Source organism: Brevibacterium sp. 1718, assembly GCF_051131255.1.
Lineage (GTDB): Bacteria > Actinomycetota > Actinomycetes > Actinomycetales > Brevibacteriaceae > Brevibacterium > Brevibacterium sediminis.
This window is the reverse complement of record NZ_CP186550.1, coordinates 3,773,710-4,003,635: the sequence shown is the minus strand read 5'-3', so window position 1 is coordinate 4,003,635 and position 229,926 is coordinate 3,773,710. Positions and strand designations below refer to the sequence as shown.

At 65.1% G+C, this 229,926-nt stretch carries 200 protein-coding genes (2 of these 200 cut by a window edge); 120 read left to right on the top strand and 80 right to left on the bottom strand.

The features are described 5' to 3' along the window. Positions 1-183, top strand: partial view of a DUF1990 family protein gene (locus ACOZ9V_RS17965; protein WP_181271565.1) — the 3' end only. It extends 435 nt beyond the left edge of the window; 183 of the gene's 618 nt are visible here — the last part of the coding sequence; its start codon lies beyond the left edge, outside the window; it ends in the stop codon at positions 181-183. 4 nt (positions 184-187) lie between these two features. Here the strand turns inward: ACOZ9V_RS17965 and ACOZ9V_RS17960 are convergent, their stop codons facing one another. The 4 genes from ACOZ9V_RS17960 to ACOZ9V_RS17945 form a co-directional block, all read right to left on the bottom strand. Next, entirely contained in the window at positions 188-1,087 is a 900-nt protein-coding gene (locus ACOZ9V_RS17960) for a M15 family metallopeptidase (protein ID WP_229664085.1), read from the bottom strand. Positions 1,088-1,487: 400 nt separating this feature from the next. Then, entirely contained in the window at positions 1,488-2,774 is a 1,287-nt protein-coding gene (locus tag ACOZ9V_RS17955) for a sensor histidine kinase (protein WP_139467474.1), read from the bottom strand. A gap of 4 nt (positions 2,775-2,778) precedes the next feature. Next, positions 2,779-3,744 carry a response regulator transcription factor gene (locus tag ACOZ9V_RS17950; RefSeq protein WP_139909354.1) on the bottom strand — a complete coding sequence of 322 codons (966 nt, stop codon included), beginning with the start codon at positions 3,742-3,744 and terminating at the stop codon, positions 2,779-2,781. Next, on the bottom strand, positions 3,744-4,289 hold the full coding sequence (locus tag ACOZ9V_RS17945) for a hypothetical protein (RefSeq protein WP_139467854.1): 546 nt from the start codon (positions 4,287-4,289) through the stop codon (positions 3,744-3,746). Before ACOZ9V_RS17945 ends, ACOZ9V_RS17950 begins: the two co-directional genes overlap by 1 nt. A gap of 484 nt (positions 4,290-4,773) precedes the next feature. Between ACOZ9V_RS17945 and ACOZ9V_RS17940 the strand changes: the two genes are divergently transcribed. Beyond that, positions 4,774-5,055 carry a hypothetical protein gene (locus ACOZ9V_RS17940; protein WP_139467472.1) on the top strand — a complete coding sequence of 94 codons (282 nt, stop codon included), beginning with the start codon at positions 4,774-4,776 and terminating at the stop codon, positions 5,053-5,055. Between the two features lie 281 nt (positions 5,056-5,336). Here ACOZ9V_RS17940 and ACOZ9V_RS17935 read toward each other — a convergent pair whose 3' ends face one another. From ACOZ9V_RS17935 to ACOZ9V_RS17925, 3 genes are all read right to left on the bottom strand, one after another. Further along, positions 5,337-7,673: a heavy metal translocating P-type ATPase gene (locus ACOZ9V_RS17935; protein ID WP_181271562.1), complete on the bottom strand. Its 2,337-nt coding sequence runs from the start codon at positions 7,671-7,673 to the stop codon at positions 5,337-5,339. Next, entirely contained in the window at positions 7,673-7,885 is a 213-nt protein-coding gene (locus ACOZ9V_RS17930) for a heavy-metal-associated domain-containing protein (protein ID WP_139909352.1), read from the bottom strand. Before ACOZ9V_RS17930 ends, ACOZ9V_RS17935 begins: the two co-directional genes overlap by 1 nt. 86 nt (positions 7,886-7,971) lie before the next feature. Further along, the gene (locus tag ACOZ9V_RS17925; RefSeq protein WP_062862662.1) at positions 7,972-8,265 is read right to left on the bottom strand and encodes a metal-sensitive transcriptional regulator; all 294 of its coding nucleotides are present in this window, start codon (positions 8,263-8,265) and stop codon (positions 7,972-7,974) included. A gap of 113 nt (positions 8,266-8,378) precedes the next feature. On the opposite strand from ACOZ9V_RS17925, the gene ACOZ9V_RS17920 reads away from it, so the two are divergent. From ACOZ9V_RS17920 to ACOZ9V_RS17905, 4 genes are all read left to right on the top strand, one after another. Then, positions 8,379-10,283, top strand: coding sequence for an MOSC domain-containing protein (locus ACOZ9V_RS17920; RefSeq protein ID WP_434592314.1), 1,905 nt, complete (start codon positions 8,379-8,381; stop codon positions 10,281-10,283). A 181-nt stretch (positions 10,284-10,464) separates the two neighbouring features. Continuing rightward, positions 10,465-12,375, top strand: coding sequence for a sensor histidine kinase (locus ACOZ9V_RS17915; protein WP_420096644.1), 1,911 nt, complete (start codon positions 10,465-10,467; stop codon positions 12,373-12,375). 112 nt (positions 12,376-12,487) lie between these two features. Continuing rightward, positions 12,488-13,222, top strand: coding sequence for a response regulator (locus ACOZ9V_RS17910; RefSeq protein ID WP_139467467.1), 735 nt, complete (start codon positions 12,488-12,490; stop codon positions 13,220-13,222). Positions 13,223-13,446: 224 nt separating this feature from the next. After that, positions 13,447-15,381: a penicillin-binding transpeptidase domain-containing protein gene (locus tag ACOZ9V_RS17905; RefSeq protein ID WP_434592311.1), complete on the top strand. Its 1,935-nt coding sequence runs from the start codon at positions 13,447-13,449 to the stop codon at positions 15,379-15,381. Between the two features lie 11 nt (positions 15,382-15,392). Here ACOZ9V_RS17905 and ACOZ9V_RS17900 read toward each other — a convergent pair whose 3' ends face one another. After that, entirely contained in the window at positions 15,393-16,994 is a 1,602-nt protein-coding gene (locus ACOZ9V_RS17900; RefSeq protein ID WP_181271555.1) for a succinic semialdehyde dehydrogenase, read from the bottom strand. Positions 16,995-17,043: 49 nt separating this feature from the next. Here ACOZ9V_RS17900 and ACOZ9V_RS17895 point away from each other — a divergent pair, with 49 nt between their 5' ends. After that, a complete protein-coding gene (locus ACOZ9V_RS17895) occupies positions 17,044-18,306 on the top strand; it encodes an amino acid deaminase/aldolase (protein WP_434592308.1) in 1,263 nt (420 codons plus the stop codon). Positions 18,307-18,311: 5 nt separating this feature from the next. After that, positions 18,312-19,688, top strand: a complete 1,377-nt coding sequence (locus tag ACOZ9V_RS17890; RefSeq protein ID WP_434595444.1) for a D-arabinono-1,4-lactone oxidase — start codon at positions 18,312-18,314, stop codon at positions 19,686-19,688. A 149-nt stretch (positions 19,689-19,837) separates the two neighbouring features. Here ACOZ9V_RS17890 and ACOZ9V_RS17885 read toward each other — a convergent pair whose 3' ends face one another. Further along, complete coding sequence (locus ACOZ9V_RS17885) at positions 19,838-20,722, bottom strand: alpha/beta hydrolase family protein (protein WP_139467463.1); 885 nt, start codon at positions 20,720-20,722, stop codon at positions 19,838-19,840. Positions 20,723-20,915: 193 nt separating this feature from the next. Between ACOZ9V_RS17885 and ACOZ9V_RS17880 the strand changes: the two genes are divergently transcribed. Both ACOZ9V_RS17880 and ACOZ9V_RS17875 read left to right on the top strand, forming a co-directional pair. After that, positions 20,916-22,295 carry an MFS transporter gene (locus ACOZ9V_RS17880; protein ID WP_101547017.1) on the top strand — a complete coding sequence of 460 codons (1,380 nt, stop codon included), beginning with the start codon at positions 20,916-20,918 and terminating at the stop codon, positions 22,293-22,295. 214 nt (positions 22,296-22,509) lie between these two features. Then, complete coding sequence (locus ACOZ9V_RS17875; protein WP_181271552.1) at positions 22,510-23,286, top strand: transcriptional regulator; 777 nt, start codon at positions 22,510-22,512, stop codon at positions 23,284-23,286. Positions 23,287-23,445: 159 nt separating this feature from the next. Here the strand turns inward: ACOZ9V_RS17875 and purB are convergent, their stop codons facing one another. Next, complete coding sequence (gene purB, locus ACOZ9V_RS17870; RefSeq protein WP_434592304.1) at positions 23,446-24,879, bottom strand: adenylosuccinate lyase; 1,434 nt, start codon at positions 24,877-24,879, stop codon at positions 23,446-23,448. Between the two features lie 251 nt (positions 24,880-25,130). Between purB and ACOZ9V_RS17865 the strand changes: the two genes are divergently transcribed. The 6 genes from ACOZ9V_RS17865 to ACOZ9V_RS17840 all read left to right on the top strand — a co-directional run bounded on the left by ACOZ9V_RS17865 (position 25,131) and on the right by ACOZ9V_RS17840 (position 31,829). After that, a complete protein-coding gene (locus ACOZ9V_RS17865) occupies positions 25,131-25,376 on the top strand; it encodes a hypothetical protein (RefSeq protein WP_139467459.1) in 246 nt (81 codons plus the stop codon). Further along, a complete protein-coding gene (locus ACOZ9V_RS17860; protein WP_434592301.1) occupies positions 25,373-26,104 on the top strand; it encodes a hypothetical protein in 732 nt (243 codons plus the stop codon). The genes ACOZ9V_RS17865 and ACOZ9V_RS17860 overlap by 4 nt, the downstream gene beginning before the upstream one ends. A gap of 130 nt (positions 26,105-26,234) precedes the next feature. Continuing rightward, complete coding sequence (locus ACOZ9V_RS17855; RefSeq protein ID WP_434592299.1) at positions 26,235-27,752, top strand: hypothetical protein; 1,518 nt, start codon at positions 26,235-26,237, stop codon at positions 27,750-27,752. 466 nt (positions 27,753-28,218) lie between these two features. After that, positions 28,219-29,373, top strand: a complete 1,155-nt coding sequence (gene pdhA, locus ACOZ9V_RS17850; protein ID WP_169253557.1) for a pyruvate dehydrogenase (acetyl-transferring) E1 component subunit alpha — start codon at positions 28,219-28,221, stop codon at positions 29,371-29,373. After that, the gene (locus ACOZ9V_RS17845; RefSeq protein WP_139467455.1) at positions 29,373-30,350 is read left to right on the top strand and encodes an alpha-ketoacid dehydrogenase subunit beta; all 978 of its coding nucleotides are present in this window, start codon (positions 29,373-29,375) and stop codon (positions 30,348-30,350) included. The genes pdhA and ACOZ9V_RS17845 overlap by 1 nt, the downstream gene beginning before the upstream one ends. A gap of 18 nt (positions 30,351-30,368) precedes the next feature. Beyond that, complete coding sequence (locus tag ACOZ9V_RS17840; RefSeq protein WP_434592294.1) at positions 30,369-31,829, top strand: dihydrolipoamide acetyltransferase family protein; 1,461 nt, start codon at positions 30,369-30,371, stop codon at positions 31,827-31,829. 94 nt (positions 31,830-31,923) lie between these two features. Here ACOZ9V_RS17840 and ACOZ9V_RS17835 read toward each other — a convergent pair whose 3' ends face one another. Then, the gene (locus tag ACOZ9V_RS17835; RefSeq protein ID WP_172172057.1) at positions 31,924-32,820 is read right to left on the bottom strand and encodes a LysR family transcriptional regulator; all 897 of its coding nucleotides are present in this window, start codon (positions 32,818-32,820) and stop codon (positions 31,924-31,926) included. Between the two features lie 87 nt (positions 32,821-32,907). Between ACOZ9V_RS17835 and ACOZ9V_RS17830 the strand changes: the two genes are divergently transcribed. From ACOZ9V_RS17830 to ACOZ9V_RS17820, 3 genes are read left to right on the top strand one after another with little or no spacing between them, the layout of a single operon-like run. Continuing rightward, a complete protein-coding gene (locus ACOZ9V_RS17830) occupies positions 32,908-34,368 on the top strand; it encodes a CitMHS family transporter (RefSeq protein ID WP_434592290.1) in 1,461 nt (486 codons plus the stop codon). Next, the gene (locus ACOZ9V_RS17825) at positions 34,356-35,789 is read left to right on the top strand and encodes an acyclic terpene utilization AtuA family protein (RefSeq protein WP_248283854.1); all 1,434 of its coding nucleotides are present in this window, start codon (positions 34,356-34,358) and stop codon (positions 35,787-35,789) included. Before ACOZ9V_RS17830 ends, ACOZ9V_RS17825 begins: the two co-directional genes overlap by 13 nt. After that, on the top strand, positions 35,773-36,099 hold the full coding sequence (locus tag ACOZ9V_RS17820) for an AtuA-related protein (protein ID WP_229664082.1): 327 nt from the start codon (positions 35,773-35,775) through the stop codon (positions 36,097-36,099). The genes ACOZ9V_RS17825 and ACOZ9V_RS17820 overlap by 17 nt, the downstream gene beginning before the upstream one ends. A gap of 58 nt (positions 36,100-36,157) precedes the next feature. Here the strand turns inward: ACOZ9V_RS17820 and ACOZ9V_RS17815 are convergent, their stop codons facing one another. Beyond that, on the bottom strand, positions 36,158-37,117 hold the full coding sequence (locus ACOZ9V_RS17815) for a protein kinase (protein ID WP_139909337.1): 960 nt from the start codon (positions 37,115-37,117) through the stop codon (positions 36,158-36,160). Positions 37,118-37,703: 586 nt separating this feature from the next. On the opposite strand from ACOZ9V_RS17815, the gene rpmB reads away from it, so the two are divergent. The 7 genes from rpmB (at position 37,704) to ACOZ9V_RS17780 (ending at position 43,769) form a co-directional block, all read left to right on the top strand. Next, positions 37,704-37,940 carry a 50S ribosomal protein L28 gene (rpmB, locus tag ACOZ9V_RS17810; RefSeq protein WP_025779147.1) on the top strand — a complete coding sequence of 79 codons (237 nt, stop codon included), beginning with the start codon at positions 37,704-37,706 and terminating at the stop codon, positions 37,938-37,940. Beyond that, positions 37,940-38,107, top strand: coding sequence for a 50S ribosomal protein L33 (gene rpmG / locus ACOZ9V_RS17805; RefSeq protein ID WP_039211931.1), 168 nt, complete (start codon positions 37,940-37,942; stop codon positions 38,105-38,107). The genes rpmB and rpmG overlap by 1 nt, the downstream gene beginning before the upstream one ends. Before the next feature lie 6 nt (positions 38,108-38,113). Next, positions 38,114-38,419, top strand: a complete 306-nt coding sequence (rpsN, locus tag ACOZ9V_RS17800) for a 30S ribosomal protein S14 (RefSeq protein ID WP_025779151.1) — start codon at positions 38,114-38,116, stop codon at positions 38,417-38,419. Positions 38,420-38,488: 69 nt separating this feature from the next. Continuing rightward, complete coding sequence (locus ACOZ9V_RS17795; protein ID WP_025779153.1) at positions 38,489-38,776, top strand: HU family DNA-binding protein; 288 nt, start codon at positions 38,489-38,491, stop codon at positions 38,774-38,776. A 237-nt stretch (positions 38,777-39,013) separates the two neighbouring features. Next, positions 39,014-41,071: a cytochrome c oxidase assembly protein gene (locus ACOZ9V_RS17790; protein ID WP_434592279.1), complete on the top strand. Its 2,058-nt coding sequence runs from the start codon at positions 39,014-39,016 to the stop codon at positions 41,069-41,071. 399 nt (positions 41,072-41,470) lie between these two features. Continuing rightward, positions 41,471-42,829 carry an MFS transporter gene (locus ACOZ9V_RS17785; RefSeq protein WP_139467449.1) on the top strand — a complete coding sequence of 453 codons (1,359 nt, stop codon included), beginning with the start codon at positions 41,471-41,473 and terminating at the stop codon, positions 42,827-42,829. A 193-nt stretch (positions 42,830-43,022) separates the two neighbouring features. Continuing rightward, positions 43,023-43,769, top strand: coding sequence for a 3-hydroxybutyrate dehydrogenase (locus ACOZ9V_RS17780; RefSeq protein ID WP_434592276.1), 747 nt, complete (start codon positions 43,023-43,025; stop codon positions 43,767-43,769). Positions 43,770-43,859: 90 nt separating this feature from the next. On the opposite strand, the gene ACOZ9V_RS17775 is transcribed toward ACOZ9V_RS17780, so the two are convergent. Continuing rightward, positions 43,860-44,735 (bottom strand): LysR family transcriptional regulator, encoded by an 876-nt coding sequence (locus tag ACOZ9V_RS17775; RefSeq protein ID WP_139468973.1) that lies wholly within the window; start codon positions 44,733-44,735, stop codon positions 43,860-43,862. Between the two features lie 140 nt (positions 44,736-44,875). On the opposite strand from ACOZ9V_RS17775, the gene mmsB reads away from it, so the two are divergent. From mmsB to ACOZ9V_RS17760, 3 genes are all read left to right on the top strand, one after another. Next, positions 44,876-45,781, top strand: coding sequence for a 3-hydroxyisobutyrate dehydrogenase (mmsB, locus tag ACOZ9V_RS17770; protein ID WP_434592272.1), 906 nt, complete (start codon positions 44,876-44,878; stop codon positions 45,779-45,781). 182 nt (positions 45,782-45,963) lie between these two features. Continuing rightward, positions 45,964-46,701 (top strand): YggS family pyridoxal phosphate-dependent enzyme, encoded by a 738-nt coding sequence (locus ACOZ9V_RS17765; protein ID WP_181271544.1) that lies wholly within the window; start codon positions 45,964-45,966, stop codon positions 46,699-46,701. Positions 46,702-46,879: 178 nt separating this feature from the next. After that, on the top strand, positions 46,880-48,814 hold the full coding sequence (locus tag ACOZ9V_RS17760) for an NHL domain-containing thioredoxin family protein (protein ID WP_434592269.1): 1,935 nt from the start codon (positions 46,880-46,882) through the stop codon (positions 48,812-48,814). A 227-nt stretch (positions 48,815-49,041) separates the two neighbouring features. Here ACOZ9V_RS17760 and ACOZ9V_RS17755 read toward each other — a convergent pair whose 3' ends face one another. From ACOZ9V_RS17755 to ACOZ9V_RS17745, 3 genes are all read right to left on the bottom strand, one after another. After that, on the bottom strand, positions 49,042-50,001 hold the full coding sequence (locus tag ACOZ9V_RS17755; RefSeq protein WP_181271541.1) for a hypothetical protein: 960 nt from the start codon (positions 49,999-50,001) through the stop codon (positions 49,042-49,044). 63 nt (positions 50,002-50,064) lie between these two features. Then, positions 50,065-51,216 (bottom strand): ABC transporter, encoded by a 1,152-nt coding sequence (locus ACOZ9V_RS17750; RefSeq protein ID WP_181271539.1) that lies wholly within the window; start codon positions 51,214-51,216, stop codon positions 50,065-50,067. A gap of 6 nt (positions 51,217-51,222) precedes the next feature. Continuing rightward, positions 51,223-52,746: an LPXTG cell wall anchor domain-containing protein gene (locus ACOZ9V_RS17745; RefSeq protein ID WP_434592265.1), complete on the bottom strand. Its 1,524-nt coding sequence runs from the start codon at positions 52,744-52,746 to the stop codon at positions 51,223-51,225. A gap of 312 nt (positions 52,747-53,058) precedes the next feature. On the opposite strand from ACOZ9V_RS17745, the gene dcd reads away from it, so the two are divergent. The 13 genes from dcd to ACOZ9V_RS17680 all read left to right on the top strand — a co-directional run bounded on the left by dcd (position 53,059) and on the right by ACOZ9V_RS17680 (position 68,765). Further along, the gene (gene dcd / locus ACOZ9V_RS17740; protein WP_139468980.1) at positions 53,059-53,637 is read left to right on the top strand and encodes a dCTP deaminase; all 579 of its coding nucleotides are present in this window, start codon (positions 53,059-53,061) and stop codon (positions 53,635-53,637) included. After that, positions 53,634-54,836, top strand: coding sequence for a hypothetical protein (locus tag ACOZ9V_RS17735; protein WP_434592263.1), 1,203 nt, complete (start codon positions 53,634-53,636; stop codon positions 54,834-54,836). The genes dcd and ACOZ9V_RS17735 overlap by 4 nt, the downstream gene beginning before the upstream one ends. A gap of 159 nt (positions 54,837-54,995) precedes the next feature. After that, positions 54,996-58,043 carry a Na+/H+ antiporter subunit A gene (locus tag ACOZ9V_RS17730; protein ID WP_139469126.1) on the top strand — a complete coding sequence of 1,016 codons (3,048 nt, stop codon included), beginning with the start codon at positions 54,996-54,998 and terminating at the stop codon, positions 58,041-58,043. After that, positions 58,040-58,675, top strand: coding sequence for a Na(+)/H(+) antiporter subunit C (locus tag ACOZ9V_RS17725; protein ID WP_434592260.1), 636 nt, complete (start codon positions 58,040-58,042; stop codon positions 58,673-58,675). The genes ACOZ9V_RS17730 and ACOZ9V_RS17725 overlap by 4 nt, the downstream gene beginning before the upstream one ends. Then, a complete protein-coding gene (locus ACOZ9V_RS17720; protein WP_139468982.1) occupies positions 58,672-60,252 on the top strand; it encodes a Na+/H+ antiporter subunit D in 1,581 nt (526 codons plus the stop codon). Before ACOZ9V_RS17725 ends, ACOZ9V_RS17720 begins: the two co-directional genes overlap by 4 nt. After that, the gene (locus ACOZ9V_RS17715) at positions 60,252-60,947 is read left to right on the top strand and encodes a Na+/H+ antiporter subunit E (protein ID WP_434592257.1); all 696 of its coding nucleotides are present in this window, start codon (positions 60,252-60,254) and stop codon (positions 60,945-60,947) included. The genes ACOZ9V_RS17720 and ACOZ9V_RS17715 overlap by 1 nt, the downstream gene beginning before the upstream one ends. Then, on the top strand, positions 60,944-61,489 hold the full coding sequence (locus ACOZ9V_RS17710; protein WP_434592254.1) for a monovalent cation/H+ antiporter complex subunit F: 546 nt from the start codon (positions 60,944-60,946) through the stop codon (positions 61,487-61,489). Before ACOZ9V_RS17715 ends, ACOZ9V_RS17710 begins: the two co-directional genes overlap by 4 nt. Beyond that, on the top strand, positions 61,479-61,874 hold the full coding sequence (gene mnhG, locus ACOZ9V_RS17705; RefSeq protein WP_101546653.1) for a monovalent cation/H(+) antiporter subunit G: 396 nt from the start codon (positions 61,479-61,481) through the stop codon (positions 61,872-61,874). Before ACOZ9V_RS17710 ends, mnhG begins: the two co-directional genes overlap by 11 nt. Next, entirely contained in the window at positions 61,864-62,616 is a 753-nt protein-coding gene (locus ACOZ9V_RS17700; protein ID WP_139468984.1) for a response regulator transcription factor, read from the top strand. Before mnhG ends, ACOZ9V_RS17700 begins: the two co-directional genes overlap by 11 nt. After that, on the top strand, positions 62,613-64,241 hold the full coding sequence (locus ACOZ9V_RS17695) for an ATP-binding protein (protein WP_434592249.1): 1,629 nt from the start codon (positions 62,613-62,615) through the stop codon (positions 64,239-64,241). Before ACOZ9V_RS17700 ends, ACOZ9V_RS17695 begins: the two co-directional genes overlap by 4 nt. A 47-nt stretch (positions 64,242-64,288) precedes the next feature. After that, positions 64,289-65,047 (top strand): hypothetical protein, encoded by a 759-nt coding sequence (locus ACOZ9V_RS17690; protein WP_434592246.1) that lies wholly within the window; start codon positions 64,289-64,291, stop codon positions 65,045-65,047. 193 nt (positions 65,048-65,240) lie between these two features. Continuing rightward, positions 65,241-67,256 carry an alpha/beta fold hydrolase gene (locus ACOZ9V_RS17685; protein ID WP_434592243.1) on the top strand — a complete coding sequence of 672 codons (2,016 nt, stop codon included), beginning with the start codon at positions 65,241-65,243 and terminating at the stop codon, positions 67,254-67,256. Positions 67,257-67,532: 276 nt separating this feature from the next. Continuing rightward, a complete protein-coding gene (locus tag ACOZ9V_RS17680) occupies positions 67,533-68,765 on the top strand; it encodes an N-acetylglucosamine-6-phosphate deacetylase (RefSeq protein ID WP_434592240.1) in 1,233 nt (410 codons plus the stop codon). 130 nt (positions 68,766-68,895) lie between these two features. Here the strand turns inward: ACOZ9V_RS17680 and ACOZ9V_RS17675 are convergent, their stop codons facing one another. Further along, entirely contained in the window at positions 68,896-70,566 is a 1,671-nt protein-coding gene (locus ACOZ9V_RS17675) for a DUF222 domain-containing protein (RefSeq protein WP_434592237.1), read from the bottom strand. A gap of 229 nt (positions 70,567-70,795) precedes the next feature. On the opposite strand from ACOZ9V_RS17675, the gene ACOZ9V_RS17670 reads away from it, so the two are divergent. From ACOZ9V_RS17670 to ACOZ9V_RS17655, 4 genes are all read left to right on the top strand, one after another. Beyond that, a complete protein-coding gene (locus tag ACOZ9V_RS17670) occupies positions 70,796-71,278 on the top strand; it encodes an isochorismatase family protein (RefSeq protein WP_139468989.1) in 483 nt (160 codons plus the stop codon). 67 nt (positions 71,279-71,345) lie between these two features. Continuing rightward, entirely contained in the window at positions 71,346-72,041 is a 696-nt protein-coding gene (locus ACOZ9V_RS17665) for a hypothetical protein (protein WP_434592234.1), read from the top strand. A 441-nt stretch (positions 72,042-72,482) separates the two neighbouring features. Beyond that, entirely contained in the window at positions 72,483-73,151 is a 669-nt protein-coding gene (locus ACOZ9V_RS17660; RefSeq protein WP_434592231.1) for a copper chaperone PCu(A)C, read from the top strand. Next, on the top strand, positions 73,141-74,451 hold the full coding sequence (locus tag ACOZ9V_RS17655) for a Dyp-type peroxidase (protein ID WP_434592228.1): 1,311 nt from the start codon (positions 73,141-73,143) through the stop codon (positions 74,449-74,451). The genes ACOZ9V_RS17660 and ACOZ9V_RS17655 overlap by 11 nt, the downstream gene beginning before the upstream one ends. A gap of 68 nt (positions 74,452-74,519) precedes the next feature. Here the strand turns inward: ACOZ9V_RS17655 and ACOZ9V_RS17650 are convergent, their stop codons facing one another. From ACOZ9V_RS17650 to ACOZ9V_RS17625, 6 genes are all read right to left on the bottom strand, one after another. Further along, complete coding sequence (locus ACOZ9V_RS17650) at positions 74,520-75,422, bottom strand: glycine betaine ABC transporter substrate-binding protein (protein ID WP_434592225.1); 903 nt, start codon at positions 75,420-75,422, stop codon at positions 74,520-74,522. Between the two features lie 310 nt (positions 75,423-75,732). Continuing rightward, a complete protein-coding gene (locus ACOZ9V_RS17645; protein WP_181271521.1) occupies positions 75,733-76,257 on the bottom strand; it encodes a methylated-DNA--[protein]-cysteine S-methyltransferase in 525 nt (174 codons plus the stop codon). Between the two features lie 201 nt (positions 76,258-76,458). Continuing rightward, a complete protein-coding gene (locus ACOZ9V_RS17640; protein ID WP_181271520.1) occupies positions 76,459-77,364 on the bottom strand; it encodes a glycine betaine ABC transporter substrate-binding protein in 906 nt (301 codons plus the stop codon). A gap of 53 nt (positions 77,365-77,417) precedes the next feature. Beyond that, a complete protein-coding gene (locus ACOZ9V_RS17635; RefSeq protein ID WP_181271519.1) occupies positions 77,418-78,317 on the bottom strand; it encodes an ABC transporter permease in 900 nt (299 codons plus the stop codon). Then, positions 78,317-79,627 (bottom strand): quaternary amine ABC transporter ATP-binding protein, encoded by a 1,311-nt coding sequence (locus ACOZ9V_RS17630; RefSeq protein ID WP_434592220.1) that lies wholly within the window; start codon positions 79,625-79,627, stop codon positions 78,317-78,319. The genes ACOZ9V_RS17635 and ACOZ9V_RS17630 overlap by 1 nt, the downstream gene beginning before the upstream one ends. 351 nt (positions 79,628-79,978) lie before the next feature. Further along, the gene (locus ACOZ9V_RS17625; RefSeq protein ID WP_181271517.1) at positions 79,979-80,788 is read right to left on the bottom strand and encodes an alpha/beta fold hydrolase; all 810 of its coding nucleotides are present in this window, start codon (positions 80,786-80,788) and stop codon (positions 79,979-79,981) included. 48 nt (positions 80,789-80,836) lie between these two features. Here ACOZ9V_RS17625 and ACOZ9V_RS17620 point away from each other — a divergent pair, with 48 nt between their 5' ends. Next, on the top strand, positions 80,837-81,739 hold the full coding sequence (locus ACOZ9V_RS17620) for a type I 3-dehydroquinate dehydratase (protein ID WP_434592217.1): 903 nt from the start codon (positions 80,837-80,839) through the stop codon (positions 81,737-81,739). Positions 81,740-81,914: 175 nt separating this feature from the next. On the opposite strand, the gene ACOZ9V_RS17615 is transcribed toward ACOZ9V_RS17620, so the two are convergent. Beyond that, positions 81,915-82,214, bottom strand: a complete 300-nt coding sequence (locus ACOZ9V_RS17615; RefSeq protein WP_092010107.1) for a DUF4235 domain-containing protein — start codon at positions 82,212-82,214, stop codon at positions 81,915-81,917. A 247-nt stretch (positions 82,215-82,461) separates the two neighbouring features. Between ACOZ9V_RS17615 and ACOZ9V_RS17610 the strand changes: the two genes are divergently transcribed. Beyond that, positions 82,462-82,662 (top strand): hypothetical protein, encoded by a 201-nt coding sequence (locus ACOZ9V_RS17610; RefSeq protein ID WP_139468999.1) that lies wholly within the window; start codon positions 82,462-82,464, stop codon positions 82,660-82,662. A gap of 106 nt (positions 82,663-82,768) precedes the next feature. Here the strand turns inward: ACOZ9V_RS17610 and ACOZ9V_RS17605 are convergent, their stop codons facing one another. Further along, the gene (locus ACOZ9V_RS17605; protein ID WP_181271514.1) at positions 82,769-83,656 is read right to left on the bottom strand and encodes an aminotransferase class IV; all 888 of its coding nucleotides are present in this window, start codon (positions 83,654-83,656) and stop codon (positions 82,769-82,771) included. Further along, positions 83,653-84,756 carry a VIT1/CCC1 transporter family protein gene (locus tag ACOZ9V_RS17600; RefSeq protein WP_434592212.1) on the bottom strand — a complete coding sequence of 368 codons (1,104 nt, stop codon included), beginning with the start codon at positions 84,754-84,756 and terminating at the stop codon, positions 83,653-83,655. The genes ACOZ9V_RS17605 and ACOZ9V_RS17600 overlap by 4 nt, the downstream gene beginning before the upstream one ends. A 475-nt stretch (positions 84,757-85,231) precedes the next feature. On the opposite strand from ACOZ9V_RS17600, the gene ACOZ9V_RS17595 reads away from it, so the two are divergent. The 4 genes from ACOZ9V_RS17595 (at position 85,232) to ACOZ9V_RS17580 (ending at position 91,246) form a co-directional block, all read left to right on the top strand. Next, positions 85,232-87,382 carry a M28 family peptidase gene (locus tag ACOZ9V_RS17595; protein WP_434592209.1) on the top strand — a complete coding sequence of 717 codons (2,151 nt, stop codon included), beginning with the start codon at positions 85,232-85,234 and terminating at the stop codon, positions 87,380-87,382. Positions 87,383-87,619: 237 nt separating this feature from the next. Next, on the top strand, positions 87,620-88,081 hold the full coding sequence (locus tag ACOZ9V_RS17590) for a DUF3817 domain-containing protein (RefSeq protein WP_434592206.1): 462 nt from the start codon (positions 87,620-87,622) through the stop codon (positions 88,079-88,081). A 174-nt stretch (positions 88,082-88,255) separates the two neighbouring features. Beyond that, positions 88,256-90,061 carry a flotillin family protein gene (locus tag ACOZ9V_RS17585; RefSeq protein ID WP_434592203.1) on the top strand — a complete coding sequence of 602 codons (1,806 nt, stop codon included), beginning with the start codon at positions 88,256-88,258 and terminating at the stop codon, positions 90,059-90,061. A 276-nt stretch (positions 90,062-90,337) separates the two neighbouring features. Continuing rightward, complete coding sequence (locus ACOZ9V_RS17580; protein ID WP_434592200.1) at positions 90,338-91,246, top strand: cation diffusion facilitator family transporter; 909 nt, start codon at positions 90,338-90,340, stop codon at positions 91,244-91,246. Positions 91,247-91,325: 79 nt separating this feature from the next. Here the strand turns inward: ACOZ9V_RS17580 and ACOZ9V_RS17575 are convergent, their stop codons facing one another. Both ACOZ9V_RS17575 and ACOZ9V_RS17570 read right to left on the bottom strand, forming a co-directional pair. Continuing rightward, positions 91,326-92,435, bottom strand: a complete 1,110-nt coding sequence (locus tag ACOZ9V_RS17575; RefSeq protein ID WP_434592197.1) for a tartrate dehydrogenase — start codon at positions 92,433-92,435, stop codon at positions 91,326-91,328. A 137-nt stretch (positions 92,436-92,572) separates the two neighbouring features. Further along, positions 92,573-93,457 (bottom strand): LysR family transcriptional regulator, encoded by an 885-nt coding sequence (locus tag ACOZ9V_RS17570; protein WP_434592194.1) that lies wholly within the window; start codon positions 93,455-93,457, stop codon positions 92,573-92,575. Between the two features lie 94 nt (positions 93,458-93,551). Here ACOZ9V_RS17570 and ACOZ9V_RS17565 point away from each other — a divergent pair, with 94 nt between their 5' ends. Continuing rightward, positions 93,552-95,177: an SLC13 family permease gene (locus ACOZ9V_RS17565; RefSeq protein WP_434592192.1), complete on the top strand. Its 1,626-nt coding sequence runs from the start codon at positions 93,552-93,554 to the stop codon at positions 95,175-95,177. A 91-nt stretch (positions 95,178-95,268) separates the two neighbouring features. On the opposite strand, the gene menC is transcribed toward ACOZ9V_RS17565, so the two are convergent. After that, positions 95,269-96,390 carry an o-succinylbenzoate synthase gene (gene menC, locus ACOZ9V_RS17560; protein WP_434592189.1) on the bottom strand — a complete coding sequence of 374 codons (1,122 nt, stop codon included), beginning with the start codon at positions 96,388-96,390 and terminating at the stop codon, positions 95,269-95,271. Between the two features lie 173 nt (positions 96,391-96,563). Here menC and ACOZ9V_RS17555 point away from each other — a divergent pair, with 173 nt between their 5' ends. Further along, positions 96,564-97,574: an FkbM family methyltransferase gene (locus ACOZ9V_RS17555; RefSeq protein WP_434592186.1), complete on the top strand. Its 1,011-nt coding sequence runs from the start codon at positions 96,564-96,566 to the stop codon at positions 97,572-97,574. Positions 97,575-97,729: 155 nt separating this feature from the next. Here the strand turns inward: ACOZ9V_RS17555 and ACOZ9V_RS17550 are convergent, their stop codons facing one another. After that, positions 97,730-98,902: a M20 family metallopeptidase gene (locus ACOZ9V_RS17550; RefSeq protein ID WP_434592183.1), complete on the bottom strand. Its 1,173-nt coding sequence runs from the start codon at positions 98,900-98,902 to the stop codon at positions 97,730-97,732. Positions 98,903-99,097: 195 nt separating this feature from the next. Here ACOZ9V_RS17550 and ACOZ9V_RS17545 point away from each other — a divergent pair, with 195 nt between their 5' ends. Further along, positions 99,098-100,579, top strand: coding sequence for a glutamate-cysteine ligase family protein (locus ACOZ9V_RS17545; RefSeq protein ID WP_259358417.1), 1,482 nt, complete (start codon positions 99,098-99,100; stop codon positions 100,577-100,579). Positions 100,580-100,720: 141 nt separating this feature from the next. Here ACOZ9V_RS17545 and ACOZ9V_RS17540 read toward each other — a convergent pair whose 3' ends face one another. Continuing rightward, complete coding sequence (locus tag ACOZ9V_RS17540; protein ID WP_434592180.1) at positions 100,721-101,026, bottom strand: cupin; 306 nt, start codon at positions 101,024-101,026, stop codon at positions 100,721-100,723. A gap of 119 nt (positions 101,027-101,145) precedes the next feature. On the opposite strand from ACOZ9V_RS17540, the gene ACOZ9V_RS17535 reads away from it, so the two are divergent. From ACOZ9V_RS17535 to ACOZ9V_RS17525, 3 genes are all read left to right on the top strand, one after another. After that, on the top strand, positions 101,146-101,718 hold the full coding sequence (locus ACOZ9V_RS17535) for a peroxidase-related enzyme (RefSeq protein ID WP_434592177.1): 573 nt from the start codon (positions 101,146-101,148) through the stop codon (positions 101,716-101,718). A 133-nt stretch (positions 101,719-101,851) separates the two neighbouring features. Next, entirely contained in the window at positions 101,852-102,985 is a 1,134-nt protein-coding gene (locus tag ACOZ9V_RS17530; RefSeq protein ID WP_434595440.1) for a pyridoxal phosphate-dependent aminotransferase, read from the top strand. Between the two features lie 40 nt (positions 102,986-103,025). Then, positions 103,026-103,961: a DMT family transporter gene (locus ACOZ9V_RS17525; protein WP_434592174.1), complete on the top strand. Its 936-nt coding sequence runs from the start codon at positions 103,026-103,028 to the stop codon at positions 103,959-103,961. Positions 103,962-104,059: 98 nt separating this feature from the next. Here ACOZ9V_RS17525 and ACOZ9V_RS17520 read toward each other — a convergent pair whose 3' ends face one another. Together ACOZ9V_RS17520 and ACOZ9V_RS17515 are read right to left on the bottom strand one after the other, a co-directional pair. Then, positions 104,060-104,419, bottom strand: coding sequence for an ArsR/SmtB family transcription factor (locus ACOZ9V_RS17520; protein ID WP_101546621.1), 360 nt, complete (start codon positions 104,417-104,419; stop codon positions 104,060-104,062). Between the two features lie 100 nt (positions 104,420-104,519). Continuing rightward, the gene (locus ACOZ9V_RS17515; protein ID WP_434592170.1) at positions 104,520-105,107 is read right to left on the bottom strand and encodes a peptidoglycan-binding protein; all 588 of its coding nucleotides are present in this window, start codon (positions 105,105-105,107) and stop codon (positions 104,520-104,522) included. 151 nt (positions 105,108-105,258) lie between these two features. Here ACOZ9V_RS17515 and ACOZ9V_RS17510 point away from each other — a divergent pair, with 151 nt between their 5' ends. After that, entirely contained in the window at positions 105,259-105,525 is a 267-nt protein-coding gene (locus ACOZ9V_RS17510; protein WP_434592167.1) for a hypothetical protein, read from the top strand. Between the two features lie 94 nt (positions 105,526-105,619). Here the strand turns inward: ACOZ9V_RS17510 and ACOZ9V_RS17505 are convergent, their stop codons facing one another. After that, positions 105,620-106,249 (bottom strand): GyrI-like domain-containing protein, encoded by a 630-nt coding sequence (locus tag ACOZ9V_RS17505; protein WP_434592164.1) that lies wholly within the window; start codon positions 106,247-106,249, stop codon positions 105,620-105,622. 99 nt (positions 106,250-106,348) lie between these two features. Between ACOZ9V_RS17505 and ACOZ9V_RS17500 the strand changes: the two genes are divergently transcribed. From ACOZ9V_RS17500 to ACOZ9V_RS17485, 4 genes are all read left to right on the top strand, one after another. Beyond that, complete coding sequence (locus ACOZ9V_RS17500) at positions 106,349-107,038, top strand: HEAT repeat domain-containing protein (RefSeq protein WP_434592161.1); 690 nt, start codon at positions 106,349-106,351, stop codon at positions 107,036-107,038. Positions 107,039-107,246: 208 nt separating this feature from the next. Next, positions 107,247-108,344: a MerR family transcriptional regulator gene (locus tag ACOZ9V_RS17495; RefSeq protein ID WP_434592158.1), complete on the top strand. Its 1,098-nt coding sequence runs from the start codon at positions 107,247-107,249 to the stop codon at positions 108,342-108,344. A 123-nt stretch (positions 108,345-108,467) separates the two neighbouring features. Next, positions 108,468-109,937 carry an LssY C-terminal domain-containing protein gene (locus ACOZ9V_RS17490; protein ID WP_434592155.1) on the top strand — a complete coding sequence of 490 codons (1,470 nt, stop codon included), beginning with the start codon at positions 108,468-108,470 and terminating at the stop codon, positions 109,935-109,937. 155 nt (positions 109,938-110,092) lie between these two features. Beyond that, a complete protein-coding gene (locus ACOZ9V_RS17485) occupies positions 110,093-110,578 on the top strand; it encodes an SRPBCC family protein (protein ID WP_434592152.1) in 486 nt (161 codons plus the stop codon). Between the two features lie 107 nt (positions 110,579-110,685). On the opposite strand, the gene ACOZ9V_RS17480 is transcribed toward ACOZ9V_RS17485, so the two are convergent. Continuing rightward, positions 110,686-111,273 (bottom strand): MarR family winged helix-turn-helix transcriptional regulator, encoded by a 588-nt coding sequence (locus tag ACOZ9V_RS17480; RefSeq protein ID WP_216657060.1) that lies wholly within the window; start codon positions 111,271-111,273, stop codon positions 110,686-110,688. An 85-nt stretch (positions 111,274-111,358) separates the two neighbouring features. Here ACOZ9V_RS17480 and ACOZ9V_RS17475 point away from each other — a divergent pair, with 85 nt between their 5' ends. Next, on the top strand, positions 111,359-112,306 hold the full coding sequence (locus ACOZ9V_RS17475) for a hypothetical protein (protein ID WP_434592149.1): 948 nt from the start codon (positions 111,359-111,361) through the stop codon (positions 112,304-112,306). 279 nt (positions 112,307-112,585) lie between these two features. On the opposite strand, the gene ACOZ9V_RS17470 is transcribed toward ACOZ9V_RS17475, so the two are convergent. Next, complete coding sequence (locus ACOZ9V_RS17470; protein ID WP_434592146.1) at positions 112,586-114,517, bottom strand: acetate--CoA ligase; 1,932 nt, start codon at positions 114,515-114,517, stop codon at positions 112,586-112,588. Between the two features lie 122 nt (positions 114,518-114,639). Between ACOZ9V_RS17470 and ACOZ9V_RS17465 the strand changes: the two genes are divergently transcribed. The 3 genes from ACOZ9V_RS17465 (at position 114,640) to ACOZ9V_RS17455 (ending at position 117,668) form a co-directional block, all read left to right on the top strand. Further along, positions 114,640-116,001 carry a hypothetical protein gene (locus ACOZ9V_RS17465; RefSeq protein ID WP_434592143.1) on the top strand — a complete coding sequence of 454 codons (1,362 nt, stop codon included), beginning with the start codon at positions 114,640-114,642 and terminating at the stop codon, positions 115,999-116,001. 351 nt (positions 116,002-116,352) lie between these two features. Next, the gene (locus ACOZ9V_RS17460) at positions 116,353-117,396 is read left to right on the top strand and encodes a fatty acid desaturase family protein (RefSeq protein WP_139469024.1); all 1,044 of its coding nucleotides are present in this window, start codon (positions 116,353-116,355) and stop codon (positions 117,394-117,396) included. Positions 117,397-117,452: 56 nt separating this feature from the next. Beyond that, on the top strand, positions 117,453-117,668 hold the full coding sequence (locus ACOZ9V_RS17455) for a ferredoxin (protein WP_167854476.1): 216 nt from the start codon (positions 117,453-117,455) through the stop codon (positions 117,666-117,668). On the opposite strand, the gene ACOZ9V_RS17450 is transcribed toward ACOZ9V_RS17455, so the two are convergent. The 4 genes from ACOZ9V_RS17450 to ACOZ9V_RS17435 form a co-directional block, all read right to left on the bottom strand. Then, positions 117,669-118,637 carry an NAD-dependent epimerase/dehydratase family protein gene (locus tag ACOZ9V_RS17450; RefSeq protein ID WP_434592138.1) on the bottom strand — a complete coding sequence of 323 codons (969 nt, stop codon included), beginning with the start codon at positions 118,635-118,637 and terminating at the stop codon, positions 117,669-117,671. 62 nt (positions 118,638-118,699) lie between these two features. After that, the gene (locus tag ACOZ9V_RS17445) at positions 118,700-121,474 is read right to left on the bottom strand and encodes an alpha/beta fold hydrolase (protein ID WP_434592135.1); all 2,775 of its coding nucleotides are present in this window, start codon (positions 121,472-121,474) and stop codon (positions 118,700-118,702) included. A gap of 7 nt (positions 121,475-121,481) precedes the next feature. Further along, positions 121,482-122,510: a 3-oxoacyl-ACP synthase III gene (locus ACOZ9V_RS17440; protein WP_181271498.1), complete on the bottom strand. Its 1,029-nt coding sequence runs from the start codon at positions 122,508-122,510 to the stop codon at positions 121,482-121,484. Between the two features lie 124 nt (positions 122,511-122,634). Beyond that, entirely contained in the window at positions 122,635-123,663 is a 1,029-nt protein-coding gene (locus ACOZ9V_RS17435; RefSeq protein ID WP_181271497.1) for a hypothetical protein, read from the bottom strand. A gap of 266 nt (positions 123,664-123,929) precedes the next feature. On the opposite strand from ACOZ9V_RS17435, the gene ACOZ9V_RS17430 reads away from it, so the two are divergent. Beyond that, positions 123,930-124,733, top strand: coding sequence for a 3-oxoacyl-ACP reductase (locus ACOZ9V_RS17430; protein ID WP_173155608.1), 804 nt, complete (start codon positions 123,930-123,932; stop codon positions 124,731-124,733). A gap of 102 nt (positions 124,734-124,835) precedes the next feature. Here the strand turns inward: ACOZ9V_RS17430 and ACOZ9V_RS17425 are convergent, their stop codons facing one another. From ACOZ9V_RS17425 to ACOZ9V_RS17415, 3 genes are all read right to left on the bottom strand, one after another. Next, the gene (locus ACOZ9V_RS17425; protein WP_181271496.1) at positions 124,836-125,405 is read right to left on the bottom strand and encodes a dienelactone hydrolase family protein; all 570 of its coding nucleotides are present in this window, start codon (positions 125,403-125,405) and stop codon (positions 124,836-124,838) included. Between the two features lie 14 nt (positions 125,406-125,419). Then, positions 125,420-127,003 carry an FMN-binding glutamate synthase family protein gene (locus ACOZ9V_RS17420; protein ID WP_376904570.1) on the bottom strand — a complete coding sequence of 528 codons (1,584 nt, stop codon included), beginning with the start codon at positions 127,001-127,003 and terminating at the stop codon, positions 125,420-125,422. 146 nt (positions 127,004-127,149) lie between these two features. Further along, positions 127,150-127,629 (bottom strand): TM2 domain-containing protein, encoded by a 480-nt coding sequence (locus tag ACOZ9V_RS17415; RefSeq protein WP_434592129.1) that lies wholly within the window; start codon positions 127,627-127,629, stop codon positions 127,150-127,152. 233 nt (positions 127,630-127,862) lie between these two features. Here ACOZ9V_RS17415 and ACOZ9V_RS17410 point away from each other — a divergent pair, with 233 nt between their 5' ends. Continuing rightward, the gene (locus ACOZ9V_RS17410) at positions 127,863-129,254 is read left to right on the top strand and encodes an MFS transporter (RefSeq protein ID WP_434592126.1); all 1,392 of its coding nucleotides are present in this window, start codon (positions 127,863-127,865) and stop codon (positions 129,252-129,254) included. Between the two features lie 107 nt (positions 129,255-129,361). Then, positions 129,362-130,246: an enoyl-CoA hydratase-related protein gene (locus ACOZ9V_RS17405; RefSeq protein ID WP_434592123.1), complete on the top strand. Its 885-nt coding sequence runs from the start codon at positions 129,362-129,364 to the stop codon at positions 130,244-130,246. Positions 130,247-130,329: 83 nt separating this feature from the next. Here the strand turns inward: ACOZ9V_RS17405 and ACOZ9V_RS17400 are convergent, their stop codons facing one another. Then, the gene (locus tag ACOZ9V_RS17400) at positions 130,330-131,031 is read right to left on the bottom strand and encodes an NUDIX hydrolase (RefSeq protein ID WP_139909286.1); all 702 of its coding nucleotides are present in this window, start codon (positions 131,029-131,031) and stop codon (positions 130,330-130,332) included. A 189-nt stretch (positions 131,032-131,220) separates the two neighbouring features. On the opposite strand from ACOZ9V_RS17400, the gene cls reads away from it, so the two are divergent. Next, positions 131,221-132,717, top strand: coding sequence for a cardiolipin synthase (gene cls, locus ACOZ9V_RS17395; RefSeq protein ID WP_139469036.1), 1,497 nt, complete (start codon positions 131,221-131,223; stop codon positions 132,715-132,717). 124 nt (positions 132,718-132,841) lie between these two features. Here cls and ACOZ9V_RS17390 read toward each other — a convergent pair whose 3' ends face one another. Further along, positions 132,842-133,282, bottom strand: a complete 441-nt coding sequence (locus tag ACOZ9V_RS17390; RefSeq protein WP_181271490.1) for a hypothetical protein — start codon at positions 133,280-133,282, stop codon at positions 132,842-132,844. 273 nt (positions 133,283-133,555) lie between these two features. Beyond that, positions 133,556-134,590 carry an agmatine deiminase family protein gene (locus tag ACOZ9V_RS17385; protein WP_181271489.1) on the bottom strand — a complete coding sequence of 345 codons (1,035 nt, stop codon included), beginning with the start codon at positions 134,588-134,590 and terminating at the stop codon, positions 133,556-133,558. A 200-nt stretch (positions 134,591-134,790) separates the two neighbouring features. Here ACOZ9V_RS17385 and ACOZ9V_RS17380 point away from each other — a divergent pair, with 200 nt between their 5' ends. From ACOZ9V_RS17380 to ACOZ9V_RS17370, 3 genes are all read left to right on the top strand, one after another. Continuing rightward, a complete protein-coding gene (locus ACOZ9V_RS17380; protein ID WP_181271488.1) occupies positions 134,791-135,960 on the top strand; it encodes a CaiB/BaiF CoA transferase family protein in 1,170 nt (389 codons plus the stop codon). 260 nt (positions 135,961-136,220) lie between these two features. Beyond that, complete coding sequence (locus ACOZ9V_RS17375; RefSeq protein ID WP_229664072.1) at positions 136,221-136,964, top strand: DUF5819 family protein; 744 nt, start codon at positions 136,221-136,223, stop codon at positions 136,962-136,964. Next, positions 136,954-138,288: an HTTM domain-containing protein gene (locus tag ACOZ9V_RS17370; RefSeq protein WP_434592117.1), complete on the top strand. Its 1,335-nt coding sequence runs from the start codon at positions 136,954-136,956 to the stop codon at positions 138,286-138,288. The genes ACOZ9V_RS17375 and ACOZ9V_RS17370 overlap by 11 nt, the downstream gene beginning before the upstream one ends. 226 nt (positions 138,289-138,514) lie before the next feature. Here ACOZ9V_RS17370 and clpB read toward each other — a convergent pair whose 3' ends face one another. Both clpB and ACOZ9V_RS17360 read right to left on the bottom strand, forming a co-directional pair. Further along, positions 138,515-141,121 carry an ATP-dependent chaperone ClpB gene (clpB, locus tag ACOZ9V_RS17365; protein ID WP_139469041.1) on the bottom strand — a complete coding sequence of 869 codons (2,607 nt, stop codon included), beginning with the start codon at positions 141,119-141,121 and terminating at the stop codon, positions 138,515-138,517. A gap of 187 nt (positions 141,122-141,308) precedes the next feature. Beyond that, positions 141,309-142,886: a Na+/H+ antiporter gene (locus ACOZ9V_RS17360; protein WP_181271486.1), complete on the bottom strand. Its 1,578-nt coding sequence runs from the start codon at positions 142,884-142,886 to the stop codon at positions 141,309-141,311. Positions 142,887-142,994: 108 nt separating this feature from the next. Between ACOZ9V_RS17360 and ACOZ9V_RS17355 the strand changes: the two genes are divergently transcribed. Beyond that, positions 142,995-143,774, top strand: coding sequence for an enoyl-CoA hydratase (locus tag ACOZ9V_RS17355; protein ID WP_181271485.1), 780 nt, complete (start codon positions 142,995-142,997; stop codon positions 143,772-143,774). Between the two features lie 33 nt (positions 143,775-143,807). After that, positions 143,808-144,740: an NAD-dependent epimerase/dehydratase family protein gene (locus ACOZ9V_RS17350; RefSeq protein WP_181271484.1), complete on the top strand. Its 933-nt coding sequence runs from the start codon at positions 143,808-143,810 to the stop codon at positions 144,738-144,740. An 85-nt stretch (positions 144,741-144,825) separates the two neighbouring features. On the opposite strand, the gene ACOZ9V_RS17345 is transcribed toward ACOZ9V_RS17350, so the two are convergent. The 5 genes from ACOZ9V_RS17345 to ACOZ9V_RS17325 form a co-directional block, all read right to left on the bottom strand. Beyond that, positions 144,826-145,665 carry an SDR family NAD(P)-dependent oxidoreductase gene (locus ACOZ9V_RS17345; protein WP_434592112.1) on the bottom strand — a complete coding sequence of 280 codons (840 nt, stop codon included), beginning with the start codon at positions 145,663-145,665 and terminating at the stop codon, positions 144,826-144,828. Next, a complete protein-coding gene (locus ACOZ9V_RS17340) occupies positions 145,662-147,500 on the bottom strand; it encodes an FAD-binding dehydrogenase (RefSeq protein WP_434592109.1) in 1,839 nt (612 codons plus the stop codon). The genes ACOZ9V_RS17345 and ACOZ9V_RS17340 overlap by 4 nt, the downstream gene beginning before the upstream one ends. A 186-nt stretch (positions 147,501-147,686) precedes the next feature. Continuing rightward, a complete protein-coding gene (gene pheA / locus ACOZ9V_RS17335; RefSeq protein WP_434592107.1) occupies positions 147,687-148,625 on the bottom strand; it encodes a prephenate dehydratase in 939 nt (312 codons plus the stop codon). Then, on the bottom strand, positions 148,622-149,470 hold the full coding sequence (locus tag ACOZ9V_RS17330; RefSeq protein WP_434592104.1) for a glycosyltransferase family 2 protein: 849 nt from the start codon (positions 149,468-149,470) through the stop codon (positions 148,622-148,624). Before ACOZ9V_RS17330 ends, pheA begins: the two co-directional genes overlap by 4 nt. 82 nt (positions 149,471-149,552) lie before the next feature. Next, positions 149,553-150,431, bottom strand: a complete 879-nt coding sequence (locus tag ACOZ9V_RS17325; protein WP_434592101.1) for a DUF5926 family protein — start codon at positions 150,429-150,431, stop codon at positions 149,553-149,555. A gap of 110 nt (positions 150,432-150,541) precedes the next feature. Between ACOZ9V_RS17325 and ACOZ9V_RS17320 the strand changes: the two genes are divergently transcribed. Together ACOZ9V_RS17320 and ACOZ9V_RS17315 are read left to right on the top strand one after the other, a co-directional pair. After that, entirely contained in the window at positions 150,542-151,450 is a 909-nt protein-coding gene (locus ACOZ9V_RS17320) for a DUF1707 SHOCT-like domain-containing protein (protein WP_434592098.1), read from the top strand. 11 nt (positions 151,451-151,461) lie between these two features. Continuing rightward, a complete protein-coding gene (locus ACOZ9V_RS17315) occupies positions 151,462-152,316 on the top strand; it encodes a DUF1707 SHOCT-like domain-containing protein (protein ID WP_434592095.1) in 855 nt (284 codons plus the stop codon). A gap of 68 nt (positions 152,317-152,384) precedes the next feature. Here ACOZ9V_RS17315 and ACOZ9V_RS17310 read toward each other — a convergent pair whose 3' ends face one another. Both ACOZ9V_RS17310 and ACOZ9V_RS17305 read right to left on the bottom strand, forming a co-directional pair. Continuing rightward, positions 152,385-153,299 carry a GTP pyrophosphokinase gene (locus ACOZ9V_RS17310; RefSeq protein WP_434592092.1) on the bottom strand — a complete coding sequence of 305 codons (915 nt, stop codon included), beginning with the start codon at positions 153,297-153,299 and terminating at the stop codon, positions 152,385-152,387. Between the two features lie 110 nt (positions 153,300-153,409). Beyond that, complete coding sequence (locus ACOZ9V_RS17305; protein ID WP_434592089.1) at positions 153,410-154,204, bottom strand: exodeoxyribonuclease III; 795 nt, start codon at positions 154,202-154,204, stop codon at positions 153,410-153,412. 68 nt (positions 154,205-154,272) lie between these two features. On the opposite strand from ACOZ9V_RS17305, the gene ACOZ9V_RS17300 reads away from it, so the two are divergent. Then, complete coding sequence (locus ACOZ9V_RS17300; protein ID WP_434592086.1) at positions 154,273-155,097, top strand: thioesterase family protein; 825 nt, start codon at positions 154,273-154,275, stop codon at positions 155,095-155,097. Further along, positions 155,094-155,870 (top strand): SDR family NAD(P)-dependent oxidoreductase, encoded by a 777-nt coding sequence (locus tag ACOZ9V_RS17295; RefSeq protein ID WP_139469053.1) that lies wholly within the window; start codon positions 155,094-155,096, stop codon positions 155,868-155,870. The genes ACOZ9V_RS17300 and ACOZ9V_RS17295 overlap by 4 nt, the downstream gene beginning before the upstream one ends. 623 nt (positions 155,871-156,493) lie before the next feature. On the opposite strand, the gene ACOZ9V_RS17290 is transcribed toward ACOZ9V_RS17295, so the two are convergent. From ACOZ9V_RS17290 to ACOZ9V_RS17270, 5 genes are read right to left on the bottom strand one after another with little or no spacing between them, the layout of a single operon-like run. After that, positions 156,494-157,090, bottom strand: coding sequence for an alkaline shock response membrane anchor protein AmaP (locus ACOZ9V_RS17290; RefSeq protein ID WP_139469054.1), 597 nt, complete (start codon positions 157,088-157,090; stop codon positions 156,494-156,496). Continuing rightward, positions 157,087-157,662, bottom strand: coding sequence for a DUF6286 domain-containing protein (locus ACOZ9V_RS17285; RefSeq protein ID WP_434592082.1), 576 nt, complete (start codon positions 157,660-157,662; stop codon positions 157,087-157,089). The genes ACOZ9V_RS17290 and ACOZ9V_RS17285 overlap by 4 nt, the downstream gene beginning before the upstream one ends. Beyond that, entirely contained in the window at positions 157,659-158,048 is a 390-nt protein-coding gene (locus ACOZ9V_RS17280; protein ID WP_229664069.1) for an Asp23/Gls24 family envelope stress response protein, read from the bottom strand. The genes ACOZ9V_RS17285 and ACOZ9V_RS17280 overlap by 4 nt, the downstream gene beginning before the upstream one ends. Positions 158,049-158,052: 4 nt before the next feature. Continuing rightward, the gene (locus ACOZ9V_RS17275) at positions 158,053-158,235 is read right to left on the bottom strand and encodes a hypothetical protein (protein ID WP_062862592.1); all 183 of its coding nucleotides are present in this window, start codon (positions 158,233-158,235) and stop codon (positions 158,053-158,055) included. Between the two features lie 37 nt (positions 158,236-158,272). Then, the gene (locus ACOZ9V_RS17270) at positions 158,273-158,743 is read right to left on the bottom strand and encodes an Asp23/Gls24 family envelope stress response protein (protein WP_139469056.1); all 471 of its coding nucleotides are present in this window, start codon (positions 158,741-158,743) and stop codon (positions 158,273-158,275) included. A 99-nt stretch (positions 158,744-158,842) separates the two neighbouring features. Here ACOZ9V_RS17270 and ACOZ9V_RS17265 point away from each other — a divergent pair, with 99 nt between their 5' ends. From ACOZ9V_RS17265 to ACOZ9V_RS17255, 3 genes are read left to right on the top strand one after another with little or no spacing between them, the layout of a single operon-like run. Next, a complete protein-coding gene (locus tag ACOZ9V_RS17265) occupies positions 158,843-159,490 on the top strand; it encodes an RNA polymerase sigma factor (protein ID WP_434592077.1) in 648 nt (215 codons plus the stop codon). After that, complete coding sequence (locus ACOZ9V_RS17260) at positions 159,487-159,960, top strand: hypothetical protein (RefSeq protein WP_229664067.1); 474 nt, start codon at positions 159,487-159,489, stop codon at positions 159,958-159,960. The genes ACOZ9V_RS17265 and ACOZ9V_RS17260 overlap by 4 nt, the downstream gene beginning before the upstream one ends. Further along, positions 159,953-160,354 carry a hypothetical protein gene (locus ACOZ9V_RS17255; protein WP_139469059.1) on the top strand — a complete coding sequence of 134 codons (402 nt, stop codon included), beginning with the start codon at positions 159,953-159,955 and terminating at the stop codon, positions 160,352-160,354. Before ACOZ9V_RS17260 ends, ACOZ9V_RS17255 begins: the two co-directional genes overlap by 8 nt. A gap of 175 nt (positions 160,355-160,529) precedes the next feature. Here the strand turns inward: ACOZ9V_RS17255 and ACOZ9V_RS17250 are convergent, their stop codons facing one another. After that, positions 160,530-160,802: a GlsB/YeaQ/YmgE family stress response membrane protein gene (locus tag ACOZ9V_RS17250; RefSeq protein ID WP_101547170.1), complete on the bottom strand. Its 273-nt coding sequence runs from the start codon at positions 160,800-160,802 to the stop codon at positions 160,530-160,532. Positions 160,803-161,160: 358 nt separating this feature from the next. Here ACOZ9V_RS17250 and pyrE point away from each other — a divergent pair, with 358 nt between their 5' ends. The 6 genes from pyrE (at position 161,161) to ACOZ9V_RS17220 (ending at position 166,766) form a co-directional block, all read left to right on the top strand. Further along, entirely contained in the window at positions 161,161-161,727 is a 567-nt protein-coding gene (gene pyrE / locus ACOZ9V_RS17245) for an orotate phosphoribosyltransferase (RefSeq protein WP_062862586.1), read from the top strand. A 180-nt stretch (positions 161,728-161,907) separates the two neighbouring features. Then, entirely contained in the window at positions 161,908-162,783 is an 876-nt protein-coding gene (locus ACOZ9V_RS17240; protein WP_434592072.1) for an ABC transporter ATP-binding protein, read from the top strand. Then, complete coding sequence (locus ACOZ9V_RS17235) at positions 162,783-164,483, top strand: ABC transporter permease (protein ID WP_434592069.1); 1,701 nt, start codon at positions 162,783-162,785, stop codon at positions 164,481-164,483. Before ACOZ9V_RS17240 ends, ACOZ9V_RS17235 begins: the two co-directional genes overlap by 1 nt. Next, on the top strand, positions 164,480-165,109 hold the full coding sequence (locus ACOZ9V_RS17230; RefSeq protein ID WP_172171925.1) for a TrmH family RNA methyltransferase: 630 nt from the start codon (positions 164,480-164,482) through the stop codon (positions 165,107-165,109). Before ACOZ9V_RS17235 ends, ACOZ9V_RS17230 begins: the two co-directional genes overlap by 4 nt. 224 nt (positions 165,110-165,333) lie before the next feature. Beyond that, positions 165,334-165,726: a hypothetical protein gene (locus ACOZ9V_RS17225; protein WP_181272604.1), complete on the top strand. Its 393-nt coding sequence runs from the start codon at positions 165,334-165,336 to the stop codon at positions 165,724-165,726. Between the two features lie 158 nt (positions 165,727-165,884). After that, positions 165,885-166,766, top strand: coding sequence for a transposase (locus ACOZ9V_RS17220; protein ID WP_434592065.1), 882 nt, complete (start codon positions 165,885-165,887; stop codon positions 166,764-166,766). 270 nt (positions 166,767-167,036) lie between these two features. Here the strand turns inward: ACOZ9V_RS17220 and ACOZ9V_RS17215 are convergent, their stop codons facing one another. Next, complete coding sequence (locus ACOZ9V_RS17215; protein ID WP_434592062.1) at positions 167,037-168,182, bottom strand: acyl-CoA dehydrogenase family protein; 1,146 nt, start codon at positions 168,180-168,182, stop codon at positions 167,037-167,039. A gap of 38 nt (positions 168,183-168,220) precedes the next feature. Next, positions 168,221-169,414: an acyl-CoA dehydrogenase family protein gene (locus tag ACOZ9V_RS17210; protein ID WP_139909269.1), complete on the bottom strand. Its 1,194-nt coding sequence runs from the start codon at positions 169,412-169,414 to the stop codon at positions 168,221-168,223. Positions 169,415-171,514: 2,100 nt separating this feature from the next. Here ACOZ9V_RS17210 and ACOZ9V_RS17205 point away from each other — a divergent pair. The 12 genes from ACOZ9V_RS17205 (at position 171,515) to ACOZ9V_RS17150 (ending at position 189,839) form a co-directional block, all read left to right on the top strand. After that, the gene (locus ACOZ9V_RS17205) at positions 171,515-172,264 is read left to right on the top strand and encodes a helix-turn-helix transcriptional regulator (protein ID WP_434595437.1); all 750 of its coding nucleotides are present in this window, start codon (positions 171,515-171,517) and stop codon (positions 172,262-172,264) included. Next, positions 172,249-174,822: a LuxR C-terminal-related transcriptional regulator gene (locus tag ACOZ9V_RS17200; RefSeq protein ID WP_434592059.1), complete on the top strand. Its 2,574-nt coding sequence runs from the start codon at positions 172,249-172,251 to the stop codon at positions 174,820-174,822. The genes ACOZ9V_RS17205 and ACOZ9V_RS17200 overlap by 16 nt, the downstream gene beginning before the upstream one ends. 301 nt (positions 174,823-175,123) lie before the next feature. Continuing rightward, complete coding sequence (locus ACOZ9V_RS17195) at positions 175,124-177,811, top strand: helix-turn-helix transcriptional regulator (RefSeq protein ID WP_434592056.1); 2,688 nt, start codon at positions 175,124-175,126, stop codon at positions 177,809-177,811. 299 nt (positions 177,812-178,110) lie between these two features. Further along, positions 178,111-179,994 carry a polysaccharide biosynthesis protein gene (locus ACOZ9V_RS17190; protein ID WP_434592053.1) on the top strand — a complete coding sequence of 628 codons (1,884 nt, stop codon included), beginning with the start codon at positions 178,111-178,113 and terminating at the stop codon, positions 179,992-179,994. Continuing rightward, a complete protein-coding gene (locus tag ACOZ9V_RS17185) occupies positions 179,991-181,193 on the top strand; it encodes a DegT/DnrJ/EryC1/StrS family aminotransferase (protein ID WP_434592050.1) in 1,203 nt (400 codons plus the stop codon). The genes ACOZ9V_RS17190 and ACOZ9V_RS17185 overlap by 4 nt, the downstream gene beginning before the upstream one ends. Positions 181,194-181,545: 352 nt before the next feature. Next, a complete protein-coding gene (locus ACOZ9V_RS17180; RefSeq protein WP_139909264.1) occupies positions 181,546-182,160 on the top strand; it encodes a low molecular weight phosphatase family protein in 615 nt (204 codons plus the stop codon). 80 nt (positions 182,161-182,240) lie between these two features. Beyond that, positions 182,241-182,843 carry a sugar transferase gene (locus ACOZ9V_RS17175; RefSeq protein WP_434592047.1) on the top strand — a complete coding sequence of 201 codons (603 nt, stop codon included), beginning with the start codon at positions 182,241-182,243 and terminating at the stop codon, positions 182,841-182,843. Next, complete coding sequence (locus tag ACOZ9V_RS17170; RefSeq protein ID WP_434592044.1) at positions 182,830-184,191, top strand: lipopolysaccharide biosynthesis protein; 1,362 nt, start codon at positions 182,830-182,832, stop codon at positions 184,189-184,191. The genes ACOZ9V_RS17175 and ACOZ9V_RS17170 overlap by 14 nt, the downstream gene beginning before the upstream one ends. 4 nt (positions 184,192-184,195) lie before the next feature. Then, the gene (locus ACOZ9V_RS17165; RefSeq protein WP_434592042.1) at positions 184,196-185,374 is read left to right on the top strand and encodes a glycosyltransferase family 4 protein; all 1,179 of its coding nucleotides are present in this window, start codon (positions 184,196-184,198) and stop codon (positions 185,372-185,374) included. Between the two features lie 108 nt (positions 185,375-185,482). Then, positions 185,483-187,033, top strand: a complete 1,551-nt coding sequence (locus ACOZ9V_RS17160) for a polysaccharide biosynthesis tyrosine autokinase (RefSeq protein ID WP_434592039.1) — start codon at positions 185,483-185,485, stop codon at positions 187,031-187,033. 195 nt (positions 187,034-187,228) lie between these two features. Beyond that, entirely contained in the window at positions 187,229-188,752 is a 1,524-nt protein-coding gene (locus ACOZ9V_RS17155) for an O-antigen polymerase (protein WP_434592036.1), read from the top strand. Between the two features lie 49 nt (positions 188,753-188,801). Next, positions 188,802-189,839: an ATP-grasp domain-containing protein gene (locus ACOZ9V_RS17150; RefSeq protein WP_434592033.1), complete on the top strand. Its 1,038-nt coding sequence runs from the start codon at positions 188,802-188,804 to the stop codon at positions 189,837-189,839. Positions 189,840-189,898: 59 nt separating this feature from the next. Here the strand turns inward: ACOZ9V_RS17150 and ACOZ9V_RS17145 are convergent, their stop codons facing one another. Next, positions 189,899-191,095 carry a hypothetical protein gene (locus tag ACOZ9V_RS17145; RefSeq protein WP_253903883.1) on the bottom strand — a complete coding sequence of 399 codons (1,197 nt, stop codon included), beginning with the start codon at positions 191,093-191,095 and terminating at the stop codon, positions 189,899-189,901. 456 nt (positions 191,096-191,551) lie between these two features. Between ACOZ9V_RS17145 and ACOZ9V_RS17140 the strand changes: the two genes are divergently transcribed. Then, complete coding sequence (locus ACOZ9V_RS17140) at positions 191,552-192,586, top strand: ATP-grasp domain-containing protein (RefSeq protein WP_434592030.1); 1,035 nt, start codon at positions 191,552-191,554, stop codon at positions 192,584-192,586. A 48-nt stretch (positions 192,587-192,634) separates the two neighbouring features. On the opposite strand, the gene ACOZ9V_RS17135 is transcribed toward ACOZ9V_RS17140, so the two are convergent. Further along, positions 192,635-193,840: a lipid II:glycine glycyltransferase FemX gene (locus ACOZ9V_RS17135; RefSeq protein ID WP_434592027.1), complete on the bottom strand. Its 1,206-nt coding sequence runs from the start codon at positions 193,838-193,840 to the stop codon at positions 192,635-192,637. A 267-nt stretch (positions 193,841-194,107) separates the two neighbouring features. On the opposite strand from ACOZ9V_RS17135, the gene ACOZ9V_RS17130 reads away from it, so the two are divergent. Further along, positions 194,108-196,399: a LuxR C-terminal-related transcriptional regulator gene (locus ACOZ9V_RS17130; protein WP_434592024.1), complete on the top strand. Its 2,292-nt coding sequence runs from the start codon at positions 194,108-194,110 to the stop codon at positions 196,397-196,399. On the opposite strand, the gene ACOZ9V_RS17125 is transcribed toward ACOZ9V_RS17130, so the two are convergent. From ACOZ9V_RS17125 to ACOZ9V_RS17115, 3 genes are read right to left on the bottom strand one after another with little or no spacing between them, the layout of a single operon-like run. Continuing rightward, complete coding sequence (locus ACOZ9V_RS17125; RefSeq protein WP_434592021.1) at positions 196,389-198,125, bottom strand: ABC transporter permease; 1,737 nt, start codon at positions 198,123-198,125, stop codon at positions 196,389-196,391. The genes ACOZ9V_RS17130 and ACOZ9V_RS17125 overlap by 11 nt on opposite strands. Continuing rightward, the gene (locus tag ACOZ9V_RS17120; protein WP_181271460.1) at positions 198,122-199,060 is read right to left on the bottom strand and encodes an ABC transporter ATP-binding protein; all 939 of its coding nucleotides are present in this window, start codon (positions 199,058-199,060) and stop codon (positions 198,122-198,124) included. Before ACOZ9V_RS17120 ends, ACOZ9V_RS17125 begins: the two co-directional genes overlap by 4 nt. Next, positions 199,057-199,701: a TetR/AcrR family transcriptional regulator gene (locus ACOZ9V_RS17115; protein ID WP_434592017.1), complete on the bottom strand. Its 645-nt coding sequence runs from the start codon at positions 199,699-199,701 to the stop codon at positions 199,057-199,059. The genes ACOZ9V_RS17120 and ACOZ9V_RS17115 overlap by 4 nt, the downstream gene beginning before the upstream one ends. Before the next feature lie 101 nt (positions 199,702-199,802). Here ACOZ9V_RS17115 and ACOZ9V_RS17110 point away from each other — a divergent pair, with 101 nt between their 5' ends. Both ACOZ9V_RS17110 and ACOZ9V_RS17105 read left to right on the top strand, forming a co-directional pair. Next, the gene (locus ACOZ9V_RS17110; protein WP_139469080.1) at positions 199,803-200,144 is read left to right on the top strand and encodes an ArsR/SmtB family transcription factor; all 342 of its coding nucleotides are present in this window, start codon (positions 199,803-199,805) and stop codon (positions 200,142-200,144) included. 31 nt (positions 200,145-200,175) lie between these two features. Then, entirely contained in the window at positions 200,176-200,664 is a 489-nt protein-coding gene (locus tag ACOZ9V_RS17105) for an SRPBCC family protein (protein WP_172171885.1), read from the top strand. Between the two features lie 36 nt (positions 200,665-200,700). On the opposite strand, the gene ACOZ9V_RS17100 is transcribed toward ACOZ9V_RS17105, so the two are convergent. Further along, positions 200,701-202,023, bottom strand: coding sequence for an MFS transporter (locus ACOZ9V_RS17100; RefSeq protein WP_434592013.1), 1,323 nt, complete (start codon positions 202,021-202,023; stop codon positions 200,701-200,703). A 218-nt stretch (positions 202,024-202,241) separates the two neighbouring features. Between ACOZ9V_RS17100 and fbaA the strand changes: the two genes are divergently transcribed. Beyond that, on the top strand, positions 202,242-203,267 hold the full coding sequence (gene fbaA / locus ACOZ9V_RS17095) for a class II fructose-bisphosphate aldolase (protein WP_434592011.1): 1,026 nt from the start codon (positions 202,242-202,244) through the stop codon (positions 203,265-203,267). Positions 203,268-203,549: 282 nt separating this feature from the next. Here the strand turns inward: fbaA and ACOZ9V_RS17090 are convergent, their stop codons facing one another. Then, the gene (locus tag ACOZ9V_RS17090) at positions 203,550-205,088 is read right to left on the bottom strand and encodes an alanine/glycine:cation symporter family protein (protein WP_139469084.1); all 1,539 of its coding nucleotides are present in this window, start codon (positions 205,086-205,088) and stop codon (positions 203,550-203,552) included. Positions 205,089-205,508: 420 nt separating this feature from the next. On the opposite strand from ACOZ9V_RS17090, the gene ACOZ9V_RS17085 reads away from it, so the two are divergent. The 4 genes from ACOZ9V_RS17085 (at position 205,509) to ACOZ9V_RS17070 (ending at position 211,233) form a co-directional block, all read left to right on the top strand. Next, positions 205,509-207,143, top strand: a complete 1,635-nt coding sequence (locus ACOZ9V_RS17085) for an ABC transporter substrate-binding protein (RefSeq protein WP_139469085.1) — start codon at positions 205,509-205,511, stop codon at positions 207,141-207,143. A 141-nt stretch (positions 207,144-207,284) separates the two neighbouring features. Continuing rightward, positions 207,285-208,376 (top strand): ABC transporter permease, encoded by a 1,092-nt coding sequence (locus tag ACOZ9V_RS17080; RefSeq protein WP_434592008.1) that lies wholly within the window; start codon positions 207,285-207,287, stop codon positions 208,374-208,376. Continuing rightward, the gene (locus ACOZ9V_RS17075; RefSeq protein ID WP_434592005.1) at positions 208,376-209,437 is read left to right on the top strand and encodes an ABC transporter permease; all 1,062 of its coding nucleotides are present in this window, start codon (positions 208,376-208,378) and stop codon (positions 209,435-209,437) included. The genes ACOZ9V_RS17080 and ACOZ9V_RS17075 overlap by 1 nt, the downstream gene beginning before the upstream one ends. Next, positions 209,434-211,233, top strand: coding sequence for a dipeptide ABC transporter ATP-binding protein (locus ACOZ9V_RS17070; protein WP_434592002.1), 1,800 nt, complete (start codon positions 209,434-209,436; stop codon positions 211,231-211,233). The genes ACOZ9V_RS17075 and ACOZ9V_RS17070 overlap by 4 nt, the downstream gene beginning before the upstream one ends. Positions 211,234-211,300: 67 nt before the next feature. On the opposite strand, the gene ACOZ9V_RS17065 is transcribed toward ACOZ9V_RS17070, so the two are convergent. After that, positions 211,301-211,960 carry a TetR/AcrR family transcriptional regulator gene (locus ACOZ9V_RS17065; RefSeq protein WP_172171879.1) on the bottom strand — a complete coding sequence of 220 codons (660 nt, stop codon included), beginning with the start codon at positions 211,958-211,960 and terminating at the stop codon, positions 211,301-211,303. A gap of 1 nt (position 211,961) precedes the next feature. Between ACOZ9V_RS17065 and ACOZ9V_RS17060 the strand changes: the two genes are divergently transcribed. The 3 genes from ACOZ9V_RS17060 to ACOZ9V_RS17050 all read left to right on the top strand — a co-directional run bounded on the left by ACOZ9V_RS17060 (position 211,962) and on the right by ACOZ9V_RS17050 (position 213,916). Further along, positions 211,962-212,348 carry a hypothetical protein gene (locus tag ACOZ9V_RS17060; RefSeq protein WP_181271452.1) on the top strand — a complete coding sequence of 129 codons (387 nt, stop codon included), beginning with the start codon at positions 211,962-211,964 and terminating at the stop codon, positions 212,346-212,348. 8 nt (positions 212,349-212,356) lie between these two features. Continuing rightward, entirely contained in the window at positions 212,357-212,935 is a 579-nt protein-coding gene (locus ACOZ9V_RS17055; protein ID WP_181271451.1) for an NADPH-dependent FMN reductase, read from the top strand. A 219-nt stretch (positions 212,936-213,154) separates the two neighbouring features. After that, positions 213,155-213,916, top strand: a complete 762-nt coding sequence (locus ACOZ9V_RS17050; protein ID WP_434591997.1) for a 3-hydroxyacyl-CoA dehydrogenase — start codon at positions 213,155-213,157, stop codon at positions 213,914-213,916. A 14-nt stretch (positions 213,917-213,930) separates the two neighbouring features. Here the strand turns inward: ACOZ9V_RS17050 and ACOZ9V_RS17045 are convergent, their stop codons facing one another. Both ACOZ9V_RS17045 and ACOZ9V_RS17040 read right to left on the bottom strand, forming a co-directional pair. Next, positions 213,931-214,563 (bottom strand): response regulator, encoded by a 633-nt coding sequence (locus tag ACOZ9V_RS17045; RefSeq protein WP_172171871.1) that lies wholly within the window; start codon positions 214,561-214,563, stop codon positions 213,931-213,933. Next, positions 214,560-215,969 (bottom strand): sensor histidine kinase, encoded by a 1,410-nt coding sequence (locus tag ACOZ9V_RS17040; protein WP_181271450.1) that lies wholly within the window; start codon positions 215,967-215,969, stop codon positions 214,560-214,562. The genes ACOZ9V_RS17045 and ACOZ9V_RS17040 overlap by 4 nt, the downstream gene beginning before the upstream one ends. Before the next feature lie 181 nt (positions 215,970-216,150). Here ACOZ9V_RS17040 and ACOZ9V_RS17035 point away from each other — a divergent pair, with 181 nt between their 5' ends. Both ACOZ9V_RS17035 and ACOZ9V_RS17030 read left to right on the top strand, forming a co-directional pair. Continuing rightward, positions 216,151-217,164 (top strand): CPBP family intramembrane glutamic endopeptidase, encoded by a 1,014-nt coding sequence (locus ACOZ9V_RS17035; RefSeq protein ID WP_181271449.1) that lies wholly within the window; start codon positions 216,151-216,153, stop codon positions 217,162-217,164. Further along, complete coding sequence (locus tag ACOZ9V_RS17030) at positions 217,161-217,565, top strand: hypothetical protein (protein ID WP_181271448.1); 405 nt, start codon at positions 217,161-217,163, stop codon at positions 217,563-217,565. Before ACOZ9V_RS17035 ends, ACOZ9V_RS17030 begins: the two co-directional genes overlap by 4 nt. Here ACOZ9V_RS17030 and ACOZ9V_RS17025 read toward each other — a convergent pair. The 3 genes from ACOZ9V_RS17025 to ACOZ9V_RS17015 form a co-directional block, all read right to left on the bottom strand. Continuing rightward, entirely contained in the window at positions 217,507-218,406 is a 900-nt protein-coding gene (locus ACOZ9V_RS17025) for a hypothetical protein (protein WP_181271447.1), read from the bottom strand. The two genes, ACOZ9V_RS17030 and ACOZ9V_RS17025, sit on opposite strands and share 59 nt — an antisense overlap. Before the next feature lie 74 nt (positions 218,407-218,480). After that, a complete protein-coding gene (locus ACOZ9V_RS17020; RefSeq protein ID WP_181271446.1) occupies positions 218,481-220,478 on the bottom strand; it encodes a sensor histidine kinase in 1,998 nt (665 codons plus the stop codon). After that, entirely contained in the window at positions 220,475-221,386 is a 912-nt protein-coding gene (locus ACOZ9V_RS17015) for a hypothetical protein (protein ID WP_181271445.1), read from the bottom strand. Before ACOZ9V_RS17015 ends, ACOZ9V_RS17020 begins: the two co-directional genes overlap by 4 nt. A gap of 168 nt (positions 221,387-221,554) precedes the next feature. Here ACOZ9V_RS17015 and ACOZ9V_RS17010 point away from each other — a divergent pair, with 168 nt between their 5' ends. Then, the gene (locus ACOZ9V_RS17010) at positions 221,555-222,286 is read left to right on the top strand and encodes a response regulator (RefSeq protein ID WP_434591991.1); all 732 of its coding nucleotides are present in this window, start codon (positions 221,555-221,557) and stop codon (positions 222,284-222,286) included. Positions 222,287-222,326: 40 nt separating this feature from the next. Here the strand turns inward: ACOZ9V_RS17010 and ACOZ9V_RS17005 are convergent, their stop codons facing one another. Then, positions 222,327-222,803 carry a hypothetical protein gene (locus ACOZ9V_RS17005; RefSeq protein WP_181272438.1) on the bottom strand — a complete coding sequence of 159 codons (477 nt, stop codon included), beginning with the start codon at positions 222,801-222,803 and terminating at the stop codon, positions 222,327-222,329. Between the two features lie 9 nt (positions 222,804-222,812). Between ACOZ9V_RS17005 and ACOZ9V_RS17000 the strand changes: the two genes are divergently transcribed. Continuing rightward, complete coding sequence (locus tag ACOZ9V_RS17000; RefSeq protein WP_181272437.1) at positions 222,813-224,042, top strand: UPF0158 family protein; 1,230 nt, start codon at positions 222,813-222,815, stop codon at positions 224,040-224,042. A gap of 40 nt (positions 224,043-224,082) precedes the next feature. On the opposite strand, the gene ACOZ9V_RS16995 is transcribed toward ACOZ9V_RS17000, so the two are convergent. After that, a complete protein-coding gene (locus tag ACOZ9V_RS16995) occupies positions 224,083-225,114 on the bottom strand; it encodes an NAD(P)H-dependent flavin oxidoreductase (protein ID WP_434591987.1) in 1,032 nt (343 codons plus the stop codon). A gap of 267 nt (positions 225,115-225,381) precedes the next feature. On the opposite strand from ACOZ9V_RS16995, the gene ACOZ9V_RS16990 reads away from it, so the two are divergent. Then, complete coding sequence (locus ACOZ9V_RS16990) at positions 225,382-226,953, top strand: acyltransferase family protein (protein WP_434591984.1); 1,572 nt, start codon at positions 225,382-225,384, stop codon at positions 226,951-226,953. Here the strand turns inward: ACOZ9V_RS16990 and ACOZ9V_RS16985 are convergent. Beyond that, entirely contained in the window at positions 226,922-227,413 is a 492-nt protein-coding gene (locus ACOZ9V_RS16985; protein ID WP_135810475.1) for an SRPBCC domain-containing protein, read from the bottom strand. The genes ACOZ9V_RS16990 and ACOZ9V_RS16985 overlap by 32 nt on opposite strands. After that, a complete protein-coding gene (locus tag ACOZ9V_RS16980; protein WP_135810474.1) occupies positions 227,410-227,775 on the bottom strand; it encodes an ArsR/SmtB family transcription factor in 366 nt (121 codons plus the stop codon). Before ACOZ9V_RS16980 ends, ACOZ9V_RS16985 begins: the two co-directional genes overlap by 4 nt. 512 nt (positions 227,776-228,287) lie before the next feature. Between ACOZ9V_RS16980 and ACOZ9V_RS16975 the strand changes: the two genes are divergently transcribed. After that, complete coding sequence (locus ACOZ9V_RS16975) at positions 228,288-229,922, top strand: ABC transporter substrate-binding protein (RefSeq protein WP_434591979.1); 1,635 nt, start codon at positions 228,288-228,290, stop codon at positions 229,920-229,922. Then, positions 229,922-229,926 carry the beginning of an ABC transporter permease gene (locus ACOZ9V_RS16970; protein WP_434591976.1) on the top strand. Its footprint extends 1,066 nt past the window's final position, so only the first 5 of its 1,071 coding nucleotides appear in the window; it begins with the start codon at positions 229,922-229,924; the stop codon falls past the right edge of the window. The genes ACOZ9V_RS16975 and ACOZ9V_RS16970 overlap by 1 nt, the downstream gene beginning before the upstream one ends.

Sequence of the window (229,926 nt, the reverse complement as noted above, 5' to 3'; positions counted from 1 at the left end):
CCGGGACATCCGATCACCGGAGAGGAGTCATTCATCCTCATCCGCACCGCCGATGACCGGGTCTTCCTCGTCCTGCGATCGGTCTCGCGGGCGGGGCTGGGCATCTGGAGACTCGGCGAACCGTTCGTCCGGCTCGCTCAGATCATCTACCGCCGGCGCTACGGACGAGCCTTGCGCCGCTGATCGATCACTTGCCGGGAATCGAGTCGCGGGCGGGAGTGTATTCCCAGTGCCACGGCTCGTACATGCTTGCCTTGGCCCAGTCGGGGTTCTCCCAGCCGTATTCGTCTCCGTGCTCGACGAGCCAGTTCCAGGCTCCGGTCTTGTTGGCGACTCCGCCGCCGAGGTCGAGTGCGATTCCCCAACCATGCAGTGAGGTGCCCGGCTTGGCGGCCAGCCCCGGCTTCCGGCCGGCGACCGAGAGCTGTCCGGCCATGTCGCGGTAGGAGTCCGTGATCTCGAGCTCCTTGCCGGTGTCCTTCTTGTACGCGGCATTCATCTTCGCGAAGGAGACAGCGGCGTCGGCGCGGAGTCGGTGGTCTTCCTTGCCGAGGTCGCACAGCCACTCGTCGGGCAGTTCGCCGTTGCCGGCGGACTGGTCGAAGTTCTGCTTCGCATCGCAGCCGGGCAGGGCGCTCTTCTCAACAGCGCGGGACGCGGCTTCGACCTTCTTCTGCTTGGCGCTCGGCACGCCGATCTCCATCGATGACTTTCCCTTGACTTCCGGGACGTCGGCGTTGACTTTCTCAGCATTGATGGCGGCGGGCTCACCGGCAGCGGTCGGGTCGGTCTTGACCTCGGCACCTCCGCTGAGGTTGTTGACCAGCATGGTCACCGCAGTGGCGGCACCCGCCACGGAAACGGCTGCCAGAGTCGAGACGGTCCGCACTTTCTTCTTGCGCACGGACTTGAGCAGCGCACCATCGGACCCGCGGCTCTCGGCGGCTCCCGCGCTGACCCGACGGGCAGACGAGCCAGACGAAGACGAGCCAGACGGTGAGCCGAAGGTCGTGGGGACCGCGGCTGCTTCACGCGCCATTGCGGCACGACGCGGAGACGCCTGAGCGGCCCGCGCCTCGTCGGCCATTGCTGCGCGCCTGGGCGACAGGGACTCGGCAGAAGAGTCAGTGGATGCAGGCGCGGTCGGTGCCCCGGTGCTGCGCGACGAGGTGCGTGCGCGTGAGAACGGGGACGATGAGCGACGCCTGTGCAGATCCCGTCGACGCACCGTTGGTTCTGTGGTCGATGATGACTCTGACATAACTCTCCGTGTGACTGTGACTCGTCGAAGACCGCCGAGGTTTCGACGACTTCAATACAACATCACAAAAGTGTAACGGGAATATATAGAACCTGTCATATTTTGGTGACGAGTCGCACTCGCGGTCGGTCAGCCGTTGTCCAGGCTGGGTCCAGCGAAACCTCGGAATCCGGGCAACAGACCAGGTCAGCGCCCTGAATGGAGTTGAGGGGCCGCCTCGGCGAAATCATTCGGATCGGCTCTCGATGTACTCCCGGAGCGCGCGATCCTGGGCCTCCTCGTCAGGGAAGATCACCTCGGTTCGCGCGCCTCCCGTTACGGGGTCGTTACTGAAGATCAGCGTGATGCCGAGCAGCCGAGCCTGCCCCTGAGCGATGACGAGACCGAGGCCCATTCCGCCGCCGCCGGCGGAGACGAAACGGGTCGGGCCGGTGTTGACGATGTCCGGTGGATAGCCGGAGCCGGAGTCGGTGACGACGATGCTGCGCGTGCTCGTCTCCAGGCGGATGGGATCTCCACCGTGTTTGATCGCATTGACGAGCAGGTTCGAGACGATGCGCTCGAAACGGCGGACATCGGTGACCAGCGTCGAATTCAGCGCCGCCAGATGGGTGTCGATCTGATGACCGGCGAGGGCACCCGAGGCTTCCATCGTGCCCAGCAGGGACCGGATCGCCTGATCGACGTCGACGCGGGTGAACTCCGGGTTGGCGCGGCCGGCGTCGAGGCGGGAGACCTCGAGGAGATCTTCGACGAGGACCTGCATGCGCACGACCCGGTCCTTGACGAGTTCGGCCGGGCGGGAATCCTCTTCGAGTAGGTTGGCGGCGTTGACCAGACCGGTCAGCGGGGTGCGCATCTCGTGCGCAAGGTCGGCGGTGAAGCGCTGCTCGGAGTCGATGCGTTCGGTCAGTCGGGCTACCGCGGTATCGACGGCAGTGGCGAAGGCCCACACCTCCTGATCGGATTCGTCGATGACATCGGCGATGCGCGTCGTCGTGTCCCCGGCGGCGATCTTCCTGGCAGCCTGAGCGCCGAGGGTGAGCCTGCGGGAGATGCGGCCGGCGACGATCGATCCCACACCGCCGACAACGAGGGCGGAGCCGATCATGCCCACCAGCAGTGCTTGGTCGATGCGGCCGATGAGCTCTTGGCTGTCCTTCGTCGAGGCGCGCACGGAGATCACCTGGGTGTGCGAACCGACCTCGATCGGGGCGGCGGCCCACACGATCTCCTCACCGTCGACCTCGGACCGGATCGTCACACTCTGGCCCTTGAGCGCGGACTTGCGCGCTTCCTTGGGCAGCTCCGGATCGTCGATGCGGGCATTGAGGGTGAGCACTCCGGTTTCGGAGAAGATGGCCGTCGCATTCGTCAGCTGCTCCGTCACGGTCGAACGCATCCGGTCGTCCTCGGCTCGTGCGGCGGATTGGCGCAACACGATCGAGCACGACAGCACGGCGATGATCACCGAGGCGACGATGAGCAGAGAGATCTTCCAGCGCAGCGACATGCGATCAGCCTGCGAAGCGGTAACCGAATCCGCGAACGGTTTCGATCATGTTCGCCCCGATCTTCTTCCGCAGGCGCTGGATGTGAACGTCGACGACGCGGGAGTCACCGGCCCATTCGTATCCCCACACCGTGAACGCGATCTTCTCCCGGGAGTACACATGTTCGGGCTGCTCGGTCAGCAGCAGGAGGACGCGCAGCTCGGTCGGGGTGAGGTGGACTTCCTCTCCGTCGACCTCGACGGTCAGCCGGCCGGTGTCGAGGACGAGGGATCCCAGTCGTGTGCGGAACGGACCCAGCCCGCCGTCGGAGCCGGACGGTTCCTGGGCCACAGTGGGCGTGCCGCTCGGGCGGGGTGGAACCCCGGTGCCGCCGATCGCCTCTTCGTCGTCATCCGTCTCGGGGGCGGTGGTGAATTTCCCACCGGCACCGAGGTAGGTGTCATCGGATTCGAGCTGCGCTCGCAGCCGATCCCGGGTGTCCATTCCGGGGCTGGCGCCGAGGACCTCGGGGATGCCGTCGCCGGTGACCATGCCGCCGGGACCGATGACGGTTTCGTGATGCTCATCCGCCTCGGGGGCGGGGGAATAGCCGAACCGGTCGGTGCCGGTGGTGATGAATCGACGAACGACCGCGCGGATGCGGGCGTTGAGCACCTGCATGTCGAAGGGTTTGGTGAGGTAGTCGTCGGCTCCGGCCTCGAGCGCCTGGACGATGTCGATGGCATCGGAACGGGCGGAGATGATGATGATCGGGATCGTCGAACGCTCGCGCACGGCACGGCAGATGGACGCGCCGTTCATCGTCGGCAGCATGAGATCCAGAAGCAGGACGTCGGCGCCGTTGGCGGAGACGAACTCGTAGCCCTCGCGGCCGTCGGCAAAGGCCGAGACCGTGTAATCGAAGCGTTCGAGTCCGATCTGCGTCGTTTCGCGGATGACCTCGTCATCCTCGACCAGAACTATGTGCATTACGTTTCTCCATTAAGCCGCGTGAAGCGTTGACCTGGTTCAAACCTACCGTCGTGCAGGCGGAACACCTGCACCGACCAGCCGGAGGGGCAGCATGCTTTGTCCCCGTCAGCGAACATGGCCTCCTGCACCACCAGTGTCCCATTTCTGCCGGGACTGACCTTGAGCTGATTGCCCGTGGCGATGAGCTCGAGGCGGGGCTCGCCCTTCTGTTCGCTGATGACAGCGCCGGCGATGATCTCATTCCGCTGTTTGGGGTTGGCCACCGTGACCAGCTGGAACTTCTGTTTGCCGCTGAGGAACGGCGACGCGAACTTCAGGCAGTCCTTGCAGTCGGCGACGACCTTGGCGGTCTCCGTGGCGCTGCCGGTGACGGCGATTCCCGAGGACGATTCGATGGCCTTGCGGACCTCGTCGAGCGAGAACGGTTCGTTCGCCTGGCCGGCTGCCTCGGTGTTGGGGGCGAAGAGAGAGGGGGAGGGGTTGCCCTCGGGGGAGACCTTGAGGCCGCGATCGGGGCCGCAGGCTGTGACAGTGAGAGTCATGATTGCCGCGAGGAGGAGTGCGGTGAAGGTGCGGAGTGTGCGACGGGGGGATGCCGAGTGGGGAATATCGAGGGGGCCGGGGCCGACGGCTGCGACGGCTGCGACGCCTGCGGCGGTGGTCGTCGGTGCAGTGGTGTCCGCGCATGATTCACAGCCAGGCGGGGCCTGGCTGGAGTGAAATGAGCGCAGCTCCTCCCCGGAGGCGCGTCTGACAGTGAGGGGCACATCCTCATTTTTGCCTGTTCCGAGCCTGTAGTCCACCTGATCATCGGCGCAGAGGGCTCAGCGCCGTCGTCGGATCCACCTGCCGTCGTGTCGTCCGGTGGTCTCAAGGCGTCTTGTGGCCGCCTCGGTGCTTGGGATGGACGGTCGGCGGGGCCCACCTCGGTGCCGGTGGAATCGAAGTTCCAGTTGGGGTCGACCGAGATTTGATCTCGCCCACAGGATGGGACTGCTCTCAGGTCGGACCGGTAGAATGAGCGGCATGGCGCCCACGAACACCCCGAAGAAGAAGTCCACAGGCGGCAAGCCCACCAGCACGGTGTCCTACAAGGACGCGATCAAAGTCGGCGCCGTCTGCGGAATCGTCACTCTCGTCCTCGCGATCATCGTCACTCGAGCTTGGCAGGACGGCCGCGCCTTCGGCTACGCGTTCATCTACGCCGGAGCCGCATTTGTGCTGGTGTCGGGCTTCACGAGCTACCTCAACTGGGTGATGCGCAAGGATACGCAGAACCAGAACCAGTCCTACCCGGTCATGCGGTAAGACGCCCCAGTCCTGCGCTGAGACTCGCCGGCCCTCCGCTGAGACGTTCACTGCGGCGCCGGCATCGACTTCCCTCTCGCGGCACCACCTCGCGTGACTGTCACTTCCTACAGCTGCTGAGGCATCAGACACCGAAAGCGCCATAACGCCCTGCTCCTGCAGGGTGTTATGGCGCTTTCAGTGGGGGATGCTCGCAGTCCGGGAAGAGGCAGCTTGTCGGTTACCGCTGTGCGGCCGACGTGTGCCCGCCGCAGCTCCGTCGCCGGAGGGCCCCGCCGCGCTTACCTGAAGCGCAGCAGGCGGAGGCTGTTGAGGATGACGAACACCGACGAGAACGCCATCGCTGCACCGGCGATCATCGGGTCGAGCAGACCGAACGCCGCGATCGGGATCGCTGCCGTGTTGTAGGCGAAGGCCCAGAACAGGTTGCCCTTGATGAGCCCCAAGGTTCGGCGCGAGAGGCGGATCGCCTGCGGGATCTGCTGTGGATCGGACTTGACCATGGTGACATCCGAAGCCGCCATCGCCGCATCCGTGCCCGACCCCATCGCGATGCCGAGATCGGCACCGGCCAGTGCGGCGGCGTCGTTGACCCCGTCGCCCACCATGGCCACGGCCCGGCCCTGCCCCTGCAGTTCGCTGACCACGGAGACCTTGCCTTCCGGGCGGACATCCGCGCGGACCTCGGTGATCCCGAGAGCCTCGGCGACCACCTCGGCGGCTTGAGCATTGTCCCCGGTCAGGAGCACGGTGCTCAGTCCCAGCGAATGCAGTTCGTCGATCGCCGCCTTGGCCGTCGGTTTGGCTTCATCGGAGACGAAGCTCAACCCGCGGAACTGACCGTCGATCGCCAGTGCGACGATCGTGGCCCCACGCGGAATCGAATCGGTCGGGTAGTCGACCGCGATTCCGCGTTCCCGGAGCAGATCAGGGCGACCGGCGAGCACCTCGGCGCCGTCGATCGTGGCCCGCAGTCCGCCGCCGGCGATGTTCTCGAACTCCGTGACCGATGACCCGGTCGCGGTTTCGACCGACCTCGCCGAGGCGGCCCTGGCCGAATCCTCGGCCGATCCCATTGAATCCGGCTCAGTCGAGGCAGCCCCGGTCGAGACAGACTCGGTCGCGGCGGCTCCCGCTGAACCCGTCCCGACGATCTCGGGCGCGGCGTCGACGATGGCGCGGGCGATCGGATGTTCGCTGCGCGATTCCAATCGGGCCAGGACATCGAAGTCCGCGGGCGAGAGCTCGGTTCCGGTCAGGCGCATCACGCCGGTGGTCAGGGTGCCGGTCTTGTCGAGGACGACCGTATCGATCGACCGCGTCGACTCCAGCGCCTCGGGCCCGGAGACGAGGATGCCCAGTTGGGATCCGCGTCCAGACGAGACCGCGAGAGCCGTCGGCGTGGCCAGACCCAGGGCACAGGGGCAGGCGATGATGAGCACGGTGAGCGCCGCATGCAGCCCCGCCGCCCACTCACCGGTGACGAAGCCCCAGATGAGCAGGGTGAGGATGGCGATGCCGAAGACGATCGGCACGAACACCGACGAGATCCGATCGGCCAGCCGCTGCACGGCAGGTTTGCCGTTCTGCGCACGAGAGACGAGATCGGCCATGGCCGCCAGCGTCGTGTCCGCACCCACTCGGGTGGCACGGACCTCGAGCGCACCGGAGGTGTTGATCGTGGCGCCGGTGACGGAATCTCCGGGGCCGACCTCGACCGGCACGGATTCGCCGGTGAGCATCGCCTCGTCGATGGCCGAATGACCGGTCAGCACCTCGCCGTCGGTGGCGATCTTCTCGCCGGGGCGGACGAGGAAGACATCGTCGACGGTCAGCTCATCGATCGGCACCTGCACTTCGACACGGCCGCCATTCGCAGCAGCCCCGCCCGAAGCGGCCCCACTGTCCGCGGCGGCACCCTCCCGCAGCACGGTCGCGGACTTCGCGCCGAGGTCGAGCAGCGCCTTGAGCGCTGCCGTCGCCCGGCTCTTCGCCCGGTCCTCGGTGAGCTTGCCGATGAGCAGGAACACCGTGATCGCCGCGGCCGCCTCGAACCACACGTGGTACTCGGCGGGAATCGCCCAGCCGTGACCGTCGGCGACGGCCCGGCCCAGCGTGAAGTACGAGTACAGGCTCGCGACGGTGATGCCGACGCTGACCAGGGTGTCCATGGTCGTCGATCCACCGCGGGCAGCCTTGTACGCCGCCGAGTGGAACGGCCACGCGCCCCAGGTGACGACCGGCAGGGCGAGGATCGCGACGATCCACTGCCACCCGGTGAAGTGCCAGCTCATGACCATCGAGATCGCGACGATCGGCACGGCCAGGATGAGGGCGCCTGCGAAGCGCGGCCGCAGGTGGCGGGGATCGTAGTCGACGATCTCCGGACCGGCACCGCCCGCGCCGGGGCTGCGCACCGTGGCACCGTAGCCGGCCTTCTCGACGGCGTCGGTGATGTCGTCGTCGCTGAGTTCGGAGTCGATGACCACATGCGCGGTCTCCAGGGGCAGGTTGACCTCCGCCGTGACCCCGTCGAGGCGGGTGAGCTTCTTCTCGATCCGCGCCGAGCACGACGCGCAGGTCATGCCCGTGATGTCGAGCTCGAGCTCGCGAGGCATCACTTCACCTCGTAGCCGGCCTCATCGACGGCGGCACGGATCGCCGCATCGTCGAGTGCGTCCGACGAGGTGATCGTGACCGGGGAATCGCCCCCGGCGTTGAGGTCGACCGCGACGTCCGAGACGCCCGCAAGTGCGCCGAGCTCTTCCTTGACCGCGGCTTCGCAGTGTCCGCAGGTCATTCCCGAAACGGTGATGGTGGTGGTCGTCATTGTGCTCTCCAATCAGCTGTGAGTGCTTCCCGATGTCAGAGCCTCAGGCGTCGTCGCACCCCAGTCGGGCGGACGCGGCCCTCCGCTCAGCTCTTGATGAGTCGGGAGATGGCGGCTGATGCCTCCTCGACCTTCTTCCGCGCTTCTTCGTCGTCGCCCGATGAGGCGGCGTCGACCACGCAGTGAGCTATGTGCTCTTCGAGGAGGTTGATCGAGACCGCGTGCAGCGCGGCTGTCGCGGCGGAGACCTGGGTGAGGATGTCGATGCAGTACTTGTCCTCATCGATCATCTTCCCGATTCCGCGGACCTGACCTTCGATCCGCTTCATCCTCCGTGCGAGAGCGTCCTTCTGCGGGGTGTATCCATGTTGCTCAGTCATAATCACACCGTATACCCCTATGGGGTATAAATCAAGGTCGATCCTCGCCGAGGCGGCTGTGCGTTTGCTCTCACCCTGACCCTGACGTGTTCTCCGGCTCCTACAATCGAATCATGCGTGCTGCCAGACTGTTCCGGTTCCCGGTCAAGGGATTCCCCGCCGAGGAGCTCACCGAGGCCCGAGTGGTCAAGGACCGCGGAATCCGCGGCGACCGGATCGCGGCGTTCACTAATGGCAGCCTCGACGTCCCCGCCGACGCCTGGCACTCGTACTCCGCCTTCACCGTGCTCAAGAACGACACCGACCTGCAGAAATGGCAGGTCGCAACGACCCTCCCCGAGGCGGTCGGCGCCGAATCCGCGCCCGGACCTGATCCGGATGGCCGGAGCGCCCCCGCCGAGGCGGTCGACGATATTTCCGCGACCGTGACCCTCACGGCCCCGACGGGGGAGTCGACGACTTTCTCCACTGATGACGAAGAGGGCAGGGCCGCCTCGGCGATGTTCCTCTCCGAGCGGATACCCCCTCAGGGTACATTCCCGCGCGGCCTGGCCGTCGCCGATCAGGGGATGTTCGACTCGCAGCGCTCGGGAATCTCGCTCATCAACCCGGCCACGGTCGCCGCGATCGCCGATACCGACGAGGGCCGCGCGGCCCTCGGGTTGAGCGCGGAAGCTGCCGGTCGTACGGCGGTCGACCCGGCGGACACGGACGACCCGGCCACTCCCGCAGCCGAGCTCGACCCGCTGCGGTTCCGCGGCAACATCCTCGTCGACGGACTCGCCCCGTTCGAGGAGTTCGCGCTCATCGGTTCGATCATCCGCCTCGGCGGCGTGCGCCTGGCGATCCGTTCGACGATCGAACGCTGCCCGGCGACGACCGTCAACCCGACGACCACCGAGGTCGACGTCAACGTCCCACGTCTGCTCAACTCCGCCTGCGGGCATCTGCACTGCGGAATCTACGGGCAGACCCTCGAGACCGGCGATGTCGCGGCCGGCGACGAGATCACGGTCGAAGGCCCGGCCCCGCGGGAACTGGTCAAGGTCGCACGAACTCCGCGGTTCATGACCGTCGTCGGCCGCCGGCAGATCTGCAACGACATCGTCGAGGTGGCCCTGCGCGACGACCTCGGCTGGATCCGCGAATTCGACGAACCGGGCACGAACCTGCGCGTCCATCTCGACCTCGGCGCACCGTTCTGGCGAACCTATACGATCACCGACGTCGACGGCGACATCGTCCGCATCGCCGTGCGCACCCAAGGCAAGGGCTCCCGCGCCGTGGCGTCGCTGGACGAGGGGCAGCGGATCCTCACCTCCGGCCCGCACGGAACCATGACCGCCTCCCGCGTCTTCGGCGGCACAACGGCCCTGATCACCGCGGGAATCGGCATCACCCCGAGCCTCGGACTGCTGCGCAGCGATGGGCTGGCCGACCTGCCCGCCACCGACCGGATCCGCCTCGTCCACGTCGACCGCGACCACCGCACCGCCTGCCTGTGGAACCGGCTGCAGGACCGTGCCCACTCGGGTGCCGTGCCCGTCGAGACCCACCACCGCGACACCGCGACGGCCGGTCGACCCGGCCACCGGGAGCTCGTGGATTGGGTGGCCGGCTGTGACAACGTCATGGTCTGCGGACCCCGCGACTTCACGGCGGCCGTACTCGCCGCCGCTGACGAGGCCGGCGTTCCCGCCGTCCACCAGGAGGCCTTCGCCTCTCCGAACACGGGGATGAGCGAGGCTATCGCCGCATGCTCGCCCGCCGAGGTGACACTGGAGGAATCGGGCACGAGCTTCGTCTGGCAGCCGCAGGAAGGCACCCTGCTCGAATCCTTGGAAGCGCGCGGATTCCGCTCGCCGAGCTCCTGCCGAGGCGGATCCTGCGGAACCTGTTCGGTGTCCCTGGCCGCCGGGTCCGTGCTCTATCCGATCGAGCCCGCCGCCCGCGTCGAGAGCGACGAGGTGCTCGTGTGCTCCGCGGTCCCCGCCGGACCCATCAGTCTGGCCCTCTGAACCCGGCAGGCCGACCGGCCGGAATGGCGCGGCTGACTGACCAGCCTGGCGCTCTGAACCCGGCAGGCCGACCACAGCTGACTGACCAGGCGGACTGACCCAGCCGGCCCTCTGAACCCGCCGAATGACCTCCCGGCCCGATCAGGCAGACGGCGGCTGGGCGGGTGGCACAATGGATTCCATGCCGAAGAAGAAGCGCACCGTGCTGTCGAAGGGGCCCGCCGGACCGGTGGGTCGCCTGAGTCGGTGGGTCCGCCTCTCCGCGGCCGGGCGGATCATGTTCGCGAACTCGATCATGCTCGTGGGCATCATGGTGCTCACGACGAGTCTGCTCTACCTTCAGCTCTCCCAACTCAACACGAAGCGCGAACAGGACCTGCTGCGGTCGGCCGCGGACAACATCTCGATGTCACTGGGCCTCGTCGGAACCGGTGACGTCGGCCAGGACGACTACCTCGATTCCGAATCCCGCGACGACGTTCAGACGCTGCTGGACAACGTCATCAGCCAATACGGCTTCGACATCGCCGCGGTCGTGCCCATCGACTTCCTCCTCACGCCGCCGACCCTGGGCTCACCCGGACGCCAGCAGGCGCTGGAAGCGAAGACCGCCTCGGCGGATTCCGGGAAGATCCCCGAGGACTCCATCGACCAGCTGGCCCAGGCCGTCGACGGACAGGCCCTGCAGAATGGCAGGTCGACCGTGCGTTTCATCAACGACGGCGGCCCGGCCGACGGCACCATGTACGTCGTCACCCCCGTCTACGCCGAGCACGTCGGCGTCGACGGACTGAGATCGGACACCGTGGTCGGCGCCGTCATCGTCGGCAGCTCCGCAGATTCGGTCCGCGAAGGCTTCCTGGCGCAGGGCAAATGGCTCATCGGCATCGCCGTCCTCACCCTCGTCCTCGGCATCGGTTCGTCCTGGGTGACATCGCGGGGACTGCGCAGGGTCACCGGTGACTACGGTGCCGACGAGCTGCGCAGCATGCTCGACTTCTACTCCTCCGTGCTCACGGCCGTCTCCGAAGGACTGCTGCTCGTCGACCGAGCCCGCGGGATCGTGCTCATCAACACCGAGGCCCGGGAACTGCTGGGCATGCCGCCCGCCGGCGACGATGCGGACTCGGGCCCCACCTCGGCGGAGGAGATGCCGCTGCGCGAACTCGACCTGCCCGAGGCGCTGCACGATCTGCTCGCTTCCGGACGCTGGGCTCGTGACGAGATCCACTACACCGACGACCGTGTCCTCGTCGTCAATCAGCAGCCCACCGAGGCGGCCAGCGACACGTGGGTCGTTACCATGCGCGATCACACGGAGCTGGCCGAGCTCTCCGGCGAACTCGTCTCCGTGCGCTCCTTCTCCGATTCCCTGCGCGCGCAGACCCATGAATACGCGAACCGGCTGCACATGGTCGTGTCCCTGCTCGAGACCGGGCACGTCGACGAGGCCATCGACTTCGCGGCCAAGGACATCGACGATCTCAACCGGGTCAACGGTGACGGGTCGATGACCTTCGACCATCCTGTCCTCTCGGCGCTGCTGCTGTCGAAGATCGCCCAAGCCGCCGAGGCGGGCATCGAGATGACGGTGGACACCGCGGACCTCACGGGCAACCTCGGCGGGGACGATCGCGACCTCGCAACGATCCTCGGCAACCTCGTCGACAATGCCTTCGACGCCCTGAGCCGGCAGGACGTACTGCCCGAGGACAAGAGAGTCCATGTCGAACTCTCCGGCTCCGGCGGTCCCGGCGGATTCACGATCGAGGTCAGCGATGACGGCCCGGGAATCGACGAGGAATACCTCGACGCGATCTTCGAGCGCGGCTGGTCGACGAAGCACGATGGCGTCGAGACCGACCAGGGACAGGGTCGCCAGCAGACGGGCACCCGCGGGGTCGGGCTGTCCCTGGTCGTGCAGGCGATCCGCCGCCTCGGGGGAGCCGTCGACGTGCAGGGCCACGGGGAGGACTGCGACCGATTCAAGGGCGCAGTGCTCACGGTGTGGCTGCCCGACCCGGGGAATGCGGGTCAGACCGCGGCAGGCCGGTCGGGTTCCGGACAGTCCGGCGACGGGCAGGTCGGATAGGGGCGGGTGATCGCCGGTGGTGCCGGCACCTCCCAGGTGGACCGGAACCGGATGTGACGGGACTGCAACACGATCCGGGACGCTGTCAAACGGGTGAAGATAGACTGGCGGCATGTCGGACACAACTGCGCCTGAATCGAGCATCGGTGTGCTCGTCGTCGAGGATGAGGTGGTCGCCGCCCGTGCTCACGCGAAGTACATCGACCGCATCGACGGCTATCACGTCGCCGGAGTGGCGAAGAATGCCACTCAAGCGATGGCTGCTCTCACAGGTCAGATCTACGGCCTCGATCCCTCCGGCGTCCATCTCGTCCTCCTCGATATGAACCTGCCCGACGGGCACGGGCTGCAGGTCTGCCGCGCTATCCGCGGCCAACGAGTCGACGTCGACATCATCGCGGTCACCGCTGCCCGGGACATGCAGATCGTGCAGGAGGCTCTGTCCTACGGCGTCGCCCAGTACATCATCAAGCCCTTCACCTTCCCCGTCTTCAAATCCAAACTCGAGGCGTATTCGTCCTTCCGCAACCGCCTCGGCGGGGATTCGAACGACGGCGAGGTCACCCAGACCGAGGTCGACAAAGCGATCTCGGCTCTGCGCACGCACACCGTGGCGGCGACCGCGAAGGGAGTGCCCGATGCGGTCCAAGCCGAGGTGAAGAGCCTGCTCGATGAGAATCCCGGCCAGTCCGCAGCAGAGCTGGCCGAAGGGCTCGGGGTCTCCCGAGTCACCGCTCGCCGCTACCTCGAATCCATGGCCGACGCCGGCATGCTCGAACGCCGTCCCCGATACGGTTCGGCCGGTCGTCCCGTCCTCGAATACACCGTCGTCCCCGACGCAGGCTGACCGCGCATTACTTGCGCGAGCAGCCGACCGTGACCGACGCCGCGGGCTGATCGCTCTGTCACCGCGCCCGTGACCGACGCCGCAAGCATTGTTGGGTCGATCCACGGCGTTCTGAACGCCGAAACCGCCGTGGATCGCCCCAACAATCGGTCGTGGGGCCGACGTTGCGCCGGTCTCGCCGCAGGGCAATGGACATCGGGCGAACCCCGGTAGAGGATGGTTCCATGTCGAAGAAGTCCCGGGTCTGGCTGGCCGTCGCCCTCGTCCTCGTGCTGCTCGCCGGAGCCGGAGTCTTCGCTCTCTTCCGGCTGCCGATGACGAAGTCCTCCGCCGCCGAGGCGGCCGCCCACGACCTCGCCGAAGAGCAGCTGAGCTCGGACATCTGGCATGAGAAGGACCTCGCCCAGGGCCTGTTCGACCGCGTCACGAAGGCATTGGGCACGAGAGTCGACCTGCGGTCGGTCACCGTCGACGACATCACCGAGGCCGACGGTCGGACCGTGGCCACACTCGATTGGACGTGGGCGAACAACGACGGAGAGTCCTGGGAATACAGTTCACAGCTGCCCCTGGAGAAGAACGGGCTCTTCTGGTGGGCAGATCTCACGGAGAAGGCCATCCACCCGAAGCTCGGCAAGGGCGGTCGCTTCGAACTGCGCGCGAACCAGGGAAGGAGGGGGAACATCCTCGGCGCCGATGATGAAGTGCTCATGGAGGAGGGGAAGGTCGTCGACATCGGCGTCCACCCGAATCGACTCGAACCCGACACCATCGGCCGACTCGTCAGCGGACTCAACGACGGTGTCGACTCCCTCGACCTCGACGCCGATGATCTCGAGAAGTCCGTCGATGACACCGAAGGCAACCAGCTCGTCCCCGTCGTGACGCTGCGCGAAGACGACTACAAGTCGGTCAAGGACGCCATCCACGATCTGCCGGGAGTGCTGTTCACCGAGGATACCCAGACCCTGACCCGGTCCCGCGGGTTCGCCCAGGCCACCCTCGGTTCCGTGGGGCAGGCCAGCGCCGACGACATCGAGAAATCCCAGGCCACGATCATCCCCGGCGAGATCATCGGCCGCACGGGTCTGCAGAAGACATTCAACAATCGGCTGAGCGGACCCGGCGGCGTCGAAGTCTTCGCGAAAGGCGATGCGAGCGATGACACGGGCGGAACGACGAAGCTGACGAGTCTCCATGCCTTCACAGCCGAAGACGGCGAGGATCTCGAGACCACCCTCGATGTGCGGATCCAAGAAGCCGCGGACAAGGCGGCTGCGACCGGCGGGAAACCGACAGCTCTCGTCGCCATCCGACCGAGCGACGGTCACGTCCTCGCCGTGGCCAACCACGCCCCGGAAGGAGCGGCCTGGGACCGAGCGCTGAGCGGCCAGTACGCTCCCGGCTCGGTGTTCAAGATCGCTTCGGGCCTCGCGCTCCTCGAATCCGGAGTGAAGCCGGACGACACGATCGACTGCCCGCAGACAGCGACGGTCGGTGGCAAGAGGTTCAAGAACGCCGAAGATGAAGTGCTCGGCGACGTCAGCTTCGCCAGCGACTTCGCACACTCGTGCAACACCGCTTTCGTCTCCTCCGGGGACGAAGTCACAGGGGACGACCTGATCGCAGCAGCCGAGCAGCTGGGCATGACGGCTGCGACATTGGGCATCGGGGCGAAGACCGCCTCGGTGCCGGCCGACGACGAGGTCACGCATGCTGCGCAGATGATCGGTCAGGGCAAGGTGCAGGCGAGCCCGCTGTCCGTGGCGACGATGGCCGCCTCGGTGCAGGCCGGGGAGACCGTGGACCCGCAGCTCGTGCTCGGTGATGCCCTCGACGATGTCGGCGTCGACGAGTCGGGTGCGGAAGGGGCTGACGATCCTCCGGCCCTTGATGGCCAAGCGGCGAAGGAGATCTCGAAGATGATGCGAGCGGTCGTCACCGAGGGCACCGCCACCGATCTCAAGGACGTTCCCGGCGATCCCGTCCACGGCAAAACCGGAACAGCCGAATACGGCAATGACTCCCCGCCGCGCACCCATTCGTGGTTCGCCGGATTCCAGGGCGACCTGGCCGTGGCCGTGCTCGTCGAAGACGGCGGATTCGGCGCCGAGGCGGCCGTGCCGGTGGTGCACGAATTCTTCGACAACGTCAACTGAGTTTCGCCGGCCTACTTCATGCGCAGGGACCGCATGGCCTGCAGCGCCCCGGTCATGGCCTTCGCGAACTTCGCCTGGTCGAGGGGGCCGGCCGGTGCGATCGGGTGGAGGCGCTGCTGCGCGATCGTGTGCGAGTGCATGAACTGAAAGAGGCCCTCAGGGCCGTGCCGGTGGCCCATTCCCGAGGCCTTGACTCCGCCGGCTGGTGCGTCGATGGATCCCCAGCTGGCCGGGTAGACCTCGTTGATGTTGACCATTCCGGCCTCGACCTGCCGCGCGATCTCAAGCCCGTGGGAGCGTGAGTACACCGATGCCGAGAGTCCGTAGTCGCTGTCATTGGCCGCAGCGATCGCCGCGGCATCCGACGGCACCGAATAGACGGAGACGACGGGACCGAAGGTCTCCTCGCGATGCAGCTCCGCCTCAGGAGGAACATCCGTGAGCACGGTCGGGGCGTAGAAGTAGGGGCCGAGATCGGGCACCGGGTGTCCACCGGCGAGAACCGTGGCACCGGCGCTGCGCGCCTGCTCGACATGGTTGGTGATCGTCTCGAGCTGCTTCGGTCCCGCCAAGGTGCCCATGTCCGGGCCGTACTCGAACGCGGCGCTGAGACGGTAGGCACGGGCCGCCTCGGCGAAATGGGCGCAGAAGGTCTCATAGAGGTCCTCGTGGACGTAGATGCGCTCGATGGAGATGCACAGCTGCCCGGCCGACGAGAACGATCCGCGCACGGCACCCTCGACGGCCTTCTCCAGATCCGCATCGGCGGCCACGATCAGGGGATTCTTGCCTCCGAGCTCGAGCGCGGCGGGGAGCAGACGCTGCCCCGCCTCGGCGGCGATCGACCGCCCAGCAGCCGTCGACCCGGTGAACGAGATTCCGTCGGCGCCGGCCATGAGCGCGGGTCCGACCTCGGCGGAGGGCCCGGGCACGAGCTGCCAGACCTCGGCGGGCAGGCCGGCGGCGATCGCCAGCCTGCGCATGAACACCGAGGTCAGCGTCGTCGTCGAATCGGGTTTGTGGACGACGGCATTGCCGGCGGTCAGGGCGGCGAACAGGTCGGTCGCCCCCAGGGTCAGCGGGTAGTTCCATGGTGTGATGAAGCCGATCACGCCCAGTGGGGTGCGGGTGACCTCGGTGCGGGTGAGCACGGGGATGGCTCCGCGCCGACGTTCGGGGCGCAGATAGCGGGCGGCCATCACCCCGTAGTGGCGGAGCACATTGAAGGTATCGAGGATCTCGTCATAGGCGTGGATGCGGGCCTTGCCGGTCTCGTACTGGATGATGTCGAGGAGCAGATCCTCATTCCGGACCAGTGCGGAATGCAGTCGGGTGAGCACCTTCGCTCGGTGCTCGACCGACTGAGCGGCCCATGCCTCGCCGGCAATGCGCGCGGTGGCGTAGGCAGCCTCGATATCGTCGGGAGTGTTCCGGGCGAACCTGTCGACCTCCTGGCCGGTGAACGGCTCGACTCCGCGCATCACCTCGCCCGAGCCGGAGGCGTCAGCGTACGGATCGGTGTCGAGGAAGTCCCGCAGCGCCGCGGTGACATGCGCGGAAGGGGTCCGGGCAGCGTCTGCTTCGGAGGTGCGTGCGGTGGTCTCTGTACTCATCGGCTTCCTCTTTCTGTGACGTAGGTCATCGCAGGCTAGACTACCGAATATGGTTTCGAGTGATCTGCGGAGGGCGCTGAAGGGGACCGGCGCACCCACCGCCGTCCTCGATCTCGACGCCTTCGACGCGAACCTCGACGCCCTTGCCGAGCGGGCTCGCGGACTGCCGATCCGCCTGGCCACGAAGTCCCTGCGCGTGCCCGCCGCCATCGACCGGGCGCTCGCCCATCCCGCATTTTCCGGGGTGCTCGCCTATTCCGTCCCCGAGGCGCTGTTCCTCCACGCCCGCGGCATCCGCGATATCGTCATCGGCTATCCCAGCCTCGACCGAGCTTCCCTGAGTCGGATGTTCGCCGAGTCGGGAGCGTGCACGAACATCACCCTGATGATCGATTCCGTGGACCACCTCGACATCATCGACGACGTCCGAGAGAACCTCGCCGAGGCGGGGCGGAAGTCCTCCTCGGACGGGACCGGTCCGGCAGGGGAGGGGAAGAACCTCACCGAGGCGGGAGCCGCCTCGGTGCGGGTGTGCATCGACGTCGACTCCTCCTATCGACCGGCCGAATCCTGGTTGGGCGACCGCGTCCATATCGGGGCCAGGCGCTCGCCGATCCGTGACGGGCGAGCGGCCATCGCGCTTGCCCGGCAGGTCGCGGCGCGGCCCGGTTTCGACCTCGTCGGGATGATGTTCTACGAGGGGCAGATCGCCGGCACCGCCGATGCCGGACGCTCGGTGCGGCAGACGATCGTGCGCGCTATGCAGAAGGCCTCGATCACCGAACTCGCCGAACGGCGAGCAGCCGTCATCGCCGCAGTCCGCGAGGTTGCCGACCTCGAATTCGTCAACGGCGGGGGGACCGGCTCGTTCGAATCCAGCTCCGTCGAGGGCACTCTGACCGAACTCGCCGCCGGATCCGGTCTCTTCTCCCCAGGCCTCTTCGACGGCTATACGCACTTCCGGCATCGGCCGGCCGCATACTTCGTCACACCCGTCGTGCGCCGCCCTGCGCCCGGCTGGGTGACGGTCTTCAAAGGCGGATTCATCGCGTCGGGGGTCCCTGGTTCCGACCGGCTGCCGACCATCGCCTGGCCGCCGGGCCTCGAGTACTCCGGTCTCGAGGGTCCCGGCGAGGTGCAGACTCCGCTGACCGGGCCCGGCACGGAATCGCTGCGCATCGGGGATCTCGTGTGGTTCAGGCATGCGAAAGCAGGCGAACTGGCCGAACATTTCAACGAATTCCTCGTCGTCTCGGGATCGACGATCATCGACACCTGGTCGACTTACAGAGGAGAGGGACTGGTGCTGTGAGCACGATGAACAGAGGCCGAAGCACTCAAGCGCGCGCTCGGACCGCGCAGCGACGAGCGTTCCGGAACTGGGCCGGGCACGTCCACGCACATCCGCACACATTCTCGGGTCCCGCCTCGGCGGAGGAGCTATCGGGAATCGTCACGGCCGCTGCAGCTGCCGGGGATCGTCTGCGGGTCGTCGGGGCCGGGCATTCGTTCACGCCCGTGGCCGCCGGCGATGACGTCATGGTCAGCCTCGACGCACTGTCGGGGATCGTCGCCGCCGACGAGGCGGCCGGCCGGGTCCGCTTCCACGCCGGCACCCGGCTGCGGGACATTCCCGCCCTCCTCGCACCCTTCGGCCTGGCCCTGGAGAACCAGGGTGACGTCAATCCGCAGGCCCTTGCCGGTGCGATCTCGACGAGCACACACGGCACCGGGATCGGGTTCACCGGGTTCGCCGGGACCGTCACCGGACTGAGCCTCATGGGCCCCGACGGCGAAGTACGGGAACTGTCGGCCGAGGCGGAACCGGAGATCTTCGACCTCGCACGGGTCAGCCTCGGCGTCCTCGGAGTCATCACCGAGGTCGAACTCCAGTGCGTGCCGGCCTTCGACCTCATCGCCGAGGAGAAGGTCGCCGGATTCGACGAGCTCCTCGATGGGCTCACCGAGCGGATGCGCGGGGCAGACCATTTCGAGTTCTACTGGTTCCCGCACACCGATTCGGTGCTGACGAAGACGAACACCCGGGTCGAGCCTGGGCAGGCCGGGCCGGGTCACCTCGCCGAGGCGGGGGTGCGCAACCGGTGGCTCAACCTCCTCGACAAAGAGGTGGTGGAGAACGGGGCGCTGCGGCTGGCCGTCGAGCTCGGTGCCAAGGTCCCGGCCGTGGTGCCCTCGATCAATCGGATCGCTCAGTCCGTCGTGGCAGACCGGACGTATCGGGCGCCGGGTCACGATGTGTTCGTCACCCCACGGCGGGTGCGGTTCAATGAGATGGAATACGCGCTGCCCTTCGACTCCGGGCCCGAGGCGATTCGGGAGATCCGAGACGTCATCGAAGCCAAGGGGTGGGCGATCTCATTCCCCCTCGAGGTTCGGTGCGCCGCCGCCGACGATGTGCCGCTGTCGACGGCATCGGGGCGGGAGACGATGTACATCGCCGTCCACCGCTTCATCAAAGAGGACTTCGCCGAGTACTTCCGCGTCGTCGAGGAGATCCTGTGCCGGCACGGCGGCCGCCCGCACTGGGGCAAGATCCACACTCGTACCGCTTCTGACCTGCCCGAGCTCTATCCGCGATTCGCGGACTTCTGCGATCTGCGGGCTCGACTGGATCCGGAGGCCATGTTCGGCAATCGCTTCACCGACTCGCTGTTCGGCGTCACGCGGCGCTGAGGTCCGTCGACGTCACCCGCGGCTGAGAGTGTTCGGCGTCGCCCGCAGTTGAGGGCCGGTCAGCCGAGAAGTGGTCGCAAACGGATACTGGCGACCGGAAAGTGGTCGCAATCGGATATTTCTGGGCGCGGAAGAGCTCCGGCAGTGACCTATTCTTCGGCTGCTCGCGCGTCGAGCCAGTCGAGGATCTCCGGCCAGGCGGCCTCGGCGGTCGATCTGCGCATCAGGCCGTGATGTCCGATGCTCTTCACTCCGAGCTCCTCCGGGGCGAAAGTACGACGAGTAACCGGGGCCAGTCGCAGCCGGTCGGTGATCGCATCGATGAACGCCTGCGTCGCCCAAGGATCGTCTGAGGTGCCGATGGCGAGCACAGGTGTGCGCAGTCGGGAGGCTCGTGCCTCGGCATCGAAGCTCGGGTCGTCGAAGAAGAAGTGGGGGCGGCGCAGCCATTTCGTCCACTCGTAGAGAGCGGCAGCGGGAATGTCCTCACCGAGTCCCACTCGGCTGCCTGGCATGTACCCGAACACCCGAGTGATCGCTCTGCCGAAGACGCCGAGGCCGACTTCCACCCGAAATCGCTCGCTGCGGGGTGCGATTTGGCGCGCCGCCACCATCGCTGTGGCGACCGTGGCGATTCCACTCAGGCGCTGACCGCCGTATCCCAGGAGCAGAGCGTGCCCGCCGACGCTGTGGCCCAACGCCGTATGCGGCAGATCAGTAAATCTCTCCTCCGCCCAGGCACCCGCTGCCGCCACATCTTCGGAGATCCAGTCGCGCATGCGGATGTGCCGATGTGCGCGAGCTTCCGTTCGATCGCCGACGCCGCGGAAGCCGTAGGTGATCACGGCGAACCCTCTCGCGGCGGCCGCCTCGGCGAAGGAGAAGTAGAAGCGTTCCGGAGTCGCGGTCGCCGGGTGGATCGTCAGCACCGCACGGGGGTCGGCCGTGGGGAGGAAGAGATGTCCCTCGAGGTCGTTGGATCCGTACCGGCTCGGCACCGGGATGCGTACGTCCTGTTTGAGAAGTGAGTCCATATCCTTCAGCGTAATCACCACGACGCCAGGATGCTACTAGTCGGTAATATAATTTTCGGCGTCGCCATCCGTGCCGGCGTGTTCGGCGCCCTCCCAATGCAATCCCCGGCCCGTCCCCGCCGTAATCCTCGGCAGTATTCCACCGAAGTCCTTCGCAGGATCCCATGTCCGAGCGTGCTGGTACGCTCGGGGAATGACCGCGTCGGATCGGAACCATCCCGCATCACCCACTCAGGCGACCAGCCGCGAGCGGGAGAGAGGCCGGCGCAGGTCGATGTTCGTCGCCGCATTCGGCACCGTCGTCGAATGGTACGACTTCTCGATCTTCTTCTATGTCGCCACGACCCTGACCAAGGAGTTCTTCGGCGATCAGACGGATTCTCTGCTGCTGACCCTCGGGGTCGGCGCGGCGGGATTCCTCTTCCGGCCCTTGGGCGCGATGGTCTTCGGCCACCTCGGTGATCGGATCGGACGGCGATCGACGCTCATCATCTCCGCGGTCCTCATGGCGATCTCCATGCTCGGGATCGCGGTGATCCCGAACTACGACACGATCGGCATCTGGGCAGGCGTCCTCATGGTCGCCCTGCGCTGCCTGTCCGGATTCTCCGTCGGCGCGGAATACACGGGAATCATGGTCTTCCTCATGGAATCGGCGGGACCGGGAAAGCGCGGATTGGCGGCCAGCTGGGCTGCGGCCAACAGCGAGGTCGGCGCCCTCTTGGCGGTGGGGTCCGGTGCGCTGCTGGCGAATACGCTCAGCCCCGAGGCAATGGACTCCTGGGGTTGGCGGCTGCTGTTCGTCCTCGGTGCTGTGCTCGCCATCCTCATGGTTCCGCTGCGGTCGATGATGGAGGAGACCGAGACCTTCAAACGGCTGCAGCAGGCAGAGAAGGAGAAGAAGGGCACGAAGGACACGGCCCTCGAGCGCTCCCCGCTCATCACTGCGATCCTCGAACAGCCGCGGGCGATCCTCGTGGCCTTCCTCATCTCCTCGATCGGCTCGGTCAGCTACTTCCTCAACATCACCTATGTGCCCACGTACATCGAAGAGGTGGCGAAGGTCCCGAACTCCGGCTCCCTGGCCCTGGGCACGGTCGCGGCCGTCGTCGCCATCGTCGTCACCCCGTTCTTCGGCCTGGCCTCCGACAGGTTCGGGCGCAAACCCGCCCTGGCCGTTCTCATGGCTGTCTTCGTGTTCACGATCATTCCCGCATACGCTCTGCTGGGCGGCAGCTCCTCGAGTGGGGCGGTCTTCGGTGTTGCGTTCCTCGCAATTCCCGCCGCCGGGTGGAGCGCGGTGGCCGCCGCTATGGTGCCCGAGCAGTTCACCGGCACGAGCCGCTTCTCCGGCATGGCGATCGGCTACAACGTCGCCACCGTCCTCTTCGGCGGTCTCTCGCCGCTCATCGCCACGGCACTCATGTCGTCGACCGGCATCACTCTGGCACCGGCGATCTACGCCACCGTCGTCATCGTCGTCGCCGGAGTCCCGACTCTCATCCTCGCCCGCAGCATGGGCAAGAAGACCCTCGCCGAGGTGGACGCGGACAAGCATCTCGTCCCTGCTTGAGCGCGTGGCCGGGGAATTCGCGCGACCCGCTCAAAGCGGCACACCGACGCCTCGCGGAGTGAGACTCTTCGGGGGCTGCGGCGGATCGGTGACAGACGTTGCCGTTCTGCCACACTCTGCGCACATCTCGCGCTCGACGAACTCATAGGTTGGTTTCAGAACACGCATTCGGGCGAACGACTCCCGGGTGCGAGAGACCGATCAAGGAGTCATCATGAAACGCATGAAGCGTGCCACCTTCACCGCTGCGGCCCTGCTCAGCTGCACACTCGCCTTCTCGGGCTGCTCGCTCATCAGCCAGGCCGTCCAGCCTGAACAGGGCCAGAGCGGAGAGCAGCCGAATGCCGACGCTCAGGATCAGGGCGACCAAAATGGTCAGGAGTCGAGTGCCGACCAGAACGGCCAGGAACAGGCCGGACAGGACCAGACCGGCGGTCAGGACGCGAGTTCCGATCAGTCGACCTCGGGCTCCTCGTCGTCGACCTCGTCGGCTGACGGGTCCACGGGTTCGGACTCGGGAGCGTCGTCCGGCAGCCAGGGGCAGGTCAGCATCGGCGAAAGCTTCGAGGATCCGGAGATGCAGGACAAGATCGAGGTGCTCTCTGCGGTGCGGAACTTCGAGTCGTCCAAGAGGGCATCGGCGATCGAACTCGGGGGCGAAGTCGTCCTCCTCGAGGTCAAGATCACCCCAGGGCAGAAATACAGCGGACTCATCCAGTCCGGAGCATTCAAGATCTCCGAAGACGGCGGGGCGGACTACCGATACGACCAGACCGACGGCCTCGAAGCCGAGATGCGAGCTGCTGGCTACGAGCCCTTCGAAGACGTCAGACGCCGAGACGGCGGAACCCACCAGGGCTGGCTCGCCTATGTTCCGAACGAGAAGCAGGACGCCTACACGATCCGCTATGAACGCGGACCCGGCAAGGTGCTGGGAACCGACGAGAAGGTCCCGGAGTTCACGACGACCTTCGACATCCCCTCCGTCTGACTCTCGAGGCTGACTCGCGAGGGCGGCTGCGAACCGTGAGTCATGTGGCTGCGACCCGCCAAGCCTGAGTCAGGGCGGCGTCGGCCGACCAGGGAAATGCACATCGAGGCCGGTCTCCGCATTCGGAGACCGGCCTCGAGGCGTTGTCAGGCCCTGAGATCAGCCTTCGCTGAAGGCCTTCCAGTCCGAGACCTCGGACTCGGCGAGCTGAGCCGCGACACCGGTGTAGGTGGCGGGCGTGAGGGCCTTGAGCAGTTCGGCACGCTCCTCGGGCAGTCCGAGACCGTCGACGAACGTCTGCAGATCGGCCTGGTTGATGCGCTTGCCGCGAGTGAGTTCCTTGAGCGTTTCGTACGGGTTGTCCATTCCCGGCACGCCCTGCAGTCCGGCGGCACGCATGACCGACTGGACGGCTTCACCGAGGACCTCCCAGTTGCCGTCGAGGTCGGCGGCCAGAGCCTCCTCGTTGATGGCGAGCGCACCGAGGCCCTTGACCAGGTTGTTGAGCGCGAGGACCGAGTGGCCGTAGGCGACGCCGATATTGCGCTGCGAGGTCGAGTCGGTGAGGTCGCGCTGCATCCTCGAGGTGATCAGCGTCGAGCCGAGGGAATCGAGCAGGGCGCAGGAGAGTTCGAGGTTCGCTTCGGCGTTCTCGAAGCGGATCGGGTTGACCTTGTGCGGCATCGTCGACGAACCGGTCGCACCGGCGACGGGGATCTGTTTGAAGTAGTTCATCGAGATGTAGGTCCACATATCGGTGGCCAGGTTGTGTGCGATCCGGTTGAACCGAGCGATATCGGCGAACAGCTCGGAGTTCCAGTCGTGGGATTCGATCTGCGTGGTCAGCGAGTTGAAGGTCAGCCCGAGACGGTCTTCGACGAAGGTGCGGGCGATCTGCGGCCAATCCGCTCCCGGCACAGCGGCCAGATGGGCCGAATAGGTGCCCGTGGCGCCGTTGATCTTGCCGAGGAACTCTGTGGCGGCGATGCGTTCGTACTGACGACGCAGGCGGTGGATGAAGACCGCGAGCTCCTTGCCCATCGTCGTCGGAGTGGCCGGCTGACCGTGGGTGTGGGCGAGCATCGGAACTTCGGCCAGTTCCGCGGCGGACTCGGCGAGAGCGTCGATGAGGGCCTTCGCTCTCGGCAGCCACACCAGTTCGGTGGCACCCTTGATGCCGAGCGCCCAGGACAGGTTGTTGATGTCTTCGGACGTGCAGCAGAAGTGGACGAGCTCGCCGAGGTCCTCGGCGCCGATCGTCACTAGGGCTTCTTTGATTGTGTATTCGACGGCCTTGACGTCATGGACGGTGACGGCTTCATGAGCGGCCAGCGTGGCGATGGTGTCGGCGTCGAAGTCGGCAGCGAAGGCACGCAGTCCGTCGATCTCATCGGGGGTGAGGGTGCGAACGCCCTCGATCACCGAGTTCTGTGCGAGGTGGATGAACCATTCGATCTCAACGATGATGCGGTTGCGGTTGAGCGCCGCCTCGGAGAGATGATCGACGAGGTCAGCGGTGTCTTTGCGGTAGCGACCATCAAGCGGTCCGAGAGCGATGGCGGGCGAGATTTCGGCAAGGGAAACAGTCGGCATGCCCTCATTTTCTCATGAGCGGCGAATCGGAGCGGCACCCGTCCGCGCCGACCGATCGCCAGGCGCGGCGGGACCACGAGACTCGAGCATCGCCCCTTGTGGATTCGGTGGCGACTTCGACGCCTGTGCCCTGTGGATGCTCAAGGCTCTTCCCCAGCCTTGGAATCGAGGCTTCTCTGCTCGAGCCGCTGCCGCCTACGGTCGAGTGATTCGGGCACGGATGCCGAACAGGCAGGCGGGAGGACTGGGACATGATCACTGACGAATTGGAGCGCAATCGTGAGCAGTGGAGGCGGCGAGCGGAGGTGCTGCACTCCCTGGCGCAGAGCTGCCGCCAGATCGACGGATGGGATTCCCCGGCGGGAGCGCTGCTCGATGACCGAGTGGCCTCGTGCGCAGAATCGATCGACAAGTTGGGGGAGAGGGCGGAGAAGCTCGCCGAGGCGTATGACCTCCACCTGCAGGTCGTGTCGGTGGGCGGGCGGATCCAGCTGTGAACACTCACCCCGCCGAACGTGAGGGCGCCGACATCGACAGTTGGATCGTCGTCGACCTCGAGCGGATCAGCAGACTGCCCGAACGGCTGCGTCGTCTTTGGCCGCCCGATCTGCTCCCTCGCCGAGTCGACCGGGACTCCCGAGCCGTCTCGGCGGAGGAGGAGATCTCCGGCGCAGGTTCGGGGGCTGCGGCCGCAGGTTCGGGGACTGGCGCCGCAACCTCGGGAATGGGCGAGGGCAGTGGGGGCGCGAAACGGGACCTCGATGTGCTCACCGCATGGCTGCGCGGCTTCGCCTCCGAACTCAACCGGGTGCGCACGCGCATCAGCGTCGTCGTGTCATCGGGAGTCGAGACCGTCCACCTGGCACTGTGCCTGGGGCCGGGGATCGCGCATGCGATCCTCGCGTTGCAGGGGGAGGGGCTCGAAGACTTCGCGCGGCACCAGCTGCTGCGCCGGATCGAGCCGGGACGGATCGGGCACGTCGTCGAGGATCTCACCGAGCTCGTCGACCAGGACTGTGTGCTCACGCTCAGCTGGGCGTCCGGACGGGGTGCGACAGGATTGGAATTCCTCCGCCGAGAGGGCGGGACATGGTTCCGGCCGGTCATCGAGCGCGCCGGCGATTCCGTCACCGTCGACGATGACGTCGACGCCGGCGAATCAGCGGTGCGAAAGCTGCTGAGCACCGTGCTCACGCGGACGCTGACGGCAGGAGCTCCGAGTTGACGGCGGCAGCACTGACGGCGGCAGCGGCTGACGACCGGGAGTTCGTGGCCCCGTGGGCTCGTGGCACCAGCGACCGGCAGAGACCGGGGCATGAGGGCGGCAGCGACCGGGGCATGAGAGGAGACCCGCGATGATCGACTCGACGACCCGCGGAGGCGGTCGGATCACCGTCGACGAACGCGCCGACGGCAGCGGAGACGCACTGCAGAGCGTCATCGCCGATATCGGTGATCTGTCCGTCGACGCCGCTGTCGGAGACTTCGACCTCGCGACCCTGCTCACCCAGGTCCCCGCCCCGGTGACGGCGCTAAACCTCGATGCCTGCCGGATCCGGTTCCACGCCCAGCTGACCGCCTCGGTGCTCGAACTCGAGGCGACACTGCTCGCCGTTCGAGCCGCTGCCTTCGCCTACCGGCAGGCGGAGAAGGGCATCAGCGAAGTCTTCGGCGGACTGCTCGACGCTCTCGGGTACGCGACCGGTCGCATCATCGCGCTCAGCCTGCCCGTCATCATTCCCGTTGCGCTCGTCGTCGGCGCTCAGGTCGTCGTGGTTACGAAGATCCTCGACGTCACCGGACTCGACGATGTCATCACCAAGCAGTTCGGCATCGACCTGGGCAAGACGAAGGCGAAAGCGAAGGAGGCGCTGATCACGTTCGCGTTCGAACAGTCCGACGTCACCGGGGCCGTCATCGAGCATGTGCTGCCGGGCTTCGTCGTCGGATTCTTCGGGCTGCCTCCCTTCATCCTCGACTCCGAAGGCGATCACGCGTTCTGGCCGCACGACTCGACGTCGATGACGATCTGGGTCCTGGCAGGTGCGAACGCGTTCGGACTGCTGCTGCCCTCCGATGTCGAGGTATGGAGGGCGAAGGGGCTGACTGCTCCGCACAAAGAACCGCCGCGTGACGTCGAAGACCTCTTCTCCCGCGAAGCGAACTGCCACCGCGGAGCCGATTCCGGACAGGTCCGCATCGAGGAGGTCGTCGGACCCGATGGGACGACCCGCTATATCGTCTACGTCCCCGCCACCACCGACTGGTCTCCGAAGTCGGGTGACAATACGACGGACCTGACGACCAACGTGCAGGGCATGGCCGGCAACGACACCGTGATGCGCGAAATGGTGCGCCAGGCGATCGCCGATGCCGGGATCGGTCGCGGCGCCGAGGTCATGCTCGTCGGCTATTCGCAGGGAGGAATCACCGCAGGCTCTCTGGCCGCGGACCCCGCGTTCCTCGACGATGTCAACGTCACTGCCCTGATGACGGTCGGTGCTCCGGTCTCCGACTTCGCCATCGATTCGGGAATCGACGTACTTTCGATCGAGCACGAACAGGACCTCGTCCCCGATCTCGACGGCAATGAGAACCCGGCGACGAAGAACTGGTCGACGATCACCGTCGACTACGACCCCGACGAACTGCGCAAGGTCCCCGAACTGGCGGACAAGACCGATGCCGAACTCGATGCGATGTTCGCCTCGGCCGGGGCAGCGCACTCGTCCGTCGCCTACGCGGCCTCGATCGGACTGCTGCTGAAGGGCGGGAATTCCGCAATCGACCGCTTCACCTCGAAGAACTCAGGCTTCTTCACCGGAGACCTCGCGAAGACGCGCGACTACCAGGGTAAGCGCAAACGTCATTGAACTCGGTTTCGCGGAACGGCACTCGGCATCGAAACGATGGGACACCCCGGTGCACCAACGGAGCTCATGGGACCTGCACTCGATCTCCCGAGGATGGGCCGCCTCGGCGAGCGATGGGATCGTGCGAAACCCGCGCACGTCTTCCCGAAGAAGGGCCGCCTCGGTGCTCGGATGTGCATTGGTCGGACGATGGAGCATCTCTGCCGTGATCGACAATTGTCCACGGAACGCTTTGGAACTCGGCCACATGTGTCGAGCTCGGGCCATAGTCTGTTCCTGACCTGCACTTTTGATACTCGAACCGCATGGGGAGAGTGGCAAGCAGTGAGTGGATTCGGTATTGTGATACCACCTGTGAATCAGATCACTCGAGGGCGAGTTCTCACATCCGAGGGCCTGCCCGACGGACACGGTCCACCACTGGTCACCTCCGGTGAAGATGGACCTCGAACAAAGGAGAACTGAAATGACCTCCAACATTTCAGTGGGAACCGGCGCTGCCCACAGTCAGTCCTCGGAGCCCAGAATGATCCAGATGCTCACCGAAGACGGAAACCGCGTCGAATCCGGTGAGTACGATGCCTTCGCAGCAGAACTCACCGATGAGGATCTGCGCGGCTTCTACCGGGATATGGTCCTGGTCCGCCGCATCGACGCCGAAGGAGCTGCTCTGCAGCGTCAGGGACAGTTGGGCCTGTGGGCACCTCTGTTCGGACAGGAAGCAGCCCAGATCGGCATGGGACGGGCCGCTCGCCCCCAAGACTTCGTCTTCCCCACCTACCGCGAACACGGCCTCGCCTACACCCGCGGTGTCGAACCCGAAACCCTGCTCAGCATCTTCCGCGGTCAGAACCACGGCGGCTGGGATCCGCAGGAGCACCGCTTCCACACCTACACCATCGTCATCGGCTCGCAGGCCCTGCACGCCACCGGCTACGCCATGGGCATCTCCATGGACGGCGATGTCGGCACCGGCGACATCGAACGCGACACTGTCTCCATCGCCTGCTTCGGCGATGGTGCGACCTCGCAGGGTGACGTCTCCGAGGCGCTGACCTTCGCCGGAGCCTTCCACGCCCCGGTTCTGTTCTTCTGCCAGAACAACCAGTGGGCCATCTCCGAACCCACTCACGTCCAGTCCGCAGCCCCGCTGTCGACCCGCGGCGAAGGATTCGGAGTCCCCGGCATCCGCGTCGACGGCAACGACATCATCGCGATGTACTCCGTGGCCCGCGCCAGCCTCGACTCCGTGCGCGCCGGCCACGGCCCGATGCTCATCGAAGCCTTCACCTATCGTCGCGGCGCCCACACCACGGCCGATGATCCGACGAAGTACCGCGACAAGGCCGAAGAGGAGATCTGGGAGGACCGCGACCCGATCACCCGCCTCAAGGCCTACCTGGACAAGCACACCGAGACCAGCGACGAATTCTTCGCCGAGGTGGACGCCGAGGCCGACACCCTCGCCGCCCGCATCCGCCACAACTGCATGACCATGGAGAACCCCGACGGCGTCGAGATGTTCGCCCATGTCACCGCGGAACCCCACTCCCTCGTCGACGAGGAACGTGCCGAATTCCTGGCATACCAGGCCTCGTTCGCCGATGCGGGTGAGGCCTGATGGAGAAACTTCCCCTCTCGAAGGCGATCACCGCCGGAATGCGCAAGGCCATGGAGGACGACCCGAAGGTCGTCCTCATCGGCGAGGACATCGGCAAACTCGGCGGCGTCTTCCGCGTCACCGAGGGTCTGCAGAAGGACTTCGGTCCGCAGCGTGTCATCGATGCCCCGCTGGCCGAATCCGGCATCGTCGGCACCTCGATCGGCATGGCCATCCGCGGCTACCGTCCCGTCATCGAGATACAGTTCGACGCGTTCATCTTCCCGGCCTATGACCAGATCGTCACCCAGGTGGCGAAGCTGTACAACCGCACCCTGGGCAAAGAGAACATCCCGTTGGTCATCCGCGTGCCCTACGGCGGCGGCATCGGCTCACCCGAGCACCATTCGGAGAGCCCCGAGACCGTGTTCGCCCACCATGCGGGACTGCGGCTCATCTCCCCGTCGAACGCTCATGACGCGTACTGGATGATCCAGGACGCAATCAAGAGCGAGGATCCGGTGATGTTCTTCGAACCCAAGCGTCGCTACTGGATGCGCGGGGACGTCGACACGTCGGCCCGAGGCGAGCTGGGCATGCACGACGCCCGCGTCGTGTCCGAAGGCACCGACGTCACCCTCGTCGCCTACGGCCCGCTGGTGCCGACCGCGCAGGACGTGGTCACCGCGGCCGCCGAGGAAGGCAAGAGCGTCGAACTCATCGACCTGCGCAGCCTCAACCCGATCGACTTCACCGCGATCGAGAAGTCCGTGACGAAGACCGGCCGACTGGTCGTCGCCCATGAGGCTCCAACCTTCCTGGGGCTGGGTTCGGAGATCGCCGCGCGCATCACCGAACGCTGCTTCTTCAACCTCGAAGCCCCGGTCATCCGGGTCGGCGGCTACCACACCCCGTACCCCGGTTCGCGGATGGAAGAGCACTACCTGCCCGACCTCGATCGCATCTTCGATGGTGTCGATCGGGCCCTGTCCTACTGATTTCGAGGAGAGTCAAGAATGTCATTCGAATTTCCTCTTCCCGACGTCGGTGAGGGCCTGACCGAGGCCGACATCGTCGCGTGGAAGGTCGCCCCCGGCGACACTGTCACCGTCAACCAGATTCTCGTCGAGATCGAGACCGCGAAATCGCTCGTCGAGCTGCCCAGTCCGCAGGCCGGCACCGTCGGTGCGCTCCTTGTCGAGGAGGGCCAGACCATCGAGGTCGGCACCCCGATCATCCGGTTCGGCGGAGATGATGCCAACACCGAGGCGGCCCCCGCCTCCGCTGATGCGCCGGCTTCCGGTTCGGCTGAGAAGTCGGTCGATGCCTCCGGTGATGCCGACGGCGGAGCCACTCTCGTCGGTTATGGAGCGAAGGAGACGTCGTCGAAGCGGCGTCCGCGGAAGGGCGCTTCCGTCCCCGCTCCCGCCGCTGGCGCCGCTCCCGCAGCGTCGGCTGCCCCGGTTGCCTCAGCTGCCCAGGCTGCGGAGGCGGCCGCGCCTGCACCGGCCGCGGCTCCGGCGGCTCAGGCACAGTCGGCGTCGGCACCTGCTCCGGCAGCGCAGTCGCAGTCCGCTTCGGCTCCCGCTTCACCGAGCAAGCCGCTGGCGAAGCCGCCCGTGCGGAAGCTCGCGAAGGATCTGGGGGTCGACCTCTCCCAGGTGACACCGACCGGGCCCCGCGGGGACGTCACGCGCGACGATGTGCACGCCGCCGCCAACCGGACCGCCGCTCCCACGTCGGGTGCGACGGCACCGGCGGCCGCCTCGGCGAGTGATCAGGGAGCGCTGGAAGAGCGTATCCCGTTCAAGGGCGTGACGAAGATGATGGCGAAGGCCATGGTCGATTCGGCATTCACGATGCCGCACGTCACCGAGTTCCTCGACGTCGACGTCACCGAGACGATGGCGATGGTCCGCCGGCTGAAGTCGACGAAGTTCCTGGGCGAGGACGTCAAGGTCTCGCCGCTGCTCATCGTCGCCAAGGCAGTGGCGTGGGCCGTGGGACGCAACCCGCGGATCAACTCGTGCCTCGAGGGCGACGAGATCGTCGTGAAGAAGTACGTCAACCTCGGCATCGCGGCCGCCACTCCGCGCGGACTGATCGTGCCGAACATCAAGAACGCGCAGGCCATGGGGCTGGGCGAGCTGGCGCAGGGCATTCAGGATCTCACCGCTCTGGCGCGGTCGGGCAAGACGCCGCCGGCCGATCAGGCCGGGGGCACGATCACGATCACGAATGTCGGTGTCTTCGGAGTCGATGCCGGTACGCCGATCATCAATCCTGGTGAGGCCGCGATCCTCGCGTTCGGACAGGTCCGGAAGAAGCCGTGGGTGGTGGACGACGAGATCCTTCCGCGCGAGATCACCACGCTGTCGGTCAGCGCCGACCATCGTGTCGTCGACGGCGAGATCATCTCGAAGTTCCTCGCCGACGTTGGACGGGGTCTGGAGGACCCGACTCTGATGTTGGCCTGATTCTCGCCCGGGCGCCGGCTTCTGACCGGCTCTGGGAGCTTGAGCGCCCCGGCTTCGCACAGTGCGAAGCCGGGGCGTTTCAGCGTTTCGCCAGTCACTCGGCGGCTGACTCGATCAGTCGCTGTTTGAAGTTGAAGACCGGGCGCGGGAGCGGAGCATCGGAAAGGTAGGCGATCACCAGTTTGCGTTCAATGGTGGGCATGATCGGGATGCTGACGAGATCGCTGAAATTCATCAGGGGGACGACCAACCTCGGTACTGCGGTGATGCCCATACCTGCTGCCACCATGCCGCCGACCGCGGGAATCGTATCTGCCGTCTGCACTTCATGGGGTTCTGCTGCTGCCTTGAGCAGAGTTCGCCGCACCATCGGCGCGATGCTCGTCACGGAGTTGAAGCCGACGAACTCTTCGCCGTGGAACTCCTCCCACCGCACAGATGCGCGTGCAGCCAATCGATGACCGCGTGGAACGATTGCGACGAAAGGATCGGACAGGAATGGAGTCACTGCCAGATCGGCAGGGAGAGAGTCCGTGAAGGCGACGAGGCCGATGTCCACCGTCCCTTCGGTCACCATCGGCACGACCTGATCCTGAGCCGCATCACGGATGACGAGTTCGACCTCCGGGAACTCCCGGCGAAACGCGTGAACGACCTCGGGCAAACCGGTTGCTGCCAACGATGGCAGGCAGGCGATTCTCACCTGCCCCGAACTGCCGGTGACGAAGCCGGAGATCCGTTCCAATGCCGAGTCGAACGAGCGAACTGCGTGTGCGGCGTACAGTGCCACTTCGGTGCCGGTAACCGTTGCGGTGACCTTGCGGGTAGTGCGCTCGAACAGTTGTGTGCCGATGCGTCGCTCTGCCTCCGCGACGGTACGGCTGAGAGCCGGCTGGCTGACCTCGATCTCCTCGGCCGCACGGGTGAAACTCTCCGTGCGCTGCACCGCTTCGATTGCTCGCAGGTGGTGCAAGGACAGATTGATAACCATGAATCATGAGTCTAGCCGCAACGGATATTGGACGGTCCTGCTCATGCTCAACGAGGATGAATACGTTCATCGAGAAGGGAATCAAAGGTGCTTTCACTTATCGGCTATGTCACCATGCTCATCATTCTGGCGTTGTTGCTCACGCAGAAGGTCTCTCCGGTCGTCGCATTGGCCGGAGTGCCGCTCGTCGCGGCGCTGATCGCCGGACAGTCGCCGACCGACATCAGTGAATTCGTCTCAGCCGGAATCGCGGGAGTCGCAGACGTCGTCGTCATGTTCATCTTCGCCATCGTCTTCTTCGGAATCCTGCGCAATGCGAAGTTCTTCGACCCGATCATCGATCGGATCATCAGGTTCGGCGGATCCTCACCGCGCAACGTAGCCGTTGCGACCACACTTCTGGCATGTGTCGTTCACCTCGACGGTGCAGGTGCGACGACGTTCCTGGTCACGATCCCAGCCATGCTGCCGCTCTACCAGCGTCTCGGGATGAGCCGGTTGACGCTGTCGACGTGCGTGGCGCTGGGCGCCGGCGTCATGAACATGTTGCCCTGGGGAGGGCCGACTGCACGTGCGGCGGCAACGATCAAGGTCGATGCGAACGACTTGTGGGTCCCTCTCATCCCGGCTCAGATCGCTGGGATCATTGCGGCTCTGGCAGTGGCTTGGTACCTCGGGCATCGTGAAGCAAAGCGGCTCGACCGGGTGCCTGCTGACGACTCTGCCGACTCGGTGATGGTCGCAGCGACGTCGGCCGCAGAAACCGGCCGTTCGGCGGAGGCATCCAGCACAATCCGATCAGCACAGGGTTCGGAGGAAACGGCTGGAACCGACCAGACGGCGGGATCGGGCTCACCCGACGGAACCGATGTTGCGGGTGATTCGAACTCCACTCGCGGTCCAGCGGAGGCGGGGCCGACGGTGCTGTCGCTCGTCCTCAATGGTGTCGTGCTCGTCGCTGCCTTGGCGACGATGATGACTGGCGTGATCTCACCCGCACTGACCTTTATGGTTGCAACGATTCTCGCTCTGCTGATCAACCATCGCGGAATGGCGGGTCAGTCCGAACAGTTCGACCTCAACGCCAAATCATGCATGCTCATGGCCAGCACTCTGTTGGCAGCGGGTGTGCTCTTGGGAGTGCTCGACGAAAGCGGAATGATCGAGGCGATGGCCAAGTCGGCGACCGCTGTGCTTCCCGCCGGCGTCATGCCGGTGTTGCCGATCATCGTCGCTGTGCTCGGCGTGCCGATGAGTCTGCTGTTCGGCCCGGACGCATACTATTTCGGGCTCTTGCCCGTGCTGGCGAGCGTCGGCAGCACCTACGGCATCGATCCGGTCGTCCTCGGTCAGGCATCGATCATCGGGCAGGAGACACTGGGCTTCCCCATCAGCCCGTTGACCGGCTCCTTCTATCTGCTTGTCGGCTTAGCCGGGGTCCCGATCGGCAAGCACATCATCCGCGCCACCGGCTGGCTGTGGCTGGTCAGCATCGTCGTCACCATCGTCGCCATCGCACTAGGAGTGATTCCGCTGTGGGTATCGTAAAAGCACAGGATCTGGGCTCAACGGCCAGAGAAGCTGATCCGCCAGAACCTGGGACAGTTCGCATCGGATCGGGAGCAGGGTTCGCCGGCGACCGTCTCGACCCGGCCCTCGAGCTCGCGCAGCTTGGGCATCTCGACTTCCTCGTCTTCGAGCTCCTCGGCGAACGGACGGTCGCGAACGCTCAGAAAGCCCGGCTGAATGACCCCTCTGCGGGCTACGATCCGACTCTGCTCGATAGGATCCGGCTCACCGCACCGCACTGCTCGGCCAACGGAACTCGCATCATCACCAATGGCGGAGCAGCCAATCCGCTTACAGCAGGGCGCGCCGTCGCTGGGCTTCTCGACGACATGGGCATTGACATGCCGGTGGCAGTTGTCATCGGTGACGATGTGCTCGACCAAGTGCTTGCGACGGATCCCCTAAGGTGGGAAGACTCCCAACCGGCTGCCAGCTCGGAGCCCCGGCTCGCTTCTGCCAACGCCTACCTCGGCGCATCCGGCATCCGACGTGCGCTCGACGAAGGTGCACGCATCGTCATCACCGGCAGAGTTGCCGATCCCTCGCTGTACGTCGGGCCGCTGAGCCACAGCTTCTCCTGGTCGGACGACGATTCCGACCTCATCGGGCAGGCCACTGTCATCGGCCACCTCCTCGAATGCGGAGGCCAGGTCACCGGTGGATACTTCGCCGACCCGATGACGAAGCCCGTGGCAGGGTTGGACCGTCTCGGCTTCCCTTACGCCGATGTCTCACCCAGTGGCGACGCCGTCATTGGGAAGCTCGCGGGTACCGGAGGCGCCGTCACCGTCCGGACCTGCACGGAGCAGCTGCTCTACGAAGTGGCCGACCCCGGTGCCTACGTCACCCCGGACGTGGTCGCAGACTTCACTGGAACAGTACTCCGAGAGGTCGGGTCCGACCGGATCGCTGTAACTGGTGGAAAAGGAGTTGCCGCACCAGTCGAGCTCAAGGTGACATTGGGCTACCTCGGCGGGTGGGAAGCAGAAGGACAGATCACCTATGCCGGCCCGCGGGCTCTGTTGCGTGCCCAGCTCGCGGCAGACATCGTCGTACGTCGGTTGGAGCGCATACACGGATATCGGGAATCCGAACTCTCGGTAGAGTTCATCGGCGCCGGAGCCAGCTTCAGAGGTCTCAGCGATGTGGCAGATCCGCCCGAAGTGCGACTGCGGGTGGCAGGAGCTGCTCAGAGCCGCAGACGCGCCTCTGCGATCGGAGCCGAGGTCGAGGCGCTCTATACCAACGGGCCGGCGGGAGGAGGCGGCGCAAGGACGTCCGTTCGGGAGAGCCTCAGTGTCAAATCGTGTTCGCTGCCGCGTGCACTCACGAAGGTCTCCGTCATTCACGCCGACGAACTGACTGACCATGAGGAGGCGTCTGATGGCCGCGAAGTCTGAGCACATGCTCACCGTCGATGACCTGGCCACAGTCAGGACCGGAGACAAAGGGGATACGCTCATCCTCGGTGTCATTGCCCGTGAAGGGGCCCAATTCTCCGTGCTGAGTCGCGCGGTCACCGAGGAGGCAGTGGCGCATCACTTCGGGCTGCCGGTCTCGCGAGTCCGCCGCTGTCTATTGCCGCGGCTGAACGCCATGAGTTTTGAACTCAAGGGAATGCTGGGCAGGGGTGTCACGGGAGTCAGCCACCTCGACGGACATGGAAAGACGCTGAGCTACCACCTGCTGACGATGCAGTTGAAGCACTGAGCGGGATGCTCGTCGAGGGGCAGACCTGCATGTGCTCCGGCCGGTCCGACGGTGCGGTCTACCCGTCGAGGTAGGCGCTGTTGTCCTTGGGGCTGCCGTCTTTGACGAGTCGCTTGGCGATGCAGTGGTTGCGGTCGAGACCCCACGAGCGGCACTGGTCGAGGGCCTGCTCCGGATTGCTGTAGCCGGTGTCGACGACTGTGACCCAGTAGCTGCCGTCCCTGTACGAGGCCCAGTCGCCGCTGTGGATGAGGATTGCGCCCGGGTACTTGACCTTGTTGGCCTCGTACTCGTTGAGGATGTCCTGCGCTGACCAGGTCTTGCCGTCGGCCTTGAGGCCGACGTTCTTCGCGCTCACCTGAGTCACCCACTCACCTTCGAGGTCAGCGGCTTTCTCGGTGCCTTCTTCGGTATAGGCGTCGAGCTGGTCTTCCGGGCTCTTCGTCGGTTGGACAAGGTCATCCGAAGGGCTGGGCGACGGGCTGGCCGGCTCGCTGGATCCGACATCCACAGGGACGGTTCCCGAGGACGGCGCGAGCCACCGGATACCGAAGAATCCCACCAAGGCCAGAACCATGAGTATGGCGATGATGACGACAGCGATCTTCAGACCATTGCGCGAGGAAGAATCGTCTTGGACGGTGGGCGGAAACTGTGGGGAAGGAGGAGTCTGGGCTCCATTCTGTGTCGAGCCGCCGACGCCATTGCCGGCACCACCGCCGGCAGGCTGCTGAGACTGCTGAGAATTCACATACTGGTGGGAACCGGCAGAGTGAGCGTCATCGAAGGGTGAGCGTCCGGCAGGGGCGAAGACATTGCCGCTGCGAGCTTTCGAGATCGACTGTTCCCCCGTGTGCCGTTCGAGGTACTCGTAGTAGGTCGAGTTGTCGAAATCGGCAGACGAACGTTCCGCGTCATTCCCGTACGACGGGGTCTGACCAGCAGATTCACCTGAACCCTTGTGCCAGTCGTCGCTAGTCGCCGGACGAATGCGCGGCCTCTGTGGAACGTCGCTCATCAGTCCTCCTGAATGCCAGATGTGGTGGCAATCATCTACTTACCTTGGCACGAGTCGAGCAGTCGTTCAACAGGATCGCCGACAGGACGCGTTGCCGACGAAAGCCTACTGCGGAAATCACCGAGTTGGCTTGGCCCCAGCTGTGAAAGTCCCTCCGGGCGTCGACAAAGGTCCCTCCGGGCATCGATGACGACCGCACAAGCCCATCCAGGTGGGCGATGTCAGTGACGAAGACCCCACCGCGAAAACCGGGATGAATTTGCCCTCCGGCCCGCCATCTCAGTAAGATTGATTCTTGTTGTGTCGTAGCGGGCAGGTCACCGATCGATCTGCTAGGACACACATGGTGCTCACCCACCGCTGCACTCCAGCTTCGGCCATCTCTCACAGGCTACGGCTTCAGCGCTGGTGAGACATCTCGCCCGAACGGGCAGACCTGTTTTGGCGTACGCAATTTTCACGGTGACAGTCGAGAGAATTTGTTGATGTCTTCCGACATCGGCGCAAGCAAGCGGAGAGGGCACGCAAGTGCAATCCCGCAGGGGCTTGTTTCGAGAGTCGGTAACTTGTGAACTGGAGGAGAGACATGGCAGCAACCTGCCAGGTAACCGGGGCAGTCCCCGGTTTCGGACACAACGTGTCCCACTCGAAGCGCCGCACGAAGCGCCGCTTCAACCCGAACATTCAGAAAAAGCGCTACTACGTTCCGTCGCTGCGCCGCAACGTCACGCTGACCCTGTCCGCTAAGGGCATCAAGGTCATCGACGCTCGCGGAATCGACGCTGTGGTCAACGAACTCATCGCCAAGGGAGTGAAGCTCTGATGGCTAAGGCACAGGATGTTCGTCCCATCATCAAGCTCAAGTCGACGGCCGGCACCGGGTTCACCTACGTGACCCGCAAGAACCGCCGCAACACCCCGGACCGCATCGTGCTCAAGAAGTACGATCCCGTAGTCCGCAAGCACGTCGATTTCCGAGAGGAGCGCTGAGCGCACATGGCTAAGAAGTCAAAGATCGCAAAAGACAAGCAGCGTCGCGTCATCGTTGAACGCTATGCAGAGCGCCGCGCGACTCTCAAGCGTCAGCTGACCCACCCCGATTCCACCGATGAGCAGCGCGAGGAAGCACGCCTCGCACTGCAGAAGCTTCCCCGCGATGCTTCGCCGGTTCGCGTTCGCAACCGCGACCAGGTGGATGGTCGTCCGCGTGGCTACCTCCGGAAGTTCGGACTCTCGCGAGTTCGCTTCCGCGAAATGGCACACAACGGCGAGTTGCCCGGCGTTACCAAGTCGAGCTGGTAATCTCGAGGAAGTTCGTCATCGGAAAAACGGACCGGTGACCTACCGACTTGTCCTAAGGAGGACACTTTTATGGCTAAGAACCGCAGTGAGCTCGTTGCAGAAGTTGCCGAGAAGTCCGGCCTGACCCAGAAGCAGGTCTCGGACGTGCTCGATGGTGTCTTCGATGTCTTCTCCGACGTCGTGGCCAAGGGCGAAAAGCTCACCATCCCCGGCTGGCTCTCCGTTGAGCGCACCGAGCGTGCCGCTCGCAAGGGTCGCAACCCGCAGACCGGTGAAGAGATCCAGATCAAGGCCGGCTACTCCGTGAAGCTGTCCGCTGGTTCGAAGCTGAAGGGTGCCGCTGGCAGCCCGAACTGATCAACGCAGCAGCGTCGAATGGCCCGGATCGTATGATCCGGGCCATTTGCTGTCTCTGAGCGTCTTCAGCCGTTTCAGACTGTCGTCGAACAGGGCGAGTCGTCTTCCCATAAGACCAAACCCATCCTCGCCGAGGCGGCTCCCCGAGATCTCGACCACGAAGAGATCTCCCGGTTGGCAGTGCGGCGACGCCGAACGATATCCTTGGGTCATGTCAGAAGGGGCGGTCCGCGCGCAGTGAGTTCTACAGGTTTCGAACCGATCACACGGTTCGTGCAACGTGCCACGGTCCCCATCGTCGTCTTCCTCGGGGTGATCGCCGGTCTGGCCGCACTCTTCTTCACCGGAGCAGCCAACCCGACTCTGCTCAACGACCCCGGCTCTGTCGTCCGTTTCGGTCTTCCCGCAGCGAAGTTCGTCTTCAATATTGCGATGTCGCTGACCGTCGGCGCCCTCATGTTCGCCGTCCTCATCCTCCCGCGCACGGCTGGCGGTCGCGCCCGCCGGCACAAGGCCACGGACGATGACGTGCCTCTCGACCCGCTGTGGACGAAGGCCATTCAGATCGCCGAATACTCCTCAGTCGTGTGGACGCTGTCTGCGGTCGCCGTGCTCGTCTTCTCATTCGTCGATACTGTGGGCGCCCAGGCCTATCTCGACTTCTCGAACCAACTGGGCGTGTTCGTCACTCAGATCGCCTACGGGCAGCTGTGGGTGCTCATCGTCGTCCTCATCGCTGTCGCCTCGACCCTGTGCTTCGGCACCCGCTCCCTTATCGGCATCGCCGCCGCCGGAGTGCTCAGCGTCGCCGTGATCCTCCCCTTGGCTCTGATGGGCCACTCCGCAGAGGCCTCCGGGCACACGCAGGCCGTCAACAGCCTCGGTCTGCACATCCTCGGCGCGGTCCTCTGGCTCGGTGGGCTCTTCGTCATCGCCCTGTTGGGCACCCGTCTGGCCGCTTCGAAGAGCCTCAAGCCGGTCGTCGAACGGTATTCGACGATCGCCCTCATCGCCTTCGGCCTCATCGTCTTCTCCGGAGTCGTCAACTCGCTTCTGCGCGTGCAGGGCTTCGACGACCTCATGACCACGTACGGGCAGGTCATCCTCGCAAAGGCGTTCGCGACGGTCCTGCTCGGTCTGATCGGATTCTGGCACCGTCAGTTCGTCATTTCACGCTTGGGCACAGCCGCCTCGGCGACAGTGGAATTCTGGCGCCTCATCACCGTCGAATTCATCCTCTTCGGGGTCACGATGGGATTGGCCGTGGCCTTGGCCCGGTCACAGCCGCCCGTGCCGCAGGAGCCGGTGGGCGACCCCACCCCGGCCGAGATCCTCACCGGTGATCCGCTGCCGCCGAAGCCGAACCTGTCCCGCTACTTCAGCGAATGGTCGATGGATCCGCTGTGGATCGCGATCGCAGCGGGCGCCTCGATCGCCTACGTCGTTGCGTTCATCAACCTCCGCCGCCGAGGCGACAAATGGCCGGTGCTGCGCCTCATCAGTTGGCTGATGGGCATGGTCTTCCTCGTCTACGTCACCTCGGGCGGCCCCCGGGTCTACGGCGAGGTGCAGTTCTCCGCGCACATGATCGAGCACATGCTCCTGGTCATGGTCGTGCCCCTGCCGCTCGTGCTCGGGGCACCGATCACGATGCTCATGCGCGGAACGAAGGCGCGCACGGACGGGTCCGTCGGCCTGCGCGAATGGGTGCTCTGGCTCGTCCATACTCCGTACCTGCGCTTCTTCGCGCACCCGATCGTGGCGAGTGTGAACTTCGCGGGTTCGCTGGTCGTCTTCTACTACTCGGGAATCATGTACTACGCGCTCGATACTCATATCGGGCACGAACTGATGATCGCGCACTTCCTCGGCGCCGGGTACCTGTTCGCCCAAGCCCTCATCGGCATCGATCCGGGCGTCAAGCGCCCTGTCTTCCCGATGCGGCTCGTGATGCTGCTGGTGACGATGGCCTTCCACGCCTTCTTCGGCATTTCGATCATGAGTTCGAACGTGCTGATCGCCGGAGACTGGTTCGGCAACGTCGGCGCAGGATGGGGCTACACGGCGATCGACGACCAGCAGCTCGGCGGGTCCATCGCGTGGGGCATCGGCGAATTCCCGACCCTGTTCATCGCGATCATGGTCTGCGTCCAATGGGCGAAGTCCTCGGACCGGGAGGCCAAGCGCATCGACCGCAGCGAAGACCGCACCGACGACGCCGAGCTGCGCGCCTACAATGCGATGCTCGCCTCGATGGCCGAACGCGATGCGAAGGCGCCTCCGCGCCGCCGGTGAGGTTCGGGGTTGTGCTCGCTGTGCTGACTGCGGTGGTACCTCGATGGCCGACGTGGTGATCAGACGCGGGGGTGCTGGCCTGACGCGCCGGGACGATTCGCGCCGCAATGGGCCTTGCGAGCTCGCCGCGGTCACAGCTGACGGTTGCACAACCGCTGTGCACGAATGTGCACCGGAAATTCTCGGATTATGGCCAGGTCGTTACCAAAAACTCCGTAACGTGGCGCACACTGATCCTTGGATGAGAAATATCCAAGCGCCCGAAACACTGCGCTGAAGCAGGGGTACACCGGCCGCGCCGATGCGGTCTGAGTGCTCCGGGTTGTCAGCCGGTCGGCGCCGGAGCAAGCCTATTCGCGCATTCAACGGTGACGCGGATTGTGGAAACGAAGGAGTCCCATGAGTTCTCAGAACAATGCTGAGAGGAAGTCGATCCGCGCTCAGCTGCGCAAGGTCGTCGCTGCCTCGATGGCCGGAACGGTCGTCGAATGGTACGAGTTCTTCCTCTACGGTTCGGCCGCCACGCTGGTGTTCAACCACATTCTGTTCCCGCCTTCCGACAATCCGCTGACGCCGATCCTGGCAGGCTTCGCCACCTACGCAGTCGGATTCATCGCCCGCCCCGTGGGTGGCATCGTCTTCGGTCACTTCGGCGACAAGTACGGACGCAAGAAGCTGCTGCAGCTCTCGATCGTCCTCGTCGGTGTGGCCACGTTCCTCATGGGCTGTCTGCCGACCTTCGACCAGATCGGCTACCTCGCTCCGATCCTGCTCGTGCTGCTGCGTGTGGTCCAGGGCTTCGCAGTCGGCGGCGAATGGGGCGGAGCTGTCCTCCTCGTGGCCGAGCACGCTCCGAACAAGGAGCGCGGTTTCTGGGCATCATTCCCGCAGTCCGGCGTGCCCTTGGGCAACCTGCTGGCCACCGCGGTTCTCTTCGTTCTCACTGCAACGCTGACCGAAGAGCACTTCCTGTCGTGGGGCTGGCGCATTTCGTTCTGGCTCTCGGCCGTCATCGTCCTCATCGGCTACTACATCCGCACCCGAGTCTCCGATGCGCCGATCTTCGACGAGGTTCAGGCCGAGGAGATCGAGGAAGGCGTCGACTACGGCATCAAGGCCGTATTCAAGCGCTATCCGCGGGAGGTCTTCGCCGCGATGGGCCTGCGCTTCGTCGAGAACATCCACTACTACCTCGTGGTGACCTTCTCGATCACCTACCTCGCCACGCAGGTGAAGATCGAATCCGCCGAGATCCTCGGTCTCCTCCTCGGCGCCCACGCGATCCACGCAGTCCTCGTTCCGCTCGTCGGTGCCGCCACCGACCGGATCGGGCGCAAGATGCCCTACGCCGTGGGCATCATCCTGACCGCGACCTGGGGCTTCTTCGCCTTCCCGATGTATGACACCGGCAGTGCCGGCATGATCTTCCTCGCCCTCCTCATCGGTCTCGTCTTCCACGCACTGATGTACGCGGGCCAACCGGCGATCATGTCCGAGATGTTCCCGACCCGCATGCGCAACTCGGGCGTCTCGACCGGTTACCAGGTGACGGCCATCGTCGCCGGATCCTTCGCGCCGATCATCGCCACCGCACTGCTCGACGCCTTCGGCTCCTCGGTGCCGATCGCGCTCTACCTGCTGGCCGCTGCGATCATCTCGTTCATCGCACTCATGTTCACCCGCGAGACCAAGGGGATCGACCTGCGCTCGCTCGACCATGCAGACAAGGTGCGCCGCGGAGTCGCCACGGCCAGCTGAGGCCGAATGGTGACCCGGTGAGGGGCGGTGTCGGTGAATATCGGCACCGCCCCTTTGCCTGGCGCCGACCTCACCTGTCGGACTGCGACATACTCTCGGCAGCCGCCTCGGCGCCCAGCTCGATGATTTCTCGGCCTCCGCAGGGTGGAAGATGGACACGTACGACAGACTCGAACCACGAAAGGCACATCTCATGGGAGACCACACCGGCAAACGCGCCCTCGTCACCGGCGGAGCATCCGGGCTCGGAAAAGCGATCGCTCAGTCGTTCGCACGGGCCGGTGCTTCTGTCATCGTCGCCGACGTCGACGCCGACTCGGCACAGGCCGTTGCCGACGAGATCGGCGGTGAAGCGTGGGCAGTCAACCTGGCGGACACCGCGGCGCTGGACGGCACCGAGCTCGACGTCGACATCCTCGTCAACAACGCCGGCATCCAGCGGATCCACCCGATCCCGGAATTTCCGCTCGAGGACTGGCGGCTGATCAATACGCTCATGCTCGAAGCGCCGTTCGTACTCACGAAGGCGGTGCTGCCGAAGATGTACGAACGCGGTTGGGGACGCATCATCAACCTCTCCTCCGTCCACGGTCTGCGGGCCTCGGCGAACAAGTCCGCGTACGTCGCGGCCAAACACGGTCTCATGGGACTGACGAAGACGACTGCACTCGAGGCCGGCCCGCACGGAGTGACGTGCAATGCGATCAACCCCGGCTACGTGCTCACGCCACTGGTGAAGGGACAGATCGCCGATCAGGCGAAGACTCACGGCATCAGCGAGGACGAGGTCCTCGAACAGGTCTTCCTCGGCCATTCCGCGGTGCCCAAGCTCGCCGAACCCGAGGACGTCGCGGCGATCGCGACCTTCCTGGCCGGGGACCATGCCGCAGTCATCAACGGCAGCGCGCACAGCATCGACGGCGGCTGGGTGGCCGCCTGAACTGCCCCGCATCTCGCTCCCCCTCCCAGAACTACCTGACGGCGGCCTAGCAACCTCGCGCGAGGTAGCTGGGCCGCCGTCAGGTAGCAATTAGAGGGATTCTAGGACTTTGCGGACTCCGGCGTTGCGCAGGGACTCGTGGCGGACCGAGGCCCAATACGACACCTGCTTGGAGAACAGCTCGGGCAGCACCTGCACCAAGCGGGAATTGCCGTGGGCGAGGAAGTCGGGCAGGATGCCGATCCCGGCCCCGTGCGAGGTCGCGAGCACATGCGCATGCACCGAGGTCGACCGGAAGAATCCCTTCCCGCGCGGAAGTGCGTCGGCCGCCTCGTCGAGATCATCGACCCGCAGCGAATTCTCGATGTAGTAGACCATCCGGTGGTCGGCCAGATCATCCAGCGTCTGCGGCATCGGATGCGAGGCGATGTAATCCTGCGAAGCGTAGAGCTGGAGCCTGTAGTCGCGGATGTGCTTGGCGATCGAGCGCGGGGCATCCGGACGTCCCACGACGATTTCGATATCGACGCCCGACCGATACTGCCGGGCCCGCTGCGTAGCGGTGATCAGTTCGATCTGCAGTCCCGGGTGCTGCCCCTGCAGTTCGGTAAGCGCCGGAACGGCGTACTCAAGGGCGAAGGCCTGCGGGCACGCCAGCCGGATCGTTCCGGACAGAGCGGAATTCGAATGCGCATCGATGCGCCCCAGAGCGGCCTCGATGTCCTCGGCGATCGGCAGCAGCTGACGCCCGGCGGCGCTGAGCTCCCACCCGTCGGGCGAGGCCACGAGCACGCGATCGCCGTACGCCTTCTCAAGCGCGGCGATGCGTCTGGACACGGTCGTGTGGTTGAGGCCGAGGCTGTGTGCCGCGGCCGTGAACTTCCCAAGCCGGGCGACGGCGAGCAGAGTCAGCAGATCCTCGGGGGCGATCTGCGGACCGGAACTGCCAGGTGCATAGGAAGCCATAGTGGCCCCATTCTATCTGCGTACGCGCACATAACCGGTGCGGAAGAGGTGAGGCTCCCCGCCGGGCTTCCGCGCGTTCACTGGCGTACTGTGAGAGGGAACACGAAAGAGTTGCTGAACATGATGCGAGGAGGCATATTATGTCGACGATTGGATGGGTTGGCCTGGGAAATATGGGCCGCCCGATGACTGCGAACCTGGTCAAGGCCGGTCACACCGTCAATGGTTTCGATCTCGTCCCCGAGGCCGTGGACGCAGCCGCGAAGAGCGGGGTGAACCCCGTGAATTCCATCGCCGAGGCGGTCGCCGGTGCCGATATCGTCTTCACGATGCTGCCCAAGGGCGAGCACGCGCGCACCGCATACCTCGAGCCCGACGGAGTCCTGGCCAACGCAGACCGGAAGACCCTCCTCATCGATTCCTCGACGATCGACTTCGATTCGGCCCGCCTCCTCCACTCCGAGGCGAAGAAGGCAGGCTTCCGCCTCATCGACGGTCCCGTCTCCGGCGGCGTCACCGGTGCCGAGGCCGGCACCTTGACGTTCATGCTCGGCGGCGACGACGCCGACATCGAAGAGGCCCGACCCGTCATCGAGGCAATGGCCGGGAACATCTTCCACGCCGGCGGTGACGCCGCAGGTCAGGCCGCGAAGATCGTCAACAACATGATGCTCTCGATCAGCCTTCAGGGTGTCGTCGAAGGCGCTGTGCTGGCCGATCGCTTCGGCCTCGATCCGAAGGTCTTCCACGATATTGCCAAGGTGTCCTCCGGCGACTCCTGGCCGCTGCGGACCTGGTATCCGGTGCCCGGCGTGACCACCACGGCCGCGGCGAACAACGAGTTCAAGCCCGGTTTCGCCACCGCACTCATGCACAAGGACGTCGGCCTGGCCCTCGCCGGCGCCGAGACCCAGGGGGTCGACCTCCCGGCGGCCACCCTCGTCCATACACAGCTGCAGAAGCTCATTGACGAAGACCTCGGCGGACTCGACACCTCCGCGCTGATCAAGAACATCGACCCGAACGCCGAGGGCCTGCCGAAGTAAGCACTCAACCGACGCCGAGGCGGTTGGAACAAGCACAGCCCGCTCACAACGGCGGCACCGAGCTGCGGACGATCCAGGTCGAGGAATCACGATGATTTCGACCCGGATCGTCCGCATTTCGTTTCTCGGCCGGGCATCCTCGGCGACCTGAAACTTCGCGCGGCTCATGCAAGACTGGAGACATGAGTACGCCAGATTCCCCCTCACTGTCCGCCGACGACATCGCAGCCATCATCGGCAACCTCGACGAGGTGGCTGACCGTGCCCGTGCCGCCGCCGAGTCGAGCGGTCGCAGCGGTGACGATGTGCGCGTGCTGCTGGCCACGAAGACGCAGCCGGCAGAGAAGATCCGCGTCGCCCTCGAGCACGGGTTCACCCTCATCGGCGAGAACAAGGTGCAGGAGATCACCGGCAAGGCCGAGGCTCTCGCCGACCTCAACCCCGAGACCCACCTCATCGGACCCCTGCAGAAGAACAAGGTCAATCACACCCTGCGGCACGCTCACTGCATCCAGTCCGTCGATAACCTCCCGCTGGCCGAGAAGATCAACAACCGTCTCGACGTCCTCGATGAGACCATCGACTACTTCATCCAGGTCAACACCTCCCGCGAAGACTCGAAGTTCGGTGTCGCGCCCGAAGACGCCGAGGAGCTCGTCACCGCGACACGGGAGCTCGGCCGGATGCGGCTGCGCGGACTCATGACGATCGGCCTTCCCGGCAGCAGTCCCGAAGAGATCCGCCCAAGCTACTCCGACCTGCGCGAACTCAGCGAGAAGCTGCGCGGGGCCGGGGTCATGCCCGCCGAGGCGACCGAGCTGTCGATGGGCATGAGCAACGACTTCGAACTCGCGATCGCCGAGGGCGCCACGATCGTCCGAGTCGGCTCGAGCATCTTCGGCGCCCGCGACTACACCTGAACGACAGTCCCTCCCGCCGCTGATCGGCGGCGGCCGAAACCAACGCCGGACCGATCACAGTCGGAACCGGCACCGGGCTGCCTGCGGACAGAGCCAACGCCGGACCGGGCGCGAGCGGAACTGTCACACAATGACACCGGGGAGGCCGCCTCGGTGGGGGATCTGCGATCATAGAACCATGAACAGCAGTCCAGAATTCTCCGCGTCAGCCACTTCGTCGGCACGGGACGTCAAGGTCCGTGCGCCCGAACTCGTCGGCCGCCGATGGATGAACTCCGGCGGCAAGGATCTGACCCTGGCCGACCTGCGCGGAAAGGTCGTTCTCCTCGACTTCTGGACCTTCTGCTGCATCAATTGCCTCCACGTCCTCGACGAACTGCGCCCGTTGGAGGAGAAGCACGCACAAGAGCTCGTCATCATCGGCGTGCACTCGCCGAAATTCGAGTTCGAACGCACCGTCGAAGCCGTCGACCAGGCCGTGGAACGGTACCAGGTCGAGCACCTCGTCCTCGACGATCCCGACCTCGTCACCTGGCAGGCCTACACCGCCCGCGCCTGGCCGACGTTGGCCGTCATCGACCCCGAGGGCTACCTCGTAGCGACCATGTCCGGTGAAGGCCACGCGGCCGGTCTCACCGAGATCATCGAGGGCCTCATCGAGGAGCACTCGGCCAAGGGCACCCTCCACTCCGGCGACGGACCCTACGTTCCGCCGCCTGCCCCGGAGACAGACCTGTTCTACCCCGGAAAGGCCACCCGGCTGCCCTCGGGCCACCTCATCGTCGCCGATTCCGGACACCACAGCCTCGTCGAATACGACGACGATGCGGCCACGATCATCCGCCGTATCGGCACCGGTGAGCGCGGCGCGGACGACGGCGACTTCGCCTCGGCGAGCTTCAGCGAACCCGGCGGAATCACTGTGCTGCCTGCCGATCTGGCGGCCGAAGTCGGCTACGACCTCGTCGTCGCCGACACCGTCAACCACACCCTGCGCGGGATCGACCTGACGAACGAGACGGTCACGACCATCGCCGGCACCGGTGAGCAGCACATGGTCGGTGCCATCGACAACGTCCGCGGCAAGCCCGGTGAGCTGGGACGATACGATGGACCCGCGGTAGACGTGAAGCTGTCGTCGCCGTGGGATGTCCTCTTCGTCCCCTCCACCGCCGAGGTGGTCGTGGCGATGGCCGGCAACCACACCATCTGGTCTTTCGATCCGAAGGACGGCACGATCCGCATCCTCTCGGGCACGATGAACGAGGGCCTGGTCGACGGCGACGGCGAGTCAGCCTGGTTCGCCCAATCCTCCGGTCTCGACCTCGGGCCAGCGGGCGAGGTGTTCGTCGCCGACTCCGAGACCTCGGCGATCCGCCGCCTCGACCCCGCCACCGGTGAGGTGTCCTCGTTGGTGGGCGTCGGACTCTTCGACTTCGGCTTCCGCGACGGACCGGCCGCCGAAGCCCGCCTGCAGCACCCGCTGGGAGTGCGCAGCCTGCCTGACGGGTCGGTCGCGATCGCCGACACCTACAACGGTGCGATCCGCCGCTTCGACCCGAGGACCGAGGAAGTCACGACCCTGGCGCGCGGCCTGCGCGAACCCTCGGACATCGTCCTCATCGGCAACGAAGGCACCCCCGATGACGCCGAACTCATCGTCGTCGAGTCCGCCGCACACGCACTCACCCGGGTGAAGCTGCCCAAGGACGCCCAGAAGGTCGACGAAGGCGCATTGACGACGAAGCGCCCTTCGACGGAGATCGCCTCCGGTCCGGTGTCGCTGACCGTGAGTTTCACTGTCCCAGCTGGTCAGAAGCTCGACGACCGGTGGGGTGATCCCACGTTCCTGCAGGTGTCTGCGACGCCGCCGGAACTCATCTCCTCAGGAGAAGGCGGAGCCGAGGGGCTCAGCAGAGATATCGTCATCAATCCCGAGTACACCGAGGGAGTGCTGCACGTGACAGCGCGTGCTGCAGCCTGCGACGGTGAGCCCGGGGGAGAGATCCCGCTGCACGCGGCCTGCCACCTCTACCAGCAGGACTGGGGCATCCCCGTCGAGCTCGTGGATTCGGCTCCGAACGCACTCACCCTCGACCTCCGCGGCGCCTGAGCGCTCGGCCACCGGAGCGAGGGCCGCTGTCGATCAGGCGGACGGTAGTCGCAGAATCGCCCATGCACGGAGATTGCTGGGTCGATCCACGGTGGTTGCGGCGTTCTGAACGCCGTGGATCGACCCAACAATCACTGTGGCAAGGAGAACCGCGAGAGGCGCATCCGTCGGAGGTCCGGACACGGGCCTGTGGAGCGGGACTGGGACCTCAGCAGGAGGAGCGCCCCTCAGGCGATGGTGACGTCGCCGAGGCGGCGCGGTTCGAAACTCACCTGTGAGGACTTGACGACCACCGAGCCGCCGAGGACGAAGGAGAGCTTCTCGTCGAAGTCGTGTTCGGCAGCGGTGACGATGTCGCGGTAACGTCCCTTGACCCGTACCTCGACCGTCGAGGGAGTGAGTTCGAGATCGCTGCCGGACGAGGTCAGCCCGATCTGCGGACTGCGCTCGAGCGACCAGGAGACATCGCCGATGATCTCGTTGTCCGTGTCGTAGCCGAAGACGCAGCCGGCCGGCATGAGCGTCTTCGACTTCATGCAGTCCTGCAGATGGTCGGTGACCTGCTCCTCCACGGTCTGCTCGAGCTTGGCCGTGGGTTCGGGCGAGAGCTTCACGGTGGGGGAGTCGCCAGGGGCGGTCACCTCGGTGCGTAGGGATCGCGACTTCAGATACGTCGCATCGAAACCGACGAGGTAGCTCGCCGGGAACAGCACGGGCACACTCCCCGTGCTGACCCCGTATCCGTTGACCGTCGCCGTCGACGAACCGGCGACGTCCAGGGTCAAGGTCGGCCATTCTTCCTGTTCGATGGCCCAGCGGTTGAAGAGTCCCGCGCTGGCAGGCAGGCGGACCATGTTGAGATCGACGGTCTGCTCCCGCGAGGACAGGTTGTAGCTGAGGCTGACCTTCGCGTGATCGCCGTCGACGGAAACGGTCTCGGCCTCGGGCTCGCGCGGTAGATCGGGAGCCGCGGAGAGCACTTCGTCACTGAGTGCCAAGGTCGATGTCGGAGTCGGCGTGGACAGGTAGGAGAAGGCACTCTGCGCATCGCCGCGTTCGATCGCCGAGATATAGGATTCGGCGGCTCGCGCGGGCGTGTAGACGGTGAAGTTGAGGAGGGGGACCGCTGCCACTGTGAGGACGACGACCGTCAGCGCTGAGATCAGAAGTCTGCGCGACGTTCGCATGGCGCTCCTGATTCGGTTGGGGACTTGAGGGGACTGGGCAGTTCTCAGTCTATCTGCCGCGGATCACTCGACCGGGTAGGCATGCAGGGCAGAGGTGTCGACCTCGACGAAGACATGTGTGCCGACCTTGACGTTGGCTCGCAGTTCGGAGATCGTCGCGCCGAGTCCCGGGTGCAGTACACCGAATCCGATGGTCGGCTTTTCGCTCGCGTCTGACTCGTCGGTCGCCGCAGAATCCTCAGCCGATTCGGCGGATGCGTCGGACTTCGTCGAATCCGGCTGCGTTCTCGGCACTCCGGCGAGGTCGGCGAGGTCGACGTCGAGCGCGAGTCCCATCTCCGTGTCGACCGGTGAGAGCTTCGCCTGCAGACAGGAACCGCGATCGCGCAGTCCCGTGACGATGGCTTCGAACACCGTCGCCGAGGTGAACGCCGGGTCGTGTTCGTCCAGTGACAGGAGGGCGGCACGCCACCCGAGGGTGACGAACACCTTCCCGTCGAGTTCGGTGCGGGCGCGCACGGCCGAATGGCCGATGGACAGCCATCCCTTCCGGGCCAGCCCGGAATAGACATTGACGCCGCTGAGCTCGGCCGGCAGCGAACCTCGCGGTTCGGTGACGATCTGCTCCAAGGAGCCGAGCGCGACGAGTTGGTCCTTTTCGATGTCGGCCACCCCCGCCTCGGCGATGGTGTGGTCGGTCAGCGAATTCGAGCTGAAGACGACACCGCGGCCCTCCTGGGCGACGAGTTCGGCGAAGCGACCCCGCAGCCCGGTGCGCAGATGGCCGGGGACCGAACCGAACGGGTCGATGAGAGTCAGCCACTTCGCGCCGCTCGCCCAGGCCGCGGCTAGGGCGAGGCGGGCACGGTCGGTCGCGTCGAGGTCGTCGAGGCGACTGCGCAGAACATCGGGACGCAGTCCGAATGAAGTCAATGCAGCCGGTGGATCCGCTGCCGATGCCGCCTCCCCAGATCCGGCATCGGCTTCGCGAAGATAGCTCTTCATCCAGCTGCGCACACGCAAGCGACCCGACCGGCGACCGGTCGGGAAGCGTGGTGGTGGTGCGACGTGGGGCAGGGCCGCCGCGGACAGCACCACTGAGGTGGTGCTGTCCGGGCTGCCCATGAGTCCGAGCATTGTCCCTGCTCGCAGACGTCCGAGGTCGATCTCGCGTCCGTCGAGCTGCAGCCCCGCGAGGGACAATTCATCGTTCAACGCGGCTTAGAACTCCGCGGGATCGTCGGAGGCGTTCATCCGCCGACGGGTGATGATGACAGCTGCTGCACCGACTGCGAGCAGACCGACACCGAGAGCCAGTCCGGTCATCTCGGCACCGGTGCGCGGCAGGTCGCTGCCCGAATCGTTCGAGCCACTGCCGTTCCCGGCCCCGTTTCCGCCCTCGTCGACGGCGGTGCCGTTGGTGAGCACGGTGAAGCTTCCGCCCTGGGGCTCATCGAAGCTCTCGGCCTGGGCACGCACGTTGTAGGTGCCGAGCACGGCCTTGACCTTGGCCTGGACACCGAACGTGACCTTGCCATCGGAATCGGCTTCCTTGGTCATCGTGTAGCGGTCGACCTTGCCCTGGGCATGCTCGACCGTGATCGAGACCTTCTCGCCGGGCTGAGCCCCGCTGACGCCGATCTTGATGCCGTCGTTCAGGAAGTCCTCGGAGCTGACCTCGGTGGGGTTGATGAACATGGACGCCTGTGCGGCTGCGGCAGGCTTCTTGTCCTCAGTGCCGGGGCTGGCCGGACCGGTGGACTCGGGAGCCTCGCCCTCGGCCTTCTTGTCGTCTTCGGCCGCGTCTTCGGCACCGTCGGTCTCATCGACCTTGGGCTCGTCGGACTTCGGCGCTTCGTCCTTCGGACCCTCGGCGGGTCCCGGCTTCACACCGTCGGCAGGAGCCTTGTCGTCCTTGTCCTCGCCCTTGTCGGTCTCCGTCGGGCTCGGCTTGGGCGCTTCGGTGGTGGGCTCTTCGGTCTTCGTCTCCGACGGACTCGGCTTCGGTGCCTCGGTGGTGGGCTCCTCGGTCTTGGTCTCCGTCGGCTCGGGAGCCTTCGTGGTCGGATCCTCGGTCTTCGTCTCCGACGGGCTGGGCTTCGGTGCCTCGGTGGTGGGCTCCTCGGTCTTCGTCTCAGAGGGCTCCGGGGACTTCGTTTCGCTGGGAGTCTCGTCCGGAGTCTTGATGGGACCGGTGGCCGAATCGCACTTATCGTCGTCGCCCTTGCCCGGTTCGTCGACCTCGGAGGCCTTGGAGACGACCTCGAAGGTCACCTTCGAAGACTTCTTCTCGGACTTGAGATCGGTGAGGTAGAGCGAGTACTCGCCGACAGGCACCTGGGCACCGTCGGTGACGGTGAAGAAGTAGGTGCCGGAGACCTTTCCGTCTTCGTCGACCGTGAGCTTCTTGTCCGGCGAGTATTCGGTGCCATCGGTGCCGACGACGGTCACCGTGGCCTTCTGGTCCGGACTGAATCCGGTGCCGGAGAAGCCGATTCCCTTTTTGTCGTCAGCTATGTCGGCGCGGGTCACCTGCGCCTGCGCAAGGGTCGCCTGCGGATCCGACTCGTCGGGAACCGAAGAATCCGATTCGGAGCTGCTCGATGACTGCTGATCACCCTGGGCGCACAGCGGTTGCTGAGGGACCGAAGCGGTGGACTCTGTCGCTGCGAACGCCGGGGCGCCAGCAAGACCTGTCAATGCAACGGCTACTGCGGGGGCAAGCACAAGACGCGAGGTCTTCACAGTAATGCCTTTCGATTGTTGTCTACCCACGAAAGACGATGGACTCCCGGCATTCCTTGGCTTAAGAAGGGGAAGGCACCATCGTGCGCGGGTCCGTACAGCTCATTACCCTAAAGCATTCATCCGCCGCTATGGGGAGACACACGGGTAAAAATCAGGAGAATTCCCGAGAATCGTTACCGTTTTGTGACATAGTTTCGGCGTGTCGGTAGATTTTGCCGGCCGGTTATGCGTATTCGACCCATGGTTCGGCAGAGGGGAGAGGAGAGAAGACTCAAGCGTGCGGGGCTTGCAGCGACTACCATCGGAAGCGTGACTCTCCTTTCCGACCGCGACATCCGCGCCGAGCTCGACTCCGGACGCATCGCCCTCGACCCCTACGACCCGTCGCTGATCCAGCCGGCCAGCGTCGACGTGTGTCTCGACCGATACTTCCGGCTTTTCGACAACCACAAGTACGCGGTCATCGACCCGAGCCTCGAGCAGCCCGAACTCACCCGCTTCGTCGAAGCCGCCCCGGGGGAGCCCTTCGTCCTCCACCCGGGGGAGTTCGTCCTCGCCTCCACTCATGAGCTCGTGACTCTGCCCGTCGATGTCGCGGCCCGGCTCGAGGGCAAGTCCTCGCTCGGACGTCTCGGTCTCCTGACCCATTCGACGGCCGGATTCATCGACCCCGGCTTCAGCGGCCACGTCACCCTGGAGCTGTCGAACGTCGCGACGCTGCCGATCACGCTGTGGCCGGGGATGAAGATCGGCCAGCTCTGCTTCTTCCGACTCAGCTCGGCGGCGGAGAACCCCTACGGTTCCCAGGCCACGGGCAACCGCTACCAGGGCCAGCGCGGCCCGACCGCCTCCCGTTCGCACCTCAATTTCTATCGGAGGGACATGTGATCACCCGCCGCGAACTGCGGCTGCAACGCGAAGCCGCTGAACGCGCCGCCCGGGAACAGGCCGACGCTGCGCGCTACCAGGCCCCCGACGCCGAAGCGACGGATGCCTCTGCCCCGACGGATGCTTCTGCCCCGACAGATGCCTCCGCCCCCGTGCCCCCTGCCTCCGACGCTCAGGCCGCGAGCAGGCGGCGGACCGGGATGCCGTCGACGGGACGGCCCGGATACGGCGGTGGCACGTCTGCGCCCGAGGACACGGCCACCTCGGCGGATCTGCGCGGTTTCCACCTCATCCTCCTCGATGATGCGGTCGAGGTCTCCGACGTCCTCGCGCTCATCCACAACAAGCTGCCCGATCTGCGCCCCGTGCTCGACGAGCACGGGCAGCTGCGCCTGAGCCGGCACTCCCGACTGAGCTCCGGGGCTGCCCTCGACCCGGCCGATGCCGCCGCGCTCGAAGTCCCCGACTGGGCTCGGCATGCCATCGTCATCGACTGCCCCCGGGATCGGCAGCCGACCCCGCCGCCGGACTGGTTCGCCGACGCCGACGGACTCCACGAGGCCTTCCCCAACGGAATGCCGGATCGGGAGGAGGAGCGGATGCTCAGCCTCATGCTCTCCGTCGCCTCCCGCCTCCACACGGGCGTGCGCCTGGCCGACGAGCCCGGACTGCCGACGCGGGTGATCATCCCCGACCCGGAGGCGAAGGTCGACCTCTACATCTACTCCTCGTACTGGATGGAGCCGTCGGTCGCGCTCGACTTCGTCCGCCGCCATGCCCCGCACGCCTTCCAACAGTCCCTGCCCACCCCCGACGAGGATGTGCTGGCCCAAGCGAGCATCGACGATCCGCTCTTCGACCCTTCGGCCCCGGTCATCCTCGACGGCTATGCCCTGCTCGTTCCGCTCGGCGAGATCGATGAATCCGCCGGCAGCCTCGAGATCCGAGTGATGGAAGCCGAGTGGGTTCCGCCGATCGTCGCCGCCCACACCGTCGCCCCGCAGATCGAATACCACGTGCACTGGATGGACACCGAGTCGAAGCGCTATCAGCCGAACCAGGGTCGCCGCTTCCGACGGATGCGCGGTCGGGTGGCCGAACTCACAGATGCGATCGGAGCCGAGCTGCTCGTCGGCTCGGACGGCATCGGTCTCGACGAGAACGGCTTCCTCGTGACCAGCAGACAGCTGCGCGCGTGACCAGCTGTCGGATCCGCGCGTGAGCGGTGTCGTGTCGGGGCAGAGCCTGTCTCAGCTCACACCCAGCAATTGGGGAAACGACACCTGTTCGTGCGAAAATGACATGACGAACCTTTCTCACAAACAGGCATATGACGGAGGTGGCCGCCGGTGATAGTCATGACAGGGGCCTTCTTCGGGGCATCTGTCATCGCCTACCCTCTGGTTCGCCTGCTCGGTCGCAACGCCTTCTTCTTCCTCGCTCTCGTCCCCTTCGCGGGACTGCTGTGGAGCCTGTCGACGATCCCAGAGATCTTCGGCCCCGCCGCCCAACCGGTCGTGGAGAATCTCGACTGGCTGCCCGAGCTCGGTCTCGCCGGAATCTTCCGCCTCGACGTGCTCTCCTGGATCATGACGCTGCTGGTGACCGGGGTCGGAGCCCTCGTCTTCGTCTACTGTGCACGCTACTTCCCGCCCGACGAGCCGGGACTGGCCCGGTTCGCGGGAATCTTCATGGCCTTCGCCGGAATGATGTACGGGCTCGTCATCGCCGACGAACTGCTCATGCTCTACCTGTTCTGGGAAGGCACCACCGTCTTCTCCTACCTGCTCATCGGGCACAGCCAGTCCCGCCGCCGTTCCAGGCAGGCGGCACTGCAGGCCCTCATCGTCACCACCGCAGGCGGGCTGGCCATGCTCGTGGGCATGATCCTGCTCATCACCGCCACCGGCACCGGGCAGATCTCGACCCTGGTCGATCGAGCCCAGTCGGGCATGGACACCGGCGGAATCATCATCTCCGCCGTCATCCTCATCCTCGTCGGCGCGATCTCGAAGTCCGCGCTCATGCCGTTCCACTTCTGGCTGCCCGGCGCCATGGCCGCACCCACTCCGGTGAGCGCCTATCTGCACGCCGCGGCCATGGTCAAGGCGGGAATCTACCTCGTCCTGCGCCTGGCGCCGGGCTACAACAACATCCCCGGCTGGTCCGAGGTGCTGCTCACCCTGGGTCTGCTGACGATGTTCATCGGCGGTTGGCAGGCGCTGAAGCAGACCGACCTCAAACTGCTGCTGGCCTTCGGCACGGTCTCGCAGCTCGGATTCCTCACCACCATGGCCTCGTTCGGCACCCCTGACATCACGAAGGCAGCCCTGGGTCTGCTCATCGCCCACGCCCTGTTCAAGTCGTGCCTGTTCCTGTGCGTCGGCATCATCGACCACCGTGCCGGCACCCGTGACCTGACGAAGCTCTCCGGCGGTTGGAAGGCCTTCCCCGTCGTCGCCGTGTGTGCGACGATCGCCGCCGCCTCGATGGCCGGACTGCCCCCGCTGCTCGGCTTCGCGGCGAAGGAAGCCGCGTACTCGACCCTGCTGTCCTCGCCGGACAAGGCCTCGGTCATCGCTTTCATCGGCATCATGATCGGCTCGATCCTCACCGTCGCCTACTCGGCCCGCTTCGTCTGGGGTGCGTTCTCCTCGAAGCCCGGAGTCGACGACATCGCCCGCCGCGACGAGAAGCTCACCCTCGTCGTCTCCCCGCTCATCCTTACCGCTCTGACCCTGGCGCTCGGCCCGGGAGTCGGACTGCTCGACGGCTACTTCTCCGCGTGGACCTCCGGGCTGCCGGCCGTGGCCGAAGGCGATGGGCACTACCACCTCGCACTGTGGCACGGATTCGAACCGGCGCTCGCCTTCACCGCCGTCACCGTCGCCGCAGGCCTCGCTCTGTTCATCTACCGCCGACCCTTCGCGAAGGTCCAGGCGACGCTGCCGTCGGGACTGGACTTCCACGAGCTCTACCGGATGCTCATCGGCTGGATGGAGGCCCTGGCGCTGTGGGTCACCGCTCGCACCCAGCGCGGTTCGCTGCCGTTCTACCAAGGCGTGGTCTACCTCGTCCTCGTCGCCGGACTGGGACTGGCGATCATCTCCAACGACACGTGGAACATCACATTCCGGCTCTGGGACACCCCGCTGGACCTCATCGTCGCGGCCGTGCTCGTCATCGTCGCAATCGGTGCCACCCGAGCCAAGAAGCGGTTCACCGCCGTCGTCGTCACCGGCATCTCCGGCTACGCCATGGTCGCCTACTTCGCCTTCGTCGGCGCTCCCGACCTGGCCCTGACCCAGGTGCTCGTCGAGACCATCACGATCGTCGTCTTCGTCCTCGTCCTCCGCCGGCTGCCGGCGCGCATCGGCGAGTCGACCGGTCGACTCACCCCCGCCTGGCGGGCGATCATCGGCGGTGCCGTGGGCATCACCATGATGCTCGTGGTCCTCATCGCCTCCGGTGTGCGCATGGCCGATCCGATCTCCATCGACTTCGGTCAGCTCGCCTACGAGCTCGGTCACGGCAAGAACATCGTCAATGTCACCCTCGTCGATATCCGCGCGTGGGACACGATGGGCGAGATCTCGGTGCTCGTGGCCGCCGGAACCGGTATCGCAGGCCTCATCTTCGTCCGTGGTCGCGAAGGACACCTGCATCGGTTCGAACGAAAGAAAGACGGCACCGAGGCGGCCGGTCGCATCCGCTTCCAACCCGTGGCCGAGGACGTCGTCGACCTCCACCACGCCGGCCGCGGGGAAGGGCTGTCGCAGAAGCGTGCGTCCTGGCTCATCGCCGGACGGACCCTGGCTCCGCGCAATCGGTCGATCATCCTCGAGGTCACTGCCCGCCTGATCTTCCACGCCGTCATCGTCTTCTCCGTCTACCTGCTCTTCGCCGGCCACAACGATCCGGGCGGCGGATTCGCCGGCGGCCTCGTCGCCGGGCTCGCGCTCGTCGTGCGCTACCTTGCCGGAGGCAAGTACGAACTCGCCGAAGCGGCCCCCTTCACCCCCTCGGGAATGCTGGGCACCGGTCTGGTCACCGCGATCCTCACCGTCATCGGCGGGTGGATCTGGGGTGGGACGGTCTTCGAGTCCGTCTACATCGAGGGTGATCTGCCGGTGCTGGGCCACCTGTCCTTCGGTACGTCGACGTTCTTCGACATCGGCGTCTACCTCATCGTCGTCGGCCTCATGCTCGACATCCTCCGCTCGCTGGGAGCCGAGGTCGATCTGCACCAGGAGCGCGACGAGGCGATGCTGACCAACCGCATCCACGACAATGTGAACTTCTCCGAGGACATGGGCGCCACAGCCGAACACCGGGCCGTGTCCGAGATCATCGACCGCGTCAACGAACTCGACGTCGACAACGGTGCGGAAGGTGGCCGCCTATGAGCGTCCCCTTCATCATGGTCCTGGCCATGGGCGTCCTCTTCGCCGCCGGCATCTACCTCATGCTCGAACGCTCCCTGACCCGCGTTCTGCTCGGCTTCATCCTGCTCGGCAACGGAGCGAACCTGCTCATCATCCTCACCGCCGGCCGCGGTTCCCCACCCCTGACCGACGGAGAGAACCTGTCGACCGAAGGCATGTCCGATCCGCTGCCGCACGCCCTCGTCCTCACAGCCATCGTCATCACCTTCTCCGTGACGGCGTTCCTGCTGGCGATGATCTACCGCTCTTGGAGGCTCATGCGCGCCGATTCGCTGCAGGATGACGACACCGACCTCCAGGTGGCGATCACGAAGCTCATCGACTCCGAGGCGGAGGCGAGCACCGACTACGACGACACCGAGTTCGGTGACGAAGCGGAGTCCCCGATCACCGGAGCCATCGACCTCGATGACGACGGCACGCCCGCAGAGAGGGAGGACCTCGCCGACGACATCGAGGACGCGTCGACCCCGGCCGAGGCCGATGCCATCGCCGAGGAGGCCGTGGACTCGCGGACGGAGGCGCACCACGCCGAGGAGGCCGAGGTCACCGAAGAGGCCAAAGACGCGAAACAGCAGGGAGACGACGCATGATCGATCTTCTGCCCGTGCTCGTTCCCCTGCCGGTACTGCTGCCGCTCATCGGCGCTGGAATCGCGCTCATCCTGTCGAAGCACACGCGGGCGCAGAACATCGTGTCGATCGCGATCCTGGTCGCGGTCATGGTCATCGCCACGATGATCCTCTTCGGAGTCGATGCGCATGGGCCGCAGGTCGTGGCGATCGGCGGGTGGCAGCCTCCTGCGGGCATCGTGCTCGTCGCCGACCGGCTGTCAGCTCTGATGCTCATCGTGTCTGCACTGGTCACACTGTGCGTGCTCGTCTACGCCCTGAGTCAGGACGCCAACGACGATTCGAACGAGACTCCGATCTCGGTGTTCAACCCCAGTTATCTGGTGCTGTGCGCGGGCATTGCGAACTCGTTCCTCGCCGGAGACCTGTTCAATCTCTACGTCGGCTTCGAGATGTTCCTCGTCGCCTCCTATGTGCTGCTCACCCTCGGTGCCACGGCGGAGCGGATCCGGGCGGGAGTCACCTATGTGATCATCTCGCTTGTGTCCTCGGTGATCTTCCTCGCCGCGATCGGTGTCATCTACGCCGCGTGCGGCACCGTGAACATGGCGCAGCTGTCCGAGAGGATCTCGGATCTGCCGGCCGATGTGCAGATGATCCTCCACGTCCTCCTGCTGCTGGGCTTCGGCATCAAGGCCGCGATCTTCCCGCTGTCCTTCTGGCTGCCCGACTCCTATCCGACGGCACCGGCCCCGGTGACAGCGGTCTTCGCAGGACTGCTGACGAAGGTCGGCATCTATGCGATCATCCGCACGGAGACCCTGCTGTTCGCCGAATCCTCCCTGCGGGTGCCGCTGCTCATCGCGGCCGGGCTGACGATGCTCGTGGGCATCTTCGGCGCCATCGCACAGTCGGAGATCAAGAGGATCGTGTCCTTCACCCTGGTCTCCCATATCGGCTATATGCTCTTCGGCGTGGCGCTGGGCACGAGTGTCGGCCTGTCTGCGGCGATCTACTACACGGTTCACCACATCATCGTCCAGACCGCGCTGTTCCTGGCCATCGGCCTCGTCGAAATGCGCGGCGGGTCCACCTCCACGAGGTCGCTCGGCGGTCTCATGGTGCTCTCGCCGGTGATCACGATCATCTTCTTCATCCCGGCTCTCAACCTCTCCGGCATTCCGCCGTTCTCCGGGTTCATCGGCAAGGTCGCACTCTTCCTCGCCGGCTTCGACGACCACGCGTGGCTGCCGACCGTCCTCATCGTCGCCGGCACCGTGACGAGTCTGCTCACTCTCTACGTCATCGGACGTACCTTCAACCTCGCATTCTGGCGTGATCCGGCCGATGCGGAGGAGCCGAACGAGGACCTCGTCGAGGAGTTCACGGAGCGGAAGAAGACGCTGCTGGCGGGGAAGAAGTGGAAATCTCAGATCGGCGTTCCCCCCGCCATGGTGGCGGCCACCTCGGTGGTGGTGATCGCCTCCATCGTTCTCACCGTCGCAGCCGAACCTCTGTGGGACATGTCGAACCGGGCGGCCGAGAACCTCTCGACGCCGATCGACTACGTCACGAACGTGCTCGGAGGTGATGAGTGATGAGCCCCGACCGAGGCCAGGGACAGACCCGAGCTGACGGCCAGGACCGAGTCCGCGGCCGGGACCGGGCAGCGGCACAGGACCGGGCGATGGGTCAGGACCGGGTGCCGGCGAACCGGGCGCGGATGAGCCGGGGCCGCGGATTCATCCAGCAGCTCGTGCTGCTGGTCTCGCTGGTTCTGCTGTGGCTGATGCTGTGGGATTCGATCACTGTGGTCACCGTGGTCACCGGAATCGTGCTGGCCTTCGTCATCACGCGCGTCTTCTACCTCCCGCCCGTTGTGCTCTCCGGACGGTTCAACCTCTGGCATGCGTTGGTGTTCGGTCTGTGGTTCCTCTATTCGGTTCTCCACGCCTCCATCGAAGTCGCCTGGTATGCGTTCCGTCGCAAAGCGGTCGGCGCCGGGTCCGTCGTCGCCTGCGATCTGCGCACGAGCTCGGACCTCGTGCTCACCCTCATCGCCGATACCGCCAGCCTCATCCCCGGGTCGATCATCATCGACAGCGATCGCGCCATGGGCATGCTCTACCTGCACTTCCTCGACTGCGATTCCGAGGAGAAGGTGCGCAAGGCGAAAGCGCAGGTCTACTACATCGAAGAGCTGCTCATCCGCACTCTCGGTTCGCACCGTGATCTCGCCGCCCTGCGGGCCAGACCGGATCCGTTGGCCGAAGCCGAAGGGGGCCGCTCATGAGTGAGATCGTCCTCCACTCCCTCGTCGTCGCCGGTTCGGTGCTGTTGGCCGCTTCGGTGGTCATTGCGCTCTTCCGGATCGTCCGCGGTCCGTCGATCCTCGACCGCATGATCGGCACCGACGTCGTGCTGGCGGCGATCATGTGTGGCCTCGGCGGGTATATGGCTCTGTCCGACCGGACGGATCTGCTGCCCGTGCTCATCGTGCTCGCGATGCTCGGCTTCGTCGGTTCGGTGAGCGTGTCGCGGTATGTGTCGAAGTCCGATTCGATGACTCCCGGTGCCGAGGCGGGGGCCCTGTCCGAGTTCAGTGCCTCTGACTGGCACATGCCCCGTGATGCGGACGAGCAGGGCGCCGGGCCCGAATCGACCTCTGTGCCCCAGGCTCGACCCGGCGATGACGTCACCGAGATCGCGGATGCCACCTACGACGCCCACGCCGACAGCGGCGGAGAGGGCGAGGGCACCGGACCCGACCCGGGACCCGATGACGCCGAGCACGTGTCGGATGGCGACGGGCAGGAGAGCAATCGTGGTTCTTGACATCATCTCGGCCGTGCTCATCTTCCTCGGCGCGGTCCTGTCCCTGGCCGCCGCGGTCGGTCTCGTCCGCTTCGGCGACCTTCTCTCGCGAATGCACGCGAGCGCGAAACCCCAGGTGCTGGGCCTGGTGCTCGTCGCCGTGGCGATCGCGATCCAGTTCCCGACTTGGGCGACGGTGACGACCCTGGCGATCATCATCTCCTTCCAGCTCGTGACGATTCCCGTCGCCACCCATATGGTCGGCCGCGCCGGCTATCGCACCAAGCACCTGCGTCGATCTATGCTGTACCGAGATGAACTCGCCGAGGCGGTCGACCGTGCCGAGGCCCGAGAGATCGCCTGGGAACGCCAGAGAGGAACCGGAACAGACCACCATGACGGCTGACAATCACACCGAGCCCCAACCACTCGTCTTAGTCGCCGATGATGAGCCCGACGTCCTCGGGGCAGTCGTACCGTTCCTCGAGCGCTCCGGTTTCCGGGTGCTTCCGGCCAGTGACGGACTGCTCGCTCTCGACGAGATCCATCGTCACAAACCCGATGTGTGCGTCCTCGACGTGCTCATGCCCGGAGCCGACGGTCGGCAGGTGCTGCGCCGCCTGCGCCAAGAGGAGAACTGGGTTCCGGTGCTGCTGCTGACCCAGGTCGGCGAGGGCGTCGAGCGGGCGATGGCGCTCGAAGAGGGCGCCGACGACTACCTCAACAAACCCTTCGATCCGCACGAGCTCGTCGCGCGCATCCGTGCCGTGCTGCGCAGGACCCGCAATGACGGTCCGCCCTTGGCCACGGCACCGGTGCTCGTGTCCAGCTTCGGCCTGCGCGTCGACCGTGTCGGACGCCGGGCGTGGTTGGGGCAGCGTGAACTCGTCATCACCCCGAAGGGCTTCACCCTGCTCGAGTACCTCATGGTGCACAAGGACGAGCTCATCGAACGCTCCCGCCTGCTCGAAGTGCTGTGGGGATTCGAAGAGGCTGTGGGCACCCGTGCCGTGGACTCCCGGGTCGCCGAGTTGCGTCGTGTGCTCGGCGAGGACGCCGCAGAACCGCGGTGGATCGCCACCGTGCAGGGGCGCGGCTATCGTTTCGTCGGTGAGGTCCGCGGCGAGGACGGACAGAGCCGTCTATGACGAACTTCCTTGTCTTCGAGATCCAGGTCTGGCTGTTCCTGCTGCTGCTCGTCGTCGTGCTCGGCGGTCTCGCCATCGGTGCCTGGTTCGGCTGGCGGTATCTGCAGAGGCGTGAGGCCGCGCTGCGGGAATCCATCGAGACGGCCGCGGCCGAGGATTCGATGACGAAGCGCAATCGGATGCTCATCCGACTCGACCATGAACTCAAGAATCCGCTGACGGCGCTGCGCACCTCGGCGGCGAGCATCCGGGAGGTCGTCCGCGACGGCGGCACGCTGAGCGAGGTTGAGCCGGCCGCCAAGCAGGTCGACGTGTCCTCGCGCCGGGTCGCCCGACTGCTGGCCGATCTGCGCAAGCTCGCCGACGTCGAGACCCGCATCATCGAATACGCCCGCGTCGATCTCGACGCGCTCATCCATCAGGCCGTCGAAGATGCATCGACGGCGCCGGGAGCCGAGGACCGGATGATCGTGGCGACTGTCGCCCGTGCTCCGTGGCGGCTGCCCGATGTCGCCGGTGAAGAGGATCTGCTGCTCACCGCGATCCTCAACCTGCTGGGCAATGCTCTCAAATACTCGTCGCAGGCCGAAGTCGTCGAGCTGCGTGCCAATGAGCAGATCATCGACGGGCACCGCTGGGTCGTCGTCGAGGTTGCGGATACGGGCAGCGGCATCCCGCTGGCCGAACAGGAGAACGTCTGGGACGAGCTCTCTCGCGGTTCACGTGTACGCGCGGTCGCCGGTTCGGGCATGGGCCTCTCGCTCGTGCGCGCCATCGTCACTCGGCACGGCGGATCCGTGCAGCTCTTCAGCCAGGAGGGTGTGGGCACCTCGGTGCGCATGGTCCTCCCCGTCCTTGCCGATGCCGCGCCCGTGACCGTTCCGCAGATGTCGGATCATATGGATCGGGTCGCTGCCGGTTCGCATGCGGTGCAGCCGGTGCAGCAGGCGGATTCGCGGCAGGCGCCCGGATTCCTGCCTCCGCGTCAGCCCAATGAGGCCGAACTGCAGGGACGGATCCTCGGCACTCCGCGGCGGACGTCGAAGCGTCGTCTCGAGAGGGTCGACGGGAACCTGGTCAATCGTCGGACGGGCGAATCCGTCTCCGGTGGGTTCCCGCCGGATTCCGGTCAGCATTCGCAGTTCAAACCGCCGCGGCAGGCCCCGAACGTCGGAGGACAGAACCCGGGCTATGGGCAGCCGCCTGCCGGCAGCCAGCCGAACTCGGGTCCTCAGAGATCCGGCCCGCAACAGCCCGGACAGCCTTCGGTCGGAAGTCAACCGCACTCGGGTCAGCAGAACTTCGGGCAGACACCTGTTGGCAGTCAGCCCAATTCCGGTCCGCAGAACTTCGGCCAGTCCTACGCGGGAAGTCAGCCCAATTCCGGTCCGCAGAACTTCGGCCAGCAGCCCGTCGGCAGCCAGCCCGGTGCTCCGTACAACGGTCAGCCGCCTGCAGGCAGTCAGCCCGCCGGCGGCCCCCAGTCCACCGGACAACCACCTGTCGGAAGCCAGTCCGGATCAGGTCCGCAAATGCCTCAGCACGGGTACGGGCCGGCTCAGCCGAATCAGAACGGCCCGGAAGCGGGGTACCCAGACTGTCGCCGCCGAGGTGACCAGCAGTGACACCAGCGACACCAGTGACTGGGCGCAAGGCATCGGATACCTCATCCGTGGGGATCTTCGTAGCGAAGAGACCCGTTTCGGGGAGTCGTGCCGCGGGGAGTCCCGACGCGGGCAGACCCGCCTCGGCGCGACGAGCCGCGGCCGCCGGCACACTCGCACTGACCGTCCTCCTCAGCGGATGCTCGGTCCTCCATATCCGCACGGAAGACAAGTCCGCAGGGCCGGTGCGGATCGGCGTGGAGGAGACCGCCGGTCCCGAGCCTACGGGCAAGCCCACCGAAGCCGGCATCCCCGAGGGGATGACGAAGACTTCAGTGACGTTCGGCAGCAGCTGCCCGGTCGAACTCACCTTCGCAATCGGTGATGACTGGAGAGACAGCACCGGGAGTACCGAGCAGTTCCATGTATTCAACCATGGCGAAGACACCACTCGCGGCGATACCATCCTCGTCAACTGCACCGACGAATACGGTGACAGTGCTCAGGAAGTCGTTGATCAGAAGAGGCGGTACAACTTCTCCGAACAGGACTCACAGGTGTTGGCCGAGCAGACAGGGTCTCTGGCCGCGGGCGAGTTCTGGAGCTATCAGGGTGAACTCGGTCCGACCGAGATCCTCGCTATCAACAACGAACCGACTTATGCCTTCGGGGTGCAGACGGGGTATAAGATCAACGGGCGCCTGGTGAATCTGTCCATCGAGATGCGCACACCGAAGACGAACACCGAAGTGGCGGAGGACTTCAAGAAGATGCTTCCGACGGTGACGATCGATGGTGAGAAAGTCCCGTCACCGAGCTTCCACTGACGTGCCAGTGAGCACCGAACGACGTGGCGATCAGGTGCCCGCGAAGATAGTGCGCCCGCGAAGTTAATGCGCCCGCGATCCGGTCGACCGCCTCGGTGACTCCGGTCGGTCATCACAGGGGCCGGCCGCCTCGGCGATCTGGGGTTTCTCTGGATTTCGCCCCGAAATCTGCGCGGGGATCTAGGATGGGAAGATGACGACCCACGACGCAGTGACCCGACTCCTCGACGCCCGCCGCCTGCAAGGCCTCTTGACGAATCAGAGCGGCCGCGTCATCGCCCAGTACTCGTTCCTCAATTCCGAAGGGAATTCCTCCCTCAGCCACCTCGCCGATATCAGCGGGGAGACGCCCCGACGCATCACTCGCGGCGATCAGTCCGTGGGACCGGCCGCACTGAGCGAGGACGGCACGATCGTCTTCGCCTCCAAACGCAAGGGCGAGGACGGCAAGGATGCCGAGTCCCCGAGCCTGTGGGCCCTGCCGGACAACGGTGAGGCCCGCAAGCTTACCGATCATGAGGGCGGTTTCTCCCGAATCGAGGTCAAGGGCGAGACCATCATCGTCGAGTTCCCCGTCCATACATGGGCCGCCGACGAGAACGACCATCAGGAATTCAGCTCCGAACGCAGCGACGCGAAGGTCAGCGGGATCCTCCACACCGGTTTCCCCGTCCGTCGCTGGGATCATGATCTGGGGCCGGGACGGCAGATCCTGGCTGTGGCCACCCTCGACGAGGCGGCCGCCGACTTCCCCGAAGTCAGTGACGAGCTGAGTGCCCCGGCGGGCTTGGACTTCCGGTACCTGTCCCTGCCGTCTGGGCGACTTGTCGATTGGGCCGTCGACGATGGGGCGCGCTTCGCCCTCGTCCAGCTCGAGAAGCCGATCCCCGGACAGCTCGAGGCCAGTGAGGTCTGGCGCGTGGACCTCGACGGGGAACCCGAACTGCATCGTCTGACGAAACCGGCTGCCGATCACAGCTTCGACATCGAGGCGATCAGCCCGGACGGGACGAAAGCACTGGTCACTCGCGTACAGAACTGGACTCCGCAGACCAACCTCGCGGCCGAACTCATGGTCCTCGATCTCGAGACCGCGGAACTGAATCCTGTGTGGCCGGATGGTGATTTCTGGTTCTCCCCGATCTGGGCAGACGATTCGACCATCGTGGCCACCGCGGATGATCACGGTCGCGGCAGCATCTTCATCGGTGACATCAATGATGCTCAGCCTCGGCGGCTCGTCGGGGGCGCCGATCAGAAGTATTCGTTCTCGGGGCTGGCCCTGCGCGAGGACACGGTCGTGGCGACCGCCTCGGCGATTGATGTCGCGCCGCTGCCGATCTCCGTCGACCTCCGCACCGGGGTCATCAGCGAGCTCGCGAACCCCGCGACGGTGCTCGACGAGGAAGGCACCCTCACCGAGGTCGAGGTCCGTGCCGAGGACGGCACGCCGATCCGTGCGTGGCTGGTGCTTCCGGAAGGGGAGGGGCCGCATCCGCTCGTCGTCTTCGCCCACGGCGGACCGTGGGGGTCGTGGAATGCGTGGACCTACCGGTGGAATCCGGGTCCCTTCGCGGCTGCCGGCTATGCGGTGCTGCTGCCGGACCCGGCGATCTCCACCGGCTACGGGCAGGCGATGATCGATCGCGGTCAGCAGCAGCTCGGCGGCACTCCTTTCACCGACATCATGGCGCTGACCGAGGCCGCAGGTGAGAGGGCGGACATCGATTTCGAACGTGTCGCCCTGGCCGGCGGGTCCTACGGCGGATACATGGCCAATTGGGTGGCCGGGCATACCGGCAGCGCGTTCAAGTGCGTCGTCACCCACGCCTCTCTGTGGAACACCACGTCGATGGGGCGGACGACGGACAATTCGTCGTGGGATCAGGCGATGCGGGAGCAGTCGACTCAGTATTCGCCGCACCTGTTCGCCGATGACATCGAGGTGCCGATGCTCGTCATCCATGGCGACAAGGACTACCGGGTACCGATCGGTCAGGGTCAGGAGCTGTGGCTGGATCTTCTCACTCGGGCGAAGACTCCCCTCGACGCCGATGGCGACACTCAGCATCGGTTCCTCTACTTCCCCGACGAGGGGCATTGGATCCTCGGCCGCGGGAACGCCGAGGTCTGGTACCGCACCGTGCTCGCGTTCCTCGATACGCATGTGCTCGGCATCGACGCGAACCGAGTTCGCACACTGGGGTGAGCCGGCAGTCGGTTCGTCGGTTTCCTGAGGTGGGCGCGGCAACCGGTTCGTCCGCGCCCCGCGCCGGGGCGGCTACCGGTTTGTCGGCGCCCCTGGGGCGAGGCGGCAAGCGGTTCGTTCGCACCCTGGGGCGAGCCGACAGCCGATCTGTCGGCACAACACCCGTCGGCACCTTGCCCGACGAGACCCAACTCGCCAAGACCCTGCTGCGGGGCAAATTCACCAACTGATTCCGTACCCTGAATGAGGCGTTCGCAGAGCGATGGAAGGACCCTGATGACACAGACCGAACAGATCCCCGCCGAGGCGGTCATCCACAATGCGTGCATCCTCGACGGCGATCGGGCGACGTTCACCGAGGCGACCGCGGACACGTGGATCGCGGTCGCCGAGGGAACGGTCACGGCACGGGGCCGCGGGGACGGCTGGAAGGACAGGGCCGCCTCGGCGAGAGGTGAGGTCATCGACGCCGCCGGCGGATACGTGGCTCCCGCGTTCGTCGATATCCACTGTCACGGTGCGGGCGGTGCGAGCGCCGAGGACAGGAGCGAGGGGATCGATGCGATCTTCGACGTGCATTGGGCCCACGGCACCGGCAGGCTCGCTCTGTCCTACGTCTCCGACACGATCGAGGGGCTGTGTGAGTCCTTGCGCGCGGGCGCCGGACTCGTCCGTGAGCGGGCCATGGTCATGGGCCTGCACGCCGAAGGCCCGTTCCTGTCCCCGGATTTCAAAGGTGCGCATGCGCCCGAAGTGCTCACATCGCCGACTCCGGAGGCGGTCGAAGCAATCCTCGAGGCGGCCGATGGAACTCTGAGCCAGATCACCATCGCGCCCGAACTTCCCGGTGCTCTCGATGCGATCGGTCGGTTCTCTGCGGCAGGGGTGCGTGTGGCCGTCGGTCACACGGCTGCCGATTATGCGCTGGCCGCGCAGGCCTTCGAGGCGGGGGCGAGCATCCTCACCCACGCGTTCAATGCGATGCCCGGAATCCATCACCGTGCTCCGGGGCCGGTCCTTGCCGCGGCCGAGGCCGAGCATGTCACCGTCGAACTCATCAATGACGGCGTCCACGTGGTTGCCCCGGTCGCGCGTATGCTCCACGAACTCGTGCCCGGGCGCATCGCTCTCATCACTGACGCCATGGCGGCGACCGGCCTGCACGATGGGAGCTATCACCTTGGTTCGCTACCGGTCGAGGTCAAGGATTCGGTGGCTCGTCTGGTTACCGCGGATGGCACTCAGGGCGCCATCGCGGGGTCCACGTTGACGATGGACGAGGCTGTGAAGCGGGCCGTCGCCGAGGTGGGACTCAGCCCGTTCGACGCTGTGCAGTCCGCAGGATTCGTTCCATTGCGTGCGGTGGGCGGAGTGCCGGAGCCGGGTGATTCTCTGCAGGCGGCGGGCAGTGCCGCCGGTGCCGGAAGCCTGTTGGCTCCCGGAATGCCGGCTGACCTCCTGCTCCTCGATGAGGACATGAGCATCCGAGCCTCTTCATTGGGGGACTGAACCCGCCTGAACCGGGCTGAACCGAGTTGCATCGAGTTGAACCGGGCTGAACCGAGTTGAACCTGGAAAGTGGGCTGAACCCGGCCGAAGCTGGAAAGTGGGCACAGCTGTCCCCTGAAAGTTGGGGCGGCTATTTGTCGAACAGGGAGTCGACGATGTCGTCCGCGATGAAGCGGGCGTGGAGGATCGGCTTACGAGCCGGGTCCTTTGCGGCAGGCGGAATGTAGGCCGGTCGCCCGTCGAAGAGCATCACCGTGTCCCAGGCGGTGCGGTCGAGCAGGTGGTGGTGATAGCTGCAGAGCAGCGCGAGATTGTTGATCTCCGTCTTTCCGCCGAGCGACCATGGAAACACATGGTTGGCATCGCACCAACCGGGAGGGGCGTCACAGCCGGGGAAGGTGCAACCTCGGTCACGGGCGGTGATCACTGCCAACTGTTTGCGATTGGCGAAGCGCTGTTCTGTGGCCACCTGCATCGTCTTGGCCCTGTCGCTCATTAGGTGGAAGAACAGCGAGCCGTTGAGGCCGTTTCTCATCAGTTCCTTGATGGGAATGGGATTGTCGGCGCCCGTGGTTCCGTGTCCTGTTCCTTTGGCCAGATCTTCGGCGGTGGCGTTGATGACGAGAGCATAAGGCGCTCCTGCAGCCGTCCGCTGCTTGTCGATCGTCGTGACGAGGCCGGCGAATCGTTCGTAGATCCATTCGCGCGCCGAGGGCTGTTCGGCGCTGACGTCGACGAATCCGCCGTCCTCACGAACGCCGACGCCGGGGACGGCAGCCGGATTCCCGCTCGTGCGAGCTGCGTTGAGATCGGGTGTCGGAACTCGCTTCGCGTCATATCGGTCACCGGAGAGCACCGCGTCGACGATCTCAAGCAGCTCTTTGTCTGGCAGCGGCGAGCTCGTCTCCTCAGAAGCAGCGGTGACGGTGGCGGGATTGCCCGCGGCCGCGATCTCAGAGGCGCCGGTCGCCGAGTCGACGCCAGTCTTGTCGGCTTCTCCCGCAGACTGGATCCGTGAGGTCAGCAGTCCGTTGAGAGTGCCGCCGGTGACGGGGTCGAGCAGTCCACGCAGCTCCCAGTCGCCGTTGGCCTTGGCGCGCATGGACATGTTGTACGCAGAGCGGTCGGCCGAGTCATTCGGCTCTGCGCCGTCCGGGTCGATATAGCCCATGAGCTTGCCGAAGATCTCGCGCAGGTCCTTGAGACGGACCTTGGGTGCGTTGTCGACCAAGCGTGTCTCGACGTCGGTGCGGACCGTCTGACTGACCCACGTGGGCAGTTTGCGCATGCAGTCTTCGATGACAGACGCCTGGGCGGCGGAGATCGTGCCGGCATGGAGCGCATCTGCGACGACAGGGTAGAGAGGCGGCAGAGCCTGTCCGGCCATGTCGACGCGTCCGCCGAGGTTCTTGGCCATATCGGTGCGGCGATTCGCCTCCGCGCCGGTGAGGTTGAATCGGTTCTCGATGAGCGACTTCGTCGACTTGGCGCCGAAGTCGCTGGGTGTTCCGACACGTTCGCAGACGGAGAGCGCGAGCGTCGACAATGCATCGTTGATGCGTGTGATCGCCTCGACCCCATCGGCGAGCATGATGGCCTGATCCGGTCCCATGGGGCGATCGAACGAGCGCAGCTCATCTTTGAGGCTCATCAGCTGAGTGATCGAAGAGGTGACCTCGGGCGCAAAGCGGCTGAGATCTGCCCACTCCTCGTCGGCCAGCAGCGGGTGTCCGCTGGTCTGCGAGGAGTTGTCGGCGTTCCGATCGGAATGATCGGAGCTGCGTTCGGGAGTGAGGGTCATGGGGATGAATTCCGTTCACCAACATCGTTGTTGTTGGAATCCAGTGTACGCTCATAATACGTGGAAAGCCATAGGTGATCGATAAAAGTTTCGAACACAAATCTGATGTTCGTCACAGTTCGAGAATGTTGACAAGCCTCTTTGAGTCCATGCAGGTCAGGAGTGGTGTCGGCCGCAGCCGAGATGAACCGGCTTCGAATGTGTCAGTCGGTCGTGGCACGATTGGAGTATGGATGCCCTGCTCCTCATTGACACCGACGACGCCAGCTACCCCAGCGATGACGCCATGGAGACCCTCGGCGATATCGTCACCCGCACCCGCGCTGTGGGCGGTGTGCTCATCTTCGCGTCGACGAAGGCCGACCTCGCCGACACTCCCGATGAGGAGCTGAGCATCTTCGTCCCCGATGAGGAGGATCTCGTGCTCCGATCCGAGAGCCCGGATGTGTTCGAGGGCGTCGACGATCTGGCCGCAGGTCTGCATGACCTCTCCGTCGACCGGATCATTATCGCCGGCGCCGACGCGTCCTCGGCGGGCACCCCCGGAGCCGTCTACGCCTCGGCGATGGCGGGTCTTGTGTGCAACTTCGACGTCGTCGTCCTTTCCGACTCCACCACTGACCCCGATGGCAACCTCGTCGCCTGGGGGGATGCTGCCGCTGATGCCGGTGCCATGGTCAAGAAGACCGCCGATACCTGGCTGCGGATGTAGGCTCAGTCGCCTTCCCGAAATTGTTCTACATTGAGTAGAATGTGGGAGCGAGCTGAGAGGAGGGCCCATGACCGGATGGACGAAATCCGTACGTGCGCTCTTCGCTGCCCTCTTCACGACTCTCCTCGCCCTGCTCATGCACCTCGGTGCCGGTGGCGGCGTCTCGATTCCGGGCACTGTGGTCGTCTTCGTTCTCGTCCTCTGGGCGGCGATGATCGTCGCCGGCAGGCGCCTGGGCTACCTGACTCTGGCGGGCCTGCTCGGCCTCGGGCAGGTGCTCATGCACCTGACGATGAGCTGGTCTGCACACACCTTCGCTCATGCGGGGGCCCACGCGGGAACCGCTCAATCCGGAAGCGGGCAGGCCGGAGCTGCAGGTGCCGGATCCACTTCCGCCGAGGCGGCCCTCCACGCCCACGCTGGGCACATCGTGCCAGCCCCTGGCACTCTTGATCTCGGTCCTGCCGCGTCCGCGCTCGGACATGCGAGCCACGGGGCAACCTCGGTGGGGATGATCATCGCCCACGTCGTCGCCGTCCTCGTCACCGCCGTGATCCTCAAACGCGGTGAGGACATCGTCCTCAGCATTCTGCAGCTGGCACTGGGCCCGGTGATCGGCGCACTGCGAGCCCTCGACGAGGCGGCCGGAGTCCTGGCCGACGAACCGTTCCGCAAGCTCTGCGCTTCGTTCCGGGTGCCGCAGCCGGTCACATCGGCGGTGGTCGGCCCGAACTACCGCCGCGGCCCGCCCGCGTTCGGCTGACATCCCAATCGGCGTTTGCAGCGCCGACCCGCACCTGGTTTCCCGGGTGACCATCCATCTTCGGGCGACCGCCCAGACGGCGGCGCGCCGCCCCTCGGTGATAGTCGAACACGTCCGCGCACACCGCTGCGCGCAGAGGACACGTACCCGCACCCTGGCCAGCACATGCCCTGCGCACTTGCACTCGCACGAGCTGCGCGCAGGCAACTGTGACCTGCGCAAAGGCTCACGAAAGCGCTGCCGGTCAGCCGCGTTCCCTGCACACAGGCGGACGAACGCGATGCGGCTCAGCGCCCGCAGCTTCGGGCAGCAGAGACTCTGCGACCGAAGATCCTCGTCGTCTGACGGCGGGGGACACGCGGGACTGCCTGTGCCAACAGGTGACCGCGGCGCGCGCCGACATGTGCTCGACAGCACCTGAATGACGAAAGTGCAGATATCATGCGAAAGAACATCACCCTGGCCCTTGCCCTGCCCATCGCCGTCGCCATCGGCCTGGCAGGCTGCGGCCAAGACGACAGCAAGGCCGCCGGCTCGACACAGACCGACGGCGGCAGCTCCACCTCGGCGGAATCCTCGGAAAGCGCGGTCGACGCCGAAGCGCTCAGCTTCGACGGCGCATGGGTCAAGGCCGCCGACGACGGAATGACTGCGGTCTTCGGGGAGCTGAAGAACAACACCGACGCCGACATCAACCTCGTCGAGGCGAAATACGCGGACGCGGAGATGGTCGAACTCCACGAAACCGTAGGCGACGGCTCGGGCGGAATGTCCATGCAGGAGAAGAAGGGCGGCTTCACCATCCCGGCCGGGGAGAGCCTCCGCTTCGAGCCCGGAGGCGATCACATCATGATCATGGGACTGAAGAAGGCGATCAAGCCGGGCGAGCAGATCAAGCTCGATCTCGTCACCGCCGATGACGAGACCGTCGAGGTCACGGCCGTGGCCAAGGAGTACTCCGGAGCCCAGGAAGACTACGCGCCCGGTGAGGCCGAAGGCTCCAGCGACGACCACGGCGACCATGGTGAGCACGGCGACGACGGCAAACACACCGGCGCCGACAGCGAAGAGCACGAGAACTCCGACCAGGGAGACCACAGTGACCACTGAGCCTGGTTGCACCGGCTTCAGCCGCCGAGGTCTCCTGACCTCGGCGGCCGCGGCCGGCGGCGCAGGTGTCGTCGGTGCCACGGCCGGGTTCGCACTCGGCCGCGGCGCCGGGTCTCCGGGCGGGAGCGGCGGCGACGGTGGGCCGCCTCGGCGAGATCTGGACGGGGCGAACGGGCCGCAGACCGAGCCGTTCTACGGCACTCATCAATCCGGGGTCGAGACCCCGCCGCAGGCCTTCGCGCACTTCATCGCGTTCACGCTGGGGCCCGGGATCAAGGCCGCCGAAGCGGTGCGCTGGCTGCGGCTGCTCACCGCGGATGCAGCCGCGCTGACGCAGGGGCAGGCCCCGTTGGCCGACTCCGAATCCGAGCTCGCCGTCGACCCTGCCCGACTGACGGTGACCTTCGGGTTCGGATCCGAGCTGGTGGCGCTGGCCGGAAGGGAGCACGTCCCGGATTGGCTGAAGCCCTTGGAAGCGTTCTCGATCGATCGCCTCGATCAGGACCGCTGCCAGGGCGACCTGCTCCTGCAGATCTGCGGCGACGACCCGCTGACCTTGGCACATGCCAGGCGCATGCTGTTCAAGGATTCGCGATCGTTCGCCGAGGTGGCCTGGCAGCGGGACGGATTTCGACGTGCCTACGGCAGCGCAGGGGAGGGGAAGACCCAGCGGAACCTCTTCGGCCAGCTCGACGGCACTGCGAATCCTGGACCCGGATCCGAGGACTTCGCGCGGACCATCTGGGGGCAGGGCACCGAGACCGCGAATCCGGTGTTCTCCGCCCGCGGGGAGCCGCCGGCCGACCTCGGTGCGCATCTGCCGGTGTGGATGCGCGGGGGAACGACGCTGGTTCTGCGCGATATCGCGATGAACCTCGACACCTGGGATCAGGCCGACCGACCGGCACGGGAGTTCGCGGTCGGGCGGACCATGGGCACCGGGGCACCGCTGTCGGGTGAGGACGAGTTCGACGTCCCGGACTTCACCGCCGTCGATCAGCGCGGACTGACGAAGATCTCACAGGTCGCGCATATCGCCCGGGCCCGCGACGGACTGGGTCCGGAGGTGCAGATCCACCGGCGCACGTTCAACTACGAGACCGGTGCGGGTGGGGATTCGGGGCTGCTGTTCGCGTCGTTCCAGGCCGATATCGAACGGCAGTTCCTGCCGATCCAGCGCCGACTCGCCGAGGTGGACCTGCTCAACGAATGGACGACCCCGATCGGGTCGACCGTGTGGGCGATCCCGCCCGGAGCGACCGAGGACGGGTACGTCGGGCAGGAATTGTTCGACGGCTGAGAAAGCGGCGCGGCCGCCGGACCCGCAGAAGCGGGGGCGGCGGCCGCACCGTATGTTCGCGCAGCGGCTCAGTCGGTGATCTCGGAGTCGAAGGCCTTCGGATTGTCCTTGACCCACTGGTCGACGGCGTCGCCTTCCTGGCCCTCTTTGTATTCGTTGACGATGAGGTCCTCGAGCTCACCGTACGTCTTGTCGTCGAGCTTGATCCCCTTGATGAGCTCCGACGCCTCAGGGAACTCGTCGCTGAAGCCCTCGGTACCGAGGAAGTGCATCTTCTCCGGATCGCCCATGGCGTTCTTCGGATCCTTGAGCTCCTTGACGTCGTAGGCATTGTTCGCCCAGAACGGACGCCACAGGGTGACGACGATGTCGTCCTGCGCATCGATGGCATTGCCCAGCTCGGTGAGCATGGCCGGGGTCGAGGAGGTGACGAGTTCGAAGTCCTTCTCGAGGTCGTAGGCAGGCATCATCGAATCCTTCGTCACCTTGGTGAGACCGGCTCCGGGCTCGATGCCGACGATCTTGCCGTCGAACTCGTCGGCATTGTCTTTGAGCTCATCCATCGAATCGATGTCGACATAGTCGGGCACGACGATCGTGTTCTGCGCCTTGTCGTAATAGGTGCTGATGTCCTCGATCTTGTCGCCGTACTCATCCATGTACTGCTTGTGGGTCTTCTCCGGCCAGGCGGAGGGGTAGATGTCGATGTCGCCGTTCGCCACTCCCGCATAGAGGATCGCGGCCTCGGAGATCGTCTTCAGCTCGGGCTCGTATCCCAGCTTCTCGAGCTGGTCCTCGAGCAGGAACGCGGTGCTGCGGCTGTCGGACCACGAAGAGATGTAGCCGATCTTGATTGTGCCCTTGTCGCCGTCGGAGCCGGAGTCCTTGCTGGCTTCCTGGGAGCACCCGGTCAGGGCGAGACCCAGGGCCGCGCAGGCGGCGACGACGGTGGTGATTGTGCGTGACTTCATCAGTTTCCTCTTCGCGGTGGCTGCTCGAGCGCGGTGAAACCGCCGACTCTGGCAATTCCGATCGTCCGAGCAGGAACATGTGAATGCAGGATCATTTGTGATCACAAAAGTTGGTACGGCAATGTAATCACATTATTCGCGTAACTTCCAGTGGCGTCCTCCAGATCTGCCGTGGCCCCCGACCGGTGTCCGGAGAGCTCCGCCCGGCGGACAGCTGAATGCGGCAGACTACCGGCACGGAACGGGACCAAAACGAGCCCGGTGCGGGACCGAAGCGAGCCAGACGCGGGCCAAGAACGCTTCGGCAGCGTCAGAACAGGGGCTGCGGCAGGGCGTCTTCGAACTCGAGGAGACGCCGCTTGGTCTCGAGCTCGTGCCCGGGCAGCCCGCCCGAATACCCGCCGAGTCCGTCACCGGCGACAACACGATGGCAGGGGACGATGATCGGGATCGGATTGAGTCCCATGATTCCGCCGACGGCACGCGCCGGAATCCCGGTTCCGCTGGCTTCGGCGAGCTGTCCGTAGGTGACCGTGGTCCCTGCCGGGACCTCTTCGGCCAAGGTCGTCAAAACGGTCCTCGCGACGTCCGAGATCTGACCGAAGTCCACGGGCAGGTCGAAATCGCCGAGGCGGCCGTCGAAGTACGCTCGCAACTGGGCGACCGCCTCGACGAGGGTCGGATCCGAGGCGGCGGCCGTCTCGGTGGGGATCGGATCGGCGGCGTCGGTCGCCTCGGCGGAAATGTGCCATTCGAGTCGGACGATGGACCGGCCGTCGCTGGTCACAGTGAGGGGGCCGACGAAAGTGTCGACGGTTGCCGAATCGGTCGTCATGGGATGTCCTCCGTCCGGGCCGGCACACCGAAAACGGTGTCAACGGCGATTCTCAGCCGAGTCTACTCACAAAGCAGTGCCCTCCCGACTCGTCCGAGTCGGAAGGGCACAGCATTTCATGACCGCACGCCGGGCAATGGGGAAGCCCGCAGCTGAGCCGACGATGTCGTCCTCAGTGCGGCTGCTGCCGCGGCGTCAGGATCACTTCTCGTCCGGCAGCTCACCTTCGTAGGCGTCGGGGTTGGCCTTCAGCCACTCGGCGATGGCCTTTTTGCCATCATCCTTGTACTTGTTGACGACCAGGTCCTCGAGGTCTCCGTACTGCTTGTCATCCATCTTGATCTTCCCGACGTAGTCAGCAGCGTCGGAGAACTCTTCGCCGAAGCCCTTGGTCGCGGTGAAGTGGAGTTTCTCGGGGTCTCCCATCGCACCCTTCGGGTCCTCGAGGTCCTTGACCGGGTACTCGTTATTGGCCCAGAACGGACGCCACAGGGTGACGACGATGTCCTTCTCCGCGTCGGTCGCATTGCCGAGCTCGGTGAGCATGGCAGCGGTCGAGGAGGTGACGAGCTCGTATTCGTCGTCGAGACCGTATTCGGGAATCATCGCCTTGGTGGCCTTCGTCAGACCGGCTCCGGGCTCGATTCCGATGATCTCGCCGCCGAAGTCCTTGCCCTTGCCCTTGAGGTCCTCGATCGAGTTGATGTCCTTCATGTACTTCGGGACGGCGATCGTGAGGACGGCATTGTCGTAGTAGGCGCCGAGGTCTTCGAGGTCGTCACCGTACTCATCGATGTACTGCTTGTGCGTGACCTCGGGCCACGAGGACGGATACATGTCGATATCGCCGTTGGCGACACCGGCGTAGAGGACGGCCGCGTCGTTGAAGGTCTGGGTCTCGACGTTGTAGCCCATCTTCTCCAACTGATCTTCGAGCAGGAGCGAGATGCTCTGGCCGTCGGTCCAGCCGGTGACGTAGCCGAGTTTGATGTCGCCCTTGTCGCCGCCTTCGCCACCGTCCTTCGATGCTTCCTGTGAGCAACCGGTCAGGGCAAGGCCGAGGGCTGCGACCGCAGCGACTATCGGGGTGAGGAATCTTCTCTTCATTGTGTGTTCCCTTTCTCTAGTGATCGACTATTCAGACTGTGTGGTCCATCGACTCAGGCGGCTGCCGCAGCCGCCTTGTTCTTCGCGCTGCGACGACGCATCCCCGCAACCAGCGAGTGCGGGTAGTCCTTCGCGTTGCCCAGGGCTGCGGTGACGCGATCGAGGTAGACCGCGATGATCACGACACCGAGTCCGGCTTCGACACCGAGCGGCAGGTTCTGGGTGGCGATCGCTTCGACGACGTTCTTTCCGAGTCCGTCGGCGCCGACCATGCCGGCGATGACGGCCATCGCCAGTGCGAGCATGATGACCTGGTTGATGCCGGCCATGATCGTCGGGGTGGCCAAGGGCAGCTGGACTCCGCGGAGGATCTGGCCGGGAGTCGCACCGAAGGACTGTCCGGCTTCGACCGTCTCCGAATCGACCCCGCGGATGCCGAGCTCGGTGAACCGCACACCCGGGGGCAGAGCGAAGATCACCGTGGCCACGAGGCCGGGAACGACGCCGATGCCGAAGAAGGTGACTGCCGGGATGAGGTAGACGAATGCCGGCATCGTCTGCATGAAGTCGAGGATCGGTTTGATGACCGCCGAGGCTCTGTTGCTGCGCGCGGCCAGAATGCCGACCGGGACGGCGATGATGATAGCGATGACAGCGGCGATGATGATCAGCGCCAGGGTCTGCATCGCGGCCACCCATTGGTCCATCGTCATGATGAAGAACAGGGTGATGAGCGTGCCCACGGCCATCTGCCACGAGCGGAAGATCCAGCCGATGAGCGCCAGCAGAATGATGATGACGAGCGGGTGGAGGTCGACGAGTACGTCGGTGAGGACTTCGATGAGGAAGTTGAACAGCCAGGTGACGGCGTCGAAGAACCATGCGACGTTGTCTTTGAGCCAGTCGAATACGGTGTCGACCCAGGCTCCGATCGGAATTCGGATGTTCTCCATCAGCTCTCACTCCTTTCGCCGGTGGCCTGCGGTGCGACTGCATCATCGCCTTCGGCGAGTACTTGGTCGATGATTCCGGTGTCGACCGGCTCGGGCCAGTCTTCGGCAGCGGCTTCCGTCGAGGCCTCGTCGTTGCCGTTCTGCGTGCCGAGCGCGGCGAGCAGGGTGGCTCGGGGGACGACGCCGACGAGTTCGCCGTCCGCGTCGGTGACGGGCACCGGCAAAGGCATCTCCGCGGTCGGGAGGAAGAGATCGATGAGCAGGTCGTCCGGAGATGCGGGGTGGGCGACCGGTTTGATGATCTCGTCGAGAGTCGTGGCACCTGTCCGGATGTGTTCGATGCAGTCGCGGTCGCTGACGAGGCCGAGGAACTTCCTGTCCCTGTCCGTGACGTACACGCCTGAGGCGCCGTTGTCGCGCATGGTGCGCAGTGCAACTCGGGGACCGTTCTGATTGCTCACGGTCTGCCGAGCCTTCTCCATGACGTTGTTGGCAGTCAGCACGCGGGCCCGGTCGACGTCGTGGACGAACTGTGCCACGTAGTCGTTGGCCGGGTCGGTGAGGATGTCCTCCGGGGTGCCGACCTGGACGATGCGTCCGTTGCGCATCACCGCGATCCGGTCACCGAGGAACATCGCCTCATTGAGGTCGTGGGTGATGAAGATGATGGTCTTCTTCAGCTCCCGCTGCAGTTCGACGAGCTGTTCCTGCATCTCGCGCCGGATCAGCGGGTCGAGGGCGGAGAAGGCTTCGTCCATGAGGAGGATATCGGTTTCTGCCGCCAGCGCGCGGGCCAGGCCGACGCGCTGCTGCATACCGCCGGAGAGCTGCTCGGGGAACTTGTCGCCCCAGCCTTCGAGGCCGACGGCCTTGAGCCAACGGTCGGCGGCCTTGTCCCGCTCCGCCTTCGCGACTCCGCGGATCTCGAGCGCATAGGCGGCGTTGTCGCGGACGGTGCGGTGCGGGAGCAGTGCGAAGTGCTGGAACACCATCGAGATGTGTTCGCTGCGGACATTGCGCAGTGCGGCCGGATCGATCTTCGCGATGTCGGTGCCCAGCACCTCGACGGATCCGGCGGTGGGTGCCCAGAGTCCGTTGAGAGTGCGGATCAGGGTCGACTTGCCCGAGCCTGACAGGCCCATGACGACGAAGATCTCGCCGGCCTCGACTTCGAAGCTCGCATCGATGACGGCGGCGGTTCCGAGTTTTGTCAGATCATCTCGGTCGGCGCCCTCTTGAAGTCGTTTGACGACTTCGTTTTCGCGCTTTCCGAAAACTTTGTAGACGTGTGACGCTTTGACAACGCTCACGTGCTTCCTCCTTGCATTCTTGGCAGTCCGCAAGAACGAGAGGCTTCACCCCCGTTTGCACGGTTCGGTGCTCGCAGATCAGATCCGAATAGCTCAATTGCGCACGCGCCTCACCGCACACGGATATCTGATCCACCATTGTAGTTTTGTTCAGGGTTTTCGGTAGAGATCTTGTTGGGATTATGCGGCGCGTCGCCCTTGACTAGCGCTCTGACCTGGGCAAACAGATGTTCGTGCGTTACTTGATTGTTATAATCATCGATTGGAGCATGTAGGTATGCCGTTAATGGATTTGATACCGGATATGGGATTTTGATGCAGTAGGCGGCCTTGCCTCCGGAATTCCTGCCTTCAGGAATTCTGCAGCGATTCCGTGAGGAATCGGACCACGGCCGGAGTGACCACCTCGGCGAATTCTTCGAAGAATCCGTGTCGGCCGTCCGGCAGAATCAGCAGCTGAGATCCGGGGATGCGCTCGTGGAGGATGCGGGCGTTCCCGACCGGGTTCATCCGATCGGCATCGCCGTGCATGATCAGCGTCGGGGCGGAGATCTCGGGCAGCCGGTCCCAGGCATTGTGATTGGCGCTCACGCGCAGATGGGCGGATGACTCGGCCGCCGTCATCGTGTCGTCGCCGAGCATCTTGCTGTACTCCGCTGATACCGTCCATTCGGGGGTGTAGAAGAGGTCGAAGAGGTACTGCGTGTGCTCGTCACCACGCAGCCTCGCCAGAGCTTGGCCGACCTCACGCGGACGCTTGACGGCATGCGGCCCGCCGGGCGAGGTGCACCCGAGGACCAGAGCGCTCACCCGCTCCGGATGGTTGAGTGCCAGCATCTGCGAGATCCGCCCGCCCATGGACGTGCCGTAGATCGCGGCCCGGTCCGCGCCGAGGTGGTCGAGCACGTCCACGGCATCTTCGGCGAAGCTCGCTGTCGACAGTTCCCCGAGCTCACCCCGGCTGCCGCCCGTTCCGCGATAGTCGAACGTGATTGTGCGGAAGTCCGGTTCGACGTCCCCGCGCAGATCGTCCCACCACTCGTGCGAATTCGACTGGCCCTGCAGGAGGAGCAGTGCAGGAGCGTCCTCCGGCCCGCTGACCTGGACCTCGAGGGGGAAGCCATCGCGTGCGCTGATCCTGCCCACCTGCTTCGTCTCCACCCGTGTCCTCCTGCCCGCGCGCGCCTGGTCACCGCCTACGCTTGAGAAATGAAATCCTTGCCGTTCCTCAATCCTGCCGCAGGATCGCCCGCGGTGCGCAATCCTGGGCGACCTGCCGTCATCGTGCCGACACAGGCAATCGATGCAGATGAGCTCACTGCCGAATGCGCCGCGGCCGCCGCGACTGGAATCGTCGACGCCGTCGAATGGCGCATCGATCCGCTGCTCGTCGTCGCCTCCGGTCCTGCGCAGGGTGGGGTGCGCACGAGTGTGCACAGCCTCGCCGAGGCGGCCCTTCGCCTGCTTCCGAGTGCACTCACAGCGGGGTTGCCGATCCTCCTGACCGTCCGCACCGGATTCGAGGGCGGGCAGGTGGAGATCACCGAGGACGACTACGCCGAGGTGGTGCGGGAACTCATCGCCGGGGTCGCCGACGTCGAGGCAGACGCCGGAACTGCTGCCGGCACCGGTCCCACCGGCACCGCCGCCTCGGGCGTTCCCGGCAGCGCATCATCGGGCGTTCCCGTGGCCATCGACGTTGAGATCGATCGGGCCGCGTCGGTCTCCCTTATCGCCTCGGCGCAGGAAGCGGGCGTGCCCGTCGTCGCTTCGCACCACAATTTCGAGTCCACGGACTCACCCGAGCGCCTGCTGAAGACGTTCGCTGCGATGGGTGAGGCCGGTGCTGATGTGGCCAAGGTGGCGATGATGCCGCAGGCGCCGGCCGATGTTCTGCGTCTCCTGGAGGCGACTGCCGCGGCGGATGCCTCGCTGCCGGTTCCCGTGCTCGGAATCTCGATGGGATCGTTGGGCCGGACGAGCAGGATCATGGGAGCCGACTTCGGCAGCTGCGCCACATTCGCGCAGATCGGTCAGGCTTCGGCGCCGGGGCAGGTCGAGGCATCGGTCCTCGCCGAGATCCTCGACCGCGTCGGACCTAGGTGTGGATGAGCGGCCTCAAAGTTCATACGCAGTGATCTTGATCGGGGCGTATGAATTTCTGACTCGCGTTTGCTGGCGGGCCGGGCTCAACCGGCAGATTTCGCCAGGGAAGCAGACGGCCCGCGAAGCATGAGCTTCGCGGGCCGCTTCGCTGCTGCAGAAGCAGCAGAAGGTCAGCGGAAGATCAGTCAGTGACCTCTTCGATCTGCTTGCGGAACTTCTTCGGCAGGGCCTCATCGCCGAAGTTGTTTCGCACGGTGTTCGCGGCGATGCGCTGAACCACGAGCTGAGCCACGGCCACACCGACACCGGAGACGATCGTCCAGGCCAGGGCCTCGGACATCGAGATCTCGTCATCGACGGGGTTCGACGGCGCCGGGCGCTTCGTCGACTTCTCCCACGCGAAGGTCAGGGTCTTGCGAGCGACGAATGCAGCTGCGATAGGCGCTCCCACGCCGATGATCTGCCAAGCGAGCTTTCCCATGCTCGTGTCCTTTCCTTTGAATATTGAGTCCCACGACTCTTACGAGACGCGGGAACGTATTCCGTCGAAGTCAACACTAACGCAGGACGATGCGCGCGAGGCCACCCGAGATTGAACGAGGTCGAGAAAGTTCGCTCATTTCATACTTTTGGGGGATGTGCCGGGCAGACCGGGGGAGATAGCGTGAGAGCACGCTTCGATCGGGCAAGGGAAGGTCTGGGTCGAAACGTGAAGAGAAAGGCACACGATGCTGAGGAAGTGGAAGACGCGCGTCGTCACCGGACTGTTCGTCTGTGGCGCCCTCGGATTCCTGCTTGCGCTGCTGCCGGGAATGTCCGGCGTCTTCTGGCCGGTGTGGCTGATCAGCTGCGCCGCCTGCATCCTCGGGCTCGTTCTCGCCTTCACTCTCCCCTCGGCGAAACCCGCCGACGCTCTGCCCCGAGCCTGAGGGCTCGGGGCAGCGCATCCCCGAAGGCGCCCAGAGTCCGGCCACCCCGGGGCAGCGTATCCCCGAAGGCGCCTGCCGCCGCTCGGAGCCGGCGGCTCCCACGGCCTCACCGTCCGCGGATGATCTCCTGGAACCTGTCAGTCAGAGTCTGATCGACTGAGATCGCGTTCCCGTCGAGTTCGCGCAGCGCGACCGCCGTGCGCATCGACGAGACGTACCAAGCCCCATCCGCCGCCTTGACGTCGTCGAGGCTCAGGTCGGCATATTCGGCGCTCAGGCCCAGTTCCTCCGCATGATCGAAGATCAGGCGCTGCGTCGTTCCCGACAGCAGGCCCGCCTCCGGATTCGGAGTGAGCAGGTGGTCGCCTCGGCGGATGATGAGATTCGCGGTCGGTCCTTCGAGCACGATTCCGTCATGGGAGACGAAAAGCGCCTCATCGGCGTCGTTGGCCGCGGCATAGCGGCCGGCGGCCTGATTGACCGCATAGGACAGAGTCTTCGCGCCGATGAGCAGCCACGGTGCCTTGCTGCCGATATAGGCGTCGAATCCGCGGTCGAGGCTGACGGCGGTGACACCTTGCTCCCGAGCTGTACGGATGTGGTCGTCCACGGGCACGGGAAAGGCCCACCCGCGGCCCCGGAAATCTCCGTTCGCGTCCTGCTCCCCGCGGGAGAGGGCGTAGCGGATCCCGAACTCGACATTCTCGGGATCGGCGGCGGCCACCTCGGCGATGAGGGAATCGATGACCCGATCCCACAGTCCTTGGTCGGGATCGGGCAGATCCAGCGCCGAGGCGGATGCGCGGAACCGGGTGAAGTGCCGTTCCCGTGACACCACGGTGGCACCGTGCGCACCCACGCTCACCAGTACGGTTTCGAAGATCCCGTCCCCGCGATGAGCGGAGAGGTCCGTGACGGGCAGTTGGGCGGAACGCAGGTCGGTGAGTTCGAACGTGCCGGTAGCGGGGTTGACGAGGATGAGCGGATCGGTCATGCGGTACCTCCGAAGAGCAGGCCGAGGGCGTAGGTCACGGCAGCGGCACCGAAGCCGATGCCGAGTTGGCGCAGGGCGCGGGGGCCGGGCGATTTGCCGGAGAGCAGTCCGACGATGCCGCCGGTGAACAGCAGCGCGATGCCGACGAGGCCGGCGGACAGGAACACGGCGGGCAGCCCGGACATGCCGAAGATGTAGGGCAGGATCGGGATGAGCGCGCCGGAGGAGAAGAAGCAGAAGCTTGAAAGGGCGGCGCCGAGGCCGGTGCCCAGTTCGTCACGGTCGACTTCGGAGTCGAGGTTCGGCAGCCTCGGTGCCTGTTTGTTCTTCGCCGCGGCGATCGTGCGGTTGGCGCGGGCCTCGGCTTCGCGGGCTTCCATTCCGCGGGCGCGGAAGACGAGAGCGAGCTCGTTGGCGTCGATGTTGAGGTCGGCCAGAGCGTGCCGGGACTCGGGGTCCGGGGTGGAGGCGTCGAGGAGTTCGCGCTGGGAGCGCACCGAGATGTATTCGCCGGCTCCCATCGACAGGGCTCCGGCGAGCAGTCCGGACACGCCGGTGAGCAGGATGACGGTGTTCGAGACTCCAGCCGCGCCGACACCGAGGACGAGGGCGAGGTTCGAGACCAAGCCGTCGTTGGCACCGAAGACGGCGGCACGGAAGTTCCCCGACAGGCGGGCGCGGGAACGGGCGGCCAGGGCACGGACCACCTCGGCGTGGATGCGTTCATCGGCGGCCATCTCGGCCGAGGCGGCTTCGTCTTCGTCATACGGCGAACTCGTCTCAGACTGCTGAGCCAGGGCGAGGACGAACACGGAGCCGAACATGCGGCCGAGGAACGCCAGGCAGCGGGTGACGAGATCGGCGGAGCGGCGCTTCTGGGCGTGTTCACCGAGGAGGGAGATCCAATGCTCCTGATGCCGGGATTCCGCTGCGGCGAGGCTGAGCAGGATCTCGCGGTCTTCGCCCTTGCGGCGTTCGGCGAGGTTGCGATACACCCGTTCCTCGAGCCGCTCGTTGGCGAGGTAGCGCTGCCAGCGGCGAATGGTCCGCCGGTCGGGGGAGGCGGGCGGAGTCGCACCTGCGGAGTCATTGGTCGTCACTGGTCCAAGTCTAGTCGTGCGGTCTGATTCCGGCACGGGCGGCCGTGAGGGGGCTGAGAAGACGGGCCGGGTTGCGCGGTGCGATGCGCGGGCAGGCAGCAGGTGAGGCCGGGGCGTCGCGGGAGTGACCGGTGGTGCGGCCGCAGTCGCCGCAGAGAATCCGCATGTGAACCGCAGACAGTCCGCGCGTGCGAAATCAATCAGTGACCGGTTGTTATCAATTCGTAACATGAAAGCCCGCTGGGGTGCGTTAGATTAATGACCAATGTGAGTTGTGTCACCGTTTCGTTATAGAAGCATGTGATTCGTTACCAACGACGAATCATGGCGAAGCGTCAGAATCGAGCTTCCCCGCAAGTGCAGCCGTAGAGAGGCCGACACCGGTATGGCCGAGGAGCCATACCCTGGCGGTCGCTTCCGGTGCGCCGTCATGTGCGATTCCTCTGGACACAGACAAAGGAGCGAAAGGAACTCCATGAAGTTGCGCACGAAGAGCTGGCTGGCGGTCACCGCCACGGCCGGACTGGTCCTCGGCGGGGTGAGCCCGGCACTGGCGGCGGGCACCGCGGGGCCGACTGAACACACCGATATGGGCGTCAACGGCGACGCCGTGATGGAACATCTGCAGAAGATCTCCGACATCTCCACCTCGCATGCGGATGAAGGATTCCGCGCGCTGGGCACGCCCGGCTACGAAGAAGCCGTGGAATACGTCGAATCCACCCTCGAGGCGACCGGTGCCTTCGATGTGAAGCGTCAGGCCTTCGAGCACGAACAGCAGAAGGACGGCACGGTCGAGGTTGTCGTCGACGGCGAGAAGGTCGATGTCAACACCGCAAGCTACACCGAGGCGACCGAAGAACCGCTGACTGGCATACCTGTGGTCCTGCCGGTCGATGATGACAACAGCGACCTTGCGGGCGGGCAGCTCGGCTGCTCTGCCGATGATTACGATGAGTCTGCTGAAGGCGCGCTCGTCCTCGCCTCCCGCGGAGAGTGCTCATTCGGTGAGAAGGCGCAGGCCGCCACCGATGCCGGTGCCGCCGCGCTCATCATCTACAACAATGACGCCGACAATCCCGACGAGGAGCTCAACGCCACCCTCGGCGAGCGGATTGAGAACGGCACCCCGACCGTGACGGTGACCTACAAGGTCGGCCAGGATCTCCTTTCCAAGGTCGAGGACGCAGCGGAGGCCGAGGGCGCGACTGAGAACGCCGGCACCGAGCTCGGCAACGGCCTCGCCGGCGGAGGCGAGGCGAGTGAAGCCGACGACGCCGACGAAACGACGGGCGACGAAGCTGAGGCCGGCAACGATGCCGCAGCGGCCGCCGTGCTCACGGCCGACTTCACGCTCGAGACCGAGTATGTGACCTCGACGACATGGAACGTCATCGCCGAGACCAAGGCGGGCGACCACGATAACGTCCAGATGTTCGGTGCCCACCTCGACGGTGTCGCAGAAGGCCCCGGCGTCAACGACAACGGTTCGGGATCTGCGGCGCTGCTCGCTTCCGCCGAGGCACTCGCGAAACAGCCGACCGATGTCGACAACGCCATCCGATTCGGTTGGTGGGGAGCCGAGGAAGAGGGACTCGTCGGTTCGACACACTACGTGGAGAGCCTCGACGATGCCGAGCTGGGCAAGATCAAGTCGTACATGAACTTCGACATGATCGGTTCCGACAACTACATCGTCGGCACGCTCGACTCCGACGGCTCAGATGTGCCGATTCCCGACGGCGTCAACGTCCCCGAAGGGTCGGCCGAACTCGAGAAGGTCTTCACCGACTACTTCGCCGATATCGACCAGCCCAACGTCGGCACCGACTTCTCCGGACGCTCGGACTACCAGGCGTTCATCGACAACGGCATCCCGGCCAGCGGCCTGTTCTCCGGCGCCGACGGTACGAAGACCGCCGAGGAAGCTGAGATGTTCGGCGGCACCGTCGGTGAGAAGCACGACACGAACTACCACCAGTCCACGGACACGATCGAGAACGTGAGCAAGGAATCCATCGACATCTTCGCTCCCGCCATCGGCTTCGCCGTCCACACGCTGGCCTATGACCTCACCGACGCGCCGACGGATCCTCCCACCGATCCGACGACTCCGCCCACGGATCCCACTGATCCGCCCACGGAGACGCCGACCGAGGCTCCTGATGAGCGGGCTCTGAGCATCGATCCGAAGACGATCGAGGCGCCGGACTTCGTCAGCGAGAAGGGAGTCCAGGTCGCGGTCACCGGCTGCACCGCCGACTCCACCGCGACGATGACGGTGACCCCGAACAACGGGAAGATCGAGAAGTTCGAACAGACTGCCGAAGTCGGCGCCGACGGCACCGCTCGATTCGGAGTCCGCGGGCTCGATGCGTCGATGGTCGACAGCTACATCGGAACCTACGACGTCACGGTCGACTGTGAAGGCGGGGATCCGCTGACCGGATCCTTCGAGGTCGTCGCCGAGGGTGACGGGCCGGGTGCCGGTGACGGCGGCAACGGTGGCGGCGGAGGAGATCTGCCGCGCACCGGTAACGAAGCCCTGCCGCTGATCCTCTCGGCCGGAGCGCTCATCGTTCTCGGTCTGGCGATGACTCTGGGTTCACGCCGCCGCCGCAGCTGAGCGGCAGCCGAGACGACGTGCCCTGATCGGCACGAGCGGCCCGACGTGGGCCGGTGACTGGAGGCGGTCGCCGGCCCGTATCGGGCCGTTCTCGTCTGCGAAGATGACGATGGCCGCGGTTCGAATCCGGCGCCGATGACGCAGCTGAGTCTGCCCTGAACCAGATCTGAGATCGAGCGACTCACCTGGCGGCGCTCCTCAGGGGGCGTTCACCTTGTCCGGGCACAATGGTTTTCTGTGACTCCCAAACGCTTCTTCACCTTCTTCGCCATCGCCGAGACCGTCACCTGGACTCTGCTGCTGATCGGCATGTTCCTCAAATACGTCACCCACACCACCGAGGTAGGGGTGCGGATCGGCGGAGGCATCCACGGCTTCATCTTCATCTGCTTCGTCATCGCCGTCATCGGCGTCGGCACCTCGCAGCAGTGGAGCAAGCGTCGCATCGCCACGGGTCTCGGATCGGCGATCATTCCCTACGCCACGATTCCCTTCGAACGTTCGGTGGAGAGGACCGGATCTCTCGAAGGCGACTGGGGTCTGGGCCGCAACGGCCGCACCCCGCAGACCTTGTTCGAGAAGCTCACCTCGTGGTGCATCCGTTCGCCCTGGCTGGCCGTCGGGCTGGGCATCGTCTTCGTCATCCTCGTCTACTCGGGGCTGCTCCTGGCAGGCCCTCCCGGCGATTGGGGCAAGTGAACCTGATCACTGCCGCGGCGGGGTGAGGGCGGACTTCCACCGCACGGGTGACGGTCGGGACGGCCGCCTCGGCGAGATTCTGCCCTGTCGCGGGTCAGAGCGCTCGCATAGGATGGAGGGGATCGGCCGGCGATCGGCCGGTCGGCACACCCCACCGCGATGAAAGGCCCACTGATGGACCTGCTCTTAGGCGCCGGAGGAATCGGCGTCCTCGTCCTCATCATTCTGATCGCCCTGTTCGTGATCCTGCGCTCCTACAAGATCGCTTCACCGTCCGAGGCGCTCATCATCACCGGCCGGAACGCCTCGGGCGCGTCGGGAACCGGGCGCATCGTCATCGGGGGCCGCTCGGTCGTCTACCCGATCGTGCAGAAGGCGTTCATCCTTTCGCTGTCCTCGCGGCAGATCTCCGTCGAGATCGACGGCATCTCCATCAACGGCATCGCCCTGCGTCTGCGCGGTGTCGCCCAGGTCAAGGTCGGCGGCACCGAAGACGATGTGCGCAAGGCCGCACAGCGTTTCCTCGATCAGCAGGACCAGATCGACCACTACTCGAAGGAGATCCTCTCCGGCACCCTGCGCGCAGTGGTCGGCACGCTCACCGTCGAGCAGATCATCCAGGACCGCGCTTCCTTCGCCGCGCAGGTGCAGGAAGAGTCCGCGCACTCGATGAACAATCAGGGCCTCATCATCGACACCTTCCAGATCTCTGCCGTCGAAGACGAAGGCAGCTATCTGCGCGACTGGGGTCGTCCGCAGGCCGCCGAAGTGGCGAAGAACGCAGCCATCGCCGAGGCGAACGCCGGCCGTGCTTCGGCCGTCGAACAGGCGCAGCAGAACGAGGAGACCCAGAAGCAGCAGGCGCTCACCGATCAGGCGATCGCCGAACAGCAGCAGCAGCTGGCGCTGCGCCGGGCCGCGCTGAAGGAAGAGGCCGATCAGCGACAGGCCACGGCCGACAACGCCGGCCCGTTGGCCGCGGCAGCCGAGAAGCAGAAGCTGCTCGAGAAAGACCGGATCGTGGCGAAGGAAGCTGCGGAGCTGCGTGCCGAACAGCTCGACGCCGAGGTGCGCCGACCGGCCGACGCCGAACGCTACCGGCAGCAGGCCGCGGCCGATGCCCGTGCCTATGAGATCGAGGCGCAGGGCCGGGCCGAGGCCGCCGCCGAGCTCCACCGTCGGTCGAAGGACGCCGAGGCCATCCGCCTCGAAGGTGAAGCCGAGGCCGATGCGATTCGTGCCCGCGGTGAAGCCGAAGCCGAGGCGCTGCGTGCACAGGCCGAGGCCTACAAGCAGTTCAACGACGCGGCCGTGCTGTCGAAGGTGCTCGAGGTGCTGCCCTCGGTCGCCGGGGAGCTGGTGGCGCCGTATGCGAACATCAAGGACCTCTCGATCGTGTCGACCGATGGCGAGTCGAAGCTTGCGAATTCCGTGTCGAACAACCTCTCGCAGGTCCTCGAGGTCGTGCGCGGAACGACCGGTGTCGACCTCACCGACCTCGTCGCCAAGGCGAAGGGCTCCGGCGGAGCCGGCTCGAGTGGTGATGGTTCGGGCGAGCCCGGTGGAAACGGCGGGGCCGGTGGTTCTGGCGGGACTGACGGTTCCGGAGGGTCCGCTTCTGGTGGTTCGTCCGGGACGGGCCGCTCCCCGGACGAGATCGTCGACGGGGTCGTCGCAGACGGCGCGGCTGCCGGTCCGCGATCGACAGGCAGAGGATTCGACCCGAAGGCTTTCCTCGATGACAGCGGCGTCGACCTCGACCGGATCGGCGACGAGGTGAAGAAGGCCACCGGCTTCGATGTGCAGGCCTATATCGACGAGGCGAAGCGTCGCCTCGACGAGAGCGGTTCAGGCGCGTCCGGGGCCGGCTCGGAGGCGGGTCCGGGCTCGGCTTCGAACTCGGGCGACGGCAGCGCCTCGCCCGACGGCGATGAGCCGGGCGACGGTCAGGACGACGACGGCAAGGGCTCCCAGGGCTGACCGCCGCCCCAGGTGAGGGGTGCCCAGCTCACGCAGGAATCGGCCGTCGAGGACATCCTCGGCGGCCGCTTCTTTCGTCGATTACGCCGAGGCGCCGACCGACCTGGAGGTGAAGTGCCCTGCGGGTGGATCCACCTCGATTTCCCGAACGATTTCGAGGTGGATCCACCTGCGGGAGACGCAGCCGGGATCTGGTGTGCTCCGATTCTGCGTCGAAGTCGATTGGATGCATAAACAAATGTGCATATGTTAATGTGTTGAGTCGAGGAGGTATCAATGGCTCACGATCATGCGCATGGTTCAGGTTCGCGGCGGCAGCTGCGGATCGTCTTCGGCATCGTCGCGACGATCTTCGTGTTTCAGCTCACCGGTTCGGTGGTCACGGGCAGTCTTGCGCTGCTCATCGACACCGGCCACAACGCCGTCGATCTCATCGGCATCGGCATCGCGCTCTTCGCAGCGAGCTTGATCAGCAAACCGACGGGCGGACAGAAGACCTGGGGGTTCCGCCGGGCGGAAGTGCTCGCGGCCGGCGCCCAGGCGACTCTGCTGTTGGGGCTCGGCGTCTACAGCCTCATCGAAGGCATCCAGCGGTTCTTTGTCCCGCCGGAGGTGCCCGGACCGGGCCTGCTGCTCTTCGGTGCCATCGGCCTCGTGGGCAACCTCGTCTCCATCGTCATCCTCAGCTCCTCGAAGGAAGACTCCCTCAATCTCAAGGCCGCATTCCTCGAGGTCATCGCCGATGCGCTCGGCTCGGTGGCCGTGATCTTCGCAGCCCTGGCGATCTGGCAATTCGGCTGGGACCGGGCCGACGCCGTGGCTGCTCTGGTCATCGCGGCGCTCATCGTCCCCAGGGCGTTCGCCATCCTGCGCGAGACCGGATCGATCCTGCTCGAAGAGGCGCCGAAGGAACTCGACCTTGACAAGGTCCGCGAGCATCTCGAGTCAGTCGAACACGTGCAGGAAGTCCACGACCTCCACATCACCCGCATCGACTCGAACCTGCCGGTGCTCACCGCTCATGTCGTTCTCGCCGATGAATGCTTCTATGACGGGCATGCTCCGCGCATCCTCAAGGCTCTGCAGGAATGCCTGACGGAGCACCACAAGATCGCGATCGAACACTCGACGTTCCAGTTCGATCGGGCGAAGGACGCCGCCGAGGAGACTCACACCCACGACTGAGGCGGCCTTCCCTGTACCGGTCAGTGACCGGCGAAAGGAGGGCCGCCTCGGCGGGATTCAGGTCGTTGCCGGGTGCGGCTCAGACGGCTGCGAGACCCTCGGCGTGGATGGCTTCGAGCTGAGCGACGATCGCTTCGGTCATCTCGATGGTATTCGACTCGCCGCCCAGGTCTCGTGGCAGGATCCCGGCTCCAGTGGCATTCTCGATGGCCCGGCGTACGCGGTCGGCCTCTGCTGTCAGTCCGAACTGGTCGAGCATGAGTGCGGCCGACGAGATCGCTCCGATCGGGTTCGAGATCCCCTGCCCGGCGATGTCCGGAGCGGAGCCGTGCACAGGTTCGAACATCGAGGGGAAGCGTCGCTCGGGGTTGAGGTTCGCGCTCGCTGCGAGGCCGAGGCTGCCGGCCAATGCCGAACCGAGATCCGAGAGGATGTCGGCGTGCAGATTGGATGCGACGACAACGGACAGCTGCTCCGGGTGCAGGACGAATTTCGCGCTCATCGCGTCGACGAGGACGCTCTCGGTCTCGACATCGGGGTAGTCCTGGGCGACACGGACGAACACTTCGTCCCACAGCACCATTCCGTACTGCTGAGCGTTCGACTTCGTCACGCTGGACACCTTCTTCACGTCCCGAGTGCGCGCGATATCGAACGCGAAGCGGATGATCCGTTCGCATCCCTTCTCCGTGTGCAGGCTGGTCTGCAGCGCCACCTCGTTGCCGGGGCCGCGTCCGCTGAGGTTGCGGCCGCCCATCCCTGCGTACTCACCTTCGCTGTTCTCCCTGACGACGATCCAGTCGAGCTCGGTATCGTCGGCCTTCCGCAGCGGGGACTCGACGCCGGGCAGGAAGGTGACGGGGCGGATGTTCGCCCACTGGTCGAAGGGCTGTGTGATCGCCAGACGCAGCCCCCACAGGCTGGTGTGGTCAGGGACGTCGGCCGAACCGACCGCACCGAAGTAGATGGCGTCGTGCTTCGCGAGTTCCTCGAGTCCGCCTTCGGGGATGTAGCGGCCGTTCTGCAGGTAGTACTCCGAGCTCCAGGGGTATTCGGTGACCTCGAATGCGACCGTCCCTTCGGACTGTTTGGCGACGGTGTCGAGCACGCGCAGTCCGGCGGCGACGACCTCGCCGCCGATGCCGTCGCCGGGGATGGAGGCGATCGAGAAGGTCTGTGATTCCGTCATGATTCTTTCGTCCTTGGTCGAAGGGAGTGGAGAGCTCGTGGCGCCTGCGGCGTCCGGGAATATCGCTCTGATTCCATTGAGCACTCGATCCGTTGATAAGTCCAAGATCGGATTGTGATGATTCAGATAGGTCGTGCCTATAGCTGAAGATCGATCGCCAGCTGCAGCAGTCGAGCAGCCGCGGGCGTCAGGCCCTCTTGACGTGCGATGGCCGAGACATGCAGAGACGGTGCGCCGGAGATCGGGGCCAGGCGCACCTGCCCCTCGGCGGCAAAGCTCTGCCAGGACGCGGGCAGCACCGCTTGGCCGATGCCGGCCCTGACGAGGGGGAGGATCGAATTGCGGTGTGTCACCTCGGCGACGATGTCGATGTCGATGCCGCGCCCGATGAGCTCGTCGACGTACGCGCGCATGAGTGAGCCCCTGTGGGAGACGATGAGTCGTGTGCCGGCGAGGGATTCCGGGGTGAACTCCTCGGCATCGAATGAAGCGGACATGGACGGGCCGGTGCCGAGCATGAGGGGCTGGTCCGCCAATGGGACGACCTGAAGGTCGCTGACCAGCAGAGGGCCGCGTCCGCCGAGGAATCCGATCTCGGCGCGACCGTAGCGAACGGCTTCGACCGTCTCGTCGACGGTGAAGGTGCCGTTGAGATCGAACGAGACCTGTGGGTGTTCACGCGTGAAAGTCGACAGCAGAGAGGTCAGCGGCTCGATGCTCGGGGTGGGCATCGCCGCGATCTGGATCCGACCCGACCGCAGTCCGCGCAGGCCTCGCACGTGCGCTTCCGCCGTCTCGAGGTCGCGGATGACGAGCCTGGCCGGTCCCTCGAGTTCCCTGCCCGCTTCGCTGAGCGTGATGCGACGTCCGACCCGGTGGAAGAGTGTCACACCGAGCTCCCGTTCGAGCCCTTTGATCGTCTGCGACAGGGAGGGCTGCGCGACGAGAAGCGACTCCGCAGCTTTCGTGAAGCTGCCGGTGTCGACGACGGCGAGGAAATGGCGGATCTGACGAATATCCATAGGTCAAGACTATCGATTGCATCGAAAAATAGCCTTGGACTATTCGAGCCCGGTCCGTCAGGCTGAAACGACGGCGATGAAAGGACCAATGACGGTGAGTACTTCGCAGAGAGACAGCAGCAACGGTTCGTCAGGGCTGATGACCGATGTGCGTGAGGCCCTGCTGGGCGGCAAGACATTCCGGAGTCTGAGCGAGCAGAAGCTCTCTCCGCGGGAGGAGAAGTTCGAACGGGCTCGGATGACTTCGGGGTTCATCCTTGCTCCGCTTGTGGCGATCGTCTTCGCACTCATCCCGATGGGGCTGAGTTATCAGCAGCACATGCTGGCGGCGATCCTCCTCGGCGTCATCGTCCTCTGGATCACCGAACCGGTGCCGATCCCCATCGGCGGTCTCATCGGCGTCGGCGCAGTTGTCATCCTCGGGATCGTGCCGGCCGCAGATGCGGTCGGGCCTTTCGGCTCTTCGACGATCTTCACCTTCATCGGTGCGTTCATCCTCGCCCAAGCGATGCTCCACCACGGAATCGCCCAAAGGCTGGCATTGACCGTTCTCGCACTGCCCGGTGTCGGGAAGTCGGTCTACCGTGTGATCCTCGCCTTCGGCCTCATCACCTGTGTACTCTCCGCCTTCGTGTCCAACACGGCGACTGTGGCGATGCTCATGCCCACGGCGTTGGGCATCCTCGCCGTGATCGCCGAGCTCATGCAGGAGCGCGGCATCGTGAAGAAGGACTTCGACCCGCTGCGGCTCCGGGTCGGTGCGGCACTGCTGCTCATGCTGGCCTACGGTGCGAGCGTCGGCGGGCTGCTCACTCCAGTCGGTTCACCTCCGAACCTCATCGGACGCGGACTCATCGAGGAGGCGACGGGGACGAAGATCTCCTTCGGCCAGTGGATGGCTGTGGCCCTGCCGATCTGCGTGGCGATGTTCATCATCCTCGCCGTCGTGCTGTTCTTGCTCAACAAGCCGGAGATCCGGAAGATCGAAGGCGTCGAAGAGTATGTGAAGAAGGAGCTCGCCGACCTCGGTCCCGTGTCCCGTGCGGAGAAGAACACCCTCTTCGCTTTCGGAGTCACCGTGGTGCTGTGGCTTCTGCCGGCATTCGCTGCCCTGTTCACAGGCACCGATTCGGCGATCTACGAGTTCCTCGACTCCCGCCTCGACGAAGGGATCGTCGCCGTCATCGGCGCCTCGCTGCTCTTCATCCTCCCCGTCGACTGGAAGCGTCGCGAGCCCACGCTGACCTGGACCCAGGCGGCGAAGATCGACTGGGGCACGATCATCCTCTTCGGCTGCGGCATCATCTTCGGAGCCCTGCTGGCCGACACCGGTCTGGCCGAGACGATCGGCACCGGATTCGCCGACGGTCTGGGCGTGACGAGTCTGCTCGCCATCACCGCAGTGTCCGTTGTGCTGGCGATCCTCATCTCGGAGACGACGTCGAACACCGCAGCGGCGGCCGTGATCGTGCCGATCGTCATCCCGCTGTGCCAGGCGGCGGGCATCGATCCGTTCGTGCCGGCGATGGCCGCGACCTTCGCAGCGTCATTCGGTTTCATGCTCCCGGTCTCGACGCCGCAGAACGCGATCGTCTACGGCACCGGAGCCGTGCCGATCACGAAGATGATCCGCACCGGATTCTCCTTCGACATCGCCGGAGCCATCCTCATCGTGGCACTGGTGCCGGTGATGATCGGGGTCGTCGGCCCCGGTCAGTGAGGTCGCGCCGGCGGGATCCTGCAGTGAAGGCGGCCCAAGCTGCCGGTCGGTGACCGGTGAGGGGAGGGCCGCCTCGGCGGATCTTGTCCTACTAGGCGGGCAGGATCTCCACGGATTCGGTGCGGAAGCGTTCGAGCTTGGCCGGGTCGATGGAGACGCCGAAGCCTATGCCGGTGGGCACGTCGACCTTGCCGTCGTACATGACGATCTCCTCGGTGATGTCCGCGTGGAAGAACCGATTCGATCCGGAGATATCGCCGGGCAGGGTGAAGCCCGGCAGCGAAGCCAAGGCCGCATTCGCCGCCCGACCCAGACCGGTTTCGACCATTCCCCCGTGCCAGACGGCGACGCCGTGGGCGGCGGCGAGATCGTGGATCTTCTTCGCTTCGATGAACCCGCCGACCCGTCCTGGCTTGATGTTGATCACCGAGGTGGCGCCGAGCATGATCGCGTCCGCGGCAGCCTCGGCGGAGACGATCGACTCGTCGAGGCACATCGGGGTGTCCATGAGCTTGGCGAGCTCGGCGTGCTGGCGAATGTCGGCTTCGCCGAGGGGCTGTTCGATGAGCAGGAGACCGTAGTCGTCGAGGCGACGCAGGTGTGCGGCATCGACGAGGGTGTAGGCGGCGTTCGCGTCGACCTGGAAGCCGAAATCGTCGCCGAAGGCCTTGCGCACGGCGGCCACCGGGGCGATGTCCTTGCCGGGTTTGATCTTCAGCTTGATCCGGGCGTAGCCCTCTTCGAGGTAGCCGCCGATGACCTTGACGGTCTCCTCGACGGAATCTTGAATGCCCACCGAAACTCCTGAAGGCACGGAGTTGACCACTCCGCCGAGGTAGTCCTTGAACGACTGGTTGTTGAGTTTGAGCTGGGCCTCGATGACGGCCATCTCCAGAGCCGACTTCGCCATCGGGTGTCCGATGACATGACGCAGGTGCCAGCCGACGGTCTCCGCGGTGAGGTTGTCGACGTCGAAGAGCAGCGGTGCCAGCCAGCGGCGAGTGACATCGATGCCGGCGGCCACATATTCGGAGGAGTAGAGCGGAGAGATCATCGCCACGGACTCTCCCCACCCGGTGATCTCACCTTGCGGGGTGTCGAAGACAGCCTCGACGAGGTAGCAGTCCTTCTCCGTCTCCCGCATGAACGAGGTCTCGAACGGGGTGACGAGAGGAATCGAGACTTGGTGGAGGGTGACTGACTTGAGCTTCATATGCCGGGCTCCTGCTTCGCAACGGGGCGGATGGGTCTTCGCTTCCACCTTATGCCAGTGGTCCGCGAAGAGGCGGCGAGTATCGCGAATCAGGTCCGGAAGAACCCTGGAGCGGCGGGCCGGCGATTGATAGTGTGAACAAAAGTCTTCCTGTCAGCAAGGGGGCCACCGTCGTGAATGACCACCTGCGCACTTTCACCGCGCGCAGACAGTCCTGGTTCGGCCTCAAGCTGCCGGTCAAGACCGCTCTCGCGCAACCGGCGCTCCACCCGCTGCTGCGAACGATCGCGCCCCGGATCAGAGGGCTGAAGATCGGTCGCCTCCCCGCCCCCATCGAACTCACCGAAATCCGCGGAAGAGTGGGCGGAGCGGACTTCATCCTCGTCGAGCCCTTCCGCTGCGAGATCGCCAAGGAGTTCTACTGGGGAAGGGGCAGACGCACCGAACCCGAAGACGCGTTCGCCCTCGACCTCATGGTCGCGCTCAGCGCCGATGCCGATGTCTTCCTCGACATCGGCGCCTACACCGGGGTCTTCACCATGGCAGTCCTCGCCACGAACGAGAATGTGCGCGCCCACGTCTTCGAGATCATCCCCGCCGTCGTCGCGGGTGTGGAGAAGAACGTCGAACGCAACGGCTTCAACAGCCGCGTGACCGTCCACCCGACCGGGGTAGGCAGCCCCGACACCTGGATGAAGGTGCCCATCGGGGACGGAGGATCGGCGCTGCCGTCGTTCTACTCCTCCGATATGCGCTTCGACTCCGACGCCGAGGTGCGCTTCACCTCCCTCGACGCACTCCTGCCCGAGGTGCTGGCCGAGGCGTCGGAGCGAGATCCGCGGTTGCACGCCGGGGAAGGTGTACCTGACGTTTCAAGGCGGGGAGAGGCACCGCGCGTGACGGTGAAGATCGATGTCGAGGGCGGTGAGAACGACGTCTTCGCGCACGGGCAGGACTTCCTCGCTGCGCTGCATCCGGACATTCTCTGCGAAGTCCTCGATGACCGCGCGAAACCACGCGAACTCATGGGCCACCTCGGCGAGCACGGCTACCGCTACTACCTCGTCGGCGAAGATCGACTGTACGCGCGGACGACGATTCGGCCGGATCCGCGCCTGCGTGACTGGCTGTTCACGCTGAAATCACCGGATCAGATGCGCGCGGCGGGTTACCCGGTCGACTGAAGTCCTGCTGCCGACAGTCAACTGTGCGCAGATTGCACATTTTCGGCTCGAAACTGGCAATCTGCGCACACTTAACTACGGAGGGAAGGCCCCGGCGCACTGTCGGTGTTTGGGAACTACGGCGGCAGCGAAAGGCAGCAGCTCGCCGCTCCGCTTCAGCCCTGCAGCTGATCGGCGATGAGAGCGGCCAGCAGCGCGGTGCGCGGAGCGATCTCGTCGACGACGGCGTGTTCGTGTTCGGCGTGGGCCCCATCGCCGACGGCGCCCAGACCGTCGAGGGTGGCGATGCCGTCACCGGCGGTGAAGTTCCCGTCCGAGGCGCCGCCCACGGACACTCCCTGCGGCGCGGGCAGCCCGAGTTCGCCGGCGAGGGCCGTCGCCCGCTCGAAGAGCACAGCCGACTGCTCCCGTTCGAAAGGAGGCCGGTTGATTCCGCCGAGCACCTCCGTCATCGAGCCCTCCACCTGCGGCTTCGCAGCCAACTCACGGATCTGCGCATCCACGCGTTCGAGCTCAGCCGCAGTCCGGGCTCGCACATCGATGTCCACCCGGGCCTCGGCCGGCACGGTGTTCGACGTGGTCCCCGCGCTGATCACGGTCGGCACCACCGTCGTCCCCGCCTCGGCGTCGGCCAGGTCAGCCACCAACGGCAGAGTCAGAGCCAGGGCCATTCCCGCGTTGATGCCCTTCTCCGGTTCGAGCCCCGCGTGCGAGGCCTTGCCGGTGAACTTCAGCACGTAGTTGCTCGTGCCCTTCCGCTCGAGTTTGAGCGCCCCGCCCGCGCTCGCCTCCATGACGAACACAGCCTTCGCCTCGGCCGCCTCGGCGCGGATGAGGTCCGACGAGGACACGGATCCGATCTCCTCATCGCCGGTGACGAGGATCGACAGACCGTCCAGCCCGCCCTCGCCGAGGTGGTCGGCCACCATCGCGGTCGCGTGCACGCTCATGATCGCCCCGGTGAGCATGTCGAAGCTGCCGGGACCGCGGAGGATGCCGTCCTCGGTGGAGAACGGGATGCGTTCGAGGGTGCCGTGCGGCCACACCGTGTCCTGGTGGTTGAGCAGGACGACGCGGGCCGGCCCGGTGCCGAAGCGCAGACGCAGGTGGGCGGTGCCGTCGACCTCGAGCAGTTCCGCCTCGGCGCCGAGGCGGTCCCCCAGAAGCGCGGCGAAGTCCCGTGCTCCTGCGGCCACGGCCGCCTTGTCGTGTGAGGGGGTCTCGATGGAGATGACCCGTTCGATGTCGGCGAGCATGTCGGGCAGACGTCGCTTCGCCTGTTCGACGAAGTCAGCGGGCTGGGGCGCAGATGATGTGGTCGAAGTCATAGGGCGAGTCTACGGAAGGCTGGTTGCCGACATCGCAGGTGTCCGAATGATGCAGGACGGACCCGATGCGCAGCTTGTCCGCACCGCGGCCGAATCGGTGTGCGGTGCGCCGTGGGAAGGATCGCGGTCTCCGTGCGGAATGGCCTGTGGACCGCGGCCGCGCACAAACCCGGCCGTCTGTGGTTTGCTAGTCCTATGGGTGAGGCAGTCAGCTCGAAGCGGTACACGCCGGAGGAACGCACACTGTATCGGGAGAAGCTTGCGGAGAATCTCGAGCTCTTCGATACCTACCTTCGTCATGCGGATTTCAAATCGGCGGGCACGATCGGGCTCGAACTCGAGCTCAACCTCGTCGGCGAGGGCAATCAGCCGAGCCTGCGGAACAAGGAGGTGCTCGATCGACTCGATGACGAGTATCAGTCCGAGATCGGCGGCTTCAACCTCGAACTCAACCATCCGGTGCTCCAAGTGGCCGGGCGGGGGCTGAAGACCTTGGAGGCCGGTGTCGCCCATCGCTTGGAGAAAGCGCAGAAGGCCGCCGAGGAGGACGGACTCAAGGTGGTGTCGATCGGCACCCTGCCGACCCTGACCACCGAATTCCTCACCGATGAGAAGTGGATGACGGAGGAGAACCGCTACGAGGCGCTGAGCAATTCGGTCATCGACGCCCGCGGCGAATACGTCCGCATCGAACTCGGTCGTGAAGAGCGGTACAAGGCGGAGTTCGCCGATATCGCTCCGGAATCCTCCTGCACGTCGATGCAGCTGCACCTGCAGGTGGCGCCGAACCGGTTCGCCGACGCGTGGAACGCCTCGCAGGCGATCGCCGGGGCGCAGGTGGCGATGGCAGCGAACTCACCGCTGTTCGTCGGACGCAAGCTGTGGCACGAATCCCGGATCCCGATCTTCGCGCAGTCCATCGACACCCGCACGCCCGAACTCGTCAATCAGGGCGTGCGTCCCCGCGTATGGTTCGGCGAACGGTGGATCACCAGCGTCTTCGACCTCTTCGAGGAGAACGTCCGCTACTTCCCGCCGCTGCTGCCCGAGATCAAGGACTTCGTCGAATTCCGTGCCGCCGACGCTCCGAAGCTCTTCGAACTCAATCTCCACAACGGCACGGTGTGGCGTTGGAACCGTCCCATCTACAACTCCGGTGACGGGGGTGCCCACATCCGGGTCGAGAACCGCCTGCTTCCGGCCGGTCCGACCCCGGTCGACATGGTTGCCGACGCCGCCTTCTACTACGGTCTGGCCGAGTTCCTCGTCGGGGAGAACCGCCCCGTGTGGTCGCGGATGTCATTCGCCGAGGCGGAGGAGAACTTCAACGCCTGCGCCAAAGACGGGATCGAGGCCCGGGTGACCTGGCCGAAGATCGGACGCATCGGCGTGGCCGACCTCGTCACCGATGTGCTCGCACCGCAGGCCAGGCGCGGACTCTCACGATTGAACATCGACAAGGACGTCATCGACGAATATATGTCGATCATCGAAGGCCGTGCCGAAAGCCGCGTCAACGGTGCGACCTGGCAGCTGAAGGCCCTCGAGAGCCTCACGCCCGGCAGCCGCCAGGACTCGCCCGAACGCGCCGAGGGCATCACGGCGATGATGGATGCCTACCTCGCGAACCAGGCGACAGGGAAGCCCGTCCACACCTGGGAGATCCCCACCCGCTGAGGCTGATTTCTCGTCGCCTCTGAGGCGCTCGAGTGATGTGACGCGAGCTGAAATGTCTCCTGTGGGTGGATCCACACCGATATCGCGGCAGAAATCGAGGTGGATCCACCCACAGGGAAGGTGCTTTATGAACTACTTGGTTCAGAGGCGTTCGACCTCGACGAAGACGACGTCGGCGCCGCCTCCGGGGTTCGAGACCTCGTGCTCGGACCCTGCCGGACGCGTGTAGGAGACTCCTGCCTCGAGTTCGGCGCGGATCTCCGTGCCGTCCGAATTGCGCACGAGCATCGCGTCCGTGACCATCGGCACGACGACGTATTCATACTCGTGCTTGTGCATCGGGATGACGCCGTCGGGGCGGATCGTCCACTTCGTCACCCGGAACACTCCGTTGTCGAGCTGGACCTCGCCGGTCGAACCGGTGTCTGCTGCTTTGTCTGCGGTCATGGTGATCTCCTTCGATACGCGAGCGGTTTGCGGTAGAGCCGGGACGGACCTGACGCCCTCACTGTATCGCCCTGAGCAGGCTCGACTTGAACCGATCCACCCGGGCTAGCATGAGGGATATGCGATACCCACTTGCTGACATCGACAACGTCGACGATGACATCCGCGCCCAGATCCTCGAGGTCGCCGAGAAGTCGGGCTTCGTGCCCAACGTCTTCCTCGCACTGGCCCGCCGGCCGGAGGAATTCCGCGCTTTCTTCGCCTACTACGACGCGCTCATGGAGAAGGAGACGGGGAACCTGACCAAGGCCGATCGGGAGATGATCGTCGTGGCCACCTCGGCGATCAATCACTGCCTCTACTGCGTCGTCGCGCACGGAGCGATGCTGCGGATCTTCCAGAAAGACGCGCTCATCGCCGATGTCGTCGCCACGAACTACCGCCAGGCTGATATCAGCCCCCGTCAGATGGCTATGCTCGACTTCGCCGTGAAGGTCTGCGAAGAGCCGTGGGCCGTAGGAGACGCCGACCACCAGAGGCTTAACGACCACGGATTCGACGCCGAAGACGCCTGGGACATCGCCGCGATCACCGGCTTCTTCGGGCTGTCCAACCGCATGGCCCACATCTCCGGAATGCTCCCGAACCCGGAGTTCTACACCCTCGGCCGCCTCCCGCGTGAGAAGAAGTGAACCGATGACCTCATCCACCCCCGCCGAGGCGGACCCCACCACCCGTGCCTCCGCCGTTTCCGGTCCGGCCGCCTCCGCCGAAACCATCCCGGCCGCCTCCGCCCGATCCGGGCTCGTCAAACCGTTCGCCGCGATGGGCATCGTCGCCACCGTCGGGCAGATGCAGCGCGCCGGTCGTGACACCATCGCCATGTGCCTGGGCGAACCGACCCAGGGTGCGCCCGGTCCCGTGCTCGCCCGTGCCGCCGAGGTCATGAGCGACGGCACTGGACTCGGATACTCGCCGATCTTCGGCATCCCCGAACTGCGCGAAGCCATCGCCTCCCACTACCGCGACTGGTACGGACTCGACATCGCACCCGACCGCATCGCCGTGACGACCGGATCCTCCGGCGCCTTCCAGACGACGTTCCTCACCTGCTTCGACGTCGGCGACCGGGTGGCTCTGGCCCGACCCGGGTACGGGGCGTACAAGAACATCCTCGCCGCACTCGGCTGTGAGGTCGTCGAACTCGACTGCGGTGCCGACGAAGGGTTCCAGCCCACCGTCGACCTCTTGGCCGCCGCCCATGCGGAGGCCCCGCTCAAGGGGCTCATGCTCGCGTCGCCTGCGAACCCGACGGGCACGATGATCGGCCCCGAGGCGCTCGGCCGGATCGTCGACTGGTGCCGGGCCAACGGGGTGCAGGTGATCTCCGATGAGATCTACCACGGCATCAGCTATATCGGCACCCGCGGAGAATGCGCACTCGCCCACGACGACTCTGCCGTGGTCATCTCCTCGTTCTCCAAATACTGGGGCATGACCGGGTGGCGACTCGGCTGGGCGATCCTGCCCGAAGCGCTCGTCGCGCCGGCCCAGAACGTCACGGGCAACCTCTCACTGTGCGCCCCGGTGCCGGCGCAGTACGCGGCGGTCGCGGCCTTCGCTGATGAGTCCTATGCCGAATGCGAGGCCGCAGTGGCTTCGTTCGCCGGTGCCCGCGAACATGTCCTGGGTGCCCGCGCGGACCTCGGCTTCGGCGAGATGGCTCCACCCGACGGCGCCTTCTACATGTACGCCGGCGTCGACGACATCCTCGACCGCGCGGGAATTGCCACTGCCGGCCAGTGGTGCGCGCAGGTGCTCGAGGCCACCGGTGTCGCGCTCGCACCCGGTGATGACTTCGACTCAGTCAACGGCTCCCGTTCGGTGCGCCTGTCGCTGGCCGTCGGAGCGGACCGCACGGCCGAAGCCATCGACCGCATCCTCGACTTCATGGGATGAGCCCTGAACGTCGTGAGATGAGCCCTTCCGAGGGGATCCGATGAGCGCCGAGGATTTGCGGGCGGGAGGGCCGCCTCCCGCTCGCAAGGCCCTGCCGGTGCTCGGCATCATCCTGGCCGCCGTCCTGCTCGGATCGGCCGGACTGTTCGTCATCCTCGCCGAGGCGACCGCCCCCACCGCCGCCTTCCTGCGGTGTTGGATAGCGATCATTGTGCTCGCCCCGTTGGCGTGGCTCGAGCTGCGCAGGCACGGTCGTTTCCCGCCGAAGGCGATCCTCATCGCCGCTGTCTCCGGAGCGGCGCTCGGAATCGACTATGTGCTGTGGGCGCAGAGCGTGCTCGACGCCGGTCTGGGCGTGTCCACGGTCCTCATCAGCGTTCAAGTGATCGTGTTCCCGGCGCTGGTGTGGGCGTTCGGCGGTTCCCGGCCGGGATGGCTGTTCATCGGCTGCGTGCCGATCATGATCATCGGCATGCTGCTGACCGGGGGAGCGTTCGGCGCCGACGAGACGGCGGCGAATCCGATGCGGGGAGCGATCTTCGGGGTCCTGTCCGGTGTGCTCTACGGCGTCTACATCTTCGGCATCCACCACAGCCGGAAGGTCGCCGGAGACTTCATCGTCGCCCCGGTCCAAGTGGGCACGATCTCCGCCGGGGTGATGACCGCCGTCGCCGGGCTGACCCTCGGCGGCCTCGACTTCGACCTCGGCTGGGCCGGTTGGGGCTGGATGATCGCCCTGGCCGTCTGCGGTCAGGCCCTGTCATGGGTGCTGCTGAGCATCTCCAGCCCGTTGGTGCCGGTGCCGATGACCGCGGCGCTCATGCTGCTCCAACCGCTGTCCGCAGTGGTGCTCGGATCCCTCGTCGCCGGGGAGCGGCTGCAGGCGGGACAGTGGATCGGCGCCGTCCTCGTGGCCCTCATCGTCTGGGTCGTCGGTGGAGGACCCGCGGCCCTGACACGTCGGCGACGTCGGTAGGGGTGGGCTGCCTCGGCTAGAGATGCGCTGCTGTGGGCTGGGAACGGTGGGCCGCCTCGGCGAAGGAATCGCTGTGGAAGCCCCGCCCCAGGCGGGACTCAGTGTTCGTGGGCCTCGATCGTGTGGGCGATGGCGTCGACGATGATGTGGGCGACGTGGTCGTCCTTGAGCGAATAGTAGGCTTCGCGGCCGATCCGATTGACTCCGACGAGGTGGAGTCCGCGGAGGAACTTCAGGTGCTGGGACACCAGCGGCTGGGACAGTCCGGTCGCCTCGACGATGTGGGTGACAGTGGCCTCGCCGTGGGTGAGGACGAGCAGCATCTTCAGCCGGGAGGGTGTGGCAAGTGCCTTGAAGAGGTCGGCAGTCTCGGTGATGGCTTCGAGATGGTCCTCGGGATTGAGCAGGAGCTGCTCGACGTCGTCATTGACGGGAACGGAATCGGGAACGGAAGCCATGAGTGCAGATTACCGGACAACCGGGGTGGTCATGCGATATCCGGCACTGTGGAGTGGTCGTGGCTGTCGCGGGGTTCGAGCGGTCGGAGCTGCCCGCGTCTCAGTCGAGGGCTTCGACGTCGGCCTGCGATCCGAGGAGGTCATCGGCCAAGGTCTCCCACTGACCGTAGGCATCCGGCAATGCTGAGCGCTGCACGGACTGCGCGGCTTCGGTCGGTGACATCGAATCCCAGCCGTCGATCTGATTGAGGCCGGGGTTCTCGACCTCGGGGTTGATCCCGTAGAACGCCTTGGCCGCGTAGATGGGATCGGTGAGCTGATGGGGCTCGCCCCAGCCTTGTGACGGGCGCTGCTGGAACAGGCCGACCGAATCGCGGTCGCCGGAATCCAGATTGCGCAGCGAGGACTCCTGCAGCGCTGTCATCAGGGCGATCCTGATCGCATGGTCGTCGAAGTTTCCGCCGCGGCCGACGCCGATGATGAGCCGAGCATTGTCAATCTGCTGTTCGCTGAGCTGGTTGACCGAAGCCATCTGCATCTGCCTGATCTTCGTGGAACCGAATGAAATGGGGGAATTGAGGATGATGACGGCGCCCATGACCAGTGCCATCACTGCTGCCCCGAGCCCGATGAGGGCACCAGTGAGCACGGACCGGCGGCCCTTGCGAGATGAGGTCAGACGAGGCATGAATATAACGATAATGCAACAAACTTAAGAGTGCATGGGGCAACGCCGAGGTTTTTATCACAGGAAGGTCACGGCCGGGCGGCGGTGAGGGTGCGAGCGGAGCCGAGTGCGGACCGATTTCGGATGACCCCGCACAGCTTAGGCTTGAACCATGGTGAGAATCGTTCGGCGCAACAACCGCCCACCTCTGATGACCTGCCTCATTGTGGTCTTCTCCTTCGCCGCTGTCGGCATCCTGACCGTTGCCGGCATCCTCGTCGCCATCATCTTCCTCTCCGCGGAATCATCGTCGACAGGTTCATCGCCGACCTCGGATTCCTCGTCGGTCGGATCCTCATCCTCCGATTCCGACTCGAACGGCGGCCCCGGTCCGAGCACCACTGCTCCGGTGTCCGGAGGTTGGACGAGCGGAGGCTGATTCCTCGGCGGCGGCTGAGTGTCGGGCTGCGGCTGAGTCCCTGGTAGGACGGGCGAGCAGCATCGTCGGCGCCCGTCCAGATCACCGATCCGAATCAGCCTCGGTGATCCTGCGGGATCACCGGCTGGCGGAGGATCGTGCGCAGCTTCTCCGGCGCTGTCCGGCGAACATCGCTGAGGTAGATCTCGTGATGCTTGCCCGCCATCGTCATCCCTGCCTCGGGAATGACATCGGTGTGCATGCGCTCGAGGACCGGCCCTTCGTCGTCGAAGGGGCCGATATGCAGGGTCTGGACGCACGTTCCCTCCCGCAGCGTGTCGAATCGGATCTCGCCGAGGCGGGGCGCCGATCCCTTCGCCCGGACCGTGTCGATGACGCCGTCGACGTGGCCTGCGTCCAGCCAGTCCGGGACGAACAGCATGAGGGTGAAGTCCCACGCTGACTTGTCCCGAGCGCTCGTGAACGCCGCCATATGATCGGCCCACCACAGCCCCCCGAGCGGTGGCACGACATAGTCGCGACCGAGTTCGAGCTTGCTGAGGAACTTCAGCCCATAGGCGATCGGATAGAGGCTCGTCAGCGCCGATGCGAAATCCGGCGAGGTGTTCGGGTCCCCATGGCCATCGATCATGATGTACTGCGATTCCGGCACCTCGATGAGGTCGAATCGCCCCTGCTTCGCGCGGAAACTCGGCAGCGATCTCTTGAAATCGATCTTGTCCATACGAGGCTCCGCTCCGTGGGTTGGGAAAGGGATGGGTCTGATCTGCTTGACCTTGACACGATGTCAGGGTCTTCACTGGGTGGCAAGGAGGTGGAGACCATGACACATCCACTCAAACACCACCGGACCGACACCGGGGACCCCATGATCGAAGCGCTGAGTGCGTCGACCCCGCAACAGCGCCTGCAGGCGGCGATGGCCATCGGCACACGAGCCGAGCCCCGTGACCTCGACGCGCTCATCGCCCGGTGCCGCATCGAACCGGACTTCTTCGTCCGCGACATGCTCACCTGGGCGCTCACTCGGCTGCCCGCCGGCGACACCGTTCCCCGCCTCGTCGCCGAACTCGACTCGCCGCTTTCGCAGGCGATCAGCCAATCCCTGCACACCCTGTCGAAGATCGGTGACGTCCGCGCCTGGCCGGCCATGGACCCGGCCCGGATCGGCACCGCCCTCATCGCCCATACCGACACCGAGGTGGCCCGCAGTGCGTGGAGAGCCGCCGTTGCCCTTGTGCCCGGTGAAGATCGTGAAGAACTGGCATCCGCCCTGGTGACACAGTTGGGTCGAGGGGATCTCGAGATGCAGAAGAGCCTCAGTCGAGCGATTGTGTCCCTCGGCGAGGATCTCGTGTCAGTGGTCGATGAGAGGCTTCATGCAGAGGACGACACAGTGCGGGCTCACGCCATGGCGACTCGGGACATGTTCGATGACCCGGATGCCGGCTTCGCCCACGCCTTGGACGCAGCCAAGCGGGTGGTCGCACTGGGGTCCGAGGCCACGGTCTAGATCGGCACAGGGAAGGTCTGATCGTGCGTGTGCCGACGGGTGGGGCAAGCCCGCCGGCGCACGGCCGAGGTCTCGGATCCCTTCCTTCAGTTTGCGGTTCCAGCACCTGTGCGAAATTCGCCTGCGACCGTTGAACGACGTCCGAAAGGTCCCAGGCATCGAAGAACTTCGGAACAATGCACCCGGAGCGCCACTATTGCGGCATAGAGTGGCTGACAGCAGAGAAGAGGTGGCAATGCTCATCGGCGAAGTGGCCCGGCGCTCCGGTGTGAGCGCACGCATGCTGCGCCACTACGAATCATTGGGCCTCGTCTCGCCCAGCCAGCGGACGCCCGGCGGCTACCGGGAGTACTCCGACGCCGACATCGGGCGCATCTTCCACATCGAAGGTCTGCGCAAACTCGGGATGTCTCTGACCGAAGTCGGTCGGGTGCTGTCCGAGCCGGACTTCGACCCCGGCACAGTGCTCGGGGACCTCATCGACCAGGCACGTGAGCGGATCGCGGCCGAGCAGCGTCTGCTCGACCACCTCCAGTCCGTCGCTCGGCTCGGTCGAGCCGACGGCGAGTCTCTCCTGTACACCATCGATCTCATGCGCTCTCTCGAATCCGGCGATGTCATCCAACGGCACAAAGCCGCACTCGGCAGCGGAGTCGACGGAGGAATGCCGATCGAGGCCTTGGCGCAGGCGGTCCTGCAGGAGACCGTGCTCAACGCGGCCGGGGCCATGCGGTGGGCGCTCGCCCAAGCCGGTGCCGAGGCCGTGCCCCATGTGGTGGTCGGAATGGACGACGCATCGGCCCAAGTGCGTCGCAATGCCCTGCTCGCCCTCGACGAGATCCGCAGAACCACACCGGACGAGAAACTCGACTCACGCTCGATATCGATGATCCGTCAGGCACTGGACAAGGGACTCGACGATGTCGACTCTGATATCCGCAGCATCGCCGCGCTCACCCTCGGCCGCTCAGGTGACGAGAAAGCTGTGCCCGTGCTGCTCGACATGGCGATGAACGGACCGAAGGACATCGAGGCGGCCGAGACCCTCGGCACCATCGTCGACGCGACCGGACCGACTGCCGACATCGGCGAACGGGTACTCACCGAACTGCATCGACAAGCGGACTCGCACGATCCCCAGATACGGTTCCGGGTGCTCCAAGTCCTCCTCGAGATCTCCGGCGACCGCAGCAGTGACCTCATTGCCGAGCTCAGCGACGACGACAGCCCGGAGCTCGCAGCCACCGCACTCGCCGCACTCGACCGACGCCGACGGGAGCAGACATCGGACAAAGAGCGAACCTGACCGATTTCGGTCGGGCGGCCTCTGTGAGGGGGCGGTGGGAATCCGCGTTCCGACCGCCTCGGTGAAGGGATGTCGGGTCTTCCTCATTCCGGTGGCTGAGCACGAATCACTAAACTGGCCCTCATGACAACGGGCGGGACGACGGACGGAACGGATGCGGCCGGTGCGGCGGTCGGGCAGAAGCGGCGGCTGCGGCAGCCGTTCGTCTATCGGCGACACCACTTCACGCCCACCGGAGTGCTCGACTACCTGTTCTTCCTGTTCGCCGGTGCGGCCTCGACTTGGCTGGCGCTGCTCATCCTGCTCAAGGGATTCAGCCTCGGCTGGTGGCAGGTGCTCACGCTGCTCGTGTTCTGGGGAGTCGTGTCCTATCTGGCTCTGCCCAGGCTGCACCGCATCCTGTCCCAGATCTATGTGCCGAACTACTTCATCGGCCGCACACGCACCTCTGACGGTCTGCTCGGCGATCCGGTCAATCTCGCCTGGCGTGGTGAGGAAGCGCAGATCCACCATGCGATGCGCGAAGCCGGATGGATCCTCGCCGACAGCATCACTCCCGCATCGACGTGGGAGATCATCCGGTCGACGGTGACGAAGCGCAGCTACCCGCAGGCGCCGGTGTCCCCGCTGCTGCTGTTCGGCCGCCGTCAGGACTTCGCCTACCAGCAGGAAGTCGATGGAGATCCGGGCCAGCGCCACCATGTGCGGTTCTGGAAATGCCCGCGCGGATGGCTGCTGCCCGGCGGACATCAGGCCGATTGGCTGGCCGCCGGAACCTATGACAAAGCCGTCGGCATCTCCCTGTTCACCCTCCAGTTCACCCACAAGATCGAAGAGAACACCGACGTCGAACGAGACCACATCGTCGATACAGTCACCCGTGCCAATGAAGTGATCGCGGTCGATCGGATCAAGGACTTCTCCACCGGATACCACTCCCGCAACGGCGGCGGCGATGCGATCATCACCGACGGGCACCTGCCGATCGTGGACGTCACCGAGGTGGTCGCCGACGAAGCCGACCATCCCGAACGCCTGGAGCTGGCGCTCGACGCCACCCGCATCTACTCCGATTCACGCAGCGTGTCCGAAGTGACGAAGACCCTGTGGCGACAGCGCCCGCTGCAGACCGTCGTCGGGGCCGCCCTCGTGCTCGTCCTGCTGCTCTTCCAAGCGTGGGACGTGACCAGTATGCTCCTCGATTGGAACGGACTGCGCTCCGAAGTCGTCGGCTACAGCTCGGACATCGCGGCCATCAGCGATGACACGGCCACGCGCATCGTCGCGGGAGTCCTCGTCGGCGTCAGCATCCTCATCGGTTGTCTGCAGGTCATCGCCTCGACGTCGGTGTTCCGCGGCAGCAACCGGGCCAGGCTGTGGATCCTCACGCTCTCGACGATCTCCGTGATCGTGTCGATGACGAACTACTTCACCGGAGACCGCGACCTGGCGACGAACATGTATGCGCTGACGACCATCGCCATGCAGGTGGCGGTGCTGCTGGCGCTGTCGAGCGACTCCTCCCGGATGTTCACCCGCTTCAGCACCGCAGCCCTGCGTGCCGAACGACAGGACCGCGCCCTCGAGGACTGACGCGGCGGGCTCCCACCCGCGAGGAACGGGGCGGCGGGTTCCCGCCCGCGGGGCCCGGGACGGCGGGTCCGTGTATTCTGACCGTGTCCGATCCACTCCGCACTCCGCACTTCAGCTCGACGCCGAGTCTGAACCACACACGAAGGCAGGACTCCATGACCGACCAGACCCCCGAAGCTTCCGTCTTCGATTCGATCGACCCGGTCCTCAAGGTCGTCACCGCCGAGATCGAGATCTCAGCTCCCGCCGAGACGGTCTTCGAACTCATCGCCGACCCGCAGCGACAGCCGGAATGGGACGGCAACGACAACCTCGGCTCGGCCGTCGAGGGCCAGCGAGTGCAGGGGACCGGGGGCTCGTTCGTCACGACTCTGACCAAGGGCGTGGACCGGGAGAACCACATCGTCGACTTCGCCGAGGGCAGGCTCATCGCCTGGAAGCCCTCCGAAGTGGGTGGAGAGCCGTTCGGTCAGAAGTGGGTGTGGGAGATCGAATCGACCGGGGACGACTCGGTCCTGGTTCGTCACACCTATGACTGGACCGAGCTGCGCGATCCGAAGCGTCTGTCGCGGGCGCAGTCGACGACCGCGGCGAATCTGCTCGCCTCGCTCAAGAGACTCAAGCAGCTCGCCGAAGGCTGAGATCAGGCGCCTGGCAGACAGCCGCGGCCGAGGCCTGACTGCTTACCGCATCCGAGTGGCCGTCCCGCCGGGACAGCAGTCCGGTCGGAACAGACGGATAGAGGCACTCATTTCGGCCAGGCGTCGGCGAGGCGCGTGAGCAGCGATGCCAACTGTGCCCGTTCGTCCTCGGTGAATGTGCTCAATGCCTGATCGACGTTGTCACGCTGGGCGCCGCGGAATCTGTTGGTGATCGCGCGGCCCTTGTCCGTCAGCGCGATGAGGGTTCGCCGGGCATCATCCGGGTCTGCCTCGCGACGCAGGAGGCCGAGCTCGACGCCTTGGGACACGAGCCTGGAGGCACGCGGCTGATCGACGCCGATCGCATCGCCGAGTGCGCTGACTCCCAGCGCCGTGCCCGCCTGGACGAGTGAGACGAGCAGACGGATGAGTGCACGCCCACGGCCGTGTGCGGCGAACGGCCCACCGGGATGACGCCTGCCGCCGAAGGGGAAATCGTCTGAGTTCCGACCGCCACCGAATCCACCACGGTCTCCGAATCCACCGCGTTCACCGAAGCCGCCGCGCTCGCCAGGGCCGCCGTGCTCACCGAACCCGCCGAAGGGGCCGAATCCGCGCGGTCCGCCGGGCCCGCGCCGCCACTGCAGGCGGGTGAGCGCCTCGGCGATCGCCTGAATGTCATCGTTCGTGCTCATGATTTGATTTTACATGCCACTTGACATGCAATCGAATTGCATGTCATTCTGCATGTACATGTCAGATGACAACTAAGGAGATGACATGACTGAAAACAAAGACTTCAACGATGACAACGACGACTTCACCACCCCGACCGGAGGAGCCGGCGCAGCAGGTGCCGATGGCCGGACGGACTCGCCGAACACCGACGAGAACACCGTCGCCGGCAGCGCCTCGAGCCTCGGCTCCGATCGCGAACAGCCGGGCGAAGCGGACAGGACCGATGCGGCGGAGAATGATTCGGCCGCACGCACTGAGCCCGTGAACGGTGCCGATTCCGGCGACGGCAAGGGCGATGACACCGACACCGATCTGCCGCAGCTGCTGCGCGAGTTCAGCCACGTGCTGCGTCGCGAATTCCGCTCGGCCGCGGTCGACTCCGGATTCGACCCTCGCGACTTCGGGCGTATGCGGCGAGGACGTCGCCGCTGGGATTCCGATGAGGTCGTCGCCGACGGTTCCGCCTACCCGGAAGAGCCTGTGACCTACGGTCCGCCGCGCGGCCGAGGTGGATGGGGGCCATCGAAGAACATCGATCCCGAAGAGCTGCGCCAGCGCTTCCGCGATATGCGCGACGGAGTCGGCGATCGCATCGAAGAGGTGCTCACCTCCGAAGAATTCGAGAACCTCAAGGCCTCGCTGTCGAAGATCGTCGACAACTTCGGCCCCGATCGCTGCGGCGACGACTCGGCCCGCCATAACGGACCGCACGACCGCGAACACCCCCACGACCATGACGATCACCGAGGCGGCCCTGACCGTCACGAGGCTCATGGACCCCGTGGTGGGAACGGCGACCACGACCGCCGCCGCGGGGGAGGCCGCGGACGGCGCGGATTCGGCCCGAACTTCGGTCCCGGCTTCGGTCCGGGCCGACGAGGATTCGACCCCTTCGGCTGGGCCGATGAGCGCCGCAGCCGCGAACAGGAGGTCCAAGCGGCCTTCGAGCGCGGATTCGCCGCGGGCTTCGAACAGGGACGCAACTCGTAAGCGACGCCGCCGGTGGAGTGCTCTCCGCCGGCGGCCGACCGTTGGGTCGTGCGAAGACACTCTCCCGACCACCCGAGAGCGCGATGCCGGCCCGCACATCCGCGCTGTCCATCAACAGAACGGCACCGTGAAACATTGACGCGATCCGGTGCGAACCTCCACGGTTCGCACCGGATCGCGTCTGCGTCTGTGTGCCGAGACTCCCCGCGCGGTGCACAGGCGTATCCACGGCACTTCTGCCGGCGCAACGATCATGCGGCAGCACGGCCCGCTCACCGCTCAGCTGCGGGAGAGCACCGCCCCGAGGTCATCGAGCACGCTGCGATCCTCGATCGTCGACGGCACTGCCGGGTCGTCGGCGCCATCGGCGATCTGCCGCATCGTCTTGCGCAGGATCTTGCCCGACCGGGTCTTCGGCAGACCCGCGACGATGTCGACGCGTTTGAATGCGGCGACCGGTCCGATCTCTTTGCGGACGAGCGCCACGAGTTCGTCGATGACGGTGTCCGGGTCGGCCGCCTCGGCGGAATCCCCGAGCACGACCAGCGCACGTGGGATCTGTCCCTTCATGTCATCGTGGACGCCGATGACAGCGGCCTCGGCCACGGCCGGGTGGGAGGCGACGACCGCCTCGATGATGCCGGTGGACAGGCGGTGGCCGGCGACGTTGATGACATCGTCGGTGCGACCCATGACGAAGACGTACCCATCCTCATCGAGATAGCCGGAATCGCCGGTGAGGTAATAGCCGTCGAAGGCGGCGAGGTAGGAGGAGATGAACCGCTCGTCGTCACCCCACACCGTGGCCATGGTGCCCGGAGGCAACGGCAGTCGGATGACGATGAGTCCTTCCTCCCCGGCCGGAACTGGCTGACCGCCGGGGTCGACGACCTCGACGTGGAAGCCGGGAGTCGGCTTCGTCGAGGATCCCGCCTTGAGCGGGAACCGGGTCAGTCCCAGCGGATTCGCCGTGATCGGCCAGCCGGTCTCCGTCTGCCACCAATTGTCGACGACGGGGACGTCGCGTCCGGTCGCCTCGGCGAGGATCTTCGTCGTCCACTCATATGTGTCGGGATCGAGGCGCTCGCCAGCGAGGAATTCCGCACGCAGACTCGACAGATCGTACTTCTTCATCAGCTCGCCGTTCGGGTCCTCCTTGCGCACCACGCGCATGGCGGTCGGGGCGGTGAAGTGGACGTTGACCTTGTGCTGCTCGATGGCGCGGAAGAAGGCTCCGGCATCGGGTGTGCCCACGGGTTTGCCCTCATAGAGCACCGAGGTGACGCCGGCCAGCAGGGGTGCGTAGATGATGTACGTGTGCCCGACGACCCACCCGACGTCGGAGGCGGTGAACATCGTGTCGCCCGGGTGGAGGCCGAAGACGGTCGGCATCGAGAAGGCTCCGGCCACCGCATATCCGCCGGAGTCGCGGACGATTCCCTTCGGTTTGCCGGTGGTGCCCGAGGTGTAGAGGACGTAGAGCTCGTCGGTGGCCTTCACGGTCACCGGGTCGATGCCCTCGGGCGTCTGGGCGAGCAGTTCGGCGTAGTCGAGGTCGTTCTCGTCGAGTTCGCAGCGATGTTCGTCGCGCTGGACGATGACGGTGAAGTCCGGTTTGTTCTCAGCGATCTCGATGGCCTCATCGAGCATCGGTTTGTATTCGAGGACTCGGCTCTTCTCGACTCCGCAGGAAGTGGAGATGACGGCTTTCGGGGCGGTGTCGTCGATGCGCACGGCGAGCTCGTTCGGCGCGAAGCCGCCGAAGACGACCGAGTGGATCGCGCCGAGGCGGGCACACGCGAGCATGGCCACGGCTGCCTCGGGGATCATCGGCATGTAGATGACGACGCGATCGCCCTTGGTCACCCCTCTGTCCGCCAGGGCCCGAGCGAAGCGGGAGACCTCGTCGAGAAGCTCGGCGTAGGTGATTGAACGGACGGTGTCTGTGACCGGCGAATCGTAGATGATGGCGGCCTGGTCGCCGCGGCCGTTCGCGACATGTCGGTCGAGCGCGTTGTAGCAGACGTTGAGCTCGCCGTCGGGGAACCAGCGATAGATCGGCGCATTCGAATCGTCGACGGCTTTCGTCGGTTCGGTGACCCAGTCGATGTGGTTCTTGGCCTGCTCGAGCCAGAAGCCGTGCGCGTCCTCGGCGATGCGGGCCACGACGTCGTCGTAGCTTTCAGCGGAGTTCTCGATGGTGGTATTCATGCTCCCATTGTGACGCATGGCACAGTCATTCGCTGAGGTGGGGCGCATCCTCGGGGATCGCCACCGGCACGAAAGTGGACCCATTTCCCTGCACTCGGACCAGGAGAGGGCACAATGGGGATATGAGATTCCTGGTTGCACTGATCCTCGGCCTCGCCGTCATGTTCGGTCTGAACGCCATCTTCGACTTCTTCGCGATGGCGCGACCGTGGGGTTCGATCCTCATGGGCGTCATCGTCGGGCTGACAATGCTCGTCGTCCTGCTCATCTGGGAGGCCGTGCGCCCGACCCAGCCGAAGGGCGAATCGGCGAAGGCAAAGGCGAAGGCGCAGAAGAGCGAAGACGAGCGGGCGAAGGCCCGTGCCGAACGACGTGCCCGACTCGCCGCCGAGGCGGGAGTGAGCCTCGAAGGCATCGACGGTGCCCTGCCGGGGTCGACCGCCCAATCGTCGGAGGCGGCCTCGTCCGATGGGTCAGCCGAGGAGGCTTCCACCGAGGGGGCTTCCGCCGAGGGTGCATCGGCTCAGTCGACACCCACCGAGGCGATTCCGACTGCGAGCGAGTCCGCTGGCAGTGCGACAGCTGAAGGCTCGGACGCGGCTGGGGCCGCGGCGACGACCGAGGGCGAGGAGTCTGCTGAGACCAGCGCCGCTGCCGACGGTGCGGCGACCGTTGCGCCGAACGAGGCGACGACCGCCGGGTCGAAAGCGTCTGAGGCCGACGCGGCCGAGCACGCAGATGAGCAGAACAGCGAGACGGAATCGTCGCTGGAATCTGACGGAACCGAAAGCGGCGAGGCCCCGCAAGAAGAGGGACGACCCACGGATTCTGCGAAGCCCACAGTGGTGGTGAAGCCCGCACAGTCGGCAGCACCCGTCACTTCCGCGCAGCCATCAGCCTCCGCGCCGTCCGGCGGCTCCGAAGCCGCCAACGCCAGCGCCGCAGACACCGAAGCGGGAAGCACCCGCGTCGGTGACACCGAAACCGCCGGCACAGCCGCTGTCGAGGATGAACCGGCTCGGCCCGCTGAAAAGCCTGCCGCGCAGTCAGGGGATTCGTCCGAACTGCCCCCGCCTCCGCCGATGCCGCCGTCGTTCCCCTCTCTACCCACCAGCGCCCCGCAGGCCGGTGCAACCGATGCGAAGAACGACGACATGTCCGCGGCTCCGTCGCTGAATAAGGACGATGTCAGTGACAGCGGGTCCGCCTCGGCGTCCGACCCCGAACTCGAAGGACCCGCCGAAGACCCGGCGACGCTCGACCCCGAGGAATTCGACGAATCCGCCAGTGGCTCCTCGCTCGAGGCGCCGCCGACCGGTGAACCCGGAATGTCGGCCGACGCGCTCTCCGGCAAGATGCCGGACGAGGCCGAGGATTCGGCAGACTCGGCTGAAGAAGAGCCTGCCGATGAACAAGCTGAGGAAGCTGCGGCACCGGAACGCAGAGGTCCCTCAGCCGAGGAGAACAACCAGTACCGGCTCTGAAGCCCTCGCGCCGACGCGGGGTGAGTCTCGACGACATCGAAGTCGCCCTGCGGGCAGGGGAACCCAGTAAGTCAGCGGATGAGCTTGCTGAAGCTGACTCGCCGGGCACCGCTTCTGATGACGGGACGGAGAAAGCCGAGATCCCGTCGTTGTGTCGACGTTTGAGAGCGAAGAGTTCCGCGGGGAAATCTATGTGAGGCACGACCCCTGGCTGTGCGTGGTCTGTCTATGAGACTCGTCCATTGCTGTTTACGACCAGCGAACCTACGATGTTGAAAAGGGTTTAGAACGGCACTGGACAATGGCTCCAGCCTGTGAACCCGTCGACCATTCTCGGGCGGGGTGAAATCAATGGCGGTCGCCAAATACGTCGAGTCGTATCGGCAACTCAGCGAAACCATCCATGATGCCGGTCTGATGACTCGAAACCGAACCTTCTATATCAGTCGGATCGCTGCCTGGCTGGTGGTTTTGGCCGGTCTGCTCGCCGCCGTCATCGTCTTCGGGACCAGCTGGTTCCAACTGATCACCGCCGGTCTGATCGGGATGGTTATGGCACAGCTCGGTTTCCTCTCCCACGAAGCGGCGCATCGTGAGATCTTCGCCTCCAGGGCATGGAACGAGTGGACATCGCGCATCATCGCGGGATTGTTCATGGGGCTGAGCTTCAGCTGGTGGATGGCCAAACACAACACGCATCACGCCTATCCGAATCAGGAGGGTGTCGACCCCGACATCGACTCCAGTCTCATTGCAATGACCCCCAACGCCGCGGGCCGTCGCAGAGGGATAGGAGCCTTTCTCTCCAGTCACCAGGGCGCGTTCTTCGTCCCCCTGCTGTTCTTGGAGGGAGCGAACCTTCATTACGCATCGCTGAAGACCCTGTTCTCGGCTCCGAATGTGCCTCACCGCATCACCGAGATCGTGCTGATCGCGGTCCGGCATGGAGGCTATCTCTCGCTTCTCTTCGTTGTGCTGCCATTCGGCATGGCGTGCGCGTTCTTCGGTGTGCAGGTCGGCTTCTTCGGGATCCTTCTCGGTGGGGCCTTCGCCCTCAACCACATCGGGATGCCCACCGTCGAGAAGGGAATCCACATCGACTTCCTGCGCAGGCAGGTGGTCATGTCCAGGAATATCAAGGACGGGCCGGTGGCACGATTCTTCCTCGGCGGTCTGCAGTTCCAGATCGAACATCACCTGTTCCCGGCCGCGCCGCGCACCAGCCTCCCGAAGATGCAGACGATCGTCCGCGAGCGCTGCGCCCGCTACGACATCCCGTACACGGAGAGGACACTGACCGAGGCAGCGGCCACGGTTGTCGCCTATCTCAGCCAGGTCGGCGTGAGAGGACAGGATCCCTACACCTGTCCGCTCGTGCGACGATACCGAGGGTGACGTCCATGCCTGATCCTCAAACCGATGTGCCGCATCCACCACTCAGGAGCGAACCGATGAAGATCACACTGCATTCGAGCATGTGCGTTGCGTCCGGCAATTGCGGATTCGTCGCGCCCGAAGTCTTTTCGAACCCAGATGAGAATGAGGGATTTGCGAAGCTCAACGACACGTCACCTCCCGAATCGCAGCGGGAGGCCGTCCGGGCAGCAGAGTACCTGTGCCCGTCGAAGGCGATCCAGCTCGACGAGCATCAGATCCCTCCGCGCTGATCAGGGCCGGTAGTGCTGTGCCAACTTCTCCAGCCCCTCTTCGATGCTGACTCGGGGAGCCCAACCGAGGACTTCCTGCGTCCGCCGCTGATCGAACCAATGCGCGGTCGACAGCTGTTCGGCGAGGAACCTCGTCAACGGCGGTTCGTCGTCATGCTCTCCGAACTCCCACACCTTTTCGACCACAGACCCTGCTGCCAGCGCCGGTGCCACCGGAATGCGCAGCTTCGGCTCCGCCGCACCGCCGGCGATCGCGATGCGTGACATCAGCTCACCGATCGGCCGAGGCTGACCGTTCGTCACCACCAGTGCCTCACCATGGGTGGAATCGACCGCGGTCACCGCAGCGGCGATCGCCTCCACCGCATTGTCGACGAACAGGGTGTCGACCAGCGCCGCTCCCGAACCGAGCACCGGCATCCGTCCCGATCGGGCACGGTCGATGACCCGTTCAGTGAGCTGGGTATCACCCGGACCCCACATGAGGTGCGGACGCAGGACGAGCACCCGGAAGTCGGACGAGTCCGCGCCCAGAGCAATCCGCTCACCGGCGCCCTTCGTCCGCGCATACTCGCCGCGCGCAGACTCCGGAGACGCCGGTTCGGCACCGTCGCCGATGATCGACTCACCGGTATGCGCCACTGAAGGAGATGAGATATGGACCAGACGCTGCACGCCGGCGGCCCGCGCCGCATCGACGAGTGTGCAGGTCCCGCCGATGTTCACGGCCTCGAAATCCTTGGGATCACCCATCATGGACACCTTCGCGGCCAAATGAACGACCGCCTCGGCGCCGGTGACGGCCTGATCGACGGCGGCCGCATCGGTCACCGAACCGATGACATCGACGGCACCGTCGACCCCTGAGGGGCGACGCTGCAGAGTGGTGACCTCGTGACCGGCGTTGACGAGCGCACGCGCGACGGACGAACCGAGCAGCCCGGAGGCTCCGGTGACGGTGATTCTCACTTCAGCTCCTCGTGAACGGGGACGACGCAGATTCGGGGGTGGCGCAGATATCGGCGATGCCTCTAGAAGCTTCCCCGCACCGGCCCACCAGCCAGGACGCTGTCGGCCCAGGCGGCGAGGCGGGAGCGGTCGATCTTCGAATTGTGGCGGATGTCGGTGGGGAACTCGGGTGCCACGAGCACCGCGGTCAGATCATGACCGACCGCCTCGGCGACCTTCTCCCGCAGGCGCGCCGTCAGGTCCAAGGGCGCCAGACCGGGAGACAGCGAGGTGCCCTCAGCATCGAGCACGGCCACAAGGGCCTGGGTGCCGACGGGACCGATGCCGACGACCGAGCTGCGGCTGACTTGCGCATCGGCGTCGATGAGCGCTTCAAGGCCTCCGGGCCCGACCGGCCCGCGCGGAGTCGTGACGACATGCTGCAGACGTCCCTCGAGCCACACACGACCGTTCTCATCGATGTGGCCGATGTCGTTCGTGCGGTGCCAGGCCAGACCGTGCAGATCATCACGCGCCGAATCCGCAGTGGTGCGCCACAGATTGTCGTAGCCGGACTTGATATGGGCGGCACTGACGACGAATTCGCCGAGGCGGCCCTGCGCGGCCGCACCTTGGAGCAGCTCATCGGCCGAACGTCCCGACTCATCGATGGGGGCCAGAGCGAGTTCGACGCCGTCGATCGGCTGCCCCACGCAGACCCCGAGGCTACCGGTGGCATCGGCGGCGGCCACGCCGTCACGGTCGATGTCGGTAAGCAGGAGCCCCTCGGTCATGCCATAGGGGGAGTGGATGGACGCGTTCGGGAACACCTCGGCGATGGCATCCATGAGCTCCAGCGGCACGGGCGCACCCGCCGAGAGCACGAGTTCGACCCCGGCGCACGCTTCCCGCTGCTGCTTGTCGAGCTCGCCGGCGGTCGCGGCGACATTCGTGTATGCGGCCGGGGAGGCGAAGACCATGGTGGCCCGTCCGGCGATGATCGCATCGGCGATCGCTGTGGCCGTGAGCGTCTTCGGTTTCGTCACCGACATGTCCGGAGTCACCGAGGTGGCCCCGATGGCCGGTCCCAACAGGGCGAACGGTGGGAATCCAGCCACCAGCCCGGTGCCTTCGGTGACGTTGAAGGTCCTGGTCAGCACGGCCGCCAGCGCGGAGATGTCCGCATGCGTATAGCGCACGCCCTTCGCCGGTCCCGTCGACCCGGAGGTGAAGAGGATCGCCGCATCGGCATCCGGTTCCGGGGTCGGCAGCTCGGCCCGGTGCGGGGTGCGGGAGAGCTCGGTCAGGCTCGTCTCCGCCTTGAACATCCGCGAGCGCACAGGTCCGAGCGGACGCACGGAGATGCGTCGTCCCGGCCAGCCGAAGGCGCGGGCCAGAGCGAGTCCGGGCAGTTCGCCGATGATCCACTGCGGATCGGCCGAGGTGATCGCCCTGGTCATTCCCTTCGGGCCGAGTCCGGCATCGGCGACGACGGCGACCGCACCGATCTTCAGGCACGCATAGAGGGCGGCGGTGAGATTGTTGCCCGGAGGCACAAGCATGGACACCCGGTCCCCGGGCTTCACGCCGAGGTCGAGCAGTCCGTTCGCGATCGACGTGGTGACGTGCCACAGGTGGCGCCAGGTGATCTGCTGCGCCGGATTCTGCGCGAAGTCGACCGAGGCGATCGCCTCGTCGTCACGGCGGGCATCGAGGATCGCCGTCACCGCGCGGAAATCAGCCTCGGACGCTGAGCCGGCGGCGGCAGGGATCGATCCCGTCGCCGAGGCGGCCGTGCCCTTCCGCTCGGACGATCCCTTCGCGGGGGCCGCCTCGGTGGGGGTGTTCGCGGTGGTGGGCGCATCGAACTGGGCGCTCAACCAGTCGAGGACGAGACCGGGCACGTCGTGGTCTTCGCTGACGAGGTGGGAGGCCGTTTCGAATCGGTGCACATCGGCCTGCGGCAGGCGCTCGCGCAGGTCGCGCAGATAGCGTTCGAGGAACACCGGATCCTTCGGGCCCCAGACGAGCAGGGCCGGCTTGTCGAAGGCAGCGATGTCCTGGCCGATGCGCTGGAGTTCGGGATCGGAGGCATGAGTGCCATCGACGGGGATATCGGCGACGAAGTTGCCGATCGCCCACCGGTCCTCTGCCCTCCGGTACGGGGCGTGGAAGGCGTTCTTGATCTCGGCATCGAGGTCACCCAAAGCGAGGGTGACGCGCAGGAAACCGTCGGTGAGAACGGTGGCCGCAGGCAGCATGGGCCCGGCCAGGGTCGCGCGCAGCGGCGCGGGCACCGGGGCGTCCTCGGGCTGGTGGACGGCCGTGTTGAGGCTGATCGCCGCGGACACCAGTTCGGTGTTCCTGGCGGCCCAGCCGAGGGAGAGGACTCCGCCCCAGTCGTGACCGATCGTCACGATCGGGTGGGTGGCGGATCCGGTGGCGGCCACCTCGGCGAACAGGTTTGAGACGACCGCATCGAAATCGCTGATGCGATCGGCGATGCGACGGACCTCTGCGGATTTCGGGGCCGGCATCGAGGAGTGGGCGAGCCGTTCGGAGAAGCCCATCTCGAGCTGGTCGGGGGCGATGAGCCGCCAAGCGCGGCCGCCGGACTGCGCGGCATCGATGGTGGCCTGCGCCAGCCTGCGCCACAGATACGACCAGGTCGGGTTGCCGTGGAGGGCGACGATCGTGCCCGCCGGCTCCACCCCGGCAGCGGTCAGGGCGGGCAGTGTGTCGAGCACATGGAACGCGTGCGTCCCATCGGAGGTTTCCGCCTCGACGATTCGGGACCAGGCGGGGTCCCACTCGGGCAGCTGCGGGGGAGTCGTGGCCGGCCGTGCAGGAAATCTCATGAAGTCTCTACCACTCGATCTCGGTCATGGCGGTGTTGAGTCCGGAGCCGACGCCCATGCACAGGATGCGGTCGCCGGGTTTGAGGTTCTCGGCCTCACGGGACAGGGTGATGGGCAGGGAAGCGGGGCCGACGTTGCCCAGCTCCGGATAGCTCACGGGGATCCGGTCGGGATCGAGGTTCGCGGCCTTCGTGATCGAATTCGTGTGCACATCGGAGACCTGGTGCATGACGTAGCGGTCCATCTCCCGCCAGTCCCAACCGGTCTCGTGGGCTTCCTCCCACGCGGCGACGACGAGTTCCATGCCGCCGGAGAGCAGGCCCTTCGTGTCGGTGAACATTCCGTTGTGGTCGCCGACGCACAGTTCGTGATGCTGGGTGGCCGCACGGGTGATGCCGCCGAGGATGCGGTGGCCCTCCGGATGTTTGTCGGCAGGGCCGAGGACGGCGGCGGCAGCGCCGGAACCCAGGGTCAGAGACGCGAATTCGTTGAGGTATTCCTCGCGGGTGATGTCCGGACGGTTGAGGCGACGCAGCGTCGCCTCCTGAACACGGGAGGCGTCTTCGCCGGCGACGATGAGGGCGTATTCGATCTGCCCGGCGTCGATCATGTTCGCGGCCAGGGTCATTCCGTTGACGAATCCGAGGCAGGCGTTGGCGATGTCGAAGTTCATCGCCTGGGGGCCGAGTCCGATGCCGGCGTGGACGCCGACGGCCACGGACGGTTCCAGGTGTTCGCGGGTCACGGAGGTGTTGACCATCAGTCCGATGGCGTCGGGAGGGACCCCCGCCTCGGCGAGGGCCTTCTTTCCGGCCGTGATCGCACCATCGGCGAACTGGTGGGGCTCATCCCAGTTGCGGCGGGCGTACACACCGGCGACTCGTTGGAGCAGACCCTGCGGCAGGTTGAGGGATGACAGCGTATCGGCGAGGCGCTCGTCGAATTCCTGCGAGGTCACTTCGTTCGGGGCCAGGGTCTCGGTCAGGCCGAGCAGGGCCACGTTCGAGTGCCGAAATGTTGCATTGCCATTCGCCAATTGAAGTACTCATCCCTTTTCGGGTCGTTCGTCGGTGTCGATATCGGCCGCAGAGGCGCGCGCGTGACGCGTCACGACGGGGGAATTCCGGACCTATCTTACCGCCCGGTTTCTGAGATGTTCATCAGCGTGTGAACCAAGTGAAGCCGTCATAGAGCAATCCTGTGGCGGCGAGCACAGCGATGACGGCGAGAACGAGCGAGGTCACAGTGTGCGAGACCTTCGACGTCTGGAAGCGCACGGCACGCGAATACGACATAGGACGATCGGTGACGTTGTGGCCGAACTGGGCGAAGATCCGCCAATCCATGACGTCGACGAGCGACTTAGCGGCGAGGGTGAAGACGATGATGCAGCCGATGCCCATGAACAGCAGGAACACGAAGCCGAAGAAGCCGAAGTCCTTGAAGAACGTCACCACCCGGTCGCCGATGGCCACGGCGAAGGCGGAGAAGCCGTCGCCGAAGGGCAGGGCGTCGAACGAGTCGGTGATCGTGGACAGGCTGATGTTGTCGCGCACCGTCTGCACGGACCCGATGTACATGAAGATCGACGCGGCCAGGGCGACGAGCAGGTTGACGATCGAGATCGTCGCATTGTCCGGCCAGAAGTCCAGGTGCTTGATCGTGTAGGTCGCCGAGAGAGCCACGCAGATGATCGCGCCTGTCAACGCGCCGATGGTGGCCGGCAGCAGCAGGTTGTTGAAGAACACGAAGGCGACGACGGCGATGAGTGCGGCACCGAGGATGTAGGTGAACACTGCGACGGTGTCGCCGTTGGCCGCGGTGGCAGCCCGTCGGTTGGCCTCGATCATCTGGCCGGAGTGCTGGACGTTGGCGGCGAGTTCGTTCTTCGTCGCTCGCGGCAGATCGGCGTCGTCGTCGTAGCCCTGTGCGTTGTAGCCCTGCGCGTTGCTGGGAAGAACGCGGGTCTCATCCTCGCTGCTCCACGGGCGACCGGACTGGTTGTAGCCGGGCTGGCCGTAGGGGTTTTGGCCGTATCCCTGAGTCTGCGGGTAGCCGCCCTGGGCGCCGCCTCCACTGGCGGGGTTCCTGGGCTGCCATCGTCCGAGCTTCGCTCCGATGAAGTAGATGACGAAGACGACGAGAGCCGCGAGGACTCCGATGGAGATGCCGGCGCCGAGCTCGTTCATAAGGGTGACTTCCTGGGGATGGACAACGGTGGTCTTCTTTTCAGTCTATGGACTCATGCCGCTCAGAGCACGTTCCGTGGCCCATGTGCGCGCGGTTCGCAGCGATTTGCTGGTCGATCCACGGTGTTCTGAGCCGCGACATCACCGTGGATCGACCCAACATCTGTCGCGCTGCAGACCGTCTCGCGGCGCTCGGCCTCGGTGCTGGCGGTTCCTGGGTATGGTGGGGTCAGGATCCGCCCACCGACGTCCGAAGGAGACACGCGATGAGCAACCCACAGGCATTCACCTCCGAGGCTCTGCCACTCGATGAGCAGGTCGTGCTCGTCACCGGGTCCGGACGCGGCCTGGGCGCTGCGATCGCGAAGGCCTTCGCGCCCGAGGGTGCGGCCCTGGTCATCAACTACCGGTACTCTGCCGAGACTGCAGAAGAGCTCGCCGAGGCGGTCCGCGCTCGCGGTGGACGTGCCGTGGCCATCGAGGCCGATGTCACGGACTCCCGCGCCGTCGATGCCATGTTCGAAACCGCGGCCGCCGAGTTCGGTACTCCCGTATCCACTGTGGTCAACAACGCTCTCGCAGATTTCTCGTTCAACGGCGATGAACGCCAACCGGCCGACGAGATCGACTATTCGGATTTCGCCGATCAGTTCCGCGGTTCGGTCGAAGGTGCGGTCAACACGATCCAGGCCGCGATGCACGGTTTCCGCGAGCTCGGTTCCGGCCGCGTCATCAACATCGGCACCAACCTGTTCCAGGACCCGGTCGTGCCGTACCACGACTACACGGCAGGCAAGGCGGCGCTGCTGTCGCTGACCAGGACGTTCGCGAAGGATCTCGGCCCGGCCGGGGTGCGGGTGAACATGGTCTCCGGCGGATTGCTGCGCACCACCGATGCGTCCTCGGCGACACCCGAAGAGGTCTTCGACCAGATCGCGGCCGCCAGTGCGCTGCGACGGGTGACGACTCCGGAGGACTTCGCCTCGGCGGTGGTGTTCTTCGCCTCTCCCGCCTCGCGTGCGGTGACCGGCCAGAACCTCATCGTCGACAACGGCCTCGTCATGGGGTGAGGCGGCCGACTGTGACATGGGCGGGCCGCGCCCGCCAGCGTGGACGAGGCTGGACAACCGATGGTCTGCGTGCAAGGGCGTCCCGGAGCCGGGAAGTGGACTTCAGAAACGGTCGAGGAAAGCCAAAGCTCGTTCGTAGAGCAGTTCTGCGCTGTCTTCGCGGTAGTCCGGGGTGGTCGGGTCGCTGAACAGGTGGGTGCTGCCCGGGTAGAGGAAGTACTCCGCCTGCGCACCCGCCTTGGTCGCAGACTCCATGAGCGTCTCAATCGTTCCCGGGCTGCGCCAGGAGTCATCGACGGCGAAATGAGCCTGCACCGGAACCCCGGCCTGCCAGCGCGTCGGCTTCGGGAAGCCGCCGCCGTGGAAGAGCAGGACGCCGCGGGCACGCGGATCGTTCTTGCCCATCTGCTGAGCGAGGGCGGCCCCCAGCGAGAATCCGCCGAAGACGAGATCGTCGCCGAGGTCCTCGCAGGCGTCCTTCACCCGATCGACGAGGGTCGAGAACCCGAGCTCCTGGGAGTGGGCGACTCCCGATTCTGCGTCGTCGAAGGTCCTGCCTGCGTAGACGTCGGGAGTGTGGACGGCATGCCCGGCGAGGGCGAAGCGTTCGGCGATGGCGTCCATCCCGGACGTCCGCCCCAGCGCCGAGTGGAGAAGGACAAGCGTGGTCATAGGAATCCTCTCGCTCAGCGGCTGTGTCCGCGGGGGATCGAGAACGTGTCCGCGCGGGCCGTAGCCCAGTCGTCGGCCCACTCCGAGGGGGTGTCATCAAGGAGCTCGCCGGGCTTCAGCCAGTCGTAGAGGCGAGCATAGGACCAGGATTCCGAGGCCGAGACATTGCGTCGCAGCATCGTCGGCTCCAGCTCGTCCGGTGCGGCCGCACCCATCGATGCCATGAGGCGGACCGCCTCGGCGACGACTCCGTCGTGGTAGTTGCGCACACGATCGGCCTTGGTGGGCACGTCGATGGCGCGCGCTCGCCGCGGATCCTGTGTGGCGACGCCGACGGGGCATTTGCCCGTGTGGCAGGCCTGGGCCTGGATGCAGCCGACTGCCATCATCATCGCGCGGGCGGAGTTCGTGAAGTCCGCACCCTGGATGAGGCGTTTGACGATATCAGTGCCGGTGGCGATCTTGCCCGAGGCGCCGACCTTGATCTGCTTCCGCAGGCCCGCGCCGACGAGCGCGTTGTGGACGATCATCAGCCCCTGGGTCAGAGGCAGACCGACATTGTCCTCGAACTCCAATGGTGCAGCACCCGTGCCGCCCTCGGAGCCGTCGACGATGATGAAGTCCGGCAGGATTTTCGTCTCCACCATAGCCTTGACGATCGAGAGGAACTCCGTGCGCGAGCCGATGCACAGTTTGAATCCGGCGGGTTTGCCGCCGGAGAGCTCACGCATCTGCCGGATGAACTCGAGCAGCTCGATCGGAGTCGAGAACACCGTGTGTCCGGGAGGGCTGATACAGGTCTGGCCGACGGGGATGCCGCGGATCTCGGAGATCTCCTCGGTGACCTTCGGCCCGGGCAGCACGCCGCCGATGCCCGGCTTCGCACCCTGGGAGAGCTTGAGCGAGACCATCTTCACCTGCGGGTCCTGCGCCTTCTCGGCGAAGATCTCGGGGGAGAATTCTCCTTCGGGGGTGCGGGCGCCGAAGTATCCGGTGCCGAGCTCCCAGATGAGGTCGCCGCCGTGCTCACGGTGATACGGCGAGATCGATCCCTCACCGGTGTCGTGGGCGAATCCGCCCAGCGCCGCACCCTTGTTCAGGGCTCGGATGGCGTTGTTGCTCAGTGAGCCGAAGCTCATGGCCGAGACGTTGAGCAGCGAGATGTCGTAGGGCTGAGTGCACTCGTCACCGCCGATGCGCACGCGCGGTGGCCTGGGCGGATTGGGGATCGGCATGTTCGAGTGCATGAGCGCCTCGTAGCCGGCGCGGTCGACATCGTGCTCGGTGCCGAACGCGTGTTCCGAGTGGGTGCCTTTGGCTCGTTCGTAGATGGTGGTGCGGGTGTCGCGATTGAACGGGCGCCCGTCCCAATTGCGTTCGATGAAGTACTGCTGGATCTCCGGTCGGATCGACTCCAACAGGAATCGAGCGTGCCCGGCGATCGGATAGTTGCGCAGGATCGAGTGCTTCTTCTGCGTGAGATCCCATGCGGCGAGTGCGCCGAGTCCGAGCGCCGAGGCGGCCGCCGCCGCTCCGGCGATCTGCTTGCCTGCCGATTCGCCGGTGACCATCCGGACAATGGGGAATTGCCGTTTCATTGTGCCTCCTTGAACTGTCCTGATCTCGAGCCTAGACCGAGAACGTGCAGTTTTCAGGAAAGGCAGACCTGAGACAGTCGTGAACTGTCGGCGAACCGTCTCAGAACGGGCTGCCGAGACGCATCAGAACCGGAGGCTGGATCGTCTCAGAAGAGGCTGCCGAGCAGCGTTGTCACGAGCTCGTCGACCTGCATCGAATAGGCGACGATGAGGGTGAATCCGGTGGCGATCCACGCGATCTCCTTGTCCTGCGCGTAACCGCGCAGCGGCTCCCGCCGATAGCGCAGGCCGCCGGCGAGAACGATGCCGAGATCGATGAGCCACCAGATCCCCAGCCCGCCGAGGCTGAGCAGCTTGAGCGCGCCCGTGAGGTATCGGCCGGTGTAGAACCGATCAAGACCGAGGACCCCGAAGATCATCGACAGCAGCCAGGTGATGACGAAGGAGCGGTTGCCGGGCGCGTCCGCGGGCTGGCTTTCGGAAGGCGCAAGCGATTCCAGGGACGAGGTGGGGACACCGGGGGAGGGCGCGGCTGGGTTCTGTGGAGCAAAGGGTGAGTCAGAGGGTGCGGCAGAGCGGTTCGCGGGGTCTGCGCTGAGTGCGGGAATCTCGCTGGTCGCCGTCATCGCTGGCACGTCCATTCACTGCTCGTCGAACTTATGGTCTTCAGCCTAGAAGTCGCAGGGCCGCCTCCGCGATGGGGTTATCCTCCGCATCCCCGCGGTGCTGTGCGATCCCGCAGGTACACGCGGGGCACACCGGCGTCGGGTGCCCACAGCCACCCGCGGTGTCCGGACTCACACGGTCCGGGACCCGGAATCGTTTGAGCCGCGAATGCCGGAGGCATAGCGTAGGGCTCATGAGCACAGGTGAGCCGAGTCCGACGAGCACTCGGCGTACCGTAGCCGCGGTCTTCCTCGCGGGAGTCTCCGTCTTCCTCGTCCTCTACGAGACCCAGGGCCTGCTGCCGGCGATCCGCGACGCCTACGGAATCGACGGTCCGACGGCGAGCCTGACCGTGTCCGCGACGAACGTGGCCATGGCCTGTTTCCTCATTCCCTTCTCCATGCTCGCCCCGCGGATCGGCCACGCCCGCCAGATCGGTGCTGGGGTGATCGTCGCGGCGATCCTCGCGCTCGTCCTTCCCTTCACTCCGACCCCGGAGCTGCTCATCGTCGTCCGGTTCCTCCAGGGACTGGCGATCGCCTCGGTGCCGGCCACGGCCATGGCCTATCTGTCGCTTCGTCTGCCGCCGGCCGCGCTGCCCGGGGCGATCGGGGTCTACATCGCCGGCAACACGATCGGCGGGCTCTGCTCGAGGTTGCTCACCGGGCTGGCGTCGGAATTCCTCGGCTGGCACGGTGGGCTTGCGTTCACCGCGGTCGTGTCGCTGATCTTCGGGCTCATCGTCGTCTGGCTGCTGCGCCACGATCTCTTCTCCACCGCCCGCAGCCGGGCTGTCCTCGACACGGACGACTCCATTCCGTCCGACACGAATCCCACCCTCACCGAGGCGGCCGACCCTGACGCTGTCACCGCAGGTGACGGAAGTGCCAGCAATGCTCTCGCCGACGGTGACGGCGTCCCGGCCGCCACCGATGGGTCTGTCGACGACGATGCCGACTCTGCCGGCGACGCCGCCGACGACGGTGGGGCTGGGAGCGCGCAGCCGCCTCGGCGAGCGATTCCGCTGCGCGGAGGTCTGTGGAGGATCTACCTCACCGGGTTCCTGTGCATGATCGTCTTCGGCGGATCGTTCACGATGCTCGGCACCCGCCTCCAGCAGGATCCGTGGCACCTGAGCGAGGGCGCAGTCGCGCTGTTCTTCCTCATCTACCTCGTCGGCACCGTCGTCACCACGTATTACGGCCGCTTGGCCACGAAGTACCCACGCACTCGGATCACCCTGGCGGGAATGGTCATCGCGCTCGCCGGTGCGGGGCTGACTCTGGTCGATTCGCTCGTGGTGATCATCATCGGCATGTCGCTGCTCACCGCCGGATTCTTCCTTGGGCATACGGGTGCCTCCGCGGCGGCGAGTGCCGCCCGGCCGGGAGTCGACTCGACCCGGTCCGCAGCCATCTACCTCACCGTCTACTACCTGGGCACGAGCCTCGGCGCCTGGCTCTCGGCGGTCCTCTTCGCCGACTTCGCTTGGCCGGGAGTCGTCGCCATGTGCGCGAGCTCCCTCATCGTGGTCTTCGTCTTGACCCTGACCGGTGCTCCGCTAGGCTTCAGGAAACGCAGCTGATCGCTCGTTCAGTGTCGCCGGCGTCGGTGGCCTGTCGCCTGCGGCTGCGTCATGTTCCCTAACCGCCGGTGGCTTCCGCGCCGGCATCGTCGTCGAAAGGCCAGATCATGTCCGAGACCACCAACTCGACCGTCGTCTACGCGATCACCGACGGCGTCGCCCACGTCGAGATCGACCGTGCCGACAAGCTCAATTCGCTCACCCGCGAGGTCTTCGAAGACCTCGTCGAGGCGGGGCTGGCACTTAAAGGTTCGAGCGAAGTCAAGGCCGTGGTCCTGTCCGGTCGCGGTCGTGCCTTCAGCGCCGGTCTCGACTTCACCGAGATGGCCCGGATCGCCGAGGCCGGAGCAGCGACCCGCTCATTCGCTGAGGAAGCGGCCGAGCAGGCCGCCGGTGCCGGTGAACCGGAAGCGGCGGGTTCCGTGGCCACCGCCGTCGATATCGGCGAGCGGCTCGGTTCGGCCCGGGCCCTGGCGCAGAAAGCCGTGCACGTATGGTCGCTCGTCGAGGTTCCGGTCATCGCGGCGGTACGCGGGGCGGCGCTCGGCGGCGGGCTGCAGATCGCCCTCGGCGCGGACATGCGTGTGGCCGGACCAGATGCGAAGCTCTCACTCATGGAACTCAATTGGGGGATCATCCCCGATATGTGCGGCACCCAGCTGCTGCCGCGACTCGTGGGACCGGCTCAGGCGAAGAAGCTCATCGTCACCGCCGTCACGATCGGTGCCGAAGAAGCCCTGCGCATCGGCCTCGTCGAAGAGATCGCCGAGGACCCTCTGGCTCGTGCTCTCGAACTGGCAAGGCAGATCGCGGGCCAGTCACGGTCGGCACTGGTGTGGGCGAAGCGGCTCGTCGACCTGTCCTATGACTCCGACTTCAGCACCGGACTCGACGCCGAACAGGAAGCGCTCGCCGCGCTGTTGGGCACCGACGAGCAGAAGCAGGTCGTCGCCTCTCGCCTGGCCGCGATGAAGGCCCGCGCCAAGGGCTGAGGTCGAGATCGCCAGGGTCCTGCTGCGAACAGCGGGATCCTGGACTCAGGCGCGGGAAGTCGGACTCAGGCGAATGAGGTGACCTAAGAACCGCGGTTGGAGGGGAACTCCGGGCGGACTGGATCGATGATCCTCTCGGCGGTGATCGCCTCGGCGACGGTGGAGAATTCCGCGAGCTCACGCAGCAGCACGAACGTCGGACGCATGAGCTTCAGCCGTCCGGCTCCCTCGTCTGCGAGGATCCCGGTCACCGAGCGCCACTCGCTCGTGTGCGCCTCCGTCGTCTGATGCTGGGCGGCGGCGAGCTCGGGAGCCGCGATCGTATAGAAGTACGTATCGAAGCGTTTGGGCCGACCCAAGGGAGTCACCCAGTTCGCCCACGGCTTGAGCCCGGCCGGGTCGAGGACCGCGCCCGTCTCCTCCTCGACCTCGCGCACAGCGGTGGCGAGCAGGACGCGCCAACCCTCGGCATCCTCGGCGATGGTCGAATCGGACCATGCGGAGGTGTGCACCTGCGGATCGGGGACGGCGATGGTCGGTGCGATCGTCGCATCGACAGGGTCGACGCGACCGCCGGGGAAGACGACGACGCCGGCGGCGAAATCCATCGTCGACACCCGGTGCTGGACGAACACCTCGACACCCTCTTCCCCGTCGCGGAGCATGAGCACGCTGACGGCGGGCCTGATCGGGACCGCCTCGGCGTCGGCGATATCGGGACCGCGGCTCGCGCTGTCGGCGGTATCCGAACGGTCGGAGCCTTCGGGGTTGATGTCTCGAATCACATTCAGCACCTTCGCTCTCAGCAATTGATGTCTGCTTCCAGTATGCCCGGGCTCGGGCAGAGGGCCGATGGCGGGGTGGGGCGAGTGCGCGCGGGGCGGGCAGGATACGATGGATGGCAATCTGACATCCTCCATCTGAGGCCGATAACCCAACCGGTGACGAACAGGGCGGGGCTGAACGGGCACTATATGAGCAGTTTCGGGATCTATCCGTTCTTCAACATCAATCAGGCTTGGCCGAACTGGCTGATCGTCATCCTGCTGTTGGTCGACATGATCATCCGCATCATCGCGCTCGGGTGGATTCCGCACAATCGCAGGCCGTCGGTCGCGCTGGGCTGGCTGCTTGCGATCTTCCTCATCCCTTATGTGGGCATTGCGGCGTTCCTGCTGCTGGGATCGTCGAAGCTGCCGAAGCGGCGGCGGGACAAACAGTCGAAGATGAATGACCTCTTCCGCGATCAGATCCGCCACCAGGCGATCGTCGGACGCCAGGACCATATGCCCGAACCGCTGAGCACCGCAGCGCAGCTCAACTTCGATCTCGGTGCCCTGCCGATGACCCACGGCAACTCCTTCGACCTCCACGTCGACAACCACGCCTGCATGGAGGCGATGGCCGATGCCGTCGACCGAGCACAGCGGTTCGTCCACTTCGAGTTCTACATCGTCGCCATCGATGACACGACGAGGCGGCTGCTCGAATCGCTGCTGGCCGCGCACCGGCGCGGTGTGAGTGTGCGGGTCCTCATCGACCATGTGGGATCGCTGGGCTACCCGGGCTACTCGGAACTGGTGAAGAAGCTCGACGGTTCGGGCATCAGCTGGCGCCGTGCCCTGCCGATCCGCCCCTGGAGGGGCGAATACCAGCGGCCCGACCTGCGCAATCACCGCAAGATCCTCGTCGTCGACGGGGAGGTCGCGTTCACCGGTTCGCAGAACATCATCGACCGCACCTACAACAAGGCCCGCAACCGCAGGAAGGGCTTCCAGTGGAAGGACCTGTCGGTGGAATGTCGTGGGCCGGTCGTCGAAGAGCTCGATGCCGTGTTCATCACCGACTGGTATTCGGAGACCGACGAGATCCTCGACGAACCCGACAGCTTCGAGCTCGAGGCCCCCGAATTCGGCGGCGTCCAGGCGCAGATCGTGCCGTCGGGTCCGGGCTTCGAGGACGAGAACAATCTGCGCCTGTTCAACCACCTCATCTACAACGCGAATCGTCGCGTCGTCGTCTGCTCGCCGTATTTCGTGCCCGACGAGTCCCTGCTGCACGCGCTGACGACCGAGGCCAGATCGGGAGTCGATGTGCGTCTGTACGTCGGCGAGACGAGCGACCATTGGCTGACCCACAAGGCGCAGCAGTCGTACTATGACGAGTTGGTGCGCGCCGGGGTGCGGATCTTCATGTACCACGCTCCGACGGTGCTGCACTCGAAGTTCCTCATGATCGACGACGAGGTCTCGATCATCGGCTCGTCGAATATGGACGAGAGGTCCTTCGCAATGAACCTCGAGGTCACGCTCTTCATCGTCAACAAGGAATTCACGCAGCGCATGTACGACCTCGAAGCCGAACGCTATGCACCGAATTCGGTGGAGCTCAATGCGGAGGAGTGGCAGGCGCGGCCGCTGCTGAAGAAGTATCTGGAGAACGTGGCCCGCCTGACGAGCTCGCTGCTGTAGGCACCGGCCCACCAGCGGCGGATTCTGCGAACAGCCCAGAAAAAGGTGAACAGCCCTGTTTCAAACATGGGCTGTTCACCTTTTCCTGGGCTGTTGCCGACTGACTCAGCCCGTCTGCCGTTGCTCAGTCGTCGTCGGCGGCTCCTGCCGGTCCTTCGTCGTCGAGGTGACGCTCCGGATCGGTGATCGAATCCTGGGCCTTCGGCGACGGTTTGTGCTTAGCCGTGGTGTTCGACTTCGCTGCTTCCTGCGCGGCGGTGGTGCTCTTCGCGGTCGTGTCTGCCTTCGCACCAGTCGAGTCCTCGTCGCCGTCGAATTCGGAGACGGGAGTGTTCGTGGCAGCGGCGGCGTTGACCTTGTCGGCCGCGGTCTGAACGGCATCGGCGACTGCCGGCGACTTCTCGCGGATAGACTGGTTGGCCTTCTCGACGGTGTCCTGGACGCGCGGGTCGGTCCACAGATCCTGAGCCTGGGCCTTCAGCCGTTCGTAGCTCTGGCGCCCGGTGCGTGATCCCAGAATGAATCCGACTCCGAGACCGGCCAGGAGAATCAATCTCTTCTTCATGGTCTTGCTCCTCTTCGCAACTCGACGTCACCGTATTCGGCTCTGCTGTGCGACGCAGGTCCGGGCAACGATGTGGCAGCGCACGGGCACTGTGCCCTCAAGATCCAGCTTATACCGAGTCGTGCTCGTACGGGTATGGATTCACCCGCGCCGTCATCGCAGATTCTCGACGATCCCGGGTTCGGCACGCGGGATCCCGGCTCGGCACGCGCGGCCCGGGGTTGGAAAGTGGGACCTGCAGCAGGTCCCAGCTCGACTCAGCCGAGACTCGACTCAGCCGAGGCTCGGCTGCTGCTGGGTGATGCAGTGGATTCCGCCGCCGCGGGCGAAGAGTTCGCGTGCATCGACCCCGACGACCTTCCGCCCCGGGTAGACGCGCTCGAGCACGGCTGCCGCCTCGGCGTCCATCGGATCGTCGAAGGTGCAGGCGATGACCCCGCCATTGGTGACGAGGTGATTGACATACGAGTAGTCGACCCACCCTTCTTCGTCACGCAGCACCTCGGGAGCCGGGATCGGCACCACCTCGAAGGGCGTGCCGTCGGCGGCGGTCTCGGCCGCGAACTGCTCCTTGAGTGCGCGACTGAATTCGAAGTCCGGATGTTCGGGATTGCGCTGATCGTGGACGAGGACGACGCCGGGGCTGGGCATCGCGGCGACTATGTCGACGTGTCCACGGGTGCCGAAGGTCTGATTGTCCCGGTGGAGTCCGCGGTCGAGCCAGATGACCTTCTTCGCCCCGATCGTGCGCGCGAATTCGGCTTCCACATCGGCTTCGGTCAGTCCCGGATTGCGGCCGGGGTCGAGCTGGACGCTGCGCGTGGCGAGCACCGTGCCCTGACCGTCGACGTGGAATCCGCCGCCTTCGTTGCGCAGATCCGAGGACACCACGGGAGTCCCGGCGAGGCCCGCGACGAATTCTCCGATGCGCTCATCGTGATCCCACGTCGCCCACTCCTGCGCGCCCCACCCGTTGAACACCCAGTCCACAGCGTGCAGCGCACCCGCCTCGTCGACGACGAAGCTCGGCCCGATATCGCGCATCCACGCATCATCGAGTTCGGCGTTGACGAGCGTGATCTCGTGGTTGATCCCCTCGCCGAGGTGGCGCTTGGCATGATCGGTCTGTGCACTGGTCACGACGACCGTGACAGGGGTGAATTCGCTGGTGGCGCGGGCAACTGCGGCCCACGTGGCGCGTGCCGCCTCGGCCTCGGCTTCCGTGTCGCCGAGCGCGTAGCCAGAGGACGGGAACGCCATCCAGACTCGGTCCTGGGCGGCGGTCTCCGCCGGCATGTGCAACGTCATCGTTCGTCCCTTCGCTGGTGGACTGTCGCTGAGCCGAGTGTAGCCAGAATCTCGCCGAGGCGGTCGACGGATTTCGTTGCCGCCCGCCCGGCTCTCGGCTCGTTTCCGCGGACGCTCACCCCACAGGCCAGGGCGGCCATGTCGATTCCGTATAGTCAGGCGAAGAACAGGCAAGCAGAACGTGCCAAAGGAGGCATCAAGTGTCAGCAGCAGACGCAGCATTCGGACGGCAGGGGACGGGGCCGCTGGCCGGAACCATCGTGGCCGATTTCTCCCGAGTCCTCGCCGGCCCCTACGCGACGATGATGCTTGCGGATCTGGGTGCCACGGTCATCAAGGTGGAGGGGAAGACCGGGGACGATACACGTCACTGGGCGCCGCCTCGGCGAGGGGATGATGCGACGTATTTCCTCACGGCGAACCGGAACAAGCACTCCGTGGTCCTCGATTTCAAGGACTCCGACGACCTCGCCTGCGCCCAGCAGCTCGCCGCTCGTGCGGACGTACTCGTGGAGAACTTCAAGGCCGGGGGACTGGCGAAGTACGGCCTCGACTATGAGACGGTCAGCGCGGTCAATCCGGGCATCGTCTACGCCTCGGTGACGGGTTTCGGCCGCGACAATCCGCAGCCGGGCTACGATCTGCTCATCCAGGGTCTGTCCGGATTCATGTCGGTCACCGGCTCCGAGGAGTCGGGCCCGGTCAAGGCGGGTGTCGCCGTCGTCGACGTGATCACGGGACTGCACACGGCCGTCGGCATCCTCGGCGCGCTCAATCACCGGAAGGACACCGGGGCCGGTCAGCTGGTCGAGACAAATCTGCTGTCCTCGGCGCTGTCCGGGCTGGCGAATCAGACCTCGGCATACGTGGCCGGCGGCGTGGTTCCGCAGGCGATGGGCAACAAGCACCCGAGCCTCTACCCGTACCAGCCGATGCCCACTGCCGAGGGCCAGATCATCATCGCGTGTGGCAACGACAAACAGTTCGCCCGGCTGGCCGAGGTGCTCGGCCACCCCGAATGGGCGGCCGATGAACGGTTCGCGAACTTCGCCGACCGCAACGTCAACCGCGATGACCTCGAACCCGAGCTCATCGCCGCGCTGAGTGAGAAGACGAACCAGGAATGGTTCGACATCCTCACCGAGGCGGGGCTGCCCTGCGCGCCGATCAACTCGATCGCCCAAGGTGTGGACCTGGCATCGTCGCTGGGCCTCGAGCCCGTCGCCGAGGCGGGTCAGGGTGATCGCGTCATCCCCACGGTCCGCAACCCGATCCGGTTGTCCGAGACCCCGCCCAGCTACGAACTGGCACCGCCGACGCTCGGCGATTCCACGGAAGCGGTCAAGGCCTGGCTGCGGGCGGCCGAGTAGACCTCGGGCGTGCGCCGCGAATCGGCAAGTCGTCGTGCGGAAGTCATCGTGCGTCTGATGACCGCGAATGATTCTGCCGCTGCCCGGGCGGGCAGTGCCACAGCTGAAGTACCCTAGTCACTGTGCGTTGTCACCGAGAGATCTGCCAAGCGACCGATGAGGCGCGGGACCTGCGGTGACAGCAGTCGTATTCCCAAGAGAATTCCGGAACCGAGATGGACAATGAGCCGACCGAGGTCACACCTCGGAGACGTTCGGCGGTGAAACGGACCCTGATGGTCATCGCGATGGCGATCACAGGGTTCCATATCTTCGCCAGCTTCCTGTGGATCGCCCCTGCCTCGACGGCGAGGGAGGTGATTCCCGGTGACCTGCTCTCCAAATACATGATCCCGCTGTGGGGACAGTCGTGGAGCGTGTTCGCCCCCGAACCGATCAACGGCGACTACTACTTCGATGTGCGCGCGGTGATCAAGACCGACAGCGGCGAAGAGATCACTCAATGGGTGCGGGCCACCGATGTCGAACTCGACCACTCGACATACAAGCTGTTCCCGCCGCGGTCGGCGGGGCTGGGCATCGGAGTGGCCTCGGACATCAAAGGTTCGTGGGAAGATCTGCCCGACGATCAGAAGGCGATCGTCAAACTCGACTACTTCAAGGGCGACGATTCCGTCGACCGGCTGGAGACGAAGCTGGGGGAATACGACGACCCGGAGAACGCGATTCCCGCCTACCTGGAGAGCGAACATCTGGCCACGGCGTATGCGACGCAGGTGGCGAAGGCCATCTGGGGCGACGACGTCCAGCGCGTCCAATACCAGGCCGCCCGTCAGAACGTCGTGCCGTTCGCCGAACGCAACGACAAAGACGCGAAGCGTCCGAACATCCAACCCGTCCCCGTGGGATGGCGCGCACTCGTCGTCGAAGATCATCAGTCCCAAGAGGAATTCACGAAGTACTTCTGTGCCTCGGACGAAGTGAGGTGCGTCGGTGAACAGTGATGACACGACCCGCACAGGCGGGGACGACCACGATGCAGAGGTCACTGACCAGCGGACCGGCACGGCCGCCTCGGCGCAGGGCCGGGTGAAGGACTCCGCGGGCCACGCGAACGCCGGCACCGCCTCGGCGCGGAAACCGGAGAAGGACCACGGTTCGGACTCCGCCGGCCGCGGAAACGATGGGACCGCCTCGGCGAGTGATTCGGCTCCTGAATTCGGGCTGGTCCCGGTGACGACCCTCGTGCGGACGAAGCTCGCGCAGGGGTGGAACTGGCTCGAGGAGATGCTCACCGGCCGGTACCACGCGACATACGGGCTGGCGGTGACACGGATCCTCATCGGATTCGCCGGTCTCGGCCTCATCCTCACGAACTTCAGCGCTCGGCATTACACCTTCGGTGTGGGATCGGCCTGGAACGGGGAGATCGCCGAACCCAAGAGCGATTTCCCGACCATCTGGCTCTTCTCCCTCTTCCACCGAGCGGTGACGACGCCGCCGCTGTTCACGGCGATGATGATCGGGCTCGCGCTGCTGGCGATCGTCATCATCCTCGGGTGGCGCACAAGGATCGTCCTGCCGATCTACCTCGTGCTGTGGGTGAGCTTCATCGAGCTCAACGACGGGGCAGGGGATCAGGGCGACAACGCCTACCGGATGTTCATGATCGCCATGCTCTTCGCCGATACGACCCGCAGATGGTCCCTCGACGCCAGGCGGCGCGCGCGGAACCCGGAGTTCCCGGACAACGACGGCGGGCAGTGGCGCTGGGCGCTCATCATGGCCAACAATCTCGCCATCGTCGTGCTCGCGTTCCAGGTGTGCGCAATCTACATGTCCGGCGGTCTGTACAAGGCCGGAGGCGAGGCCTGGCAGCACGGATTCGCCGTGTACAACCCGCTGCACACTCAGCAGTTCGGCACGTGGCCGGTGCTGTCGGATCTGATGACGGCGTGGGGGCCGATGGTCGTGGCGATCTCGTGGGGATCGATCCTCTTCCAGTGCGCCTTCCCGTTCATGCTCTTCAACCGCTACACCCGCGTCATCGCGCTGCTGGGCATCCTTTCCTTCCACTTGGGCATCGCGCTGCTCATGGGCCTGCCGTGGTTCTCGCTGACGATGATCGCCGTCGATGCGATCTTCATCCGCGATCGTTCATTCGCGAAGGTCAGCGCCTACCTGCGGCATTGGTGGACCTCATCGGCCCCGCGGGGTGCTGGTGGGGCTGGTGGCGGTTCCGCCGGTGGCCGCGGCGGTTCGGGTGCTGCCAAGGGCGGGCCTGCGAAGACTCGTACGCGGTCGTCCGCAGGCTCTCGCGGCAAGTAACCGTCGCGCATAGCGCTCAGCAACCGGCAGATGCTGAAATGGGACACCCTGCTCTGGAATGCTCACCGAAGAAAGTGAGCGATCCAGAGCAGGGTGTCCCATTTCTGTGCTGTGCCGCGCTGCGGTCAGCGAAACAGCCCAGTTTGAGTTGAATAGCCCATGTTCAAATAGGTGCTATTCAACTCAAACTGGGCTGATTCCGCGCAGCACGCCCCAGCCGGGAGCCTTACCGCTTGGGGCGCAGCTCCAGGCCAGTGGCCTCGGGGTCTTCGGGCAGGTCGACGACCACAGTGTCCCCGTCGACGATGTCCCCGGCGAGCAGAGCGCGGGCCAGTTTGTCGCCGATCTCGCGCTGGACCAGCCTGCGCAGCGGCCGGGCACCGAACGCCGGATCGTAGCCTTCGAGCGCCAACCAGTCCTCGGCTCCCTGAGTGACCTCGAGCGAGACTCGACGGTCGGAGAGCCGTCGCGACATGTGCGAGATCTGCAGATCGACGATCGACGCGAGCTCGGTCTGGCTGAGCGCGTCGAAGAGCACGATGTCATCGAGACGGTTGAGGAACTCGGGCTTGAACGTCGCATGCACGACATCGAGCACCTTGGACCGCTGCTCTTCGGTCGACAGGCTCTTGTCGACGAGGAACTGCGAACCGAGGTTCGAGGTCAGGATCAGGATGGTGTTCCTGAAGTCGACCGTGCGTCCCTGACCGTCGGTGAGCCGACCGTCATCGAGGACCTGCAGCAGGATGTCGAACACGGACGGGTGCGCCTTCTCGACCTCGTCGAGCAGCACGACGGAGTACGGGCGACGGCGGACCGCCTCGGTGAGTTGGCCGCCCTCGTCGTATCCGACGTAGCCCGGAGGTGCACCGACGAGGCGGGACACGGTGTGCTTCTCACCGTATTCGCTCATATCGATCCTGATCAGGGCTTTCTCGTCGTCGAAGAGGAAGTCCGCGAGAGATTTCGCGAGCTCCGTCTTGCCGACGCCGGTGGGTCCGAGGAACAGGAACGAACCGGTCGGGCGATCCGGGTCGGCGACCCCGGCCCGCGAACGGCGGATGGCGTCGGAGACCGCGGCGACGGCGTTCTTCTGCCCGATGAGACGCTCACCGAGGATGCCCTCGGCTCCCAGCAGCTTCTCGACCTCGCCCTGGACGAGGCGTCCGGCGGGGATGCCCGTCCACGAGGAGACCACCTCGGCGATGTCGTTGCTCGAGACCTTGTCCGAGACCATCTGATCGGAATTCGCTCCCGCCTCGGCCTGGGCCTCGGCGGCTTCGGCCTCGGCGATCTCCTTCTGCACGGCAGGGATCTCGCCGTAGAGCAGACGGGACGCGGTCTCGAGATCCGTGTCGCGCTGAGCTTTCTCGGCGGCCGAACGCAGCTCGTCGAGCTTCGTCTTCAGCTCACCGACCCGGTTGAGGCCGGCACGCTGGGACTCCCAGGTGGCCTCGAGTCCGCGCAGCTCCTCCTCCTTGTCGGCGAGATCGGCACGCAGGGCGCTCAACCGCTCGATCGACGCGGAGTCTGTCTCCTTAGCCAGGGCCATGTCCTCCATCTTCAGGCGGTCCACGGCGCGGCGGAGCTCATCGATCTCGACCGGAGCCGAATCGATCTCCATCCGCAGGCGGGAAGCCGCCTCGTCGACGAGGTCGATGGCCTTGTCCGGCAGCTGCCTGCCGGTGATGTACCGGTTCGACATCGTTGCGGCCGCGACCAGGGCGCCGTCGTTGATCGAGACCTTGTGGTGAGCTTCGTAGCGTTCCTTGAGCCCGCGCAGAATCGCGATCGTGTCCTCGACGCTGGGCTCACCGACGAAGACCTGCTGGAACCGGCGCTCCAGAGCGGGATCCTTCTCGATGTTCTCGCGGTACTCGTCCAACGTGGTGGCACCGATCATCCGCAGCTCACCGCGGGCGAGCATCGGCTTGAGCATATTGCCTGCGTCCATCGAGGAGTCTCCGCCGGCACCGGCACCGACGATCGTGTGGAGCTCGTCGATGAAGGTGATGATCCGACCGTCGGCGTTCTTGATCTCCTCGAGCACGGCCTTGAACCGCTCCTCGAACTCACCGCGGTACTTCGCCCCGGCGACCATGGCGGACAGGTCGAGGCTGATGAGCGTCTTGTCGCGCAGCGATTCGGGCACGTCTCCGGCCACGATCCGCTGGGCCAGGCCTTCGACGACGGAGGTCTTGCCGACGCCGGGTTCACCGATGAGGACGGGGTTGTTCTTCGTCCTCCGCGAGAGCACCTGGACGACGCGGCGAACCTCTTTGTCGCGGCCGATCACCGGGTCGAGCTTGCCTTCCCGGGCGACGGCGGTGAGATCGATGCCGAACTTCTCCAGCGACTGCATCGTCTCCTCGGGGTTCTCCGAAGTGACCTTCTTTCCGGCACGCAGTTCGGGCAGGGCCGCGAGCAGCGCGTCCCTGTTGGCCCCATTCGCGCGCAGCGCCTCACCGGCGCCGTCCTTGCCGGCCGCAGCGGCGAGCAGCAGGTGTTCGGTCGAGACGAACTGGTCGCCGAGGGCCGTCATCTCCTCCTGCGCGAGGTTCATCATCTCCAGGCCGGCGCGGGAGAGTCCCGGCTGGCTGACGGAGGATCCGCTGACGGTGGGGAACCCGCTGATCACGGACTCGATGGACCGCAGCACGGTCTGCGGGTCGGCACCGACCTTCGTCAGCAGGGTCGCGGCGAGCGAATCGGGCTGGCCGAGCAGGGCCGCGACGAGGTGGGCCGGTTCGATCTGATTGTTCTTCCGGGCGACGACGTCGTTGACCGCAGTCTGCAGCGCCTCCCGGGATTTGGTTGTCATCTGTGCGTCCATGTACGCATCTCCTTCTCAAATTCTGTGCTGATTTCAGCTCTCGAAAAGAACAACACCGACAAAGTTGAGTCTATTCCGCTCAACTTTGAAAATCGAGAAGAATCTCGCCGAGGCGGCCCGCTCGGATACGTGTCCCTGCCCAGCCGGGGCCGGCTCGGAAACCCGCCCGGTCGGGACCGGCCCGCCTCTACCTCGTGATGACCGACTGGAGGTCGAAGCGGTGGAGCACGCGGTCGGCGATCTCCGGATCGGTGCCGCGTTCGCGCCGGGCCTTGAGCACCTCGGCACGGGCGGACTGCATGGCCTTCTTCTGCACGGCCAGCATCTGCTCCCGGTGTTCCTTGAACGCCATCGCCTGCTCCGAGCTCGCCTGGTCATCGGTGGTTCCGCTGAGCTGATCGTGCAGGACTTTGAACCTCGCCCGCAGGGGTTCGATGACGTCGTCGGGCAGACTGTCATCGTTCTTGATCTCGCGCATCGCAGCCTTGTAGGCACGCAGAGCGATGTCCCTGGTCGCCTGATGTTCCTTCTCCGCCTCGTCGTCGATGCCGAGGATAGCGACGACGGTCGGAAAGCTCAGGCCCGCCAGCACCAGAGTGACCAGCAGGACCACCGCGGCCGCGACGACGACATAGGACCGCCCGGGGAACGGGGCACCGGAGCTCGTCGTGGCCGGGATCGACAGCGCCAAGGCGACCGTGGCGAGGCCGCGCATCCCGCCCCAGGTCATCAGCGTGGCATCGCGGACGCTCAACGGTGCGGCATCCGGATCCTCCTCGCGTCTCTTGCGTTCGATGACAGTGCCGAGCAGCAGCCATACGAAGCGGACGGCGACGACGATGAGAGCGATGAGCGCGCCGACGAGCAGCGCTCGCCCGAGGTCGGCGTGTTCGGATTCGACGATGAGACGCAGATCGAGGCCGATGAGTCCGAAGGCGATTCCGGTGATGAGCATCTCGAGGACCTGCCACGTCGAGTTCTGCGTCACCCGCTCCGCCGAGTTCCCCTCGACATCGCGGCGCCGCACTTCGAGGGCGGCCACGACGACGGCGATGACCCCGCTGGCGTGGAAGTGCTCGGCCACGAGGTAGACGCCGAAGGGCAGGACGAGCATGAGGGAGGACCGAGCGATCGTGTGATCGATCTTCTCCATCACCCACCAGGCGGCGAAGGACAGCACCAGGCCGACGATGATCGCCACGACGGCGGAGACGACGAACGACACGGCCAGATCTGCGTAGTCCACCTCGGTGCCGGCCAATACCGCGGCCATCGCGGTCTGGAAGATGACCAGGGAGGCGGCATCGTTGAACAGGCCTTCGCTCTGCAGGGTCGACATGATGCGGCGGGGGATCGACACGGTGCTGGCCACGGCTTCGACAGCGACTGGGTCGGGTGGGGCGAGCATGGCGCCGAGCGCGATGGCCGCGGCGATGGTGATTCCGGGGACGAGGAAGACCGCGGACCCGGCGACGGCGGCCACGGTGACACCGACGAGAGCTACGGACATGCCGAGGATCGTGCGCCACCGGATCGCGAACAGCGCCCACGATGTCTTCTGTGCGGCGGCGAAGAGCAGGGGCGGCAGGAAGAGAGGGAGGACGAGCTCCGGATCGATGGCCACCTCGGCGAAGGTGGGGATGAACGCACCGGCGATGCCGATGAGGACCATGAGCGCCGGCCACGGGAGCTTGAGCTTCTGCCCCAATCCGACCACCACCGAGGTGGCGGCACCGAATCCGATGATCATCAGCAGTGTGGTCATGCCAGTCCCTCCGAATCGCTCCCACCGGGGCAGATGTGTCCGGAGGCGGGCGGAAATCGTCTGCGCAGATTCCGCGCCGGGCCCGGCGACCTTTGGCAGAATGAGGCTATGTCGGAATCAATTGTATTCGCGCAGCTCGACGACGGAGTCGTCTCCGTGACGATCAACCGGCCGTCCACGCGCAACGCGCTGTCGCTGACGGTCATGGAAGACCTCATCGACACCCTCACCGAGGTGGGGCAGCGTACCGAAGTACGCGCGGTCATCCTCATCACCGCCGGTCATGTGTTCAGCTCCGGTCATGACCTCACCGAGATCCGCGGGGCGGATCTGGAGACGCAGCAGACCACGTTCGACGCCTGTGCCCGACTGATGCAGCTCATCCGATCCATCCCACAGCCGGTCATCGCGCAGGTGCAGGGCGTGGCCACGGCGGCCGGCTGCCAGCTGGTGGCGACCTGCGATCTGGCCGTTGCCGCCGAGTCCGCCAGATTCGCAACTCCGGGAGTGAAGATCGGTCTGTTCTGTTCGACTCCGATGGTGGCCCTCTCCCGTGCGGTGCCGGCGAAGCAGGCGATGCGGATGCTGCTGACCGGTGATTTCGTGACCGCCGAGGATGCGCTGAAGTTCGGTCTCGTCTCCGATGTCGTCGCCGACGCCGACCTCGAATCCGCCACCTTGGAATTGGCTCTCAAAGTCGCGTCCGCCTCGTCGGCTACAGTTGCCCTAGGAAAGGCCGCATTCTACGAACAGCGGGAGCTGCCTGTGGCCGACGCCTATGCGCGGATGTCGCAGGTGATGGCGGACAATGCCGTCGCGGCCGATGCGCAGGAAGGGATCGACGCCTTCCTGACGAAGAGGGAGCCGCAGTGGCAGCACCGCCGCTGAGGCGGTGGGCGTGAAGATGAGAGAGGGAACCTCGTGGCGGTGATAGTGACCGGAGCCAGCGGCTTCATCGGTGGTGCCATTGCACGGGCGCTCGCCGAAAGGGACGAAACGGTCTACGCGCTGTCCCGGCGAGATCCCGAGATCCCCGGGGTGAACTTCCAACACTGGGACATCACCGAACCTGCGTCCGCTTCGGTGACCTCCCTGGCCAAGAATGTGACCGCGGTCTTCCACTGTGCCGGAATCGCCTCCGTCAGCGCCGATGACGACGCTCTCTACAACGTGAAGGTGACGGGCACACGTCATGTCCTCGATGCGTTTCCGAAGGCCCGCATCGTGCACGTGTCCTCGACGACGGTGTACTCCGAGTCCGAACCCCACGCCGAGCTGTGGGAGGAAGCCGGTCCGAAGGACCCCAACGACTTCGCCGACGCGTACTCTCGCACCCATGCTCTCGCCGAGCAACTCGTCATGAGGCTCCGTCCCGATGCTGCGATCCTGCGTCCCGCGGCTGTCTACGGTCCGGGGGAGACGATGCTCATGCCGTTCCTGTCGCGGATGTCGAAGAGAGGTGTGCTGCGGCTGCCCGGCGGCGGCAGGCAGAAGATCACCCTGACGCATGTCGACAATGTGGTGCGGGCCGCGCTCGCCTGCCTCGACGTGCCGTCGGCGGCGGGTCCCTTCAATATCGGTGATCCGATTCCGTACCGGCTCAAAGAGGCTGTGGTCACTCACTTCGCTCGGATGGGCTATGACCAGGTCGTCATCGAGGGTGTCGCGAAGGACAAGGCGCTGGTGTCGGCGAAGCTCGGACTCAAGATCAAGGGCGTGTTCAAGCGCGGGGACCGCGCGAAGCTCTTCCTCGTCAGATACCTGCAGTCGGATCGGACGTACAACCTGTCCCGGCAGCAGCGGGTGCTCGGCATCTCGACGACCCAGCACCTCATCCCGTCCCGCCTGCAGTAGGGCGCTGGGCCCCCAGCGACCAGGTTCAGCGCTTCAACCGGACACCAGCGGTACAGCAATCCGCCGGACCCGGCGACTGAGACGCTTACCGCTTGAGCCCGTGCTGGGCGGCGACGATCTTCGACACGAGTTCGCGCGGGAGCGCACGCCCCAGCAGGAACGGCAGCGGTGCTCTGCTGCCGACGGCGTAGAACTCCCGCGGCCTCGGCGCAATGATCGCATCGACGATCGTGGCCGCAACCTTGGCGGCCGGAATGCCGCCGCGCTCATTGGCGTCGAGGTGCTCGAGCATCGTCGTCACGTCCTGCGTATAGGGCGAACCCTCTTCGAGGTACTTCGTCCGCCGCAGCCCGATACCCGTGGCGATCGATCCCGGTTCGACGGTGCTCACCCATACGCCGAAGGGTGAGAGCTCCTGCCGAGCCGCCGTGGCGAAAGCGCGCAGAGCCGCCTTCGCCGCAGAATACGAACTGCGGTGGGCCAAAGGGAAGCTGGCGAGCATCGACCCGACCATGATGATGCGTCCCGCCCGCCGCGCACGCATCCCGGGCAGGACGAGTTGGCTCAGTCGAACGGGTCCGAACACGTTCGTGCGGAAGAGCCGTTCGATGGCCTCGGCCGGCAGCTCTTCGAACGGACCCGACTGGCTCTCACCGGCATTGTTGATGAGCGCGTCGATGCCGTCGAGCAGGCCGAGCTCCTCGAGCTCTGCGGCCAGCCGGTCCGGACCATCCGGGTCGGCGAGGTCCAGCGGAAGATAGCTGACACCGGGGATCCGGTCGGCAGGGGAGATGCGGTCGGGATTCCGGCTGGTTGCCAGCACTGTGCAGCCTTTCGCCGCCAGCGCCTCGGCGACGGCTCGACCGATTCCCGAGGTGCCACCGGTGACTAAGACGGTGAGGGCTGAACGCGCGCTGCCGGTCATGTGTGCGCTCCTTCGCCTCGTGCAGACCCGTCTTCCGGTCGCACAGATGCCACCGCACGGCCTGCCTGCTCGGCGGCAGCGCGTCCGGCGCGCAGGCCGGAGAAGATGCACCCGCCGAGGAACGTTCCCTCGAGCGCGTTGTATCCGTGCATTCCGCCGCCACCGAAACCGGTGACCTCGCCGGCTGCGTACAGGCCAGGGATCGGTGTGCGCTCAGCCTCGCGATCTCCCTCTTCACCAGCGCCGGATCCCGCCAGCACCTGCCCGTCGAGGTTCGTCTCCAGCCCGCCGAGGGTCTTGCGCGAGAGCAGGCTCAGACGCACGGCGATGAGCGGACCGTGTGCCGGGTCGAGGATCTTGTGCGGTTTGACCGCGCGCACGATCTTGTCGCCCAAATAGGACCGCGCATTGTGGATGGCCTGGACCTGCGCGTCCTTCGAGAACGCGTGCTCGGTCTGCCGGTCCCGCTGCCGGATCTGCTCAACGAGGTGGTCGTGATCGATGACCGGTCCGCGGGAGCGTTCGTTCATTCCCGCCACCAGTTCCTCGGTGGTCTCGGCCACGACGAAGTCGGAGCCGTATTTCTTGAAGGCCTCGATCGGTCCCGGCGCATCGGAGGAGCGCACCCGATCGAGCGTGATCCGGATGTCCTTCTCCGTGAGATCCGGGTTCTGCTCCGAACCGGAGAGCGCGAATTCCTTGCGGATGATCGACTCGTTGAGCACGAACCACGAATAGTCGTGTCCGGTCTCAAGGATCGTGCGCATCGTCCGATTCGTATCGAAGCCCGGATAGTTCGGCGCAGGGAACCGGTTGCCTTCGGCATCGAACCACATCGACGACGGTCCCGGAATGATGCGGATCCCGTGCCCGGGCCAGATCGGATTCCAGTTCTCGATGCCCTCCGTGTATGCCCAGATCCGGTCCCGGTTGATGAGGCTGGCTCCGGCATCCTCGGCGATCTGCAGCATCCGCCCGTCCACATGGGCGGGCACTCCGGCGAGCATCGTGTCCGGGAACTCGCCGAGGCGGTCGACCGGCCAGTACTTCTTCATCAGGTCGAAATTGTGTCCGATGCCGCCGGTGGTGACGATGACGGCGGGTGCTCGGAGTTCGAAGTCGGCGAGTTCGTCGCGGTTCGATTCGACTCCGCGGGCCGTGTGGCTGGGGGCGAGTGTCCGCCCGCGGACGCCGACGACGGCCCCATCCTCGGTGATGAGTTCGTCGACGCGGTGACGGAAGGCGAACTCGACGAGTCCGGCGGCCTCCGCGGTCTCGACCGGTTCGCGGAAGACCCGGACCACCTCGGGGCCGGTGCCCCAGGTGAGGTGGAAACGGGGCACGGAATTGCCGTGTTCACCCGCCCCGGACCCACCGCGTTCGGCCCAACCGACGATCGGTGTCAGGCTTAAGCCGAGGTCACGCAGGTACTGGCGCTTCTCCCCGGCCGCGAACTCGAGGTACGCCTCCGCCCATTTCCGGGGCCAATGATCCTCATTCCGGTCGAATCCCGCCGAGGTGGCCCAGTCGTCCTTGGCGAGCTCGAGCGAATCGTGGACGCGCAGTCGCCGCTGCTCGGGAGAGTCGATGAGGAAGAGTCCGCCGAGGGACCAGAACGCCTGTCCGCCGAGGTTCGCGCGGTTCTCCTGGTCGAGGATGAGCACGCGCTTGCCGGCCTTGGTGAGTTCATGGGCGGCGACGAGACCGGCGAGTCCGGCACCCACGATGATCGCATCGGGGGAGCGGCGATCCGGGGAGGAACGATCACCGGGTCCGGCGCTGTCTCCGCCGTCACCAGGGGCGTGGGGCGAGCCCGTGCTGTCGAAAGAACTCATCGTCGACTCCTCTGTCGTCTCTGTCGGCTAGTGAACCGACGTTAAGTGTGCGCAGATTGCCCAGAACCGACCGGAATCTGGCAATCTGCGCACACTTACCTACCAGTAAGTTTCAGTATTGCAGATTTTCCCGGTGTGAAGAGGAGCAGGCGGTCCGAAGTCGGGCGCAGTTTCGGCCGGTGTCCATCAGCCTTCGAGGGTGCGTTCCAGCCAATCGGCGGCTGCGGCGAAGGACTCGTCCGTCGTCGTCGGGTCGACCGGCACCACTGCTCCGTCGGAGCTCGGGTAGCTGCCGAGGAAGTGCAGCTTGAGGGCCGCCCGGTGGACACCCTGTAGGGCCTCGGCCATCCGTGCCTCATGGATGTGTCCGAGCAGGTCGATCGAGAACTGGTAGAGGCCCAGCCCGTCACCGGTCGGCCGGGATTCGATGCGGGACATATTGATCCCGCGGCTGGAGAACTGTTCGAGCAGTTCGAGCAGCGAACCCGCCCGGTCCGAGCGCAGGGCTGCCACGACGGTCGTCTTATCCGCGCCGGTCGGGGCGGGCAGAGGGCCCGGGCGGGTGACCACGACGAATCGGGTGACGGCGTCTTTGCGGTCGCCGATGTCCTCGGCGACGATCTCGAGTCCATAGCGCTGCGCGGCCAGGGCCGGGCAGACAGCGGCCATATGGTCGCCGGCGTCATTGGCCAGGTCCCTGGCGGCCGCGGCAGTCGAGGACGTCGGCAGGTAGACGGCTTCGGGGAAGTTCTCGTTCATGAACGCCCGCACCTGCGCCTCGCCGTGCGGGTGCGAACCGAAGGAGGAGATCTCCTCCCTGGTGGTGCCGGGCTTGACGGCGAGGACGAAGCGGACGGGCACGACCACCTCGGCGATGATCTGCAGACGCCCGTTCTCGGTGAGCGCATCGATCGTGGCGGGCACTCCGCCTTCCAGTGAGTTCTCGATCGGCACGACCGCGGCATCGCAGTCACCCTCGAGCACCGAGTCGAGTGCCGAGGGTGCATTGCGCATCGGATGAGTCGTGGCTTCGGCGCGCAGGTTCCGGGAGTCGAGGAAGCTGAGCAGGGCCGCCTCGGTGAAAGTGGCCTCAGGGCCGAGGTACGCGAAACGGTTGAGGCTCACTTGCCGGTCTCCTTGTGTGGGTCGGAGGAATTCTGCGTGGATTCGGACGACCCGGAATCGGCGGGGGTGGAGGAGACGCCGCCGGCTGGTGCCCCGCCTTTCCGCTTCGCGCGGAGGCGGCGGACGAGGATCGCGCGGGCGACGTCGCGGTACTGGGCGGCACGGTGCAGCTGGGCTTTCAGATCGCGACCGGTGACGCGGTGGTGGAGGTCGCATTCGACCTCTTCCACGCGCAGCCCGGCGTTGACGACATCGATGGTCATGGCCGCCTCGACGCCCCATCCGGCGGCGAAAGGCAGGGCCGCGTCGAAGGCCTCCCGCGACAGGCAGCGCATGCCCGACAGCGGCTGGGTGGCGTCGAATCCGGAGAGTTCGGCGATGCCCTTCTTCGCCAGTCCGACGACGAAGCCGAAGCCTCCGCCCTTGCGCTTCTGCGCGGGCAGGATCGCGATCGTCATGTCCGCCTGACCAGCGAGCACAGGCTCGGCCAGGGGAGCGGTGTTGATGGCGGAGTCCTCGAGGTCGCCGTCGATGAACAGCAGCGCCCGGTGGTGCGGGTCGACGCCCGGATCGGCGTCGGAGATCTCCCGATTGCGCAGGGCGAAGGCTCCGGTCATCATGGCCGCAGCCTTGCCTTTGTTCTTCGGGTGGGTGATGACCTCGGCGCCGGCCCGGCGGGCCCGAGTCCCCGTGTCGTCAGCCGATCCGTCGTCGACGACGAGGACCATGTCGACCCCGGGGATCTGCTTGGCCGCAGCGACGGTGGCACCGATCCGCTGGGATTCGTTCATCGCGGGGATGATGGCGGCGACCGCCTCGGGGGCGGGGTGCGGCTGTGTGCTCATGTCGGTTCTCCTGTCCGTCACCGGCACCGAGGCGGGACACCCTTTTTCGGGTCCCGCCTCGGTGATGGAGTGGTGACGGATATCAGTGGATGGTCAGCTGGCGGGACACGATGCCCGAGCGGACGCGGCGGGCCTCGGTGCTCATCGGCTCGGTCGTGTTCAGCGCTTCGTCGAGGCGCTTTCCGAACGCGGCGATGGGCTCTTCGACGTCGTCGACCTGGGTGCCGAACTCGAGTTCCCAGACGGGGACGATGATGCCGTGGGCGCGGAAGTAGCCGAGGAAGGTGCCGATTCCGCCGAGGTCGTTGGCGTTCTCGGCCTGCAGGCGGGCCATCGCATCGACGACGCGGTCCTCACCTTCGGGGCGGGCCCAGCGGACGTAGGTGCGGCCGGACATCTCGGTCCAGTAGGCGGAGTCGACGGAGGCGAGCTTCTCGGTCGGGGCCACGGAGTCGTTGGCCTGCTGGAGGGCGGCGGCGACGTCGGCATCGGACTCGGCTTCGGGCAGGGCCCAGTAGTCGAAGTTCTCGAGCACGCGGACGTCGAACGGGTGAGAGGTGTCGAGGATGTCCTGCAGACTCGGGCCCTCACCGGGTTCGGTGGTCGCCTCGATGGAGGTGCCGGGTTCGGCGTCGACGGCGGCCAGCAGGCCGCGGGCGACGTCGCGGGAGGCGTCTGTCGAGGACACGGGCACCTGCATTCCGGCCAGGATCTCACCGTCGTCGCGGCGCCAGGCCTGCCATGCGGCGGGCAGCAGGGACGTGATGGTCACCTCGTGGCCGCCGTATTCCTCTGTGAGCTTCGCGGTCGCGGTGGCCGCGGGCACGAGTTCGCGCAGGCAGATGAGGTCGGCTTCGAACGGCAGGTCCGCGAACGGACGCGCGACGAATGCCGTGGCCTGCGCCCTGGCGAGGCGTTTGGCGATGAGTTCTTCCTTGGAGCGCTTCGACTTCTTTCCCATGGGACGCAAGTCTAGTCGGTGGAGTCATCGGTGCATCATCCAGTGCGACGGCCCGCGCAGCACGGTGAGTTGAAGTGGCCCACGCTTGGCAACGGTGGCATCATTTATCCGTGGCTATTCTGCAGACGTCGACCGGGAACCCAGACGACCGGTCCGATACAGCCGGAGCCGCCCGGAAAGAATTGCGCCCTTCATTCGTCGAACGCGACGCCTTTCGCACCGCTCTGTCGTCGGCCTATGCCGACGGGCGCATCGACGATGAAGAGTTCGAGCGCCGCTCCACTCTCATCGAAACCGGGAACCATGCCGCGGACCTGCAGCGAGCCCTGGCCGATCTGCCCCGACCCGAGGTCGAGTTCCCGACCACACTTACCCGCGCCGAGGCGCTCAAGCGGCGCCGTTCGCTGCGGACTTCCGGCGCCCCGGCGGTCAGCCGCCGCCTCCTGCTCGCCGGTGGTGCCGCTGCCTTGGGCTTCGTCGTCGCCGGCGGAGCCTCTCGGCTCTTCGGCGCGGACTCAAAGGCAGTCGAAACTTCGGGCTCGGACTCGCCTGAGGTCGACTTCATCACTGATCCTGCTGCCCTCGAAGATGTGCTGACAAGGGTGAAGGACAAGGGGTACACGCATTTCCGTGAGATCTCTATCGATCCGGATGTGTTCCAGGCCGGTGCCCGCAGTCTGAAATCGTCTCGCGGCATCGACAGCGTCATCGTCTACGGGCGTGCAGAGCCGGACATCACCCCCAGCAGTCGCTTGGGCGAAGGCGACAGGCTCTTCACACTCGACGACTTCGCTCTCGGCCTCATCCCGGCGATGGCCCAGGCGGCAGCGAAGAAACTCGGCAGCGGGCAGGGCCTGCGAGTGGAGCTGCGGACCGAGAGCGACGCGTCCAACAGCAAAGCGGAACCGGTGATCTCTGTGATGGTGGCAGGCGGCGACTACGGCGATGGCGGAGGAGAACTGCGCTGGACTGCTGACGGGAAAGAGCTCATCTCCATCCATCGCACGGGCGAGGACTGAAGGGGATCGATATGGCCGAGACGAGGAAGAGAGATGACTGGCGTCCCTCCCATGACGAACGCGCGCCTTATATCTCAGCGCTCAATGAGGCGCTCGCCGACGAACGGCTCACCGTCGACGAGCATGACGAGCGGGTCGCTTCCGCCGAGGCGGCCACCAGTTCCACCACCCTCGACGGCCTCGTCGCCGATCTGCCCTTCGAATGGCATGACGAGAAGTTCGAACGGGCGCAGACGACCGACCGCCGGCGATTCGTGCTCGGCATCGGGGCTTTTGTCGGCATCACTGCCGCATCGTGGGTCGGCACCCGAGCGTGGGTGAAGAGCGGAGACGGCGCCGAGGCGACTGGCCGAGGCGGTGGAGGCGAAGTGGGGTCGAACTCGGCGTCCTCTGAGTCTGATTCTTCCGAGTCTGAGGACGACTATGAGGAGACCGTTCCCACTGATCTCGTGCAGGTGCTGAACTGGCGCAAGGACACTGTGCCCTCAGCAATCGAACATGCGACGGCACTCGGGCTGACCATGGTCGGGCGGATTCAGGGCGGAGGAGACGACGTCACGGTCAAGGGGTCGAACGAGAACGACGAGTGGATCACGGTCCGCTTCCGGAAGGGCTTTCGTCCGACGGTCGACACCGACACGAGCCAGAGTCCGTCAGACAAATGGCTCAGACCCGCCGAGATCCCAGCTGTCGACGTGGCCGCTCTGCACGATGAAGTGAAGTCCGAACTCAGCAAGAACACGCAGTCGCATCAGCTCGATATCGGCTATGACCTGACCGCTGACGAATGGCTGGTGTTGATCTGGGACGGGCCGGATTCCTTCGCCTGGACGCTTGACGGGCTCAAGCGCGTCAAACGCGACTGACCGAACAGCCGCCACTGCCTGTCGCAGGCAGCTCAGCTGACGTGCTCGACTCAGCGGTCGTGCTCGACTCAGCGGTCGTGGCCGACGGGGATGAAGTAGCGCGTGTTGTTCGACTCGTCCATGCGCACCTGCAGCTTGTCGCCCGGATGGGGGAAGGCGGAGCGCTCCGGGTTGTCGGGGGTCAGCCCGAGCGTCTCCAAGCGGATGATGCCGTGGCGGCCCACCTCGTCGGCGGCGAGGACATAGGAGTGGTTGAGTTCGCGGATCGTGACCTCGATGGCCGGATCGGTCGGTTCGTCCGCCTCGGCGAAGGCGCGGGGCGGGGCGGAATTGCCCATGCCCAGATACGCGCCGACGTCATCGGCGATGTAGCCGGCCACGGAGTCGGCCTGCGCCATCAGCCCTGCGAGGATCACCGACAGCCGCTCCTGCTGGGCATCGGATTTCAGGGCCTGACCGGGCTTGAACAGGTGCTCCTCGGCGAGCACGCACCACGCGTCCTGCATGATCGTGCGCAGCTGGAGTTCGACGAGGACGGAAGGTTCGGAATCGAAGGGAACCTCGACGATGAGGTGGCGGCCACGGTACCCAGAAGGTTTCGGGGTCGCGGAATAGTCGCGCACCTCGGCTATGGAGAGGTTCGTATCGTCACCCACCGCGGTGAGCAGATCCCACAGGGCCGACTGTTCGCGTTCGGTGCGGCAGACGACGCGGGCACCGACGACATCGATGACCTGGTTCTCGACCTCGACGGATTCGTGGATCTCATCGTTGGCATCGGCGAGCTTGCGGCGCAGCTTCTCGCCTGTGCGCAGCCGATCCTTGATCCGACCGTCGACGACGCGCACTCGATCCCCGGAGAGCAGTGCGGATGGGGCGCGGACGGACTCGACCCAGTCATTGACCGTCTCGAGGGCGGCTCTCCAGGTGGACTCACGCCGGTCGTAGGCTTCGTCGACCAATTCGCGGACAGTTGCTGACATCCTCGTCACCTTCCTAGCTCCTGATTCAACTTCACCAGAAGAGAGGGGCGATGTCTATGGCTTCGACGCTGAAGTTGCGCCGAGGTGCCGAAAGGTGAGACGAAGGTGCCTCAGAGGTCGTAGTCGACGACGACGGGAGCGTGATCGGACGCGCCTTTGCCCTTGCGCTCCTCACGGTCGATCTCGCCTGCGGTCGCTGTCTTCGCCAGCGCCCGCGAGGCGAGCTGGAAGTCGATGCGCATGCCCTGCTTCTTCGGGAAGCGCAGCTTCTGGTAGTCCCAGAAGGTGTAGACGCCGGGTCCGGGCGTGAACTGGCGGGTGACTTCGCTCAGGCCCGCGCCGAGGAGATCATCGAAAGCGGCACGCTCGGCATCGGAGACGTGGGTGGCGCCGTCGAACTCGGCCATGTCCCAGACGTCCTCGTCGAGCGGAGCGACGTTGAAGTCACCGCAGAGGACGAGCTTCTTCTCCGGTTCGGCGCTCAGCTGGGCGGCGATATCGGCCGTCAGCGCCTTGTACCACTCCAACTTGTAGCCGTAGTGCGGGTGGTCGAGTTCGCGGCCGTTGGGCACATAGAGCGAGTAGACGCGTACATCGTTGCAGGTCACCGACAGCGACCGGGCTTCGACGACGGGTTCTTCCGAACCGAAGGCAGGGATGTCCTTGAACCCGATCTCGGCGTCGGCCAGTCCGACGCGCGAGGCGATGGCGACACCGTTCCACTGGTTGAGGCCGTGATAGCTGACCTCGTAGCCGCGCTCGGTGAACAGCTCCTCGGGGAACTGCGAGTCCTTGCACTTGAGTTCCTGGATGGCCAGGACATCGACATCCGAACGATCTAGCCAGGCCCCGATGCGGTCATGGCGGGCACGGATCGAGTTCACATTCCACGTAGCGATTCTCACCCTCCCACCCTAAGCCGTCCGCGCCGGAGGTGAAAGCGCGATGTAGACGGGTCGATAGGATTGGGACCATGCCTGAAGCTCCCAATGAACACCTCGGCCATGACGGTGCCGCCTACCCGGACTCCTACTATGTGCGGCTGTCCGAGGACCGCCTCGTCTCGACTCTGCACAGCCAGGGCGCTTGGCAGCCCGGCGAGCAGCACCTCGCGCCTGCCTCGGGGATGGTGCTTGCCGAGATCGAACGTCGACTGCCCAGCGACAAGCTCATCTCCCGGGTGACCTTCGACGTCCTCGGCGTCATCCACTCCGGCGAGTTCACCATCGATGTCGACGTCGTCCGCCCCGGCCGCACCATCGAACTCGTCGAAGCGCATATGCGCCACGGTGAGCGCACCAGCGTGACCGCTCGGGTGTGGAGACTGCAGGCCTCCGACACCGAGGCGGTCGCAGGCGACGAATGGTCCGCGATGCCGCCCGTGTCCGAAGTGCCCGAGATTCCTTTCACCAACCGTTGGGGCGGCGGTTACATCGCGTCCCTCGAGGGGCGCCAGGGAGCGGACGCCCACCCCGGCTACGCACGGTCCTGGGTGCGCAGTCCCTATCCTCTCGTCGACGGTGAGATCGACCCGCCGGCCGCGGCCTTCGTGAAGTTCGTCGACACCGCCAACGGTCTGGCCGTCCGTGAGGATCCGAAGACGACGTTCTTCCCGAACGTCGACCTCTCTATCCACCTCACTCGCGTGCCCGAAGCCGGCTGGGTCGGCTTCGACACCAAGGTGGCCTTCGGGCCGACCGGACTGGGGCAGACGACGAGCGTGCTCAGCGACGTCGACGGACCCATCGGCACAGCAGTTCAGTCCCTGACCGTTCGTCGAGGTCAAGGCGCGGTATGAATCCGCGGCCGCGTGCCCTCATCACCGGGGCGAGCTCCGGGCTGGGGCGCGGCTATGCCCGCACCCTGGCCGCCGAGGGCTACGACCTCGTCCTGGTCGCCAGGGACGCGGACCGGCTGAATCAGCTGGCCGAGCAGGTGCGAACCACGCAGAGTACCCACGCCGAGGCGGCCGTGGCCGATCTGTCGACCCGTGACGGTATCGACGCGGTCAACGAGATCATCGCGACGCAGCCGATCGATGTGCTCATCAACAATGCCGGCTTCGGGCTGCGCGGGACACTGCTGGATACCGATGCTGCTGAGCTCGATGCGCTCGATCGGGTGCTCGCCGGGGCGGTGAGAGAGCTGTCGCTGGCAGCGGCTCGGCGCATGCAGTCCCGCGGTCGCGGAGGAATCATCAACGTCTCCTCGCTGGCGGCGGTGACGACGATGGGACAGTATGCCGCGTCGAAAGCTTCGACTCTGGTCTTCACCGAGGCGCTCGCCGGGGAACTCAGGGGCGGCCCGGTGACGGTCACCGCCGTTCTGCCTGGCTTCATCCGGACGGAATTCCACAGCCGCCTCGGCGTGGAGCGTCCGGGACCCGGCCTGATCTGGCTCAGCGTCGATCAGGTGGTGCGGGAGTCGCTGCGTGATGCGCGGGCGGGGAAGGTCGTCTCTGTGCCGGGGTGGGGATATCGCATTGCCGCGCTCGTTGCCCCTGTGGTGCCGCGTCCGCTCATGCGATGGGGGTCGGCAGGATTCTCCTTCGCCCGCACCCGCGATCACTGAGTCGGGATTCGCGAGATGCGCCGGCGGTCATCGAACTGTGGTCGTGTGCTCACCGCGGGATGTGACCTATATGCAATTTTCGGCAGGGGCGGCACAACTGAGTTGAGGATTGAACTACCGAGGGCTGAGCCTGTGACCAGGGGTTTTATTCTGATCGCTTCTGTGCTATAGAGCCCGACAGGATTCAAGACGGAGCGTGAGATTCTTTACAAGCGACACGAAAGTGTGGTCAAATTAATGTGTTCGCCCGGTGGGGATCGGGTGGACATAACGGACGTATGGGGATGCGTCCGGGTACTCGAGGGGAGTGCTGCGAGGACCCCGGGATGTCGCGATTACGCGCCCCGGGGTTCTTGTCATTCACAGCAGTGTTTCGCGACCGCCTGCCTGTCTTCAGGTCACTATCGGACATCCGAACTCGAATCTAGGTCACTATCGGATACTTCTGCGTGCGAAAAGTATCCGATAGTGACCTGGATTCGGTGGCCGCATCCGATGGTGACCTCGCCGCTGCCTGCTGCCTGTAGAAGCTGTCGGCTTCTACCGACTGCTGCTGGCTCCTGCTGCTGAAGCAGAAGCTGCCGACTTCTGCCGACTGCGGCGCCATCGGATGCGGCGCGAGGCTACTGGACGCTGACGCTGCGCTGGCGGCGCGAGCGAGTGCGGGCGATGCCGATCTCCAGGGCCACCGCGCTCAGCGGAGCACCGAGTGCCATTGCCGCATTGCCGGCGGCGCGCTCGGCGACTTCGGCGATGATCGCATCGATGTCGGCGCGTTCATCGGCGTCGACGTGGATGAGCAGCTCCGGACTCCGCGCGGTGCCGCGCAGAATCACCGTGGCGTCGGAGACTCCGTCGGTGGATTCGAGGTCGGCGGCGACCGCCTCGGCGATGACCTCCGCATTCACCGTGGTCAGACCCGTGCGGGCATCGGCCTGCATGCGGAAGGGCTTCGCGAAGTCCTTGCGCGGGACCTGCACGCTCAGCCAGCGGAGCCCGATGATCGCCAGGATGAGGGCCACGACCACGGCGATGAGCGCCGAATAGGGCAGCGCCAGCACCGAGGCGACCGGACCGAGATCCGCTCCCGCCTCCAGGGCAGGGTCGACCGGGGCGGTGAGACCGAACCCGATGGCGAGCACTGCCAATCCGATGATCAGCGCGATGAGGCCGAGGATGATCAGTCCCGTGCGGTTGGCGGCGGCGGCCGTGCGTCTCATGACTGACTCCTTCTGGCCTGGACCTTCACCGTGGGGGTGCGGTCGAATGAGATCGAGGCGAAGCGTTCCCTGACGGCGGCTTCGACCTCGGCGCGGATCGGCTCAACGTCGCGGATCGGCGTCGAGAACGTCACGATCGTCGACCTCGCGTTCGACGAGGCCTTGACCCCGCTGACGCCGTCGACCCCATCGGCGGCCGCGGCCGCGATCTGCGACAGCGCCGAGGTGGGCAGGGCGACCTCGAAATCACCGATGTGTTCTGACCCAGCGGCGCTCACGCCGAGGATCCGGCGCGCTCCGGGAGAGATGCCGAGGATGAAGGCGATGAGTCCGAGCAGAGCCAGGACGATGCCGACCGCGATGACGACCGCGGAATTCCAATGCAGGTTCCCGGCCGCCTCGGCGATGGCGGAACCCGGCGCCTCGATCAGTGCGGCTGCGACGGATCCGAAGCTCACGAATGCGGCGATGCCAGCCCAGCCGAGTCCCACGGCGAGGAGCAGCAGGATGAGGGCGACGACCACGGCCGGACCGATGCGGGAGGGCCGCTTGCGCAGCAGGCGTGTGCTCATTGCAGGCGATTCCTTCCTCGATTCGCACCGGAGGACTCCGGGGCGAGCCACCGCACGCTGATGTCGACCTGACGAACGGTGACACCGGTGAGGCGTTCGACTTCGTGACTCAGGGTGGAGCGGACGTGTTCGGTCGCCTCGACGATGGGGGTGGGGTAGGCCAGGCCCAGCTGGACGGCGAGCGTGCAGCTGCGCCCGGACAGGGTGACATCCACGGACGGGCGCGTGTCCAGGCTGGAACTCGCTCCGATTCCGAATAGACCCGAGCTCGTGCCGCCGACGCCGGGCAGGTCTTTCAGCACCTGCCCGGCGGTGCGCTCCACGACCTTGTCCGCGATCGTCAGGCCGCCTCGGCGAGCTGGAGCGTCGTCGAGTATCGGGGCCACGGCGCTACCTCCGCGTGGTCGAGCGTGAGCTCAGCGCGGACAGGTCGAGGCGTCCGTCGAGGACGAGGCCGACGACCAGGCCGAGCCCGCCGCAGATGGCGACGACGAGGAACGCGAGGAAACCGCCGAAGTAGGCGACGATTCCCAGCGTCAGGCCGACGAGGAGTCCGATGAGAGTTTTCGACATGGCATTCCTTCTGCCGAGGTGGTGCAGCGGATGAGGGTCAGTTGAGTTCCGGCGAATCCTTGGCCGGAGCCTCTTCGTCGTCCTCGGGCAGGTGGACGTCGGTGACGTCGATGTTGACCTCGACGACCTGGAGTCCGGTGCCCTGTTCGACGGCGCGCACGACGTTGCGGCGGATCGCCTCGGCGACGTCGACGATGGAGGTGCCGTATTCGACGACGATGGTGAGGTCGATGGCGGTCTGCTTCTCACCCTTCTCCACGGACACTCCGCCCGAGACGTTGGTCTGCGAGCCGGGGATGCGGTCGGTGAGGGTGTCGAAGGCGCGGCGTGCGGCATTGCCCATTCCATAGACGCCGGGGACCTCGCGGGCGGCGATTCCGGTGAGCTTGGCGACGACGTTCTCGGCGATGGTGGTGGTGCCCATCTCGGTGACGAGCGGGCTGCGCACGTCATCGTTCTGGGTGGTCTGGGCCTTCTGGTTCGAATCGGACTGCTTGGGTTCCGGCATCGTTCTTCCTTTTCGTTGGAGGTGCATGCGGTTCGCAAGTCCTTCGTCTGAAGGATGCTTACACAGGTACAGACGCAGCCTGATGAGAATCCTCACGCGGTGTTCGCAGAAATTTTTCGCCGAGGCGGAATTTTCGCCGAGGAGGCCGGCCGGTTCCGCGCCCCCGTGGCCTACGATGGTGATATGACAAGGGGAGATGATCGTTTCGACATCGTCACCCTGGTTGTGCGCGCTCGCGAGGGCGACATCGCCTCGTTCGAGGCCCTCGTCGACGAATACGAGCGGAAGCTGCTGCGTTTCGCCTGGCGTGCGCTCGGGGATCGACAGGATGCCGAGGACGTCGTTCAGGATACGCTCGTCAAGGCCTGGAGGTCGCTCGACGCCCTGGCCGAACCCGCGGCCTTCGGCACGTGGATCTACCGGATGGCCTCGAACCGCTGCACCGATGTGCTGCGCCGACGCACATCCCGGCCCTCCGACGCATCGGATCCGGAGGACCTTGGCCATCACGTCGACGGTGCCGCCTCGGTCGAACGGTCCGTCGAGGCACGCACGGCGCTTGAGCATTTCTCCGAGATTCTGCAGACTCTGTCCTCGGAGCAGCGTGTAACGTGGGTGCTCCACCAGATGGAAGGTCTCAGCTACGCCGAGGTCGCCGAGACCTTGGGAATCAGCGAAGGCAGTGTGCGCGGACGCATCCACCGCGCCCGAACCGCCATCGCCGAGGGCATGGAAGGATGGGTATGAGCGACGAGTCCGTCAACGCCACGGACGCTCACCTCCGCGGCATCATCGACGAATACATGGGGGCCTTCGAACCCGACCCCGCGGAATCCGTCGGTCTGCGCGAACGCATCCTGCAGATCGTGCGCGAGGACGCGGTCCTGGCGCCGGCCACGAAGCTGACGACCGAGCGCGGCAACCCTTTCCGGATGGCGACGGCAGAGGTGCGCGGAATCATCCGCGAGGCCGTCGACTCCGTGCCCGGGATCCGCGCCCGCAGCGTGAATCTGACCCCCGCGGGCGAGCCGGAGGGCAGCGCCGTCGAAGTTTCGCTGACCGTGACGATGAGCGCGGGGACGGCCTTCGTCTCCGCCGCCGAGGATGTCCGCCGCAGCGTCGCCGGTGCCCTGATCGCGCAGGTGGGGATCCCCGCAATGCGAGTCGACGTCACCGTCGAGGACGTCTTCGTCGATGAGGAGGCCGCCGATGACTGAGAAGCCGAGGGTTCAGAAGGCGAGAGTTGAAAAGCCGAGGTTTGAAAGCGGGACCTCACGCGGATTCGACGAGGCGGCGGTCTCGGCCCGCCTGACCGAATCCGTCACCGGAGTCGACGGCGTCACCGGCCTGGCCCCGGGGCTGCGCGACATGATCGCCAACGCGGCCGCTCGAGTGATGCGCCGAACCGGATCCGAACCGCTGCGCGTCGAGGTCTGGCGCACTGGCGAGGATCTCGGCGTCCGGATCGATGCGCATCTCGATGACAGTCGGCCCGTGACCGAGATCGTCGACGAGCTCTTCGCCGTCATCGCCGTCGACCTGCAGGCGGCGGTCGACGGGCCCATCGGGGAGATCGACATCGACGTGCACATCGTCAGCCGCAGCCGCTGAGGTCGTGCGGCGGGCGGCACCCAAGACGCGAACGGCACAGAAAAAGGTGGATAGCCCAGTTTCAAACTTGGGCTGTCCACCTTTTTCTGGGCTGTTGCCGACGCTGCCGTCTGCGGCTGTGTTTGGCCGCAACGGGGTGCCGCCGGGCAGTGGCTCTCTAGATGGCTGCAGTCGCTCAGTCGGCCTTGCTCTTCGAGCGTCCGGTGATGAGGCCCCAGATGATGAGCACGATCAGCGAGCCGCCGATCGCGCACAGCCAGGACGACAGTGAGAAGAACTTATCCATCTGGGCGCCGAAGATCATGCCGCCGAGCCAGCCGCCCAGCATGGCTCCGATGACGCCGAGGATGAGCGTGGCGAAGAAGCCGCCGCCCTGTTTGCCGGGCAAGATCGCCTTAGCGATGGCTCCGGCGATGAGTCCGAGGATGAGATATGCGATGAAACCCATGTTGCTCACGTCCCTTCTGAGACAGTTGACCGGCCGGGTTGCACGGTGCTGTTGCCACTGTACAACCGAAACGCAGGGTAAGTGCCAAGCCTTGTTGATCCTTTATGACATCTATACAGACGCAGAGCCAGCCGGAACCTCACGCCCGGAGTCAGCAGGGCCAGCCGGAACCTCACGCCCGGTGTCAGCAGGACCGGTCGGATCCCCACGCCCGGTGTCAGCAGGCCGCGGCAGAAGGGCGGCTGGGCTCTGAGGCGGGAGGCCTGCGTGAGGTCTTCCGGACGCTGAAAGGGAGTGCGCCCGGTCACTGAGACGGGGCTGAACGGCCGTGGTCCGACCGCCCAGTAGACTGGAGTTCATGACCGACAGCGCTGACACTCGCCGACAACTGCTCGACCTCATCGACGAACTCGCCGTGGTGCGCGGCAGGGTGACCCTCTCCTCCGGCAAGGAGGCCGACTATTACCTCGATCTGCGTCGGGTCACCCTCGATCACCGTTCGGCACCGCTGGTCGGCGATGTCGTCCTCGACCTCCTCGAGGCTCATGATCTGCTCGACAAGGTCGATGCCGTCGGTGGCCTGACGATGGGCGCCGACCCGGTCGGCACCGCCGTCATGCACCGGTCGGTGGTGCGCGGCACCCCGCTCGATTCCTTCGTCGTGCGCAAAGAGGCGAAGAAGCACGGAATGTCCCGTCGCGTCGAAGGCCCCGACGTCGCCGGCAAGCGCGTCGTCGCCGTCGAGGATACGTCGACCACGGGCGGTTCCGTGCTCACCGCCGTCGAAGCGCTCAAGGAAGCCGGCGCCGAGGTGGTCGCCGTGGCCGTGGTCATGGACCGCGACACCGGCGCCAAGGAACGGGTCGAAGCCACGGGAATTCCGTACCTGACCGCGCTGACGACCGCGGATCTCGGACTCGACTGAGTCCCGCCTCGGCGAGGTGGGCCTGCGAGGTGCCGCCTCGGCGAACTCGGCTCACCGATCACGACCTGGGACTCGACTGGCAATTCTGTCGAAATCGAGGACGTGGTTTGAAACAAGTCTCTTATTTCAACACGATAGATGAGACACTCCCCAAGAACTGTTCGATGTAAAGGATGACGCGTGCTCACACTGAAAGAGGTTTCCCTGCGCAAAGGGAAGCGGACATATCTGGACGAGGTGAGTTTCACCGCCGAGGCGGGCCGGATCACCGCAATCGTGGGAACCCGCTCGGCGGGCCGCACCGAATTGGTGCGCATCATCATGGGCCTCATCGCCGCTGATGAGGGCACCATCGAACTCGAGGACTTCGAACTCGACTTCGGCGACCGGCAGAACTTCGGCTATCTGCCCGCCGAGCGCGGCGGATACCCGAACATGCGCGTGCTCGACCAGATCGTCTACCTCGCCCGCCTGCACGGGATCACCCTGGGTGCGGCCGAACGGAATGCGCTGACCCTGCTCGGCCATCTCGAGCTCGCCGACCGCGGCTACGCACCGCTGAAGAACCTCTCCGGCGCCGAGATCGCCCGCGTCGACATCGCCGCGACCCTGGCCGCGGACCCGGACGTCGTCGTCATCGACGATGCTTTCGCAGGCCTCGACGCCGCCTCGCTGCGCCTGGTCACGTCCCTGCTGCGGGCCCATGCATCCTCGGGAGTGCCTGTCATCCTGGCCACCGACGACTGGGAGGCCGCACAGACGTTCGCCGATGACGTCGTCATCCTGAACCAGGGCAAGGTGACCACCTCGGGCAGCGTCGAGAAGCTGCTCGGTGACCAGCACTATCGCGTCGAGACGACGGACACCGAGGCGGCCGCCTCGGCGCTGAAATCCCGAACGGGAATCAGCGATGTGAAGACCGTCGGACGCGAGGGCGTGAGCTTCCGCGCGAATGATGCGAAGTCAGCCGCCGCTGCCGTGGCTGAGCTGAAGAATGTGAAGAACTTCGAAAGTGTCCGCCCGACACTGGCCGAGCAGTACAAGGAGGCTCTGTAATGGCGCGCAAAGACAATGGTGCGAATGACGAGTCCCCGGAACCGCTCGTGTCCAAGGGCACGGCCGGCGAAGGCATCGACGACCTCGGTGTGCCTGTCGATGACGATGTGATCGAAGACGCGACCACCGCCGAGGAGGTCGACTCGGACGACGAGGCGACCGCCGCCGGTGCGACCACGGGATCGGCCGCCTCGGCGAAGAAGGGCACCGAGGCGAAGGATCCAGCCGCGAAGGCCTCCGACGCGAAGGAAGCGGACGAGTCCGGCGCCACCGCCGGCCTCGACGACGTTCCCTTCGAACTGGCCGAGGACACCCCCGACCCCGACGAACTGCCGGAGACCGGACTGGTCTCGGAATTCGTCGACGTCGGCAACCGCCAGGCCGCGTGGCTCGTGTCGAACCGTGAGTCCACCACGGCCATGCGCAGCCCCTACTTCCTGGTCACGGCCGCCGTGATCATCCTCGGCGTGTTGGCCGCCATCATTTCCGGAATCGTCGCTGACGTGCAGAAGGACTCGGGCACCCCGACCATGGCGATGGTCGGAGTCGGCGAGCAGGCGGCGATGTACGAGCAGCAGCTGGGTGTGAAGATCACCGACGCCAAGGACGCCCCCGCCGCCGAAAAGCTCGTACGTGAGGGCAAGGTCGACGCCGCATTCATCCAGGACCCGAGCGGTCAGGGACAGCCGACGATCATCGCCCTCGACAAGCAGCCCGATGCTCTGCTCGAGAAGCTCGCGCCGAAGACCGAGGCGACGCTGCTCGAGACCCCGGCCGTCGACGGTGCCGTGGCCACCCCGCTGCTGTGGGGCATGGTCGCGCTGTCGCTGCTCGTCGTCGCCACACTGGGCACTGCGCTGTACCAGAACCTGCGCCTGGAGAAGCGAAACCGGATCACCGAGATCATCGCAGCCACGATTCCGCCGCGCGCCTCGGCCTCGGGGCGAGTGACGGGCATGCTGACCCTCGTCGTCGTCCACCTCGTTGCGGCCGCCGTCATCACCGAGCTCGGACTCTCGCTGTCGGGCAAGACGTCCCTGGCATTCGCCATGCTGCCGGGCCTGGGCTGGTTCGCGCTGGCCCTGCTGCTCACTGCCTGGTCGGTGTTTGCGCTGCTCGTCTGGGCGTCGACCGTCGTCGGCTCCAAGGCGCGCGCCACCTTCCTCACGATCATCGGCGTCATCACCGTGGCGGGCTTCTTCGCTCCGGTCATCATCGGACCCTCGGGCACCGTCGCGAAGGTGCTGTCGTGGACGCCGTTCACATCGCCGCTGGGCATCGCCGGTCGTTCCTTCGCCGGTCAGGCCGAGTGGTGGGAAGGTCTCGTCGCCGCCGGCATCGCCCTGGTCCTCGCCGTCATCCTCCATGCTCTGGCCTCGGGCGCGTACGTGCGCTCGGTGCTGTCCGGTGGCGGTCGCGGCGGCAGGACCGTGAAGATGAGCAAGCGCGCGCAGAAGGTCGGTGCCGCCACCTCGGCGAAGGGCGCCGCAAAGTCGGACTCGAGCGCTGACGACGCGGAGGATGCCGATTCGGACGACACGGACGACGAGGACTCGGACAAGGACGCGAAGGCGGCGGACGACGAGAAGTCGGCGGCCGCCTCGGCGAAGGAATCCGGCACGAAGAAGTCGGACGTGAAGTCCGGCGGAGAAGACGAGAAGGACGCGAAGTCGGCGGATGATTCCCGCGACGACAAGTGACCGAAAGCGCTGAACCGCAGGTGGGGGTCGGTCCGTGGATCGGCCCCTGGCCTGTGGGTGAGCACTTCGATCCGGAGCTGCTGGCTGAGGGTGATCGGCGCAATGTGGTCGATCAGTATCGGTACTGGAAGCACGATGCGATCGTGGCCGACCTCGATGCCTCGCGGCACGATTTCCACGTCGGAGTCGAGAACTGGCAGCACGACCTCAACATCGGTTCGGTCGTGCGCACCGCCAACGCCTTCAACGCCGCAGCCGTGCACATCGTCGGCAAACGCCGCTGGAACCGGCGTGGAGCGATGGTCACCGACAAGTACCAGCACGTCATCCACCATCCGAGCGTGGACGACCTGCTCAGCTGGTGCGCCGAGAACGACGTGCCCCTGCTGGGCATCGACAACTTCCCGGATTCCGTGCCGCTGGAGACCTACGACCTGCCCAAGCGCTGCCTGCTGCTGTTCGGTCAGGAAGGACCGGGACTGAGCGAGGAAGCGCACCAGGCGAGCCGCGACGTGCTCTCGATCGCGCAGTACGGTTCGACACGGTCGATGAACGCCGCAGCAGCCGCCGCGATCACCATGCATTCGTGGATCCGCCGGCACGTGTACGACCAGCCCGTGAGCTGAGTTCGCTGCCGGCAGCGCAGGCCTCGCAGCGGAGGACTTGGTCTCCCTGAGGAAATCCCGTCCTCCTCGTCCACAAGGCCGTGGTCTCGCCGAGGAGGCCCTGTCCTCCTTGCGCAGGTGCGGTTGTCGGCATTGTTGGGTCGATCCACGGTGTTATTCGCGCTCAGACCCTCTGTGTCAGGCTGGTTGTGAGCCACTCCGGATAAGAGAGGAACCGGAGCACCATGGCCATCACCCCTGGATACACTGTCGAAGAGATCCGAAACTTCGTCTACCAACACGAGAAGATCCCACACGGGTATAAGTCCCTGTGGTTAGCGGAGCAAGAGTTCAGCCGCCATCAATTCAGGAAATGGCGACTAGCGACATTCAACGGTGACCTCGACCGTGGCCTGATCCCACGGTCACGGGCAGGCAAAGTTCCCTACAACCCGAGGCAACTGATGCAATCATCAATCGAAGAAAACCAAGCCAAACGTATCGCCGAACTCGAAGAACGCAATGCTCAACTCGAGGCAGCGAACGAAGCCTTGGGAAAAGCTATCGGGCTCTTGCACGATCGGAACGCACAAGAGCCCGACGTAACCCCGACGACGCCGAAGCCGGGCAATTCCTGACCATCGAGAACTCCCTGGTCATCGATCTGACTGACGTTCTGTCCTCACAGCGGAAGGCATTGGCGCTGGTGGGCCTGGCCCGATCGGTGTGGCACTACCGGGTCAATCCTCGTCCCCGACTGTCTGACCCGATAGAGCAGAAGCAGCGGGAGTACTCGATGAGGATCGGTGCTGCCGACCGGCAGAGCATTGCGGACCGGATCCAGGCCGGTTGGCTGCAGGGTCGGTCAGTGGATGCGTCGTTTGCTTCAGCGTGGGACGAGGGTGTGATGTTGGCATCCAGGCGCACATGGTGGCGTGTTGCTGAGGCGATCGTGGATCAGTCGCAGAGGCCCCGGGTCCCGTCCCGGGGTGAGACGAGGACGCCCCGAGTAGCACCTGTGCTGGTGGCTACCCGGCCGGGGCAGGTGTGGAGTTGGGACATCACGGATGTGAAGTCGATCTGGAGTCGGGTGACGTACAAGGCATACTCGATCATCGATATCTTCTCCCGCAAGATCGTCGGTTACCGGGTCGAGTCCCGCGAAGTCGATGGTTTGGCTGTTGAGATGTTTGAGGCCGCGATCGCCGAGCACGGTGTGCCTGAGTTTGTGCATGCCGATTCGGGAGCGGCGATGAAGTCGAATGCGTTGAAGAACGCACTCGAGGCATACGGGGTGGAGTTATCGCATAACCGACCGTATGTGTCTAATGACAACCCGTATTCGGAATCGGAGTTTCGGACGATGAAGTATCGCCCGGACTATCCGAAGACGTTTGAATCACTCGAGGCGGCTAGAGCCCACATCGATGCCTATGTCGTCTGGTACAACACGGAGCACCGGCATTCAGGGATCGCGTTGTTCACCCCGAATCAGGTCCATGACGGGTCGTGGGAAGAAGCGTGGAACGCCCGGGTGAAGGCGAATAATGAGTATTACGCCAGGCATCCCGAGCGTTTCCATGCGCCACCGCAGGTGCCGAAGCCGGCCGGTGTGGTCGGTATCAATTACGAACCAGTACTAGTTGAAGTCCAAGAAATCACTGCTGAAGCAGCGTGAGTGACTCCAAACAGCTTGACACCCCGCGAGATCACCGTGGATCGCCCCAACAATCCAACTCTGTTGGAGTGCGGTGGACCGAGTCGCCGCCACGGAGGTTGCCGACCGGCATACAGAGACGAAGAAGCGCCGAGGCGGCACGACCAACGTCGTGTCGCCTCGGCGCTTCCGTGCTGCCGGGATCCGGCCGCCTCGGTGGGCGTTGATAGGCCCCGACGACGCAGCGCCGCACGCTCGGGGTCGAACGTGCGGCGCTGAAGTGCCGGTGCCTCAGCTGAGGTCGGCGGCGTGGGGTTCGATGAGTCCGCCGAGTTCGGCGAGCTCTGCGGTCAGCGAATCCGAGTCGTCGAACGTGCGGGTCATGACCGTCAGGCGCTTGGCGTAGTGACCGATAGGGTACTCCATGGTCATGCCGATGCCGCCGTGCATCTGGATCGACTCCTGGCTGATGTTGCGAGCAGCCCGGTCGACGATGATCTTCGCGGCGATGACGTCGCGGTGACGGTCCTTCTCAGCCCCGGGGACCTCGGAGGTCACGGCCAGGCGAGAGTACAGAGCCATGCTGCGCGCGTACTCGAGTTCGGCGTAGAGGTCGGCGGCGCGGTGCTGCAGAGCCTGGTTCGCACCGATCGGTGCACCGAACTGCTCGCGGGTCTTCAGGTACTCGGCAGTCATCGTCAGCGAGGCTTCGAGCGCACCGACGGCCTCAGCCATGATTGCGGCGTTGCCCAGGTCGAGGACTTCGGACAGCACGGCGTTGGCATCGGCGGCGTCGAGGCGCTGGGCGGCGACACCCTCGAGCTTGAGGTTCGCGCTGCCCAGACCATCGGCCTGGCGCTGAGCCACACGGCTCAGACCCTCGGCATCGGCGGCGACGAGGTAGAGGCCCAGTTCGCCGTTCTGCGTGGCGGTGACGACGAAGTGGTCGGCCACGTCCCCGCCGAGCACGTTGTTCTTCTCACCGGTGAGGGTGAAGCTGCCGTCTGCACCGGAGACCTGAGTCTGCGGAGCGTCGATCGCGTAGCGCAGTCCGGGCTCGAGTGCTGCGAGAGAGAGGAAGGTCTGGCCCTCTGCCACACCGGGCAGGATGGCCTGTTTCTGCTCCTCGCTGCCGCCGAGTAGAACGGCATTGGCACCGAGGACTGCGGTAGCCAGAAACGGTTCGAGGACGAGTGAGCGACCGAACGCCTCGGCGACCACGGCCACCTCGTTGAAGGTCATGTCCGCGCCGCCGTAGGACTCGGGAATCGCAAGTCCGAGCAGACCCATCTCGGCGAAGGCCTGCCACTTCTCGCGGGAGATGCCCTCGTCGCTGCGAAGGATCTCTTCGCGCTTGGCGATGTCGTACTCGCTGCGCAGGTACTTGTTCAGTGTGCTGGCGAGTTCTTGCTGAATGTCGTTGAGTTCAAGATCCATTGTTGTCCTTCTTGGGAGATCGAGTGAGCGTCGGTATCTCAGAGACCGAGCAGTGCCTTCGAGATGATTCCGCGCTGCACCTCGGACGAACCGCCGTAGATGGTGACCTTGCGGGTGTTGAAGTAGCCGGGCAGAGCATCGACAGCGCCGTTGGGCAGGTCGGACAGACCCTGGCCCTGCACGCGGTCGGAGACGAAGTCGAGACCCTGCGGACCGAGTACGTCGACGAGGAGTTCGGAGATGTCCTCCTGCAGCTGGGAGCCCTTGAGCTTGAGCACCGAGGAGCGTGGATCCGGCTTGTCGGACCCGGCGGCCTGGGTCGAGAGGATCCGCAGCTGGGTCATCTCGAGCGCGGTGAGTTCGGCTTCGATCTTCGTCAGACGAGCGGAGAACAGGGGGTCATCCAACAGAGTGCCGCGAGCGGTCTTCGTCACCGCGGCGTAGGCCTTGGCACGGGCGAGGTTGACCTTCGAACCGCCGATGCGGGCGATTCCGGTGCGCTCGTTGCCGAGCAGGAACTTCGCGTAGGTCCAGCCCTTGTTCTCTTCGCCGACGAGGTTTTCGACGGGGACCTCGACATTGTCGAAGAAGACTTCGTTGACCTCGTGTCCGCCGTCGATGAGCTGGATCGGACGGACGGTGACGCCGGGGGTCTTCATGTCGATGAGCAGGAAGGAGATGCCTGCCTGCTTCTTCACGTCAGGGTCGGTGCGCACGAGGTTGAAGATCCAGTCGCCGTACTGGCCCAGGGTCGTCCAGGTCTTCTGGCCGTTGACGATGTACTTGTCGCCCTGGCGCACCGCGGTGGTCTTGAGCGAGGCGAGGTCCGAGCCGGCGTTGGGTTCGGAGAATCCCTGCGACCACCAGATGTCGATGTTCGCGGTGGCGGGCAGGAAACGTTCCTTGATCTCCTGCGAGCCGAAGGTGGCGATGACGGGTCCGACCATGGACACGTTGAACGGCAGCGGCTGCGGAACGCAGGCCAGCTGCATCTCTTCGAGCCAGATGTGACGCTGCACGGGGGTCCAGTCTTGGCCGCCCCATTCGACCGGCCAGTTCGGCACGGCGTAGCCGTGCTGGTTGAGGATCCGCTGCGAGGTGACCATGTCTTCCTTGCTCAGCTCCTGGCCGGTGGCGACCTTGAAGCGGAGTTCCTCGGGGATCTCCGTGCGGTAGAACTGACGCATCTGCTGCGCGAACTCGCGCTCTTCTGCATTCAGTAGGGTGTCCATGCGAACTCCTTATAGATCGTTCAGTAACTTTCCTCCAATGGTACGGTTCGGTGTTCGGGCTCACAAGTGGGAGACGACGAAGACCCTCGCCGAGGCGGCCCTCCGGTGGGATCGGATGTTGATGTCACAATCGCCTAACTTTATTTCAGAGATGTATTACTACACCTATCCCAAGTGGTAATACTGATCCAGGAATTCCAATGGTGATTCCGAGACGTGAGCTTCTCCGGATTGAACCCCGCGCCGCTGGGCTCCGCATTCCCCGCTGTAGAAGATCCCCAGGGGTACGGAAAGCTGAGTGACGTGTCAGGCAGGACCACGCATATCCCCCCGGTCGCACCGTCGCGTCGGCTCTTCGGCTATGAGTCCGAGCTCTCGACGGTCGTCGGCGCGATCTCCGGGCAGGGGCATCTGGGCGCTCTCATCATCGGCGCGGCGGGCATCGGGAAGACCGCGCTGGTGAATGCTGCGCTCTCTCGTCTCGACCCCGATCTTGCGGTCACCCGCCTGCGCGGCTCGGAGAACGCGCGGGTCCGGAACCTCGGAATCTTCGAAATCCTGCTGTCGTGGGAGGGCATCGACACTGACCTTCCGCCCGGGCGTGCGCTGTCGGTGATCGGTGATCTGTTCGAGCGCAGAGCCGAAGGCGGTCGCTCTCTGGTCGTCGTCGATAATGCCGATCTCGTCGACGATCATTCCCTCGCAGTGTTGGCTCAGCTGACGGATGCACGCAGGATCAAACTCGTCATCGCCGCCGAATCGGCGCGTTCGCCGGTCGATCTCATCGCCGGGCTGTGGCTGTCGGGAAGCATTGTCAGGATCGATCTGGACGGTATCGACGAGGCGGATGCGGCTGCGATGATCAACAGCATCGGACTCTCGGAGACCGAGACGAGATCGGTCTCGGAGCTGACTGCACTCGCCCACGGCAATCCGCGGCTGCTCGAGAGGCTGCTGTTCGGGCGGAGCCGGACCAGCGGGGTCGAAACCGCGATCGCCCGGGTCGATCAGTCCAGCCGCGAGGTCATCGAAACCGTCGCTCTCATCGAAGCGGTGCCCTATGACGTGCTCGTCGGGTTCACCAGTCCACAGACGATCGACTCTTTGGCGGAGGACGGTCTGCTCTCGATTTCGAAGGGTCGAGGGGGAACGGTGAGCATGCACGAACCCGTCACGGCTGAGAACGTCCGAGCCATGGTCCGTCCCTCTCGCAGCCTCGAGCTGCTCACCCGATTCGATGCCGGAGCGGATCTTTCGGCACTTCACGGCAGGACGCTCTTCGGCTACGCCGCGTGGTCGATCTCCTTGGGCCGGGTGCCGACTCCCAAACAGGTTCTGGATGCCGCCGGTTGGGCAAACGCGCGGGGCAGATACCGCGAAGCCGCAGAGATCATCCGCACCAGCGGCTATCGCGGTCCCGAACTCGACCTCGAGCACGCCCGCAGCGAATGGGGAGCCGGTAGGCTCCGCCAGGCCCGGGAGATCGTCGACCCGCTTGTCTCCGAGGCGTGTCTGAATCCGGACACCTCAGCACAGGAGTATCTGTCCCGCCTCGCTTCGATGGAACTGAGGCTGATGGACCCAAGGAAGCCCGAGGATCTGCGGCTGGACTGGGTCCGGGACACGCTTTCGCTGCCGATCGACGTCGGTCGGCTCGATGCGACGCGCGCCAGGTTCGACCTCAAAGGAGGTCGTATCGCCGCTGCCTGTGCGCTGGCGGAGAGCGTCTATCTCAACCATGCGAGCTCGGTGCGCCACCGTCTGCGCGCGTGTGCGTTCCTCGGCGTGGCAGAAGTGATGTCCGGGCGGATCGAACTGGGACTGAGTTATATCGCGCAGGCCGGGCTGATGTTCGGACTTCCCGGGCCCGAATCGTTCGAACGGGAAGATGCCATCCCGCAGTTCTTCGTGGCGAATTTCATCGCCGGCAACTGGGCCCAGGCACGAACGGCAATGGATGAACTGACCTCCAGTCGGCGGCTGACCAGGCTGACGAACGCGCTCATCGACCTGCGCACCGGAAACGCGGCGAAAGCCCACTGCATCCTCGGCGAACTCAATCTCGGTGCCGACCCCTGCGACATCGTCGATATCGCTGGAATGGCCAGGTCGGCACTGTCTCTCTCCGCTGTGCTGACAGACCAGCGGACGGAGGTCGTCTCGATCGCTGTCGACGAGGAGGCCGAAGCCAGTCGGCATTCGTGGTGGGCTTCATTCGAAGCCAGACTCTTCCATCTGCAGGCACTGGCGCAGACGTCGCCGGAGCCGGCAGCCCCGCAACTCTATGAGCTCGGGGCCTGGGCAGAAGAACACGGTGCGCACACCCTTGCCTGCCTGGCCTGGCTCGAAGCCGGTCGACTCGGGTACGAACAGGCCATCGGTGGATTGTCCGCGTCGGCCGGCAGGGTCGACGGCTCCCTCGGTCGCCTGCTGCGCGCCGTGGCACATGCCTTCAGCACTGACGATCTGCAGGCGCTCATCACCGCGGCCCGTGAGGCGCTGATCTTCGGCGCGGTCGTGCTCTGCGCCCAGCTGTCCGGCGAGGCCCGAAAACGCGCCGTTGCCTCAGGCAATGCTGCCGCCACCAAGGAAGCCCGGATCCTGCTGGGCCGGAGCCGGCGCGTGCTCGACTTCGATGCCGACGGCAAACGGTTCCACGCGAATCTGGGCGAGCTCGAGCACTCGATCATCACGGGTATCGTCGAGGGTCGAACGAGCGCAGAGATCGGAGAAGAGCTGCACCTTTCGGCCCGAACCGTCGAATGGCACCTCGGACGTCTCTACCGCCGAGTGCATGTGGCCAATCGGCAGGAGCTGCGAGAGGTGGTGACGGAATGGCTGAAGAGCTGACCACATCATCGGGCGAGAGCATCCAGGACGGCACGACGATCTTCGGGCGCAAGGGCGAACTCGAACTGATTCGTCAGTCGCTGCGCTGCTCGGAATGCTCCGGCATCCTCATCGAAGGTGAGATCGGCGTCGGCAAGACCCTTCTGGCGAGAACAGCCTTCGAGGACGGAAACGACGGAATCTGGATCCGCGGGGACCGCGTGCACCAGAACACCGAGTTCGGCGTCTTCGGTCTGCTCATCGACCTCGACGGTGACCCGTCCACACTGCTGGGACGAATCGTGTCCCGGCTCACCTCGACTCGAAGCCTGCAGGCGGTCTTCGTCGACGATGCCCACCTGCTCGATTCCCGTTCGCAGGAGGTCCTGACCGACTTGGCCAGCGTAGGCTCGATCAGGCTCATCGCGATGTCGCTGTCCAACCCCGAGAGTGGGGTCATGCCGTTCTCGACTCTGGTCGAAGACCGTGTGCTCCAGCATCTCGTCCTCGGTCCTCTGCCGCGTGAGGACTATCGGTCGATGATCGAACACCGCCTCGGTCACATCGTGTCCCGAGCAGTGGTCGACATTGTCGACTTCCATTCGAAGCGCAATCCGGGAAAGCTCATCGAACTCCTCGAATACACCGCACGACGGTCGCGCTTCCTCCTGCGCCGAGGTGTGTGGATCCTCGACGGACATGACACCGACTATGATGCGCGTGCCCGCGACTACGCACGGATCGGTCTCGCCGACCACTCGCCGCAGGAGACGGAGGCCCTCGAGTTGGTCGTCCTCGCGGGGGAGGTGGAGCTGGCGACACTGCTCGAGGCGGGGCTCGGGGAAGCCGCGGATGCCCTCGTGGCCGCCGGTGAACTGAAGATCGACGCGCAGAGACCCCATATCTATGAGGCAGTGGAGAACCACACCTCGGACACGATCAGGTACACGACCCCGACCGGTCGGAGTCGAGAGTGGTTCGACTTCATCGACTCCAGCGGAGATGCACCTGCGGAGTGGTCGCAGGTGGTCAGGGCCGAGTGGGGACTGATCTGCGGAGCGGAAGTCGGCGAGTCGAGGACCATCGACGCCGCACTCATCGCCGCTCGCCTCGGAGACTGGCATCGGGCCATGCGGCTGATCGCGGAGATCCCGACGGAGAAGTTGAGCCCACACGAGCTGCTCTCGGTCGCTCTGCTCTATTGCGGCTGCAATAAGATTCCCCTCGGACTCGACATCTTGGCCCATGCGGTTCGCACCGCATGCTGTGCTCCGCTGGTCGTCGATGCGCTCGTGGTCTGGATGAACCGCTCTTCCGCCTCCATGTCTCCGGCCCTGCGGCTTGCGGACTTCCGCACCGCTCTCAATCGGCTGCACGAGGAAGGTGACGGACACCCCGGAAGGGGAGTGGACGCAGCGTTCGGACTCGAATTCCTCGACCGAGTCGCTGCCGTTGTGGCCGAAGAACGACCGATCACCGTGGACGTCTTCGACGGACTCACGCCCGAGAGCGGGGCCACGGGCAGCTTCCATCTGCTCGACACGATGCTGCACGCGACCGACATGCTCGACTCAGGATGCGCCTTGGAAGCACTCGCACTCCTCGAATCCGCTCAAGCCGATTTCAGCAACGAAAGCACAGGGTCACTTCACCTGACCATGCTGCAGGGGCGCACACTTCTGCAGCTGGGACGAATTGCTGAGGCGAGAGAGCTGATGACGACACTGTCGACGCATGACATTGCGTACCTGTCAGCCCGGTCCGGGCCGATCGACCTGCTGTGGGCGCAGACTCACCTGCTCGAGGGCAATCTGCCGGGGGCGATGAAGGCGCTTCGCGCCGCGATAGAATCGCTCACCTATTGGAACTTGGGCACGCAGCTGGCCATCGCATTGGGGGAGGCCGAATACGCGGTCTCTCGTGTCGGGACCGCTGCTGACGCCGACGAGCTGCACGCCCGCTTCGACGAGCTGCCCGTCACAGCCCTCTACCACGAATATCGTCGAGCCCTCGTTCTGCGAACCACCGCGCGGGCCATACGCACCGGTGAGACCCGGTACGAGCGCGAGCTGCGTCGGATGTTGGACGAAGCCGAAGCCGATGGGGCAGCGGCGATCGTCGTGCTCATCCGCCTGCACCTCTTCCTGCACTTCGACGAGATCGCACCTGAGGCGATGTGTGAAGCGGCCGCGCACGGAACCGGGCGTGAGTTCGTCATCGTCGGCCGCCTCGGCGCTGCACTGCGTGATCATGATCGTGCAGCCTTGACGTCTCTTGCGGAGGAATACGGAGCGTCTATGCCTGACCTGGCGGGTAAGTGCATCGCTCTGGCCGCGCGATTCGGAGCTGGTCAGAGCAACGGACCGGGCAGGCAGAACATAGGACTGACCGCCCGGGAGAAGCAGATCAGCGCGCTCATCGTCGCGGGCCGATCGAATGCGGAGATCGCGCTGGAACTGGGAGTGCGGGTGCGAACGGTCGAGGGCCACACTTACCGGCTGTTCCGCAAGCTCGGTGTCGAACGCAGGGACCAGGTCGCCGAGGCGATGCGGGATGCCGAAGGCCGACTGCGCGCCTGAGCGTGAGCCGAGTATCACCGACTGCGGGATTTCGGGCTCGGGTGAGTACTCACTGCGGTGCTCCGGTGGTGACCTGGTGGTGACTGAGTAGTGACCCGAAGGCGACTCCAGTATCGACCACCTGGTCCGAGACGGCTGCCGGCGAGCAGTATCTGAGTATGGACATCACGCCTCAGCCTCCTCAGTCTCCTCAGTCTCCTCATCGAACCGACCCCCGCGCCGTGCGAACGGCGGCGTCCGTCTCCGGGCCGGAAATCCTTCTCCGAACGAGTTCCCCGGACTCGACGACGGGAGGCGGATCATGCGTCAGGTGATTCGCCGCAAGGAAGTCGGCGAGCTCCGCTCCCTCCTCTTGCGGCACCGTGCCGCAGCCCTCACCGGCGGCTTCGGGTCCGGGCGGCGATCGATCCTGTCGGCACTCGAGTCGGAGTGGGATGGAACGGTGATCAGGATCGCATCGAGTCCGCTCGATGAGGACACGCCCTGGTCCGGGATAGGCGGTCTGCTCGCCGCAGTCGGCGCATCCGTGAACGGCCCCTCCGATCCGGCGGAGCTCGCCGATGATGAGATCGTGCCGAACATGATGACGGCTCTCCGATCGATTCCAGGAGACGAGGACACGCTCATCCTCGTGCCCAATGCCGACGAGATGGACATGGACTCGCAGCGGGTGCTCGGTCAGGCGCTGCGCCGGTTGAAGTCAGGACGTCTGCACATCGTCATCACGGTTCGGTCGATCGACGATGACGGTCCGTTCGCCTCGGTGCCGGAGATCGAACTTGCGGATCTCAGCATCGCCGAGCTCATCGAGCTCGCCCGGGACCTCGCCTTGGCCCGCTTCGGACACACGAGGATCGCCGAGGAGGCAGCCCAGGTCGCCGCCCATGCCGCCGCGGGTCGTCCCTTGGCGGTCAGCCACATCCTCGAGGAGATGGCACCCAGTGAGATGCGCGGGGAGATCGCGCTGTCGATCCCGGTCAGAGTGGGACCGGCCAGCCGGCCGATGATCGCCGACTATGTCGAAGGGCTGACGCCCAATGCCGAAGCGCTGCTCAGATGTCTGTCTCTGTCCCCACTGACACCGCTGCGGCCTCTGGCCAGGAGGCTGCCCGGATTCTGGGAAGCCGTCGACGAACTCGAATCGCGCGGGACGATCGAACGTCGAGGGGCCTTTCTGCGGATACCCCACGGATTCGTCCGTGCCATGGTGCAGCAGTCGATGGGGGCGAGCGAGAGACGCCGAACCCACCTCGTCCTGGCCGAAGACTGCGCCGACACGTGGCCGCAGGTCGAAGCCTGGCACGTCTCGTTCATCAACCCGGGTGAGGAGACCGCACAGCAGCTGGCGGCACACGCTCTCGGACTGGTGCGACGCGGACTCACCGCCGGAGGGGCCGAATTCGCCGAGCGGGCCATCCGGGTCTGCAACGATCTCGAGGAGCTGCGCGGTCAGCTGGTCGAAATCGCCGAGACGCTGTCCGATCACGGGCAATTCGCCTTCTCCCGCCGCTATGTGCAGATCGCCTCTCGGTCGAACCGGGCCGCGGTCGTGGTCCGCGCTCGGACTCTCGAAGTCCGCAATGTCTTCCTCGAGACGCAGACGCTGCCGTCCTCACTGTTCACGTCGTGGAGCAGGGTCGAATCGGAGCAGGCACCCACCGAAGTGGCGCGCCTGCAGCTGACGCTGGCGCTCTGCCATTGTGAACGAGGCGAATTCGCTCGAGCGCAGGAGCTTCTGGCACTTGCCGAAGCCGCCGATGAGCATTTTCGCGACAGCGAGGCACAGCTTGTCCATGCCGTTCGCATCCTGCTTGACGTCAACTGCGGAAAGGACGGGTCGGCGCTCGCCGGATTCGCGAGCCTGCAGGAACACCAGGATGCGATCAGGCCGAGCTTCGGACTCGCCGTCGCCCAGGGACTGGTGCTCACCGAGCATTATGAAGCCGCCTCGGCTGTGCTCGACCACATCGGTGAGACCTGTGCCGCGACCAAGGTCTGGAAGCGGCAGGTGGACTGTGTCCGTGCTGATCTGGAAATGCGCCTCGGCCGAGTCAGCCAGGCCGTCGACGTCATCGACAGGCTCATCGCGGAATCTGAGGCCGACAAGCGCAGAGGGCTCGTCGCCGTCCGGCAGGATCGGATCCTGCTGCTGCACGCCTGGAAGCTGCTGCTGACCGGACGCGCCGGTGAAGCGGGGCTCGTCGAGGAACAGGCCGCGGTCCGAGCTTCGGCGACGAACAACCACCGTCTGCTGGCCGAGCTGAATGCGCTCCAGGGCAGATACCTGCTGCGCACCGACTGCGCGGCCGAAGCGATCGGACACCTTCGGCGCTGCGAACAGCTGTCCGCGGACGAGACCAACCCGAACGTGCGTCGTTTCGAGGGCGACCTCATCGAAGCCTTGGTGGGTATCGGCAGAAGAGAGCATGCGACTCTTCTGCTTCAGAAGCTGCGTGACCGCGCGAAGGCATGCCCTTCTCGGTGGACCGATCTGTCCGTCAGCCGGAGTGAAGCGCTTCTGGCCGCCGGGGAGACTGCCACCGACCTGTTCGGGCGAGTGCTGCGGCAGTCCAGCACCTCAGAGTTCGTCTTCGAGAAGGCGGTCACTCATGCGGCGTTCGCCTCTCGCCTGACCGACAACGGTTCGAACCTGAGAGCACGTGAACAGAGACTCGCCGCTGCGGCGCTGTTTCGCGAAGTCGGGGCCGGTCGTCTCGCCGACCATCTCCGCACCGGGCAGATCGTCGAAGAGCCGAAGGTGCCGACGATGCCTGAGCTGCCGCGCCTCGGCGAACTCAGCGACGAGGAGCTCAAGGTCGTCGAACTGGTTCGTGCGGGAATGAAGAACCGGGAGATCTCCGAACGGATCTTCGTCTCCCTGCGCACCGTCGAACTCCGCCTCACCGCTGTCTATCGCAAGCTCGACGTCGGGTCTCGCACAGAGCTCGTATCCAGGCTCGCGGGCAACCCGCGTCTCGCCGCGGTCTGAATTCGCGTCCCTGCGGAGCGTGAGCCGCAGACGGTTCGCGCCGTCCGCGGCAGAACGCCCCGCGGAGACCCGCACCGCAGTCGCGGATGACCGCAGTCTCCCCTCCGCAAGCACCAGAACAGAGTCATCGCACTCATAGCGTGAAGTCGACGCATTCCGCAGTTGGAATCGCAGCATCGTCGGCTCTCACCGACGATGCCCGGCCGCCACAGTGACGGGGCCGGGAGAGTCGAACATGGGAGATCACGATGACTGTGTCAGAACATCCGAATCCACTCACCCGGGGGAGGGCCGGCGGTGTGGCTTCGCCACCTTCAGCGACTTCTGGATCGACGTGGCCGGCACGGCTGACAACGCGGATCTGGAAGGGCAAGGCCAGGTTCCAGCTCGTCCTCGATCTCGTCGCTTGGACGGCTGCCGGCCTGCTCGCCTCGACGGTCATGGGTTCAGGAGTCGTCAGCGGAGTCGAACTCGGTTCCGCGCTTGGGGCGGCAGTGCTTCTGCAAGTGCTCCTCGGCCTGCTCACCGGTCTCTATCGCAGTCGCTATCACTACGGAAGCTTCGCCGAATACGGCGGTATCGCCGTCATCGCCCTGATCGTTGCGTGCGGACTGATGGCCGTCACCTTGGGGGATTCGCCGTTCGTCCTGCTCACTGTCTTCTCCGCAGTCATCTTCATGACCGGCAGCCGTTACCTCATCCGCTGGTCCCACCAGATCGCGACCCGTCCGCTGCGGGGCGAGCGAGTACTCGTCGTCGGCGCCGGCGACGCGGCTGAATCCCTGATCCGCCAGATGCTCTCGAACCCTGACGGTGAATATCTGCCCGTCGGACTCATCGATGATGATCCGCACAAGCGCCATCTGAGTATCCACGGGGTCCGTGTCCGTGGGACGAGTGGGGACATCGCCGAGGCGGCCGGATGGCTGAATGCGGCTGGTGTCATCGTCGCGATCGCTGATTCCGACGCGGAATTCCTGCAGAAATGCCGCGAGTCCCTGGAGCCGACAGGGAAATGGCTGAGGACGATCCCGCCGTTGGCCGAGATGGTCAATCGCAAGGTCGAGATCGGCGATATCCGCGATATCAAGATCGAAGACCTCATCGGCCGTGCCCCGGTGCACACCGATCTGGCAGAGATCGCCAAGAAGGTGGCCGGCAAAAGGGTCCTCGTCACGGGAGCGGGTGGATCGATCGGCAGCGAACTCTGCCGACAGTTGTTCGCTCTCCATCCGGAGAGCCTCGTCATGCTCGATCGCGATGAGACGGCGCTGCACGGAGTCGAACTCACGCTCTACGGCTCGGCGCTGCTGATGTCGCCGAACACCGTGCTTGCCGACATCCGAGACCGGGCTGCACTTGATCATGTCTTCGCCGAGGCGAAGCCGCAGATCGTCTTCCACGCGGCGGCGCTCAAACATCTGCCGATGCTGCAGCGGTTCCCCGAGGAGGCGTGGAAGACGAATGTCCACGGCACCCTCAACGTCCTCGAAGCAGCACGCGCAGTCGGAGTCGAAACCTTCGTCAACATCTCGACGGACAAGGCCGCCGCACCGACGAGCGAGCTCGGCCGGAGCAAACGGATCGCCGAAAGACTCGTCAGCGGATTCGCAGCGAAGTCGCCAGGCACCTACCTCTCGGTTCGCTTCGGCAATGTTCTGGGCTCCCGCGGATCGGTGCTCCTGTCCTTCCAGGAACAGATCAGACAGGGCGGTCCGATCACGGTCACCGATCCGGAGGTCCGACGCTTCTTCATGACGATCCCGGAGGCATGCCAGCTGGTGCTGCAGGCGGCGACGATCGGCGAGGACGGCTACGTCATGGTTCTCGACATGGGTGAACCCGTGCGCATCGTCGACATCGCCCGGAGTCTGGTTGCGATGTCGAATCAGAATACCGAGATCGTCTATACCGGCCTGCGCGAGGGTGAGAAGCTCGACGAGGAGCTCTTCGGTGACTACGAAGGCACCGTCATCCGCATCCACGACAAGATCAGCCGTGTTGAGGCACCGGTTCTCTCACCCGTCGATCTCCCGGAATTCACGGCTGACCGCGGCATCATCGACACCTTCTGTGACCGCTCCTGTCGCCCTCATGCGGAAGTCGGCCGCCGGGAACCAGTCGGCGGAGCCGCTTACCTGCCGGCGCCGGTCAAGCTGGTGAAGGATGAGGTCAGGCCATGACGATTTCGGATGCAGTGCCGACGAAGCCTCTGATGGCAGCTCCGTCTCAGATCATCCCGGCTGCCAAACGGATTCTTCTGTCGGGACCTGACGTCGGAGATCTCGAAGAAGAATACCTGCTCCGTGCCTTCCGCAGCGGATGGATCGCTCCCATCGGCCCCGACCTCGAAGCCTTTGAGAAGGAACTGGCAGATAAGGCCGGAATCGCCTATGCGGTCGGACTGTCGTCTGGCACAGCCGCTCTGCATCTTGGTCTGCTGGGTCTCGGAGTGAAACCGGGAGACCGGGTGATCACGTCGACGATGACGTTCGCGGCGACGGCGAATGCCATCACCTACTGCGGGGCCGAACCCGTGTTCGTCGACTGTGTCTACGACGGGAACATGGATCCGATTCAGCTCCATCGGGCACTGAAAGACTCGATCGTGAGCGGAACGAAGCCTGCGGCAATCGTCCCGGTCGATCTGCTGGGTCGGCCTGCGGACTATGATCGGATTCTTCCGATCGCTGCCGAATTCGACGTCCCCGTCCTCGTCGATGCCGCGGAATCGCTGGGATCTCGCTTTCGCGGCCAAGCCTGCGGCAGCCTCGGCGAAGGCGCGGCAGTGTCCTTCAACGGAAACAAGATCATGACCACCTCGGGTGGGGGAGCGCTGCTCACGAATGATGAGCATTTGGCTGAGTACGCCAGGTATCTTTCGACTCAGGCCAGGGAGCCGGTGGCACATTATGAACACAGGGAGATCGGCTTCAACTACCGTCTGAGCAATCTGCTTGCTGCACTTGGGCGGGCGCAGCTGGCTCGACTCGATGGTCTGGTCGAACGACGACGGGAGATCCGCGAACGATATCGCGACTCGATCGTTGCAATGACTGACGGGATCACTCTCTTCGGTGACGACAACGAGCACCATGACAACGCCTGGCTGTCGGCGGTCCTCGTCGATGAGAGTCGTACGGGCTTCACTGCCGGTGAGCTCGGTGCATGGCTGGCCGAGCACGATATCGAGACGCGGCCGCTGTGGAACCCGATGCATCTGCAGCCGGTCTTCGCGGGAACTCAGATGTATGGAGGTGAGGTCTCCGAAGGCATTTTCAGCACGGGTCTGGCGTTGCCGAGCGGATCGACGATGAGTGATGACGATGTCGAGCGGGTCATCGCGGCCGTCGACGTGTTCCTCGACCGGCGAGCTCGTTGAGCCCCGCGATGAGTGTCGAACTGCCGAGCCAACAGTTCAACGCCCACTTCCTGTGTAGACGGCATAGCGAGAGTGGATATCCGCACTCCCTATGCGGGCCTCCGCAGGGCACGGACCGGAATGGGCCGGGCAGGAAATATCGAAGATAGCGTGAGTTCGAACTCGCCTCCGGGCTTCGAACACTGGGCGGGCAGTGCGGCGTCGTTCTGTGAGCCGCCGCAAGGGAATCGCGCGCTTCAGTTCGGATCTGTCGCACGGATTCCATGGTCAAGGAGGGTACAAGCATGGAGAACACCGATCGGGTGGAACCTGCGGTCGTGTATTTAAGTTGCAGGCGGACGGTCAAGAACTGATGTCGGAAGAATTCAATGTCCTCACGGTGTGCACGGGCAATCTCTGCCGGTCGCCCCTGGCAGAGCTCGCGCTTGCGCAGCGATTTGCCGAGGTCTGCGAGATCCGCGTTCATTCAGCCGGCACTCGTGCGGCCTTGGGGCATCGGACGCCGGAAGAAGTGTGGGAGATCGCCGGGTTCATGGGGGTCATCGAGGGGCGGGCCGTACACGCTCGGCAAGTGGACGAAGATCTGCTCGGCGCTGCTGACCTCGTGCTTACGATGACACGCGATCAAAGGCGTGAGGTCGTCGAGCTCAACCCTCGCATCGTTCGCAGAACCTTCACCATCAGAGAGATTTCGAGTCTCGCCGCAGTCACCCGAGATGAGGACATTGTGACTGAAGGTGCAGTTCCGACAGCTGACCGCGCAACCCGCTTGCGTGCTGCAGTCGAAGCAGCCGGTCGGCGCCGGAGCAGGAGGCGGAACCTCACACTTCCGGCGCACGACGATGTCGTTGACCCCTACGGCTGCTCTCGGGACATCTATGCACTTTCGGCCCTCCAGCTCGCCCCCGCTGTCGAAGGGGTATCGGTTCTGTTTCAAAGAGCGCTGAACCTCGGCGAGGGGGAATGATGTTGAAAGGCAGACGACGGCCGGCGGCAATGAGTACGCGACGTGCGCACCCTTCGGACGGACGGATCTCTTATGACAATGTGAAACGCATTGCCGATATCTGTTTCAGCGTGATCGGACTCATCTTGGCGTGCCCTGTGATCGCCGGAGTGGCCCTGGTCGTCCTGGCCGTCCACGGTCGACCGGTGCTTTTCCGGCAGTCTCGGCCAGGGCTGGGTGGCAAGGTCTTCGACATTCTGAAGTTCCGAACCATGGTGGAGCCCGACGGAGAGCGTGTGACTGACGGACAGCGCCTGACGCGACTCGGCCGGTTCCTACGCGCTTCGAGCCTCGACGAACTCCCTTCGCTGTGGAATGTCGTATGCGGTGATATGAGCTTTGTCGGTCCGCGACCATTGATCGTCGAATATCTCGATCTCTATACGCCTGAGCAGGCTCGACGGCATGAGGTTCGTCCTGGAATCACCGGATTGGCACAGGTCAGGGGCCGCAACGACCTTGAGTGGGCAGACCGTTTCCGTCTCGACGTCGAATACGTCGACGGCAGGTGTCTGCGAATCGACTTCTCCATTCTTCTGCAGACGGTGCGAACAGTCGTCGGTCGGCGGGGAATCAGCAAACACGGACACGACACCATGCCTGTGTTCACTGGACGGGAGAACTCCAGTGATGTCAGCCAGTGACAGTCAGAAGGGCACGAAGATCGCCGCAGCAGTTTTGGTGGCAGCCCAGATCTTGGCGGCCGGTGGTGCAGTGGCAGTCAATCTGCTGGCCGCTGTCGTGTTGAGTCCGGCGGGGCGCGGAGACCTGGCTTTTGCACTGCAGTTGGCATACTTTCTTTCCGTGTTCGCGGTCATGGGGCTCGAACGGCCCTTCATTGCTTCGCGTTCTGGAGGATTCGGCACCGAATATCGTGTCTTTGCGCGCATGGTGACGCCCGGCACGCTCTGCGTTCTGCCCATCGCGTTCATCGCAGCAGCGCTGTCGCCGTTCAGCACCAGATGGATGTGGATGGGTGTGATCGCGATCGCCGCCTACGTTGCGCTCAATTCATTGGTGCATGCTCTGCGCGTCGCCTATGTGTGCAGCCGTGAGTGGAAATGGTTTGCCGTCAATGCGATCGTCACCCAGCTGATCATCGTCGTCGGAGCGGTATTGCTGGTGCTGATCGGTGTCAATGACCCGGTGGTATGGATGTGGGCCTATGCGGCCTCTGCGGTACCGACAGCGGTCCTCCTGTTCGTCGCACCCCGCCCCTCGAAGCACTTGGAACCCACCCGAACCGAGAAGCGAGGACTCCGCCGGCGGGGCTGGGTGCTGCTCCCATCCGAATTCAGCAATTCCGCCATGCTTCGATCCGATCGTCTGCTCCTGCCGATCTTGAGCAGTTCGGCCGCGCTGGGCCTGTACGTCACAGTAGCCACTGTTCTCGAGATGGCCACCTGGCCCGTGCAGCAGTGGGTTGATGCTTCATTGCGGAATTGGTCTCAGGGCTTCTCTTCCCATTCTTTCCCAGTGGTGCGAATAATCGCCCGAAGCGTTCTGCTGCTGGTGGCTTCTGCCGCGGTACTCGCAGCCGCAGCATACGCCATGATCGTCTTTGTTCTGCCGGACTCCTATGCGCCGGCGGCAGCCGCTATCATCCCATTGGCTGTATCCGCCGTCATCTTCGGAGTTACACGCGTCCAACAGGGCCTCCTCATCGCTGCGGACTCCCCGGGAACGGTGTCGGTCGTCGAAATCATCGGCACCGTGGCCTCGCTCATTGCATACATCACTCTGATTCCGCACTACGGAATGTTCGGCGCGGCCTACGGGTCGATCATCGCATATGCCGTCTGCGCCGCTGCCGGAGCCTTCACGCTCGCGCGGGTGATCAGGCGCAAAGCAAAGCAGTCGTATGCAGATGGGCCGAGCGCTGACGTTGCCGATGGTGGCGCGGACTTGTCAGACATCGCACCGTCGGCAGCAGAGCCTGCAGGATCTGACGTCGAGCTCATAGACCGATATCCGGACCGGACAAGGAAGTGAAGTCATGGACGTATTGATGATCGCCCATTACACAGCAACTGGATGGCTGCCGAACGATCGCTTCGACAGCTTGGCGAGCATTCTTGCTCGCCGCGGTGCAGAAGTCGAGCTGGTCACATCCTCGTTCCAGCACGCGTTCAAGACGCAACGTGACACTTCGGTGGAACGGAACCCGCTGTACTCGACCACCTATGTGCATGAACCGTCGTATCGGAGCAACGTCTCTGCCGGTCGTCTGCGCAGCCACCGGGCCCTCGGGAGGAACCTTGCTGAATACCTGCGGCGGAGGAAGGTCCCGGACATCATCTACTGTTCCATGCCTTCTCTCGAGGTGGCGCATGCCGCAGCCGAATTCGCGGAGAAGAACGATGTGAGATTCATCCTCGACGTGCAGGACCTATGGCCAGAGGCCTTTGAAATGGTCTTGCGACCACGCTGGGTGGTGCGCCAGGTTCTGATCCCCATCCGCAGGCGTGCCGAGGCGATCTACCGAGCTGCGGATGCAGTGGTGACCGTCTCCGAAACCTATTCAGAACGAGTGAGTTCGGCACGCAGGGACGGCTCGACTGTCTCCACCGTGTACCTCGGGTCGGATCTGACGAGATTCGACTCCTATCCGGTTCTGCGTCCTCCCCGAACAGGAATCGCGGAGCTCGCATATATCGGAACTCTGGGACACAGCTACGACCTGCCGTCGGTGTTCGGGGCTCTTCGCGAACTGAGAAGGAAAGGCATCCGCATGCGCCTGCACGTCATGGGTACGGGTCCCTTCGAAGATCGCTGGCGTGAGGAAGCAGGGGATCTGGATGAGGACGTGGTGTTCTACGGCAAGCTCGAATACCCGGAGATGGTTTCGCGTCTGCGCGGGTGCGATATCGCCATCAATCCCATTGTTGCGAACTCGGCGGCGAGCATCATCAACAAAGTCTGCGATTATGCAGCCGCAGGACTCCCTGTCGTCAACTCTCAGCAGTGCGCCGAGTACCAAGATCTCCTCACCGAGTATGGAGCGGGTATCAATTGCGAATCGACTCCGGCCGCATTCGCAGAGGCCCTCAAGAAGATGGCCGATGACCGTCGACTGGCAGAACGCGGCCGAGGATCCAGACGAATGGCCGAAGACCACTTCGACCGGTCAAAGACGTACGAACGCCTCGGAGGGGTGGTCCTCGATGCACATTGATCGTGGAGGCTCCCTGGGTGGTCATGTCCACCCACAGGGGCAATGCCGTGCACTTCTTTCTCACACCTCTCAGCCAACTGAACACTGCCGCGTAGGAAGTGAACGATCATGATTGTTCAGCACTATCTGACGATCCTCCGCGAACGGTGGGTCTACGCACTGTCGACCGCCTTCGTCGTGATAGCTGCGGTAGCCGGGATCACGGCGCTGCAGCCCCCTGTGTACGAGTCGTCCGCAAACGTCTTCGTCCGTACCGATCCCGGCAATTCGGTCACCGACCGTTCGGCCGCGGCTGATTACGCTCGGCAGCAGATCGACACCTATGCGGATCTCGTTACCACTCCTATCGTGCTTGATCCCGCCATCAGATCCCTCGACTTGGATGCCGACGCCGGACAGATCTCTGACAGGGTCTCAGCAGATGTCCCCGAAGACACTCTTCTCATCTCGATCACCGCAAGAGCAGACGGTTCCGAAGCGTCGGCGAAACTTGCGAATGCGGTGGCTGAAAGCCTGCAAGAGCAGGTCGCAGACCTCGAAACCACCAGCGGAAAGGCGACAGTCCAACTGACGGTCGTCACTCCGGCGACGGCGCCGAAAGCGCCGTCCTCGCCGAACCTCACACAGAACCTCGTGCTCGGATTGATCGCCGCGATACTCGCAGGGATGTTGTCCGCCGTGCTCAGAGATCGACTGGACAACAAAGTGCGCAAAGCAGATCACATTGAGCAGCTGACCGACGCCGCGGTGATCGGGACGGTCCCGCTGATCACTGCAGGAGAGAACCACGTCTTCGTTTCAGAGCACGGATCGCAGAACGTTCAGGCTGAACCGTACAGGGAGCTGCGATCGAATCTCCGCTTCCTTGAGCCGCGGGGCAGGAGCCGATCTCTGCTCGTGACTTCTTCCGTGAAAGGCGAAGGAAAATCGGTGACCTCCATCAACCTCGCTTCCGCCCTCGCCCGCGGCGGGGACCGCGTGCTTCTTGTCGATGCTGACCTACGCGATCCCTCTGTGCACCGGTATCTCGGAATAGAAGGGGGCGCAGGCCTGTCGACAGTGCTGATCGGGGATACCGAGTTGAAAGACGTCGTCCAACCTATGGAACTCGTCAACCTCGCCGTTCTTGCGAGCGGGCCGATACCCCCGAACCCGGCTGAACTGCTGGACAGCGAGCAGATGACAGTCTTCCTCGAAGAAGCCACCAAGCAGTACGACGCCGTTGTCCTGGACTCTGCGCCAGTGCTTGCTGCGACAGACGCAATAGCGATGGCTACTCGAGTGTCTGGAACCGTCTTCGTCGCTCGAAACGGGGTTGTGCGTCGAACGCAGATCACTCAGGCGCTGCGAAAGATCCAACTCGTGCGGGCGCGCCTTCTCGGACTCGTGCTCAATGGAGTACCCCGGACCACAGGCACAACATATTCGCAGAGTTATGGCAGCAGCTATGCCGAGCATTCAACTCGGAAAGATCCCGACACTTGGGCGCACCGCGCTGAGCCGGAGAAAATCTATTCGAAGCAGCTGGCGGTCCGGCAGGCGGAGGCTCCTCCAGATTCCGACCGTGAGGCCCCCCTCTCAGCCTCTGACAGCTCGCGTCGTCCGGATCTGGGTTGCAGATCTGTATTCCCCGGGACAAGGGTGACCAGCAATGATTGAGTTCTTGCACAGAGATCGAACTGATCGAAGTGGTGAATCGCCGAGGAGGTTCGAAGGGCCGCTTCTACGCGCGATCTGGAGTCCGGTCAGCTCCGCAGAAGGTGAATGATTGTGCCGTCATCTGTCCGCGCTCAGCAGAGCCCGTCCGGGGCCCGGACGGGTGCCCTCATGGACCCTGCTCATTCTCCGATCTTCGTGGCATCACTGACCGCAGTCTGTGCGCTGATCGTCGTCATTGCTCGCATATGCTTCTCCACGGACGTCGAAGCAGCCGCATTCTCGAGCGGGGTCATCGCCGCAATCTCCTTTGCCCACGGCATGACCCTTTTCGTGATCCTCGGACGTGATCGGATCACTATGCCGGGACTGTTCATGGCATCGAGTGCAGCAATCGTCGGAGTAAGCGGATTGCTCGTCATCCCGGATCCGTCTTTCATCGTCGGCTCCCATCCCGAGGTCTACCTCAATACGGCTTTGTTCGGCAGTACGCTGACTCAGATCGGGATCGGAATGCTCTGCCTGAGATCCGATTCAATAGGACGTCCTCATGAGGTGGTGCTGCCTATCCGCTGCGTGCGGTGGGCCCTCGGCGCCGGAGTCATCACGATCGCGGCCACAGTTCTTCTGGGAGATCGGCTGGGCGTGCTGGCGGACGGATTCGGGTCAGCGGCGATTCTGCTCATCTGCATTGCGATTCTGCTCAGCCCGCGCGGTCTGAAGAACCCCTGGAATACCGTGACCATCGCCGGTGCACTTCTGGTGTATCCGACCGCCATCATCTCGGGGACGGGCCGTTTGCGAGCCATTGCGCTCATCTTGGCCGCTGTCTACATCTTCTTCCTCAGGTACGGGCGTCAATGGCTGAAAGTGGTCGGAGTCTTCCTCGCCCCGATGATTCTTGCGGTGTTGGGTGTATGGCGCAGGGAATACGAAGCCTCGTTGAGCGGCGAGCACGGGAACGACACAGGCCTCTCGTCGATGTTCGTCGGCATCGGCAATTTCGGGTCTCTGATACATGACTTCGACCTCGGAGGTCTCCCGACTCTCGGAGCATCGCTTCTGTCACCATTGCGGGCAGCGCTGCCCGATGGCTTCGCGCCTGACTGGATACCCGACGCTATCGGCTACCAACTCGCTGCTCTGACAGATCCGCAGCTGTACGGAACCGGGTTCTCCACGGTGGCAACCGTCTATGGCGATCTCTGGTGGAATTTCGGAGCGCTGGGCTTGGTGATCGGGGTTCCGCTTCTCGCCGTGATGCTTGATCGCATCGACTCATGGACGCTCCGCATCTACCGACGTGCTGTCCAGGGGCCACGCGACCTTCTGCTCTTGGTGTTCTTCGCAGCCCTATTGGGCGGGGTCGGGGACATAGTCTGGTCCGGATTCCACACATGGATAGTGCGAATGTACGCACGAATTGCAGCACTCGTCGTCCTCTGGCTGCTCACCTTCTACCTTCCGCGCCGAATCATTCCGCAATTCGTCTCCTTCCAGCAGGGGGAGCCGGAGCGCCGTGCTGACAATGTAGACTCATCCGCCGACTCCCTCGACCACCGACGCCGGCGAACGGCCCAATACGTGAAGTTCTCAGCCGTCTCGGAACCGCAATGGTTCTCGACATCGGCCCGACCTCGGCTGCACAGGGCAATGCGCAAGTGCGTCGGCGCTTGCTGCTGTCTCCGTGCTCAGCCAGTGCTGTCTGTTCAGATACCGTGATCTGAGCGGTCGGTGTGAATGTCGAAACGCACTCGAAGGAGGATTCCGGATGAAGAATTCGAACGGGCTCACTGTTGTCATTGCCTCTGCCGCGCACCGGGCGCACTATGTGGAGTGGTTCAAGACGGCCTTGCGAACCGAGGGAATCCACGGCGAAGTCATCGCGTTCGAGTATCGAGACACGGCCCCGACCCTGTCCCTGGCAGACCGTGGCGTGGTGATGCCGGCATACAACTCTCCTGAGTACCGCGAAGAGGTATTGAACTGGGTTCGGAGAGAATCGCCTGACCTGTTTGTCTCAGTGAATGACTACGAGCTTCAGGTGCTGGCCGGTGGCTTGGCAGAAGAGCTGCGCAGGGGCGGCTGCACGGTCGCAGCACTCGACGCCGATGGGCAGAACATCGTCCTCGACAAACACCTGATGGCTGCGAGACTGCGTGACCGAGGACTTCCCACCCCTGCAACTTGGCTCGGCAGTGAGGCTGACATGGCGCAGGCGACGAACTCGGGCGGCAGCTTCATCGTCAAACACCGTTTCGGAAGCGGATCAGACGGGCTTCGCATTGCCACAGGTGAGACTCTGCAGGAAATGGTCATCGAATCGGCGAAGACGGCAAGAGACGCAGGCGGACGACCGACAACTCACGGCGAAGACGCCGTCATCGTCCAGACCCACTTACCCGGAACGGAGTTCGGCGTCGATGGAGTGTTTGCCCTCGATGGAACCGGCCGTCTGAATGGGGCACTTGCGCGACGCAAGGACAGGATGAGAGGCGGAGACACCGATGTCGCCACAACTGTCGCGGCGAAGGGCTTCACCCAGGCGCTGGCCGAACTTGGGGACCTCCTCAAACCGGTGGGTCCGATCGACGTCGACTTCAAAGAAGACACCGAAGGCTCTCCCCAGATCATCGATATCAATCCGCGGTTCGGTGGAGGGTACCCGTTCTGTCACCTTGCGGGAGCGAATGTTCCCGCCTATCTGGTCCGTGAGTTGGCGGGACTGGCCGATGCCCCATCACTGTTGGACTATGAAGTCGGGGTGACGACGGCGAGAAGAGACGAATTCTCCGTTCTCCGTCGATAGTGCCGGCCAACAGCCGGCATGAGCCGCCTCGGAGCGTCAGGATCCTGCTTCAGGTTCTGTCATGAACCAGCTGCGACCGAGGCAGGTACAGATGCCGTGGCATGGAGCCACGAATGTCCGCCCAGATAGTCGTCCACCGAGCCCCTCCGCCTCACCAATTTCAGAGAATCGTCGTCCCGGACGAAGACAGCTGGAGGGAATTCGATGAAGGAAGACTGGTAGGACATCGTGTAGGCACCGACTCGGTAGAAGACGATCCGGTCACCTTCCGACAGCTGCGGCGCGTCTCTCAGGACTGTCAGGCGATCGTCCTCCATACAGGTGAAGCCGCAGATCACCTGTTCGGGAATCGATTCCTCAGAAGCGGCATCGATTCGCACATCGAACTCCCTCTGTCTCCGAAAGAGGGGATCGATATTGGTGCGACTGGCATCAGTGACCACGTACCGGTGATCTCCGACGAATTTGACGTCGACTACTTGTGAATGAAATTCCACAGGCACTGCGATCAGCGAACCGCCCGGTTCGACGATCAATTGAGTTCGATCGATGTCGACCGCTCCCTCGAGTCCTCTGCGAATCGTCGACACATATTGGTCGAATGTCGGAGTTCCGACAGGGCTGCCGAAGAACCCGCCGCCGATATCGATCCATTCGAGATCGAGGTCGAACTCGGAGATGAGCTCGGCAGCGAGCTCTGCCGACGCCGTGTAGACTCCCAAACTCTGTGTGAGCGAATTCCGGTGCATATGGAGACCAGCCACCCTCACCCCCGCGGCCTTCAGCGTGGACATCGCTGCGCCGAGTTCACCGTTCTCCGCATTGAACCCGAAACGGCTGTGCTGTCCCGACGTCGTGCTCTCCCCGGGACATCTCTCTTCGAGGTTCCAATTGACACGCAATCCCACTGAAAGCGTCTGCTCGGGCTGCTCCTTGGCAAACTCGGCGGCCCACCTGACCTCTCGCTTTGAATCCAGGTTGACGACTGACCCGTGGGCGAGGGCTTGGCGCAAGCGCTGCCGACTCTTGACCGGGCCATTGAATACGATGCGATCCGGGCGATACCCCACGGACAGCGCAAGTTGGTACTCGGCATCCGATACCACCTCTGCCCAGACGCCTTGCGTATTCATGAAAGACAGAAGCCATGGCAGTGCATTCGTTTTGAAAGAATACGACAGCACTGAATTCGGCCATTGATTCAGAAGTGCTTGGCGAAATCTATCGATGAATTCTTCGAGGACTGATGAGTCCAAGACAAAAGCCGGCGTTTGGGGCTCGTGCTGCCGGGTCCCGTGCTGCGCCACTTCAATCACTCTCTTCTGTGCTTCATGTCGTGTATTCAAGCAGTCTACGGAGAGCAGTTGGGGTGCGGGGGCGGTCCGCTGTTTATTGCGGAGAACCGCATACTGAAATCGGGGCGTCCGATGATAGAAATAGAATCAAGTCAGCGCAGGCAGATCTGAATCTCAGTCTTCGCAGTAATCTCCTGCGTCCTGATGTTTGAATTCTGTAGTTCATGATTTCGGTCCGGGCGAAATCCAGCTATCCAGAATTCGCTTGATGTACCCGGTGAGCGTGCTGACTCGTGTGGTCTCATTCACGGTTGAAACGGAAGCTGGTTGCCAGTCGTGTCCAACCGAAGAAGCCGCCGACTGCACTCCCTGACGCCTTCCGGCCGGGGAGACTCAGACCAGACCGAGGAGGACGGTATGACAGCTAAGCCAGAGGCGATCATCATCAGCTCAGCCGGGAGGCGTCTGTACCTCATCGACTGGTTTCGCGAGGCTTTCGACGCACTTGGCGTCGAAGGGCGAGTGATCGTTGCCGAAAACGATCCGACAAGCTCCTCCGCTTCCTACGGCGACGTCAGCCGGAGTCTGCCGAAATACGATGATCCGGACTATGGTCCGGAGCTGATGCGCCTGGTTGTCGAATTCGACCCCAGGATCTTCGTTTCGGCGAACGACTACGAGCTCATGCATGTCCATGTGAATAGTGGACTTGCGAACTCTCTTCGGGACAGGGGCGTGCGTGTGCCGGGAGTATCGGCAGCATGGCAGGCCGGCTGCGCAGACAAGCTGCAGATGGCGAAGATGCTCGCCTCCATCGAGGTTCCGACGCCGGCGACCGTCAGCGGCGCGGACGACCAAGGAATCGATGAGCTGAGTGCCCAGACCGACGAGTTCGTCGTCAAGCACAGATTCGGCAGCGGGTCCTCGGGCCTGCGGGTGGTCTCAGCAGATCACGTCCGTCAGGCGGTGACAGAAGCCTCGCTTTCTGCCCCGTCGGCAGGTGGGCATTCGGGTACGCGGGATGATGTTGCAGTGCAGCCGAAGCTCCCGGGAACCGAATACGGTGTCGACATCATCGGGAGCCTCACAGACAGTGGAATGCTCAGCGGCGTGCTGGCGCGCCGCAAGGTTCGCATGAGGGCTGGAGAGACAGACAAAGCCGTGACCGTCGACCCCGCACCATTCACTCGAATCGCTGAGCGGATCGCCGAAGTGTCAGACCTGACAGGCCTCATCGACGTTGACGTGTTCGTCGATGACTTCGGTGGGGCTTCCGTGATCGACATCAACCCTCGATTCGGCGGTGGATATCCATTCGTCCACCTCGCCGGTGCAGATGTGCCTCTCTACTATCTTGCACAGGTCCTCGGGGTTGATATCGGTGAGAGCTGGAACCGATACGAATTGGACGTCGTCTCCGCGAAATATGAGGGCATCCGCATCACGGGTTGACGAAGAGGACCCAGACGTGAATTCGGTGAGGTTGAGATGACGTCGCCCTCAGCTGCCGACTTTCACGTTCCGGTGCGAATTTTCGCCGAGGCGGGTGGCGAAGTCACGCATCTTGTGCGTGACATCCGATCGGACCAGGTCCCGAAGCGCCAGCAGGGAAGAGAATGCGGTGTAGATCCGCGGTCGCAGCGGCAGATCCCAGACTCCGATGTATTCGTGCGCATCGGCTCCCATGCCGGCCTTGAAGTGAATCAGACCCGCAGTCGGAACATCGGGATCCAAGGTATCTTGGACCCCGCCGATATCGATGACTTCGACTCCGTCTGCGACGGCACGACAGATGATCTCCCAATAGAGGGCATTCGACGGCCTCACCTCGGGCCGGAGAGTGCTTGTTGCGGCAAAGATGCCCTGCACCCTTCGACCGAGCTGCGCTGTCGCCTCGGCGGCGAGAACCTCGCCATTGTGCCTGGCGACGTCAAACGTGATTCGACCGGGGAAGTCAACAGTCAATGTTGTCAGGACTGCCTCTATGTAGCTTCGAGGCTTTGCATTGAAACGGTTGCGGTCGGCTGTCTCCGCCAATATTCCGAGCACTTCATCGAGATCTGCCAGTTCGCCGGTCTGCGCTTGCACTCCCGCGCGGTCGGCCTTGCGGATATTCTTTCGCCACGTCTTCGACATCCGTGAAGAGACGGCCTGCTCTGAGCCGCCTTCCAGCGAGAGATGGAAATTGAATCTGGGCTGGGTGGCTTCGGCTTCCTTGTTGCCACGGACTTCCTTCCAGCCGAGTCGTGACAACTGTCGCACGATGTCACTTCCGACAGGATTGGTGTCGTCGGGGGCGAGATCGTCGAATCGTGCGACGCCGGGATCCGTGAGACCCTTCTTCACAGTGTCGGCATGCCAGCTTCGCAGCTTCATCGGCGGAGCAATTCTGACGGCGAAGATGTTCTTTGCGCGCAGATGAGAGGTCAGGGCGTGCAGCTGCTCAACCGCATCCGGGGCGGCCCAGTCGATCAGTGGCCCCTGCGGAATATATGCAAATCGGAGCCCAGTCCCAGGCAGATTCTTGTACTTGACGAGCGTCGCAGCGACCAGTGCTCCCGTATTGTCTCGGATACCCAGCAGCTCATAGTCCCAGATCTGGCCGCGTGCGTCTCCCCATTGCGGAGTCTGCTGATAGCTTGCGGTCTCGAAATTTTCGAGGAACCGGTGGTAATCGGCGCTTTCAAGGGTTTCAACCGTATGCATGGAATCAGGGTAGGGAGGTACGGAGGGGGCAACCGGAGATCACGATGCAGCTTTCGTGCATCCGCACTCCATTGGCGGATGACCGCATATCGCTCCCGTCGGTCGACAATCGCCGACGGATGACAGGCACATTGGGAGTCCGGACAGGTCAGCAAGCTGCGTGCCGGTCATCCGATTGTTGACAGCGGGACGTCTGAGAGGGGAGCTCACGTGTACGTCGATGAGCGTGACGCGGGTGCGATCCGCCGAGATGAAGGATGGGCGACCATGAGCTCGAATGCTGAAGGGAAAGCGCAAGATCCTCGCCGCAGTCTGGGAGACTTCATCATCGAACTCGAATCTTCAGGCGTGGGTCCGGTCGACACCGAGCTCTGCCACCTGCTGTGGAATGAATGCGCCGGTCGTGCTCTCTTCGCCGAGGCGGTCCTCCGTGCCGCAGCCACCGCCGGCGTCACAGTGGAGCCCGAGTCTGCTGCCTTCGCCGATTGGGTCGTCGAACTGTGTCCACGGCTGTCCCTGGAGCTGGGACCCGGTGACACGGCGGCAGCCTCGGTGCTCGCTCAACTCAGCGCTGTGTCAGAGCCGACCGCCGTGCGGGCGCTGACCGCGGTGGCTGATGACCTCCTCGGCGGAATCGGGGTCAACGACCCCGAAGGAGTGCTGATCCGACTCCACTCCAGCGGGATGCTCACTCGTGTTGAGGATTCGGTGCGGGGCTCACTGCTGCAGGTTCCTACCCTCATCGCGGCCAAGCTGCGATATGACCTCACCACCACACCCGATGCGGGGCCGGTGGTCGCCTCACTTCTCGAAGTGCTCATCGAACATATGGAATCGGCAGGCGCCGTTGAGCCCGAACTCCTCAGCGACGTGCTGCTCTTGGCCCGACACGGCGGCTGCTGGCCCCAGCTGCTGCGAGTGACCGAGGCAGTGGGCATACCGATGTTCCTGCTCACTCCGCGGACCGCCTGCACCGCGTTTCGTCTTCTGCCGCCCAAGACTCGTGCGAACTGGCCCGGACTCGAATTCTTCGGAACACTCGCCGAGGACATCGACGCTGATTCCGCTGCCGCCGATCCGGCACGCATCCGTGCCGCCGTGATCAGGCATACCGGGCCCGGACTGCTGAGGTCACGACTGCCGGCGATTCTCGGCGACTCGGCACCGGGAGAAGATGGGAGCGGAGAAATCCGGCCGGACGGATTGCCGGTGGATGTCATCGACACCGTTCGTCAACTGATCGGTCTCGCCGATTCCGGCCGGCACGGTGATGCCGCAGAATTGGGCATCCGTGCCGCGGCGAAGATGCCCAGTGTGCGTGGGCGTTCCGTCGTCCGACTCCTCACTGCGATCGCACTCCACCATGCAGCCGAGTCTCGCCGGGCACTGTCCCTGCTCCATGAGATCGAGGGGCCAGCTCGGGCCGGTCACATCGACGGCGACTTCCTGCTGCCGGCAATCATCGCGTGGACAGCTCTCATCTCGGCCGTCAGCGGCGACTGTGAACGAGCCGATATCCATCTCGCATTGGCAGCAGAGTCGTCCGAGCTCAGCCGAGCCTGTGATGGAACCGGCTCTGTCGCAGCTCGTTCAGCAACACGGCCGAGCGGCATCGTCGACGAGCTCGTCACTCCGCCGCTGCGTATCGCGGCGGCGCTGCGGGCTCTCGACCGTCTCGACGTGCAACGCGCTCGGACGGAATTCGACGCGTTGTCCGCTTACCCCGAGCTGCGAACATTGTGGGTCTATCTGCCTCTCATCGCTCGGACCTTGGCAGTGCTGTCCGCAAAGTCCGAATCCGGGTTGCTCTTCGTCAACGATGATGCCGAGCGGTATCGCGATTCCGGAGTTCTATCCGCTGCTGAGAAGGATCTGCTTGCGTTCGGACGCAGCATGGTCTTCATCGCGCTCGGCCAGCTGCGTTGGGCCGAGCTCGACCGAGAAAGGCTCTCGCCGGCGTGTGATGCGCGCATCGTCCTCGACGTCCGCTCAAAGCTCGTGGCCGGTCGCAACGCCGAGGCGATCGCGTGCGCCGATACCTGGTTCTATCACCGTTCGCTCAGCCCGCGCAGCCGCGCAGAACTCGCCGCCATCCGAGCAGCAGCCAAACTGCGTACGGGGGACCAGGCCGCAGCGCAGAGTGATTTCACGACGGCTGTGAGTCTCTCGACCTGGGTGAGCTCGCTGCTGCCGCTTGCACTGCTGCCGCTGACCGATCGCAGCCGACTCGTCGACCTCACAGCCGACTCGCCCGTATGGGCGGAAGCCGCGAACGAGTTCGCCGCGTCCTTCGCTTCACCGGAGCAGCTTATGGAGCGGCTGCGGCGCATCGGCTCGGTCTCCGTGGAGCTGGCAGAAGCGCCGCAGCTCAACGTCGGCGAAGCCCAACTCATCGACCTGCTGGCACGTGGCCTGTCCGTTGCCGAGATCGCCGGCGAACTGCAGCAGGTGCCAGGAACCGTGAAGAACCGTCTTTCGGCCCTCTACCGCAAATTCGGAGTTTCGAACCGGGCGGACGTCCTCAGCCGCGCCCGGTCCTTGGGGTACCTCACGCCGTGACGAGGTCCCGCCTTCGGAATCCGAGGATCCCAGCCCCGACGAGGACCGCAGCGATCCCTGCAAACCACAGCACCGCCTCGGCGGAGAGATCCTGGGCCGGATACTGGCCGATATGGGTGAACAAGGACAGATCGAGGACCGCGTCGTCGAGCTGCATCAGCCCGCCGAAGAGGGCGAGCACCGCCGAGGCGCCGAAGACGATCCAGCTCAGGCTCATCAGCCGCGGGGCGAGGCCGTAGAGCAGGTAGGCGAATCCGAGCAGCGCCCAGATCGACGGCGCCTGCGCGAGATGCCCGAGCAAGGTCGGCCACACCAGGGACCAATCGTCCATCGACATCGCGGCACCCACCCCTTCACCGAGGCCGGCCATGCCCATCAGCCAACCGGCCCCGACCAGAGTCACCATTGCCCAGGAAGCCAACCATCCGCTGCGGGAGACCGCGGTCGCGAGCACCGGTTCGGTGTGGAAAGAGGACTCCTCCGACCGCAGCCCACCAGCGGCGATGACCGCATACGCGGCGACGATGATGGCGAAGTACAGGGCCATGTATCCGAGGTAGCCGTCGACGATTCCGGACCGACCGCCCATGATCGACAGGATCTCCGGCGGCATCCCCGCCGCTCCTTCGTCCATGGGCCCGGTGAACGATCCGAACACCACACCCATGACCAGCATGCTCATCGACCACCAGATCAGGCTCGAGGCCTGCAGGCGCAGCGCCAGACCCAGCGGCGTCGACAGCAGCGGTCCCGCCTGCGACCGGCCCAGCCGTTCTGCGACGATTCCGGCACCCAGGTCACGACGAGACTGCAGCATCGCGGCCGCGACGACGAGGACCGTGAACAGACCAGCCGAGTACAGCAGCGGCCACCAGCGGTCGAGGGTGAACGGTGCCGTCTGCTGCGCCCACCCCAAGGGCGAGAGCCACGACAGCCAATCGAGGCCACCCCCGGACACGTGCGACATATCACCGATCCCGCGGAGGACGAAGCTGAGTGCGAGCACCGCTCCGGCCATCGACGAGGCGGCCCTGGCGAACGCGCTCAGCTGCACAGTGACCGCGGTGACGGCGGCGAAGACACAGCCCACCGCGCCGATTCCGACCGTGAACAGCACCGTCGCCGACCACGAATCCGGTTCGGCCTGAGAGAATCCGAACGCCGCAGCCATGCCCGCGCTGAGCAGGAGATTCATGAACACCGTGAGCGCAAGGGAGGCGATGAGCTGAGTGTGCCGACCGGTGACGCCGGCGCGAACGAGTTCGGCCCGCCCCGTCTGCTCCTCGGCGCGCGTGTGGCGGGAGATGGTGAGGATCGACATCAGAGCCGCCCCGATCATGAGGAACACCCCGTACATGCCGACGATGAACCGCGGGATCGTCACCTGGTCGAGCCCGTAACCTGGCCCCGTGATGAGCGCCATCACCGGATTCTTCGCGAACGCCGTCATCGCCTGCAGCGAATCCGAATCCATGACCACGGCGATCGCATTAGCGAAGTACGCGGTGAGCGCAGAGAGAGCAAGCACCCAGATCGGCAGCCACAGGCGGTCCCGCCGCAGCATGAATCTCAGCAGATTCCCCACCCCTGCCAGGTTTCCCTCGCCGAGGCGGCCACGCCGAACACGTTCATGTGCACCATGATGATGCCCGGTTCGCGGTGAGTTCCCGGGGCCTCCGTGGACAGTGCGATCCCCGTCGTCCGTGTATGCGGCCAGCAGATTCATGACTCCTCCTTGCCGTAGTGACGCAGCAGCAGCTGCTCGAGGGTCGGCGGGGTCGCGGTGAGCGATTCGACATCGTGTTCGCCGAGCGCCCGCATGATACGGGGCAGCTGCGCCGTATCGGCGCTGAAATGCAGTCGCGAACCTTCGCGGACGAGGTCGTGGACTCCGGTCATCTCGGACAGGGCGGGCACATCGTGTTCGAGCCCGACGGTGATCGTCGTCCGCGACAGGTGCCGCAGCTCGGACAGGGTCCCCGTCTCGACGATGCGACCCGAGCGGATGATCGACACCCGATCGGCCAGGGCTTCGACCTGGGCGAGGATGTGGCTGGAGAGCAGCACCGTGCGACCGGCGTCCTTCGCGGTCCGGATGCAGTCCTGGAACACCGCTTCCATAAGCGGGTCGAGTCCGGCCGTCGGCTCGTCGAGGAGCAGCAGTTCGACGTCCGAGGCCAGGGCGGAGATGAGCGCGACCTTCTGCCGGTTGCCTTTCGAATAGGTCCGGCCCTTCTTCCGCGGGTCGAGGTCGAAGCGTTCGATGAGCTCATCGCGACGACGTCTGTCCACCCCTCCGCGCAACCGGGCGAACAGGTCGATCGCCTCACCACCGGTCAGCCCCGGCCACAGCTCCACATCGCCGGGGACGTAGGCCAGGCGGCGGTGCAGGGGCACCGCCTTCGCCCAGGGATCCTCGCCGAGGAGGCGCACCGTGCCCGAGTTATGTCGCAGGATTCCGAGCAGGATCCGGATCGTCGTCGACTTGCCGGCGCCGTTGGGGCCGAGGAAGCCGTGGACCTCGCCGCGGGCGACCTCGAGGTCGAGGCTGTCCAGGGCGCGGACGCGTCCGTATGACTTCACGACCTCCCGCATCGAGATCGCCGCCGAGGCGGATGCGCGGCCGTCGTCGGTGCGGCGGGGACGGGTCAATGTGCTCATGGTTCCTCATCTCCTGGTTGAGAGTTGTCGGGGACTGACTCGAGGGCACCGTGCAGGTAGAGGTCGAGCAGATGCGGGGCGAGTCGGGTCATCATTGCGGTGGTGTCATCGGTGCCGAGGACCGAATGCAGGCGGTGCTCGAGCAGGGAGGGGGCCAGGGCCATGACCGCGATGGTCGCCGCCTGTCCACGAGAATCCTCGCTCTGTCGAAAGGTGTAGCCGGCGAATCCTTCGGTGATATAGGACTCGACGAGGTCGACGTAGTGGTCGAAGTAGCGCTGGCCATGCTCGCTGGGGTCGAGCAGGGACTTGACGAGGTAGTCCACAGCAGTGGACATCTCGGGGTCGTCGAACATCATCTGCACTGCCATGGTGGCGTAGCCGGCTTTCGCCGCCTTCGACTCAGCGATTCGCTCGAATACGTGTTCATCACACGCACTGCGCAACGCGTCCTTCGACCCGAAATGGTGGATGACCAGGCCGGGGGAGACCTCGGCGGCAGCGGCGATGCCGCGGACCGTCGTCTTCGTGAACCCGTGGCGGGCGAACTCGGCGACGGCGGCAGAGAGGATCTTCTCGGCAGTCTCCGGAGAGGTGTTGGGAGAGCGGCGCGAGTTGGAATCGGGGTTCGTTGAACGCATGTTTAATATTAAACGCGTGTTCAATGTCGAATGTCAACGGGTCGCGAGAATCTTTGCCTGCACCTATTTACATACAACCATTCGGTTGTATGATTGATCGCATGAAAGGACTTCTCGATGACGAGGCGGATGCGCTGTTCCAAGCATTGGCCGACCGCACCCGGCGCGATATCGTACGCCGAGTCGCAGGAGAAGGGCTTTCGGTGACCGATCTGGCCGCCGACTACGACATGAGCTTCGCCGCAGTGCAGAAGCACGTCGCGGTCCTCGAACGTGCAGGACTGGTGACGAAGCGACGAGTCGGAAAGCAGCAGATCGCTCACGCAGAGGTGGGTCCGCTTCGCACCATCAGGAGCATGCTCGCCGAACTCGAAGACCAGTGGGTCGACCGAGTGCAGAGAATCGACGACCTTCTGTCCGGGGACGAACAGGCCGGGTCGTGAGGCAAACCACCGCAATGCTTAAGGAGCAGCCATGCCGGTCATCGACACATTTCATGACGAAGAGACACTGACGCTGACGATCGTCGCCGAGTTCGCGGCGCCGCGCGAACGGGTGTGGGAAGTTTATGCCGATCCCCGCCAGCTCGAGCAGATTTGGGGTCCGCCGACGTATCCGGCCACGGTCGTCGACCATTCGCTCGAGCCCGGCGGCAGAGTCACATACTTTATGACGAGCCCGGAGGGCGAGAAGTTCTGCGGACTGTGGGAACTGACCGCCGTCGACCGTCCCGCGCGCCTGGAGTTCCGCGACTACTTCGCCGATGAGGACTTCAGCGTCGTCGAATCGATGCCGGGAAGCAGCTGCATCTACCGCTTCGAAGCGACCGAGACCGGGACTCGTGCCACCTACGAATCGGTCTTCGACTCGGCTGAGGGACTGCGCACCGTGTTGGAGATGGGTGTCATCGAAGGCTCGACCGGAGCGATCAACCAGATCGACGATCTGCTCGCCCGGCAGTGAGCCGGTGCGGCCGGCGCCCGGCCTCTCCGCAATGCTTCAGCTTTCCTCGCGGGCCTGCATGGAGTGGGCCGGGGCGTCGGGTCGGACGGGAATGATAAGCGCCAGGCCGACCGCCAGAACAATGAGGATGCCCAGCGTCCCGGCCCGCTGGAAGCCGAAGACCGTGATCGCCAAGGCGAACATCGCCGGGCCCAGGAAGCTCACGGCCCTTCCGGTCGTGGCATAGAGGCCGAAGTTCTCCCCGGCCGACTCCGGCGGAGTGATGCGGGCCAGGAACGACCGACTCGACGCCTGAACCGGACCGACGCAGAAGCTCAAGATCAGGGCACAGACCCAGAACACGGCCGCCTCGGCGCTGAAGAGGATCGGCAGTCCGCCGAGGATGATGACGATGAGACCGGCGATGATGACGGGTTTCGGTCCGAGTCGATCGTCGAACCACCCGGCGATCATCGCCCCGGCGCCGGCGGCGACGTTCGCGGCCACGCCGAGGATGATGATCTCCGAAGCGGAGAACCCGTAGCTGCCGGCGGCGAGGACGCCCGCGAAGGAGAAGATCGCGGCCAGGCCGTCCCGGAAGACCGCCGAGGCGATGAAGAACCGCAGCGTCTGATGCTCGGTCGACCACATCCGGATCAGACGTCGTACGAGTGCTGCGTAGTCGGCAATGAATGCCCTGATCGGGTGCCCGCCCGAAGTGCCCTTGACCTTCGCCCCCGGTGCCGAGAACAGAGCGGGGATCGCGAAGATCGCAAACCACACGGCGGACAGGACCGCGACGATGCGGAACCGGAGTCCCTCCTCGTCGCTGGCGCCGAGGAAGCCGACCTCGGGTTGGATGACGAGGACGAGGAGGATGACGAGAAGGACCAGCCCTCCGACGTAGCCCATTCCCCAGCCGAATCCGGAGACCTTGCCGACGTTGTCGGGGGTGGTGATGCGGACCATGATGCCGTTGTAGGACACCTCGGCGAATTCGAAGAAGACGCTGCCGACGGCCAAGAGCAGAAGACCCAGCCACAGATAGTCGGGGGAGTCGCGGACGAAGAACAGTCCGAACATCGTGAGCACGACGATCGCGGTGTGCACGCCCAGCCACAGGCGATGCCGACCCCCGGCGTCGGCCCGGGTGCCGGCGGCCGGGGCGACGACGGCGATGACGAAACCGGCCGCGGCCATCGACCAGCCCAATGCCGAGGATCCGGCCTCCTCGGTGGCGGCGACGGACTTCGTCAGATACGGGGCGAAGACGAAGGTGATGATCACGGCGTTGAAGGACGCCGAGCCCCAGTCCCACAGAGCCCAGTTGAAGATGCGCAGGCGATTGCCCGAACCGGGCCGAGTCAGCGTCGAGGCCATGAGGCCACTGTACTGAATGCAGCGTCCGAAGCGAGGTCTGAGCTAGGGTCGGGCCTCCTCGGCAGCAGGATCCGAAATTGCGTTCCCGGATTCGTCCACGATCGGTGCCAGGAGAGAGCATCCTCGGTGAGGCCGCCGTTGGGACCTCCTGCCATGGGCGGGGCGGAACGAGTAGGCTGGTGGCAGCAGAAACGGCCGACCCCGACCAAGGAGCATGTATGCCCATCGCCAGCCCCGAAGTGTATGCCGAGATGATCGACCGCGCGAAGACCCAGGGCTTCGCCTACCCCGCGATCAACTGCACCTCCTCGCAGACGATCAACGCCGCCATCCGCGGGTTCGCCGAGGCCGGATCCGACGGCATCGTGCAGATCTCCACGGGCGGTGCCGAATACATGTCCGGCCCGACGGTCAAGGACCGCGTGCGGGGCGCCATCGCGTTCTCCGTCTTCGCCGCCGAAGTGGCCAAGAGCTACGACGTCAACATCGCGCTGCACACCGACCACGCCCCGAAGGACGCCGTCGAAGCCTGGGTCAAGCCCCTGCTGGCCGCGTCGACCGAGCGCGTGAAGAACGGCGGCGATCCCTATTTCCAGTCGCATATGTGGGACGGTTCCGCCGTTCCGCTCGACGAGAACCTCACTCTCGCCGAGGAACTGCTCGAGCTCTCGACGGCAGCGCACTCGATCCTCGAGATCGAGGTCGGCGTCGTCGGCGGCGAAGAGGACGGCGTCGAGAACGAGATCAACGACAAGCTCTACACCACCGTCGAGGACGGGCTGGCCACCGCACGAGCGCTGGGTACCGGCGAGAAGGGCCGCTACCTCACGGCTCTGACCTTCGGAAACGTCCACGGCGTGTACAAGCCCGGCAATGTGAAGCTGCGTCCCGAACTCCTCGGTGAGATCCAGGAGAAGGTCGGGGCCGAGGTCGGCAAGAAGGCTCCCTTCGACCTCGTCTTCCACGGGGGTTCGGGCTCGAGTGCTGAAGAGATCGCCGAGGCGGTCCGCCACGGAGTCGTGAAGATGAACATCGACACGGATACCCAGTACGCCTTCACCCGCCCCGTCGTCGAGCACATGTTCCGCAACTACGACGGAGTGCTCAAGATCGACGGCGAGGTCGGCGACAAGAAGCTCTACGACCCGCGCTCCTACGGCAAGGCCGCAGAGAAGGGCATGGCCGAGCGCATCGTCGAAGCCTGCCAGAACCTCGGCTCGGCAGGCACCAGCCTGAACAAGTGAGGCTCAGCCGGCTGGGCCAGCACGGTCGGCTTAGCCAGCTTAGCCAGCTCGGCTGGTGAGCCGGAGGGCAGCAGAGTCTGCCCCGCGAACCGACAGCGGCCGTCGCCCGATTCAGGGCGGCGGCCGCTGCTCTGTGCGTCGCTGTGAATGGCACGAGGCCCGGGACGCCATTGTCCCGGACCTCGCAATCTGTCCCTCGCATCGGCGGACGAGTAGTCTGCCGAATGGCCTTCCTGCCGATCGGCGGCCTGCCGGGTGGCAGGCAGCCGACCGCGTGGGGCATCAGCCTTCCGGCACCGCCTCGCCGGCCTTGAGGCGAGCCACGCGCTGATCCCAGAAGTCGGCGTTGCGCACGCCAATCTTCTCGGGCTCGAACACCGGATCCAGGCCGAGCTTGGTCTGGCGTTCGAAGTCACGCAGGAGCTTGAACGCCGGCTGCTGGAGGATGAGGATCGCGATCACATTCAGCCAGGCCATGAGGCCCACTCCGATGTCGCCGAGCGCCCAGGCGCTGCCCGAAGTCGACATCGCGCCCACGGCCACCGCGATGACGATGACTACCTGCAGCACACGAGTGCCGATCGTCAGGGCCAATGTGCTCTTGGCCTTGCCGAGCAGGTAGACGAGGTTCGTCTCCGCCATGTAGTAGTAGGCGACGATCGTCGTCAGGGCGAAGAGGAAGATCGAGATCGCGATGAAGCCCGCACCGAAGCCGGAGATCATCGTGTCGAGTCCGGCCTGAGGCCACTTCTCACCGGGTGTTGCAGCGATGGCTTCGGCCATCTGACCGCGTCCTGTGCCGATGATGGTCTCGCCGTCGGCATCGAAGACCTTGTACATACCGGTGGAGAGGATCATGAAAGCAGTCGCTGAGCACACGAAGAGGGTGTCGATGTAGATCGAACCGGCCTGCACGAGCCCCTGCTTCGACGGGTGCGAGACCTCGGCGGCAGCGGCAGCGTGCGGGCCGGTGCCCTGTCCGGCCTCGTTCGAGTAGATCCCGCGCTGGACGCCCCACTGAACAGCCATGCCGAGAATGCCGCCGAAGGCCGCGTCCGGTCCTGCGTCGACGCCGAATGCGGAGGTGAAGACGAGCTGGAAGACGGGGATGATCTGGTCGGCGTTGACGAGTGTGACAGCGATCGCCGCAATGATGTAGATGACGGCCATGAAGGGCACCGCGAGTGAGGCGAAGTGGGCGATGCGCTTAACTCCGCCGATGACGATGAAGCCCATGATGACCGCGAGGATGACCGCGGTGATCCATGTCGGAGTTCCCCACGCGTTCTCGACCGCACCGGAGATCGCGTTCGACTGGATGCCCGGGAGCATGAAGCTCATCGCGAGGACCGTGACAGCGGCGAAGACGAGACCGTAGACCTTGAACAGCCCTTTGGCCTTTGTGTGCCGGTAGGCCTTCTCGATGTAGAAAGCCGGTCCGCCGCGGTATTCGCCGCTCTTGGGATCCTGTTCCTTGAAGACCTGGCCGAGAGTCGACTCGACATAAGACGTTGAGGCTCCGAGCAGCGCGGAGATCCACATCCACACCACCGCGCCAGGTCCGCCGAAGCCGATGGCGGTGGCGACACCGGCGATGTTGCCCACGCCGACGCGACCGGCCAACGACATCGCGAGAGCTTGGAAGGAGGAGACGCCCTCGTTCGAGCTCTTCCCGCGGAACATCTGCGTGAAGATCGCTTTGATCTGTCGGATCTGGACGGCTCGGGAGCGGATCGTGAAGTACACGCCGGCACCGAGGCAGAGGTACACGAGGGCGGAGGACCAGATGATTCCGTTGAGCCAATCAAGGACTGCGGACACGCTTTTCCAATCAGAGGGGGGCAGGGGTTTCTGAGCATCGAAACAGTGAAGGACCTGTGTCTTCTCTGTGATGCACCTCATAAGTGAAACCGATTGTCATCGGTGACGCAAATCGAATTCGCCGAGGCGGCTCCCCGTTGCGCCGCCGAAGTCGCGGCCGTTGGATGGGATACGGCTGGGAGCGGTTCGCGGCGGTTGTGGGCGTGATGTGGGGTGACGGCGGGGAGTGCCCCGGCTGTCCCGGCAAGGGAAGTTTCGCTGTGGCGAGCAGGGCCGCCTCGGCGAATTGTTGCGAAGTCGTTGCGAACTGGATCACTTCATGTGCTTCAGTTCACTATTTGGGACGGGAACCGTAAGATGTGGTGCGGATCTCTTCGAGCAAAGAAGACACGAAGAGCACTTGTGAAAGACAGGAACACCATGAAACGACGAACCGGTGCAAAGGCTGTGGCCATCGCCGCGGCCGGAGCTCTGCTCCTCTCCGCCTGCTCGACCTCGACGACCGGAGGCGGCGGCGGGGACGACAAAGGCGGAATGCTCACGGTCGGAACCACGGACAAGGTCGTGGCTCTCGACCCGGCTGCTGCGTACGACAACGGAAGCTCGCTCGTCGAACAGCAGATCTACCCGTACATCCTCGCCTACAAGCCGGGCACGGCCGAACTCAACCCATCGATCGCCGAGTCCGCTGACTTCACCGAGCCGACGAAGTACGAGGTCAAGCTCAAGGACGGACTCAAATACGCCAACGGCAACGAACTGACCTCCTCGGACGTGAAGTTCTCCTTCGATCGTCAGCTGAAGATCCAGGATCCCAACGGGCCCTCTTCGCTGCTGGGCGGTCTGAAGTCCGTGGAGACCCCGGATGAGAAGACCGTCGTCTTCAACCTCAAGCGCAAGAACGACCAGACCTGGCCCGGAGTCCTCGCCAGCGCCGCCGGACCGATCGTCGATGAAGACGTGTTCTCGGCCGACAAGGTCACGAAGGACCAGGAGATCGTCGACGGCAAGGCCTTCGCCGGCCCGTACACGATCGACGGCTTCAAGTTCAACGAGCTGATCACCTACAAGGCGAACCCGGACTACAAGGGCTTCATCGAGCCGGCGAAGACCGAGACCGTGCAGATGAAGTACTACTCGGACGCGAACAACATGAAGCTCGACGTCCAGGAGAACACCATCGACGTCGCGTGGCGTTCGCTCTCGGCCACCGACGTCGAGGACCTCGGCAAGAACGAGGACCTCAAGGTCCACAAGGGTCCCGGTGGCGAGATCCGGTACATCGTGTTCAACTACGACACGATGCCCTTCGGCGCGAAGACCGATGACGCCGACGAGAAGAAGGCGCTCGCTGTCCGCCAGGCCATGGCCGACTCCGTCGACCGTCAGGCGATCGCCAGCCAGGTCTACAAGGACACCTTCACTCCGCTGTACTCGCACGTGCCCGACGGGCTTCCCGGCTCCGACGAACCGCTGAAGTCCGAATACGGCGACGGCAAGGGCGGCGCCGACGTCGAGAAGGCGAAGAAGGCGCTCAAGGACGCCGGAGTCAAGACCCCGGTCGAGCTCAAGCTCCAGTACAACCCTGACCACTACGGCCCCTCCTCAGGCGATGAGTACGCCCTGGTCAAGGACCAGCTGGACAAGACCGGGCTGTTCAACGTCAAGCTGCAGTCGACCGAGTGGGTCCAGTACTCGAAGGACCGCACCGACGACGTCTACCCGATGTACCAGCTGGGCTGGTTCCCGGACTACTCGGATGCCGACAACTACCTCATGCCGTTCTTCTATGACACGGATGAGACTCCGTCGTTCCTCGCCAACCACTACCGTGACGAGGCGATGAACAAGGAGCTCAACGCTCAGTCCTCGATCGCTGATAAGGGCAAGCGCGAAGATGCCCTGAAGAAGATCCAGGGTGAGCTGGCCGACGAACTGCCGACCCTGCCGCTGCTGCAGGGCAACCAGATCGCCGTGTCCGGCAAGGACGTCAAGGGCGTCGACGACACCCTCGACCCCGCTTTCCAGTTCCGTCTGGCACTGCTGAGCAAGTGATCACCCACACGAGGTGCAGGTGAGCCGATCAGGCCGCCTGCACCTCGTGGCGCGTCCGCGGTGAGGTCCGTACACCTGCAGTGAACCTCGCCGAGCTGTCTCTTGCCGCGAGCGCATCGAAACACATCCCATAAGGAACACATGTCTGCTGCCATCAGCGAACCAGGGGCTGAGGCCGCCGAGACTTCGGTCGCGGTCAAGAAGCCCTCGGGGGGCGGTCTGGGACGTTATGTCCTCATCCGCTTCCTGCTCATCATTCCCACCATCTTCATTCTCACCACTCTGGTGTTCTTCCTCATGCGCATCACCGGTGACCCGATCACCGCAGCGCTGGGCGGACGCCTGACGAAGGCCCAGCTGGCCGAGCGCGTCCATGCCGCCGGCTACGACCGGCCCATCCTCGTCCAGTACTTCGAATACCTGGGCAATCTGCTCAAGGGCGACTTCGGCACAGCGGTCTCCGACGGGCAGCCGGTCTCGTCGATCCTGCTCAACTACGGAGCAGCGACCGTCGAACTCGTCTTCTACGCGCTCATCGTCGCGTTCATCCTCGGCATCCCGCTGGGCATGCTCGCCGCCTACCACCGCGACAAGGCCCCCGACGCGGCACTGCGTGTGCTCGCGATCCTCGGCTATGCGACCCCGGTGTTCTTCGCGGGCATGATCCTCAAGCTCGTCTTCGGCGTCTTCCTGCCGATCCTGCCCGTCGCTGGCCGCGGCACCACAGAGACCGAATACATCATGTCCGGTGTCGTCGGCCCGACGAGGTTCTACCTCATCGACGCCCTGCGCATCGGCAGCTTCTCCGTCCTCGGCGATGTGCTCGCCCATGCGGTGCTGCCGGCGATCGCCCTCGGCGTGCTCACCGCCGGAGTGTTCCTCCGGCTCGTGCGCACGAACCTCATCGGCACGCTCGAGCAGCAGTACGTCGACTCCGGTCGATCCCGCGGAATCTCCGAATACCGCCTGGTCACCAAGCATGCGTACCGTCCAGCGCTGATCCCGATCATCACGGTCATGGGGATGCAGATCGCGCTCATGCTCGCCGGCGCCGTGCTCACCGAGACGACGTTCGAGTGGAAGGGACTCGGTTTCAAACTCGCCGAGTACCTGACCGCCCGTGACTTCGTGGCAGTGCAGGGAATCGTCGTGTTCCTCGCCGTCATCGTCGCGGTCACGAACTTCCTCGTCGACGTCATCGCCGCGTTCATCGACCCGAGAGTGAGGTACTGATGTCCACTTCAGACAACCCGCAGAACCAGGGCCCGGCTGAAGAGGCCCAGACCTTCGCCGAGGAGGCTCCCGGCTCCGGAGTACCGGCAGTGGCGTTCGACGACCGGGCCAAGAAGTCCTGGTTCTCCCGCCTGCCGATCATCTCGCATCTGCGCCAGTCCGTGGGGCTGCAGCGCGGAATGCTCATCACCGGCCTCGTGCTGTGCGGAATCGTGCTCATCTGCGCGATCTTCGCTCCGATCATCGCCCCGTACGGTTTCAACCAGCTGGGCACCTCCGAGGGCAACTTCGGGTCGAAGCTGCCACCCGGCGGCACCCATATCTGGGGCACGACCGTCGGCGGCTACGATGTCTTCTCCCGTGTCGTCTGGGGCGCCCAGACCGCAGTGGCCGTCATCGTCGTGGCCGTGGTCATGTCGATCTTCGCCGGTGTCATCCTCGGTCTCGTTTCCGGCTACATCGGCGGATGGCTCGACCGCATCCTCGTCGTCATCGCCGATGCCGTCTACGCCTTCCCGACCCTGCTGCTGGCGCTGGTCATGTCGATTGCGATCTCCGGCGGTCAGTCGAGTGCGTGGGGCGGCATCGCCGCGGCCGCATTCTCGATCACGGTCGTCTTCATCCCGCAGTACTTCCGCGTCGTCCGTGCCGAGACGCTGCGGCTGAAGGCCGAACCGTTCGTCGAATCGGCGATCGTCCTCGGCGCCTCGAAGACGCGGATCATCTCCAAGCACATCTTCCGCAATGCCACTCGGACCCTGCCGCTGATCTTCACACTCAACTCCTCCGAGGCGATTCTGACCTTGGCCGGACTCGGGTTCCTGGGCTTCGGAATCGAACCCACTTCGGCGTCGGAATGGGGATACGACCTCAACAAGGCACTGCCGGACGTCACCTCCGGTGTGTGGTGGACGGCGGTGTTCCCGGGCGTGGCCATCGTGCTCACGGTGCTGGGAATCACCTTGGTCGGTGAGTCGATGAACGACCTCAACGACCCGCGTCTGCGCGTGCGACGCAAAGCCAAGGTCAAGAACGTCAAGCCCGCGGAGGTCACGGCATGAGCAAGCAGAAACACGAGCGGACCGCCTCGGCGACGGGCAGCATCCTCGATGTCGACAGTCTCGACGTCACCTTCTCCACCGACGGCGGGGACGTCCATGCGGTCAAGGACGTGTCGCTGAGCGTCTCGCCCGGTGAGGTGCTGGCGATTGTGGGTGAGTCGGGGTCCGGCAAGACCGTGACCGCCCGATCCATCCTCGGTCTGCTGCCCGAGACGGCGCAGCGAACCGGGGCCATCGTCATCTCCGGTGCGAACGTGCTCAGCGTCTCCGCCGATGAGCTGCGGGCCATGCGCGGCCGGGATGTGGCGATGGTCTTCCAGGAGCCGTCGACGGCGCTCAACCCCGTCTTCACGGTCGGGTGGCAGATTGCCGAAGGTCTGCGCGCGCACGATAGGAAGGCGAACAAGGCCGACCTCAAGGCGCGCGTCGTCAAGGCCATGCGGCAGGTCGGGATCCCCGATGCCGAAAGCCGTTTCGACTACTACCCGCACCAGTTCTCGGGCGGGCAGAAGCAGCGCATCGTCATCGCCATGGCCCTCGCTCTCGGGGCGAAGCTCATCGTCGCCGACGAGCCCACCACCGCACTCGACGTCACCGTGCAGGCAGAGATCCTCGACCTGCTGCGCGATCTGCGAGACGAGACGGGCACTGCCATCGTTCTCATCACCCACAACATGGGCGTCGTCGCCGACCTCGCCGATCGAGTGGCCGTGATGCTGCGCGGCGACCTCGTCGAAGTCTCGACCGTCGAGCAGCTCTTCAACGATCCGCAGGAGCAGTACACGCGCGAACTCCTCGCCGCGGTGCCGCGGATCGGGTCGACCGTGGCCGGAAGCCGCAAGGCGGCCGCCGCCTCAGCGCGCACTGACTCGACGGGGGAGGCCTCGGGTGGGGTCGCCTCGGCGGGGGAGACGACGGACGGGGGTGCCTCGGCGAAGGAGGGAGCCGCCTCGGCGAAGGACGGGGACGCACGCGAATCGATCGTGACCGCGCGCGAGCTCGATATCGTCTATCCGGGCGGGATCGGCAAGTCGGACTTCCACGCGGTGAAGAAGGTCAGCTTCGATATCAAGGCCGGCGAAGTCTACGGGCTCGTCGGTGAGTCGGGGTCGGGCAAGACGACGATCGGACGCGCGATTGCGGGCCTGACCAGGGCCAGCGGCGGTAGCCTCTCCGTCCTCGGGCACGAGATGGTCGGGTTCAAGGAGCGTGAGTTCTCGAAGATCCGGCGACGGATCGGGTTCGTGTTCCAGGACCCGGCGGCCTCGTTCAATCCTCATCTGTCGATCGGGGAGTGCATCGCCGAACCGTTCGCGATCCATCGCCGGGAGATGAGTGCGAACGACCGGTCGCAGCGAGTGGCCGAACTCCTCGATTCTGTGCAGCTGCCGAAGGCGTATGCGGCGCGGTATCCGCATGAGCTCTCCGGCGGTCAGCGGCAGAGGGCGTCCCTGGCGCGTGGACTGGCGCTCGATCCGGAGCTGCTCATCGCCGACGAGCCGACCTCTGCGCTCGATGTGTCCGTGCAGGCGAAGGTGCTCGAGCTCTTCGTCGAGCTGCAGAACCGCTTCGACTTCGCGGTCCTGTTCATCAGCCACGACCTCGCCGTGGTCGACATGCTCTCCGACCGCATCGGGGTGCTCTTCCACGGCGAGCTGCTCGAAGAGGGCACGGGAGAGCAGGTGCTCGGTGCGCCGCAGGAGGACTACACGAAACGCCTCATCGCCTCACTGCCGGTCCCGGACCCGAAGGAGCAGGCGAAGCGCCGCGAGCTGGCAAGAACCCTCCGCCCCTAATTGCTACCTGACGGCGGCGCAGCAACCTCGCGCGAGGTTGCTGCGCCGCCGTCAGGTAGCAAGGGGGTCAATTGGTGTCGGCGATGAAGTCGAGCATTCCGGCCTGGTTGACCGGTAGTGCCAGCAGGCGGTCGAGTTCGGCCTCGTCGGGGTCGATGCCGAGGATGCGCATCGAGTACTGAGTGAAGTCGCGCTCGATCATGTCAGGCGTCAGGTCGCCCGTCGGCCGGTACCACAGCGAGAGCGAGTTGCAGATCGAGTGGATGGCGCGAGTGGCCAGAGCCGCACTGCTGACGCGGAACTTACCCGAGTCGATGCCGGCCTGGACGATATCGCCCATGATCTCGCGGGCCTCCCGCTGGAGTTCTTTCACGCGGACGGCGTTGTCGCCGGTGAGCCGTTCGGTATCGCGCAGCAGCACGGTGGAGACCGAGACGTTCTCCATGCGATAGCGGGCGAGGTAGCGCACCGCCACGGCCAGCTGATCGACGACATCGTCATCGACATCGGCGATGACCGCTCGGCAGTGTTCGACGTACCAGGTATACGCTGTGTGGACGAGCTCGTAGAGAGCTTCCTGCTTGGACGGGAAGTAGTAGTAGAGCGCTGAGAGGCTCAGACCTGCTGTCTGTGCGATATCGCGGATGGACGCGCCGTCGAATCCTTTGTCCGCGAAGGTGTCCCGGGCCGAGCGGAGAATATTGTTGCGGCCGTTGGTTGAGCGCACGATGACCGGACTCCTTGCCTTGTTTTCCGTTGAAGCCGACTTTTTAACGAACAGTCTTTCACTTGCCCAACGACCATACACGACAGGTGGTCTCTGCGGGCCTGATTTCGCGCGGAATTACGGTATCACCGTGTTCGGCGTCCGTTGCGACCGGTCGCGGACTTCGTGTGGCCCCGTCACCGGAACAGTGATCGAGCAGTGCCTGGTCAGCGACCTGACCCAGCCCCAACCTGTGACCAGCGTCACTCTCTATCCGGGAATGATTGAGTGTTCAACAATGTTGGTCACGGTGGAGCTGCAGCCGACCCGGTTCGCCGAGGTCGCAGGCTCGGCCCGTGAACTCGACCGCCATGGCCGCCCGGCCGGTGGACACCGCTCAACGATTTGAGGACGCATATGCTCAACATTGCCATCATTCCCGGAACTTCTCGCCCGCAGGCGCTCAACCCGCAGATCGTGAACTGGGTCGAGCAGCAGCTGGCTTCCAATGATGACGTCCGCGCCGAGGTCGTCGACTTCGGCAGTTTCGACCTGCCCCTCCTCGACGAGGTGATCCCCGCCGGTGCGAAAATGTACGCCAACGACCACACGAAGGCTTGGGGCTCGAAGCTCGAAGAGTTCGACGCCTTCATCTTCGTCACTCCGGAGTACAACCACTCGATCTCGGGTTCGCTGAAGAACGCCCTCGACTTCGTCGCCACCGAGTTCAACCACAAGGTCGCCGGCATCGTGAACTACGGCGCCGACAAGGGAGTGCGCGCCGCTGAGCACCTGCGCCACATCCTCGCGAACTACAAGCTCGCCGTCGTCCGCGACCAGGCATCGTTCTCGATCTTCACCGACGTCGCCGACGGCACGTTCGCCCCGACCGAGGTCTCGGCCGCCCCGTTCGCCTCCATGGTCGGCGACATCGTCGCCTGGGGCGAGGCCCTGAAGTCCGTGCGCGAAGCCGGCGCCGAGGAGCAGGCCGCCTGAGTCCGCCCTCGCAGCTGAGCTGAGACAGGCCCGCCGGTCACCCGACCGGCGGGCTTTGTCGTCCCCGTGTCGATTGACACCGTCCCCGTCGCGACCGACGCCGCCGTCAGGGTGATCCCTCACCGAGGCGGCCCCACCCGACCGTGCACAGTGACCGTCCCCACATCTGCGTTAGAGTCGCAGTGATCAACTGTTCGCTCAGCGATGCAAAGGACACTCATGGATCTCACGAACACCGTCGCCCTCGTCACCGGCGGAGCCTCCGGACTCGGCCGCGCCACCACCGAACGCCTCTTGGCCGCCGGCGCCCAGGTCGTCATGGTCGACCTCAACGCCGAGGTGGGGCAGCAGGTCGCCGCCGAACTCGGCGATTCCGCCCACTTCGTCACCGCCGACGTGACGAACGAAGAGCAGGTTCAGGCCGCCGTCGACACCGCCACCGGGCTCGGCGCCCTGCGCGTCGTCGTCAGCTGCGCGGGCGTCGCGACCCCCGGCAAGCTCGTCTCCCGCAAGGGTCCGCTGCCGCTCGAGGCATTCCAGAAGGTGCTGAACATCAACATCGTCGGCACCGTCAACGTCTGCCGCCTCGCCGCTGCGGCCATGCAGCAGCAGGAGCCGGACGGCGAAGAGCGCGGAGTCATCGTCAACACCGCCTCCGTCGCAGCCTTCGACGGGCAGATCGGCCAGATCGCCTACTCGGCGTCCAAGGGCGCCGTGGCCGCCGTGACATTGCCGATGGCCCGCGAACTCGCCGCCTCTCTCATCCGCGTCGTCACCATCGCCCCCGGCATCTTCGAGACCCCGATGATGGCCGGCCTACCCGCCGAGGCGCAGGAATCCCTCGGCAAGTCCGTGCCGCACCCGGCCCGGTTGGGCAAGCCCGCCGAGTACGCGCAGCTCGTCGAAGCGATCGTCGCCAACCCGATGCTCAACGGGGAGACGATCCGCCTCGACGGCGCCATCCGCATGGCCCCGAAATGATCGACTAGGGAGGCTCAGCGGCGGGCGTTGACGAGCAGCGCCAGCTGCACCCGCGAGGTCACCTCGAGCTTGTCGAAGATGCGCGCCAGGTGGGTCTTCACCGTCGCCGTCGAGACGAACAGCGACCGCGCCACCTGTGCGTTCGTCAAACCCTGAGCGACCGCCTCGGCGATCTCCCGTTCCCTGGTCGACAGATTTGCCAGCGGATCCTGACCCGGCGCCGAGGCGGCCGGACGGGACGACATCAACGTGGCCAGGGCGGTCGCCGACAGGGTGCGGGTGCCGTCGGCCGCCGCACGGACGGCGTTGATGAGCTCTTCCGGTGGAGTGTCCTTGAGGATGTAGCCTGCCGCCCCGGACTGCAGGGCGCGGTGGATGAAATCGTCGGTCCCGAAGGCCGTGAGCATGAGCACCTGCGGGTGTTCGGGATCGGACAGCAGCGTCTGAGCTGCTTCCAGGCCGTCGAGACGGGGCATCCGGATATCCATGAGTACGAGGTCGGGACTCAGCCGACGGGCGAGGTCGATGGCTTCGACTCCGTCGACCGCCTCGGCGATGACCTCGATATCGGTCGCCGCGCCGAGGAGGAGCTTGAGACCCGAGCGCATGAGCGATTCGTCGTCGGCGATGAGTACCCGAATGCTCATGGCTGTGTCTCCTGCTCGTCGCGGGGGTCGGTCGTTTCGGTCATACCCGGGGCGTCGCCGTCTGTGAAGATGTCGGCGTCGACGGGGATGCGGGCACGGAGAGTGAACTCCGGAGTGGTCGTCACGGTGAGATCGCCGCCCATGGCCTCCATTCTCTCCCGCAGTCCGAGCAGTCCCAACCCGGATCCGGAGACGAGCTGCTGCGCTCCGGCGCGGAAGGCCGGGGCCAGGCCTGTGTGCGGATTGCTGGCGACGAGCACGAGGTGACCGTCGGCCTCATCGAAGCCGACCTTGATCGTCACCGTCTGGCCTGGTGCGTGCTTGACCGCGTTCGTGATCGCCTCCTGGACGAAGCGGTAGATCGTCGTCTGCTCGAGTGCCCCGCATCGGTGGAGCGCCGCGCCCGTCACCGGTTCGAGGTAGCGCAGCTCAGCGGTGTCGCCCCTGGCCGCGACGAGGCGGTCGATGTCGGGGTCGATGACCGTGCCCTGATCGTCGCTGCGGAGCATGGTGAGCACCTCACGGAGTTCGACGCCGGAGCGGCGGGCGGCATCGGCGATGAGGCGGGCGTTCTCCCGCACCTCGTCGGGGTCGAGGTCCTGCCGCACGGACAGCGCACCGGAATACATGGCGATGACGGAGAGGTGGTGGGACAGGGAATCGTGCATATCGCGGGCGATGCCGCGTCGCACCTCGGCGATGGCGCGGTCCTGCCGGGAGCGTTCGCGCAGCAGGGTCTGGGCGGCGGAGTCGATGAAGCCCTGCTCGCGGGCACCGCGGATGACACCGACGATGACGATAACGGCGTACATCGTGCCGCCGAAGACGAACACGGGAAGATCGAAGGCTCCCGCGGCCTGTGGAGTGAGCACATAGGTCGCTGAGAAGGCTGCCAGTGTGGCGGCGAGTGCGACGAAGTCGAGGGCCCAACTGCGCCGGGCCGACAGTGAGATGAGCATGATCGAAGCGGCGAAGGCGCCGAGGATGCTGACCGTGCCGAGGAGTATGCCGATGATCCCGACTGTGACGGGAATCCAGCCTCCCGGTCGCCGCTGAAGCGATTCGACGGATCCGTCGGCGGCGAGGAACTCATCACCGCCGTGCCCGGTGACTGTGAGGAATTCGCGCAGCTTCTCTGAGGCAAGGACCTTCGGACGCAGTTGTTTGCGCGGAATCCGGCGTCCGTCGAAGACGAGCACGATTGGCAGACAGACGAAGGATACGAGCCCGAAGACGATGTGTACGAAGATTTCGGCACTGAGCGCGTCCGCCTCAGCACCGGTGGGTTTCGGGTTCGGCCACTGGTTTCCGATGACAACGAAGAGGATGAGCGCGCCGACGACCGCGGAGATGCCGGTCCAGAGGAGGGCATGCGCGAGCGGGCGGCGGGCGGGGCGAGGTGTCACCCTTCGAGCCTACCCGGGCGCGGGCCGCGAGGGTGTCGCCCGAAAGGATGAATTCGGAGCGGCCGCGAGGGCGCGGCAGCCCGGCCGGATGCGCCCTGACGTGCGCATTCATTCGATCGGATGACATGAATCATGCCCTTGACCGATGGTGGGCGGCCGCCGGTTTCGAAAGGGTGGAGACATGAGAAACCGACCCTACACTCTGCACTATCATCGTCAGTTCGCCGCACTGCCCGACAACAGGTGGTTCAAGCCGATCCTCGTCGCGCTCCTGACCGCGGTGTTCTACCTCATCGCAATCGTCGTCCTGTTCGTCGGCTTCTTTCTCTGGGCACTCTTCGCCCTCGGCGTCGACGGTGACTTCAACACATGGTCGGAACGCCTCATCGACATGAACACGACCACGGGCGTCCTCTTCGGACTCGTCAACGTCATCCTCATGTGGCCGGCCGCCGAGCTCGCGACCCTATGCATCTACCGGCGCTCTTTCTCCTCGATGATCTCGCTCCGCGGCGGCATGCGATGGGGGCAGCTCGGCCGGTATCTGCTGGTCGGTGCGGCCGTATGGGTGGTCTGCGCGATCGTCATGGTCGCCTTCTCCGACGGGTCGATGGGCAACCTGACCTCGGGAATCGTGTGGAACAGCCAAGTGCTCGCCATGCTCATCGCAATCATCCTCCTCGTTCCGTTCCAGGCGACGGCCGAGGAGATCGTCTTCCGCGGCCTGGCCATGAACATCATCGGCTCATGGCTGCGCCACCCCGCGTGGGCCGTGTTCATCCCCGTGCCGATCTTCGTCGTCGGCCACGTCTACGACCTGCCGGGACTCATCGACGTCGGCATCTTCGCCGTCATCGTCGGCACCCTGACCATCATCACCGGCGGTCTCGAGGCCGGAATCGCCTTCCACATCGTCAACAACGTCTTCGCGTTCGGTCTGGGCGTGCTCGCCGGTGCCGACCTCAATGCGACGAGCGCCCCTACAGTCGAGGTCGTCATGTCGATAGCGGCTCCGATCGTCTTCGGCATCATCGTCGTCCTCGATCATCTCCGCCGAGGTGGATCGATCTTTCGCCGAGGCGGCCCGACCGACCGTGAACCGATGCGTCCCCGCGGGGACAGCCCAGAGAACGAGGAAACCGCGGTGGACAGCGATGTGAATGCCGACACCGAAACGAAAGCGAACCTGTCATGAGCTACTACAGCGAGCTCGCCCAGAACCTGCGCAAGCGCGGGTGTGAAGAAGACCAGGTCCTCACCGTCCTCCACGAGGTCAAAGACAGAGCGGAGGCGGCAGGGACGACACCCGACGCCGAGTTCGGCACTCCCGAAGAGGAAGCCTCAAAGCACAGCGGGAAGCGCGCACGGTCCGCGGGCCAGGCGACGCTCAACGTGTTCGGATTCGTGGGCGTGTGCTGTGTGGTCGTCTACGCTATCTGGCCGGGACTGTTCGACTTCACGAACCCCGTGCTGTCGAACTTCGCCGGCATGATCGCGCTCCTCGTCCTGCTCGTCATCGGCGCCTTCGTCGCAGGTTTCATCGACTCTCGTCTGCCGAAGGGGTTCGAGGCTCCGCGGTCAGTAGCCGATCGATGAGCTCATCTGCAGTGATGCCCTCGGCCCGCGCGGCGGCGTTGATGCGATCGAGCGTCGAAGGCGACAGAGCCGGCGTCGGTTGAGACGACGGCTGGGACGACGACGGTTGAGTCGATCGGGCTGACGTCTCGCCGGCGCGGTCGGCGCGCGCAGGCTTCGACCCGGTCCTGAGCAGCAGCGAAGTCAGCGGCACGACGACGACCCCGAGTGCGGCGAGGATCCATACGATCCCGTTGAGGCGGGTCAGCCACTCGAGTTCCCACGCTGATTCCACCCAGATCGTGACGAGAATCAGGCTCGTGCCGAGCGCGAGGAGGCAGAGCGTGATCGGCAGCCCGATCCGCACCACCCGAGACCGGGGTACCAGCAGCAGAATGAGCGAACTGACCGAAGCGACGGCGGTGACGAGCACGATCGACGCGAGCACCTGGTAGAGGATGTCGCCGATGGTCTGGCCGGTGGAGCCGGGGACGGGGTCGTCCCACATGTACGGATCGCCCCAGACGAACAGAATGCTCAACAGCAGGGTGATGAACGCCAGCAGGATCGTTGCGCTGCCGAACCATTGGGCTCGCCGACCGATGAGCGTCGCCCCGCAGAAGGCGGCGACGCTGCAGGCACCGGTCACCGCCGTCGTGGCGATGACCTGGAACGTCGGTTCGGACTCGATATCGCCGAGCATGACGATGATCCCGCCGATCGCCGCCACGCTGAAGGCCACGACGATGATGACGGCGATCGTGCGCCGCAGGTCCCGGACGAACCGGGACTGCTCTCGCGCCGCGGGTTCCGGTGCCGGCGTCGAGGGGTCAGATGGCGTCGATGGGGATGAGTGAGTCACTGTTTCTGCACCTTTCGGAGGGGATTTCAGACAGCAGGGATCCCTGATCGATTATGTCATCGATCCGCGGACCCTCACTCCATGGGCAGCGACGCGGTGACCTCGAACCCGCCAGCACTTGTCGGACCCACCCGCAGGCTTCCGCCCAAGGCTTCTACGCGTTCGCGCATCCCCTTGATGCCGAAACCTTCGCCGAGGTGGCTGTGCCCATCCGCATCCGCGCCGCCGTCGGGTTCCCCGTTGAGCACGGAGATCTCGAGCCGGGAGCCGATGGCCGTGACGGTGACCGCCACGGGTGCGCCGGCGGCATGCCGCAGCGCATTCGACAGACTCTCCTGAACCACGCGGAACGCCGTGAGGCTCGTCGTCGGCGGCAGCGACATGGGCTCGGTGGGGAAGTCGAGATCGACGACCGCACCGGAGCCGCGCGTGACATCGACGAGAGCGGGAATGTCATCGACGGTCGGCTGCGGCGCCAGGTCGGCATCCCGGCCACCGCGGAGGATTGCGAGCAGCCCACGCATCTCCGTGAGCGCCCGCCTGGCCGATCCCGCCATCGAATCGAATTCGCCGAGGCTGCGCTCATCGAGTCCGGGCAGCCGGTACTTCGCCGTCGTCGCCTGGACACTGATGACCGACATGCTGTGCGCCACGACATCATGGAGTTCCTGAGCGATGCGGTTGCGTTCTTCCAGCTCTTGCCGTTTCGCCAGCTCCGCGGCGCTGAGTTCGCGTTCGGATTCGAGCTGCCTGCGACCTTTGATGAGCAGGTTGCCGATGACGCCGATGGCTCCGGCACCGGCGGCGACGGCCGCGGTGGTGATGACGTTCGAAAAGGCCCCGGGCAGCTCGCCGGCATGCGGCAGGACCAGAGCGAGCCCGCCGATGAGCGCACTGCCCGACCACAGAGCGACGAGGTGGATCCAGCGGTGCCGCAGACCGATGATGAGGTGAAGGAACACGAGAGCCAGCAGCGAGGTGACCGTGAACGGTCGGACCACTCCCGAGACTTCCGCAGTGAGCAGAATGCCTGCCAGCTGAGCGACGAGGCCGAGGCCGATCGCCGGTATCGGCCAGCGCACTGCCAGCAGGAGCGCGGCGCTGAGACTGAACGCAAGAACCATCGCGAAGACTGTCGGGACACCGTAGAGCACGGTGGTCACCGGCCAGGCGACCGCGACGAGCACGACCCCGACGAACGCTGCGATGAGCCAGAACCACCCCTGACTCCCGGCGATGGCCGACAGTGCAGACGACTGCGCCGGATGAGCCGACCGCTCTGAGCGAGTCGCCTGCGCGGAGACAGCTGCCCCATCAGTCGACCCGGCAGCGCGGATCGAAACGATCTCGAGCAGTGCCATGGCGTGGAGGATGAAGGGGAAAGTCAGCAGCAGGACGATGCCCGTGACGAATTGGAACGTCGCCTCGGCGGAGAACCCGAGGTCAGTGACCGGGGAGTTCGTCACCCAGGCGACCACCCAGTCGACGGTGTCGCCTTCGTCTTCGGGGAGAAACCTGCCCCAGACGAAGAACGTGATCCCGCCAAGACCGCCTGCGAACCAGGCCAGGGAGATCGAGAACGTGAAGAGCCGGATCGGCAGTGCGAACACGGCCTCGAAGAGCAGATCCAACCACGCACGCGCATCGGACAGCGGAGCCAACCACCAGCGGAGTCCGCGTCCACGGGGACGGGGAGCCGCCTCGGCGATGGGGGCACCCCACGCACGAGCACGGGCCCGGGAGAGGTCGCCGAACGCGCGGGCGACGGTGAGTGTCAGCGGCAGGAGGAGCACGCCGACCCAGACGATGACAGTGGCGATCGAGACGGAGAACAGGGCGATGAGCACCGGGAACGCGATAAGGGAGATGAGCAGGCTCGGGGCGACGAGGCCGGCATCGCGGCCGAGATTGTGCCACACTCTGGCCCACCACGAACTCGGCGTGGTTGCGGCCTGAGAATCGGCGGCCGCTTGGGAGTTCGGGCCGATCTGCGGAGGCTCTGCTGGGCGGGGCACGTCTCCAGCGTACGCGTCGGCGGGTGCGGGGGAGGTGAGATCGGGGGAGTGGTTCACAGCGTGATTCCTTCCTGTGCTGTGTGCGAGGACGTCTGCGCGGTGCCGACCGCAGTGTCAGTGCGAGCGGTGCTGCGGGATTCGAGGACCTTCGGGTGGAAGCGCGAGAGCATCCACACTCCGCCGATGCCGATGGCTGCGGAGACGAGCAGACCGAGAGTGGCCGGCGGAGTCAGGCCCGTGTACTCGCCGAAGAATGCGGCACCGATGATGACGGCGACGATCGGATCGATGACGGTGAGGCCGGCCAGCACGGTCTCGGCGGGGCCGCAGGCGTACGCAGTCTGGACGAGCCAGAACCCCGCCGCCGAGGCCAGGCCGACCGCGCCCAACAGCGCCCACCAGCGCAGACCGAACGTATCGAGTCCGGGCAGTCCCGACATGACGACGGATCGGGCGAGGACGTGCGTGGCCGCGGCGACCGTGCCGAAGACGATCCCGGTCATGACGACCCGGGGGATGTGGCCGGCGGAGCTGAACGAGAACAGCCCCGCGAAGACGGTGAGGGCGATGAGCACGGCGAGCAGCCACGTCACCGACTGTGCGTTCACGGAGATGTCGTGGGCGAACCTCGCCGAGGTGGCCACAAAGGAGAAGATCCCGAAGAGCGTGACCGCGATGCTGATGAGCAGCGGAGCACCGAGGCGGAGCCCGAAGTACCGCCGGCCGATGAGGACGGCGAAGACGAGGGAGACCGCGCCGATGGGCTGGACGATGGCGACCGGGCCGAGTCCGAGCGCGATGACGTTGAGCACCGTGACCAGCCCCATGAGGCCGAGCCCGGTGGCCCAGGCAGCGCGACGGCGCAGGCCCGGAGCCATGGTGGCCACGGCATGCTGCTGGAAGTGGGTGCCCAAGGCCAGGCAGAACGCTGCTGCGGTGGCGAGGATGACGGCGGTGATGATCATGACTCGAACGTTAGGGAGCCGGTATGCGCCGGCACATCATACGCAGGAGTGAAATGAGCGCCGCACGTATCACCCGTGAGGATGAGATCTGCGCGAAACCGGACCCAAGCGGCGGATTCTCGGGGATTGCGAGGGTTCTGCGACCCCGCTGTCCGGTAGGTTTGGACCATGCCGGGATTTGAGGACGCGGGGAACGGAGACGGGGGAGCCGCCTCGGCGAGTGTGCCGCCTCCGTCGGAGACGACGATCAGGGTCGCCATCGTCGACGATCAGGCGATGGTGCGGCAGGGGTTCGGGGCGCTGCTCGACGCGCAGTCGGACATGCAGGTCGTCGGCAGCGCCGATGACGGATCCGCTGTCGTCGACCTCGTCCGCCGCACGAGCCCCGATGTCATCCTCATGGACATTCGGATGCCGACGCTCAACGGACTCGACGCCACCCGAGCGATCTTCAACATGCCCGGCGACCACCCGCGAGTCATCATGCTCACCACGTTCGACGCCGACGAATACGTGTTCTCCGCGCTCCGGGCCGGTGCCAGCGGATTCCTCCTCAAGGACGCCACCGCCGAAGACATGATCACCGCGGTCCGGGTCGTCGCCGGCGGGGAATCACTGCTCGCGCCCTCGGTGACCCGCCGCCTCATCGCCGAATACGTCGCCGGGCCCACAGTGGCTAAGGACACCGCGGTGCTCGGTCAGCTCACCGACCGGGAGATCGACGTGATGACCCTGGTGGCGAAGGGGCACGCCAACGCCGAGGTGGCCGAACAGCTGTACCTCGCCGAACAGACCGTGAAGACCCACGTGTCGAGGATCCTGTCGAAGCTGGGACTGCGCGACCGCACCCAGATCGTCGTCGCCGCCTATGAGTCCGGGTTGGTCGTCGCCGGGAGCTGAGGGCTGGGTGTTCCGGGACAGTGAAAATCTGCATGAGAGGCTATGAAACTCCGTGCGGCGCCCTCAACCGGACGAGAGCGCGAATGATGATCCACAGTATGAGGACGATCCAGACTGCCAGTCCGCACAGCACCAGCAGGGCATCTCCGACCGATCCCGCAGATCCACTTGAGTAGAGCAGGGCCGTCCCGAGCGCACAGAGAGCGAGGCCCATGAGGCCGGTGATGAGCTGGCTCTTCGACAACGCGCCGCGGAAATAATGTAGAACCAAAGCCATTCCGGCGACACATTGCGCCACGATTCCGATGACCGTCGAAATCCACAGGTCCGTATGCGAGCTGACGATCGGAACCAGCCATATCTGCCAGGCGGCAAAGGCCAGGCAGGTCAATGACACCCACTTCATGCCGAGCTTCTTTTCACGCTGAACTCCTTCGCCGTGGCGCTCGAACCGACGTTGATGACCGGTGGACTCAAGTGTATGGGCAGCTCTCGCGGATCGGTGGTCACCGTCCATACTGGAGAGATGGCGAAGATATGGCTGTCCATCGACGTGGAACTGCTCAGCGGAAAGGGAAACTCTCTGTGGCCGCGGCCCGGACGAACGTTTGCCGTGGGGCCGGCGCACACCTTTGCGGACTTCGCAGAGGCCATCAATTCGGCCTTCGCGCGCTGGGATCTCTCGCATCTCTCGGTCTTCACCTTGGCCGATGGGCGAGTCATCACCGACGAGGCCAGCGCTGAGGAATTCAGTGCATCGGAATTCGGGCCGGTCCAGGAGACCTTCGATTTCGCACGGGTGAAGGTGGCGCGCGAGGTGAAGCCCGGTGACGAGTTCCAGTTCACCTTCGACCTCGGCGACAACTGGACTCATCGGTGTGCAGTCAGCGAGTGGAAGATCGACCCGAACCTGATCTTCGACGCCATGCCCGACCATCCTGTCGCGATCTGGGGGTGGGGTGCCATGCCCGATCAGTACGGCAGGCGGTGGGCGACCGATGACGGCAGCGAACCGACCCCGCCGGAACCGGACGCTGCAGACCCGATGACGCAAGTGGTCTGGCCGGACGAAGATGAACAGCCGTTCGTCGACGCCCGAGAAATCCGGGCGGCCACTGCGACGAAGGACGCCGACCGTCTCTTCACTGCGGTCCGCGGCAAGCACATCGACGAGGCACTCCACCTCCTCGGTGCAGGCCTGTCCATGGCGCTCGACCAGGACCGCGACAGTGCGAAGCCGATCGTGGTCTCGGTACTCAACCGGCTGACCTGCCGCGAATTTCCCGGCGACAGTGAACTCCTTGAGGCGCTGGCGGCCCGGCTGCGGGGCGAACCGACTCCCGGTATTGACCTGGATGTCGACATCGAAATGCTCTCAATGACTCACGAAGGGTCGTTCGACGAGTCCGACGGAGGCTATCTTGACCTCCGAACCGGTGAGGTCATCGACTCCATGGTGGTCGACTATGGTGATTCGGGCATCGACTTCGACGAGGACACGGACCGGTTTGTGAGGTTCGACGGCGCAGAGACCAAAGACGGTTGGAACGATATGTATGCCTTCGTCTCAGGACTGCGCGACCCGGAGGTCCGAGATCGGGGACTCATGGCGATCGAAGGCAGGGGAGCTTTCCGCCGTTTCCGCCGGTTCACCGACGACCATGACCTCGGCGACCGGTGGTTCCAGTTCTCTGAGGACCGGAAGTACGGACGAGCCCGCCTGATCCTCGCCGAGAACGGGATCAGAGTCGTCTGAAGAACCGAGGTGGTCGTGCTGTGGCGACTTGCCCGGCCGACTACTCGCGGGCGAATTGAGCGCCGAGGTCCTTGACTATGGTCTCTGCGGATCCGTCCTGGGCGCTGCGGTATCCGGTTCCGGCCCACAGGTGCAGGCCGTGCGGGTCATCGGCCTTCTTCGCCGCGGCGCGGAACTCCTTCGTCAGATGGTGCACGGCCGGATAGGCGTCGACGGCGATCGGGTCGAACGTCCGCACGAAGTCATTGACCAGCGCACGCGCGGGGCGCCCGGTGAACGCCCTGGTCAGCTGGGTGTCCGTGAACTCGTCGTCGGCCAGTGCAGCCCGATGAGTGGGTGCCGTTCCTGCCTCGTCGGAGCGCAGAAGCAGGGTGCCGACGACGACTGAGCTCGCCCCCGCACCGAGGAGCTCTCCCACCATGGCCTCACCGTCGACTCCGCCGCCGGCTGCCACGGGCAGGTCCACCTCGGCGAGGATGTCACGGACGAGATCGACGGTCGCGCGGTCCTCGATGGTCCGCGTCGGATCGGCCGTACCCGAATGTCCGCCGGCGTGCGGACCTTGGACGATGAGCCCGTCGACCCCGACTTCGGCGGCCGCACGGGCCTCAGCAACCGAGGTCACCGTGGCGACGACCTGAGTGCCGACGGCGTGGAGGCGGTCGACCGCCTCGGCGGTGGGCAGATTGAAGGTCAGCGAGACCAGAGGAACGGGGTGCTCGGTGAGCCAGTCGAGCTTGTCGTCGAAGTTGTCGTCATCCTCGACCGGTTCGGGATCGAGCGTGATCTCGCGGGCGGCAGCGGCCGGTTCGAGCGCACTGACGAACCCGTCGAAAGCCTCGCGATCGACGGGGACGGGATTCGGAGCGAAGAGGTTGACGCCGAAGTTCGAGGTCGTCTCGCGCATCCGTGTGATAAGAGGGGCGAGAGCCTCGGCGGTGAGATACCCGCCGGCGACGAAGGGGAATCCGCCGGCCCGGGCGACAGCCTCGGTGAGTTCGGGCGTCGTCGTCCCACCGGCCATGGGTGCACCGATGATGGGCAGTGAGGTCTTCGCGAATGCGATCGTCACGGTTCTCTCCTATTATCGGCGGCCCGGGCTCGGCGTCTGTCGCCGAGCGAGGCGGCCGCGTGGTCGTGCGTGCTCATCGCCATTCTCACACGATCGGCAGCGGCGAGTATGAGGTGACCGGTCGAAGGTATCCCTCGGAAGTATCGGTCGGCGGGGGAGAGGTGGGCTCTCCGGCGTGATGTGCCGAGGCAGACGCGGTTCCTAACTTCGGTGTCATCGCCCCGATTCCCTGTGATCGGCACTGAACGACTCTGACAAGGAACTGCCATGACACTCATGCTCAACGACCCGGCCCCGCCCGCCGGCACCGAGGTCGTCCGAACCCCCGAGAGCGCGGTCGCCCCGCCCGCCGAACCTCGGACTCGCGAACCTCGCACCGTTGCCGCACCCCACCGTGACCAGGCCATCGACCTCATCCGGTTCGGCTGCCTCGTCGTCGTGGTCATCCTCCACTCGATGATGAGCGCGGCCGTGCTCGGTTCCGACGGCACAGTGGCGCCGACGGTCGCGCTGTCGACGACCGCCGGATTCGCCGCAGCGTCCTGGTTCTTCCAGGTCATGCCCCTGTTCTTCATCATCGGGGGATACGCAGGCATCACCGGATGGCGGCGCACCCGTGCTCGAGGCGGAACTTGGACCGACTATCTGCGCGCCCGACTGCGCCGCCTCGCCGTACCCACAGCTGTCCTCGTCGTCATTGCCGGAATCGGACTGTCTGCGGCCGCTGACATGGGCGTTTCCTCCGAACTCATCGCCGAGGCGAGCCGCCGCATCGGCCAGCCGCTGTGGTTCCTCGCCGTCTATCTCGGCCTGTCCTCGCTGGTGCCGGTAGCGGTGCATTTCCATGAAAGGGCGCCGAGGCGGTCCCTGGCAGTCCTCGCCGGCGCCGTCATCGTCGTCGACGCTCTCGCCAGAATGACAGGGGTTGCCGGCCTCGGCTATTTCAATTTCGTCGTCGTCTGGCCGCTGATCCAGCAGCTCGGGTTCTTCTTCGCCGATGCCTCCGACCGCCCGATCAGCCGTCCCGTGGTGTGGTCGGCGCTTGTGGCCGTGCTGGGTCTCCTCGGCGGACTCGTGGCGGCCGGGGTGTACAGCCCGAACATGCTCGTCAACCTCAATCCGCCGACCGGCGCCCTCGTTCTGCTCGGCGTGGCACAGCTCTGCGTGCTGCGGCTGTGCCACGCCCGGCTGAATCGGGCGCTCGACGTCGATCAGCCGTCCGCAGAGTCGACGATGGTTCCAGGAGAAGTCCCCGCCGAGGCGGCCCCCTCCTCCCGAATTCTGACCGCCCAGTTCTGGGCGCGGGTCATCGCCTGGGGCAATTCCTACGGAATGCAGGTCTACCTGTGGCATATGAGCGTCGTCATCGTCCTCATCGGCGCTCTCGGATGGCTGGCGCAGACAGTCGTCGACTTCCCGACGGGGATTCTGCTCTACCTGCCGACCGGCACCGTCGCCGAGTTCATCCTTCCCGAGATCGAGTCGGGATGGTGGTGGGCGACGCGTCTGCCGTGGCTGCTTGCAGTCATGGGACTCTCCGCGCTGGTCGCCATGGCCGCGGAGCGGATCCCGTTCCCCTCCGAACAGCGACTGGCCGCAGTCGGTCGCAGCCTCTCAGCGCTTGTCCGTGCTGTCCTTCCGCAGGGTTTCCCGGTCCAGGCATTCAGCTCGCGGGCGCGCGCCATCGTCGCTGTCGGAGCGGCCACGATGGGCATTGCGATCGCCCTCCTCGTCGGAATCGCGCCGATGATCTGGACGGTCGTGGCGGCCGGCCTGCTGATGGGTTCGCTCATCCTGTCGGCCGGGCTCACTCCACTGCGGCCGCCAGCTGGTCGGTGACAGTGCCCCAGCCGTCGAAGAACCCGAGTTCTTCATGCCGGGCGCGCTGCTCCGGGCTGCCGTGGCGCACGATGGCACGGTAGTCGGTGCCGTCGGGATGGTCGCCGAGGATGATCTCGGTGGTCATCGCCACCGGGTCCGGCAGCGACGGGTGCCAGGAGCTGCTGACGGCGTTCGTGAACACGAGGCGGCTGCCTTCCTCGATGACGAGGAACACCGCATCGACATGCGGATGCCACTCGGTGCCGTCCTCGCTCATCCGGGTGACGAAGGCGCCGCCCGGAGCGAGCTCGAGCGAATCCACGCGCAGACTCAGGGGCGCCGGAATCCACCATTGGGCCAGCTGATCCGGCGTGGTCCAAGCCTCCCAGATGGCCTGCTTCGTGGCGTGGATGATCCGCTGGATGCTGAGGTCGAGGTCTGGATTCTGATTTCGTGTGCGAGAGAGCTGAGTGGTCATGATTCCTCCTTTGTGGGGGTGGGCCCGTCGGAGTCGACGGAACCCGTGGTGACGAACTGTTCGAGCCGGTCGGTGGCGCGTTCCCAGATGCGCCGCTGTTCCTCGAGCCAACCCGAGAGCAGATGGAACCGATCCTGGTTGAGCACACAGGTGCGCACGCGCCCGGACTTCTCGGTCCGGATGAGGCCGCACGATTCGAGGCTGCGCACATGTTTCATGAACGACGGCAGCGAGATCGACAACGGCTCGGCAAGCTCTCCGACGCTGGCCGGCCCCCGCCCGAGACGCGCGATCACGCTGCGGCGAGTGGGGTCGGCCAATGCCGAGAACATCGCATCGAGCTCATCCGAATACTTAACCATGCGGCTAAGTATTACACCCTGGGGTGGCCTATGGGCAGAGGGCGGCTGAAAGTTCTGTGACGAATGATGACGGCGATCATACTTAACTATTGTTGAGCAATTGGGTTTACTGATACGGTGTTGATCGTCAACATTCCACGACATCACTTCAGCAGAGGGCATGATGATCGCTTTCAAGAATTCGCAGACCTGGGCGCTGTCCGCACGGTTCGAAGCTCTTGACTGTTGCATGCCCATGCCGATGTTCCGCCTCGTCAGAGGCTGATTTCTCTCCGATTCCGGGCGCCCGGGCTTTTCTGCGGCGGAGGCTGTCGGGCCTCGCTCGCCTCGCCTCGCCGGACGCTCCGCGTTCTCGCGTGATTCTGGGGCGCCGAACCGAAAGCGCTTGATCTTTCCGGCGATATGTTGAGCAATCACTGCCGAATGGTCGGCCCGTGATCGTCGCAACTCGCGCCGACACCTTCGCAACCACCTCTGATTCACATCCACCACTGACACCACCCAGGACACCCATGACCACCATCAGCTCTCCCGCCGCTCCGACCCGCTCGCCGCAGCGCCGCTCTCACTTCGCTCTTGCCGTGCTCGCAGCAGGTTCCCTCCTCCTCGCCGGGTGCTCCGGATCGGCACAGGCCGAGGACGAAGATGCCACACCTCAGGACGGCGGAACTCTGAAGATCGCCTACGACGTCGATCCGACCTGCCTCGACGGACAGCAGCAGGGCACGAACGTCACCCTCAATGTCACTCGTCAGATCACGGACTCGCTCACCGATCAGGATCCGGAGACCCAGGAGATCAAGCCGTGGCTCGCCGAGAGCTGGGATGTCTCCGATGATGCGAAGACCTTCACCTTCCACCTCCGTGACGGGGTGAAGTTCCAGGACGGCACGGACTTCACCTCCGCCTCGGTGAAGGAGAACTTCGAAGCGATCCAGGATCTCGGCGCGAAGGCCTCCCTGGGGCAGACCTACCTCGACGGGCTGAAGTCGATCGAGACCCCCGACAAGCAGACCGTGACATTCACCTTCGACAAGGCCAACGCCCAGTTCCTCCAGGCGACGTCGACGATGTCGCTGGGCTTCTACTCCTCCGACACACTCGCGAAGTCCCCCGAGGAACGCTGCACCGGAGACATCGTCGGCACCGGCCCGTTCCAGGTGAAGTCCTTCGAACACAACAAGTCGTTCGAGCTCGCCCGGTTCGACGACTACGACTGGCCGTCATCGATCGCCGAGCACGAAGGGCCGGCCCACCTCGACGGCATCGAATTCTCCATCGTCCCCGAGGCCTCGGTGCGCAACGGTTCACTGCTGTCGGGACAGGTAGATGTCGACTTCTCCGTCCAATCCCAGGACGAGAAAACCCTCGAGGCGCAGGGACTGGGCATCGCCTCCCGACCGAACCCGGGCGTCGTCTACAACCTCGTGCCCAAGCTCACCGGGAACATCGCCAAGGACAAGTCGGTGCGTCAGGCGCTCGTCAAGGGCATCGACCGCGACCAGCTGCAGAGCGTGATCTCGCAGCACCAGGCTCCGGCCACCTCGGTGCTGGCGAAGTCGACCCCTGAGTACGAAGACCTCTCCGATCTGCTCGCCTACGACCCGGACGGGGCGAAGAGACTCCTCGACGATGCCGGCTGGAAGCCCGGCGACGACGGCATCAGGGTCAAGAACGGCAAGAAGCTGTCGACGACGCTGACCTACTGGCAGGACGCCCCATTCCTCGAGCTCGTCCAGCAGCAGCTGCGAGAGATCGGTCTCGACCTCAAGCTCGAGAAGAAGACCACTGCCGAGGTGACCGCCCAGCAGGCCGAGGGCAAGGAAGAGCTGACCTTCGGCAACCTCACCCGTGCCGACGGCGATGTTCTGCGCAACTACTTCGGCGTCGACGAACAGAACGGCAACGCGAGGAAGAAGAAGGAGAAACTCGACGACATCCTCGCCCGCACGACCTCGACGCTCGACGAGAAGGAACGCACGGCGGACTTCACGAAGGCCGCGAAGATCCTCATCGACGAAGGCTACTCGATTCCGATCGTCGAACTCTCCGGAGTGATCGGCACCGGCAAGAATGTCCACGACTTCAAGTACGAGGCCTCCTCGCGCTTCCAGCTCTATGACACCTGGCTGGACGGTGAGCGGTGATGAG

Bases quoted from the DNA above. Each gene is read 5' to 3' on its own strand.
- ACOZ9V_RS17785 (WP_139467449.1), top strand. From the start codon at position 41,471: ATGAGTTCTCAGAACAATGCTGAGAGGAAGTCGATCCGCGCTCAGCTG.
- ACOZ9V_RS16980 (WP_135810474.1), bottom strand. From the start codon at position 227,775: ATGGTTAAGTATTCGGATGAGCTCGATGCGATGTTCTCGGCATTGGCC.
- ACOZ9V_RS17950 (WP_139909354.1), bottom strand. From the start codon at position 3,744: ATGCACATAGTTCTGGTCGAGGATGACGAGGTCATCCGCGAAACGACG.
- ACOZ9V_RS17340 (WP_434592109.1), bottom strand. From the start codon at position 147,500: ATGAGTTCTTTCGACAGCACGGGCTCGCCCCACGCCCCTGGTGACGGC.
- ACOZ9V_RS17645 (WP_181271521.1), bottom strand. From the start codon at position 76,257: ATGACGACCGATTCGGCAACCGTCGACACTTTCGTCGGCCCCCTCACT.
- ACOZ9V_RS17550 (WP_434592183.1), bottom strand. From the start codon at position 98,902: ATGACTTCGACCACATCATCTGCGCCCCAGCCCGCTGACTTCGTCGAA.
- ACOZ9V_RS17455 (WP_167854476.1), top strand. From the start codon at position 117,453: ATGAAGATCACACTGCATTCGAGCATGTGCGTTGCGTCCGGCAATTGC.
- ACOZ9V_RS17840 (WP_434592294.1), top strand. From the start codon at position 30,369: ATGTCATTCGAATTTCCTCTTCCCGACGTCGGTGAGGGCCTGACCGAG.
- ACOZ9V_RS17000 (WP_181272437.1), top strand. From the start codon at position 222,813: ATGGCGAAGATATGGCTGTCCATCGACGTGGAACTGCTCAGCGGAAAG.
- ACOZ9V_RS17480 (WP_216657060.1), bottom strand. From the start codon at position 111,273: ATGAGCACGAACGATGACATTCAGGCGATCGCCGAGGCGCTCACCCGC.
- ACOZ9V_RS17875 (WP_181271552.1), top strand. From the start codon at position 22,510: ATGAAACGCATGAAGCGTGCCACCTTCACCGCTGCGGCCCTGCTCAGC.
- ACOZ9V_RS17700 (WP_139468984.1), top strand. From the start codon at position 61,864: ATGACGGCTGACAATCACACCGAGCCCCAACCACTCGTCTTAGTCGCC.
- ACOZ9V_RS17755 (WP_181271541.1), bottom strand. From the start codon at position 50,001: ATGCGAACGTCGCGCAGACTTCTGATCTCAGCGCTGACGGTCGTCGTC.
- ACOZ9V_RS17765 (WP_181271544.1), top strand. From the start codon at position 45,964: ATGAGTACGCCAGATTCCCCCTCACTGTCCGCCGACGACATCGCAGCC.
- ACOZ9V_RS17485 (WP_434592152.1), top strand. From the start codon at position 110,093: ATGACCGACCAGACCCCCGAAGCTTCCGTCTTCGATTCGATCGACCCG.
- ACOZ9V_RS17880 (WP_101547017.1), top strand. From the start codon at position 20,916: ATGACCGCGTCGGATCGGAACCATCCCGCATCACCCACTCAGGCGACC.
- ACOZ9V_RS17905 (WP_434592311.1), top strand. From the start codon at position 13,447: ATGTCGAAGAAGTCCCGGGTCTGGCTGGCCGTCGCCCTCGTCCTCGTG.
- pdhA (WP_169253557.1), top strand. From the start codon at position 28,219: ATGACCTCCAACATTTCAGTGGGAACCGGCGCTGCCCACAGTCAGTCC.
- ACOZ9V_RS17125 (WP_434592021.1), bottom strand. From the start codon at position 198,125: ATGAATCTGCTGGCCGCATACACGGACGACGGGGATCGCACTGTCCAC.
- ACOZ9V_RS17760 (WP_434592269.1), top strand. From the start codon at position 46,880: ATGAACAGCAGTCCAGAATTCTCCGCGTCAGCCACTTCGTCGGCACGG.
- ACOZ9V_RS17205 (WP_434595437.1), top strand. From the start codon at position 171,515: ATGGCCAGGTCGGCACTGTCTCTCTCCGCTGTGCTGACAGACCAGCGG.
- ACOZ9V_RS17940 (WP_139467472.1), top strand. From the start codon at position 4,774: ATGGCGCCCACGAACACCCCGAAGAAGAAGTCCACAGGCGGCAAGCCC.
- ACOZ9V_RS17470 (WP_434592146.1), bottom strand. From the start codon at position 114,517: ATGAATACCACCATCGAGAACTCCGCTGAAAGCTACGACGACGTCGTG.
- ACOZ9V_RS17660 (WP_434592231.1), top strand. From the start codon at position 72,483: ATGCGAAAGAACATCACCCTGGCCCTTGCCCTGCCCATCGCCGTCGCC.
- ACOZ9V_RS17595 (WP_434592209.1), top strand. From the start codon at position 85,232: ATGAAGTTGCGCACGAAGAGCTGGCTGGCGGTCACCGCCACGGCCGGA.
- ACOZ9V_RS17580 (WP_434592200.1), top strand. From the start codon at position 90,338: ATGGCTCACGATCATGCGCATGGTTCAGGTTCGCGGCGGCAGCTGCGG.
- ACOZ9V_RS17355 (WP_181271485.1), top strand. From the start codon at position 142,995: ATGTCGGAATCAATTGTATTCGCGCAGCTCGACGACGGAGTCGTCTCC.
- ACOZ9V_RS17865 (WP_139467459.1), top strand. From the start codon at position 25,131: ATGATCACTGACGAATTGGAGCGCAATCGTGAGCAGTGGAGGCGGCGA.
- ACOZ9V_RS17110 (WP_139469080.1), top strand. From the start codon at position 199,803: ATGAAAGGACTTCTCGATGACGAGGCGGATGCGCTGTTCCAAGCATTG.
- ACOZ9V_RS17105 (WP_172171885.1), top strand. From the start codon at position 200,176: ATGCCGGTCATCGACACATTTCATGACGAAGAGACACTGACGCTGACG.
- ACOZ9V_RS17345 (WP_434592112.1), bottom strand. From the start codon at position 145,665: ATGACCGGCAGCGCGCGTTCAGCCCTCACCGTCTTAGTCACCGGTGGC.
- ACOZ9V_RS17275 (WP_062862592.1), bottom strand. From the start codon at position 158,235: ATGTCGAAAACTCTCATCGGACTCCTCGTCGGCCTGACGCTGGGAATC.
- ACOZ9V_RS17235 (WP_434592069.1), top strand. From the start codon at position 162,783: ATGGCGCGCAAAGACAATGGTGCGAATGACGAGTCCCCGGAACCGCTC.
- ACOZ9V_RS17575 (WP_434592197.1), bottom strand. From the start codon at position 92,435: ATGACGGAATCACAGACCTTCTCGATCGCCTCCATCCCCGGCGACGGC.
- ACOZ9V_RS17465 (WP_434592143.1), top strand. From the start codon at position 114,640: ATGAGATTCCTGGTTGCACTGATCCTCGGCCTCGCCGTCATGTTCGGT.
- ACOZ9V_RS17930 (WP_139909352.1), bottom strand. From the start codon at position 7,885: ATGACGACCACCACCATCACCGTTTCGGGAATGACCTGCGGACACTGC.
- ACOZ9V_RS17255 (WP_139469059.1), top strand. From the start codon at position 159,953: ATGACTGAGAAGCCGAGGGTTCAGAAGGCGAGAGTTGAAAAGCCGAGG.
- ACOZ9V_RS17585 (WP_434592203.1), top strand. From the start codon at position 88,256: ATGGACCTGCTCTTAGGCGCCGGAGGAATCGGCGTCCTCGTCCTCATC.
- ACOZ9V_RS17725 (WP_434592260.1), top strand. From the start codon at position 58,040: ATGAGCGTCCCCTTCATCATGGTCCTGGCCATGGGCGTCCTCTTCGCC.
- ACOZ9V_RS17545 (WP_259358417.1), top strand. From the start codon at position 99,098: ATGGGTGAGGCAGTCAGCTCGAAGCGGTACACGCCGGAGGAACGCACA.
- ACOZ9V_RS17510 (WP_434592167.1), top strand. From the start codon at position 105,259: ATGGTGAGAATCGTTCGGCGCAACAACCGCCCACCTCTGATGACCTGC.
- ACOZ9V_RS17795 (WP_025779153.1), top strand. From the start codon at position 38,489: ATGGCTAAGAACCGCAGTGAGCTCGTTGCAGAAGTTGCCGAGAAGTCC.
- ACOZ9V_RS17855 (WP_434592299.1), top strand. From the start codon at position 26,235: ATGATCGACTCGACGACCCGCGGAGGCGGTCGGATCACCGTCGACGAA.
- ACOZ9V_RS17270 (WP_139469056.1), bottom strand. From the start codon at position 158,743: ATGCCGGAACCCAAGCAGTCCGATTCGAACCAGAAGGCCCAGACCACC.
- cls (WP_139469036.1), top strand. From the start codon at position 131,221: ATGAGCAGTTTCGGGATCTATCCGTTCTTCAACATCAATCAGGCTTGG.
- ACOZ9V_RS17475 (WP_434592149.1), top strand. From the start codon at position 111,359: ATGACTGAAAACAAAGACTTCAACGATGACAACGACGACTTCACCACC.
- ACOZ9V_RS17915 (WP_420096644.1), top strand. From the start codon at position 10,465: ATGCCGAAGAAGAAGCGCACCGTGCTGTCGAAGGGGCCCGCCGGACCG.
- ACOZ9V_RS17420 (WP_376904570.1), bottom strand. From the start codon at position 127,003: ATGAAACGGCAATTCCCCATTGTCCGGATGGTCACCGGCGAATCGGCA.
- ACOZ9V_RS17260 (WP_229664067.1), top strand. From the start codon at position 159,487: ATGAGCGACGAGTCCGTCAACGCCACGGACGCTCACCTCCGCGGCATC.
- purB (WP_434592304.1), bottom strand. From the start codon at position 24,879: ATGCCGACTGTTTCCCTTGCCGAAATCTCGCCCGCCATCGCTCTCGGA.
- ACOZ9V_RS17285 (WP_434592082.1), bottom strand. From the start codon at position 157,662: ATGAGCACACGCCTGCTGCGCAAGCGGCCCTCCCGCATCGGTCCGGCC.
- ACOZ9V_RS16990 (WP_434591984.1), top strand. From the start codon at position 225,382: ATGACACTCATGCTCAACGACCCGGCCCCGCCCGCCGGCACCGAGGTC.
- ACOZ9V_RS17085 (WP_139469085.1), top strand. From the start codon at position 205,509: ATGAAACGACGAACCGGTGCAAAGGCTGTGGCCATCGCCGCGGCCGGA.
- ACOZ9V_RS17060 (WP_181271452.1), top strand. From the start codon at position 211,962: ATGACCGGACTCCTTGCCTTGTTTTCCGTTGAAGCCGACTTTTTAACG.
- ACOZ9V_RS17290 (WP_139469054.1), bottom strand. From the start codon at position 157,090: ATGAGACGCACGGCCGCCGCCGCCAACCGCACGGGACTGATCATCCTC.
- ACOZ9V_RS17445 (WP_434592135.1), bottom strand. From the start codon at position 121,474: ATGAGATTTCCTGCACGGCCGGCCACGACTCCCCCGCAGCTGCCCGAG.
- rpmB (WP_025779147.1), top strand. From the start codon at position 37,704: ATGGCAGCAACCTGCCAGGTAACCGGGGCAGTCCCCGGTTTCGGACAC.
- ACOZ9V_RS17080 (WP_434592008.1), top strand. From the start codon at position 207,285: ATGTCTGCTGCCATCAGCGAACCAGGGGCTGAGGCCGCCGAGACTTCG.
- ACOZ9V_RS17430 (WP_173155608.1), top strand. From the start codon at position 123,930: ATGAGCAACCCACAGGCATTCACCTCCGAGGCTCTGCCACTCGATGAG.
- ACOZ9V_RS17960 (WP_229664085.1), bottom strand. From the start codon at position 1,087: ATGGCCGACGAGGCGCGGGCCGCTCAGGCGTCTCCGCGTCGTGCCGCA.
- ACOZ9V_RS17910 (WP_139467467.1), top strand. From the start codon at position 12,488: ATGTCGGACACAACTGCGCCTGAATCGAGCATCGGTGTGCTCGTCGTC.
- ACOZ9V_RS17050 (WP_434591997.1), top strand. From the start codon at position 213,155: ATGGATCTCACGAACACCGTCGCCCTCGTCACCGGCGGAGCCTCCGGA.
- ACOZ9V_RS17310 (WP_434592092.1), bottom strand. From the start codon at position 153,299: ATGTCAGCAACTGTCCGCGAATTGGTCGACGAAGCCTACGACCGGCGT.
- ACOZ9V_RS17200 (WP_434592059.1), top strand. From the start codon at position 172,249: ATGGCTGAAGAGCTGACCACATCATCGGGCGAGAGCATCCAGGACGGC.
- ACOZ9V_RS17195 (WP_434592056.1), top strand. From the start codon at position 175,124: ATGCGTCAGGTGATTCGCCGCAAGGAAGTCGGCGAGCTCCGCTCCCTC.
- ACOZ9V_RS17895 (WP_434592308.1), top strand. From the start codon at position 17,044: ATGGTTTCGAGTGATCTGCGGAGGGCGCTGAAGGGGACCGGCGCACCC.
- ACOZ9V_RS17330 (WP_434592104.1), bottom strand. From the start codon at position 149,470: ATGAGCACACAGCCGCACCCCGCCCCCGAGGCGGTCGCCGCCATCATC.
- ACOZ9V_RS17425 (WP_181271496.1), bottom strand. From the start codon at position 125,405: ATGACCACGCTTGTCCTTCTCCACTCGGCGCTGGGGCGGACGTCCGGG.
- ACOZ9V_RS17945 (WP_139467854.1), bottom strand. From the start codon at position 4,289: ATGACTCTCACTGTCACAGCCTGCGGCCCCGATCGCGGCCTCAAGGTC.
- ACOZ9V_RS17250 (WP_101547170.1), bottom strand. From the start codon at position 160,802: ATGGGTTTCATCGCATATCTCATCCTCGGACTCATCGCCGGAGCCATC.
- ACOZ9V_RS17515 (WP_434592170.1), bottom strand. From the start codon at position 105,107: ATGCCTCGTCTGACCTCATCTCGCAAGGGCCGCCGGTCCGTGCTCACT.
- ACOZ9V_RS17900 (WP_181271555.1), bottom strand. From the start codon at position 16,994: ATGAGTACAGAGACCACCGCACGCACCTCCGAAGCAGACGCTGCCCGG.
- rpmG (WP_039211931.1), top strand. From the start codon at position 37,940: ATGGCTAAGGCACAGGATGTTCGTCCCATCATCAAGCTCAAGTCGACG.
- pyrE (WP_062862586.1), top strand. From the start codon at position 161,161: ATGACCGACAGCGCTGACACTCGCCGACAACTGCTCGACCTCATCGAC.
- ACOZ9V_RS16975 (WP_434591979.1), top strand. From the start codon at position 228,288: ATGACCACCATCAGCTCTCCCGCCGCTCCGACCCGCTCGCCGCAGCGC.
- ACOZ9V_RS17215 (WP_434592062.1), bottom strand. From the start codon at position 168,182: ATGGATCTTGAACTCAACGACATTCAGCAAGAACTCGCCAGCACACTG.
- ACOZ9V_RS17605 (WP_181271514.1), bottom strand. From the start codon at position 83,656: ATGACCGATCCGCTCATCCTCGTCAACCCCGCTACCGGCACGTTCGAA.
- ACOZ9V_RS17160 (WP_434592039.1), top strand. From the start codon at position 185,483: ATGATTGTTCAGCACTATCTGACGATCCTCCGCGAACGGTGGGTCTAC.
- ACOZ9V_RS17490 (WP_434592155.1), top strand. From the start codon at position 108,468: ATGACAACGGGCGGGACGACGGACGGAACGGATGCGGCCGGTGCGGCG.
- ACOZ9V_RS17180 (WP_139909264.1), top strand. From the start codon at position 181,546: ATGTCGGAAGAATTCAATGTCCTCACGGTGTGCACGGGCAATCTCTGC.
- ACOZ9V_RS17720 (WP_139468982.1), top strand. From the start codon at position 58,672: ATGATCGATCTTCTGCCCGTGCTCGTTCCCCTGCCGGTACTGCTGCCG.
- ACOZ9V_RS16985 (WP_135810475.1), bottom strand. From the start codon at position 227,413: ATGACCACTCAGCTCTCTCGCACACGAAATCAGAATCCAGACCTCGAC.
- ACOZ9V_RS17315 (WP_434592095.1), top strand. From the start codon at position 151,462: ATGGCCGAGACGAGGAAGAGAGATGACTGGCGTCCCTCCCATGACGAA.
- ACOZ9V_RS17640 (WP_181271520.1), bottom strand. From the start codon at position 77,364: ATGAAGAGAAGATTCCTCACCCCGATAGTCGCTGCGGTCGCAGCCCTC.
- ACOZ9V_RS17325 (WP_434592101.1), bottom strand. From the start codon at position 150,431: ATGGGAAAGAAGTCGAAGCGCTCCAAGGAAGAACTCATCGCCAAACGC.
- ACOZ9V_RS17070 (WP_434592002.1), top strand. From the start codon at position 209,434: ATGAGCAAGCAGAAACACGAGCGGACCGCCTCGGCGACGGGCAGCATC.
- ACOZ9V_RS17815 (WP_139909337.1), bottom strand. From the start codon at position 37,117: ATGAGCGACGTTCCACAGAGGCCGCGCATTCGTCCGGCGACTAGCGAC.
- ACOZ9V_RS17935 (WP_181271562.1), bottom strand. From the start codon at position 7,673: ATGCCTCGCGAGCTCGAGCTCGACATCACGGGCATGACCTGCGCGTCG.
- ACOZ9V_RS17675 (WP_434592237.1), bottom strand. From the start codon at position 70,566: ATGACCCTCACTCCCGAACGCAGCTCCGATCATTCCGATCGGAACGCC.
- ACOZ9V_RS17650 (WP_434592225.1), bottom strand. From the start codon at position 75,422: ATGAAGTCACGCACAATCACCACCGTCGTCGCCGCCTGCGCGGCCCTG.
- ACOZ9V_RS17955 (WP_139467474.1), bottom strand. From the start codon at position 2,774: ATGTCGCTGCGCTGGAAGATCTCTCTGCTCATCGTCGCCTCGGTGATC.
- ACOZ9V_RS17570 (WP_434592194.1), bottom strand. From the start codon at position 93,457: ATGGATATTCGTCAGATCCGCCATTTCCTCGCCGTCGTCGACACCGGC.
- ACOZ9V_RS17120 (WP_181271460.1), bottom strand. From the start codon at position 199,060: ATGAGCACATTGACCCGTCCCCGCCGCACCGACGACGGCCGCGCATCC.
- ACOZ9V_RS17715 (WP_434592257.1), top strand. From the start codon at position 60,252: ATGAGCCCCGACCGAGGCCAGGGACAGACCCGAGCTGACGGCCAGGAC.
- ACOZ9V_RS17620 (WP_434592217.1), top strand. From the start codon at position 80,837: ATGAAATCCTTGCCGTTCCTCAATCCTGCCGCAGGATCGCCCGCGGTG.
- ACOZ9V_RS17535 (WP_434592177.1), top strand. From the start codon at position 101,146: ATGCGATACCCACTTGCTGACATCGACAACGTCGACGATGACATCCGC.
- ACOZ9V_RS17030 (WP_181271448.1), top strand. From the start codon at position 217,161: ATGAGCTACTACAGCGAGCTCGCCCAGAACCTGCGCAAGCGCGGGTGT.
- fbaA (WP_434592011.1), top strand. From the start codon at position 202,242: ATGCCCATCGCCAGCCCCGAAGTGTATGCCGAGATGATCGACCGCGCG.
- ACOZ9V_RS17135 (WP_434592027.1), bottom strand. From the start codon at position 193,840: ATGCATACGGTTGAAACCCTTGAAAGCGCCGATTACCACCGGTTCCTC.
- mmsB (WP_434592272.1), top strand. From the start codon at position 44,876: ATGTCGACGATTGGATGGGTTGGCCTGGGAAATATGGGCCGCCCGATG.
- ACOZ9V_RS17885 (WP_139467463.1), bottom strand. From the start codon at position 20,722: ATGGACTCACTTCTCAAACAGGACGTACGCATCCCGGTGCCGAGCCGG.
- ACOZ9V_RS17115 (WP_434592017.1), bottom strand. From the start codon at position 199,701: ATGCGTTCAACGAACCCCGATTCCAACTCGCGCCGCTCTCCCAACACC.
- rpsN (WP_025779151.1), top strand. From the start codon at position 38,114: ATGGCTAAGAAGTCAAAGATCGCAAAAGACAAGCAGCGTCGCGTCATC.
- ACOZ9V_RS17540 (WP_434592180.1), bottom strand. From the start codon at position 101,026: ATGACCGCAGACAAAGCAGCAGACACCGGTTCGACCGGCGAGGTCCAG.
- ACOZ9V_RS17435 (WP_181271497.1), bottom strand. From the start codon at position 123,663: ATGAACGAGCTCGGCGCCGGCATCTCCATCGGAGTCCTCGCGGCTCTC.
- ACOZ9V_RS17390 (WP_181271490.1), bottom strand. From the start codon at position 133,282: ATGAAGAAGAGATTGATTCTCCTGGCCGGTCTCGGAGTCGGATTCATT.
- ACOZ9V_RS17035 (WP_181271449.1), top strand. From the start codon at position 216,151: ATGAGAAACCGACCCTACACTCTGCACTATCATCGTCAGTTCGCCGCA.
- ACOZ9V_RS17670 (WP_139468989.1), top strand. From the start codon at position 70,796: ATGGATGCCCTGCTCCTCATTGACACCGACGACGCCAGCTACCCCAGC.
- ACOZ9V_RS17890 (WP_434595444.1), top strand. From the start codon at position 18,312: ATGAACAGAGGCCGAAGCACTCAAGCGCGCGCTCGGACCGCGCAGCGA.
- ACOZ9V_RS17665 (WP_434592234.1), top strand. From the start codon at position 71,346: ATGACCGGATGGACGAAATCCGTACGTGCGCTCTTCGCTGCCCTCTTC.
- ACOZ9V_RS17530 (WP_434595440.1), top strand. From the start codon at position 101,852: ATGGGCATCGTCGCCACCGTCGGGCAGATGCAGCGCGCCGGTCGTGAC.
- ACOZ9V_RS17220 (WP_434592065.1), top strand. From the start codon at position 165,885: ATGAGGATCGGTGCTGCCGACCGGCAGAGCATTGCGGACCGGATCCAG.
- ACOZ9V_RS17170 (WP_434592044.1), top strand. From the start codon at position 182,830: ATGTCAGCCAGTGACAGTCAGAAGGGCACGAAGATCGCCGCAGCAGTT.
- ACOZ9V_RS17925 (WP_062862662.1), bottom strand. From the start codon at position 8,265: ATGACTGAGCAACATGGATACACCCCGCAGAAGGACGCTCTCGCACGG.
- ACOZ9V_RS17780 (WP_434592276.1), top strand. From the start codon at position 43,023: ATGGGAGACCACACCGGCAAACGCGCCCTCGTCACCGGCGGAGCATCC.
- ACOZ9V_RS17100 (WP_434592013.1), bottom strand. From the start codon at position 202,023: ATGGCCTCGACGCTGACTCGGCCCGGTTCGGGCAATCGCCTGCGCATC.
- ACOZ9V_RS17505 (WP_434592164.1), bottom strand. From the start codon at position 106,249: ATGGACAAGATCGATTTCAAGAGATCGCTGCCGAGTTTCCGCGCGAAG.
- ACOZ9V_RS17005 (WP_181272438.1), bottom strand. From the start codon at position 222,803: ATGGACGGTGACCACCGATCCGCGAGAGCTGCCCATACACTTGAGTCC.
- clpB (WP_139469041.1), bottom strand. From the start codon at position 141,121: ATGGACGCACAGATGACAACCAAATCCCGGGAGGCGCTGCAGACTGCG.
- ACOZ9V_RS17055 (WP_181271451.1), top strand. From the start codon at position 212,357: ATGCTCAACATTGCCATCATTCCCGGAACTTCTCGCCCGCAGGCGCTC.
- ACOZ9V_RS17140 (WP_434592030.1), top strand. From the start codon at position 191,552: ATGACAGCTAAGCCAGAGGCGATCATCATCAGCTCAGCCGGGAGGCGT.
- ACOZ9V_RS17415 (WP_434592129.1), bottom strand. From the start codon at position 127,629: ATGACGGCGACCAGCGAGATTCCCGCACTCAGCGCAGACCCCGCGAAC.
- ACOZ9V_RS17775 (WP_139468973.1), bottom strand. From the start codon at position 44,735: ATGGCTTCCTATGCACCTGGCAGTTCCGGTCCGCAGATCGCCCCCGAG.
- ACOZ9V_RS17010 (WP_434591991.1), top strand. From the start codon at position 221,555: ATGCCGGGATTTGAGGACGCGGGGAACGGAGACGGGGGAGCCGCCTCG.
- ACOZ9V_RS17680 (WP_434592240.1), top strand. From the start codon at position 67,533: ATGACACAGACCGAACAGATCCCCGCCGAGGCGGTCATCCACAATGCG.
- ACOZ9V_RS17460 (WP_139469024.1), top strand. From the start codon at position 116,353: ATGGCGGTCGCCAAATACGTCGAGTCGTATCGGCAACTCAGCGAAACC.
- ACOZ9V_RS17130 (WP_434592024.1), top strand. From the start codon at position 194,108: ATGAGCTCGAATGCTGAAGGGAAAGCGCAAGATCCTCGCCGCAGTCTG.
- ACOZ9V_RS17210 (WP_139909269.1), bottom strand. From the start codon at position 169,414: ATGGACACCCTACTGAATGCAGAAGAGCGCGAGTTCGCGCAGCAGATG.
- ACOZ9V_RS17695 (WP_434592249.1), top strand. From the start codon at position 62,613: ATGACGAACTTCCTTGTCTTCGAGATCCAGGTCTGGCTGTTCCTGCTG.
- ACOZ9V_RS17845 (WP_139467455.1), top strand. From the start codon at position 29,373: ATGGAGAAACTTCCCCTCTCGAAGGCGATCACCGCCGGAATGCGCAAG.
- ACOZ9V_RS17520 (WP_101546621.1), bottom strand. From the start codon at position 104,419: ATGGCTTCCGTTCCCGATTCCGTTCCCGTCAATGACGACGTCGAGCAG.
- ACOZ9V_RS17075 (WP_434592005.1), top strand. From the start codon at position 208,376: ATGTCCACTTCAGACAACCCGCAGAACCAGGGCCCGGCTGAAGAGGCC.
- ACOZ9V_RS17405 (WP_434592123.1), top strand. From the start codon at position 129,362: ATGTCCGAGACCACCAACTCGACCGTCGTCTACGCGATCACCGACGGC.
- ACOZ9V_RS17185 (WP_434592050.1), top strand. From the start codon at position 179,991: ATGACGATTTCGGATGCAGTGCCGACGAAGCCTCTGATGGCAGCTCCG.
- ACOZ9V_RS17015 (WP_181271445.1), bottom strand. From the start codon at position 221,386: ATGATCATCACCGCCGTCATCCTCGCCACCGCAGCAGCGTTCTGCCTG.
- ACOZ9V_RS17295 (WP_139469053.1), top strand. From the start codon at position 155,094: ATGAATCCGCGGCCGCGTGCCCTCATCACCGGGGCGAGCTCCGGGCTG.
- ACOZ9V_RS17225 (WP_181272604.1), top strand. From the start codon at position 165,334: ATGGCCATCACCCCTGGATACACTGTCGAAGAGATCCGAAACTTCGTC.
- ACOZ9V_RS17920 (WP_434592314.1), top strand. From the start codon at position 8,379: ATGCGTGCTGCCAGACTGTTCCGGTTCCCGGTCAAGGGATTCCCCGCC.
- ACOZ9V_RS17730 (WP_139469126.1), top strand. From the start codon at position 54,996: ATGACAGGGGCCTTCTTCGGGGCATCTGTCATCGCCTACCCTCTGGTT.
- ACOZ9V_RS17610 (WP_139468999.1), top strand. From the start codon at position 82,462: ATGCTGAGGAAGTGGAAGACGCGCGTCGTCACCGGACTGTTCGTCTGT.
- ACOZ9V_RS17525 (WP_434592174.1), top strand. From the start codon at position 103,026: ATGAGCGCCGAGGATTTGCGGGCGGGAGGGCCGCCTCCCGCTCGCAAG.
- ACOZ9V_RS17045 (WP_172171871.1), bottom strand. From the start codon at position 214,563: ATGAGCATTCGGGTACTCATCGCCGACGACGAATCGCTCATGCGCTCG.
- ACOZ9V_RS17710 (WP_434592254.1), top strand. From the start codon at position 60,944: ATGAGTGAGATCGTCCTCCACTCCCTCGTCGTCGCCGGTTCGGTGCTG.
- ACOZ9V_RS17615 (WP_092010107.1), bottom strand. From the start codon at position 82,214: ATGGGAAAGCTCGCTTGGCAGATCATCGGCGTGGGAGCGCCTATCGCA.
- ACOZ9V_RS17385 (WP_181271489.1), bottom strand. From the start codon at position 134,590: ATGACGTTGCACATGCCGGCGGAGACCGCCGCCCAGGACCGAGTCTGG.
- ACOZ9V_RS17685 (WP_434592243.1), top strand. From the start codon at position 65,241: ATGACGACCCACGACGCAGTGACCCGACTCCTCGACGCCCGCCGCCTG.
- ACOZ9V_RS17410 (WP_434592126.1), top strand. From the start codon at position 127,863: ATGAGCACAGGTGAGCCGAGTCCGACGAGCACTCGGCGTACCGTAGCC.
- menC (WP_434592189.1), bottom strand. From the start codon at position 96,390: ATGAAGCTCAAGTCAGTCACCCTCCACCAAGTCTCGATTCCTCTCGTC.
- ACOZ9V_RS17820 (WP_229664082.1), top strand. From the start codon at position 35,773: ATGGCCGCGAAGTCTGAGCACATGCTCACCGTCGATGACCTGGCCACA.
- ACOZ9V_RS17360 (WP_181271486.1), bottom strand. From the start codon at position 142,886: ATGACCACACTGCTGATGATCATCGGATTCGGTGCCGCCACCTCGGTG.
- ACOZ9V_RS17165 (WP_434592042.1), top strand. From the start codon at position 184,196: ATGGACGTATTGATGATCGCCCATTACACAGCAACTGGATGGCTGCCG.
- ACOZ9V_RS17150 (WP_434592033.1), top strand. From the start codon at position 188,802: ATGAAGAATTCGAACGGGCTCACTGTTGTCATTGCCTCTGCCGCGCAC.
- ACOZ9V_RS17635 (WP_181271519.1), bottom strand. From the start codon at position 78,317: ATGGAGAACATCCGAATTCCGATCGGAGCCTGGGTCGACACCGTATTC.
- ACOZ9V_RS17500 (WP_434592161.1), top strand. From the start codon at position 106,349: ATGACACATCCACTCAAACACCACCGGACCGACACCGGGGACCCCATG.
- ACOZ9V_RS17300 (WP_434592086.1), top strand. From the start codon at position 154,273: ATGCCTGAAGCTCCCAATGAACACCTCGGCCATGACGGTGCCGCCTAC.
- ACOZ9V_RS17835 (WP_172172057.1), bottom strand. From the start codon at position 32,820: ATGGTTATCAATCTGTCCTTGCACCACCTGCGAGCAATCGAAGCGGTG.